Genomic DNA, 230,686 nt, shown 5'->3' with positions numbered 1-230,686 from the left:
CCCTGCTTAACCTGAAACAATCTCTGTTCCGTCAGATCCTTTTGTAATTCGGTACTTTTAGCCAGTATATCTGTTATGGTGTCTTTGATTATTCCCGCCGGCAGAAAATTCGTCATAGCCAAAACCTCACACCACAAACTTCTTTACTATTTCTGGTTAGCCCGATCAAATCCCTTCTTTCATTAGCTTTTTCTATTACGTTTTTTAAGACTGGACTTCTAAAGCGAGTTTAATGATTTTATCTACCAGTTGGACAAATTCAATACCCGCCGCCCTGGCAGCATCTGGTACCAGACTCATCTCAGTCATACCTGGTATAGTATTTATCTCCAGGACATAAGGATTACCCTGCTGGTCAATCATGATGTCTACCCGGGCAAAACCACGGCAACCCATGGCCTGGTAGGCTTTTTGGGCTATAAGATTGGCCTGGGCAGCAATTTCTTCCGCAATACGAGCTGGAATAATATGATGACACATACCCTGGGTGTATTTGGATTCATAATCGTAGAATTCATTTTCTGAGGTAATTTCAATAATGGGAAGCACCTGGGCATTTTCATTACCAATAATAGCCACGGTTATTTCTGTCCCATCAATAAATTCTTCTACCAGAACATCATGATCATATACAAATGCCTGCTGAAAAGCTTCCCTTATATCAGCAGTATTACGTACAATTACCGTACCAATACTGGAACCCTGGGTAGCCGGTTTAATTACCACCGGAATCCCCAATTGTTGGGCTATTTCACACTCTATATTAGTCGGATCTAATTCGTATTGTGAACGGGAAACAATCATAAAATCAGCCGTAGGTATTCCATCATAATCCAGTAGTTTTTTAGTCAGAATTTTATCCATACATACAGCACTAGTAGCTACACCTGATCCAGTGTAAGGTATACCCAGAAGTTCCAGATGGCCTTGCACAGTACCATCTTCACCCTGCTTACCATGTAAAGCTATAAAAACCACATCAGGGTTAATCTTACTTATTTCTCCCAGATTGTTGCCGGTAAAATCAAGCTCAATGGCCTCATACCCAGCCTGTTTAAGGGCATGGTATACGGCCCTGCCGCTGCGCAAAGAAACCTCCCGTTCCGCCGAAGTGCCACCCATTAAAACTAGTACTTTCATACTAAAACCTCCATCCAACCAATATATCTTTAAAAGTCTTATGATTAAACCTCCAACCAGGTTTAGTTAATAAATTTCCTATATCATACTCATATCGTTCACTAATTATGAACCCTACTAAATTCATGAAGCTGCTGGAACTGCTAGCTTTTATCTTATCCTTAACCTAATACTGGTTCAAGCAACAATAAAAATATATGATCAGTAAATAATCACGTCAAAACTGAGATTGTTTATAAATCCTAATTAATAGTGTATTTTTGGTAAGCTATTTACCACCATAAACTTAAGGAAATTCGGTTGGCTTTGAATCAAGTACCAGGAAGGCCTTTGCAGAACATGTGTTCGTAGTTATAATTAATGCAATGGGAACACTTGTTCTGTATAACCTTTTGAGGTGATAAACAATGTTTAGCGGCTTTTCGAAAAAAGAAGTTAAGGAATCTTTTGTAGTGGCTGTAACTATTGTCGCTTTAGGGTATTTTTTTAGTATTGGATTACTGCTGATTTTGTAATTAGTAAAGTAATACCGATGGTGCTAATTAGAGCTAGATGACTAGTACTGGTTGGAAGCTAAACCACATGTAACCCACAGGGATCGGCTTTCTGTATTGTATATGTCGATAGTCTACGAAAATTATAAATAATTAGATCACTTTTACACCTTGAAGGATAAATTAATCTATGTTAAAATTAATTCTGCTAATAAGCATTGCAGGGGAGTAGCTCAATTGGCAGAGCATCGGTCTCCAAAACCGAGGGCTGCGGGTTCGATTCCTGTCTCCCCTGCCATTAAAGAAAATATTAAACCGCACTAGATGTGCGGTTTTTGCTTTTATAAACATATGTTCGTAACCAGCAAAAAACTATTACTGCCCTCCCCCCATCTTCTTACGGGAAAACTCATCTTTTAGTTTGCTCAAATCACTTATAGCTATTTCCCCTTTGATTAATACTAATTCCCGGGAGCGATTATCGATAGCCCTGATCACATCATTAATAGCAATTTCTGTACAGGTTATAGTTTTAGGTTCTATATCCTGAGCTTGCATTTTAAGCTGATCCCACTGATCTTTCATCGCTGGTATGTGCTCGGCTGCTTGCTCCCAGTTTTCCTTTCTCCCTTCAGCAATAGCAGTCATCGCTTCATATTGGGTGCGATAAAACATCGGCGGTACCGGGCTCTTAAACACCTGATCCAGATCAGCGTAATTCTTGTACATACCAATAGCTGCAAACAAGGCTCCCTCTAAATTTCGCATCCCTATTTCGGCGGTTAATCTATCTAAAGCAGCATCAAAGTCATCCCGTGCATTGGTAGTTAAACCGGCTTTAATAGCCTCAGGTTGCAGATCGTTCCAATTACGATGAATATCTTTTAAGCTTTGATCCTCTTTGTCCCAGTTTATCATCATTGATGAACTTGTTTGTTGTTTACTTCCCCCACTCTGTCCTTGATTTTGTTGTGAATTTTTTGAGCCTTCCTGCCCGGTTTCTTTATCCTGCTGGTCCTTTGAGGATACTATCTTATCGATTTGCCCGATAGTAGCAGCTTCCTGCATTTCTATTTTTTTACCTACCTCGACTATTATTGAATCTATAGCAGTTAATATTTTTTTAAATTCCTGGGGAGGCTCTGGTCTTTGTTCACCAGGGGCTGGTTTTTGAGAGGGCGATTTGTTTTTTGAGCAGCCACCTAGACACGGTGCAAAGATCATCATAAAGATGACTATAAAAACGATTGATTTCCTCCCGATCAACATGTATCACCTCTTAACTCAATTAACACTTACTGGCAGAAATTTACCATGCCCGTAAATATAGCTTTTCCCGAAACCGATTCATTAATACGGTTTGCTAAAGGAAGAAAAAAGGCGGCCTAGGGCCGCCAGCATTTATACAATATTAATTATCTGATTTTATTGACCTTCCTTTACAGAAATAGATTTTTCTAAATAAATACTCCGACTGGGGAAAGCTCTTGATACACCCTGCTCCTCTAAAATATTAATAATACGAAAATTAATGTTTTGGCGCACTGCTAAATGTTCATCCCAGTTAGTAGTATTTGTAAAACAGTAAATTAAAACATCCAGACTGCTTTCATTAAAATTTTCGAAATTAACCATAACCGTTTCCGGATGAATGTCGGGATGGTCAGTAAGCATTTGTTTTATATTTTTAATACAGGTTTGTAGCTTCTCCACCGGGGTATTATAGGCTATTCCCAGATGAAAACTAATACGTCTTTTACCCATACGGGTGTAGTTGGTAATTGGTTCATTAGCCAAGGTGGAGTTAGGTACCGTTATAACCGCTTGATCAAATGCCCTAACTTTAGTACTGCGAAAAGTAATATCTTCTACAGTACCTTCCGTGCTAGGAGTTTTTATCCATTCACCAATAGAAAATGGTTTTTCTATAATTATTACTATTCCTCCAAAAATATTGGCAAGAAGGTCTTTAGCTGCCAGGGCAAAAGCTAGTCCCCCCAGGCCAAGACCGGCAATAAATCCATCTACATCATAATTCCATTCCTCGGCTACCACCAGGATAATCAAAGCAACAACAATAAAACGAATCACCTTGGAAAAAAACGGTATAAGGATACTGTCCAGTTTTAATTTATTTTTTAGCTCGTTTGATATAACCGATTCTGTACCCGCCAGATCATAAAATCCCCACCCTATTAATATGACTACTGCTGAACGGGTTATTTTCAAGATTAACTGGTCCTGGTTAGAAGTAAGTGGTAAGTAATGTAAGGCGAAATAAAATCCAGCCAAAACAAACAGAACCCGGAGCGGTTTTTCAAAAGCGAGCAGTACTTGTTGGTCCAGGTGATTGCTAGTCCGGTTGGTTAAGCGAAGCAGCCATTGGAATAAGTATTTAGTAAACAATCCCCTTAATAATAGAAAGAGTAAAAAAATAAGCAATGATACGGTTATGTACCTGAGAGTGTCCGCACTTAAAATGTTGTGGATAATAGTCATTACCAAATTTAATACCTGTTGTACCATAATAATTCATCTAAACCGTCTAGTGGACAGCCTATTACTATCTCCTTTCTTTTTATGTTTGTCTGCCGGTAAGAGCCCAGACAGAACTGCGGATTAATTACAAGACTGGAGCTACAACCTGGCAGAGTAACACTAAGTAAATCCAGTATAATCACTACCTGTCTAATTTTATTTGGCCCTTTTAACTCAATTATTATTATCTTTAAAAGTAAGCAACAGGACCGTCCCTTTCCTTCCTCCTAGCTATTCCACCTTGCCTTATGAATTTATTATGACAGAATAAGGGTATGATAAACAAATAAAGTGAGGCAATAGCAGTGAAAATTATTATTGATGCCGATGCCTGTCCCCGTTCGGTATTGCAGATATGTTTAAGAGTTGGCCGTAAATACGCTACTCCTGTATGGACAGTGGCTAGTTTTAATCATAACATCAGTTCTGATCACCATATAACTGTAGGCAATGCATCACAGGAGGCCGATATTAAAGTTATGAATCTAGCCGATCAAGGCGATATAGTCATTACCCAGGATTGGGGATTGGCAGCCATGGTTATAGGTAAAGGTGCTAAATGCCTAAATCCAATGGGCAGGGTATATCGTCCTGATCAGGTGGATTTTTTACTAGAGGAGAGAGAAATAAAGGCTAAATTCCGCCGTGCCGGTGGGAGAACCAAAGGCCCGGCCAAGAGGAAATTACAAGATGACCGTCGCTTTGAACAGCGCCTGGAAGCCTGCCTGCAAATGGATAAATATAATGAGCCTTTTGAGTAAAAATTAATAATCAGCGGTGTGGTAACCCCTAAAATTTTTATTAAAATTCATCACTACATCACCATACATAATATACGCCTAAAAGCAGTAATAGGATGGTAATAATATATTTAGGCAATCTTTCCGCAGTTTTTACAGAGCCTGTAATAAGGGTTTTATGTACAGGGTAAACTGATTAACAACTCTAATATAATGGAGTGATAATAAGTGGCTAATTGTGAACTAGCTACCTTTGCCGGTGGATGCTTCTGGTGTATGGTAACACCATTTCAAGAGATAAATGGGGTTAATAAGGTGGTCTCTGGATATACTGGAGGATCAACTCCCAACCCATCTTATGAAGAAGTTTGTAAAGGTGATACTGGCCATTTTGAAGCAGTTCAGGTCACATTTGATCCATATTTAGTTTCCTATGAAAAACTTTTGGAAGCCTATTTTAGACAGATAGATCCAACTGATCCTGAAGGTCAATTCCATGATCGTGGTCCATCTTATCAAACGGCTATCTTTTATCATAATGAAGTGCAAAAGGAAAAAGCGCAAGTATTTATTGCCAATCTTAACAAGAGCGGTCGCTTTGATAAACCGGTTGCTACTAAGATCTTACCTGCCGGAGTGTTTTTCCCAGCAGAAGAATATCACCAGAAATACCACCATAAAAACCCGCAGCACTATGATATCTATCGTAAAGCTTCGGGAAGAGAGGAATTTATTAATCGATATTGGACCGAAAAGAAAATCTCCCGGGAGGACCTTAAAACTCAGCTTACACTACTTCAATATCATGTTACCCAGGAAAATGGAACCGAGCCCTCTTTTGATAACGAGTTTTGGGATAATAAACGTCAGGGTATATATGTGGATATTGTGTCTGGAGAGCCACTATTTAGTTCACGGGATAAATTTGATTCTGGATGTGGATGGCCTAGTTTTACCAGACCACTTAATCCAGACAACCTTAAGGAACAAGCAGATTTTAGCCATAACATGAGGAGAACCGAAGTTCGTAGCAAGATAGCTGATTCACACCTGGGCCACCTTTTCCCGGATGGGCCAGCTCCAACCGGTATGAGGTATTGCATTAATTCGGCAGCCTTGCGCTTTATTCCTTATGAAGACTTAGAAAAAGAAGACTACGGGAAATACCTGTCGCTTTTCGAATAGCATTATCGCAAAAAAAAGGAAGCCAAGGAACTTTCCCTTGGCTTCCTTTTTACTTCCTTCCTACTTGCCTACTTCTCTACTTGCGGCTTAACCTGATAGATGTTTTTTAATATTTATCATATCCATATACATGATTTATACCTTTTCAATCAAGTAATAATGTATCATATATGATAGTATGATAGACTCCTAGCAAATAAGTATTCTGATAAATTTTTCTATAACGCAAGGGGGATATTTGCGTTTGTTTTGCCCGTCGTTCAAATAGGTATAATCACAGCAAAGTATAAAGAAAGAAGGTGTATTTATGCAAATAACAGACAATGTTTATTGGGTGGGGGTACTAGATAAAGATTTAGAGGTTTTTGATCTGCTTATGAAAACCCCTCATGGAACCAGTTACAACTCCTATTTAGTCAAAGGTAAAGAAAAAAGCGCCCTTATCGATACAGTACACTCTGGGTTTTTAAACGAGTTTTTAGATAACCTAAAGGAAATTATTGATGTAGAAGAAATCGATTATCTGGTCGTTAACCATACCGAACCTGACCATGCCGGCTCAATTGAGAAACTACTTGATCTTAATCCTGCTTTAACCATCCTGGGACACCCTAATGCCATTGAATTCCTACGTGAGGTCTGTAACCGGGATTTTTCATTTAAATATGTAGCTGATGGCAGTGAAATTGAACTAGGTGGCAAAACGTTACAATTTATCAATGCTCTACTGCTACACTGGCCTGATACTATGTACACTTATATTAAAGAAGATAAAATACTGTTTTCCTGCGACTCCTTTGGAAGTCATTACCCCGATAAAAGGCTTTTTAATGACCTGATTGAAAGAGATCTGACTGATGATCTTAAACAGTATTTCGAAGTTATATTAGGACCTTTTAAATCTCCGATGCGAAAAGCACTTCGTCGCCTGAATAAATACCCCATTGATATGATATGCCCGGGACATGGGCCATTGTTAAGAAAAAATATTGACCAGTTCCTAAATCTTTACCGGCAATGGAGTGAAAACACCGTAAAGGGAACCGACACCAGGCCTAAAATAGTCTTGGCATGGCTTAGTGCCCATGGTTTTACGGAAACTCTTGTGGATAGTGTAATAAGTGGTTTAGCCAGCCAGGGAGATTATAATCTTATAAAATATGATCTCGTGAACTCAGACCCTGACGAAATTGCTGGCGAAATTGAGGTTGCCGACGGTTTTCTCATAGGTTCCCCTACCATAAATAAAGATGCCCCTCCACAGGTATGGAGCCTGCTTACACGACTTTCCCCCCTGATTCACGGAAATAAGATAGCGGGTGCCTTCGGTGCCTATGGCTGGAGTGGTGAAGCAGTACCGATTATTGAATCCAGGATGCGTATGCTCAGAATGAAAGTATTACCAGGTTTGCGTATCCGTATGAAGCCAACCCCTGCCGATCTGGAGCGGGCTCATGATTTTGGAGTTCGATTTGGTCGCGCTTTAGGCGGGGAGAAAAATTTACTGGAATACGATCTTTCTTTCCAAATTGCAGTAAATCCCAATAACCCCCACGAATTTAAAGCTGAAAATTACAAAAAAGTTTACAGCAATAAAGATATAAATGTACATTGGAATCCAGGACAATGTACTCATGATACCAATTGTTTTTCTACCCTTTCTGCTGTTTTTAACCCTGAAGCACGACCCTGGGTTAACATTGATGGTAGTGATCCGCTAGCTATTATTAAAACTGTAAATGGCTGTCCATCAGGGGCACTGAAATATTCTCTCCCGGAAGGTTCGTCAGTAAATCCTGAAGCAGCTCGAGGTCCGGGATGGATCGGCTACTATAATAAATAATTCAGAACACCACCAGCTCAAAGGAAGCAAAGGGACAGGCCCCTTTGCTTCCTTTTATTTTATGTATATTAATTATGTAAAAAGCAAACACTAATAGAGCAACAAAACCAAAAATAGCACATAAGGTTGTTGTAATTACTATATTTGGCTTAAGGAGGAAAGCTTCATGTCAAATACTACCCCTAGAGAAATGTTTAATGCTTTTACAGGAGGTCTAAAAAATCTTGCCAAAACTAATGGCGATCAGATCAGAGGTTTTATGAACCTGCTCAATGTATGTTACAAACCAGGAGCAGTAGATGTGAAGACTAAAGAACTCATCAGTGTGGCCATCGCCGTTTATAGTCGCTGTGAATATTGTATTGCCTTCCACGTTCATAAAGCACTAGAGGCAGGTGCTAACCGCGAGGAAATGGTGGAAGCAGCCATGGTAGCGGTAGCATTTGGTGGTGGACCTTCTATGGCTTATTCCGTATCCCTACTAATCGATAGTATAAATGAATTCGAACCTGATTTTATCAAATAATTCCAAGCGGCAAAAGGTTAGTGAGGGAGCAAAGAGAACTTCCCTTTGCTTCCTCAGTTATTTGAGGATGATAGACGTCGTTGAAAGAATACAAAAACTGGTAATGGAATAACAATCCATCCTAAACTTTTTATTAAGCTATTTTTAGCCCTATCAATTTGTCTATTTTTTTCTGCCGCTACTATCGCATTATATTTGGCTCTTAATTCCGTATCAGAAAGCTTTGCCTTCTCAATAGTCTCTTTTTTATCGAATTCAGGCTTATCCAGTCCATATTGTTTGAACTCTTCAAATGACTGGTGATATGGAATAGGAGCAACAATATCGGCAACTGCCATAAAAGCCCCTACACTTCCACCAATTGTCATCATCAGTGTTGCGAATAGTACCAGATAAATATAAACATTTTTTATCATAGTTTTTTCCCCTTCCGGTGTCCTAGCTTTACTTCCGATAACTACCACTGCCACTAGTAGTCCCACTACGAATAAAATTATTAGTATAATCGCTGACACAACCACAGCACACCTCTTCTCTAAACTAAGCTTGACTAAATTCCTGATTTTCTACAATGATATACTTATGCTTAGCCAATTTCCATCCCCTAGTTCCCTCTTACTCGTCCAATATTTAATTATATAGATTCTCCCTTAGCATCAACTGTCATTGCTGCGCTATTAATGATTGTCTGGGTTAGGTTTCCATGACTTTGCTAGTATGTTATTCCCCCCAATTTAATAATTCACTAACATTCGAACAGGAAAATAACCGCCCAAACAAATTGAGCAGGTGAGATTTAGTCCCCCCCTGCTCAATCGATTACATTTAATAAACCGGAAGAATTCCGCATTTCGCAAATTGGCTGTACACTTGATTACGTTATAAACATAATCTTCTTTATAAAGTACATTTTGCCCGGATGTTGGTAACTAATCCAAAAACAACATAGCCGGGCTACAAGTTCCCGGCTATCAAAAGCTTCTCCGAAGGTGAATTTAAAGTTACCGGTTGCTTAAAGGATATACTCCATCCCTTCCCCTACCATAACCAAATCTCCTTTTTGATTGAAGCATTCGGTTTTTAAACAAACCATGTGACGTTTCTCCAACTTTTCAACAATAGTAGCTACTGCTGTTACTGTATCTCCAATATATACCGGCTTTAAGAACTTAACACTCTGATTCGCATAGACATTTCCGAAGGTCACCTGAGTAACGGTATTAGAAATCAACCCCATAACTAAGACTCCCGGAACCAGGACATCGCCAAATCGAGTAGTTTTACTGTATTCTTTATCAATATGAATGGGGTTAAGATCTCCTGTTAGTCCCACCCACATAATCACATCCGTTTCAGTCATCGTTTTAGTAAAACTAGCTGAATCCCCTACCTGCAGTTCATTCCACTTCTTTATCTTTCCTTCATACTTCATTATCAGAAAACCTCCCATACCATGATGATCTCCACATGCCAAGTCTATATCATAGACTTAAACCTGCCTGCATCATTCGCATTCCTGAATATAGACATGCAATTTTCATGCCTAGAAATATGCCTATAGCAGAGGGTTGGGCACATAAATAGTGTAAAAACGGTTAAAGTCCTACCGTTAGGCTTTTGAAGGCTATTTTCTATATTTATTTTTCTTATTTATAATAAAATACAATGGCTAAAGTTTTTTAAAAAAATACTATAAAAAAGACCTGAACCTAAACTGGGTCAGGTCTTTTTTATTGATAAACTGCTTCCTTTTATTTAAAGCATAATCCATATTTATGGGCTTTTCTAACGGCACTCGTCTGGCTGATACCAAGCGCCCGTGCGACTTTACGAGATGTACAATGAACCTCGATATACTGTTTTAAAATCCTTTTTTCAAAATCCTGCACCATAGTTTTAAGATCGCTATTTATATAAATAGAAAGATCGGTTGTATTCTGAGAATGTTGTTGGGGTAAAAATAGAAAATCAGGAAAAGTTTCTATTACTTCTTCCGGACTTGTAACAATTAAACGCTCTATTACATTTTTAAGTTCACGAATATTACCTGGCCAATGGTAATGTATCAATCGCCCGATTAATTGCGGGTGGATCTCTTTATTAAAACCATATTTCTTATTAAACATCTGCACAAAATGTTGTACAAGTGGAGGAATATCTTCACGGCGTTCCCGTAAAGGCGGAACATAGATGGGAACAACACTCAGACGGTAATACAAATCCCCCCGAAAACGTTTTTGTTCTATCATATCCCAGATATTTCGGTTCGTAGCGGTTATTAGCCTAACATCGATGGGTATGGTTTGGATCCCGCCTACTCGAATAATTTCGCCATCTTGCAAAACCTGAAGAAGCTTAGCTTGCAATATATAAGGTAATTCACCAATTTCGTCCAAAAAAAGAGTTCCGTGATTAGCTAGCTCGAAGAAGCCTCTTTTTCCTTCTTTTTTGGCACCAGTAAAGGCACCACCTTCATATCCAAAAAGTTCACTTTCCATTAAATTATCCGGTATAGCAGCACAGTTTATTTTTATAAAAGGCTTGTCAGAGCGCGGTCCTAAACGGTGTAAAGCATGAGCAATGACTTCCTTGCCTACGCCGGATTCCCCTAGAATCAGAACAGAAGATTCCACCTGGCTTAAACGTCCTACAACATCTAAGAGAGACTTTATTTTTTCCGATTCAAAAACATAATCAGTTGAGTTTTCATATTGCACTCGTTGTAGTTCCCGTTGATAATGCAAATTCAACTCCATGACATGCTCAACTTCCTGTCTAAGACGGTTCAGCTCAGTGATATCCCTACCATTGGTAAGCACTTGTACAATTTGACCAGCATTATTAAAAATTGGATTTCCCGTAACTAGTAGCGTTTTGCCGCTTTTCAAAGTTTGGGTAAAGGTAACCGGCTTTCCAGTAGCTAATACATCGAGGGTGGCGGAACGGTCATAATATCCTTCTTGTACAAGATCCCTCATATTCCGCCCTACAATCTCTTCTAAGGGAATCCCTGTAGTTCTGGCATAAGCTTCATTAACCCGCAAAACCTGTCCTTGACCATCAGTTACAAACAAACTATCAAATGAAGCTTCTATTATCACGTCAAGTTTTTTGAGATAGCTGTAAATATGTTTGGCGGCGTTGTCTTTACTAATTATGCCTATCATGTGCTCTTTTTCGTAAACAACAGCCAAACCAGCACTACTATTAATGAAATAATCAAGCTCATCATTAAGCTGAACACAAAGTAAATTCCGGTCACATACTTCTGAAACCGGAATAATATATTGACTATTTTGCAAGCATAAAAGAGCTTTGTTAAGAGTAATGAAGCCGATAGGATGGGTACCAGCATAAACAACCAAAAAAGAGCTTTTCCTTTCTTGCATGGTCTGTATACAAGCCTGTAAGGGATCAGTTATATGGACAATGACTGCCGGTAATAACTCGAGATCAGTATAACGCATTAATCCATTTTCCCCTCCTGAAGAACTTTGTTAAAATAATGCCACGACAAAAAACGCCATTTTCTATTAAATTTATTATATATCATAATAGATCATAAGACATGCCAAAACCCAACTGCGAACCTCATTTACCTCACTTGACCCATTATGGGTTCAATGTTAATAGATATTGGTCGTTTTGGTTACTTTTTATTATTGCTTCATTATTTTATTTAACAATGGCCGTAACGCTCATGGTTCTGAGGTTTAAGCGAGTCCTCCCCTCCTAATTCCCAACCGTTTTTATATAACTTTATGGTTTTGGCATCTATTTTGCTTATTTATAATGATGAATCCGTCAATACGACTTAGAAACATTTTTTAAATTGAAAAGCAGCGCCTATTTATTAAATGTATCCGTAGTGATTAGAGAGGTGATGTGTACTTGTAAAACGATTATGGTAACCAATTGTAACCATATACCGGATAATCATACGTTGACTAGAAAATATGTAATAAAGGTAGGCGAAAAATATGCTAAAAAGAAGATACGCGCGCATTTTGAGCTTAATGGTTATTTTGAGCTTATTGTTAACATTGACGATTGGTTGCGGAGGAAGTGGAGATTCTGACAAGGAAGTAAAGATCGGAAACATCCTGCCTTTATCCGGTTCAGCCGCTCCCCTAGGTAAAATTGGCCAGGAGGCCCGTGATATGGCGGTTGAAGAGATTAATAATTCAGGAGGTATTAAGTCTCTGGACGGCGCAAAAATTAAAATGGTTTATGCTGATAGTAAGGGCGACCCTGCCACTGGGGTTTCAGAAGCCGAGCGGTTAATCACCCAAGAAAATGTTTGTCTGATCACCGGCTGTTATCAAAGCGGTGTGGCTATGCCTTCTACCGAAGTAGCAGAAAGATACCAGGTTCCTTATTACGTGCCGGTTCCTTCTGAAGACATGATAACCGAGAGAGATTTTAAATATGTTTTTCGCCAGGCGGAAAAAACCAGTTGGCGTAATCGTGATCAGACCAAATTTATAAAAGAAATGTCAGAAAAATTTGGTACACCCGTCAAGACCGTAGCCCTGATTTATGAAAATACGGCCTGGGGTCAAGGTGCCATACGCGCATGGGAAAAATATTTACCTGAAGCTGGCCTGGAAATCGTACTAAAGGAACCTTATCCTACCAACTCTTCTGACCTTACCCCAGTCGTTCTAAAAGCAAAAAAACTTAACCCGGATATTATTATGATGGTTTCCTATGTATCCGATGCGGCCCTATTAACGAAAACTTTTGCGGAACATAAGGTCAAACCTCTAGCTTTTATCGGTACCAGTGGCGGTTTTGCCGACCCTACCTATTTTGACCTGGCTGGTACCAACTGTGAGTATTTTTTTGATATTTCTACCTGGGAACCTGATGTTAACCGTCCCTTTTCCAAAGAAACCAACCAACGTTTTCAGGAAAAGTATGGCTATGGAATGAATGCCGAAGCTGTTAAAGCCTATACAGCTATGTATGTTATCAAAGATGCTCTAGAAAGAGCAGGATCAACAGAACCAGAAGCTATTCGTAAAGCACTCGCCGAAACAAAAATTACTGATGGTATTACCCAAATGTATGCCTCAGAAATCGTTTTCGATGAAACTGGACAAATGATCAATGCCCCTTTGGTTATATGTCAATTCCAGAACATAGATGGAAAAATGCAGCGGGTAACTGTATGGCCGGAAGAAGAAGCTAGACCTGGTGTAGATATTGTATGGCCTTTTCCCGGCTGGAAGTAGTGATATAAATATCTAAGTAATTAATGGTTAGGGATGTGATAGACTCCATCCCTAACCTAGTCAGAGGGGGCGTTAGCAAAATGGGCTTTTTATCCGCAGTAGTAAATGGTATTAGTATGGGAGCAGTTTATGGGCTCATCGCCTTGGGACTTACCCTTATATTTGGCATAATGCGTATTATCAACTTTGCCCATGGAGCCTTTCTTATGCTTTCAATGATGCTCTCCTACTGGGTTTGGAGCATTACAGGAGCAAACCCATATATTCTCATTGTTATCATTGGCCCAGTAATGTTTTTTTTTGGTTATGCTTGTCAGCGTGCCCTAATTAAACCTGTTCTCGATGCCCAAAAAGACGTTAGAGAACCCTTAAGTGTTCTTTTGCTCACCGCTAGTTTAGCGGTTGTATTAGAAAATTTAGCGCTGATGATATTTGGAGCTGATTATGTAATGGTTCGAACTAGTTTTACTGATTCCACCATTGCCCTGGGCTCAGTGACTTTAAGCGCAGCTCGTCTTTACGCAGCCATAATCGCATTAGTTGTAACTGTTCTCTTCTGGGCATTCCTGAAATACTCCGAAATGGGCCGCAAACTAAGAGCAACCGGGCAAGACCGAAATACATCTGCATTAATGGGGATCGACATAACCAACACCTATGCGATTGCCTTTGGCCTGGGGACTGCTTTATTATCAGTAGCAGCCTTAGTATTAATTCCTTTTTACTACGTGCACCCTACTGTAGGACAGGTTTTTATGACTAAGGCTTTTATCGTCGTGGTATTAGGCGGCCTGGGTAGTGTTCCCGGAGCATTAGTAGGCGGCTTAATTATTGGATTAATTGAGTCCATCGGTGCTCAGTATATGACAGCAACCCTTACACTTGTGCTGGTATATGCGACTTTTCTTTCGGTTCTTTTTATCAAACCTTCGGGTATTTTTGGATCCCCATTTGAGTGGTAGGTAGGTGAAATTCATGAGGAAAAAAAGTAAAGGTTCAATTTTATTAATTGTAGTACTGGGCATTGCATTTATTATTCCAGTCTTGGTTACAAAACCATATTACTTACATGTTCTGACTGTTTGTTTATTATGGGCCTACCTGGCATCATCCTGGAATATTATTGGCGGCTATGCTGGACAGCTTTCATTAGGTCATGGAGTATTTACAGCGGTGGGAGCTTATGTAACCGTAATACTATTTAATGAATTTGGACTAACTCCATGGGTAGGTATGTTTATAGGCGGTTTTGCTGCAGTAGCAATGAGCTTTATCATAGGCTTTCCAACTTTTTCTTTACGGGGTGCTTATTATGCTCTGGCTACAGTGGCCATTTCTGAAGGGGTGGTAGTTCTAATCGAAAACACCATGGAAATCGGTTCATTACGAGTAGGGGGAGCCGAAGGTCTAATCGTTAAACTGGTAGGTAACGCTCCCCTGTATTTTCAATTTATCTCCAAAGTTCCCTACTACTATATCGCCCTGTTTATGTTATTAATAATTGTGGCTATTTCCAAATGGATTAAAGATTCCCGTTTGGGCTATTATTTAATGGCACTTAGAGAAGACGAGGATGCAGCTAAAGCTCTGGGCATTAATGTACGCAAGGCCAAATTGACAGCAGCTTGCATAAGTGCTTTTTTCACCGCATTAGGCGGTGTATTCTATGCTATGCTAATCCGTTACTTAGAACCTACCGCTATAGCTGGTGCATCAATGTCAACTCAAATGGTATTTTTAACTATCGTAGGGGGAAGCAGCACAGTACTGGGCCCGGTAGTAGGCGGTATTACCCTGTCACTTATTAGCGAAATAATTCGCTATTATTTTGGCGGAATGGTTATGGGGCTACACCTCTTTATATATGGGATAATCGTAATGCTGGTCATTATCTACAAACCGCGGGGTATCATTGAAATTCTAGAGAATTTCTATTACCGTTTTATACAGGTGCCTAAACAAAGGGGTGATGAAACCAATGGATAAAACCCTTCTCAAACTTGATAAACTTACCATAACATTTGGGGGGCTTATTGCCGTAAATCAATTCGACATGGAAGTCCATTCAGGGGAAGCGGTTGGTTTAATAGGCCCTAATGGCGCCGGGAAGACTACTGTTTTTAATCTTATTTCAGGAGTATATAAATCTACTAAAGGAAAGGTCCTTTTTAACGGGCATGATATTACCGGCCTCCCCCCTTACGAGGTATGCCAGAAAGGCATTGGCCGAACTTTTCAGGTAGTTAAACCCTTTCCAGCTATGACGGTATTACAAAATATTATGGTAGGCGCTTTTGTACACTCCCGGAATAGAAATAAGTGTGAACAAGTCGCCAGGGAGGTTCTTTATAAAGTTGGCCTGGAAAAGAAAAAGAATCATTTGGCCAAAAGTTTAACCCTGGCTGACCGCAAACGATTAGAGGTGGCAAAAGCCCTGGCAACTGAGCCTAAATTACTGCTTCTAGACGAAGTGCTAGCAGGTTTAAATGCCACCGAAATAGAAGATGCGGTAAAACTAGTCAAATCTATTAATGCACAAGGTATTACCATTCTGATGATTGAACATGTATTACAGGCAACTATGGCTATATGTAACCGCATCGTAGTACTCGATTATGGGAAAAAGATTGCCCAGGGAACTCCGGCAGAAGTGACTAGTAACCCTGATGTAATAAAAGCTTATTTAGGTGATGAGTATGAAGTTATTCGAAATTAAGGAATTAAATTCAGGATACGGAGACGTTATGGTATTAAATGACGTATCTTTCTCGGTTGAGGAAGGAGAAGTAGTTAGTATTGTAGGTGCAAATGGAGCAGGAAAAACTACTTTGTTAAATACCATATCAGGAATTATTCCTGTTCAGCGCGGCGAAATTTGGTTTGATGAAGTGCGGATTGATTCCCTCCCCCCCTATAAAATTACTGAATTAGGTATTGTTCAGGTACCTGAAGGCAGACGCATATTCCCCTTCCTAACTGTTTATGAAAATCTATTGGTTGGTTCATCTATGCCCAGAGCAATTAGAAAACGCAAAAAGAATCTGGAATATGTATTTGAACTTCTTCCTAAACTAGCGGAACGAAAAAGCCAAATCGGAAGGACATTAAGTGGTGGTGAACAGCAGATGCTGGCTATAGGACGTGCCCTTATGGCTATGCCTCGCATATTAATGTTGGATGAACCGTCTTTAGGTTTGTCCCCTTTACTGGTACGCACTGTATTTGAAATTATTGAGAAAATTAGTAGCCAGGGAACAACCATCCTACTGGTGGAGCAAAATGTTAAACAAGCTTTGCGGCTAAGCAAACGGGCCTATGTTTTAGAAAATGGACGCATCAGTCTTCAAGGCCCGGCCGATGAAATTTCTAACCACCCTTATGTTAAGAAGGCGTATCTAGGTTTATAGATGAGAGTTAGTATCGCCGCCACCCTTTTTGATTTTAATTAACGGTTATCGCTAACCGCATCATGAAAATTATTCCCCTGTAATTAATGACCGTAGTAACTACAAGAGGGGCAAGGAGATTTATCTTCTTGCCCCTCTTATTATTCCTAAGCCATCAGCTCCTGAAGAACTTCTGCAGACGGTTTATTTGGTATAGTAGCTATAACCTGTCCCTGGTATTCAAAGATACTATGATCCTGGTCAGTAATTTCACCAATTACGGCTGTAATACCATTTTTGCTGCGAATAGCCTCTAATACTTCATCAACATCCTGGGGCTCCACTTGCAGCAGCATACGGGCTTGAGTCTCACAAATAAAAATTTCTTCCGGGGTTATATTACCTGTTTTCACCGGAACTTTATCAAGTTGTATTTTGGCTCCCAGTCCTCCAAAGCGAGCCGATTCACATACAGCGGCTCCTATGCCGGCTGCTCCCAGGTCAGAACAAGCTTTTATTTTTCCGGTAGTGAAAGCAGCTAAAGTAGCCTCCATAGTAAGTTTCTCCTCTTTAAAACAAGCAATAGCCGGCTCCATAGAGGATACTAAACCTGCTCTATACAGGGTATCATTACCATCTGTACCCGTTTCCCCGACTATAATAATTTTGTCTCCTGAGGATTTAGCCGGCTTAGTAAGGGGTTTTTCCGTGACTTGTTTACCGATAACCGAAACTACCGTTGCCGGAACAATATCACTAAAGGAAGTAGAAAATCCTCCTCCTACTACAAAAACTCCCATACTTTCACACATATCAGCTATCCCTTTAAGCATCAGGTTAACTCTATCTTTACTAGTCATTATTTCACATTTACCACAAGTACACTTTCCTTCGAAGCCACATGGCCCTACAATGACTTCTTCTTCTAGCGGACGGGTGCCAATAAAATCTAACAAGAACATAGGCCTAGCCCCCATGGCTACAACATCTCTCATCGCCCCTCCGGCTCCGGTTGCTGCTGCATCATAAGGACGGGGTACACAAGGTGAACAGTGGCTTTCCATTTTAGCAGTAATAAAACAGTCGGTATCAGGAATTTTAACTACGGCAGCATCATCATTAGCATCAGGCCCTATCAGTAAAGCCCCAGGCCACATTTGGTCAATTTTTTGATTGAGCTGTTTAAATAGACCAAAATCGATCGCCTTGTCAGTATTATGATGCAGGTGAACAAACAATGCATGCATGAGCGCCTTTTCAACTTTATTCATAAAACAGCCTCCTATTTAAAGAATACTTTGTTCGATTTTATAAAAATATGTAGTTTTACGATTGCAGGCAGGTCCCCTCTTAATATACCCTAATACTGAAGCAGCAATTATCTAAACTACGTAAGATAATTGAGGAAGGTTATATAGATCCTTGTATATGGGTGATATGCTCTTAGTATAATTGCCAAACTATATCTTGCCAATAAGATTATGCTTGCTTATAGCGAGAATAATCAAACCTCCTAAATACGAGATACTGTATATTATATCTCAATATAATATCAAAGTAAGCCTAATTTGTTTACCAGCAAGGCATTAGTTATCGTTTTACCTCTGCTGCCCTGCCGGAACCACCCAGTAACTTATTCTTTCATCTCCTGGGGTTAGTTCCCGTACCAAAGTAGCCCCCGAACCTTCCGGTTCCTTATTACTGGCCAGTAGCATTTACCAATTGATTGTAGGATTTAACTGTAAGCAGATAATAAAGTAAATAAATTAAGGTATAAGCAACCACCGTAATTGCTATGGGGATAGTAAGATTTTTGTAAAGCAGGTTCCCCAGAACCGATAAAGCCACAACCGCATGAGCAATTCCTACCAATAAAGGGAAAAGGAAAATTGCCATAACCTGACGGGCGATGGAGGAACGAATCTCCTGGTGACTCACCCCGATTTTGCGCAGAATTTTATAGTTTATGTGATCCTTACTGGCTTCATTTAATTGTCGGAAATAGATAATACTTCCCGTAGCCAGCAAAAATACTAACCCCACAAATGCTCCGACAAATATCATCATACCATTAAACTCCTGCTGTTCTCTATAGGCATCGTAAGATGAGGATAGCAGATCGAAATTCCGATCAAGTTCCCGGGTAAGTTCTGCGCTCTCTTTTGCTTGTTTCACTATAATACCTCTATTTACGACTGGTTGTTGCTCCTGGCTCATCTGATTAAAACTTTCATCACTTACCACCAGGGTAAAAAACATGGTGTTCATAAGAAAATAAGGCTTAGCTTCAGTGATATAAAATTTCTGCTTAACTGGACTATTAGCTCCAACGATAAAATCATAACCCCGCAGGGCGGAGACATTGCCTTGAGTAAAAAGGATAGCCTCACCCGGTTTTTCTAACTTAATATCTGGTTTTAGACCACGAGCTTTTATCAGTTCCCGGTAGGAACTTTCCGATATAATTTGAGCAGTACGGTGAAAACCGGTCTTGCCAGATATCTTGCCACTAAGTTCTAGGTAGGGCACTTTTACATCAGCCAGCATCCTATGCTGGGGATAACGATCAATAATAGCATCTACCTGGCTATCTTTATTTATTTCACTTTCCATATAGACATAGCTAAAAGGTAGATAATTTTCCTGGTCCTCCTCCATATCGAAGTAAAAGCTGTAGCTCATCCCCACTGCAGTAAGAGTAGTGGCACTAAGGATAGCTATGGTAGCAAGCATGGTGGCATTACTTTTAATCCGGTACAATAAATTAGATATACCGATCATATTCATACCCCGGTAATAATACTGCTTGTTGCGGCGTACCAATTGCAAGACAAACACGGAAAGCGACTTAAACAAAGCAAATGTCCCGCTAACAACCAGCCCTAGTACGACCATAGCGTATACTGGAAATAAAAATACCAACTGCGGATGGAATGCTACTATATATCCTCCAGCTATTAACAATATAGATAAAAGGGCCAGCCAAACTGAGGTATGGGGTTTATTTTCGCCCTGCCGTTCGGCATGAAACAGCTCCACCAGCTGGAAGCGATAAATGATCCGGTGAGCATGCCAGGAAATGAGCAGGAATAGAAACATGAATACTAGCACTGTATTAAGCACCGCTTGGGAAGAAATAAAAAAATCCACCTGTATATATTTCCCCATTAAACTTAGTAACAACATAGCAAAAAGTTTGGAAAACAATCCGCCCAGAAAGATGCCCATCACCAAAGCTACTATACCCATTATCAGATTTTCATAAAAGAGCATTTTGGCAACCTGTTTCCTCTGTAAACCCAGAAGGGTATAAAGACCAATTTCTTTTTTTCTCCTGCGAGTGAAAAAAGCATTAGAATAGCCCATAAATATGGCTGAAAATACCGCAGTCATAAATGAGCCAAAAGACAAGAGGAATTTCATCTTACTACCGACGGCCTGGGTTACCTGTCCATTATAATTAACGGAATTAAATATATAAAAAACCAAAATACTAAATACCATAGATAAAAAATAGAGAAAATAAGTTTGAAAGTTATTTTTTATATTTCTTAAGGTTAAATCAAATAAAGTCACGGTTATCCCCTCCCAGTACCGCCAGTACATCCAGAATTTTATGGAAGAAATCCTTACGGGTTGCACCACGTACCAATTCACTAAATAAAACTCCATCCTTTATAAACAGGATACGCTGGCAATAGCTGGCAGCAAAAGCATCATGGGTTACCATCATAATAGTAGTAGCATAGCTTTTATTCAAATCAGCCAGGCATTGCAGAAGTTCAGTTGAGGCTCGGGAATCTAGTGCCCCGGTAGGTTCGTCAGCTAATACTAATCGGGGATTATGAATAATAGCCCGGGCAGCAGCAGTTCTTTGCTTTTGGCCACCGGATATTTCGTAGGGGTACTTAGCCAATATGTCCTGAATACCTAAGGGTCTAGCCACTCGACCTACCCTGGTTTCGATTTCATCAATCGGTATCCGGGCCAGAGCCAATGGTAAAACCACATTTTCTTTTACAGTGAGGGTATCTAAAAGATTAAAATCCTGAAATAAAAAACCCAGCTTGTCTCTGCGAAACCTGGCCAGTTGTGCTTCATCCATGGTTACCAGGTTATCTCCGTCTATAATGATGCTGCCCCTAGTAGGATTATCTATGCTGGCTATCAAATTTAGAAGGGTAGTTTTACCGGCACCGGAAGGTCCCATAATTCCAACAAATTCCCCCTCTTGTATCTGCAGATCTATCCCCTCCAGGGCTGGGTAAAGATTACCCCTTGTCCCATATACCTTTTGCAAGTTTCTGACTTCCAGTACATTATTCATTGCCTTGATCTCCTTTAATGAATGCGAATTTATGAAGGCCTTCATAAAGAATCTTATCCTTAATATGAATTTACATCCATGTATAAAGCGAACAAAAGCTCTTAAATTCCTTACATTTTTGTAAGATGCAATATTCCTGGAATGTGCTATCTTAAAAAGAGATAAGAAGGCTAGAAATAATATATAGTCTGGAATTGTAACGGGATACTACATATCCAAAAACCTGTGCAATGATTAAAAACAGCTAAGCTGACTGAGGGATGCTAATGTTTAAAATCATGTTAGTGGAAGATGATCCTAAGCTGAGGGATATCATTCTTGAAAATCTTAACAAATGGGGCTTTGCGGGAGGAGCCGTAGAAGATTTTAATGAGCTTATTCAGGAATTTTTACGCTTTGAGCCTCACCTGGTTTTAATGGATATTAATCTGCCTGCCTTTGATGGTTTTTATTGGTGCAGTAAGATACGGGAATTATCCAAAGTACCCGTGTTATTTATTTCTTCTCGGGACAGTAATATGGATATTATCATGGCGATTAATATGGGCGGTGACGATTTTATCATTAAACCATTTTCCCTGGAGGTATTAATAGCCAAAATTAAGGCTCTCTTACGTAGAACCTATTCATATGTTGATTCTGAAACCCTGGCAGTTGAACATAATGGAGTAGTACTAAACATGAAGAATAATCATCTGCAATACCAGGAAGAAGTTGTTGAGCTGACCCGCAATGAGTTTAAAATAGTCTATATGCTAATGAAGAATCAGGGGCGAGTAGTAAGTCGTGATCAATTAATGCGAGGTTTATGGGAGGATGAGAATTTTGTTGACGATAATACACTTACTGTCAACATCAACCGTCTGCGCCGCAAACTATTGGAAATTGGTCTTAAAGATTTCATTCATACCAGAAAGGGGCAGGGGTATATTATTCCATGAGACTATATGAGTATCTACTGGACCGAAAATATCTAATTCTCTTTTATCTATTACTGATGTTCTTTGTCACGGCGGTAATTTCACTCGACCCGGGCGGACGGGTAAACATGAATAATGTCATATATATTAATGGTGTGGCACTATTCCTTTTTATTATTTATCTTCTGGGGAGCTTTGTATTCAAACAGCAGTTTTACCGGCAATTTCAAAAAAGCCTGGAAGAAAACCCTGGTGGAATTATCCATACCATGCCTACCCCTGGTACATATGAACAAAGGCTGTATCGAAAACTACTGGAGAAAATCTATCTAGAACAAAAAAACTATTTAGAAAAACTCTATACACAGCGCAAAGAGGACCTGGAGTTTACAAACAGCTGGGTTCATGAAATCAAGACCCCTTTGGCTACCAGCCACCTGCTGATTGAAAATAGCCGGGGCAAATGCCCAGATGGCATTTTGGATAGCCTGGAGGAAGAACTGGTTCGTATGGACGGATTGGTAGAACAAGTTCTTTACTACGCCCGCAGGGACGATTTTGCCAAGGATTATTTTATCCAGGAACACGAATTGAAACCTCTCATAAATGAACTGGTAAAAAATCATGCCCGAACTTTTATCAGTAAAAAGATCCGCATCACTATAGATCGTATCGATATTATGGTGCTAACTGATCGAAAATGGCTGATGTTTATTCTTAGTCAAGTCTTAAGTAACTCCCTTAAATATACCCATGAAGGAGGGTCAATTAGCATTTACGCTGAGGAGAATACTGAAGAGAAAAGACTGGTAATCGTTGATAACGGAATAGGTATAAAAGCCGAAGATATTGGTCGGGTCTTTGACCGGGGATTTACCGGTTATAATGGCAGGATTTTCAGCAAATCTACGGGTATGGGCCTATATCTGGCCAGAAGCCTGGCCCGTAAACTGGGCCATGAGATGACAATAGAATCCGAGTTTAAAAAATACACCAGGGTAACAATCCACTTCCCCCGCCTGGGTGACTATTATAGGCAAGTGTATAGGCAAGTGACATAATCTCCACCAGCAGAAACAGCATGGTTCCGGTTAAAAATTAAATAGCTTATAATAGAAATGTTAATTTTTTTACTGGAGAGTACAAAATTATGTCACAAAAATCTTATCTTGTTTATCTACTGCTGCTGACCGTAGCGTGTTTATTTTTTACAGCGCCTAGCACCGCCAGGGCTGATACCTTACCTGCTGATACTATAAGCGCTCAGGCCTATGTGTTAATGGATGCTGATTCAGGGAAATTACTAGCCTCCAAAAACCCACATCGGCGTTTACCTCCTGCTAGTATGACCAAGTTAATGACCCTACTTCTTACCCTGGAAGCACTTGATGAGGGTGAGGCCGATAAAAATGATCAGGTAGTTAGCAGTAAATACGCCTGCTCCATGGAGGGAACAAGCATCTACCTTGAGCCAGGGGAAATAATGACCCTAGACGATATGATAAAAGGTATGACACTGGCATCAGCTAATGATGCCAGTGTAGCTGTAGCGGAATATCTCGCCGACAGTGAAACCGCATTTGTAGAAGAAATGAATCAAAAAGCCAGGGAAATAGGTATGAAGGACACGTTCTTTAAAAATGTCAACGGCTTACCAGCAGATGGTCATTATAGTTCGGCCTATGATATGGCCCTCTTGGCCAAATACACTCTGGCTAACACTTCTATCACCGATTATACTTCTTTAAAGCAGCATAATCTTCGTCAGGGTGAATATGTAATCTCTAACAGTAATAGATTGCTCTGGCGCTATGCAGGTGCAGATGGTTTGAAAACTGGATACACTTCCGAGGCTAAAAACTGCCTGGTTGCTACCGCAAAACGTGATAATCTGCGGCTTATTGTGGTGGTTATGGGTTGCCCCATGCGGGGTGGACACACCCAGGATGCTATGACCTTATTGGACTATGGCTTCGACCATTATTCTGCCATGCACATAATAGATAAAGGAACCGTTTGCGGTACAGTTAAAGTCCGCGGCGGAGTAGTTAAACAGGTGGAAGCAGTGGTCGCAGAAGAGATAAATGCCATTTATCCCAAAATCCGGGGTGGTTCCTTCAGCCGCCATCAGGAACTAGATTCTCGCCTTAAAGCACCAGTCAAACGCGGTCAGAAAGTTGGAGAAACCTTGATTTTTGAAGATGGAAAGCTGCTTAAAAAGGTGGATTTATTAGCGGCTAATGATGTCCCCCGTCTTAACCTGGCCGGTCGCGTAGGTCAGATTCCCTGGGGGTTTAAAGTTTTTATCGCCTTCATAATTGCGGTCAGTTATATTAGAAACCGACGCATAAAATTACATAAAAATCGAGTCAGAAAATTTTAATTTAAAATTTTTAAAGGAACCTTCCTGTATTTCACAGGAAGGTTCCTTTTTTCAGGATATAACCGAATGTTTATGAACTTCCGCTAACTTGTATTCAGCCAGAATAATACCTGCATTAGTAGATAACACTATTTATGAAAGGAGGTGAGTCAATGGATCAAAGGAGAATATTAGAATCATGTATCTCTCATATAAATAATGCCAAAGCAGATATTGAGACACTTAACTCGAAATCAACCAGTTCCAAAACTAAACAGGAATTTGGCTTAGCTTACGATGCCTTAAATGATTGTATCAACCACTGTAGTACCGGTGTAGAGCATCTTTAAAACTTCTTATCAAGTACAGCCCTTGATCCGCCCAGGGCTGTAAATTTTACATAAAAAAGCATTTTCCCTTCTTTTGCGCAGTATTATCCTCCGGCTTACTCATCCCTGGAGTAGTTTTGTTTTTCAGCCAGAGCTGCCTTAAGAAGTTCCCCCAGATTAGTGCCCAGATCTTCTTGGTCACTGTACTGCTTTATTAACTTTTGCGTGGCACGACTGGAACTTCTTCCCCGTCCAAATGGATCACCCTTTTCCGGCTGACGGTAACCGCAAGAGCGATCAGGACAGGCTAACATTTTACCCCTCTTTCCATTAACTATTAGCATATACCGACCACACAAGGGGCATTTAGTTTTGGAGATGTTGTCTGCTTTATAAACCGTGGTAGAAGCACGGATGCTTTGCACTAGTTGAGCTGCATCCTTACGAATATCCAACATGAAGCTTGTTTTATTAGCCTGCCCTCCGGCTATATCAGTAAGCCTTTGTTCCCACCGGGCAGTAAGTTCAGGGGTTCGCAGAGCTGGAGGCACCAGATTAATGAGCTGGACCCCCTTAGAAGTTGGCACTAATTCCTTACCATGTCGTTCAATATAGCTGGTATGAATAAGTTTCTCTATTATTTCAGCACGGGTTGCCGGGGTCCCTAACCCACTACTTTTAATCGACTCGCGTAAATCTTCATCCCTTACTAGCTTACCGCAATTTTCCATAGCGGTTAGCAAAGTGCCCTCAGTAAAGCGCGCCGGAGGCTGGGTTTTATGTTTACTCACTTTACAGTTTTTAACCTGAACTTTTTCCCCTTTATGATGAGCCGTTAAAGTCTGTTCAGGTACCTTATCTTCAACAGCTTTCCTCTGTTCTTCAGCCCCCATCTGGACCGCCCGCCAGCCCCGATCAGTTTCAACCTTGCCCCGGGAATAGAATCTCTCTCCATTAACTTCTGTGATAATAGTAGTCTGATTGAAACGGTAAGGTGGGTACAATACCGCCAGAAAGCGGCGGGCAATCAAGTCGTATAGCCTTTTTTCTTCTATACTTAAAGCCGTCAGGTTTAAAGGCTGTTCCGTGGGAATAATGGCATGATGATCAGTCACCTTTGTGTTATCGACAAAACGTTTACCAGGTTGGAGTGGTTTCCCCAGAAGTGGCCGGGTCATTGCTGCATAAGGTCCCACCCCCATGCCTCGCAAACGGGCCGCCAGCGTGGGCACGATGTCACTGGTAATGTAGCGGGAATCGGTCCTGGGGTAAGTCACTAGTTTATGCTGCTCATATAATTTCTGCAACACGGCTAAGGTTTTCTGGGCTGACCAGCTAAAGCGCTTATTGGCATCCCGCTGTAATTCTGTCAGATCATAAGCCCGTGGCGAAGGATCGCTTTTGGCTTCCGTCTTTACCTCCTTGACCCGTCCTGGTTGACCTTTGATTTGCGCCTCGATTTGCCGCGCTTGGGCCTGGTCATAAAAACGATTACCATTTGGACCACGCCAGTCACCAAAGTAACTGCCAAAATCAGCCCTTACAGTCCAGTAGTCAACCGGCACAAATTGCTTAATCTCATTTTCCCGGTTTACAATCATGGCCAGAGTAGGAGTCTGAACCCGTCCGGCATTAAGCTGGGCATTGTGCTTACAGGTTAAGGTCCGGGTAACATTAAGTCCTATAAGCCAGTCAGCTTCTGCCCGGCAAACGGCTGCAGCATACAAATTATTGTAGGTTGAACCCGGTTTTAAACGGGTAAAACCTTCTTGGATAGCTTTATCTGTCTGTGATGAGATCCATAGGCGCCAAAAAGGCTTTTTCCAGTTAGCCTTTTCCATAATCCACCGGGCCACCAATTCCCCTTCACGCCCGGCATCAGTAGCAATCACCATATCCTTGATATCTTTTCTTTTCATAAGGTCTTTTATTATCCGAAACTGATGGGCAGTCTGACGTATGATTTTAAGCTTCATCCTTTCCGGCAGCATAGGCAGATCCTCCATACGCCATTCCTTTAATCTAGTATCGTAATCATCAGGCTCGGCCAGAGTGACTAAATGTCCCAAAGCCCATGTAACTACATACCGCCGGCCTTCCATATAACCCTTGGCTTTATGGTTACACCCTAAAACCCGGGCAATTTCCCGAGCCACACTAGGCTTTTCCGCTAAAACCAGAGATTTCATACTCTATACCTCAATTCTTTTAGTACATTATACTTTTACTTTAATTAAAACTATTTAACTGCCTCTGTCAACTTTCCGACCACTCAATCATTTTTTCCAGTGCTTCTAAGGCTTGCCCCCTAACATCTTCACTAACTGTAACTACTGTTTCCCTGTTTAAGATGGAATAATGAATTTTTTCCAGCGTAATACTCTTCATATTTGGACAAATAAGTTCTTCCGAGGCCAGCACTAGTTGTTTATCAGGACAACTGGTGCTCATAGTATGGAAAATACCACATTCTGTAGCGATAATTAAGACCTGATGGTTAGTCTCTCGGGCATAGCTAACTATTCCGGCAGTGCTGCCTACATAATCTGCTAACTCCTGCACTTCTGGCCGGCACTCTGGATGTACTAGTACTGCTGCCTCCGGATACTGACTTTTTAGTGTTTTTATATTATCTGCTTTTACACAATCATGAATGGGGCAACAGGAAGGATAAGTATCCAGGTCCCTATGCAACTGGTTTACTACATACTGCCCCAGATTTCGATCCGGCAAAAACAGCACCTTTTGATCTGGTTTTAATTTTGAGATAATACGGGAAGCATTGGAAGAAGTACAGCAAACATCACTTAATGCTTTCACCGCTGCAGGTGTATTTACATAACTTACCACCGCAGCATCTGGATTTTTCTTCTTATATTCGATAATATCATTTAATTTAACCTGGTTAGCCATAGGACAGGTTGCCTTCGGTTCTGGACTAAGAATAGTCTTATCAGGGCACAAAATTGCCGCCGTCTCCGCCATAAAATCGACTCCTGCTACCAGGATAACCGGCATAGAACTATTCCGTGCAGCCACAGCCATTGAATATGAATCACCTACATAGTCAGCTATTTCTTGAATTTCAGGACGTTGGTAGAAGTGAGCTAATATAAAGATGGAATTTTTATTTTTAAGATATAGAATTTCATCCATTAATTCACGTTCTTGCAGATTCATTTTGACCACCTTTCCCCATAATATAGTAAGATGCAGAAGACCTTAATACTGGTTACCGCCAATTCCAATAGGTTCTCCCCTTAATGATTGCTATTATTATAATCCCTAGTATTGTTATAGGCAAGGTAGAATATTGAGGTAAACAATGGGGGCCAGCGGGAGGAAGCAAAGGGACCGTCCCTTTGCTTTCTATGGTTTAAAGAGATTAAGTAGGAAGTCAATTAATCCCCGGTCAGTATCGTTTTTTTCTGTAGGGAGTTCGGTCATAAAATGGTTTATTACGGTATGTTGTAGAACCCCTATAAAGCATTTTGAGGCAAGAAGAGGATTTAGGTCTGTCTTAAATAAACCCTCTTCTAGGCCCTGTTTTATAATAATTTGGATTAGATCGGTATAATGCCCTATAATATTGCGTACTAAATCCTGGCATTTCTGATCCCTAATGCTAAGCGATTCACCGAAGATAAGCCGGGGTATACCCTGATTATCCTTTAGCATATCCAGGTGTGCTTCAAAAATGAGTATTAATTTATTATAAGGATCAGCCTCACTGCCCTGTATATTATTACTGGTTTCTATGAGCCGGTCGGTGAAAGTCTTGATCAAGGTTCGCAGTATATCTATCTTACTATCAAAGTGTTTAAAAATAGTGGCTTCGGCAATCCCTACCCTCTTGGCTATCGCAGCCGTAGTAAGTGCCTCTATTCCTGACTCGCCTATCATTTCCAAGGTAGCATTAAGAATTTGCGCTCTCCTGACACTGGCCGGTTGTGAGGTTGCCCGTGCTGTCATTTCCTTTTACCTCCTTTATTGATTGTCTTCTATCCATAATAGAATACATAACGGGAATGACAATCATAGTCAACAAAGTAGCCGTTGCTAAACCACCTATCTCAGATATTGCTAATGGAGAAAACCGTTCCGCCCCTAAAGACCATTCCAACGCTAATGGAAGCATACCGGCTATAGCAGCAATAGCAGTCATCATTATGGGACGAAACCGTATATTAATAGCCTTGAGCAAGGACTCTTTAAGACTGTGCCCCATTTCCCGCATACGATTAGTATAGTCTACCAGAAGTATGGAGTTGTTTACTACCGTGCCAGCTAGCAGGATAAAGCCCAGCATTACTGGCATGGAAACCGGTTTAGAACTATACAAAAGTGCTAATGCTACCCCGATAACTACCAGGGGAATGGCCAGCATAATAACTAATGGATATATAAATGAGCGAAATTGGGCTAGTAAAACTAAATAAACTCCTATTATAGCCATTATCAATGCCTTTTTCAGGTCTTGTGATGATTCCTGTAAATCAGTTTGTTCTCCGGCTATTTTGATTTCATAGCCGTTTGGTACCTTAATCTTGTCCAGGGCTTTTTCTATATCCGCAATGATAAAGCTAAAAGTTCTATTATGGGGAAAGCCTAGTATATCAATAGTTTCCCGGTTATTTTCCTGGGAAATAAGGGATGGTCCCCATTCTTTTTCAATGTTAGCAACTGCCCGTAAAGGAATCATCTGACCGCTAGGAGTCGTCAATAATATATTCTCTATATCAGACCAGTTGTAGTTATTATGAATGGAGTAGTCTACAACCACCGGAAGATCCCTGTCCGATTTGAGATTTGATACCGGGATATCTTCAGTTGATTGGAACACCTGGTTAGCTATAGAACGGGTAGATAGTCCATATTCTGCGTATGATTTTGGATAGATCCTAATCTCCGGGTTATTAAGATACCAATTCCGGTAAAGATTAACTACTCCTGGTACAGCTACGATTTCCTTCTCTACTTCACCGGCCAGGTAATTGAGCACCTCGGTATCACTACCTACAATTTGAATGTCTATCGGAGCTGTGGTCGTTGGCACGGCGGTAGCCCCTTCCTCTTTAATTACAAACGTATCTATTTCAGGTATACGGGAAATTTTCTTTCTAATTCTATCTTGAATTTCCCATATAGTCTCATTTCTTTCTTTACGCGAAGTTAATTCTATCTCAATGGTGGCTTGATTTACCCCTAGAACACCAGAGCCCCCAATAAAGTGGCTATCGATTTCATAGCCGATTTGGGTATTATAATTAACCACGTTTTTTTCATCTGCTAATAACTGCTCAATACGGCTGACCACTGTACTGGTTTTAGCAAGTGAAGAACCAGGATCAGCCTGAATATTTATTATAAATGACCCGGAATCAAATCGGGGTAGAGCTTCGACACCTAACATTCTCATCATTATTACCCCTACCAACATAATACTTACAGCAATGCCTACGGTTTTTTTACGATGCCTGAGCCCCCAGTTTACTGCTTTAATATAAAATCCCCTCAGTTTATCGATAGTCATTAAAAAAGGATGAGCGATAAGCTTCAGTACTTTATCCCCCTTACTCCAGGAAGTGTAACCCACTAATACTGTAAACAGAGGGATGATTATGGTAGAAACTAAAAAAGAAACACTTAATGTAATAATTAAGGTAGATGCTAAAGGGCCAAATATTTTACCTACAAATCCTTTTATGAAAAGTAATGGTATAAGTACAATAATGGTAGTTAAAGCCCCGGCTGCCAGGGGTAGAATGACTTCTTTGGTACCCTCCAGTGCGGCCAGAAAGGGGGGCTCCTGTAGTGCTTGACGATGACGCACTATATTTTCCACTACAACTATGGTCTGGTCTATTACAAAGCCGACACTTAAAATCAGAGCGGAAAGCGTAATTAAATTTAAGCCAATTCCCATGACCTGCATAGTGGCAAATGTCCCCAGGTAAGTTAAAGGCATGGCAACAGCCACTATAAACGATTGGATAAAGCTGCCTAAAAAAAGTAATATCACAATGGCAGCCAGCAGCATAGCTTCGACTACACTTTCGGTCATATTGCCAACCACTTGCTGGGTGAAAGTAGCATCACTGCTGGCTATTTTAAATTCCAGTGCCGGGTAATGCTGAGATAGTTCGGTCAGGCAATCCTCTATATTTTTAACTACATCGATAATATTCGCACCATCTTTTTTTAATATTTGCAGGGCGAGAGATTCTTCGCCATTGACACGGAAAATGCTAGTTGGGGTAGCCGTTGAGTCCTTAATTTCGGCAACATCCTCCAGGGTTATAAATCGATGCGGATTATCCTCAATAACCAGATTTTTTATTTCTTCAATGCTGTCAGCCTGCTTGATAATCCTGAGCGAGTAACGATCGTCGTTATTAGCATAATTTCCGCCTGGTAAAGTCAGGTTGTTCTGGGCAATAATAGCCTGAACCATTTGCAGGGAAATCCCCAAATCTTCTAACTTGTCCCTATCTATATCAATATTAACCTGTGCCGGAATACCACCAAATATATCCACTGCTGCAACTCCGTCTACCCGTTGCAGTTCATTTACTATATCCCCATCAACTAGTTCATACACTGCTTCAGGACTAAGCTGGGAGGATGATACACCAATAGTCATTATGGGACGGTTGGCGGTGCTGAATTTTTGTACACGCGGTTCCCCAATGTTAGCCGGCATACTACCTTTAATATGGCTGATGGCATTTTGGGTATCTACAGCTGCACTATCTATATTAACACCGTAAGCGAACTCAACTTCTACTACCGATAAGCCCGCCTGGGATATGGAACGGGTATTTTTAACCCCATCTAAAGCAGCAAATTCCTCCTCCATAGGCTCCGATACCTGGTCCTTTATATCTTCAGCCGACATACCCGGACAGGGGGTAACTACATTTACTATTGGCGGAGCCGTATCAGGGAATAGATCAACCGGGATATTCTGTTTTGCATAAACTCCTAGTAATACCGTAGCAATAACTAGTGAAAAGATTAAATATTTATGTTTTAGGCAAAATTCCACCCATTTCACTATTTAAGGTCCTCCTTATCCTGGTATTGGTAAATAGTACATTTATCGTAAAGTTTATTTAAACTGGAGGTGCAAACTTTTTGACCACTGTTAAGACCGGATTTAATTTCGATAAACTTATGGTTTTTAAGACCGGTTTCAACTGCCTGCTTAATGGCTTGATTATCCTTTATTAAAAAAACATAATTTTTATCCCCTTCAGTAAGTAAAGCTTCCCGTGGGACTAGAATAGCTTGGCTTTTTTCATCGGTTATAAAGTCCACCTTAACATTCATACCAGGATAAAACCCATACTCTGAAATATGATCCTCACTCAGGTTAAGTTTTACCGGTGCCGTCCTGGTTTGCTGATCAATTGATTTATTAACCTTTAAAACTGAAGTCTGAAATACTGAATTATGGGCAGTTACTTTAACCTGATTACCTGGTTTTATGGCAGCCAAATCACCTTGTAAAACATTAGCCGAAATCACCATATTATCAATTGATTCTAACGCTAGTAAAGGCTGTCCCGGAACAATGACATCCCCTGGGTATTTGAAAATCTGTTTTACATACCCGTTTACCGGCGCATATATATTGGTACTTTCCACATTAGTTTGGGCATCCTTTAACATAGCTTCAGCTTCTTCTATAGAGGCACAGGCTAAATCGTATTTATATACTGCTTCTTCAAATGATTTAGCAGCCAAAGCACCTTTTTCATAGAGAGTTTCGGAACGCTGCAACTCTTTTTTTAAATATTCTTCCGTCAAACGAGCTGATTCCAGTTTTTTTACGGCTATTTCCAGTTTATTGGTATACTGTTCTCCTTCTAAAGCTGCTATAAGCTCGCCTTTAGACACTAATTGCCCTTCCTCCACCAGCATTGTTTTTATGGGGGCGGCCACTTCCGAAGATAGGGATGTTATGTACTCAGGTTCTATAATACCTGCATAGGTAATACTGCTGGATATGGCTCCTTTTTGCACCATTGCCGTTTTTACCGGAATACCCTGTCCAGTTGTAACAGCCGGTTCTCCCCGCAGATGGGCTATTTTACCTGCAGTAAAAATGACTATAAGTATAATTGCTGTCAACAGTAATAATTTCCCACTTTTTGTTCCCATTAATTTATCACTTACCCTCCTATCTGAATAGGTGAGTGATCACTCACTCACCATTTATTTTAAGATAGATAATAATTGAGAATTTAGCAATAGTCTTTTAGTCCCAAGAGGTTTTTTTATCAGTTTAACGGCCGGCTAGACATAGAGTTCTCTTAAGCTTTAGATAGCTATAATTAACATCGGTAGCTTAAATTGCTCAATAATTCTCTGGTAGGCTAAAGAGGGGATTTTTCATAAGTAGATGAGTTTATCTTAAGCTGTCTTAGACTTGCAGAAAAAGGTCCGGCCGTAAGGGTACCACTCTAAGGGTATAATAATGCTCCCAATAGGGCCGGACACGAAAATTAGCCAATCATAATACGATCTTCTGGATAGCGCAGATTAGGCTGCATGGGCTGGTGAGCCAGGGCTAGTCCGACGGTTATGGGACCCAGCCGTCCAAAAAGCATGGTAATGGTAATGATAATCTGACCTAATGAGGTTAAATAAGGGGTTAGCCCCATGCTCAATCCAACCGTACCAGTGGCGGATACTACTTCGAACAATACCCTGGCAAAATCATGATGCTGAAGCGAGAGCAGCAGGGTACTAACAAATATGACCACAATAGATAAAATAGCAATGGTCATAGCCCGAGCCACGTCCTGGGAAGGAATTCTGCGCTTGGCAATTTCCACATCCCGTTTTCCCCGAAAAATACTCCATACCGTCATACAAAGTAATATAAAAGTAGTAACCTTGATGCCGCCCGCGGTTGAACCTGGGGATCCGCCGATAAACATTAGACCCATAAGCACTATCTGGGTCGGCAGCATCATAGCCCCTACATCAATAGTGGCAAAACCACAGGTACGTGTAGAAGACATAAAAAAAGATACCAAGAGTTTTTCTGATCCGGTAAAATTAGCCAGGGAATTAGTGTACTCCAATCCTAAAATAAGTAACATGCCTGCAATAATGATAAATCCAGTCCCACTTAATACTAGACGGGCATGTAATGATAAATGCCCACTGCGGCGATAATTAAATACCTCATAAATTACTAAAAATCCCAAACTACCAGTGATAAACAAGGTGGAAATAGTCAAAACAACCACTATGTCACCGGCAAAAGCGTGCAGGCTCTGGAAATTACCAAATAGATCAAATCCAGCATTATTAAAAGCAGAAACAGAATGAAATAGCCCATACCACAGGGATTTTTTCACTCCCATTACCGGTAACCAGTGCAGGAACAAAATTATGGCACCGATAAGCTCTATAACCAGGGAGAAAACCAGGAGATAGCGAAAAACCCCCATCATACCTTCCATAGAGTGGCGGTTAAGGGCAAACTGGAGAACAATTTTCTGTTTTAAATCAATTCTGCGCTTAAGTAATATTACAAAAAAGGTGGCAAAGGTCATCACACCCAGACCACCTACCTGAATCAATAAAAGAATAACTAATTGCCCGGCAAATGACCAATGGGTAACGGTATCTACCACCACCAGACCTGTAACACAAAGAGCTGATACCGAGGTAAATAAGGCTGTTAAAAAATTCGGATTCCCTGATTTGACTGCCCAGGGCATGGTAAGCAGTAGGCTGCCCACTAACGCTATGATGAGGAAGGTGCTCACCAGTACGTTAGGAGGACTGACTTTGTTTCCCTTCATGTTTTAATCCATCTCACCAAGTTTTTCCAAGCGCCGGGTGGGTCCTAAAGCCACCAAAATATCATCTTTTTTAATCCGCTGCTGGGCATGAGGTGATATGATAATTTCCTGACCACTGCGAATAGCAATAATAGTTATATCCATACGCTGACGAATAGCTATTTCCTCTAATGATCGTCCTACAAAAGAAACCGGGGTTATTAATTCCAGTATCCCGTAATCCGAAGATAGCTGGATTTGTTCAATAATACTGTTGGAAACCAGGTTACAGGCTAACCGGAGAGCCATGTCTCTTTCTGGATAAATAACCATGTCAATACCCAGCTTTTCTAATACCTTACCATGCATGTGGTTTTGTGCTTTAGCGATTATCTTTCGTACCCCCAGTTCTTTAAGGGTAATACTAGTTAAAATGCTGGCTTCGATATCTCCTCCTATACCAACAATGACTGCATCAAAGCTGGCTACATCCAGGGCTTTAAGTACTTTTTCATCCATAGCATCTGCTTGCACAGCATGGGTAGCAATGGCAGCAACATAATCTATCCGGTCTTCGTTATTATCTATAGCTAACACCTGATGTCCCAGGCGTATCAGTTCCTCCAGTAAACTATAACCAAAGCGGCCCAGGCCTATCACGACAAACTGCTTTTTTTTCAACAATAAACCCTCCTGTATAAACATTACCTATCAATAATTAGCCGTAATTTAGCCATATTTCGTGAGTTGTTTTATCGATTCCTATTATAAGATATTACCAATATAAAAACTCCTACCAAGCATAGTATTATAGCTATTATAACGGTTATGTATCAGGCCGACTGGCAACCGGGACCGGTGATAACACTGTGACCGCTATTCTGCGGAATAACCTGTATCTGGGTACATATCCGCTCTTTAATTGCCGGGACATGGGAAATAATCCCGATAATTTTTCCTTCCTGCTGAAGCCCGGCCAAAGTATCCAGAGCCGTCTCCAAAGCATCTTCATCTAGGGTTCCAAAGCCTTCGTCGAGAAAAAGTGAGTCTACCCTGACATTACGACTGGACATCTGTGACAACCCCAGAGCTAAAGCCAGGCTAACTATAAAGCTTTCGCCACCGGAAAGATTTTTGGTGGAGCGGATTTCCCCGGCCTGGTAATTATCTATCACGTTTAATTCTAACGGATAACTACTATCACAAACTAATAGATAGCGTTCTGTCATCTTTTGAAGGTGACGATTAGCATGATTAACCATGATCTGAAAGGTGATCCCCTGGGCAAAATTCCGGTATTTCTTCCCATCAGCAGACCCAATCAGTTCATGAAGAATATCCCAACGGTTACATTCTTTTTTCTGGGCTTCGATTTTATCCAGGTGTTTTTGTTGTTTAAGATGCAGCTTTTTATTTTCAGCCAAGCGAATTCTAGCGGCAGCTATATCCTGCTGCAGATCTTTCAGGCAGGCCAAATCGGTAGTTAAGTCCTGTTTTATCAGTTCCGGTTGCTGATGAGTAATCACCTTTTGCCTCTCATTTTTTAGTTGGCTGTTTTTATCTTTAATACGGATTTCCAATTCAGTCTGTTCCCGGCGTAACCTTTCCGCTTTCGCAGTTAAGCTGTCTCTTTCTTCAACCGTTAAACAAGCGGACTGGTAATCATCCTCATCGGCAAAACCAGCCTCGGTTAACCTTAGTTTCAGCTCCCTTTCCATCTGGGTTAATTCTTCGCCACGTTTTTGGGTGGAATCCTGCCAGGAAATAATACGCTCCTGTAACCAGGCTATGTCCTGTTCGATTTTTATACGATTGCCTTGGATTTTTTCCAATAATCCCTGGGCCTGGTCAACTGCCTCAGCTAGTACCTTCTCTTCCTTATCGGGATTTTTATCTCCATACATCAGGTGGCGTTCCCGGGTTATATGAGCCAGTTGATCGGTTAAGGTATTATACTCTTTTCTATGATGTTGTGAATCTTTGTCAAGTTTATCAAATAGTACCTTGTGTTTATCAATTTCAGCCTTTAAGTTAGCGATATTCTTTTCATAAACTGCCTTTTCTGCCTGTTTATCCTGCCAATCCTGGCGGCGTTTTTTTAACCCTTCCAATATGCCCGCAAAATCTTTAAGAGGTAGTTCCTTTATTCCATATACCGCTACCCTTTCCAGAGCTAATTGATAGTCACGATTTAATTGCTGCCCTTCGGTAGTACATTCTGCCATCAAACGCTGGTATTGGCCCTGGGCTACACTATGTTCATAACCAGCCTTTTCCGCCGCCTTTTCAAAGTTCGCCAAAGCCTTACGGGACGCATCCACAGCTTGGCGAAGTTTTTTCTCCCTTATCTCCTTTTGCTCTGCTTCAGCTATGATCTGGGAATACTGCTTTATCTGCATCTGGGTATCAGCCAGCCTTTTTTCTACTATTGGCAAACACTGTTCAGGCTCAGCCTTAATAGCTAATTGGGAAAGTAATTTATGGCATTGATCCTGTTCTTCATCCAGGATTGTTTTTTGTGACTTAATCTCACTTTGAGTCTGCTCAAGATCTTTTTCAATTTTGGCCTGCTTTACCAGCAAAACGGACATTCTCTGTTCAGTCTTTTCTAATTGATTTTTCATCTGAACAAGATTTAATTCCACTTCCCCAGCTACGGGTATATTACCCCTGGCATAGGGATGGTCGGTAGATCCACATAATGGGCAAGGCTGGTCATCTTCCAAACGGGCCCGCTCTTCCTCCAGGTCACGAATACGATTTAAAAGAGCCACCTCCACCTCAAGGTGGCTTATCTCCCGATTATATCCATCTTTTTTTTGACAGCACTCTTCTATATCCCGGATCAACTGTTCCTGAACCATACCTAATTGTTCCCAGTGGTTTTTTAATGATTTACATTTTTGTTCGAGTTGAGGTATTTTAAGCAGTACTTGCCGGAAGTTTTCCAACCGATTTTTGTCCTCTTTAAGTTCTTCTAACTCATCACGCCAGCTATTCAGCTCTCTACCGGTAAGAAGATCATCAATTTCCAGTATTAACTGCCTATGTTCCTGTTCATTCTTTGTGAACCTGGACTGGTATTCCTTCAGCTCTAATTCTAGTTGTAGATAAGCTTCCCGGGAATTTTTTTTGATATCATCAGCTGCGGCCAGTTCCTCACATTGCCTTTCATATCGGATGTTTTTTTCTTCTAGGATGGTGAACATTTGAATTATAGCAGATAGGTTTTCCACTAGTCCGGCATCTACACTATGCTTTAGGAGATGCTTTTCAATATTTTCTAAAGCTAGGCCCGATTGTTTTAGTACTTCCTCATTATCTTTTATTAACTGGCAACATTCCCCTTGTTCTTCTTCCATTTTCGTAATAAATGCTTCTAATTCCTTAAGCTGTATCTGCCTGTCCATTATGCGCAGATCCATTTCCCGAATTTTCTTTATTAAGGGGACTGCCTGCCTCTGGTTACTGCGAGCTTCCTCCAATTGTTTGTGGGCCCCTTCTTCTACCAGCCGGGCTTCATTAAGAGCAGCTATTTTGCCGGGAAGGCTCTGTTTGGCTTTGGTTAGCTCGTTAAACTCTTGCTGCTGCAGTTGACGCAGGCCGGTAACCTTTACGTAATCGCCCTGGAAGGTTAAAGCTCGATTAGCCCTTTCCAGCTTTTGGACATCGTTTTTAAAGGCCTCATCTCTTTCTTTAAACTCCTGCCATAGTTTATCAAGTTCGGCCAGTTCCTTTTTCAGTATAGCTATACCCTCAATCCAGACCAGGGCCTGGCGTAGGGACTCAATCTTCTGAGTTAATTTTTCTTCCTGATCCTGCTGTTCTGCCAACTTAGAGCATAATTCCTGTTCTGCCTCTTCACTGAGCAACTGTATTCCCGCTTGCTCCGCCTGTAAGTTTTCCAGGATTTCTCTTTCTAAGCCCCGGCGTATGTGAACCTGTTGCGAAATCTGGCTGTATATTTCTGTACCGGTGATTTGCTCTAAAATAGGAGCACGTTCGTCAGGGGGAGCTTGAAGAAATGCAGCAAAGCCGCCTTGGGCCAGCAGCATCGAACGAGTAAAGCGACTAAAATCCATACCAGTTAAACGTTCTATATATTCCGCCACATTCCTGAGTTTAGACTCTAACACCTGCCCCGTATCAGCCTCAACAATCTCCTGGCGGGGCATTTGTAATTCACCATCAGGCTTATTATGAGCCCGGTGTTGGCTCCAGTGACTGCGATACCTGCCAGCCTGGGTTTCGAAAGTAACCTCGGCAAAACACTCCCCCGTCTGCCGGGACATGATTTCATTACTGCTTTTGGTAACCTTATTTAAGCGGGGAGTACGTCCATATAAAGCCAGGCAAATGGCATCCAGAATAGTAGTTTTTCCGGCACCGGTTGGTCCGGTGATGGCAAATATACCATCAGAGGTATATTCAGGATGGGTAAAATCAATAGTCCACTCCCCCACCAGCGAATTTAAATTTTTAAAGCGCACATTGATTATCCGCATAACCTGCTCCTTTACTCATCCGATCCATCTTCATAAAGGGCTGCAACTGCTTCATTATAGACTCCTAAAAGCTCTTCCCGCTGTTCTGCCGGTATTTGATGGGCATCCAGACAGCGCATAAAAACATCAATAGTATCCAGATCGTCTAATGTTTCCTCACTGTTTATACTACTTAAAGCCTGTTGTAAAACACGGTCGTTTTTCACCCGCAGGATTTCCAAACTGGTTCCCTCGATAATTTCATCAAGGCGTTCCCGTAAGTTACCGATGATTTCTGCACCATTATAGATTATTTCCAACCATACATTACCGCCGCAAGTTTTAAGCTCTTCTAAACGATGCTGAATAGTTTTCCAGTCCCCGCTAATGCCCTCCAAGTTCTGAAAGATTGGTACAGGTAATAGAGAAACTTCTGGCTGCCTGCCATGAAAAACCACCTGGCATACATACTTATTACGAGCAGCTTCATTAAACCCCATAGCTAGAGGTGAACCACTATAACGCCTATTCTCTGCTCCTTCTACCTTTTGGGCCATATGCAAATGGCCTAGTGCCAGGTAATCAATACAGGCAGGAAAAGCATCGTTGCCCACCTGCCCCAGCGAACCTACATACAGGTTGCGCACCCCATCTCCTTCCACCGTCTGCCCGCCGGTGGTAAATAGATGTCCCATAGCAACTATGGGTACCATTTTCCCCAGCTGAACCCGAATTTGCTCTGCCTGGGCACAAACCTGCTGGTAATGTTCCTTAATCCCCTCTACCAGTTTACGTTCTTTATCGGCTGGGCTTTCACCAATCTCTGCCTTGCGAATGTCACGATCCCTTAAATAGGGAACGGCACAGACTATCAATTCCGGTTCACCTTGGGTATCCTTTAAGACCAGTATCTCATCATGGTAAGAATCGGTTATACATCCTATTACATGGACATTAAGAAAGCGCAGTACCTCCCGGGGAGCATTTAGGAAGGAAGGCGAATCGTGATTTCCGGCCGTAATAATCACATGTCGGCAGCTGGTTTTGGCAATCTCCACTAAAAACTGGTAATATAATTCCTGGGCCCGGTTACCGGGAGTACTATTATCAAACACATCACCAGCTACTAAAAGGATATCTACCTGCTCACCAGCAATTAAATCAGCCAGCCAGGCTAAAAAAGACCTATATTCTTCATACCTTTTACGTCCATATAATGAACGTCCGATATGCCAATCTGAGGTGTGAATCAACTTCATACATTAACTCTCCTTAACTGTACTCCCCTACCATTTTATATGACGTTATCTTTGTTCCAGACACTTTTTTTATCCATTATTACAGCACAAAAAGCAACGTCATAGTTTCCTATCATTCAAAACATGGGGTCCTTTCCAAACTAACTCCCTTTTACCTGATTATACATTAAGCGTCATCTATTTCTAGTTTCACCTGGAAACCCGAAACCACCTTAACTTTAATTAAATGCCTTTAAGCCGGTTTTATTTACCATAAGAAATTGACAGGAAAAAGGAATTTTATGTTGAATTATGGGGCTGTTTACTTTTTTACTTATTAATGAAATTGCAAGGGAGGAATTACAAGTAAATGACAAAAATTGAAAAAACACGAAGAAGTACCTTGGTCTTCGGTATCACTATGCTGTTGTTGTGGACCGCTATCCTCAGCAATCCCATAAGCACCGCTGCAGCCAGCGGAAATAGCCATGGTCAACAAAAAGTTGTGGCGGCAGGTAGCCAATATGCTACTGAATTATACATAATCGATAGCGGAAAACCAGGACCGGTTGTGATGATTGTCGGAGGAGTTCACGGGGATGAAACGGCTGGATACAAAACTGCTCATAAAGTAAAGAATTACTCTATTAAAAAAGGCAAATTATTAGTTATACCAGAAGCTAACAAACGGGCCGTAGCGATAAACAAACGTTACGTACCTGGTGAAGGCAATTTGAATCGGCATTTTCCTAAAAGTGCCTCTAGATCAAGTGCTACTGTTTTATCCCGGTCTATTTATCAGGTGGTAAAAGACTACGATGTCGACTGGTTGATGGACTTGCACGAAGGGGTAAACTATTATAAGAATAAACGGAGCAGTTCTGTAGGCCAAACCCTGATCTATTATCCGGCCAATTCTACCCGTTATACAGTTGATGACATTGTAAAAGAATTAAATCGTAACATAAGTGGCTCTTACCGGAAATTTACCCTGATACGCCATCCGGTTAAAGGCAGTCTGGCTAGAAGTACCGGACAATTTTTAGATGTACATAGTTTTATTTTTGAAACCTCGCAAAAAGCGCCTCTAGCAACCAGAATCGGCTACCAGGCCAAGGCAGTACAAACACTGTTAAAGCAGCTAAATATGCTTTAAACATTTTCCGGTTCCTATTGACCATGGTAATACTTTTCGGGGGAAGTCACTTAGTTGCAGGTAATCTTGAGAAAATCCGGTTAACATAAAAGGAGAGATAAGCTTTGGAGCTAACACCTGCCGGCCGTAATCGCTATCGTTTACTGCGCCGGAATAAGATGTTAGTGGAAGCCCTGGTTTATGCCAGCCCAGCTTTGCTTCCCCTGATTACTGGCGATCGTTCCCTGGAGCAGTTGGCGGCAGCCGCTTGCCTGCCTGGGGTGGTAGAACCGGTAGTGGGTATGCCTGATATGCACGAAGGCTTTGGCCTTCCTATTGGTGGGGTGATGGCCTGTGAAAAAAACGGAGTAGTATCGGCGGGAGCAGTGGGCATGGATATAAATTGCGGAGTTAGAATGCTGCGTAGTAATATCAGGGCCTGGGATATAGACCGTTCTACCCTGCGTGCTTTAATGAACGCTATTGAAGACCGGGTTCCTACCGGTATAGGAAAAAAGAGACACCATCCCGGGGTTACCAGTGACCTTTTTGAAAAAGTAGTATACCAAGGAGCCGAAACAGTGATCCAGATTGGTTTTGGTCAAACTAAAGACCGGGAACGTATTGAGGAATACGGGTACCTGCCAGGAGCCAACCTGGATAAAGTAAGTCCCCGGGCTATAAAGCGTGGTTCCGAACAATTAGGAACTTTGGGTGGAGGAAATCATTTTATTGAAATCCAGCAGGTAGAAAAGATTTATGATCCGGTTATTGCTGCCCATTTTGGATTATATGCCGATCAGCTTACCGTAATGATTCACACCGGCAGCCGGGGCTTTGGGCACCAGATTTGCACTGATTATTCTCGCACTCATATTCACGCAGCAACCAAATATGGAATAGAACTTCCTGATAAAGGTCTAGCTTGTGCCCCTTTGGATGCCAGGGAAGGTCAGGACTATTTATCGGCTATGGCCTGTGCCGTTAATTTTGCCTTTGCCAACCGGCAGATTATAAGTACGGATATTCGCCAGGCTTTTGCTGAGGTATTAAATATGCCCACCAGCAAATTAGGTATGGATTTAGTATATGACGTGGCCCATAATATTGCTAAATGGGAACAGCACCACGGACGTAGGCTGCTGGTACACCGCAAGGGTGCCACCCGCGCTCTTCCCCCTGGTCACCCGGCTAACCCAGCTGTCTATCAGGCTACCGGCCACCCGGTACTAGTACCGGGTAGTATGGGAACTGCTTCCTATGTACTGGTGGGAACTGAGCAAAATGTAGAATCCTTTTGTTCTGTAAACCATGGTGCAGGACGTACTATGTCACGCTCAGCTGCTTTGAAAAACATCAGCCGGACGGAATTTGAAAATGACATGGGCAGTGTATTATATAATACCCGTAACTATCGCCATGTACTAGATGAAGCTCCCCGGGCTTATAAAGACATTGATGAAGTAGTGGATACCCTGTCCACTATCAAATTAACCAGGCAGGTAGCCCGTTTACGCCCCCTGGCAGTAATAAAAGGAAAAGATTAATTCGACGGTTCTTGACTTGATTAGAACCTATTCTAGTCAAATCAAGAACCGTTCCCCGCTTGAACTAATTATTCGATTCCACTTATAACTGAATATTTCTAAGCAAAAAACACATCATATCATCATATAAAAATATAGTTAGGGTGATCCTGTGCATAGTGAAGTGAAATTCAAGGATGTTCCTAGTCCCTATTGGATTGCATCAACCCCGCAGACGAATTACCCGGCACTTGAAGATGATGTGCGGGTAGATATAGCCATTATAGGCGGGGGTATAGTAGGAATTACGGCTGCCTACTTGTTGATAAAACAGGGCCTAAGGGTAGCTGTTATCGAAGCTGACAGAATACTGCAGGGAACTACCGGGCATAGTACAGCTAAAATAACTTCCCAGCATAACCTGATCTACGCAAAAATAAAAAAAGAAATGAGCTCTGAGCTGGCCCAGCAGTACGCCGATGCTAATGAAAATGCTATTAACCTGATTGAGAGTATCAGCCAAGAAAACAACATCGCCTGTGATTTTTCCCGTCGTCCAGCCTATGTATACACCCAGTCTGAACAATATATAAAACCCATTGAAGATGAAGCCCAGGTTGCTTCTGAGCTGGGTATTAAAGCCTCCTACCTGGAGGAAGTACCCCTGCCGTTTGAAGTTAAGGCAGCCCTGCGCTTTGACAACCAGGCCCAGTTTCATCCCCTGAAATATTTAAAAGCCCTGGCAGAACAAATCCCTAATCAGGGTAGCTATATATTTGAACAAACCAAAGCAGTGGATATTGAAGAAAATGAATCGGTAATAGTAGTCACCCAAAATGGCAACAAAGTCCGGGCCTCCCAGGCCATAATCGCCTCTCATTTTCCTTTCTTCGATGGCGGTGGAATGTACTTTACTAGGATGTACCTGGATAAATCTTACGTAATCGCTGTAAAAATCAAAGAAAAATTTCCTGCCGGGATGTTTATTACTGCTGAAGATCCAGGCCGTTCCTTGCGCTCCCAGGACTACGAAGACGGTGAATTGGTTTTAGTAGCTGGTGAACACCACAAGTCTGGACATGATGATAACACCAGTCTCCATTATCAAAACCTGCTAGCTTTCGCTCATGATACCTTTCAAGTTAAAAAAGCCATATATAGGTGGTCTACTCAGGATTGTATGACTATCGACGGGGTTCCCTATGTAGGCAACCTTACCTCCCGCAGCCCTAAACTGTACGTCGCTACCGGCTTCGGCAAGTGGGGCATTGCCAACGGCACTGCCGCTGCCATGATTTTAACCGATTTAATTACTAAAGGTGATAATCCCTGGGCCCAGGTGTATAACCCCTCCCGGTTTACCCCTTCCTCGATAAAATCCTTCCTAAGCCTAAACCTGGACGTGGCCAAAAGCTTGATCGCCGGTAAATTAGAAAAGGTATCGGCCGATATTGAGATACCACCAGGGGAAGCCCGGGTTATAGATATTGAAGGTGAAAAGGTAGGAGCATACCGGGATGAGGAAAAAAACCTTCATATAGTCGATACTACCTGTACCCATTTAGGGTGTGAACTGAAATGGAACAATGCTGAAAAATCCTGGGACTGCCCCTGCCACGGCTCCAGATTTACTTATGAAGGTGATATAGTAGAAGGGCCGGCCATATGCCGGCTGCATAACTTAAAGGATGCCCCTAACCGGGTTGAGGCAAAAATTATCGACTAAAATATCCCCGGGTAGAGGCCTCATCAATAATCGATTGAGCATACTTCCATAAACGGGTAGAGCTTTCCTGGATAACCTGGTTCCTTTGTATCACTTTATCCCGTGAAATATGGTACTTTTTCCAGGTATAGCCTCCGGTTGCATAGTTTTGTGCCAGGGGTAATAGACGATCCAGGGAAGCAGCCCATTTAGCTTCCGGTGTTTGCCGGGCTTCAAACTCTACCCATAGTTGATGTAATTCTTCCGCCTGGTCAGAAGGAAGCAGGTAAAATAGTCGTTTAGCCGCTTTATCCTCCCGGGTCTCTCTTTCCTGGTCATTTTCTTCATAAGCAAAAACATCGCCGGCATCAATTTCTACTATATCGTGAACCAGAAGCATTTTTACGACCTTTAATATATCCAATTCTCCCCCATCAACATGCTCCAACATTAAAATAGCCATCAGAGCCAGGTGCCAGGAATGTTCCGCACTATTTTCCCGCCGGGAACCATCCACGATCAAGGTCTGCCTTGCTATGCTTTTTAACTTATCAATTTCTATAATAAAATTGAACTGCTGCCGGAATCTTTGGTCTTTCAAAAGCTATACCTCCCCTTACTCATAACTTACATAGTAATTATACCATCCACCTGTAACAAGTACTTCGATAACCGGCTCTACTAGCAGTTAATCAGCATCAACCGTAACAACAGTCCGGTTTTCCCATTAGCCCCGGTTATCGGCTCAAAAATCCCCCAGCCATCATAATCTAAATGCCAAAAAATATTTATTGATAATAACATGTTTTTCATAATCTTAACCGGAAGAAATAGAAGTGCTTATAAATAAAACGTGAGCCAAGCCATCAGGCCTGACTCACGCCCAATAGAGAGTTGTAAGTAGGTATTACAATTTAGGAGAAACTAAAATTTTAATGTTGGCATCTTTATTATTAATCAGTTCCTGGAAGCCCTTTTCCACAATATCATCCAGCTTAATTTTTCCAGTAATCATGGTATCAGCATCCAGCCTGCCATCAGCTAATAAATTTATAGTATAAGCAAACTCACCATTGTACCCCAGAGATCCGATAAGATGTTTTTCAGTAAAAACGATATCATTAAACTGCAATTCACTAGGCTTTTCAAATACGCCGGCTGATACCGCTTTACCACCCCTGCGGGTTGTGGCCACTGCCAATGGCCCAGTAGCCGGCGAACCTACACATTCAAGGGTAACATCGGCACCGATACCGTCCGTTAATCTAAATACTTCACTGACTGCATCAACCTGACTAGGGTCAATAACCACAGTAGCCCCTAGTTTTTCTGCAAATTCTTTACGTGCTTTAGCCATTTCTAAAACTATAACCTGGGAAGCACCTGCAGCCCGGGCACACTGTAGGGCAGAAAGACCGATGGTTCCTGCCCCTATCACTACTACATTATCACCCTCGATGACCGGAGCCTGGCGGAGGGCATGCATACCTACCGATAATGGTTCAACTAGTGCTGCCTGCTCAAAAGTCATATTGTCAGGAATTTTGAAGCAGCAGTATTCCGGTACATTTACATAGGGAGCAAATGCACCAGTGGTATGTAATCCGGTAAAGGCCAGTTTTTCGCAAATATTGTACTCCATACGCCGGCACCAATAGCATTCCCAGCATACCTGGCAGGCATCAGGGGCTACCCGGTCCCCTGGTTTCACTTTTGTTACCCCTTCACCCACTGCTACCACTGTACCAGAAAACTCATGACCTAATACAATGGGTGCCTTAGCCCCCGTAAGTGGATGAGGTTCATCTACAGGAATAAATATGGGCCCTCCCAGATATTCATGCAGGTCCGAGCCGCATATACCACACCATTCTACTTCAATTTTGACTTCACCAGGACCTGGTGCCGGAGGTTCAGGAACATCAACAACCCGTACATCGCCTTTTGCATACCAGACAGCAGCCTTCACTATGCATACCTCCTATCATTGATCTTATTGTTCAAAACCTTTCCACTATAACCGTCTTACTATCTGATACCCCCTTTGCAGAATTTTTAATATGTAAATAAGTATATAAGCAATTATCGTGCCAACAATTTCCATACCCTTACCGTTACCATAAAGTCTGAGAAAGGCTTTCCTAAACCGGTAAAAAGGAGACTACCCTTATTGCTCCATCATTGTTAAATTGTGCAACAAGCCTTTTACATTCCAGTAACTGTACTGTGACAAATAAGTTAATGATTATTAAGCAAGTTTTTATCACCTGTAATTAAAAGATAAAATCAAAACCGTCCCTACTTGACCCGTGACCAATCTAATTGAATGCACTACCCGTACTAACCGAAGCATGAAAATAACTGTTCTCACTTGAATATCCATCCAAAGATCACCATAAAACACTTGGAAAGCTGGAAAATGTTGCATTTTGGGACTTTAGTCATATATAGATTAGTTCTATCTCGAATTATAATAAGTATAGAGAATCGCGAAAGACGGGGAATTTTGTAAAAAGAAGGGAGGGAGCTCATCACATAGATATAAATAATACAAAACTTATCTCATTGGAAAGAGGAGTTGAAAATAATTTGTCGGAAGAACTTAATGGTAACCAGGCCCATGGAAAACAAGAAAGGGTCCATGGAGGCCTAATGAAAAAAGTTGTTTCCAGTGTACTTGTACTAGTCTTAATCGCCTTTATCTCTACGGCTCTCTTATCTTACTACTATAATCGGAACACCATTCTTAAGAGTGTGGATTATAGTTTAACGGCGGAATCTGATCGCATTTCTCAGTCCCTGGATGATTTTTTTGCTGTCAAAATAGAAACGGTTAAACAAATGATGAATAACCAGGAAATAGTAAATTATACCCGCTCTATCGAGTCGGCTGAACAATTGAGAACCGCACCGGAATACCGGGATATTATCAAAACCTTGCAAAACATTCAGTCCGGTGACGAAAACATAGAAGTTGCCTATATCGCAGTCGGTAAATCTAAAGAGTTTATTGCCCAGGACGAGCGTACCATGGTGGAAGATTATGATGTAACTACCCGGCCCTGGTACCAGGCAGTAAAAGAACAAAAATCCATTATCTTTACTGAACCTTATATTGATCCTGGTACCGGTATAATGGTTATTAGCATTGCCGGCCCTTTATTTGGTGAAAACAACCAGGTGGTTGGTACTGCTGCTATTGACATTAAACTAGATCAATTAGGCAGTATTATTGAAAAGTACCAGATCGGACATAATGGCAATGCTTACCTGGTGGATAATACCGGTAATGTTATTTACCATCCTGATAAAAGCAAAATATTAAAGGAAAACATCACTAAATACGAAGGTAATCTAGGCAAATTTGGCCAGGAAATGATCGCAGGAAAAACCGGCAAGGGTTCTTATACCTTAGATGGGGCTGAAAATTATTTTGCCTATGCTCCCCTACCCTCAAACCATTGGTCGGTTGGTGTAACTATGCCTAAAAAAGAAGTAGACAAAGACTTGATCAGCTATCGTAATATGATGCTGATTATGTATATCCTGGCTCTGGCCCTGGTAACGGGATTGGTATATGCCATGATTAAGCACAACCTGAAAGAAATTCCGGTACTAATGGAGAGTATGGATCACCTGGCAGAAGGAGACTTAAGCTTTAAAGCCCAGATTAGCTCCCAGGACGAAATAGGCGCTATCGGCCGCAAGTTAAATGAGGTATCAGGCAGAATCGGAGATGTTATCCGTAAATTAGCCGAAACTTCCGAACAAACTGAGACCATCAGTGCCAGCCTACTATCATCCAGCGGGGCTATCACGGAAACTACTGCTGAGGCATCCGCTGCTATTCAGGAGATTGCTGCCGGAATGGAGGAAGCCTCTGCTACCCTAGAAGAGATCAATGCTTCCAGCCAGCAGATTGCTGAGACTCTGGCCCAGGTAAATGAAGAGGCACACTCAGCCTTCCAGGATGCTTCCCATTTCAAGGATCTGGCGGAAGAAGAACAGGCTAAAATCGAACGCTCCCAGGCAAATGCTCTGAATATCTATAAACAGATGGAATCAGAAACCCTTAAAGCTATTGAACAGGCCCGGGTAGTAGAGCAGATTTCCGGCCTGGCAGAAGATATCGCCGGAATTGCTGATCAGACTAACCTGCTAGCCCTCAATGCAGCTATAGAAGCAGCTCGGGCTGGTGAGCATGGAAAGGGTTTTGCGGTGGTAGCTGAAGAAGTCCGCAAACTGGCGGAAGGATCTGGAGCAGCTGTAGGCGAGATTAAAAAACTAACCGAAGAAGTCCACACTGCTATGGTTAATCTGACTACCAATACTAATGAACTGCTGCGCTTTGTAAACCAGGATGTTATGCAGGATTACCAGGATATGCTGGAAATTGGCAATCAGAATAAAACCAATATCAATAAGCTCGGTAATATAAATGAAAAGGTCAGTAATAGTGTTAATGTGGCCCTTAAGGCAGTTGAAGAAATTGCCCGGGCGATTGACGGTACTTCAGCAACTATAGAACAATCCGCCTCGGTCTCCCAGGAAATAGCCCGGGGCAGCGAATCTTCGGCTACTATGGCAGCAGAAGTAAACCGTGTTTCTACACAGATGGCCGCCAATGCCGACGAATTACGCCAATTAGTAGGTATGTTTAAGTTATAGTTTTTATAATTAGAAACTGGAAGCCCCTGGTTAATCCATACGGATAACTGGGGGCTTTACCCTTTTTATACCTGGTGCTTCCTCTCTTTTTTGCTAAACTTAAATTATTTATATACAATAAAAACAGTGGCTATTTACCCTATTAAACTAAAACTGCTATGAATTTTTAACTGCTGCTTTTGCCACGATAAATAGTAATTATGTGCTGCCCGGTTTGAGATATAAATATCTAGTCTACAGGCTAATCTTTAAAAGAATTTAACAAACGTTTATCCATTATTACTACTTTTCAGGAGGGTTATAATATGAACGCTATTCCCCAGAAACAGACGGCCCATAAATCTATAATAAAGGATTTATCCCTGGCACCCCTGGGATACCGAAAACTGGAATGGGTCAGTCAAAACATGCCGGTTTTTAATATTCTTAGAAAAGAGTTTGCCGCCGATCTTCCCCTTAAGGGTAAAACTATTGCCTGCTGCTTGCACCTAGAAGCTAAAACCGGTTTCTTGCTGCAGACATTGCAAACGGCCGGAGCTAATGTGGTAGCCTGTGCCAGCAATCCCCTTTCCACCCAGGATGATGTGGTAGCCGCATTGGCCGATTCCGGCATCACTGTTTATGCCATCCATGGTGAAAATGCCGAAGAATACCAGCGCTTTATGGAAATGACCTTGGAGGCCAAGCCTGATGCTATCATTGATGACGGAGCCGATATGGTCACTATGCTGCACAAAAAGCATCTGGAACAGGCCCACCATATTATAGGGGGCTGTGAAGAAACTACTACCGGAATTGTACGCCTTAAGTCCATGGATAAAGATGGATCACTGCTTTTCCCTATGATGGCGGTTAATGATGCTTATATGAAATACCTTTTTGATAATCGTTATGGAACCGGTCAATCAGTATGGGATGGTATTAACCGCACTACTAATCTGGTAGTAGCCGGCAAAAATGTGGTAGTAGTAGGTTACGGCTGGTGCGGTAAAGGGGTCTCTATGCGGGCCCTGGGTATGGGAGCCAAGGTCATCATTACTGAGATAGACCCTATTAAGGCTAATGAAGCCATTATGGATGGATTCACGGTAATGCCTATGGCCGAAGCTGCCCGGCTGGGCGATATATTTATAACAGTAACTGGTAATATTAATGTTATTCGTAAAGAGCACATGCAGGTCATGAAAAACAATGCTATCATGGCTAATGCCGGCCACTTTGATGTGGAAGTAAGTAAAGGAGATTTACACAACCTGGCCGTAAGTACCCGGGTACTGAAGAATAATATTGAAGAGTTTGTGATGGCTGATGGGCGCAAGTTATACTTGTTGGCCGAAGGTCGCCTGGTAAACCTGGCGGCTGGAGATGGTCACCCGGCCGAAGTTATGGATCTGAGCTTTTCCCTGCAGGCCCTTTCCCTGCTTTATGTTATTCAAAATCGCTCTCAACTTTCCCCACAAGTTTATAACGTACCTCAAGAAATCGACTACCGAGTGGCTATGCTGAAATTACAGGCCCTGGGAGTAAAAATAGATTCCTTAACTGAAGAACAGGAACATTACCTGGCCAACTGGGATACCAACCTTTAGCCAGGTGGCTGTAACCAGAGAAGTCCTAGGTGAACCAGGAAACTGTCAGGCTGTGTGAAAAATACTGTTATAAATATGATAGATTACCTTTCTATTCCTGTTTTCCGGCGCGCATATTTGTAACGATGGATTTAATACAGGTTTTGAGTTTTTTTATGCAACCTGCCGTTCCCTGTTTTACCTTTTTCCCTAGCCGCTGGTATAGATTCCATCCCGCAATCTGGCCGGCGGTTCTCTGTTTCCTGGTTTATCTTCTCCCGCGCCCTGCTTCTACTTCTTTTTCTCGCTTATTTTTTACAATCTTCTTTTAAGAATAAACCGACTGCCTGTTTCAAATAATACTAGCGACATTAAAAAAGGCGGGTTTATTCTATGGAATCATTAACCAAACGTTATATCTGGATATTTTTTGCGTTACTTACCGGGGTCATGATTATGGCTTACCTGGCTAATTCCATTTTAGTGCCTCAACCAGCCAAACCCCTTCCTGGTGGTACTTCACAAAAACAGCCTGCTTATGTTACTATTCGTGATGATCAGGGTAACATCGTACTAGAGACTGGACTGCCTGTAACTATAGACGATGAATTTATAAACGAAAACAATGTTCATTATATTATTATTAAAGTTGAAGGCAAAAAGGCAGTAGCCCGTGAAAAGGTTTCCGATCAATCCTTAGGCAAAGATAAAGCCGTTCTTCCTGCTGCTACCATTTTTTATCCTAATAATGTAAGATTGAATACTACTGCTAAGAAAGTTGCTCTCTACCATACTCATAGTGACGAATCTTATATCCTTACTTCCGGAACAGCAGTTAAACCTGGTAATGGGGATATCTTTAAGGTGGGCAGTGCCATTAAAGATACTTTGGAAAAGAACGGTATTACTGCTGTTCATAGCTGGAATAACCACAATCCGCATGATATTAACGCCTACAGCCGCTCCCGGCGCACAGCGGTACAGTTAATAAAAGACACCCCTGATGCTGTTTTTGATATCCACCGTGACTCAGCTCCTGCTTCATCTTACCTGACTACCATAAATGGGGTAGAAACAGCCCGGGTTATGGTTGTAGTAGGCCGTTCCAATCCTAATTTTGGTGCTAATCTTGAATTTGCCCGGCGCTTTAAAGCAGAAGCAGACTATTTATATCCCGGTTTAATGCGAGGAATATTTATTGGTAAAGGTGATTATAACCAGGACCTCTCCCCACGGTCCCTGCTTTTTGAAATGGGGACTGACCAACTCTCTCTTAATACTGCCCAAAAAGCTGGTCACTGCCTGGCAGATGTAATGATTTCTATACTAGGTAAAGAGTAGCCCCTATTTTGTCTTAACCCCCCCTTTAATTCCTTCAACTATACTGATTAAATCATGCATAAAATTAGCTCCCCGGGATATTATTATCCCGGTAAAAATTTGGCCTAAATATGGAATCTTAATGGGAATGTCAAACATAACAAAAAAATCAATACCAATCGCAATTGCTAAAATAATTGAAATAACTAATGCCCCACCATGATCCAGGTTTATTTTATCCTGCTCCCAGAGCCTTTTTAGGGCTTCCCAAATACTTTCCGCCAGCACCGCTACCAGCAATAATTTTGAAATACCCATAGTTTCACCTGGTTTCCTTTAATGTTCATCTGTATTAAACTGATTAATAATATGAATATAATTTACTAATTAATACACCGGCTTAAGGAATTCGGACAATTATTAAATTATTTATTCCGGGGAGAGGAGATTAAGGGGTGAAAATCGACACCAAATGGCAGGTTTTAATTATTATCTGCATCGGTATATTTATGTCTACCCTGGATGGCAGTATATTAAATATAGCTAATCCTACTATTGCCGCTGCTCTGGGAGTAAGTATGAACTCTATCCAATGGATAGTTACTGCTTATATGCTGGTGATTACTGCTACACTGCTTTTCTTCGGAAAATTAGGAGATCAAATAGGTGCCGGCCGGATTTATACTACCGGTTTTCTCATTTTTGCGATAGGTTCATTATTTTGCAGTCTATCTATCAACCTAATTATGCTTATATCAGCTCGTGTTTTCCAGGCTTTGGGAGCCAGTATGATGATGGCAACTGGTATCGGTATTGTCTCTAATACTTTTCCACCGGCAGAAAGAGGCAAAACCCTAGGGCTAACCGGCAGTATTGTAGGAATTGGTAACATGACCGGGCCAGCTTTAGGGGGATTTTTGGTTGCTTATTTTAAATGGCCCCTCATTTTCCTGATTAATATTCCACTAGGTTTAGTCGGCTTCTTGCTAGCCTGCCGTTACCTGCCCAAGGCAGATAAAAGCAATGACCAGACACGATTTGATGTGGTGGGAATCTTCCTGTTTGCTCTGGCGGCTATAGCGTTAATACTAGCCCTTTCCCAAAACATCAGTCTCTCCCTATTATTAATATCCCTATTATCATTCACCCTATTTTACTTTACGGAAAAAAGGGTATCCTATCCGATGCTGGATTTTGAACTATTCCGAGTTAAGAACTTTGTATACGGTAATATAATGGGGTTTGCCACTTACTGTACCCAAACCGCCGTTTTCTTTCTCCTTCCTTTTTTTTTAGAACAGGTGCTTAATATTTCTCCAGCCACATCTGGTATTTTGATGACTATTACTCCGCTGACTATGGCCTTCACCGCTCCCCTAGCCGGTAACCTATCTGATAAAATCGGGCCGAGCCGCCTTACTACAGTAAGCTTTGGACTGCAGGCCCTGGCTTACCTGAGTTTTTCTACACTAAACCAAAACGCCTCATTTCTAGCAGTAGGAAGTGCTTTATTCCTACTGGGTTTAGGGATAGGGAGTTTCGGTTCCCCTAACAGCAGCTCCATTTTAGGTTCCATTCCGCGTAGTAAGGCTGGATATGCCGGCGGTTTTCTAGCCACAGTTCGTAATTTCTCTTTTTCCCTGGGGGTAGCCGCTTCTGTGGCCATATTCACCCTGGTTTTTAATATCAATCAACCAGCAGGTTTTACATCTGCCTATGTTACTGCCGCCCAATCTGTATACCGTGTAACCACGGTGATTACTTTGTTAGGGCTAATTTTATCAATCACAACTGCCCGGGAAAGAAAAAAAAGTCCGGATCTCGCCTAGTTTCTTTTGACCTGTGACAATTATTTTGCTATAATAACTAGTGCGATATGCGCCCGTAGCTCAGTGGATAGAGCACCGGCCTCCGGAGCCGGGTGCGGAGGTTCGATTCCTCTCGGGCGTACCATTGGAAAATAGGCACTTTCATTAGATATGAAAGTGCTTAATTATTTTTTGGCAGGCGTGAGAAACCGGTTGTAAAGATGAAATGATGTCTAAGCGGCAAGACCAAACTACGATTATGCGCTGGAAATATTATATAAAACCATTACGAGAGAATTTTCCTTCCCTAAAACCAATAATCATTAAATAACGAATATTATGGGGGGGATTTTTTGAGCTTACCTTTACAAGGTGTAAGAATACTGGATTTATCCCGGTATCTTCCGGGACCATTTTGTACCCAGATACTTGCTGATTTTGGAGCCGAGGTAATTAAAGTCGAGGATCCGAGAGGGGGAGACCTAGGCCGGCATTTAGCCCCAGTTATCGTAGATCAAAGTGCCCGTTTCTACACAGTAAACCGTAATAAAAAAAGTATAACTTTGGATCTTAAAAAAGAAGAAGGCCAAGCCGTTTTTAAAAAGCTGGTGATGAATACTGATGTAGTAGTAGATCAATTCCGTCCGGGTGTTATGGATAAAATGGGGCTTGGTTACGAGGAACTGCGGAAAATAAGTGAAAAAATTATCTATTGTGCTATAACCGGGTATGGCTTGACCGGACCATTACGTGATGTAGCCGGCCATGATTTGAATTATCTGAGTTTGGCCGGGATAACTGGGCTTACAGGAACGTTTCAGGGCATGCCGGCCATGTGCGCAACACAAATTGCCGATATAGCCGGAGGTACACTTTATGCGGTGATAGCAATTCTATTGGCTCTGGCCAGCCGGGAAAAAACCGGTAAGGGACAGCTCTGTGATATAGCCATGCTGGATGGTTCAGTAAGTCTTCTGGCTTATACTCTGGGAGAGTGGTCAGGATGGGGACGCCTTCCCGACAGAGGTGATGATGTTTTAACTGGCGGATATGCCTTTTACAACATTTACGAAACGAAAGACGGTAAATATGTAAGCCTGGGAGCGATAGAAGATAAATTCTGGGCCGACTTTTGCAAAAAAATAGGCCGGGAAGAGTATATTAAAACCCAATGGGATAAATCTAAACAAGATCTAATAATAGCTGATATCAGAAAAATAATGCTGGAAAAAACCAGGGATGAGTGGGTTGAGTTCTTTGCCAATAGTGATATCTGTTTTACTCCTATTCTTACCATGGATGAAATGTGTGAGCATCCTCAGGTAATGGCCAGAAAAATGATATACAAATTACAGAATGTTCGTGGTTCTGGCCGAGAGGTAGTAACACCTGGTATACCCGTAAAACTATCCGCTACCCCCGGTGAGGCAAAACTAACTTTTCCGGAACTAGGTGAGAATAATAAGGAGATCTTACAAGCTGCCGGATATTCGGCAGTTGACATCGAGGAGCTTAAGAAAAAACAGATTATTTAGCCTACTAAAACAACCCGGCCACCCGGATGTTTAAATGCTACCCATAGATATTAGGCCGGTGTGCCGGCTTATCTTTTTTTAAGTAAAGGGTACCCTGAGTAACTACGAACAAGATTTAGGAGCCGGGTAGGAAGGTTCGATTGCTCTCAGGCATACTATATAGAAAAATTTAGCACTGGCAAGGGTTCTTGCCAGTGCTTGTATCTTGTATCCTATCCATTATGGCTATGGCAATTTGTTAGCTGAAAATGATTATCCTTTCCCAACCTCCCTTATTCCTCTTTCATCCTGATAATAATATCCTTGAAATTTCTGTAAGCTATAGCCTGGATACCTTTTTCCCGGCAAATCTCATACAGGGTATCTTTGGCAAATACCACATCAGCTTTAGTGGCAGGACAAACATCTGAGTATCCATCACCAATATAAACCGCCTGGCTGTCTTTCTCCTTTAGCTTTAGCATTAATGTGGTCTTACAGGTTCCGCAATTGCCACAGTCGTCATTCCCATAAGGACATCTGATTCTAAATTCATTACTATAAATGAGCTGGTTGCAATAGTACGGGATATCCAGTTCGTATTTTTCCAGTATAGTTTTTATATTGAAATCATACCCATCACTCAATATATAAACCGGATAGCCTTTAGCCCGGCAAAACTGGCAAAAATCCTGAAAATAATCATCTATTTCTACTTTATCCAATAAATCTTTTAGCTTAGCCGGGGTAGCATCAAATAGTTTAAAGGTTTTATTTGCACACTCTTCGGTAGATAATTCGCCTCTTTCCCACTGACGGTTTATTTCCTGCCAACCATCCCGAGCGAAGGATTCTACCATAGCTGCACAGGTATCAACTTTGGTTATGGTTCCATCAAAGTCAAGGAAAATAGTTTTTTTCATTGCCCCCTCCAGAGATTAATGAGATTTCGGGATGCGCCCTCTATATCCTGACTACCCAAAATAGCGGATATAACCGATACTCCGTCAACTCCGGTTTTTTTAACCTCGGCAATATTGTTTATGCCTATCCCCCCTATACCTACAATAGGTATAGAAACACTCTGTCTGATTTTAGTTAATTCCTGCAAACCAATGGGGTTACCAGCATCAGATTTACTACCCGTAGGATACACACTACCGGCTCCCAGATAATCAGCTCCGTGACCTTCCCCATACAAAGCCTCTTCAACATTAGATACGGAATAACCCAATATTTTACCCGGCCCCAAGATTTTCCGAGCAGTTTCAATGGGCAAATCATCCTGCCCTATATGCAAACCTTCCGCATCTACTGCCAGGGCAATATCAAGCCGGTCATTAATTATCAAAGGTATGTTATAAGACTGGAGCAATTGCTTTAGTTCTATGGCCAGGTTATAAAACTCACGGCTGGAAATATCCTTTTCCCGGAGTTGTACCAGGGTCGTTCCACCCTTCAATGATGCTTCTACGGCTGCTAATAAATCCCGGCCCTGAAGTATACTTCGATCGGAAATAAGATAAAGACTGTAATCTATAGACATCTTATCTTGCCACCTTTCATTATATCTTCTTCCTGTAACTCATACATACAATCCATCAGCTTAACTTTAAAGGTTCCCGGCAGAATCCGGGGAATAGAAGCAGCTGCTTTCTCCCCTGCTATTCCCATAGCCATAATGGCTGCCGCAGTAGCCATAACTTTATCTTCGCTGACTGCCAAGGTAGCCCCTACCATGGCTCCCACCATACAACCAGTTCCACTTACCATACTAAGCATAGGAGTTCCATTTTCAATCAGATAGGTGGTTTTACCATCTGAAATAATGTCAGTTGGACCGGTGGCTGCTATGATGGTATTATACTTTCGGGCCAGACTCTGGCAGGCTTCAATACCGTCCTCCCCATCATCCAGCGAATCTACCCCTCTTACCTTGCCCTCGTACCCGGCCAGAAACTTAATTTCCCCCATATTGCCTTTTATTACGGTAATTTTCCCTGATTTAAATAATTGTTCTATAATTTCCCTTCTCCAACTGATTACTCCACAGGCTACCGGATCCAAAATAACGGGCTTACCAAATTCGGTTGCTTTTTTTACCGCTGCAATGGCAGCCAGCCTTTGTCCCTCCGTTGGTGTACCCAGATTAATATACACGGCAGAAATAAGTTCGACAAACTCCTCTACCTCGGTTTTTACCTCACACATAGCTGGTGAAGCTCCCATACAAAGGAGTATATTAGCACAATCATTAATAGTTACATAATTGGTGATGGCATGAACCAGGGGGGGGTTTTCCCTTACCTGTCTTAAACAAGCTGCAATATTATTAAGCATTTTTTACACCTCCTGTATTGTAAACGGGCCAAATCTTCCTTTCTAAGCCCCCCTGTTTATCCCTTAATAACTGCTTTGGTGGAATTAACGCTACCATAATACTCAAAAATCTTACTTAACAGCATATAAACGGCCATAGTAATTATCATGGCCGGAATGGTCGACCCTAGAATAAAATCAAGAGAAATAATGGCATAGTAAGTAATAATGCCGCAGATAATAGCAATAAGTCCGGGGATATTAAAAAGTTTACCTGACAGGTCCTTTTTTAATATGAAGTAGTTAGCAATAATTACCGCAAAAGTAGGAGCAAATAAAGATCCTATCATATATAGAAAATTCTCATATTGCTCCATGGGGAAAAATATAGCCAACAGGGTTCCTAAGGCCGAGAAAAGAATAATTAACTTTCGGCGGGATAATTTTTCATTTAAATTGAGAGTTGACATGACAGCTGAGTATACATCCATAAAGGTAGTAGTTACCGTGGATAATAAAATAATTAAAAGCGCCGCATAGCCAATATGCAAACTACCCAAATTTCCCATAGGATCTGTTAAGCCAGTATATACAGCAAACAACAATCCTAAAATATACATAAACGAACTACCCAGGAAATAACCGGCAAAGCTGCCGAAAAAACTCCCTTTCAGGCTTTTTCCAGACATAGTATAGTCAGATATTAGAGGAACCCAGGATAGTGGCATGATGATACTTAGTTCTAAAGCCAAACCTATCGACATGGTACCAGCTATGGATTTTGCTTCTCCCCCGGCCAAAATCGCCTTTAACATCACTAAACTCAATAGAAGCAGTAAAACAACGGCCAGATTATTGATAAAGCTAATACCCTGTTCTCTGCTTAAGGCCCACAGACATACCATCAGCCCTATTAATACAGCCAGGGTAGAAAATCCAATCATATTGCCGGTGATAGATTGCATAGCCCGGGCACCTTGTATCAGCATAATAGCTGTCCAACCGATTAATTGAATAATATTGAATAAAGATATAATATAGGACCCATATTGTCCCAGGGAGCTGCGGCTGGATATAAGCGAAGGCTTTTTTTCCTTAAAGCCAATAACACCAGTAAATGAAAGAATAAGGGCACCTATAAGATGGCCTACAATTATAACTGTGATGCCCGTTTTTACTCCTAGTGGTGCAATCAGACTGCCGGTCATAATCTCAGCCAGAGATACGGCAGCTCCAAACCAAAGCAAGAATAGATTCAATCCACCTATTTGGCGATCATTATTCACCCAAAACACCTGCTTTTCTATATAAACTGTAAAAATGATTAGTTGGTCCTACCCCATGTCCCAGGGCAATGGCATTTTCTATGGCTCCATTGATATATTTTTTCGCTTCCTCTACCGCATCGGGTATTGAACAGCCCCTGGCCAGGTAAGCCGCTATAGCTGAGGAAAAGGTACAGCCTGTACCATGCGTATTCGGGGTATTAATGCGACTTCCGGTAATATGATAAAAGCGGGTTCCATCATACAGCACATCGATAGCATCACCAGTTAAATGCCCGCCTTTAACAACTACACGAGCTGCTCCTTTAGCATGGATTTGAGCCGCAGCCTGCTCCATTTCTGTAACTGTTTCAATTTTTTCTCCGGTGATGACTTCCGCTTCGAAAAGATTAGGGGTGACTACCTCAGCCAGTGGGAACAAAACCTTAACTAGTTCATCCTTGGACTCGGGCTTTAATAAATGGCATCCGCTTTTGGAAACCATGACCGGGTCAAGAACAATATGTTTTACACCTTTATCTTTTAAACATTCGCCAATAGTATCAATAATCTCAATACTTGATACCATACCAATCTTAACTGCGTGGATTTCAATATCATCAAACAGGCAGTTAATCTGCTCTCTGACAATATCGGCTTCCATTTCCCTGACTTTTAAAACCCCGGTGGTATTTTGGGCGGTTACCGCAGTTATCACGCTCATACCATAAGTACCCAGGGCACTAAAAGTCTTCAGGTCTGCCTGTATCCCGGCTCCTCCACAGGAATCAGACCCAGCAATGGTGACCACATTTTTCATGATTACTCCTCCTATCAAAATTAATAGTACGAACCTGACTTAAACATAAAAAGGACTAACCTGATTGAATAGCATAGACCTCCCTTATCAACATGGAGGTAGGCTATCAGTGTTAGTCCTTTTCCTTAATAAAAAAGGTGCATGTAAATGCACCTTTTAAAATTCAGATACAATTACTTTCCTCCGCGGGTATTATCCCTCCAGGTTCAAAGGGTCAAGCCATTTTGGCTTCTCTCAGCTTTCGCTCCCCTAGTAATCGGCAAACCGATATTCAATTTTCTATTATGGCTTATATTATACACCTTTTTAATTCACCCGTTAAGATTAACACACCGTCTACTAACTTTCTTTTTTCATTCCTGCTCTCCTAGCTTACTTATTGCTGCCATTCTTATACATTTATCCCGCTTATTAAACTGGGCTTGATCTATTAGGCTTTTCAATCTTCCGGATCAACAAACTATAGTTGCAAATCTAAACAGGTGGGGTTTCCCCACCTGTTTAAAATACTACTATGGTTATTTTAACTTTACAGCAGTGGTGCGATGAATACTAGTGATACAATCGCCATCAGCTTGAGCAGAATATTTAAGGAAGGACCAGCCGTATCCTTACAGGGGTCACCAACGGTATCTCCTACTACTCCGGCTGCATGAGCCTCACTGCCTTTACCGCCATAGTGTCCGGTTTCGATGAATTTCTTAGCATTATCCCAGGCACCTCCAGCATTAGCCAGGAGTATGGCCAAGCAGACACCAGCTACTACCGACCCAGCCAGCATACCTGCCAGGGCATTGGCACCCAGTATAAAGCCTACCAGCACCGGTGCTACTACTGCCAATAATCCTGGTACGATCATTTCTTTGATTGCAGAACGGGTACTGATATCAACACAACGGGCATAGTCAGCCTTAGCTTTGCCTTCCATCAGACCGTCAATTTCTTTAAACTGACGCCGTACTTCGTCTACCATTTCTCCTGCAGCTCTACCTACTGCTCCCATAGTTAAGGCGCAGAAGAAGAAGGGCAGCATAGCTCCTATGAGCAGTCCTACAATAACATAGGGATCTAACAGGTTGATATCTTTCAGCTGAGCCACTTCAGCAAAGGCAGTTAACAGAGCCAGAGCTGTCAAGGCAGCTGAGCCAATAGCAAATCCTTTACCAATAGCAGCGGTGGTATTACCAACTGAGTCTAGTTTATCAGTAGTTTCTCTTACCTCGTGAGGTAGTTCGGCCATTTCTGCTATTCCGCCTGCATTATCTGCAATTGGGCCGTAGGCATCTACTGCTACAACCATTCCGGTGGTAGCCAGCATACCTACTGCGGCCAGGGCTATCCCATATACTCCACCAGTTAGAAAGGCTATTACTATAGCTATACATATAATTATGATGGGGATCAGGGTGGAAAGCATACCTACCCCTAGTCCGGCGATGATTACAGTAGCCGGGCCAGTCAGGGCTGATTTAGCAATTCCCTGTACAGGGGCATAACTATCTGAGGTATAGTATTCGGTAACAAATCCGATTATACTTCCCGCAATAAGTCCGGCTACCAGAGCCCAGAATACATTGAACATATCGGCCGGTAGTATGTATCTTACTGCAAAAAAGGCCAATATTACTAAAAGTATAGCTGAGCTTAAAGTACCCGCATTAAGTGCTTTTAAGGGATTGGATTTTTCGTCAGTTTTTACAAAGAAGGTTCCTATAATGGAAGCTACTACCCCGCCGGCAGCTATAACCATAGGCAACAGCACTGGGCCTAATCCTAAACCGGGAGTCGCCGCTATCATTACTGCTCCCAGGGTCATGGCAGCAATAATTGATCCTACATAAGATTCAAACAGGTCAGCTCCCATTCCTGCCACGTCCCCTACGTTGTCCCCTACGTTGTCAGCAATGGTAGCCGGGTTTCTCGGGTCGTCTTCCGGAATACCTGCTTCTACTTTACCTACCAGGTCGGCTCCTACGTCAGCTGCTTTAGTGTAGATACCTCCGCCGACACGGCCAAACAGGGCGATGGAACTTCCCCCCAGGGCAAATCCATTAACAATATTAGGATCTTTAAAGATTATATAGAGAACTCCCAGTCCTAACAGGCCTAGCCCACATACGGACATACCCATTACAGCACCACCGGAAAAAGCTATTCCCAGGGCCGCATTTTGGGAGGTACGAGCTGCATTAGCAGTTCTGACATTAGCTTTAGTAGCTACTGACATACCTATAAAACCGGCCAGAGCGGAACAGGATGCTCCCGCTAGAAAGCATAGTGCTGTCTGCCAGTCAATAAAGACAATCAGTATTATAAATACAATAACTACAAATATGGCCAAAGCAGTGTATTGGCGGCTTAAAAAGGCCATAGCTCCTTCATGTATATGCCCGGATATTTCCTGCATTTTTTCGTTACCCGGATCAGCCTTAGATACCCGTGACGATAGAAACAGCGCAAATAATAGCGCTAATGCCCCACCTAACGGAGCAAAGGTTGCCAAATTTTCCATGGTAAACATCTCATCTCCTTGCCAGTTATCACCATAGTCAAGCTTTTAGCAGCAGGTACTGTATTGTAAATTATATTTCTTTTATTGCCTTTAACATTTTTATTATTTTGATATTTCTTTCATTTTGTATCTGTTCTATATCTAAATTAGTATAGTCTTTAAGACCTTTACCTGATTTAACCCCTAAACGGCCCTGGGCAACCAAATTTGCTGCAATAGGATTGTTAGCATCTGTGCTGTTACACAACTGCGGGGATAGAAAAGCTGTCACAGCTTGCACCACATCCCAACCTACATGATCAAATAATTCTAAAGGTCCCTCAAAAGGGTAGCGCGGACCAAAAGTAGATACTATTGCCGCATCTATGTCTTCCGGGGTAGTCCAGCCCTTGGATACCATATAGCCCGCTTCCCTGGCAATTGCCACTGACATTCGGTTAATAATAAAACCTGGGACATACTGTTTAATAATCGCAGGAGTTTTGCCTAGTTTTATAAGGAGATGCTTAACAGTATCAACAGTTTGCACCGATGTTTCTGGTCCAACAACTACTTCAACCAGCGGCATGACATGGGGTGGATTAAACCAGTGAGCAATGATTAGACGCTGGGGATTAGAGATTTTTGCAATATCAAAGATGTTTAATGCTGAAGTATTACTGGTAATAATACAACCCGGGGAACATAGTTTATCCAGGGAAGCATAAAGTTCCCTTTTGGTGTCCGCATTTTCTACAATAGTCTCCACAATAAAATTAGCACGAAAAGCAGCGTTTTTTAGATCCTTTTCATAAGTAATCAGTTTCTGGGCGTTATCTGCCTCTTGTGAGGAGATTTCACCCAGATTCATAAGGGTATGCATATTATTAGCGATCATTTTCCTCGCCCATTTCAACTGCTCAGTTTCCACATCTACTAAAGTAGTTTTAAAACCGTTAACAGCAAACACTTGGGCAATAGAGTGTCCCATGGTGCCTGCACCTATAACCACCATTTCCCAGCCCTGATACATGCTAATCCCCCTCTTCTTTTAATACGTTTAATGATCAGCCAGTCTTTAAGGTCAATTGTCTTTCACCTAATGAGGCAGGGGGCTACCCATTAATTGAGTAACCGATCTCCCCCACCACTGTGCATACCATTCCGGGCAGTTTTAAAGTTTATACATTACCTCGCCGAGTTAACATTCCACCAGGATGGGGTATCCAGCATGATAAGGTTTTTAACAAGATTGGGCTATGGGCAGTACGCTAGTAACCTTTTCCTGTGTATGCCTCTAGCGGGGCGCACATGGAGGAGGGGGCGGGTATCCTTTAAAAGAATACCCGCCAGGGTGCTAGTTTTTATTTAGCAGGAAGTGTTGGCAGTGTTATGCGATCAACATTAGCAGGTTCAATCTTGTATTTCACTTCCCACATTCCCTTAACTATAGCAACCACCTGGTCATTAACCGGGGTAGCAACACCATGCCGTTCGCCCCACTTACAAATGATTCCATTGTAAGTATCGATTTCAGGTTCCCGTCCACCTTCGATATCATACAACATTCCGGTTCTAATATTACGGTGTGGTCCTAACAGTTCATGGAACATGGGGAGTTTTTGATCTAATTCTTGCTGGGTACTGAAGTCAAAGTCTCTTATATCAAAGCCCTGAAACATTTCTGGAACTACTCCGGCAGCTTTAGCCACAGCTAATGATTCTCTCCAGATATTAGCAGCAGAACTTAACGCCCGGGGACTATCCAGAACATCTCCATAAGTACCGGCTACAACAGCTGACATAGTACTAAAAGCACAATTTATAGTTAGTTTTGTCCATCTAATACCGATTAGATTACTATGCTTCTCAGGTATTCCGGCCCCTTTTAAGATTTCAACCACCTGGTTTACCCGCTCGGTTTCTTTTCCATCCAATTCACCTATGTCATAGGTCATGTTCTCCGGCTTGGAGGTAAGTTTGGAAACCCCTGGCTCGACCCAGGTTGCCCCCCATCCAACAATACCACCTAAAACTCTTTCTGGCCCCACAGCCTGACCTACTGCCTCTTCAGGTATTCCATTTTGCATGGCAACCACGACCCCATTGGGTTTTAAATGTTTAGCTACATATGGTAATGCAGAGGCGTTCTGAGTTGTTTTGGTAAGATAAAAAATAATATCATATTCGGCAGTCATTTCATCTGGGGTCAAGGCTTTAACTGGTTGAACTAAATCCATTAAACCAATAATTTTGGCACCTTTTTTATTGAGGGTTCTCACGTGTTCCACATTAACATCAATAAGATCTATATCATAACCACTTTTGGTTAACAAAGCACCTGCAATCGTTCCCAGAGAACCAGCTCCCATAATTGCCAATTTCATACCAGTTTACCTCCTTATAAACTTTATAACCTTCGATGCTACCGGGCTGTAGATTTTTTCTGTTCCATTTTCTTTAATTCTTGTTTCATGATTTTACCGGTTGGGTTACGGGGAATATTATCAGTTATATCTATAAACTCGGGAATCTTGTATTTAGCTATTTTATCTTTTAGAAAATCCTTAATTTCATTTCCGGTAAGTTCCTGCCCAGGTTTAGGGACTATAAAAGCCTTAACACGCTCACCTAAATCATTATCAGGAATACCTATAACTGCTACTTCACCAACTTTAGGATGTTCCTCTATCACTATCTCGATTTCCCGCGGGTAAATATTCTCCCCGCCTCTATTTATCATGTCTTTCTTGCGATCGACAATATATACATATCCATCCTCATCCATATAACCAATATCACCGGTGTGTAACCAGCCGTCTTTAAGTGTCTCCTTGGTTACCTCCGGTTTATTAAGGTAACCTAACATATTAAAATCCCCGCCAGTGCAAATTTCACCCTTTTCCCCGCGGGGTAGGATGTTATTATCATCATCCATGATTTCTAGTGGTTGTCCGGGTATAGCTGGACCAATGGAACCCGGTTTTTTTATTCCTAAGGGCGGGTTAATGGTAGAAAGTCCAATAACCTCAGTAAGACCATAACCCTCTAAAATTTCCACTCCAAATTTTTCTTTAAATCCACGTATAAGCTCAACCGGCAAAGGCGCCGCACCACAAACAGCATACCTTAACTTAAGTTTAGATCCATCAATACTATCCGGATCAACCGAATTAAATATATAAGAATACATGGCTGGTACACCCATAGCCAGAGTGACACCATACTGAATAACGGTCGGCCAAAAGTCCGAAGGTGAAAAAGCTTTTCGGATGCAGAGAGTTTGTCCAGCATAAGCTAAAGGATAAGTCCATACACAAATAGGGTTAGTATGAAACATGGGAAGTATAATAAGCATTACATCATTACCCTGAAAAAGTCCGGTTTGGAGGAAGGATCTGGCTACTGCCAATTCAGCTCTATTAGCAGACAAAATTCCCTTAGGTACTCCGGTAGTTCCTGATGAGTAGAGTAGTAAAAAAGGATCATCCAGAGATTGAGGAACTAAGGCTTCATCACTAGGATAATTAGCCAGTATGTCAGCTAGATTTTGCTCGGCTATATTTTCACCATGTTCTATATCTGTCTTTACTTCAACAACGATAGGCTTATGATTAGCCAGGGCATAACCAGCGGCAAAATCCTTCATAAAATCACTACCGACAAAAGCTACCTTAGGTTTACAATCATCTAAAACATAAGCGATTTCAGGACCCTTTAACATATAGTTAACTGCCCCGGCTACGGCTCCGATCTTCTGGGCCCCGAACATAGTGTAATAACACTCCGGCGAGTTTAAAATCATTACTGAGACCACATCACCCTTTTTAACACCCTTATCTTTTAGATAGTTAGCCACCTTGTTAGCACGCTCATTAGTCTGTGCATAGGTTATAGCCTGATCGTAATAGTATACATAAATATCATCCGGGCTCTCCTGGACCCTGGTGATAAACATTTCCGCGATGCTGTCGAACTCTAGTTGTCTTCCTTTAAGAAAAGATAATTCTTCCAGTGTAACAGTCGGATAAGTATTAGTCTTTAGCCCCATAATTAAACCTCCTTATATTTCCAGGTTATCGTCGAGGTCATTTTATTTTTCAGGAAATACCCTTCCTACTAAACTAGGATCATGTCCTGGTAAGATACGCTTGCGGCTGCCGGCTATGGATAATACCCGCCAGGCACTGTTATACCATTTAGTAAGATCAGTATGAATACCTACTGGGAAGAATGAGTGATCAGGCTGTGGTGTACAGGTAATTTCATTACCCAAACTGTCAGTAAAATTAGTCATGGATGGGTAAAGGTTTACCATAGTGTACATTAGATCCCCGGATAAAACATAGGTCCCATTACTGGTATTTACTATGGTAGCCTGTTGGCCCTGGGTATGACCTGGGACACATATTACCTTTACTCCATCCGCAACTTCATAACCATCATCAGCCAGAATCAGATCATATTGTTCTAGTTCATTGAGTAGTTGCGTTAAATAAACTCCCTTCTGAATTGGTAATGGAGCTTTAGCATATTCCCATTCTTTTTTCTGCAGAATAAATTGTGCATGAGGGAATAATCCAATATTGGCAGCATGGTCAAAGTGAAGGTGTGTAATGATAACGATATCTATATCTTCAGATGTAAGCCCAACTTCTTCGAGGGCCTTTATCATTCCCTTACGTCCACCATCGATAAGAGGAAAACCGTGAAAGTTTTCACCTTCAACTACTCCAGTATCCACCAATATTTTTTTGTTACCCCCTTCCAGATAAAAAGCAAGAACAGGGGCTACAAATGGGACAGTTGCATCAACCATATGAGTTACAACACCCTTAACTGCACCTATTTTAGCTGCCACTAATGGGCGAATTCGGTATTCAGTCATAAGTTTCCAACCTCCATTTATTGTATTTGGTACCAGTCGTCAGAAATTAGAAATCATCCCAACAACTATAGCCCCTTCTGGCTAGACGTTAAGTAAAATACTTAACCTTCCTTAATACCAGCCAAGTATTTAGCCAGCTTTTTCTTAGCCTCAAAATCGTAGGAACCCATAATGGCAATATCCTCCATAATGGGAGATCCACCACCATGAACCCCAGCTACCTGTAAAATAGTAGCAAACTCAGATGTTAGCAGGTCACTGGCCAGATGAGCCGCACGGTAATGGTTTTCCGGAGAAACTCCCTCTCTCCTGGTTACATATTTCCGTACAAAATCACCTACGACCGGACTATTGTATTCCGAGGAAAGAGGTAGTGTAGCCGGCAGCCCACCTGCAATATCGCACAAAGTATTATATTCGTGGTAAATATTGTGACCAGCATGTCTTCTACCCACATTAGCAAAAATAACATTGGGAATCTGGGTCCCAGATGCAGCTTTAGTAGATTTCACACTGGCAGCAATTCCGGCAGCATATACTAACTCAGCCACACTGACCAGTTCAGCCAGTTTTTCTTTGACATGGTCCATTTTCTCGATACCTAGGTAATCAGCAATTAAGGAAGTGGCCCCCATAATTACATCACTTACCCCTGGTTTGCAACCACAGTAGCTATGCCTATGATATAGAGCAAAAAATAGTGCTAATCCGCCACCTATATCAGTTTCACCGTTAAGAAATATGCGTTCATTAGGGACAAAAACATTATCAAATACCGTAAAGCTTTCTATATCACCGTAATCGGCAATAGGTGCTTCCATTCCAGGTTGACGATGGCTGAAGCAGGCTTCTCTCCCTATTAAGTAAATACCCTCGGTATCGGCAGGAATGGCAAAGGCTATGGCATAATCCTTTTCCGTCTTTTTTAAAGCTCGGGTAGGTACAACAATAATTTCATCGGCATAAGGGGACATAGTATTGTGTAGTTTAGCCCCTCGTACTACTACCCCATCATCCCTTCTTTCGACAACATGCACATACTGATCGGGATCAGGTTGCTCTCCAGGTCTAAATCTTCTATCTCCTTTAGCATCAGTTTGTGCACAAGAAACTACCAGGTCATTTTCCTGGAAGTACTCCAGATACTTTAACCATCTTTCATAATAGTTAGTTCCATGTCTAATATCGGCATTTTTGGTGGCAACTGATAAGGCATTCATGGCATCAATACCCATACAACGCTGTATGCATCCGCCCGTTAAGTTACACAGTTTTCTGGTCATTTCCTGTTTTTTGAGTAAATCGTCCGGAGTTTGATGAATGTGGGTAAAGCGGTTAATGGTTTTACCGGTGATATGAGATGTGGCAGTAAGCAAATCCTTAAATTCAGGATCATCGACCATATCGAAGGTTACCTGAATGGCTTTACTTCTTTTAATAACAACAGGATGATCCCGCCCTATTACTTCCCCATTTAAATATATGTTCTTTCTCATACCGGCTAGTTTTTCAAGATATTGTTTTGACGTCCTCATAAATTTCCTCCTAACAATTTTTCCCGTTCCAACGTAACGGCCAAATTAAATTTAAACCACGGTAATGCACCTCCCAGTTAAGTTTTTGTCTCTATCTGCTGTCGTTCAACGATGTTACTTAGATATAGAGCAAGAATCATACCAGAAAAAGTTCATTAGTAAATTTTTTCTTGAACCCCGAAACGGCGGGATATAGCCCTATATAGCCCAGAAAAATATTCGAATCTTAAATGTTCCCCGGGTTGACAATTTGTTACTAGGATGGTTACACTGTGAGTCAAACATTATAATTATCCATAATATGTAAACAGGTAAGGACATAACGATTATTTTAGTGGAAATTTGCATGCATTACGAACACAAACTGTTGCCCCTCTCATATACATACCGGGTCAAAATGTTCTGTAATCTGATATAATAATTCCAAAGATAACATTACCTGGAGATGATCAAGTGGAAGATATTGAACTGCGGAAAAAATGGTTAAGATTCCACCGAAATCCCCCATCGAGAAATGAACTACGGCCAGAAATACAATACTCATGGGAACGGAGCTATGATAGGGGGGTAAAACCATTTCTACGGGAGAACCCCTACATATGTACGGAGAGCGAATTAAAACAAGCCCGTTCTCGATCCCATTACCTTTTACAGATTAGTGAACCAGTCATGGAAGACTTGTATGAATTTGTGGCTGGAACTGGGTTCGTGGTTGCCTTAGCCGACTCCGACTTATGCGTAACTAAGGTTATCGGTGATGAAGAATCGTTAAATTGGGCTAACCTGGGACGTTTTGTGGAAGGTTCCATATGGTTAGAACGTATGGTTGGTACTAATGGAGGTTCCTTATGTCAGGACCTGGCTAAACCTATTTCCGTTTATGCATACGAACATTTCTGCCTTTTTTCCCATGTTTCTGCATCATCCTGTGCCCCGATTATTGATCAAAACAAAATATGCGGATGCCTTTGCATGGTATCCCCTTATAACAAGGTAACCAATCATACCCTGGGTATGGTTGTTGCAGCAGCCAAGCACATAATGTCTACTATGGTTTTAGAAAGGGTAAATAAATATCACAAAACTGTGATGGAGTCTATGTCTGAAGGTGTAATCGCCCTGGATGCTAATGGTAATATTACATATATGAATGATAATTGCACCAACATTTTACAAGTCGATAAACGACCTATAATTGGGCAAAATATATATGATTTGCTGGGAAATAATAGTGACAATCACTATTTTATTCATAAGGTTACCCAAGGTCGTACCTTTACTGATGAAAACTTTAAGATTGTAACCGGAAACAAAAATACTATTAATTGCAATATTACCTGTAATCCTTTGAAAAACCCTGACACTACTGCAGGTGGAACGGTGGTAATTATAAAAGAAAGCCAGCGTATCAATCGCTTGGTTAGAAAATGGATCGGGGATGGCGCAAAGATTACTTTTGATGGCATAATCGGCAAAAATCCCAAATTTCTACAGACTGTTAAAACAGCCCGGGCTGCCGCTTCCTCATCATCCAATGTTTTGTTATTGGGCGAGAGTGGAACTGGCAAGGATGTTTTTGCTCAAGCCATGCATAATGCCAGTCCTCGGAAGAAAAATCCCTATGTAGCCATAAATTGTGCAGCTCTGCCCCGGGAGCTCATCGCCAGCGAGCTCTTTGGTTATGATGAAGGAGCATTCACTGGGGCTAGAAAGGGTGGTAACATCGGTAAATTCGAATTGGCTGATCAGGGTACTATTTTTCTCGATGAAATCGGGGATATTCCCCTCGATCTACAGGCAGCTTTATTGAGGGTCTTAGAGGAAAAAACCGTTTTCCGTCTGGGAGGAAATAAACTAATCCCGGTAAACGTTCGGATTATTGCGGCTACTAATAAAGATTTGGAAACTGAAATTAAACGAAACCGGTTTCGGCGTGATCTTTACTATCGCCTGGCAGTAATAAAATTAACCATACCACCACTAAGGGAACGACCAGATGACATCCTGGTACTAGCTGAAACGTTTATGGAAAAGATATGTAAACGATTTAACAAACCTCCCATGACCCTGGCTCCAGAAGTAGTTGAAGTATTTATGAAGTATTCATGGCCGGGCAACATCAGAGAGCTTCAAAACGTTATCGAAGGAGCCGTCCAGCTAGCACCAAGTGATGTTATCTCTTACGACATCATAGCTGAGTACTTAACTGAAGAAGGTTTTAGTAGCCCACCTTCCCACGTAAATAAACCCATCCAAACTGTCTTATCAGAATCAGACCTTGAAAAGCAGAAGCTGCTTGAATATTTATCCAAGTATAAATATAATAAGAGCGCTGTAGCTAAAGCTATGGGGATTTCACGAAAAACTTTATACCGGCGCCTGGCAGAATACGGTATTGATTAATCATAAATATTTTTTATAAAAAACCCGCAGGTTAGAGGTATTAAGCCTTCCTGCGGGTAATAACAGTGCATAAAAAGGATAGTTACTTTTATGCACCTTTTATAAGAATTTAGCCAAGATACTAGTACTGAAAAATATCCGGGGTTGCATCTATAACTGAAGTATCTCCACCCTGTAGCATTTCTGCAACCGACCAGATATTAGGAACAATATTATTCAGAAAGTATCTGGCGGAAATTATCTTACCTTTATAAAAGTTATAATCAAAGTGTTGGTTGTCTATCTGCTCCAGACGCTTTTTAGCTATTATAGCCTGTTCAAGTAAACAATAACTTCCATATAATTGACCGGTCGCAGTTAGAATACGCCGCGCAAAGGTTGGAATTAGCCCGAAATGCTTATACTCCTGAAAATCGCTGACCGTCTTTTGGATTGTCCGGTAAGAGGCTAGCGCTTTTTCCAAAACAGTAAACTCTTTTTCCAGACCGGACGTTCTTTGGTTTTGAACAATAAAATCCTCGATTTCCTTAAGCAGTGCTGCAAAGGCAGCACCTTTATTCATGGTCCACTTGCGCCCTACTAAATCCATGGACTGAATATAACTGGTCCCTTCCCAAATGGAATAGATTTTAACATCACGTGCCGCCTGAGCCACTGGATAATCCTCGCAGTAACCATAGCCACCATAAGCCTGAATCAATTCACCTATTAACTGCCAAGCTTCATCAGTGGGGTAAGCCTTGGCTATGGGAATCAGACATTCCGCTTTACTACCCGCCCATTTTTTGCGTTCTAAATCGGGTTCATAGTGCTTAATATCAAGATAATAGGCTGTCTTCAGTAAGATAGCACGGCAGGCTCCGATAGTAGCTTTGTTTACCAGTAACATTCTTTTAACATCTTCGTGATTAATAATTTGCGTACGGCCTGCTTTAGGATTAGTTAATAAACGACCCTGAATACGCTCCTGACAATAACTTACCGTGTTCCAATAAGCATTGGCATTAACGCTTACAGCCAGCATGCCCGTATTAACTCGCTCCTCGTTCATCATCTTAAACATCTGGGCCATACCCTGGCCTTGTCCGGTTGCAGAGTTATAACTGCCCAGCAGCCAGCCACGACATTGACCATTGTCACCAAAAGCTAGAGCTGCAGTGGAAGATCCCTTTAGGCCTAATTTATGTTCAATACCGGTAGTTTCAACATCATTAGGCTCCAAAGTTCCATCTTCATTAACCCAGTACTTTGGAACTACAAATAAGGAAATCCCTTTAACTCCTGGCTTAGCCCCATCAATTCGAGCTAAAAAGAGATGAATGATGTTTTCTACGTGATCCCCATCACCACCAGTAATAAATATTTTGCTGCCTTTAATCTTGTAAATACAAGGATCATCAGTAGGATAGGCTTTAGAGAGAATATCGCCAACATCAGAACCTGCCGTAGCCTCTGTAAGGCACATGGTCCCTGACCAGGTTCCATCCCTCATTGGAGGCAAGAATAATTTTTTTAGATTATCATCACCAAATGATTGAATAAGACCGGCAGCTCCCGTGGTTAATGCTACATAGGGGAAAAAAGCCGGGTTGGCAGCTGCCATCATTTCCGAAAGAGCTAAATATACAGTATAGGGCAAGGTACCTTCGGCTTCTTCATCAAAATTACTGGTACCCCAGCCATTTTCCTGTATATATTTATAAAGCCTTTTGAAGGACTCTGGTATGTGTACTTTACCATTTTCAAAATAGACAGGAGTTATCTCCCCATCATCATTAGTCGGTCCAATGACCTCGGCTGCTATCTTATTTGCCTGATCAATTATTATATCCAGATCATCTTTACTGTAATAATCCTTAAACTTATCGTAGGCAAATATATTTTCGATAGGAAGCCATTCCTTCAGGGCGAATTTAATATCCCTGGTATTATAAGCATAATTTGCTGCCATGCTTCTACCTTCCTTTCCCTGAATTTTAAACGAGTTTGTTACTTCTAACCCATATCTTCATTTTTTCAGCTTCTTTTATAAGCTGATCCCGAAAATCCGGATGAGCAATACTAATCAATGCTTCAGCCCGTTCCCAAGTAGATTTGCCTTTCATAAGCACCATACCATATTCAGTAACCACATAAAAATTCAAAGCCCGATGCAGGGTTACTATGGTTCCTGGGCTTAAGGTAGGTCTAATTCTGGATAATGTATGACCTTGAGCGTTTTTATAAGTTGAGGAAAGGCAAATGAAGCCCTTACCACCCCTGGATTTAAAAGAACCGAAAATGAAATCCATTTGTCCCCCGGTTCCCGAGATTTGCCTAAAACCTGCCGATTCAGATGATACCTGCCCGTAAAGGTCAATTTCCAGAGCATTATTTATGGCTATTACATTATCATTTTGTGAGATTATATAAGGATCATTAGTATAGTCTACCGGATAAAGAGCACAGGCTGGATTATCATCCATGAAGTCATAAAGTCGGTTAGAACCCATGGCAAATGTATAAACCATTTTGCCTTTATCTAACTGTTTACGTTTCCCAGTAATACGCCCGGTCTCATACATATCTAAAAATGAATCAACCAGCATTTCGGTATGCACACCTAAGTCTTTTAGATCAGATTTAGCAACCATAGTTCCGATAGCATTGGGCATACCGCCAATCCCTAATTGTAAACAGGCCCCATCCGGTATTTCTTTCACTACTTGCTCGGCAACCTGTCTGTCTACATCGGTAATAGGTACTTCAGGTAACTGAATAAGGGGCGGGTGGTTACCCTCAACAATATAATCTATTTTCGATATATGTATAGACTCTCCATACCCCCCCAGGCACCTGGGTACTGATTTATTAATCTCGGCAATTATGACCCGGGCCGCTTTTACAATAGATGGGGTTATAGAACTAGAAATGCCTATATTAAAAAAACCGTGCTTGTCCATAGGTGTAACCATAATCATTGCTACATCAACCGGAACATAACCCCGATCATAAATGGGAGGACCTTCATGATAAGTTACCGGTATATAATTACTAAGACCCTGTTCCTGTAATTTTCTTCCTACACCGTTAAAATGCCAATCATTATAAATAAAGTGCTTCCTCTCTGGATCAGCACGCACAACTTGGGGTACAAACGGACAGGCAGTCGTTCTGATCAACACATTATTTAATTCCTTACAACGACGGGCCAAGGCCTGGTCCAGGAGCTTTGAATTCATCATAAATTCCCCGTAGTGCACCAAGTCCCCCGATTTTATTACCTTTACAGCCTCGTCTGCCAAAACCAGTTTTCTTTGATATTCTTCGCTATACTTCAGATTAACCAACTTCCTGAAAACCCCCTTAAAAATAGTGTTATTTACCGGTAAAATTAGGAGGACGTTTTTCTAAAAAAGCAGCCATTCCTTCTTTTTGATCCCGGGTTGTAAATAGCACAGGGGCATTCTCCTGCTCAAATAACAGGCCGCAGTCAAGTCCCACATTACTTCCATAATTTATAGCCTTTTTGGCCATTCGTATTGCTAATGGCGGTTTGGATGCTAAATCAAAGGACAGTTCTTTGGCATCGTTTATCAGGGACTTAGGGGGAACTACCTTGGTTACCAAACCTATACGCCAGGCGGTTTCCGCATCAATGGCTGCCCCGGTCAATATCATCTGTTTAGCCCATCCTTCTCCAACCAGATGGGCAAGACGCTGTGTTCCTCCAGTACCAGGTATGATACCTAGGTTTATCTCCGGTAGAGCAAATCGACTCCCTCCAGCAGCGATTCTAATATCACACCCCAAAGCCAGTTCACATCCTCCACCCAGAGCCAATTTTGCAATGGCCGCAACTATCGGTTTGTCAATATGAGCAAGCTTATTAACCGTATCATGGGACAACCGGATAAAATCTTGGGCGGCACCTATATCCGTTTTTGATGCATAGCTAATATCAGCACCGGCACAAAAGACCGCAGGCCCACCTGTAAGAATAACCGCTTTAACATCATCGTCAGCAGTAATAATATTTATAATTCTGTTTAAATCCTTCATCATTTCGTAATTTAACGCATTGAGTACTTCTGGACGGTTTAGGGTTATGATACCAATATTATTTTCCTTTTCATAAAGTACAGTGTTTGTTGGCAAATAATCACCCCCAGATTGTATATCTTATACCCACCAGTGATTACCTGAATTGCTAAATTCATTCCCCCCTTCCTAACGCTTAACGAAAATTTTGTTATCTTATGTATATATTTAGCAAGTATCATGCCAGCTTTGATTTTTATAATGCTGGTACTTTGAAAAGTTGGCTTTAACTCCATTATTTTGGGATTAGTCCCTATTGGTTTTTATATATTCAAGGTACCAGCTAACCACTTATTTCTTAAAGCAAGTAACACAAGGTAACAAACTGTTACCTGAATCTATGGAAAAGGAAACATCTCAATACTTTCTGATTCAGGTATAGGGAGATAAAAAAACAGGGTGTTTTGGTGGTAACCTTAAAGTTAACCACCAAAAACACCCTGTTTTTTTTGCTAAAGGATAATTAAACCTTTTTTAAGCTATGAAATTAATTGAAAAATATAATATTACAATTTTCTCCCCCGCCAGCTTCTTGAAAACTTATATTGATAATATCATTTTATTAAGCATAAATTTCACCCAGGTATTGGATATCAGCCTGTCCGCGGGTAACTGAGTTTATTCCCTGGATAAACCAATCAACCTGGTTTAAGGGTACCTCTACCTGTAAAACTACCTTTTCCCCATACTCCACCCCGCAGGTGGCTACCTCCGGGTTATCTAGAAGTCGGTGGCGTACTAAGCCTAATTCATTGTATTCTAAACTAATATTAAACCGTTGAACTAACCGGTATTGCCTTCTATCCGCCATAGCCAAAGCCTGCCGGACTGATTCCATGTAAGCACGTACCAGGCCAGCACTACCCAGCAGAGTACCACCAAAATAGCGTACTACTACTGCAGCAATATTAACTAACTCCTGATTTTTTAGTACAGTTAACATAGGTAATCCGGCGGTACCTGAAGGCTCACCATCATCACTACACCGCTCCAAATGTGGGGAGCGAATGATCCATGCATAACAGTAGTGGATGGCACCTGGCCAAAGTTGTCTAGCTTCTTCAACCACCTGTACTGCCTGTTTTTCATTAGTTACGGGCACTACCCGTCCAATAAAGCGGCTTTTCTTAATTTCTATTTCTGCTGCCGCCGCCTGGTCTATACTATAAAACTCCATTAGTTAAGTATTCTCACCAACCATTCTCCCAGAGTATCCTTTACGTTTTAAAAATAGTCCTTAAGCCATTTAATAGTCAGATCTTCCCGCTCGCTAGTCTTATTTATAAAGCGATGATCCGCCCCTGCTACTAGATGAACCCGGGCTCCGGCAACCTTTTCCCCAATATACCTAGCATTAGCAGGGTCAACTTCCTCATCATCCAGGCCATGTATAACCAAAACCTTAGATTTCCCCACTACCTGTAAGTATTTCTCTATGTCATGGCGGTCAAAATCCTCTACTAACAAAGGCATAAGTTCAAATGGTCCACTATTATCGGTTAAGGTTACCGTCTCCCCGTTTTTCATGCGCTGGTATTCAGTTTGTAATATAGCAGCAAAGGTTTCCGGCAGGAAAACCGTAGTCGACCAGAATATGTAGCCTTTAATATCATTATCCTGGCCCGCAAAAGCCAGTATAGTACTACCGCCAAAACTACGCCCCAGTAACAGAATTGGTAGCTGGTACTCTTTCCGAACAAACTCTACTACATCCTGAAGATCCTCAACCTGCCGGGTAAGGGTTATGCTGCGATATTCCCCTTCACTTTCTCCGCTACCCTGGAAATCAAATGCCAGCAGACCGATCCCCAGTTGATTAACCTTTTCTGCCAGACGATATATCCGCCCACTATTTTCTTTAGCCCCACGAAAGCCATGGCAGGCTATAATCATATAACGACACTCATTTTTGGGCCAGAAGGTAAGGGCTGCCAGGCGCAGCCCCCTCCTGTTTATAATATTTATTCTTTCCATGCTATCCCCCTAAAATCATCAGAGTGGTTTCTTTTCCCTACGTTGTTCATCCGATTCGTACCGTACCCGGTGGTTACAAATATCGCAAATAAATGTAGGCATTTCCTTTTCCTGAGCTACCAGGTTACGATAGTCCTTATGGTCTTCCTGTACCTGATAAGTTTTTCCGCACATCAAGCACCTGGCACCAACAACCTCCATTTCTCCATCCCCTCTCCCCCATTGCTACCTAATAGTAGAACGGGATTAAAATCAAACAACCTTTATCAACATCCTGACCTATACTTGAGTTTACTGGTAGATCTAGAGTTCAGGTGCCCCCTCTTGGCTAGTTTTTGCTGTACATAGATTTAACCTGGAGCTACTTTTATTTTGGTATATAGATTTTCTTACCCAAAACTATGATTATTTATTATATTTATTATTATATTTGTTGAAGATAAGGGTGGTTCTGTTTTCAGTTTAACCACCTGCCTTCTAATCCCAGTACGATACCTGCCTTTATTTGGTAGTTACCAGCCGCCCTTTTCTTTGGGAAGTTAGGCTTTTTATAAACCCTTTAAAAATCCCTGTTAAATCTTAAAATAAGCTATCGCTTCTTCGAGTTCGTGAACTACATCATTAAGACGATCAATGGAAGCGTTTATTTCCTCAACACTGGCCATCTGTTCCTCGGTCATTTCATCTATACTTCGAGCTGCCTGGGCATTGCTTTCGGCTGAACCAGTAGTAGCTTCAATAGCTTCGATAGCTGTTTCAGCACTGGCTGCCATTTCCTGACTGGCAGCTGACATTTCTTGAATCTGTTCATTGACAGTCGACACCGCACCAATAATTTGCTGAAAGGCCTGTCCAGCCGTCGCAATCACCTCTGTACCACTAGCTACTTCACGGGTACCGTTTTCCATCCCGCTGACCGCTTTATGAGCTTCATCCTGGATTTCCCTTATTAAACCAGCAATCCGTTTAGCTGCATCGGCTGATTCCTCAGCCAATTTGCGTACTTCTTCGGCTACCACGGCAAACCCTTTACCCTGTTCACCGGCCCGGGCTGCTTCTATAGCCGCATTCAGGGCCAGCAGGTTAGTTTGGGTAGCGATATTAGTAATAAGATCAACAATCTGCCCGATTTCCTGTGACTTAACCCCTAATCCCTCAATTATATGAGCAGTAGTGTTAACGGTAGTACTAATTACTTCGATCTGGTGGATAGCCTGGTCAATTTGTTTATCACCTTCCTGGGCCCGACTAGTAGCAGTCATAGTCGAAGCTGAAACTTCCTGGGAATTTTCGGCTACCTGCTGGATAGCAGCTGACATATCACTTATGGCTAGCTTTGACCTACCGGTGAGTTCAGCCTGTTGGGCAGTATGCCGGCTCATTTCCCCTACTTTTACCGTCATACCCTCCATTATAGTAGCCGTGGCCTCAGAACGATGCATTAGTTCACCGCTGGACTGTGCTACGGCGGTACTAAGATTTTTAGTCCTACCGATAAGCTCGGATATTTTTTCTATCATGATATTAATGGTCTCCCCGAGACGGCCTATCTCATCCCGCCCCCGCACCGGAATCTTTTGAGTTAAATCTCCTTCACTAGCCCTTTGCACCGCCTCCCCTATGCGGCGCAAGGGCGCGTAAACGGTATAAGCGATTAAAAATGCAGCTAAAAAGCCAATTAGTATACTGATAACTGAATAGGCAATCATATTAGAACGAAAACCAGCTACGATATTATCATACGGAGTAGCTGGTACCCCTACATACCAAATACCAACTATATTATCGCCCGCATCCCTAATAGGCTTATAAGCAGTCATATTTCTTGTGCCTACTACATCCGCCCGTCCTATATAGGTTTCCCCCCGTTCCAAAACTGCTTTTTTTACTGCTTCAGAAACAGGCGTATTGATCATCCGCTCCCCATCTTTCATAACATTAGTGGATACCCGCATATCATTTTTAAATACTGTAACCGTATCACCGGTTAGTTCTCCTATCTGGTCTACCACAGCATAGTTACCTTCGATTATAGTATCACCTTTATAAAGTTTCCCCTCCGCTATCTTCCAATTGCCTGGGTAATTCAATTCTAGAATCTGTTCCCCTAAAGCCAAATCAGATACTAGTTTTTGCTCAGCAGTAGTTTCAATCCGGTTAGCAACTACATTAGTAGCATAAATCCCCATCAAACCAGTTACACCGGCAATAATCAAAGTGAAGATTACCAAAAGTCGTATCCTCACATCAAAGCGCCGGGCTTTTGTTTCTAAAAAATCCATAAATCCCATATTAAATATCCCCTTTCTGGCCAACTTTTTACTCCCTAAGCATTACTCCCTTCCCTGTTAGAACTGGTGCTACAGCTATTCTTGCTTATTTCCCCCACCGTTAACCTTTTCCGGCAAAATTTTCATGTACAATACCCGTTGATAATTAAAAGAACCAATGATATTTCCTGCTGCATCATATAAATAATTTCTGGATGAACCCCCTACGTAAACCTTACCCTCATCTTCGACACCCAAATTTTTTACATAACCAACCAGTTTTTTATCATCGGTAAACACTATTTCTACCTTAATTAACTTTGGTTCCCCGGCCGGACGTTCCAATAACCGGCCCATATTTTCCTGGCAACCAGTAAACATAATTAAAATAAATATAATGAGAAGTGCGGCAACAAAACGCCGTTTCACTATCCCCTCCTCCTTTTTTTAACTGTTGTGGTTCTATTTCGCTGCCCATCCCGGTTTAATCGTCTTTTACTACTCCAATCGGATAATTTTTTGTCTGCTCTGCCGTGAATCGTATCCGGCGGAAATCTTCCCCATTCATCAGTAGTACCAGCAGCTACCCCGGTAAGTATTTCCAAACCTTCATCAATATGTTCTACTGCCCAAATATTGAAGCGGCGTTTTTTTACCGCCTCCACCACTTCTTTATGTAACATTAAATTTTTAACATTTTGCCGGGGGATAACAACCCCCTGTTTACCATTGAGCCCCAAACGTTCACATACTCTAAAAAATCCCTCCACCTTCTGGTTCACCCCGCCTACCGGTTGTATTTCACCGTTCTGGTTTACAGAACCGGTTACAGCTATACCCTGGTAGATAGGAACTCCACTTAAGCTGGATAAGAGGGCATACAGCTCGGCACTGGACGCACTATCTCCTTCTATTCCCTGATAACTTTGTTCAAAAGTTAAACTGGCCGAAAGGGAAAGCGGTTTATCCTGGGCGTATTGGGCTCCTAGATAGCCATTCAGGGTCAGGATACCTTTACTATGGATCCTACCGCTAAGACGAATTTCTCGCTCGATATTGACCAGACCACTTTCACCCATAAATGTTTTAGCAGTAATCCGTACCGGTTTGCCGAATGAATGATCACCCATTTCATAGACAGCCAACCCATTAATTTCCCCTACTTTAAAACTGTCAATATCGATCATTAAAGTCTGCTGCTCTATATATTCCTGAATATGATCCTCTACCATTGAAGAACGATACCGTTTTTCCACCAGTGCTTTTTGTACATGCACCCCCTTAACTAGTGGAGAATTTTCACGTCCAGCCAAATAATTAGCCTCATAAATAATTTCAACTAGGCGGTTAAATAAGGTGGTCAATTTTCCCTGATGCTCTGCCATACGACTGCCATAATCTACTACCTGAGCTACTGCCTGTGGATCAAAATGTCTGAGTTTTTCACTTTCACATACCGAAGCAATAAAACAAGCATATTCGTGTACATGCTTACGGCTGCGCTCCATATCCGTATCAAAATCCGCTTTAATTTTAAACAGTTTCTGAAATTCCTCGTCATGAGTATAAAGCAGGTAATAATATATTGGTTCGCCTATGATTATAACTTTAACTTTTACAGGAATAGGTTGCGGTTGGAGGGTTTCACTGTTGCTGATCCCAAACATTCGACTTACACTTTCGACACATATTTCCCCATTTTTCAGAACCCTTTTCAGGGTATCCCAGACATAGAAATTTTTCATCAGGTCATACATATGTAAGACCAGGTAACCACCATTAGCCCGGTGTACAGAACCAGATTTTATTTTAGAGAAGTCTGTAGCCAGTATGCCAAACTCACTTTCGTATTCAATCTGACCAAAAAGATTGGAAAAAGTAGGATTGGTTTCAATAGTTACAGGGGCATGGTCTAATTCAGAATTATCTACTAATAAATTAACCTGATAACGCCGCATCAAACTGCGCTTATCCATATGGCGAAACCAGCTTAACGGTAATGAATTTTCATCCTTACGGACAAATAGTTCAATATGTTCCAATAAGTCTTGTTGCAGGCTTTCCAGGTACCTTACCACAGCCTCATAATCTCTATAACGATCGAAAAGAACTGCAAAAAAAGGGGCCGCTACCAGACGTGCAGTTTCCTGTTCCAGACTCCTGATTTTTTCACGGATAACTTTTTCAAGATCCTTATAATGCCGAAAAACTTCATTAAGTTTTTCCTGCACCATAACACTATTCTTCATTAAATCAGCCCGGTCTTCTTCCGACAAATTCATATAATCTTCCTGACTGAGGGCTTCACCGTTTTTCATAGGTACACTATTGATTCCTTTTTCACTGCGGCTAATGGCAAATCCTAGACTGCGGGCCTGTTCTTCGGCATGGAGGTAAAGGCGGTTGGTTTCCTCGGTAAAATAGGTCAATATTTCATTACGTTTAAAATCAAATTCTTCACTATCCAGCGCTTTGATTATATTTTTTACCACCTTTTCCACCTGACCGGCCAGATGTTTCTTAAACTGCCGGCCCATTCCCGCCGGCAAACTTAAAGCAGCCGGGCAATCAGGATTATCGAAATTATATACATAACACCAATCGGGTGGAACTGGTTCCTGGCTGGCTTTTTCCTGAAGCAATTCCCGGGCCAGGGTAGTTTTGCCGGTACCAAAAGCCCCCGCCAGGTAAATATTGTAACCTGGATTATCAATATCAAGACCAAATGCTAGCGACCTCACCGCCCGGTCCTGCCCAATAATGCCCTTAAGCGGTTTTATTTCCGCAGTAGTACAGAACTTAAAAACAGCCGGATTACAATTCTTACAAAGATCCCTGGTTTTTACCCTGTATTTACGAATGTCCAAAAACGTATACCCCCCGTTTATATTAGAAATTGAAGATCATACCGGATTCCCCTTTGATAACACCAGGCAGGTGTTGGTGCAATTTTGCAGCAGCAGTAAAGCCGGTACAATGGCATACAATCAGCTTCTCTATAGCTGCCGTCTTTAAAAATGATATAGTCTTTGTCAGGCGATCTTCACTAGCCGTCATTAAATGGGTCCCACCTATAAAAGCCTTAATCAGGGTTTTCCCCATGACTTGCCGGGCATACTGTATAGTATTTACAATTCCGGCATGGGCACAACCGGAAATAATAATTAGCCCTTCTGGATGATCGATAACCAGGAACATATCATCATCTATATCATCAGCAACCATTTCCCCATCGGATTCCTTTACAAAATCTCCTCCGGCAGTCTCAAAAGCTGTATTGCGTGGTACCCTACCACTGACATATACTCCAGTAGTAATTTCAGTAAAGTTCTCGGTTGGCACAAATTTTATTTCCGCCTGGTTAAGGTCATCAAGACTAAATGAACAGCCTATGTTGCGAAGATGCTCCCCAGCACGTGAATAGCGGCGGATAAAGATACCAGGATGAGCATACACCTCAACAGCCCCATTTTGTTGAATAAGAGGTAGTAATCCTCCGGTATGATCAAAGTGGCCATGGCTTAGCACCACTTTATCGATCTGGTTAAGATCAAGTTTTAGAGCCTGGGCATTATATAAAAGAGCCTCCTGGCTGCCCGTATCAAATAATATGATGGTATCATCCACTTCTAACCAAGCAGCAAAACCATACTCCCCACGAAGCTTAGGAGATGGTGTGGTATTTTCCACCATTATCTGGATTTTAAGTCTCATAATAAAAACCACCCTTAAATTGTATTTCACCAGTTTTTTCAACATCCCTGCTTTATTTTCTACATCATTATAAAATTATGCAAAATAGCCATAAAAATAATGCCGGTTAATAAAGTATAAAAAAGGCTACGGGTGCGAACTGCTACCAAAAGCGTAGGAATAAATGCCCAGATATATAGGTTATTAAAGCTTATGAATATCTTCCCTTCCGGTGCCAGCACGCTAACAGCCATTAGTGCCCCCAGAACAGAGGGTGCTACAAATGAAAGCCACCGCTCAAGTATATCTGGAAACTCAAAACGGGAAAATAAAGCTATGGGAAGAATCCGGGGCAGAATACTTACCAGAGAAATTCCTATAATCATTAAATAAATTGAACTACCGCTCACCTAATATCACCCCCAGAGTTGCTGCTATAATTGTTGCAAAAATAATGTTGGACAGGTTAGCCAGGGTGGAGGGCCAGAAATATCCTATTAAAAGAGATATGACTATGGCAGCCATAGCTGCTACTACATCGCTCTTTTTGGCTACTACAAATATCAACAGACACGTATACATAGCAGGTAAGGCAAAGTTTAATCCGAACCTATCCGTATTAGTTATCATGGTTCCTAAAACGGCTCCTAATACTGTGCTGGTGATCCAACCAACATGGGACGTTATATTAAGGCCTGCCATATAAGAAGCGGTAGCTTCATGGTTCTGGTACCGGTTAACAGCCACTGCATAAGTTTCATCCGTAAGTCCATAAGATAAACCCGCCGCAATCCAGGGTTTTATCTTCCGAAAATGCGGTACCAGGGAAGTTGCAAATAAGAAATAACGCACATTAACTAGAATATTCGCTACTACTGCTGTAATTACTGCCCCTCCGGCTTGCATTACTCCTACCGCAATATACTGTCCTGCTCCAGTGAAGCAAAGTAATGACATTAATGTAGCCTGTACTACGGTCATACCCGCTTGGGTAGCCAACACCCCGAATGTAAAACCTAATGGCAAATAGCCTAAAACTACTGGAAATGATTCCCTTACTCCATCTAGTAATTCCTTCCTGTTCAATGTTCAATAATACCTTCCTTTTTTAAAATGATAGACCTGCTTTCACTGCAAATATTAATACCGTTTCAGTTTAAGGGTTTTTGCAGGCAAAATAATGCTATAAATTGCAAATATTTATTATTTACGATTATATACTACCATAATTACCAACCTATTATAAAATATCTAAATAATTTATTAAGGGCGTCTTTTTCCATTTCTCCAACCGGAAGGACACGGTTTTTTCGTGCAGCCATAAGGTACCTACTTATTAAACAAAAAAAGCGTTTTCCCCATAGGAATACGCTCATCTGGGTGCCAGGTATCGATGAAATTTTTATTGCACCCATTTCTCCCACCAGTTTTGACTGGATGAGTTACTATCCTGACCTGGTAGCAACCAATCCAGATGGGGGGCATGTTCATAACACACATCCTGTGGTTGGGTTCCTTTTATGAACGCCATTTCTACTACCCGGGGACAGGATTCACATGCAATCATACCGCTATCCAGGCATACACTCAACAATTCTACATTGGCAGGCCGTTCAAAATCCCTGGCACCTAATTTCTGCACAGCACTGCCCATAAACTGCGCCCAAATCGGACCTGCTGCTACCCCCCCGGTAAGATTAACATTTTGATTACGATCATAACCTACCCAAACTGCACAACAAATATGGGGAGTAAAGCCAACAAACCAGGCATCCTTGAACTCATCAGTAGTACCTGTTTTGCCGGCCACAGGAGCTCCCACCGCTGATTTAAGCCGGGATCCAGTCCCACCTGGTTCCATAACCCCTTTTAGCATGTCGGTAATAATATAAGCATTATCTTCTTTTATAGCCTGTTTCTGCTGGAGGCGGTTTTCTTCTAATACCCGACCCCGTTTGTCCTCCACCTTAATAACATAACCAGGCTCGCTGTAAATACCTTTATTAGCGAAAACTGAATAGGCCGTAGCCATACTCATTGGCGTTACTTCATTGGAGCCCAGTGGAAGTGATAACACCGGCTGCAGATTGTTAAAACCAAAATGTTGGGCATAGCCAGCTGATTCCTTAGGACCTAGAATATGATTTATCCTGACAGCTACCACATTATCTGATTTCATTATGGCTTCCTTAAGGGTAAATTTCCGCCAATGATAAGGCTTTTCACCATAGTCAGTTGGCCGATAAACATCCCCGTTAGATAGTTTATACTCAACCTCCTCGCACATTATTTGGTCAGCTGGAGTAAACCCATAGGCTATAGCCAGGGAATATACAAAAGGTTTAAAAGTTGATCCCGGCTGACGACGAGCAAAAGCGCGATTATAACTGGAAACAGCATAATCCCGCCCTCCTACCAGGGCTCTAACCTGCCCATTACGTGGATCCATAGCTACTAAAGCCGCCTGCATAGCAGGATCACGTTCGGCCATCCCCTGTTCATAAGCCTGGTTGGCAGCCTGCTGCATGTCTAAATCTAAAGTAGTATATACCCTAAGCCCTCCTTGGAAAACCATACGTTCTCCATATTTTTTGATTAAGTAGTTCTTTACCATATCAACAAAATAAGGAGCATCACCTACCAGAAAACCGGCCTGTTTGTAGTTAAGCGGTTCCGCCAGAACTTCACTTTTCTGAGTGCTGGTAATCATGTTTTCCTCTACCATCCGTTGTAAGACTATAGCCTGCCGATTTTTAGCCTTGTCAGGATTAAGATAAGGATCATATTCACCCGGCCACTGGGGAAGACCTGCTAGCAAGGTAGCTTCTGCCAGGGTAAGTTCTTTACTGCTTTTACCAAAAAAAGTGCGGGCAGCTACTTCTATACCATAAGCCCCATGTCCAAAATAAATAGTATTGCAATACATGGTTAGTATTTCATCTTTGCTGTACCTTCTTTCTAATTCTATGGCATAAATTAATTCCTTTAACTTACGCATTAAGGTACGTTCATTAGTTAGAAAAAGATTTTTAGCCGTCTGCTGGGTAATAGTACTTCCCCCGGCAGCAATTTTTCGCTCTTTTAAATTAACAAAAACGGCTCTCAATATTCCCGCTATATCTACCCCGTGATGATGGTAAAAATTTTTATCTTCTACTGCTATTATAGCCGACCTGAACTCAGGCGGTATCTCCTCTAAGGTAATACTTATACGGTTTTGCTCGGCCAGGCCTTTAATGACCCGTCCATTTATGTCAAATAGGACTGATGATTCCGGCACCTCAATCTCCGGAAGGCTGATGCCAAAACCACTGGTAGTTATAAGGATACCCATTATGATAATAAGCGAAATAGTTTTGCGCATAATATTTCCTCCTGCCCCTAAATTTACCCATAAATTGACGGTTTTATCCTTTTATTAAGGGCAGGACGGGCTAAAATAAGATACCTGATCAGCCTCTTATTATCGCTAATTATTTGCAAAGGGTTGACAACTTTACAGAAATAACGGTATATATCTTATTTAGGGGAATTAATTAATTTATGAAAGGCGGTGGTGATATGGAACCTATACCCGATTATCGATCGTGCAATATCACTATTTTTTACCCACAAATTAATATCGGGGAGGGTTACAGTAGCCACCAGGAGTTACCTTAACCCTCCGGTGAGGAGGGAGAGTCGTGATCAAGACTTACTACTACAACCAGGAAAATGATTCTATGTACCATGATGTAGACCTCAATCAAAAGGACACGCTTTTAGCTAATCCTAACAGCCTGCTCTGGATCGATCTTTACGATTGCTCCGCCAGTGAACTTCACTACATCGGTGACCTTTTCGATTTCCATCCGCTGGCCCTGGAAGACTGCCTGCAGCAAAGCCCCCGAGCTAAGCTGGACCGCTATGATGGTTACTATTTTTTCGTTTTTCATGCCTTGCGCTATTTTGAGGAAGCCCGGGAAGAAGATGAAATTACCAGTATTGAACTAGATGTCTTTATGGGCTCTAATTATATTGTCACTATTCACCCGGTTGCCCTCTGGACAGTAGGTAAAGTAGCCCGGGTATGCTTAAAAGATACCGAAATGATGAACCGGGGACCAGATTATCTTCTCTATCGGATAGTTGACAATATTGTTGATGATTGTTTTCCGGTTATCGACCGCTTAGGCGAAAGAATTGATGATTTAGAAGATAATATTTTTCTACACCGGGGCCGGGAAATTACTGAGGAGATCCTTACTTTAAAAACCAGCGTTATTCTGTTGCGTAAAGTATTAATCCCCCAGCGCAGGATCTTTGGTAATATTAATGGTCAGTACTCCTTTTTTATTAATATAGAAAATCGACCCTATTACCTGGATTTAGTGGATCATCTGGACAGCATTCTGGATGCGGTAAACACTTTTAGGGACCTTTTAAATAGTACTACTGAAACTTATTACTCTATTATTAACGGGCGTACTAGTGAGATAATCACTGTTTTAACTATAATATCTATAATCATGATGCCACTAACTGTTATTACCGGGTTTTACGGTATGAATGTAGCTCTACCCGGGGAAAGTAATCCCCATTCAGTATGGTATATACTGGCCGGAATGGTTGCTCTGGCAGCTAGTATGTTAGGCTTCTTCCGCTATCGCCGGTGGATTTAACTATTTTTGTTTCCTGCCGGGAGTAAAAACCCCTGGTAATCTTAGATTACCAGGGGTTTTCCCATACATATGTATATTAGATCAAGAATATTTTACACAAATATTGCTAATTAATTCAGCCACATCCTGGACATGATCCTGAGCCGTTTCAATGTGTTCATAAACTTCCCGCCACTTAATAATGGCTATTGGATCATGTTCATGTTTTTCAAACAAGTAGGCTACCCCATTTCGATACAGAAGATCCTGTTCTTTTTCTAACCTGAATATTTCTTCACAACAGTTTAAAATACTTTTTTTATTCTGCTCAACTCGTTTAAGCTGTTTAAAGGCCTTTTCCTGCAAAAGCAGGCTTTCATACAGTACATCCACCATATTTTTTATCCGTTCATCAGGCTGTCCCGCTTTATATAATATCATCCGGTCTATGATGCCGGTAATATAATCCAAGGTTGTAGAAAGCTCTTGGGCCAACTGAAAGGCATCTTCCCGGTCAAAGGGAAGAATGAAACTAGTATTCAATCTGCGTACCAGGTCCTGTATAATACGGTCGCCTTCATGCTCCATAGCCGTTAACCGAGCCATTTTTATATCTAAGTCCACATAATCATTAACCACATTACGGAGTATATCACCACCCCGAACAACAACCCGGGCACTTTCATTTAAAAGCTCAAAAAGCTGGTCATCCTTTTTGCCAAATAACGGCATCATATCCCCCCTAACACTGATGTTTATAAATAAATATAATACACCATTATGCCCGGGCAATGCAATAGTGCAAAAAATGTTCTTATAATCCCCTCAGATAATCTGGTCGCAAATATTTGGAGTCATGCGTACCAATGATACTGTTAATAGTTGCCACCATTTTTTCTTTGTCGTCAGGCAGACGGCCCTTAATGGGTAAATAATTCGAAGCATGATTACTTCTAAATTCGGTTTCCTGAACATTCAGATTTTCGATAATAATACGCAACTCCTCCAAAATCTCAAAAGGCTCAGGCAGTACAAATTCTCCCCTCTGGGCACGACGATATAATTCTGTTTTTGGTACCAGCATCAGGGTAAGCGCACCAATATAGTCGGGATTTATGTCATTACATATTTTAGCGGTATTAACAGCATGCTCCCGTGCTCGGGGAGTTCTGCCGGCTAGTCCCAGTAAAATAGTCACCGACAAAAGGATACCTGCCTGACGAAGTCTTCGTCCTGCTTCCACCATTTGGTCGTAGGTAACCCCTTTACGGATATCCTTAAGCAGTTCAGGATCACCGGTTTCCACCCCTAGATAAGCAATAGTTAATCCAGCCTCCTTAAGAGCCGTCAGTTCAGACATTTCCTTTTTCAGAACTACATCAGGACTGGCGTAAATACCCACATGATTTAAACTGGGAAAAGCTTTATATAGTTCTTTAATAATTTCCAGTAAATCATCAGTCTCCATAGCAATGGCATCCCCATCGGCAAGAAAAACCTTTTCCACATCGCCATAATAGCGGCGTGCCATGGCGATATCAGTCTTTATGTCCTCCAGGGGACGAATACTAAATTTCTTGTCCTTATACATGGCACAAAATGTGCATCTATTATGTGTGCAGCCGATTGTACACTGCAGGATATAACTTCTAGCTTCGCTAGGTGGTCGAAATATATTCCCCTCATATCGCATGTTTCCATCCTCCTTTTTATCTATTTTATACAAAAACAACAAGTAAGTGAAACCATTTACATAATATCGAATTTAATCTAGCCATATTTTCTCCGGTTATTATCAAACTATAATAGGTGCAAGTAAAGAAGGAGGTAATTTTGATGGCAAGAAAACAAGGCATTATGTCCGAAGAATTAAAATACGAAATTGCCCGTGAGCTGGGAGTCTATGACACCGTCGCCCGGGAAGGTTGGGGTGGCGTTAGTTCCCGTGATTGCGGGAATATTGTAGCCAAAGCCATAGAAATGGCAGAAAGAAGTCTTGCCCAAAATAACCAGATGCGTTAAAAACACTTGCACCATTCGGGGGTTTTTCCCCCGAACATATTTATATTTACCTGGCAGCCGACAGGAGGTGGTCAAATGATAACCGGAAGTACTCCTTTAGAAGATGCTCTGGCGATCCCTGGTGCACACCAGGTTTTTCAGAAATACGGAATTGCCTGTGTGGGCTGAATGGGGCTTAGATTTGAAACCGTCGAGCAGGGAGCTCGCGCTCACCGGGTACCTCTGGAAAAACTGTTAAGAGACCTGCGTCAGCTGGAAAGTGAAAATAAGGGGTAATTACCCCTTATTTTATTGCGCCCAACTATACAGTACCGATATGATATTAAAATTATTATAACTCCAGGTCAGGATATTTTAATATTTTTCCTTCCCAGGTACGTAGAGTAATTTCGCTATTATCTAAAGAAATTAAATATTCCGGTAATATAGGAGTTTTGCCTAGTCCACCCGGTGCATTGATAATGTAAGTTGGAACTGCCATACCCGAAGTATAGCCCCGTAGTTGCCTCATGATGTCTATCCCTGTTTCTACCCGGGTAATAAAATGCGAAGTTCCCTGCACTTGTTTAGCATGAAATATATAATAAGGTTTAACTCGAATCTTTAACAATTCCTGATTAAGTTTTTTCATAATATGAGCAGAATCATTAATACCTTTTAAAAGAACTGCCTGATTGCCCAGCACTACTCCAGCTTTAATTAATTTATCACAAGCTTTTTTGGCTTCAGGGGTTATCTCCTGAGGGGCATTAAACTGAGTATTAATATAAATAGGCGGATGTTTTTCCAATATAGCACACAGTTCCGGTGTTATCCGCTGGGGCAGGGTTGCCAGAACACGAGTACCAATACGCTTAATTTCCACATGATCCATAGAATCCAGTTCAGTTAAAATCCACTCCAACATTGTATTACTAAGCATCAGGGTATCACCACCAGTAATAAGCACATCCCTTATTTCCCGGTTTTTACGTACATAATCCAGAGCTTCGGCTAATTCCCGACGAGTAATATGCTCATCATGTTCCCCGAAATTCCTCCTCCGCTGGCAATGACGGCAATACATAGCACACTGGTTGGTGACATTAATAATCAATCGATCCGGGTAGCGACGGGTAACACGGGGGGCCGGATTAGTTACAGTCTCACCCATAGGATCTGGATTACCGGATTGATCCTGGGCTTCGCAAATATCTGGTACGGCTTGTTTATATATGGGAGATTGCCGGTAATTTGCAAAATCAATTAAACTTAAATAATATGGAGAAACCGCCCAGCGAAACTGAGCTGACAGTTCCTGTAATTCAATTTTTTCCTGCCTGCTTAAAGGAATAAAATTTCCTAAAACCCCTACATCACAAATGCGATGCTTCATTTGCCAGATCCAGCTATCCCAATCTTCCTCATTTCCTCCAAAATAATCTAGTATCCTGGCTTTGTTTTTACGGGTACGTTCAGCCATGCGAAAACCGGTTTCCAATGCTGGTTCAATCTCCAGATAATCAGTAATCTGTTGTTTCAGTTCAGCCGCCCTTTGTAATGATAAATCACGATTCATGCTCTCTTCCCTGGTCAAAAAAAACCCTCCTTTTTATATGATAAAAATGGAGGGTTTTTTGGCATACATATGTGTACAATTATAAAATCACCCTCCCTTAGTACGCTTACGAAGTTAGCTGTCGGGTTAGGGCCAAGGGTAGCCCCTCAGGTAAACCTGACTCACCCCAAATTTGGGTCCCCCGCTCTGTGGATTTACAGATTAAGCGTCAGAACATAAATAATGTTCTAGCCATATTATACCGAATAATCGTTTACCATTTCAATCGTTCTTTCCCGTTTTATGCCATTTATTTATAACGTTTAATATCCAGTAGATTAACACCACCCCAAAAGCAGCAGCTACTGAAGCATTTTTTAGGCCTGCACCAATTAAAATCCCCATTATAGAAGTAAGCCACAGGGAAGTGGCAGCTGGCATACCCTCTACTCGCCGATCTTCAGTAACCCAGATTAATCCCGTTCCAATAAACCCCAGGGCCGAAATTACCTGGGCTGCTAACCTACCAGGATCACTAAACCACGGACCTATATACATTTTATAAAATTCCGTAGAAACTATGGTAACCAGAGTTGCTCCCAGGCAGGTAACCGTAAAGAGCCTGATAGTTCTGGAGTCACTATTAAACATTCCTATAACCAACCCTACCAGTCCTGCTATAAGTAACCGCCCGGAATAATCATATAACATTTATACCACCCTATAATTAGGGGCCTCCTTAGTAATAAACACATCATGGGGGTGGCTTTCGGTCAGACCGGCATTAGTAATACGTATAAATTTAGATTTGGTTTTCATTCCCTCAATGTTAGCCACACCACAATATCCCATCCCCGCCCTTAGTCCGCCGATGAGCTGGAATATGGTTTCCGATACATAGCCTTTATAAGGTACTCTTCCTTCAATACCCTCAGGCACCAGCTTTTTTGCATCCTCCTGGAAATACCGATCACTGCTACCTTCCACCATGGCACCTAATGACCCCATACCCCGGTATACCTTGTAGCTGCGTCCCTGAAGAATAACTACTTCTCCAGGACTTTCTTCCGTACCCGCCAGTAAGTTACCCAACATGACAACATCAGCTCCGGCAGCAATAGCCTTAGCAATGTCACCCGAATGTTTTATACCCCCATCGGCTATGATAGGAATATTATATTTAGCTGCTACCCCTGCACAGTCCATAACGGCTGTAATCTGGGGTACACCAATCCCTGCTACTACCCGGGTAGTACATATGGACCCAGGACCAATCCCCACTTTAACAGCATCTACACCCGCCTGGATAAGTTCTTCAGTGGCCTCGCCAGTAGCTACATTACCAGCGATTAAATCCAGTTCCGGGAATTTCCTTTTGATGTCCTTGACCATATTAATGACACCTACTGAATGGCCATGGGCTGTATCAACCACAACAACATCCACACCAGCCTTTTTCAATGCTTCCACTCTTTCAAAGGTGTCTTTAGTTACTCCTACGGCTGCCCCCACCAGTAGACGCCCCCTATGATCTTTAGCAGCATGAGGGTATTTAATATTCTTTTCAATATCCTTTATGGTAATAAGGCCCATTAAGTTAAAATAATCATCTACCAGGGGTAGTTTTTCGATTTTGTATTGGCGCAGGATATCCATAGCTTGATCAAGGGTAGTATCAACTGGAGCAGTTACCAGTCCTTCACTAGTCATTACATTGCGTATAGGCTGGTTAAAATCCGTCTCAAAGCGAATATCACGGTTAGTAATAATACCTACCAGTTTACGCCCCTCGGTTATTGGTACTCCGGAAATACGGTAATGTTCCATTATATCCAGGGCATCCTGGATCATGTCATCAGGAGACAAATAGAAGGGATCAGTAATTACACCATGTTCCGATCTTTTCACCCGATCAACCATTTTCGCCTGTTCCTCGATGGACATGTTTTTGTGTATAATGCCAAGTCCACCTTCACGTGCCAGGGCTATTGCCATACGGGTTTCGGTAACCGTATCCATTCCGGCACTTATGATTGGTACTTCCAACCGCAGGTTCCTGGTCAATCGGGTAGAAACATCTACTTGACTGGGAAGAATCTCCGACCTGCCCGGTATAAGTAATACATCGTCAAAGGTGAGACCTTCCTTGTAAATTTTATTCATCTTCGCCTGGTCCTCCTTCGGAAATTTAGGTTATATTACAGTATTATAATAAAAATTGCAAGATAACTATAGGGATGTTTATTTAAGAAGGGGCCATTATTTGCATTCCGCAGGATATAATAACTTAATCGTAGTATACCCCATACTGAATATTTCGTAAAACTTTAAATTTACTATTGATATTCTGCTTAAACTATCATTAGCCGGATGAAATAAATAAACACGTTGATCACAAACCATAACGGAAAATTCCCCAACAAAAAAGGGACTTAGTCGCCCCCTTCAACTGAACTAATTCCATAACGGAAGAAATGTTCTTTTAATCTTTCTATGGTCTGCTGGCTAACCGTAAATTTCCAAGCCATTTCTTCACTTGATAGACCGTTTTTTAAACATTCAATAAATTGATCATAATCTACACCGGCTTCCCTGACCATCTCCGGAAGAGCCTGAATACGACTCCAGGGTGGGAAACGACCCTGACCATTATTATTATAATTGGAAGATTCCTCACGCATGGGTATCACCTCCTGTTTTTTTTATCATCCCCAGGCAGGATATAAACCATGCGATTATTCCCTTCCGATTGTTTATGGAACAGCCTTACTAGATAAAAAACTGCCGGTTAGGCAGCTCATTAACTATGTATTAAATTGAATGATTTTTAAGCCTCATATGGGTATGGTCCAGATCAACTACAATTACCTCGCGCCCAATTTTTTTAACTGCCTCCCAGGGTATCACCAGTTTTTGGCGATCCGCCCAGAAGTTAAAGGCATTGCCCCGGTTAGGTAATATTATCGAAACGATATTTCCCGTTTCCTGGTCAACCACCATATCAGACTCACCTACGGTGCCCATTCTCATTCCATCGTAAATATTTACCATTTCTTTACCTATTAACTCATTGAGACGCAAAGACTTCCCTCCCCTTATACTCCAGTATGACCAAAACCGCCTGCCCCCCGCTCAGTCTCACTCAGGTTTTCCACCTCAATAAACTGGGCTTTTTCCACCCGGGTAAAAACCATCTGAGCCAGGCGTTCTCCTCTTTTTAAAATATACTCTTTGTCCCCTAAATTTATAACTAGTACCTGGATTTCACCCCGGTAATCAGCATCAATAGTTCCTGGAGTGTTAAGGATCGTCAGCCCATATTTCAGGGCTAGTCCACTACGGGGCCTGATCTGAGCCTCGTAGCCTGCCGGTAAGGATAAAGCTATTCCAGTCGGAACTAGTACCCTATTCCCCGGGGAAATAACTATATCATCACAATTAGCCGCATAAAGATCAACTCCGGCAGAACCAGCAGTCATATAGCGGGGTAAGGGCAGATCCTCGCTATGTAATCTCCTAATGTAAACCTTCATTTATCTACTCCCACCACTCGATATAATTCTGTTCGGCTTCTGCCAGGGCCTCACTGGTACCAATAGCCGCCAGGGAAAACAACTCTTTTGGTAAAGTATCCCTGGCCAGAGCCTGAACCTGATCCGGAGTTATATTCAGTATTTTATCAATAACCTCTTCTACCGGTATAACCCGGTCATACATTAAAATAGCCTTGCCCAAGCGGCTCATACGGTTCATAACACTTTCCATACCCAGGTAGACACTGGATTTTATCAATTGCTGGGTACGCAGAACCTCTTCCTGGCTTACCCCTATATCGATAAATTTATCCAATTGCTTTTTCAATTCTTTAAAAAACAAGCCCAATTTGCTGGGACCTGTCCCAATATATATGGAGTATGAACCAGTATCAGAATAGTTAGCCGGTACAGAATATACTGCATACGCTAGTCCCAGTTCCTCTCGTAAGGATTGGAATAATCGGGAGCTTAACCCACCCCCCAGAATACTATTCATCACACTCTGGGTATAACGCCTATCATCCCAATAGGATAGCCCCGGTACCCCCAGACAGATCTGCACCTGCTCAGTTTTCTTTTCCACCAAGTTAATAAACTGGGTATGGGGTTCCGGCTTATCCTGTACCAGGCTTACCTCTTCAGCACTCTGGTTACTAGTAAGTGTTTCCAGGTATTCTCGTACTTTTTTAGCATCAATATTACCGGCCACTGCTATAACCATATTAGAAGGTACATAACCACGCTTATAAAAATCGTAAATTTTAGCACGCTCAAATCCCGAAACAGAATCCAGGCTTCCTAGTATAGGTGCCCCCATGGGATTTCCTTCCCATAGTTTTTGCGCAAATACATCATGAATTAGATCGTCCGGGGTATCTTCATACATGTTAATTTCCTCGATAATTACCCCTTTTTCCGTTTCAAATTCCCGGGGGCTAAAGGTGGAATTAAACAACATATCAAAGACAATGTCAATGGCAGTATAAATATTTTCATCTAAAGTACGGGCATAAACACAAGTATATTCTTTGGCAGTATAGGCATTAAGCTGTCCGCCTATCCCTTCAAAAGCCTCCGCAATATCACGGGCACTTCTAGTCTCTGTTCCCTTAAAAAGCATATGTTCAACAAAATGGCTTCCGCCAGCTATCTCAGCAGTCTCATAACGTGAACCAACTTTAATAAATACGCCGATGGCAGCCGATTTTAGATAGGGGATTTCCTCTACTACCAGTCTAGCCTTACTATTTAAATTCCAAAAATGTATCACATCTTTACCTCCAAACTAGCATTATTAATTATTCAATTTGCACAACTGGGAATCCTTTGTAAATTTTTAGATCATAATTATTTTACTAATAATTCTCGACAAAAAACCGGGCTAAAACCCTGTTCAACTTTATGTGGATTTACTCGAAAAGCTTTAATTCTATTTTTTAGGAGTTTGGAATAATCTATCTAACAGTTGTTTTACCGGCCCGTCAGCCCGTTTTACCTCATCACAGCAAATCAGTCCAATACTATTTACCAGGTGTCCATCAGCATAAATATCCAGTACTCCCACCTGGGTACCTGCTTTAATAGGTGCAGTCAGATCATAATTCATCCTTACCTTTTTTTCAATCGAGGGACTTTTTTCTCCTTGCCATAAATAGACATCCTGCTCTGGATAAATATGGACATAAAGAACTGCTCCTTCATTTACCTTTAACTCTTTGAAACTGGCTGATTTGTCTATGATCTTATTACAGCGAGTTTCATTAAATCCATAATCAAGTAAGCGGGCACAGTCCCCCCCACGATCACCTGAACGCAAGGCTACTGCTATTAATTGCCGGTGGTTGCGAGTAGCTGAGGCAACCAGACACTTACCGGCAGCATTAGTTGTTCCTGTTTTAATACCATCAGCACCCGGATAACTGTACAACAAGGTATTAGTATTAGTTATGGTCAGAGGCTTACGGTACCCGGGATGCTGGAAATCAGTCTGTCGGGTAGCTACCAGTTCACTTAGGTATGGATTTTGTAGGACATACCTACCTATTTGCGCTAAATCATAGGCACTGCTGTAATGGTTTTTCGATGGGAGTCCGGAAGCGCTCTCAAAGTGAGTATTAACGGCTCCAATGACAAAGGCCTTTTTAGACATCAGATGAGCAAAAAAACGCTCATTGCCAGCCACATGTTCGGCTAAAACTACAGATGCATCGTTAGACGAGCGGATAAGGGCCACCTTAATAAGTTCTCCCACTGAAATCTTTTGCCCGGCCCGCAGGCCAATGGTGTATTCGGGAGTATGATCAGCCTTTTCACTAACTTCGGCTATTTCACCTAATCCGGCATATTCCACCGCCAATATAGCAGTTAACATCTTAGTGGTACTAGCTACCGGACGCAATTGATCCGCATTTTTCGATAAAACCACCTGTCCACTGGCCCCATCAACCAGGCAGTAATATTCAGATGACAGCCAGGGCGCAGCCAGAACCGAAGGGTGATAACAGAGCATCCATAAGCTGCACAATGCAATTACTAATGATGTTTTAGTTACCTTCGTCATGAGCCTTCTTCTTTTCACCTGATAGTACTATTTTGTCAATCGTAACCATTTTGTAGCCTTCCTCCCTAAGACTGCTCAACATGCCAGGAAGGGCTTTAACAGTAGGTTCGGTAGGATGCATTAGTATAATGGCATCATTGTGAACCTTATTACCCACTCTCTTAATTATAGTTTCCGGTGCCGGACGTTGCCAGTCTATGGTATCTACACTCCACATAGTCAGGTTGTAACCCAAATCAGAAACTACCGTCATTAAACGTTTATTATGTTCACCATAAGGAGGAGCAAAAAAAGTTGGTTTCTTCCCGGTAATTTCTTTAATTACCTGCTCGGCTTTCTTTATCTGTTTATGGGCTTCTTCCGGGGAAAGGCTATTAAAATGAACATGCTGGTAGCCGTGGTTTTGAATACTATGCCCTTCCTTAGCCATATGTTTTAGCATTTCCTGATTGTTTTCTGCCCAGCGTCCGGTGACATAAAACGTAACCCGGGCATTATTTTTCTTGAATTCTTTTAGCATTTCCGGTAGATACTCTTCTCCCCAGTCAACATTAACAGTAATTGCTACCATCTTTTTTCCGGTATTACCTTGATATATAGGTTCTCTCATCTGGGATGCGATACCGGAACCACTGAAATAAAGTAAAGAAAATCCCAAAAAACTACCTATCAGCAGCAGAATTGCTACTCCCCCCAAAAGCCACTGCTTACTAAAATAATAGATTTTCATTTTTTCTCTCCCCCCATAATTCGTACCCACACCAGGCCATTACTCACCCCTGCTTTAATAATAACCGGATTATTAAACGTATTAGCAAATTTTAGATCTAATGAGCCATAATTGACAGTAGCATCCTTTCCGGGCGGAACATAACTTACCGGTTTACTATGCTGGTGGCGTTCCACTATTTTAAACCCCGCCTGAGATGCAGCATTAAACAAGGTACTTGATACCTGACATACCCCTCCTCCATATCCGGGTTCGGTCCCACCCATTAGAATGACGGGAGCAGGTAAATAGCCTCGTTCAGGTGTACGTGGCCCGACCACCTCATTAAAAGAAAAAACCTCTTGGGGCCATAGCAAGGTATTATTTACTGCCTGAGCAGCCAAGGAAATATTAGTATAACGCTTATAATCTCCCCGTAGCCAGGTTTCATAATATCCTTGTACCTGATCCAGGGAGGCCAGTTCTTGATGGGAGTGCTGGGCAGGCACCATTATCCGTACCATTTTAAGGTGGTCATTATTATTAGCTAGCAGAACCTGATTTACCGTTTTATCAATATCTATCACCCAGCCATTACGTTCCGGTATTATCTCTCCAGTATTTTTATCAATATATGGTTCACGAGCCAGGTGTTGGTGCTGAATGGCAAGTTCCATTACCACCTCTCTTACTTCTTCAGGTAGTAAACGCTGCATTTCCCTGCTTTCGAGAGTAACTCCCGGCTTCACACCGTTAAGATCCCGGGCCAGCCCATCTAACCAACTGCTAAACACCGTAATACTAATAAAAAAGGTTAACAGGAAAAAAGCCTGGCTGTTAATTTTGATAAAGTAAATGCCATTCTTAAAAAATCTTGCCCACCCCAAATCACCTTTATTCTTATAATACATATTCCGGTTAATGTTCCGGTATGCACTTTGGTAATGAGCTTTTTAAAGAACCGCCTGCCCATGCTGGATAATTAGTACTAGCATAATTTATTATTAATGTTTTGGTGGCTAGCTACAATCAAAATTAAGTTTTGTTTTTCGCGTAATACTGACCTGCTGTCAGAATAGGTCACCATCGCCTAAAAAGCCCAGAAAAGACAAATAAACCGAGACATCTCGGTTTACTTGGATTACAGATATTCGATTTAGCGAATTACCTTAGTGGTGTTTTTTAGAACTGCTTTGCGGGAAAGGTTTACTCGTCCCTGTTTATCAATTTCAGTAACTTTAACCAGGATCTGATCCCCGATTTTGACTACATCAGTGACTTTATTTACCCTTTCTTCCGCCAGTTGCGATATATGCACCAGTCCCTCTTTACCCTGGGTTCCCAATACACCAGGAATAATTTCCACAAAGGCACCAAAATCCATGATGCGTTTAACCGTTCCCATGTATGTTTTACCAACTTCAACATCAGCTACAATAGACTCTACATAATGTTTAGCTTTCCGGGCCGCTTCCTCATCAGTAGCCAGGATATATAAACTGCCATCATCCTCAATGTCTATTTTGCAGCCAGTTTCATCAACAATCTTGTGAATAGTCTTGCCGCCGGGACCGATAACTTCACGGATTTTATCGACTGGAATTACCATTCTAGTCATACGAGGCGCATAAGGCGACAATTCCGGACTAGGTTGATCTATTACCGCCAACATTTTATCCATAATAAACATCCGGCCTTCCCGAGCCTGCTGTAAAGCTGCTGCCACCACCTCCCGGTTTACTCCGGTGATCTTAATATCCATTTGAATAGCGGTGACTCCAACCTCAGTACCAGCCAGTTTAAAGTCCATGTCCCCCAAAGCATCCTCAATCCCCTGGATATCGCTTAAAATGGCAAATTCTCCATCTTCACCTTTTACCAACCCCATAGCAATTCCCGATACCGGTCTTTTAATAGGCACACCGGCATGCATTAAGGAAAGGGTACTGCCACATACGCTGCCCATGGAACTAGAACCATTAGATTCCAAAACCTCAGATACTACCCGGATAGTATAGGGAAATTCCTCTTCAGAAGGAATGACTGCCGAAAGAGCACGTTCCGCCAGAGCTCCATGCCCGATCTCCCTGCGACCCGGCCCCCGGATAGGACGAACTTCCCCTACGCTGTATGGCGGGAAATTATAATGATGGATATAGCGTTTCGACTCGGCAATACCTAATCCATCCAGAATCTGCTCTTCACTAATGGCTCCCAGGGTAGTTACTGAAAGTACCTGGGTTTGTCCACGAGTAAAAAGCCCGGAACCATGAGGTCGGGGTAAATAGCCTACTTCACAGCTTATGGGACGAATCTCCTTTAACTTACGTCCGTCTACCCGGTCACCATCCTCCAGAATCATTCTGCGAACTATCTCCTTAAGCAATTTGTCTACCATGGTATCAACCTGCTTTAGTTCCTCAGGGTAAGTCTCGGCAAAATGCTCCAGAATCTTATCTTTAGCCGCATCCATATGTGCTTCACGAGATTTTTTCTCCGGGTTACGCACTGCTTCTTCTAATAGAGCAGTACCATATTCACGAACTGCCTCTTCAATTTCCTCACTGACTGTAAAGGTGACCACTTCCATTTTAGGCTGACCAAGTTCGGCGATGATAGGTTCCTGGAAAGTACAAATCTTCTTTATTTCCTCATGAGCATGAAAAATTGCTTCCAAAACAGTGGCTTCCGGGACTTCATTGGCATTTCCTTCCACCATCATGATGGCATCTTTAGTACCGGCTACAGTAATATGCATATCCCCATTGATAGTTTGTTCTACAGTAGGGTTGATCACTAACTGGCCGTCAACCATGCCTACAACTACAGCCGCTACTGGCCCGGCAAAAGGTATATTAGATATATTCAGGGCTACTGATGCCCCCACAATCGCAGAAACATCAGGTGCATTATCCTTTTCCACTGATAAAACAGTAGCTACTATATGGATATCATTACGGAATCCCTTAGGAAATAATGGGCGGATAGGCCGGTCAATCATACGGGCAGAAAGGGTAGCAATTTCGGTGGCCCTTCCTTCCCTTTTAATAAAACCACCTGGTATTTTACCGGCTGCATATTGCTTTTCCTCGTAATCCACAGTTAATGGAAAGAAGTCAATTCCTTCCCGTGGTTCTTTTGAAGCAGTAGCTGTAACCAGGACTACCGTATCGCCATACCGAACTAAGGCCGCTCCGTTAGCCTGTTTGGCAACCTGTCCCACTTCAATAATCAAAGGTCGACCGGCCACTTCTATTTGATACTTGTGTACGATACTTAATTCCTCCTTTCAAGTAAATAAAGTGAAAGAGCGGATTGCCGCTCTTTACCTGCGTAAACCAAGCCTGGTAACAATATTACGATAGCGTTCGAAATCCTTCTTTTTTAAATAATCAAGAAGGGCACGACGCTGACCCACCATTTTAAGCAGTCCTCTTCTGGAATGGTGGTCCTTTTTGTTGACTTTGAGATGTTCATTTAGATAATTGATCCTCTCAGTCAAAATGGCAATCTGGACCTCCGGAGATCCGGTATCAGTTTCATGAATCCGATACGACTGGATAAGCTCTTCTTTTCGCTCTGGGGTCAAAGCCATATTTTCACCTCCTCTAATCAGTAATCGCCACCGACCCAGCTAAACGCCGGAGAAAACGTATAACCGCGCCGATGGTTCATATAACTTTAACTATAGTTTTTTATTAAAACGGTTTTTAATACCGCCCTTTCCCTAATGGTATAACTAAATAAGTATATAAAAGCTGCCTATTTAAATTTTGCCAAAAAAAAACGACCTTATACAATTACTGCGGTACTTCGTTAAATTGTAGCACAGGCACCGTTAAAAGTAAACGAAAGAAAATCCAAGTTTTAGGAAGGTATACTCAGAATATCAGCTGCCGTATCACGATCCATGCTAATCTGTTTTACCAGTTCCTCTAACCCATTAAACCGCTTTTCATCCCGTATCTTTTGCACAAAGGTCAGGGTTACCAATTCCCCGTATATTTGGCGGTTAAAATCTATTAAATGGGCTTCCACGGTTACCGGGTATTCTTGATGAAAAGTCGGTTTACGACCAATATTAACCACGGCTTTATAGGTTTGACGGTTTACAGTAGCTAAAGCAGCATAAACCCCTACTCCAGGAATAATCAAATTATCACCGGCCTCTAAATTAGCCGTCGGATAGCCTATTTTAGTTGATCCGCGCTTTTCCCCATCCACCACCTTACCCTGCCAGCTAGGATAGTATCCCAGCATGTCAGCAGCAGTTTTAATATCTCCATCTTCCATAGCCTGGCGTATCAGACTGCTGGAAACCACCTGGCCCTTAATCTCAAAAGGGGGAATTATGTGGACTAAAAAGTTATGTTTTTCTCCCAATTGTTTAAGATATTCCGGCCTACCAGCACCACGATAACCAAATGAATAATTAAACCCTACAAAAACTTCCTTGACCTTAAGGTAATCAACCAGTATTCTGCTTACAAATTCCTCCGGTGACCACCTGGCTATAGCCGGTGTAAATGAATTGTATATTAACAGTTCAACCCCTAGGTTCTCAAACAGTTCTGCTTTACGTTCAGCCGTAACCAGCATTCGCGGAGCCCGGTGGGGGTTTATAACCTGGCCGGGATGAGGATCAAAGACAAAAGCCCCGGCCTGCCCCTGACCGGTGCGGGCCCGGTTAACCATTTGTTCAATTAAATATTGATGTCCCTGGTGTACTCCATCAAAATTCCCCAGTGCCAGGTATAAAGGAACCTCCCCGGCGGTATAGTTTTCAATCTCCCGAATGATCTTCATTAATCTGTCCCTCACTTATAGCTTTATACAATACCCTTTCCGGTTTTAGATATTTTTTACTGGTGTCGTGGTTTATATGAGCAATAGCTATTATCCGTCCCTCCCGGTTATAAACCCTCACTTTGGTTCCGGGGGGTAGACTGATTTCTATAGGGATAGCCTGACCATTAAGCATTTTTTTAGTAAATGACATAGACTCCAGCTTTATAGCTGGCATATCTACTAGCGGATAATCAAGTTGGTAAAGAAAATAGGGCAAACCCCCATGCATTTCTGCGATTGTCTCCATAGTAACAGCATCAGAAATCGAAAAAGCCCCTGCTTGGGTCCTAGTTAATGCTGACATAAAAGCTCCACTACCCAAAGCTTTTCCAATATCGTGGCATAAAGTACGTATATAGGTACCCCGGGAACATGTAACCTCTAGTTCCACAACTGGATAATCATGCTGTTGCTCTACATTCAATATCTTAATACTATATATATGCGCCTGGCGCGGCTTACGCTCAACCTCAATTCCCTCTCTAGCTAATTGGTAGAGGCGTTTCCCCTGGTGATGAACTGCAGAATACATAGGAGGAATCTGCTCAATATCACCTAGAAAAGAAAAAATTACCTCATTCAGCCTTTCCGGGTCTATTGAGGCATTGCCCCAGGCTATTTTTCCCCAGGCATCCTGGGTAGTGGAAGTCCCCCCCAGGGTCATAGCCGCCCGGTAGATCTTGATATCATCTTCTATGTAAGGAATTATCCGGGTAGCCTGTCCAATAGCAATGGGCAATACCCCGGTAGCCATCGGATCCAAGGTTCCTGTATGTCCAATTTTAATCTTACGAGGCAGGAATTTCTTTAAGGCTCGAATCACATCGTAAGATGTGATTCCCGGAGATTTATTTATATTAAGGAAACCGTCCACTGCCCATCACTTCCTGTACCAGTTTCAAAACGCGGTTCTTAACTGTGTCCAGATCGCCATCTACCCTGGTACCAGCAGCTAACTGGTGTCCTCCGCCGCCTAACGAAGCCGCTAGTTTAGCAACATCAATAGTACCTTTGGACCTAAAACCCACCTTAACAACGCCTGGATCAGTCTCTCTAAAAAGTAAGCCAACTTCCACTCCCTGAATAGATCGAGTATAGTCAATAATACCCTCCGGGTGTAAATCTAAGGCCCCTATCATTTTTACTTCTTCATAAGGGAGTAACATATAAGCTATCTTTCCGTCATTAGCAAAACCTAAATGCCCAAGTGCCTGTCGGAGCAGCAGCACCTCCTCACGGGGTTTAGATTCAAATAAATTAAGGCGTGCTTGATCAATATCTGCACCACATTCCAATAACTGAGCAGCGACTTTCATAGTGCGGGCGGTAGTACTGCTAAACATAAAACGCCCGGTATCCATAATTAAACCAGTTAATAAGGCCTGAGCTATTTCAGAAGTTATAACTTGAAGCCTGTTTACCAGTTCAAAAATAATTTCCGCCGTAGCTGCTGCCTGGGAGTCCACATAATTCAAATCACCAAATAAATTATTAGTTACGTGATGATCAATATTAATGGTAAAAAAACGCTTTTGCAAATACCCGGCAGCTTGTTCCCCTACCCGGTATTCGTCAGAACAGTCAAGATATATTACATTACTCAGTTCAGAATCCGCCCCTAGGGATTGAATATGATCAACACCTGATAAATGGAGATAAATAGGTGGAACTGGATCGGACAGGTAAATCTTTACCTCCTTCCCTATGGCTAGCAAGGCTAGATAAAGTCCCAGCAACGAACCTATACAATCACCATCAGGTATAGCATGACCAATTAACTGCCATTTGTTTTTCGTTCCTATCTGGTGAGCAATCTCCTGTAATGTATTCATTATTCGTCCGCCTGCCTGTCTCCCTCTTTTAAACCTTCTAATAAGGATGCTATCCTTACTCCATGTTCAATCGATCTATCCAGCCGGAATTCCAGGTCAGGAGCATGTTTTACCTGAATTTCTCCCGCTAATACACTGCGGATATAACCGCGAGCTTTTTGCAGTGCTTGCATGGTTTCCTGTTGTTTTGCTTCGTCCCCTAATACACTAATGTTAATGCGCGCATGACTTATGTCATTAGCAACCTCTACCCGAGTGACTGAAACCGTTGTAAAGTCAATACGGGGATCCTTAATTTCTTCTTGAATAATTCGGGACAGCACTCTTCGGATCTCTACCGACATCCTTTCCTGCCTGCGTTTACTCATACTGATCCCCCTCCATCTAATATTTGTGTTTTCTGTTAAAATTATTAAGATCGAAAAGGCATACCGAAATACTTTTACTATCCATATTTTACGATATGCCCCGCGGTTAACTACAATTCCCTGGGAACTTCCTCCATAATGAACGCCTCTATGATGTCACCCTCTTTAATGTCATTGAAATCTTTAATGCCCATACCGCATTCATAGTTTTCTAGCACTTCACGGGCGTCATCCTTAAAACGTTTTAATGAAGCCAATTTGCCCTCATATATAATAACTCCATCGCGTAATACCCGTACTTCGGCATTACGTTGAATTTTCCCTTCGATTACGTAGCAGCCGGCTACTGTTCCCACATTAGGAACCTTAAAAGTTGCCCTTACTGAGGCTCTGCCCAGATATTTTTCATGGTATTCGGGTTCCAAGAGACCGCTCATGGCTTTTTTGACATCCTCGATAGCTTCATAGATAACCCGGTATAACCGTATATCGATTTTCTCATCTTCACCATATTTTCTGGCCTTACTGTCAGGGCGAACATTAAAACCGATAATAATTGCATTAGAAGCCGATGCTAGCATAACATCTGTTTCACTAATAGCTCCTACCGCAGCATGGATAACCTTAACCTGGACCTCGTCGGTACTTAACCGGAGTAATGATTGGCTTAGAGCTTCAACTGATCCCTGTACATCACCTTTAATGATTAGGTTTAATTCCTTCATTTCAGCACTTTGCATCTGCTTAAAGAAATCATCCAGGGATACCCGGCTGCTCTGTTTCTGTTCCTCCAGCTTACGTTCAGTGATACGCAGTGTCGCTACTTCTTTAGCTACCTTTTCATCACATACCTGAACTCTTCCCCCAGCCTCAGGTACATCTGACCAACCCATTATCTCTACCGGCATAGAAGGAGTAGCCTCTTCTACTTTTCGGCCGCGATGGTCATTCATGGCTCTAACCTTACACCAGTTAACTCCGCAGATTATACAATCACCAATGCGCAGAGTACCTTTTTGCACTAGTACAGTAGCTACAGCACCACGGCCTTTGTCCAGTTCACCTTCAATAACTATACCCTCGGCCGGCCGATCGGGATTAGCTTTTATATCCTGCATTTCTGCCAGCAGTAACACCATTTCTAATAGAGTATCGACTCCTTCACCGCTTTTAGCCGATACCGGAACAACTATAGTGTCTCCGCCCCAATCCTCAGGAACGATATTATACTCAGTTAACTGCTGCAAAACTCGGTCAGGATTAGCAGCTGGTTTATCAATTTTATTTACTGCTACTATAAATGGTACCTCGGCAGCTCTAATATGATTAATCGCTTCCACAGTTTGAGGCATTACTCCATCATCAGCCGCAACTACTAGTATTACTATATCGGTAAGATTAGCACCCCGGGCCCGCATAGCCGTAAAAGCCTCGTGGCCAGGTGTATCAATAAAGGTAATACGATTTTTTTCATTAAGTTTTACCTGGTAAGCACCAATATGCTGGGTGATACCACCTGCTTCACCAGAAGCAACATCTTCTTTACGTATCCGGTCCAATAAAGATGTTTTACCATGATCAACATGGCCCATTACGGTTACTACCGGAGGACGTGGTTTTAAACTGGCCTTATCATCTATAATTTCTTCAAGTATTTTATCTTCCTCGGATATTTCACGCTCCACCTTAACTTCATAAAGGCTGGCTAAAATCTCAGCCGTATCAAAATCAAGAACCTGGTTTATCGTAGCCATAGTCCCGAGATCCATTAAATTCTTAACTATTTCGGCGGGACTTTTGGTTAGTTTTTCCGCCAAATCACGAACAGAAATAGAATCTCCTACCGAAATAACTTCCGGAACCTCGATTACTATTTCCTGTTTTTTACGTTTGTGCTTCGTTTTTTTAGTCGGCCGAGAAAAATCGCGACGTGGCTGCGGTTTAGTCCGATTTTTGGCACTACCAGATTTAGCCTTTCCGGTTTTATTGTTGTTATTAGCGGTGCTATTTTTAACTGCTCCCCCAGTACGTTGCCCTGTATTTTCTTTGCCTTTCACACGTTCGCCTCGATTTTTTGATTCTGGATGGGTAGTTCCCTGCCCATTCTGTTGATTACGACCTTGATTTGATGGACGGTTAGGTTCCGCCTGTGCAGATTTAACACCGGTAACCGGCTTATTCGGATTATTTTGACGCGGCTTTTTATCGTCATATGAAGACTGAGAATGTTTTCCATCATTCCGATTACGTTGAACCGATGTCTGACGCCGACCATCCCGTTGTCGATTATTTTGACCCGATGTTGAAGATGTCCTCTGATTATCCGGTCTGACCATGGAATTTGAGGGGGGTTCATGTCTTGGGCGCATCCGCTCATTACTATTAGGATCCCTGGGTTCTTTAGATCTGGTTTGATCTCTTTTTATTTGGGCATCACGGCTCGGCGGAACCTCTTTTGGAGACGACCGCTCTTTAATTTGCTTTTTAACCCAGGCTACCTGGTTATCCTCCATAGTGCTCATGTGGTTTTTTATATCCATTCCCAGATCCTGTAGAACATCAACCAGTTGTTTACTGGGCATACCTAAATCTTTTGCCAATTCATGCACTCTTATTTTGGCCATTGAACCACCCCCGTGCTTTTTCTGTCTTCTCCCGTTTCACCTAAGTGCTTTAGAACTGTTTTAGCTAAACCTTCATCATTAATAGTCACTGCTACCCGATAAGCCTTGCCCACTGCCGTTCCCAGAGCATACTTATCACCTAATGATACCCAGGCTATTTGTTGTCGCTCACAGGTAGATACTAATGAATCCCTGGTTTTAGAGGAAATATCATCTGTAATCACCAGCAAACAAGCCCTTTTCCTTTGTAAACTGGTCTTAGCCGCCAGGGTTCCTGAAGAAATTTTCCCGGCTTTGTGGGCCAGACCTATTATATTGTAAATTTTGTGCAATTTATCACACCCTTAATTCATGGAGCAAATTCACCGATTTGTTTATTTATGAGCTGTATAACCTCACCAGGTATCTCCTGCTCCAATGCTTTTTGCAAACGTTTACCCTTTATGGCCTGGTTAAAGCAGGACTCGTTAGGGCAAATATATGCACCCCGTCCAGATTTTTTTCCAGTAAGATCCAGTTGTATATCCCCTTCCGGTGTCTTTACTACTCGCATCAGTTCCTTTTTATTTTTCATCTGGCGGCAGCCAACACACATGCGTTGAGGTATTTTACGAGGCTTATTCATCAGCTTGCTTCATCCCTTCCTCCAGCATCTGACTTTCACTCTTAATATCTACCTTCCAACCGGTTAATTTGGCTGCCAGGCGAGCATTTTGTCCCTCTTTACCTATAGCTAATGATAACTGGTAATCTGGTACTACAACTCGAGCTACCTTTTCATCTTCATAAACATAGACACCTATGACTTTGGAAGGACTTAACGAATTAGCTATTAGTCTTTCCGGCTCCCGGTCATATTTTATGATGTCTATTTTTTCCCCGCCTAATTCAGAGACAATATTTTGTACCCTTATTCCCCGTGGACCTACACATGCACCTACTGGGTCAACTTTATCATCCAGTGAATATACTGCAATCTTGGATCGTGAACCGGCTTCCCGGGCTATAGCTTTTATTTCCACCACCCCGTCATATATTTCCGGAACTTCCATTTCGAAAAGACGCCGCAGGAAAAACGGATGGGCCCTAGACACAAATATATTAGGTCCTTTGGAAGTATTTTTTACTTCATAGATATAGGCTTTAATCCGCTGTCCTACTTCATACTTTTCAGTTGCTATCTGGTCGGAAAGCAACATCAGGGCTTCGATACGCCCCAAACCCACATAGACAGTACGGTTTTCTATCCTTTCTACCGTTCCGGTAACTATTTCCCCTTCTCGTTCCAGAAACTCTTCATAAATCAGGCTTCTTTCTGCTTCGCGCAGCTTCTGAATGACCACCTGTTTGGCAGTCTGAGCAGCTATTCTCCCAAAGTCGGAAGGAGTTGCTTCTACATAGACCATATCCTCTTCCTTGCATTCAGGATATAATTTTTGGGCTTCTTCCAAGGATATCTCCAACCGGGGATCCCCTACTTCACTAAGCACTTGCTTCTGGGAATAAACGCGCACCTCTCCACTGATTTCGTTAAATTCCACGCTGACATTCTGCCCTACGCCAAAATTCTTTTTATAAGCAGTATTAAGTGCGGTTTTGATAGCATCAACTAATGCGGCTTTGGGAATACCCCTCTCCTTTTCTATGTCAATCAATGCCTGAATTAACTCATTAGACATTGTTCTTCCTCCTCCTAGATTTGCGGATCGAGTCTAACGGTGGAAACCATGCTGCGGGGTATATCTTTGACTTCTTCGTCAACTTTTACCCGAATGCAACCTTCATGGAGTCCCTGCAGGAATCCCGAAACCTTTCTGGGTCCATCATATTCTTTCAATGTCTTGATTTTCACCCGTTCATTTTTAAAACGCTCGAAGTCGCTGTCTTTTTTTAACACCCGGTCTAATCCGGGTGAAGAAACCTCCAGGTGATCATAATAAATGTTCTCCTGGTCAACAAAATCCTTAATGATACGAGAAACTCGGGTGCATAAATCTAAATCAACACCCGAGGCATGATCAATAAATACACGTAACATCTGATCCCCATGTTCCCTGCGATAAATCACCTCAACCAATTCAACCTGCAGAGGGTACAGGGAGCTCTCCACTAAGCGGCCTATTTTGTCCGCCACTGATTCCACCTTTTAATCACCCCCATTATCCTGCCACCTTACAGGTGCATTACAATAGAAAAAGTGGGTTCGAACCCACTTTTTGCGCAGATATTAGTATCCTTAATAGAAGTATAACACAGTGCCACAAATTTATTCAAGCCGAGAGCACTTTTTCCTTAGTTTGCCTTATTTAGGCAGCTACAACTGTCCATAGTTATATAATATTTCATTAAGCAAATAGACTTATCTGAGTACTTTCAGGCAGACCTTCAAAACATCCATATTTACGAAGGACCTCAATCGCTGTTTTGTTAAGCCGGGAACGAATTTGAAAGTCTTCTACGGAAACAAACTCCGATTGTTCTCTAGCTGTAATAATACCCTGGGCGGCAGAAACACCTACATTGGGCAAGGCGGAAAATGGTAATAATAGCCCATCATTATTAACTAAAAACTTATCGGCACTGGAGTGATATAGGTCTACCGGATAAAAACAGAAACCCCGGGCAAACATCTCCATAGCCAATTCCAAAATAGGTACCAGTTTTTTATCCTTCTGAGAGGCAGCCATTCCCTGGTGTTCTATATCCTTTAAGCGACGGCGAACTGCATCATATCCGGCTAAAATAGATTCGGCATCAAAGTCCTCAGCGCGGATGCTAAAAAAGCTGGCATAAAATGGCAACGGATAATTGACTTTATAATAAGCTATTCGAAAAGCCATAGTTACATAGGCTACCGCATGAGCTTTAGGAAACATATATTTTATTTTCTGGCAGGAATCGATGTACCATGGAGGTACCCCAACTTGTTCCATATTGGAAACGTCTTCAGGGGTTAACCCCTTCCCTTTACGCACCTTTTCCATAATTTTGAAAGCCAGTTTCTTCTCCATACCTTTTTGAATTAGATAGATCATAATATCATCCCGGGTACAGATTACTTCACTCAAATTAGCTGTTCCATCTTCTATCAACTTCTGGGCATTGTTTAGCCATACATCAGTACCATGAGATAAACCGCTGATACGAACCAGTTCAGCAAAGGTAGTAGGCCGAGTAGACTCCAGCATTTGCCGGACAAACCTGGTTCCGAATTCTGGAATACCATAAGAACCGACACTGCTGCCAATCTCTTCTGGCGAAACTCCCAGGGATTCTACTGAAGAAAATATATTCATAGTCCGGGCATCACTCAGACTGATGGATGAGGCTTTAATTCCAGTTAGATCCTCTAATTCTTTTATTACAGTCGGATCGTCATGCCCTAGTATATCCAATTTAACCAGTTGATCTCCTATAGCATGATACTCAAAATGAGTGGTGATAACACCCGAATCTTTATTATCGGCTGGATACTGTAATGGGGTAAAGTCCAATATATCCTTATCCCGTGGTACCACAATTAAGCCACCTGGATGCTGACCGGTAGTACGCCTTACCCCGGTTATTCCTTTAACCAGACGGTTAATCTCAGAGTTTTTCAGATTTATCTCCCGGTCGTCAGCATACTTTTTGACAAAACCATAGGCAGTTTTTTCGGCTATGGTAGATATAGTACCAGCGCGAAATACGTTTTCGGTGCCAAAAAGTTGTTCCACATATTGGTGGGCCCGGCTTTGATAATCTCCAGAAAAATTAAGGTCAATATCAGGAATCTTGTCCCCTTCAAACCCTAAAAACGTCTCAAACGGAATATCAAATCCATCCTTTACCATGGTAACACCACAGCGGGGACACTCCCGATCCGGCAAATCAGCCCCTGAACCGGCTGACCCGTCTACCACAAATTCGGCAAAATGGCAATTAGGACAACGCCAATGAGGTTTTAAGGGGTTCACTTCTGTAATACCTGTAAAATGAGCTACCAGAGAGGATCCGACTGATCCCCGGGAACCTACCAGATAACCATCCAGGTTAGATTTTTTAACTAGTTTATGGGCAATAAGGTAGAGCACGCTAAAACCATGCCGGGTAATGGAATCCAGTTCATGACGCAGCCTTTCCTCTACCATAGCAGGTGGTGGATCACCATAAAGTTGCCGGCATTTATCCCAGCTTAACTGTACTATTTCTTCCTCGGCAGTATCTATTTTGGGAGGATAAAAACCATCCGGTACCGGTTGAATGTCAGCAATCATATCATTAATAAGGTTAGGATAATCGACAACTACCTGATGCGCATCTTCATCCAGGTAAGAAAATTCCTCCAGCATTTCCTCCGTTGTACGTAAATAAAGAGGATTAGGATATTCTATATCGTCATATCCCTGCCCGGCCTGAATAATACGCCGGTATATTTCATGCTGGGGATCTAAAAAATGGACGTCCCCGGTAGCTACTACCGGTTTATTAAGCCGCTTACCTAGTTCTACGATAATCCGATTTAAATGTTGTAGTTCCTGCTTATCTTTAACCAGCCCTTCCCGGAGTAAAAATTCATTATTACTTAAAGGTTGAATCTCCAGATAATCATAAAAAGAAGCGATACGCTCTAATTCATCCTCCCTAGCCCCATTCAAAAGAGCCCGGTATAATTCTCCTGCCTCACAGGCACTTCCTATAATAAGACCTTCTCTATGTTTGATCAATTCCTCCCGGGGTATCCGCGGACTACGGTAATAATAATCTAGATAAGATATACTAATTAATTGGTAAAGATTTTTTAAACCGGCGGCATCCCGGGCAAGTATTACAATATGGTAAGGTTTTTCTTTACGGTCTGCTTCCACCAAGTAACCTTCCACACCATAAATGATCTTAATACCATATTTTTCGCCGGCCTGATGAGCATCAGGAAATGCCTGTACACAACCGTGATCAGTAATTGCTATGGCAGGATGCCCCCATGTAGCCGCTCGTTTTATCAGGGCCGCAATATCAGTCAGTCCATCCATTGCACTCATTTTAGTATGGGCATGTAATTCTATTCTTTTCTTATCAGCATTATCCTGACGTTCCGGCCGGGGTACCTTTAAAAATGAATCTATGAATAACACGGTTTCACGAACAAAATTGTCATAACGTACCGGACCAGCCACCCGTATATAATTACCTGTCTCAATAATATCCTGTTCAGCACTATCCAAAAAGGTCTTAATGATAATAGTATCTGTATAGTCGGTTAAATAATAGCTTACTACCAGCCGGCCATCCCGTAGGGTAGCAACTTCCTTATGCCATATTTCCCCTTCCACTACTGCTGATTTCAAGCCTTCTTCCAACTCATTTACTGCTATAGGAGTACGCATTGTTAAGGAATGATCCTGGTCTTTACGCTCTTTTTTACCAGGTTTCTTAGGATTATAATCTATGGCTCCTTCGATAACTTCCACTTCACGTTGCTCAATAAAGGTTTGTTTGGGTTTTTCCGAAAATTCCAAAGCACATAAAGCTCGTACCAATACCCGTAAACGGTATTCACGCCAGAACCACTCTGCCAGTTTATTGCAGGTTTGCTCCTTAATTAAAAGATTAAAACCTTCTTCGGTATCTGTAACCAAATCTACCCGGTTATGGTTCACCCGTAATTTTACTCCGGGTAAAGAAAAGAAACAGGATGACAGGTCATCCCGGTGGGTTACGATTATTTGTTTTATATAATCTTCCGCTCCATCAAGAACAGGAAATATTTCGATATGATCTAAAAAAGCCAGCCGGTTACACAAGGATGAACAGGTCTGCTTTAGGATATGAGACGGAATCGGTTTCTTTACACGAACATATAATCGCCAGACCCGCTCCACAGGATAGACTTCAACTTTGTCAAGAACCGCCTGGCACCAGTATTCCCCGGCTAGTTCCGGGTTGCAATCCGAAATAAACATGAAAAACCCCCCGGTCACCATAAAGCCTCCTACCACTTTAATTTAAGCGCTCAATATTGTGTAATCCCTTAATACTATTGGATAACTCAAAAACCACATCGCTAATGGAAATTTGAGCAGGCAAATGCAAAAGTAATTCAATTTCCAACTTGTTTTCCTCCAAACGGGTTAACTGAATATTTTTTATCAATATACCCATATCCCCCAGAATGGAACCAATTATACCCACCTGACCGGGGCGATCCTCAGCCAGTATTACCAGAGCCTTATATTCTCTAAGGCCTGTAAACCGTTCTTCAAATCTTATAAAATAAATTAAAATAAAAAGTATAAGTACAGCAGTAACAACTGCCGGAATGTATAACCCAGCTCCTACTGCCAGGCCGATACAAGCTACTACCCACAAACCGGCTGCGGTTGTCAACCCGTGAACATTAACACCTTCACGCATGATGGTACCGGCTCCCAAAAACCCAATACCACTCACTACTTGAGCAGCTATTCGTCCCGGATCAGCATTGACGGTCTGATAGTATTGGAAGTACATATCCAGAGAAACAATCATAGCCAGGGTGGAACCTACACAAACTAAGGTATAGGTCCTTAACCCCGCAGGGCGGTTGAGGCTTTCCCTTTCCAACCCGATAAGCCCCCCCAGAATACCTGCCAGAGCCAGTTTAAAGACGATCTCATAAACCGACATAGTTTCCCTTCACACCTAATTTCTTAATTGATTTTTTACACTTGCTGATCTTATTCTAATCCATAGTATCCATCACAGGCTGATTTTTCTGTAACTGGGTCAAACCGGATACTAAAATAATTATACTTTTTCCCCGTTTTACCCTTGGCCACATAGACCTGGCTATCTTTATATATAGAAGCCCATGTTTACATCCAAACTAGATTGGACAGGAACAAAAACCTGTCCAACCTAAAGCGTACTCTATTTAGCAGCAAGAAACTTTATAATTACATCCTCAATCTTATCCAGGTCAATTAACTCAATATCCTTTTCCCATCTTTTCTTTACTTCCACCTGATTTTCCTGCAAAGATTTAGGACCAACGGTAATTCTTAGGGGAATACCTATCAAATCTGCATCCTTAAATTTTACTCCGGCTCTTTCATCCCGGTCATCCAGTAAAACTTCCACTCCACACTCTAGGAAACGATGATATATTTCGGTGGCCACCTGCATCTGCTCTTCCTTTTTGGCGTTTACAGGAACAATGATGACTTGATAAGGGGCAATTGGCAACGGCCAAATAATACCATTTTCATCGTAATTCTGCTCAACTGCTGAGGCCATTGTTCTGGAAACACCTATACCATAGCATCCCATCACAAATGGTAAGGCCTGACCATTGGCGGCCAAGAAATTAGCATCCATAGCTTTAGAATATTTGGTCCCCAGTTTGAAAATATGTCCAACCTCAATTCCCCGCACACTTTCTAATACCCCGCCACACTGGGGACAAATATCTCCGGCTACTGCATTGCGGATATCCACATAGGCTTCAGGAACAAAATCCCGGCCTGGATTTACATTGCAGAAATGGTAGTCATCTTGATTAGCACCACAGGTAAAATTACGCAGGACAGCTACTTCCAGATCAGCATAAATAGGTACATCTAAACCCACCGGACCTAGGGAACCAAATCCGGCCCCACAAATTTGCTCAACAGTATACTCATCAGCCATAAAAAGGTCATTACATTCCAGGATGTTTTTAAATTTTATTTCGTTCAGTTCCCGGTCACCCCTTACCAGCACAGCCACCAGCTTACCGTCAGCCATATACATAAGAGTTTTAACCTGACGATCTTCGGGAAGATTTAAAAAAGAAACCAGGTCTTTTATAGTTCTTTGTCCGGGGGTATGTACCTTTTTAATCTCCAAAACGGCTTCATTATTATCCCCATTTGCAGCTACGCAAGCTGCTTTTTCCACATTGGCTGCATATTCACAGGCTTGACAATAAACAACTTCTGATTCCCCATTCTCAGCCAAAACTACAAACTCATGACTTTCATTTCCTCCAATTGCTCCACTATCAGCCTCTACTGCCCGAAAACGAAGACCTAAGCGACTGAATATTCGACTATAGGCATCATACATTTTCCGGTAAGAGATATCCATACCCTCATCATCCATATCAAAAGAGTAAAGGTCTTTCATGATAAACTCCCTACCCCTCATCAGACCGAATCGCGGTCTTATTTCATCACGATATTTGTTTTGGATTTGATATAAAAGCAAAGGTAGATCACGATAAGAATGGATATCTCCATCTACCAGAGCAGTAATAATTTCCTCATGAGTAGGCCCCAGTGAAAAACCACGATTATGCCGGTCAGTTAAACGGAACATTTCATCCCCGTATAAATCCCATCTCCCCGATTGTTCCCATAATTCCCGCGGCTGAATAATAGGCATGAGGATTTCCTGACCCCCGGCCCGGTCCATTTCTTCCCGCACAATATTCATTATCTTTTTTAAAACCCGGTTAGCCAGTGGAAGGTATGAATATACTCCCGCAGTAGCTTTGCGTATATATCCACCCCGCAGCAATAATTGATGACTAATGGTTTCCGCTTCCGCAGGAACTTCACGCAAGGTGGGACAAAAAAGTTCAGAAAACTTCAAGGGTGTATACCTCCTTATTTTTCATTCATAGTTTCGATTTCTCTCAAAAGTTCCTCTACTAATGCAGCCTGAGGAATCTTTTTTACCACTTCACCTTTTTTGAAAAGAATTCCGAAACCTCTTCCTCCGGCTACCCCCAGATCAGCCTCGCGGGCTTCACCTGGCCCATTTACTACACAGCCCATCACAGCCACCTTCAGCGGTTTTTCAATATGCCGTACCAACTTGTCTACTTTTTCCGCTGTTTTAATCAGATCAATTTCACAGCGACCGCAGGTAGGACAGGAAATTACTTCTACCCCTCGCTGCCGAAGGTTTAGCATACGCAATATTTCATAAGCTGCCCAAACCTCATCTACCGGATCGGCTGTCAAGGAGACTCTGATGGTATCTCCTATACCCTCATAAAGGAGCATGCCAATCCCTAAGGCTGATTTGATCAAAGCCCTTTCCCGGGTACCTGCTTCAGTAATCCCAACATGCAAAGGGTAATCCACCTTTTCGGCCAGCATCCGGTAAGCATCAATAGTCATCATAACTGAGGAAGACTTTAAAGATACTTTAAGATTGGTGTAGCTTAAGTCTTCCAGCATTTTAATATTCTCCATGGCACTTTCTACCATAGCCTCTGCACATACCTGGCCGTATTTGGCCAAAAGTCTCTTATCTAGCGACCCGGCATTAACACCTATTCTTATAGGAACATTTCCATCATTACAAGCCCGTACTACTTCGCGAACCTTATCTTCTCCACCAATATTACCTGGATTTATTCGAAGGCCATCTGCACCTGCTGCTACACTAGCTAATGCCAGGCGGTAATCAAAATGAATGTCAGCTACCAGAGGTATAAGAATACTCTCTTTAATAGATCTTATTGCCCGAGCTGCTTCCTGATCTACCACTGCTACCCTGACTATCTCGCATCCAGCCTTCTGTAGCATCTTAATCTGAGCAACTGTAGCCTCAACATCCCGTGTGTCAGTATTAGTCATAGATTGTACTACCACCGGGTACTCTCCACCAATTGGTACTTTTCCTACATAAATTACCCGGGATTTACGTTTCATTCAATCATCCCTTTACCAATCTAACTATATCGTTATAAGTTACAATCACAATTAATAACATGAGAAATATGAAACCTAACCAGTGGATAAAGCCTTCTTTTTCAGGTTCCAAAGGCTTTCTACGAATTGACTCCACTATGGCAAAAACAATCCGGCTTCCATCCAAAGCTGGTATCGGCAATAGGTTTAAAATCCCTAGGTTGATGCTTAGAAAAGCTGTAAAATTCAATAAAAACACGGTCCCCACCTGAGCTGCCTCTCCTACCAGACGAGTGATACCTACTGGACCAGCCAGATCACCAGCTGATACACCACCGGTAAACAGCATCCCTAGACCCGAAAGCAAAAGCATGGTCAATTCATAAGTCTGCCTTACCCCTATAATAATAGAATTAATGATCCCCTGGCGTTGAAAGGTAACTTTACTCAATACTCCGATAGCTGGTGTACCTGTAGTATCATTAATTTCCGCCGTTACCGTAATGGGAAGGGTTTTTCCAGAACGGTCAACTTTAAGATGCATAGGTTCTCCAGCCGGATAGGCAGCCAGACTCTCTGTAAATTCATTCCAGGTGGCAACTTCCTGTCCATTTATCTGCAGAATACGGTCCCCGGTTTTTAGGCCGGCTAAATCAGCAGGTTTACCGGCCAGCACCTTACCTAGTTCCGGTTCATTAGAAGCATTAGGAATACCGATAACCGCATATGAATAAACAAATATTAAAACGGCTAGCACAAAGTTCATAAATGGACCGGCAAAAGCAACCCGCATTTTTTCCAATGGGGTACGGTTGTTGAAACCATCGGGATCATTCATGTCCCCAGGTTCCTCACCTGACATACGCACATAACCTCCCAGGGGAATTAAACGTAATGAGTACTCTACCCCGTTACGCTTAATCATAAACAGGCGGTAACCAAATCCTAGACTAAACTCATGAACTGGTATGCCCACCCTTCTGGCCGTGATAAAATGCCCCCATTCATGAACAAGTATTAATACGGCGATAATAATCAGGGTTGTGATGATGGTCATTGTCCATAACCCCCTTTATTTATAAGCTCCCGGCAGTATTCCCTGCCCCAATGGTCAGCCTCCATAATCGTATCTATATTATCTATGACTAGCGGATGGTGTTTTTCCATGGTAAGTCCTACCAGTTCAGGTATGCTGGTAAATTTAATCTTTCCCTTAAGAAACATGTTTACCGCTACTTCATTAGCAGCATTTAATACAGCCGGCATGGTCATTCCGGTCCTGCCAGCCTCATAAGCCAGGCGTAAAGAAGTAAAAGTATCCCCATCAGGAGGTTGAAAATTAAGCTGACTAAGATGCAAAAAATCCAGTTTCTGAGGAGGGCTATCCCAGCGTTCTGGATAAGTAAGAGCATATTGAATCGGAATCCTCATATCTGGAACACCCATATGAGCAAGGAATGAACCATCTACCAGCTCTATCATAGAATGCACAATGCTTTCACGGTGTATAATCACCTGGATGTTGTCATAATCAGTCCCAAAAAGATGATGAGCCTCTATAACTTCTAACCCCTTATTCATTAATGTAGCTGAATCTATAGTGATCTTGGGCCCCATCGCCCAATTAGGATGTCTTAAGGCCATATCTACTGTTACCTTTTCCAGTTCCCCTGGTTTACAATCCCGAAATGGTCCACCTGAAGCGGTCAGCCATATTTTACTAACGTAATCCTTCTCTCCTATCAGGCATTGAAACACCGCTGAATGTTCACTATCTACTGGTAGAAGCTCAACTCCATTTTTTTTAACTTCATTCATTACCAGGTCACCAGCCGCAACCAAAGTCTCCTTGTTAGCTAAAGCTATGCGCTTACCAGACCGGGCTGCTGTTAAAGTAGGCATAATGCCAATGGCCCCACTAACAGAAATCAGAACAGTTTCAACCTCAGGCAGGGCCGCCATAGTACATAATCCTTCCAGCCCATAGGCTAGCTTAACACCAGTGGGCATATCATTTTTCAAAGCCCGGTAGGCTTTTTCACTACCAGCTACCACTAGAGCAGGTCGATATTTATATGCCTGGGATCTTAAAAGTTCAACCTCATCATAGCCAGCTAGTCCGACTACTTTAAATTGATCAGTATGTTTATCAACTACATCTAAAGCCTGCCTGCCAATTGATCCGGTAGACCCCAGGATGGCAATATTTTTTGTCATTTTATTTTCCTCCAATGAAAGCTTTCAAAAACACCGGCTCGGTAACTGGCCATAATTATCACTACCAACACTGGCCCCATAATCATTCCCATAATACCACCTAATTGAAGTCCTAAATACAAGGATATGAGAGTGGCTAATGGATGTAAGCCAATGTTCTCTCCTATAATCTTAGGCTCCAGAAACTGCCTGGTTACAGAAATGAATACATATATTACTAAAAGGCTAATACCCAGACGAGTATCCCCATTAATAAACTCCCAAATTATCCAGGGGACAAAAAGAGCACCTGGTCCCAGGATCGGCAAAATATCCAATAATCCTACTATAATACCAATCGTTAATATATATTTTACCCCTAGTATTTTCAGGGCAATAATAGTTATAATAGCAGTTATTGATATTAGAATACTGTATGCCTTTAAAAAACCCAAAAGTGCCCTAAAAAGTTCCGCAAATACTTTACGGGTTTTGGAACGGGCACTACCCGGAATAAATTGCAAAATAAAGGTTTTAAGCAGGGCACGGTCTTTAATTATAAAATATGTAGCTACGGTGGCTATTAAAATCAATATAAAAGTATTAGGGAGACTAGTAAAAAATCCAATCAGCGAATTAAGTATGCTGTCAGCCACATTCCTTAAAACCTCGGTCCCTCGTTCCATATTATTCTGTATAGTAGTTTCCATTTGCGGAGGCAGATTCATCTGCAGATAGGAAATGCGAAGATCACCCATGGCGTCGATAAAACGACTAATTATCTGATCTGAATATCTGGCTATCTGCGGATATATCTCAGAGAGTTCCCTGATAATCTTGGAAAATATTATTGACACCAGATAAATAAATCCTCCCACCACCAGTACCAGACTGGTAATGACTGCCCAAGCTCTTTTAAGTCGGATCTTAGTCTCGAAAAACACCACCACCGGTTCAATAATGATAGCTAGAATAATGGCGATAATAAAAGGCAGAAATAGCACCGGCAGTGCAGTTAACATATTCCCTATTATCGGCAGAACATAAAAAAACAGCAGATATATGGCTACCAGGGCTAAAACTAATATGGTAACCTTAACCAGGATTTTTAAATTTTTTTCTAAATCAGGTTCCAAGTTTAATATCCCTCATTTCAATATCCCGGTAAAAGAGATGCCAGGTAATAGACAACTGGTATAACCAATAAAAAACTATCAAATCGATCCAAAACACCACCATGTCCAGGAATTATATTTCCGGCATCCTTAACTCCAAAATACCGTTTTACCGCAGAAATAAAAAGGTCGCCAAATTGGGCCGCCAGGCTCGACACTATTCCTAATAATATAGCATATGCCATCCCGGCACCATTCCATTCTATTACACCTAAAAAAACTACAGCTACCACTATCGATAGCGCCACCGCCCCCAGTGCCCCCGCCCAGGTTTTTTGCGGACTTAAAAGGGGGGTTAGTTTACTTTTTCCCCAAAGCCGCCCGGCCGTATAACCTCCCACATCACTAGCCCAGGTAAGAAGCAAAGCCAGGAGTAACAATTCAAAACCACAATCCGTTTCAGCAGCCCGAAAAGCAAAAGAAAGCATTACCCCTAAATAAAGAGAAAAAAAGATACTTAAAGATAGGCCTATTATGGAGAACCGTGGATAGGACACTACTAATATAACCACAGCTATGGCCAATACGGTTAGCAGGGAGGGGAGGTAATAAATCGACTGGTAATTAACCAACAGCAGTACCGCCAAAAACAGAAAACCAGTTAAAATCATGGGCCGTTGCTGTCCATGGATCATCATACGGAAAAATTCATATAAAGCCATTACAGCCATTAAAAAGAATAATACCTTGCTTGGAACCTCTCCCAGATATATAACACCTATCAGTATTGGTACTCCTAATAAAGCTGTAATTGTTCGCGTCTTAAACATTATTTGCCAACCTGCTTCACATTCAGGCCCCCAAACCGCCGGTCTCTTTGCTGGTATTCCCAAATAGCACGCAATAACTCCTCACGGTTAAAATCAGGCCACATATAATCAGAAAACCATAATTCACTATAGGCTATTTGCCAGAGAAGAAAATTACTTATGCGCATTTCCCCAGCCGTTCTTATCAACAAATCGGGATCAGGAATACCAGTGGTATATAGTGCTGATTCCAATATAGTTTCGTCAATATCCTCTATGCTTATCTCACCATCCAGAACCTTGCGGGTAGTATTTTGCACTGCCCGGATTAACTCCTTGCGAGCCCCATAATTAATAGCAATATTAAATAACAGACCGGAATTATTATAGGTACGTTCCAGAGCATAATTAATCTCGTCTAAACAATCCTGGGGAAGTCGTTGATAATCACCAATTACCTTAATACGCACATTGTTATGGTGCAAATCATCTATTTCCTTGTGCAGGAATTCTACCAGAAGCCGCATAAGGTAATCAACTTCATCTGCCGGGCGCTTCCAATTCTCTGTGGAAAAGGCAAAAACCGTTAACACCGACATTTTTATCTCTACACAGGTTTCTACAATCTTTCTCAGGGAAATCATACCCGCCCGGTGCCCCATGGTACGAGGCATGAGACGTTTTTGCGCCCATCGGCCGTTGCCGTCCATAATAATCGCTATATGACGGGGTAAGTTCTGGTAGTCAATGATGCTTGCATAGTCAATCTTGCTCCTGCTCATACTACCTCTTCTCTCGAAAAATTATAATACCCCCATTATCGGGGGTATTTTGATCTACCTACTATTATAACCGCTGCTCCTAATAAGATAAACAGGATAAAGATTAAACTTCCATTATATCTTTTTCCTTGGCCTGGAGGATGACATCGGTTTCCTTAATATATTTATCAGTAATTTTCTGTACTTCATCTAGTCCCCTTTTAACCTCATCCTCAGATATTAGCTTATCCTTTTCGCCTAGCTTAAGCATATCATTAGACTCGCGACGGATATTACGAATGGCTACTTTGGCTTCTTCTCCCCGCTTTTTAATTACTTTTACTAGGTCCCGCCGTCTTTCCTCAGTTAGCTGGGGAATAGCGACACGGATTACATTACCATCGTTAGTAGGATTTACCCCCAGATCCGACTTCATAATTGCCTTTTCAATATCTGGTATACTGCTCTTGTCCCATGGTTGTATTACCAGCAGCCTGGCTTCCGGTACAGTTATGTTAGCCAGCTGGTTTAACGGAGTTGGGGTTCCATAATACTCCACCGTTACTTTGTCAAGCATAGCCGGATTAGCCCGACCTGCCCGTAAAGACGCTAAATCCCTGCTAAGATGTTCCAGGGTCTTTTTCATTTTGTCTTCCGCTTCACTTAATGTTTCCTTTATCACCGTATAACCTCCCTACATAGGTGCCGATATTCTCGCCCATTACTGCTTTGAGAATGTTACCTTCCCTGGTAAGGTCAAAAACGATAATGGGAATCCCGTTGTCCATACACAGGGAAGCAGCCGTGGAATCCATGACCCCCAGACCCATGTTCAGAACATCAATGTATTCAAGATCGGTGAATTTTTTTGCTTCAGGATTAGCCACCGGGTCGGAATCATATACCCCATCCACTTTTTTAGCCATAAGGATAACTTCTGCCTCTATCTCCGCAGAGCGCAGAGCTGCAGCCGTATCCGTGGAAAAGTAAGGGTTACCAGTTCCAGCCGCACAAATAACTACTCGCCCCTTTTCCAGATGACGAATAGCCCTTCTGCGGATATAAGGTTCAGCTACCTCTTTCATCTCGATAGCTGACATAACCCGGGTCCCCATATTCTCTTTTTCCAGCGCATCCTGAAGAGCCAGGGCGTTTATAACCGTGGCCAGCATCCCCATATAATCAGCTGTAGCCCGATCCATTCCCTGGGCGCTGCCGGCTACGCCACGCCATATGTTACCTCCACCTACCACAATTCCTACCTCAACGCCTATGTTTACAACTTCTACAATCTGGCGCGCTATGGAGCTTAAGACATCATGGTCTATTCCATAACCCCGATTCCCGGCCAGAGCTTCACCACTAAGTTTTAAAACAATGCGCTTATATTTTGGGTTTTGCAAATCTGGTTACCTCCCGGCCTTCTTCACTGTATTAATTCTACTATTTTAACTGAGCCATAACTTCAGCAGCAAAGTCTTCTGTATCCTTTTCGATTCCTTCCCCTACTTCAAAACGTGCAAAACGCCGTATACTGATATTTTCTCCTATACGGGCCACGTTCTCATGAACTAATTCCTGAACGCTTTTGTCAGGGTCCTTTATAAACGGCTGTTCCATCAAACAACGCTCTTTAAAGAACTTTTCCAACCGACCTTCTACCATCTTTTCAACTACTTTTTCCGGCTTTCCTTCTTCTAATGCCTGGGCCCTTAATATTTCCCGCTCATGATTTAATATCTCTTCCGCTACTTCCTCACGGCTAACATATTCCGGATTAGAGGCTGCTACTTGCATGGCAATATCGTGAGCCAGTTGTTTAAAATCATCAGTTTTAGCCACAAAATCAGTTTCACAGTTTACTTCTACTAATACGCCAATACGTCCTGGCCCATGTATATAGGAAACAACTATTCCCTCACTGGCTACTCGTCCCGCCTTTTTAGCAGCTTTAGCCAGTCCTTTGGTGCGCAATTCATCTATAGCTTTTTCAATATCCCCACCAGTTTCTTGAAGTGCCCGTTTGCAATCCATCATCCCGGCACCAGTTCTTTCACGTAATTCTTTAACTAATTGAGCAGATATCACGTTTTAACCTCCTAACACTCTTTATTCAGTAAAAAGGGGTGTACAGAATACTCCATTCACCCCTCATTAAATAACTAACTAAGCAGTAACCTGTTCTCCCTGTTTGCCTTCCAAAACCGCATCAGCAATGCGGGAAGAAATAAGCTTGACTGCCCTTATAGCATCATCATTCCCTGGAATGATATAATCGATCTCATCCGGATCACAATTAGTGTCCACAATGGCTACTACCGGTATATTTAATTTACGGGCTTCCGCCACCGCAATTTTTTCCTTACGAGGGTCAACCACGAAAACAGCCCCAGGCAACTTATCCATATCTTTAATACCACCTAAGAAACGCTCCAGACGCTCTCTTTCGTTGACCAGCCGGGCCACCTCTTTTTTAGTCAAAAGCTCAAAGGTACCGTCAGCTTCCATTTTCTCAAGTTCTTTCAACCGCATAACCCGTTTGCGAATAGTTTTATAGTTAGTCAGCATGCCGCCTAACCATCTCTGGTTAACAAAAAACATTCCACAACGGGTAGCTTCCTCGCGAATAGTCTCCTGAGCCTGTTTTTTTGTTCCTACGAAGAGAACCCCTTTTCCTTCAGCTGCTAGTGATTTTATAAAATCATAAGCATCACCAAACTTTTTAACTGTCTGCTGTAGGTCAATGATATAAATACCATTACGCTCCATATAAATATAAGGAGCCATTTTAGGATTCCACCTGCGGGTCTGATGCCCGAAATGAACCCCTGCTTCGAGAAGTTGTTTCATGGTAACTACTGACACAATCATTCCTCCTTTAGTTAATTCCTCCGCTCTTTCATCCCTCCTGATAACCGCCTTAGCAGCACTAACCAGAAAGTCCGCAGCGTGTGTAATTACCAAAAAATAATATACCATATGGTTGATTGATTTGGCAACCAGTTGGTTGTTGTAACATGATAAATATAACCAAATTAGAATTATTCCATTTCCCCAATTACAATTAAATGTCCCCGGATATATTTTCCCCATATAACCAAGCTTTAAAATTAATAGGGAGCCTAATGGGGGCTCCCGTAATCTAACCTACCTTTTTTTTACCGGCCAGGTTAAGCATAAGGCTGATTTCCCCCTGACCGCGGTTCATTTGCCGGGCTATTTCCCTTATGGTCATACCACTATCATAAAGTTCGCAGACCTTACCATAAACATTAGCTGAGTAACTCTCTGGTGATTCTACCAGCCTTTGTTCATCTTGCCCATGATTAATCGCCTTTTCCTTATTTGTCCATTCCTGTAAATAAAGTTTTATATCAATATTATCATCCGGCTCATTAAGGTCGGCCGAGACTGTATTATCCGGTACTTTAACTTCTTTCCCGTCTGAAATATCATTTTGGTTACCAGAGTTTAGCTGTCCAGCTTTTTGTATTTGCAATTGAATTTGTTCAACCGAATGTTCAGTTACCTGAATAGTCTGTAACATTAATTCTTCTAAATCTTGTTTTACCGTTTTGGCTTCCATTATTAAGGCTTGTAACTCTTGTGAATAGTTACTAAGGTGTAGAATATACCGGTACACCACTACTAAGGTTATTCCCATTATTATTATGGCCAGGATGAGGAGAAAATTAACCATCATTCACCCGCCTTTACCCTCTAAGCTTTAATATCTATAGTATTACCCCGGGTTAGATCCTTAAATGCCTCTAACTCAGGATCAGCAACGTTTTCTTTTCTTTTGGCCTGCTTAAACTTTTTCTTTTTTTTATGCTCCGATTCCTGCTTATCTTGAATAAGGGCAGATTCATTTTGCTCTAACTTATTTACAGTCTTACTGTTCATAGCGGTTTGCAGATTAATATACTGGTTGTTTTCCTGCTGGCGCTGGTTATGTTCTAGTCTTTCTGACTGCTGAATTTTAGCCACCTCACCTACTTTTTGCACCAGAACTTGCATATCAATACTACGAATCGTCATCCATCATTCCCCCTATCTTAGAGGTGCCAGTCGTATTTCCCCTCCCTCAAGAATAAACTCGGAATATTTAATGGGATCGTTTACTAAATACATAGATTGACCGATACTAATACGAACTCCAGGACAGGCAACCTGCAGCACCCGTACTTTACCCGTCTGTATCTTTTCGAATTCACTTTCCAGGAATGCAATTCTTTCTTCCATATTGGAAATCTCCTGGCGGATAGATTTAAATTGATCCAGTATCCTAATTAATGCCAGACGCTTGCGCTCACTCAATTCATCTATAGATATTCCACTTCTCTGATAAGTTTGTAGATTATGATTAAGATTATCCAGGTAATTTTTTTTCTCGGTACGAATGCGGTTAAGCTGCTGGTATTCCTCCCTATAATGAGGATTTATCCCTACTTCAACCACAGTCTGAGTGGCCAGCTGTGATCCTAATATCTTACACTCAATAGTTTGCGACGCCTGTACCCGACCACCGACGATAGCGGCTTTGCGGTCGGTTACCTTTACACTACCACCAGCTTTAATAAGAGACTGCATTATGGCCTCGCCAACCTGGATATCTATTCCGGCCTCTACCCGGGAATTTTCTATAAAACGGGCATATATATTCTGACCTGCCCTTACATATCCCTTAGGGCCAGTGGTTATTCCCCCTTTAACCATAATGTTTCCAGAAGCCTTTACCTCTCCTCCCTCAATAAACCCGGTTATTTCCAAGTCCCCTCCCGCATAAACTTTAAAACCAGTAGTTACATTTCCATTTATGAGAATATTACCTATAAAATCAATATTCCCCGTAGCATAATCAATATCCTGGGATATAACCAGAACCTGTTCAATAGATACCCGGCCATCAACCACATTAACATGACCATCACTACCAGCATACAGGCAGCATCCTTCATCATCACAAAAGGTGTTTTTACCCCGAGGAAGGACTACATCCTTGCCTTTACGGGCAGCAACTTCCTGTCCATGAACATTGATACCTGGAATTCCATCAGTAGGGGGAATTCGTTCTACCAGTACTTCCCCGGTACGTACATTATGTATTAATTCCAGGTTATGATGATCAACATTGCCTTTTTCATCTAACTTAGGTCCGGTTCGTTCTCCTGGCAAGGGAAACTTATACACCAGGCGGGCATCCTTACCATCAACTGGTTCCTGCCCCCTAGCTACTACTACCTTTTTGTTCCAATTGCCGGGTTGCAACGCCCTGGCAATTGATTCTTCCATCATTCCATAAACTACCTGTTTTCCCTGGAGGGCTTTATCCACCTGTTCCCTGGTACATGGTTTTCCATTTCCTACTGGAGCTGTAATTTCGATGTAACCCACAAGTTTATCGGGGCTTAGACTTACAATAACTGCACCGTTCTCCTGATTATTGCTGGTTGTCATCTTTCTCACCCCTTTTAAAATATCCGGATAACCCTCTAATTTTCGAGAACGGTCTTATAAATATTGCAGGTTAACAACTTTAACATTTGCCATTGAAATTCTAAACAACTAAATATTTCTTTTTACTAAGACTGCCACGTAATCTTAGTATGGCCTTAGTATGCAGCTGGGATATCCTGGATTCAGATAAATTAAGTATGAAACCAATCTCTTTTAGCGTTAATCCCTCATAATAATAGAAATATATAACAGCTTTCTCCTTTTCCGGTAGACGTGAAATAGAATGGGCTAATACCTCTTTAACTTCGCCTAATTCCACCATTTTTTCGGCATCAGGCGTATTCTGATCCTCCAGCATATCGATATTTCTTTTTTTGTTGTCTTCACCATCAGCCCCAGGTAAAAAATCATCTAATGATATTATCGTCGTAGAGGCCACTTCTCTTAATAGTACAGCAAAAGCATCCAGGCTGATACCCATTTCTGCCGCTATCTCTGCGTCAGTAGCTGCTCTACCTAAACTGGCTTCTAAACGTGCATAAACTTTTTCTAATTCTTTACTTTTTTGCCGGACCGAAACTGGCACCCAGTCCATACTCCGCAGTCCATCAATAATTGATCCCCTAATACGGGTTACAGCATAGGTTTCAAATTTTATGTTGCGCTTTAGGTCAAATTTACCTATGGCATCTATTAATCCTTCTATACCATAGGAGATGAGTTCATCTATTTCTACCACCGACGATAAATTAATGGCCAACCGGTGGGCAATATATTTGACCAGAGGAGCATACTGAATTATCAATGCATCGCGAGCCTCGGGATCATCTTTTTCTTTATAACTAATCCATAAGGCTTTTACATCATCTTTCATTAAATAATTCGCTCCCCATGTCCAATGGTACGTATCAGCAATTCACCACTCTCCGGCGCAAAGGTTATGGTTCTGCCATAATTACCACCAACATCTTTGGCTACCAGGCTGATTTTATGCTTTTCCAGGTTTTCTTCTACGGCGACAGCATTACGCTGCCCGATTTTCATAATGTCGCTTTCACCGGAGAATTTAAACATTTGAGCTCCCCCGGCTATTTTAGCCAGCAATCGGGATCGTCTAGCTCCCTGTTTCTCCATCTCTTCCAGAACTAGTTCAATGGCACTATCCGCAAATTTCGCCCGGTTCTGGTTGTTTTTGGCGTTTTGGCTGGATGGCAACATTATATGGGCTAGACATCCTAATTTCAAAGACCTGTCGTATATACAAATACCTATGCACGAACCTAGTCCTGCCGTTATCAACTTATCAGGTGCTTTGGCCAGCTTTAGGTCAGCCATGCCCACCTGGATTATTCTCCCCATCAATAACTCACCCCAAGCGCAGTTAAAATACTATTCAGCGTTCCAGGTTCCGGCAAGAGGAAAAAGTGTCCTACAACATCATACTGGTCTTTTTTAAAGTTGGTTTCCAGTACTAAAACATGATCAGCAATCTCACCAAACTGAGCTAGAATAGCATCTAAAATAGCCCCGGCCATATCAATTCCCAGAGCCGGCACCGAAGGTACAAAAGCTATTTGGGTGAACATGTAAAGAGCATTCAGATAGGTTGCCGATATGATATTTCCCAGCTCCATCATAGCCGACATATCCAATTCACTCATCGCATTAGGATTAGTAGTACCGGCCGGTTTACCCATTAGCATATCAACAAGTACACAAGCTTTATCGATCGGAAGGATAAAAAGTATGCTAGCCGGAGCTGCCCCGCTTACATAAAGATAAATACCTACTACATGTACATCGGCACCTCCGATTAAATTCGGTACTTCATTAAAGGGAAGTATATTTACACTGGGAACACTCATATCAATCTTTGAATTAACTAACTGGGCCAGAGCAGTAGCTGCATTACCAGCTCCTATGTTGCCTATTTCCCGCAGGGCATCTAGCTGAAGATTGGACAGATTGCTAAAATCATCTATCAAAGTTATCACCTACTTTGGCTTATCTATTCAATTATTTTCAACAAATCAAGCAATATAAGTAAACGACCATCGATTTTTGCAATTCCTTTTATGTGCTCGGTATCAATAGCACTGTATACTTTTTCGGTAGACTCTATGTCCATCCGGCTAATACGTAGTACCTCTGAAACTTCGTCAACAATGATTCCTGCTTTAATATCATCAAACTGAAATACTATAATCCGCTTATCTTCTTCATTACCGGTGGATCCCAGATTAAACCTAGTATGTAAGTTAATAACAGGAATAATGTTCCCGCGCAGGTTAATAACACCTTCGATATGCTTTTCAGTACGGGGAACCCTGGTAATATTCAATAAACGTATAATCTCTTGAACATTAAGTATGTCCACAGCGTATTCTTCATTACCCAGTTGAAAAGCAACCACCTGAATTTCCTCTTTATCCAGATAATCACCCTGAGCATTAATATTTATAGTATCTTCCACTATTGCACCCCCCTAAAAAAGTGTAGCTATATCCAAAATAAGCCTTACATTACCATCACCGGCCACTATGGCACCTGCTATTCCCGGTACACCACCTAGTAATTTACCTAATGACTTAATTACAATTTCCTGTTGACCGATAAGGGTATCTACCACCAGACCTATCTGCTTTTCGGCTTTACGAACTACTACTACATACATATCATTACCATTTTCCCCCTCACCACCTGGTATTTCCAGTAAAGTAGACAGACGGAACAATGGCAGAACATTCCCCCGCAGCATAATGACTTCCTGATTTTGTACCATTTTAATATCATCACAGGTGATCATAGTAGTTTCATCAACAGAACTTAACGGAATGGCATAGATTTCATTACGTACCGCAACCATCAGTGCCTGAATTATGGCCAGGGTAAGCGGAAGTTTTATTTTAAATCGAGTACCCGCCCCTGGTCTGTTATCTACTTGAATTTCACCATTCAAAGACTCGATCTTGTTTTTTACCACATCTAACCCTACACCACGACCAGAAACATCAGTAACATCGTTGGCCGTGCTAAAACCGGCATCGAAAAGGAGGTTAATAACCTCCGCCTCACTTAAATTTTCCGACTCGTGAGCCGGTATAAGACCTTTCTCTATGGCCTTTTGTTTGACTTTAGCAATATTTATGCCTTTACCATCATCCTCGACCTCAATATAAACATTGTTACCTTCGTGACGGGCACGCAACATAACCGTACCTTGGCTTAACTTTCCATTACTTACCCGCTCTGCCGGCGACTCAATGCCATGATCAACAGCATTACGTAATAAATGTACTAAGGGATCGCCAATTTCATCAATAACCGTCCGATCTAACTCGGTTTCTTTTCCTTCTATAATAAAATCAACTTCTTTATTCAGTTCTTTAGCTAGATCTCTAACCATACGGGGAAAACGGTTAAAAACCTGTTCAATAGGTACCATACGTACTTTCATAACTACTGACTGCAGGTCGGAACTTACCCGATCAATTTGTTCGATTGTCTCATTGAGATCAGATAATTTTTGTGTACTTCCAATCTGCTCCAATCTTCCTTTATGCATCACCAATTCGCCCACTAGGTTCATCAAATTATCCAGCCGCTCAATATCTACCCTGACAGTTTGCTTTACCTTATGGTGTTTCTTATGTTCGTCCATACTGTGTTGATCATGCTCTTCCCGATTGGCAGTAGATTTATGAACATCGGTAGTAGTGATGTTATCAAGCTCAACGGGTTCTACATATACTGGTCTAACTTCAGAAATACTGCTTAAACGTTTGGTCAAATCTGAGGCCTCAGACTGGGTTACCACCACCAGGTCAATGAAGCGATCAAATTTCCCTTCATCTAAATCCTGAGCCGCCGGTACCGACTTAATAATTTCGCTGTCTTCTTCTAAGGTTTTAAAGACCATAAAGGCCCGCACTAATTTCATTAAGCAATCCCGATCTACTTCCACCCTGATGTGATATATGCTAAAGTTCTTCCCCGCCGCCTCTTTAATAACAGCAATATCATAATTATTAAATTCGAGGGGGTTGGGATCTTCTGTAATCACGGGCGGATCAACCGCTATTTCTGTAGCAGCAGCCGCCTCATAATTACCCGTTTTTATGTTTTCCAATACATTGATAAGATCCATGTTGTCATATTCCCCAGAACTGGTATTTTCAATTTTATCTATAATAACCTGAATACGATCAAAACACTTGAACAATGTATCTACTACGGTAGTATTAACCTTTAGTACCCCTTCCTTTAAATCCGCCAGGACATCTTCCATATGATGGGTCAAATCAGCCAGATCTTCATACCCCATGGTTGATGACATTCCTTTTAAAGTATGGGCGGCACGAAATATCTCGTTTAAAGAAGATAAATCCCCCTGGTTCTTTTCCAGTTCTAATAGACTCTGGTTAAGATTGCTTAAATGTTCCCGGCTCTCCTCCAAAAAAATATCCAAATACTGTGACATATCCATTTTCATTAGAACTACCACCTCCTTGGAAAAATAAGGGTATTTTAAAGCATTTTCATGACCTCACTGCTAATCTCATGAAGTGGTACAATTTTGTCCACCTTACCAGTTGCTACCGCCGCTTTAGGCATCCCATAAACTATGCAGGTAGACTGGTGCTCGGCAATAATTTTACCGCCTTTATCTTTAATAAGTTGGATGCCCCAGGCACCATCGTTTCCCATACCAGTCATGATGACACATACCATATGAGACCAGAAGTGCTGGGCCGCCGATTCAAACATTACATCAACTGATGGTCGAAGCCCCTGCCGGGCTGGAGACTGATCTAATTGTATGAAAAGTTCCCGGTTTTCACCAGCGAAGCTGCTCTTTAACTTAAGATGATAGTCGCCCGGGGCAATGTAAACACAACCGGGAAGCACCTTTTCTCCATGTTCCGCTTCCTTAACTCGCAGACTGGAAAGGGAATCCAGCCGTTCTGCTAAAGACCGGGTAAACCCGGGCGGCATATGCTGAACAATTAAAACTCCGGCATTTAAATTGGCGGGCAGCCCGGGAATAACCTGATGAAGTGCCTTAGGCCCCCCGGTGGAAGTTCCAATAAGAAGTAATTTGTTTAGGGGAGTTATGATATTACCTTTAGGCTTGTCCATCAAAGTTGGCTTATGGCCCCTAATTAAGGTATTACTCTTAAAATTCGTCAATCTTTTCCTGGTACCTGCTGCTATTTTTATTTTTCTAATAATGTCATCTTTTACCGTTTCAATATCCAAAGATATCTGGCCGGATGGCTTAGGAATAAAATCTACCGCCCCTAGTTGCAGGGCTTTAAAGGTCTGTTCTGCTCCCCGGCTGGTTACGCTGCTCAGCATAATTACCGGCACCGGATGTAAAGCCATAATTCTGGCTAAAGCCGTAAGCCCATCAACCCCAGGCATTTCCACATCCATAGTTACCACATCCGGATGTAATTCCTGTACTTTTCCCAGAGCATCCTGGCCGTCCCGCGCTTTCCCAACCACTTCCATATCCGGGTTGCTGTTAATGATATCGGTTAAAACTTTGCGCATAAAAGCCGAATCATCAACTACCAGCACCCTGGTTTTTTTCACTTTGCATTCTCCCCTTTATTCTAGCAATCCTTTGCGAATCCATTCACGCTGTTTATTAAAAATAAATTTAAAAATGCGATCCCGCTGTCCTTCAGTAATGTTATCGAACTCAACAGCCACCTGCATACCGCCAATACGTTCTGGACTGTGAAGAAGCCTTACCACCTGTGCACCACAGCATATGGATTCATCTTCTGAAAGCTGCAATTCAAACTCTAGCTGGTCAGTTAGTTTGATCTCGGCACTAGTTATAAACATAGCTCCTCCTGCACTAATATCCATAGTGGTTCCTGCCTCAATTTTCTCTTCCTCCGCTTCACTAACAATCCGGAAGCGTACAGGTAATGCTACTGCTAGGCGAACATAATTGCGTTTTTGCTGAACTGAAAAAATCTCCTCTGGTTTGGCTACAATTAAGACGGGAATAGGATGATGACGACGTCCTAGCACCTGCGTATCAAAACCATAGGTACTGTTTTTGTAACGGAAAATTACCCGTATTTCCTGACCAGTACGCATTACCAGTACAATTCCCTTTTTCATAGGTGTTGCCAAATAAAGGTGTAGATCGGTAATTTCCTCAATCCGGGACGGAAGATAGGTTTTAATATCACCATCTTCCATTTCTATTTCTACTAGCTGATTTATTTTAATATCTTGAACTCTCATTCCCAACCCCCACTATTTTATGGCTGCCACAATCTTTTTAAAGAAGTTCCTGATCCCCATATTTTTTATATCTTCCAAAGTATCCTCCTGGTCATGATCATTTAACAAATTATCAGCAATACAAAAAATATTACGGGCAGCAGTACTGCGGGGATAAAGATGAATAAACGGTTGTTGACGTCGTATACCTTCCCCTACAAGTGGTTCATTAACAACCCAACCTAAAAGTATAACTTTTAATGACAAATACTTTTGGCAAACCATCTTGAATTTTTCAGCCACAGCTATGCCTTCAGATTTATCCTGCACCCGGTTGATCACAATACCTATATTACCCTGATAAGAACACCTATCCATGGTCTTTACCAGGCCGTATGCATCAGCCAGTGCCGTCGGCTCAGGAGCAATGATTATAACGGCATCGTCGGCTGCCAATAGGAAAGTAATTACACTGCTAGATATCCCCGCTCCCGTATCTAAAATCATAAAATCATAGGTCCCGTCGATTTTCCCCATCTCTACCAGTAGGCGTTTTAATTCGGCGGTGCTTAAGTTAGCCAGTTCCTGAATACCGGACCCTCCCGGTAATATACTTATGCCGGCCGGTCCGGGAATAATAATATCCTGTACAGTTTTTCTTCCCTGCACAACATGGTAAATATTATACTTAGGTATAATTCCTAGCATTATATCCAAATTAGCTGTACCTAGATCAGCATCCATCAACAGTACTTTTTTTCCCTTCGAACACAGGGTTAAGGCCAGATTAAGGGCCAGGGTGCTTTTTCCCACTCCTCCCTTACCACTGCTAACCACTACTACCCGGGTTTTTTTTTGGTCCTGGGCCAACTCTAGTTCAATTTGTTGTTTTACTTTATAAGCCATTTGCCTTAATTTATCAGCCTGATCATTCATAAAACTTCACCTTTCCCCAGTACCATTCTGGCCAGATGAAGGGAATCGGGCACTTCTATATCATCGGGCACATTTTGGCCGGTAGTAAGATAAGCAATAGGCTTTTTGATCTGATATATAGCATTTAAAATTTGTCCGTAATTGTAGGTTTCATCTACTTTAGTAAATACTACTTTATCAATTCCTATTGCCTTAAACTGTTCATAGATGTTTACCATATCACTAGTTTCGGTAGTGACACTTAATACTAGTAACTCTTTAGCCCCCTAACCGACTTGGACAAAGTATCTTAATCTGGTACCTTTTAAAACAGGAGGGGGCAATATGCAACGTAAAAGGTACTCACAAGAATTTAAAGATCAGATTGTTAAAGAATCTCTGGAAGTTGGCAATGCCGCTATTGTGGCCCGGAAGAATGATTTATCTGCCAACATGGTCAGTCGTTGGGTTAGAGAACATAAGAATCACAATAGTATTGGAATAGGACCAATCCCTGTTAGAATCGGACCATATAATCAAAGCGCTAAAGCATTGGAATCTGAAAACGAGAAACTTAAAAAGTTGCTGGGCGAAAAAGACCTTGAAATAGCCATTCTTAAGGATCTTGTAAAAAAAACGAACCCACAATTCAAGATAAAGTAGATATATCCAGCAAATGGATATCAAGAGGATATCATAAAACCCTTGTATTGCGATTGGTCGGGCTTAGCCGCTCAACATACTATTACCATTTGAAGCATCCAGTTTCTGCACTTAATCACAGAGGCGGCCACCCGACAACTGCAAGTACCTGCACTAACGATGGCAGATTTGTAAGCAATGAACAGGTTAAAGAATGGCTTTGTGAACTCATCTTCGCTGAAGGAGAATACTATGGTTACCACAAATTAACCTGGGCGCTCAGACGGAAATACCAGCTTATCATCAATAAAAAGAAAGTATATCGTTTGTGTAAAGAACTGGATATATTGAAACCGCAGCGTAAACTTAAAGCAAAGCATCCCAGACGACTGGCACGGAACCATGAAATTACTTCTTCAAATCGTCTGTGGGAAATCGATCTCAAATACGGCTATATTACTGGAGAAAACCGTTTCTTTTATATTCTGCCTATCATAGACGTGTTTGATCGGGTTATTGTGGATTACCACATCGGCCTAAACTGTAATGCTCAGGATGCTGCACGTACTGTACAGGCAGCCATGTTTAAACGTCAGGTATATGGAACCGATGATTTAGTCATCCGAAGTGACAATGGGCCACAGTTTATCAGTCATCATTTTGATGAAAGCTGTATTAAATTCGGCGTTGAACATGAGCGTATTCCTTGTCGTACACCCAATAAAAATGCTCACATTGAATCTTTCAATGCCATCCTAGAAGGAGAATGTCTGAGCAAGCATGAATTCCAAAGTTATGCCGAAGCTTACGATACGGTAAGCCAATTCATAAAAGACTACAACGCAGTGCGGATTCATTCCAGTTTGAAATATCATACTCCAAATGAAGCGTACCACCTGTTACAGCAGAAATCCTTAAAAATCCAGTCTGTAAGGGTATAATAATGATCCTGGCAAAGCCAGTTTATATAAATTTTCAAATTCTAAGTATCAGCCAGACATTAAGAGTTTTTGTACAATATTAGGGGGTCAGTCCGGTAAGGTTTCATCCGGCCTGGCTACAGTAGCAAACTGTTTTAATTCCTCCATTTGCTGATGGTTATAAGGACTTCTACCAGCTGTATCAACAAAAATAATATCCTTTTCTTGATATTTTTCCATTGCTGCATTAAACTCGTCAGTTGTAAAGACTACGCTTATAGGTATGCCTATAATTTCTGCAAAAGTGCGCAGTTGATCTGCAGCTGAAATACGATAGGTATCCAAGGTAATTAAAGCTACTTTTTTGCGATCCACGAAGGTCATATTAGCTGCTAGTTTGGCAATAGTAGTAGTTTTACCTACCCCGGTGGGTCCAACCATAAACACCAGTTTACCTTTTTTATCGCCAGTTAAATCAATAGGTTTAACTCCTTGTACATATTCTCCCAGGGTATGCAGGCATACTTCTACTGCCCAGTTTTCATCAGTACGGCTACCTTGAGGCAACCTGGACTCCACGCTAGTTGCTATTTTTAGGGCAACCTCCCTATCTACCTGATTGGCCACCAGAGCATGGTAGAATTCCTGGACCTGTCCTGACATGCCTTTAATCAATTCTAATTCATTCATCTTAGTCTTTATATCCATCATGAGAGCATTCATTTTTTTCAATTCTTCTTCCAGGTTACTACCAGTGTAACCCTGTTCGTGGGATAATAGTAAATCATCGGAACGGGTAGGCGGAAGAACTACTTCCCGCCGGCGATCAGTATTTACTTTAAGGGCTTCATCCACCGCTACCGTAATTTCTACCTGTGGTGGTAATAAAAAAGCCAGCAGCCCTTTACGTCTTACCTGGTGGGAATGTAATATAATCGCATCGCGCCCCATTTCCTGTTTAGCTTGTTTTAAAGCAGTTTGGTAATCCCGGGCTACAAATTTTTTAATCTTCATGATGACACCATCCCGATAACCTCCACATTAACACTCGAGTCAATTTCATTATAGGAAAGAACTATCAGGTCGCTTAAAAACCGATCGATAAGGCGTTTAAAGTAGATGCGAAGTACTGGAGCACATAAAACCACCGGGGTAATCCCGCGCCGCACCTGTTCCTCATAAAAACGGGATAATTTATTAACTATATTCTGGACCAGATCAGGATCAACTGCTAGATAAGACCCGAAATCACTCTGCTGCACTGATTCACGCAGGGTATCTTCTAAGGCAGGATCAAGAGTAATTACTCTTAAGCGATTATCCTCACCGCTATATTGATGACTGATCTGCCTTTTTAACCCCTGGCGAACATATTCAGTAAGGACATCAGTATCCCTGGTAACACGGGAATAATCAGCCAGCGTTTCTAAAATGCTAACCATATCCCGGACTGATACCTGTTCCTTCAATAGATTAGAAAGTACCCTCTGCAATTCTCCCAAACTCATCAAATCAGGTATTAGCTCATCTACTACCGCTGAATTTTGTTCTTTTATGTAATCAATTATATTTTGGATTTCCTGCCGACCCAGCAGTTCAAAAGCATGAGCCTTTATTACCGAAGTTAAATGAGTTGCCAAAACGGAAGGAGGATCTACTACGGTATAACCCTTCATCTCTGCCGATTCCTTTTGAGAAGTATCTATCCAACGGGCCGGAAGATTAAAAGCTGGTTCACGAGTATCAATACCGCCCAGTTCTGAATCATTTTCGATTTCCGGTCCTATGGCCAAGTAATGATCTAGTATTAAATCACCGGAAGCAATCCCGGCTCCCTTTATTTTAATTACATAATTATTAGGTTTTAATTGCATATTATCCCTGATACGAATAGGAGGAACTATAAACCCAAGTTCTACTGCACATTGACGGCGAATCATAACTATCCGGTCTAGTAAATCCCCACCTTGATCAGCATCTACTAATGGAATAAGCCCATATCCCAGTTCCATCTCCATCTTTTCTACTTGTAGTAGCTCTACCACATTTTCCGGTTTTTTTATCTGTTCCGCTTCCTGTACCTCTTCGGTTTCCACTTCCTCTTCTATTTCAGCTGTTACATCGCGAAAGGTAAAAAACAGTAATCCAAAAAAAGCCGCCAGCGAATACATCGGAAATCTAGGTAGGCCAATAGTTCCGAGAATTACCAGAATAACAGCTGCTATTCCCAGTGCTTTAGGATAACCAAGGAGCTGACTTCCCATTTCCCGGCCCAGACTATTTTTAGAGGCACTGCGCGTAACTACTATACCAGTGGCAGTAGATATTAGCAGGGCAGGAATTTGAGTGACCAGCCCATCCCCTACGGTTAAAATTGTATATCTTTGGACTGCGTCTGCCATAGGCATCCCCTTCTGGGCCATGCCAATAATTAAACCACCGACAATATTTATAATAGTAATGATTATACCAGCAATAGCATCACCTTTAACAAACTTGCTGGCTCCATCCATGGCTCCATAAAAATCAGCTTCTCGCTGAATGTTTTCACGCCTTTGGCGGGCGGTATCTTCATTAATAAGACCAGCATTCAAATCAGCATCGATAGCCATTTGCTTTCCGGGCATAGCATCTAAAGTAAAACGAGCTCCTACTTCTGATACCCTTTCAGCTCCCCGGGTTATAACTATAAATTGGATAACCACAATGATGAGAAAAATTATAAATCCTACTACGGTATTACCCCCAACTACGAATGAGCCAAAGGAAGATATCACCTGTCCAGCCTCAGCATAAAGAAGTATTAGACGAGTGGAGGATACATTAAGAGCCAGGCGAAACATAGTCATTACCAGGAGTAAGGAGGGGAATACTGAGAAATCTAAAGGATCAGTGTTAAACATCGCTACCATCAATATAATAAGTGCGAATGAGATATTAAAAGTAAGTAATATATCCAATAGAACCGGCTTCATTGGAATAATCATCATCATGACAATGCTGATCACCAATACAGCTACTAGGATATCACTTCGTTCCAGCAGCTTTTCCATCAAACCTGCCCTGTTCCCCATTCTCATCCTCCTGGTTGTATCAATAATCCCCACTTGATTTATAATTGGTTTTTAAGGGTATAAATCTTATCGAACCGGACATTGCCACCATAGCCCCCCGGCCGATCCAAATTTGAATTATACATTTTCGGTAGACGCTTAATCATTTATGCTTTTAAAACAACTCGGAAACACGAATCGCCTGAAACTTATAACCCTTAATAAACCTGTTTCTGACGGTACACAAAAGCCAGAATCTCAGCTACAGCCTGGTAAAGTTCTTCCGGTACCAAATCCCCTATTTCAGTAGTATAGTATAACCCCCGAGCCAGAGGAGGATTTTCCACCACCATTACTCCATTTTCCTGAGCCACTTCACGGATTTTTAGAGCTATAAAATCCTGCCCCTTGGCGATTACAAGGGGAGCTTCCATCACATCGATTTTATATTGCAGGGCCACTGCAAAATGAGTAGGGTTAGTAATAACAACATCAGCACCCGGTACTTCTGCCATCATCCTCCGCATAGCTGCCTCCCGTTGAATTTGCTTCTGACGAGATTTAACTAAAGGATCCCCTTCGGTTTGCTTGTACTCTTGTTTAATATCATATTTGCTCATTTTGAGGGATTTTTCGTATTCGTACCACTGATAAATATAATCTAATACCCCGACAATTATAAAAGCTACCCCTACTTTTAGAGCCATTTCTATGACTATTTTGCTTAATACCACCAGGGTATCCCTTAACTCCATATCTACAAAGCGGGGAAATATATAAAAATATTTATTCAACACGGTATATACGATATAGCTGGTAACAACAACCTTAATCAGTGATTTAGTAAGTTCTACCAGAGCCCGCTTAGAAAAAATCCGTTTAAATCCTTCCCAAGGATTTAAACGTTCTAGTTTAGGAGTTAATACTTCCCCACTAAAAACAACTCCTACCTGTAGATAGGTAATCAGCAGAGCGCTTACAAAAGTAGCCAGTATAATAGGCAGGGTAATTTTACCCATGACTAAAAAGGCTTCTACCATCATATGGTAAACGTATTGATTAGAAAAATCCATTAAACTGCGATCCAGGAGATACAGGGCCGTAAACTCATGAAGACTGGCCACCGTCATAGGAAAAGTTAGATAAGCAGATACGCATCCAGCTAGCATAATAACAGCGGCATTTAAATCGGCACTTTTAAATACCTGTCCCTTATGACGTGCTTCTTCCCGGCGGCGTGGAGTAGCTTTTTCCGTTTTTTCTCCAGTATCGCCCTCGGCAAATAGCTGCAAATTAATTATAAATGGATAAACATCCTTCATTATCATAACCCCATGGTCATTATCACCTGGTCAAGGTAAGTAAAAAACCGGACAAATAACACATTAAAAACCCATATGTATACCGGCAGCAATATGAAAAGAGTTATTAAACCTACCAGGATTTTAAGCGGTAAACCGACTATAAATACATTCATCTGGGGAACCGTACGGGCAATAAATCCCATCGCAATATCTGCAGTCAAAACGGCAATAACAATCGGTGCAGAAATCTTTACCGCAATCACAAACATGTAAACTGAGATTTTTACAATTAGGTCGTAAAAACTCCCCGTTAAGTGCAGCCCCATTACGGGAACAACCTGGTAACTTTGCACAATAGCCTGTAAAAGATAATGATGTCCATCAATAGCCAGATACATCAATAAGGCCATTAATTGGATAAAGTTTCCCATTAGAGGTATCTGGGTACCTGATTGAGGATCGACCACATTCACAATACCAAAGCCCATTTGCATATCCATAATCTGACCGGCCAGTTGAATAGCTGCAAATACTGTATAAGCCACAATGCCTATGGTATAGCCAATAAACATTTCTAAAAATAAAGCAGCCAGATAATAGGCTGGAGAATCAAGATCAGCCGGATAATTTACCGGAACAAAATAGGCCAGGGTAGCTGAAATAATAACTACCATAAGTGCCTTAACTCTTACTGGCACCTGCCGATTGCTAAATATGGGAGCACTTAAGAAAAGCCCCGACATACGACCCAGGATAAAGAAAAAACTTTCTATGGAAAACGGCATAAAAAGTCCCATCCTAGATGGTTATCATCTGGGGTATGGAGGCAAACAGGTTCTGAGCAAAAGCTACTACCACGTTTAACATCCAGGGCCCAAAAATCACTATTACCAGCAATACCACAATAATTTTAGGGACAAACACCAGGGTCATTTCTTGAATCTGAGTAGTAGCCTGGAGTATGCTTATAACCAGACCAGTAATAAGGGCCGCTCCTAGAATGGGGGCGGAAACTAGCAGAACTGTCAAAATAGCTTCGTTGGCAATACTTAGAACCAAATCTTCAAACACGTTAAGGCACTCCCCTCTCCAGGTATGGTATAATCTCCCCCTGTCTGGTTAATCAATGTTCATATAAATTTATAACTCCCATTATCTAAAACTTAGTATCAGCGACTGTATAACCAGATTCCATCCATCAACTAAAACAAACAAAAGTATCTTAAATGGCAGCGATATCATCATGGGAGGTAACATCATCATTCCCATTGACATCAGCGCACTGGCCACCACCATATCAATAACCAGAAACGGTACAAAAATTACAAAACCAATTTGAAAGGCGGTTTTTAATTCGCTGATAATAAATGATGGAATTAAGACATAGTTAGGTATATCCGCAAAACTACGGGGCCGCTCCATTTTAGCCATTTTTACAAATAAAGCTAGATCCTTCTCCCGGGTTTGCTTAAACATAAAGGTTCTTAAAGGTTTCATACCGGTTGCAAAGGCCTTATCCTGAGTAATCTCCCCCTGCAAATAGGGCTGTATAGCCTGCTCATTAACCTGCTGAAAAGTAGGAGCCATTACGAAAAAGGTTAAGAAAAGAGCAAGCCCAATCAGAATCTGATTGGGGGGCATTTGTTGGGTAGCCAGCGAGGTTCTTATAAAAGCCAGCACTACAATTATCCTGGTAAAAGAAGTAACCATTACCACTATTGCCGGTGCCAGGGTAAGAATAGTAAGCAAAATAATAATCTGCAAAGTGCTGGATATAGAATCCGGGTTTTCGTCCGGCCCCCCAATCTGTAAATTAACATTTGGTATCGGCAATGGTTCGGCCCCTGCCGGTGCTGCTGAAAGAGTAATTAGCAGTGCAATAATCAGCACCAGAATACTAATATTTCCGATGCTCAACTTCCATCTAATCATGGTCATCACTTCTATCTTTTTTTCGGTTTTCCCCCTCCTGTTTCTGGGACATATCCTGTAACCTTTTTACCTGTTCTGCCATCAAAGCATGAAAACGGCCTGTATCCTGTGATTTATCAGGCTGACCCGGAGTAATAGATTTAACCATACCAGTTATCTTTTGCTTAAGGTCACTAGCAGAAGCCATTTCATCCCGAGCCAGGTAACCAGCCTGGCTGATTTCTTCCTGTAGCTTGGGGTTATCTATCTCACAGAGCAGGGTAATATTATGATCAGTCACCCCTAATGCATAAACTTTTCCTCCTACTTCGCACAGGACTATACCCCGGTTTTGACCCAGCAATACCTCATCAACCACATGGATCCAGGTCCCCTGCATCTTACCAGTGGCCTGCCGGCCAAAAAATCGCACTACTGACCAGGTAGCACCTACAATCAAAACCAGAATTACCAGCAGTTTAAAAAAATCTAACCACAAGTTGGTTTTATGGGTAGGCTGTTCATGCTGGCGGTCAATTTCCTGATTTAGTTTTTCCATATCGGCTGCCAGCACATTAAAAGCCATAATATGCATAATTACCAGTATAAGAACAGCAATTACTAGTGATTTTTTCTTTATAGAAAGCATACGCTTTATACCATTCAAAACCTTTTAATCCAGAGCTTTACTTACTGCCTCTAAAACACGTTCCGGTTGAAAAGGCTTAACAATAAAATCCTTGGCTCCCGCCTGTATGGCATCAATAACCATAGCCTGCTGTCCCATCGCACTGCACATAATAACTTTGGCCGAGGGATCCATAGCTTTTATTTCTTTAACTGCTGCAATCCCATCCATTTCTGGCATAGTTATATCCATAGTAACCAGATCAGGTTTTAAATCCCGGAATTTATCGATCGCCACTAAACCATTCTCTGCTTCACCGATGACTTCATAACCATTCTTACTAAGAATATCCTTAATCATCATCCGCATAAATGCAGCATCATCAACTATTAACACCTTCTTACCCATGGCTGACCTCCTAGTTATTGTAATTTATTCATTCGATCCATCGGACTGATAATAGTGGTAATACGAATGCCATAGTTTTCATCAATCACCACTACTTCTCCTTTAGCTATCAGTTTGCCATTAACTAACAAGTCCACTGTTTCTCCGGCCATTTTATCCAGTTGAATAATGGCTCCCTGATGTAAGTCCAGTATTTCACCAATCGTTTTACGGGTTTTGCCTAATTCTACCGTTACACTCAGGGGTACATCCATAATTAACCCGATATTTTGCGGCATCGGTACTGTATCTTGCGGCTGTAAATTAGTAAATTGTACTGGTTGCACTGTATACTGGCCGCTCTTCTTAATACCAGATGAAGGTTCCCTATAATTCTCATTACCCCAAACATCTTGAGGTTCGGTTGGTTTATCCTGTTTATCTGCAATCAGCCCCTGGTCCGCTTGTAGTATAGGTGAAGATGCAGGTTCAGGTGCTAAAGAAGGACCAGACTCCTCCTGTTCTTTGAAATCCTCCCGGGAAGATACTTCCATGGTGTTACCCATTAATGCATCTATCATGTTTCGAACTGCTTCAATGGGAATTATCTGCATTATCTCACTATTTACCAGGTTTTCAATTTCCATTTTGAAGCGAATGCTTACCATTTCATCATAGTTACTGGCCAGTTCCAGCCTATCTCTACCCAGGTCAACTGTTGTCAGTTTGGGGGGCTCTATATCAATACGCCGGTTAAACATTGAAGATAGACTGGTAGTAGCCGAACCCATCATCTGGTTCATGGCTTCGCCTACTGCACTAAGTTCCATCTCGCTTAAACCATCCTGATCACATACCCCTTCTCCTCCCATCATTAGATTGGCAATAATGCAGGCATCTTCCTCTTTAATTACTAAAACATTAGTACCATTCAGTCCTTCTCTATATTGAACCTCAACCATTACATAAGGAAGAGGATAATCTGACCTTAATTGCTCACTATCTATTACTACCACATTAGGAGTAGTAATAGATACTTTTTTACGTAAGAGAGTTGATAAAGTGGTGGCTGAAGTCCCCATGCTTATATTTCCAATCTCTCCCAGGGTATCCTTCTCAAAATCAGTCAGCTCTATAGAATTGGATTTGGCTGGTGTAAGACTATCTCCTTTTAACAGAGCATCTATTTCTTCCTGTGAAAGGATACCATCATTCATATTCGCCTTCCTCCTTTATAACTTGGGAAACCTGTATAGATACTCGCTTGCCAAAAACCCCAGGCTTACCAAGAAACTTGGTCCGCTGACCAATAACTACTTCCAATTCATCATTAATGGTGCGCTCCAGGGGAATAACATCCCCCATAGACAATTCTATTAAGTCCTTAACAGTTATAGTCGTTTTTCCCAGAATAGCCCGTACCGGAATAACAGTGTTTTCCAGGCGATTCTTGATCAGTTCCTGGTTTTCCGGTGAGCTTTTCTGGTTGGAGACAGAGTAATAATAATGAACTGTTAATTTATCCAACACCGGTTCTAAGACCAGAAAAGGAATACAGATGTTTACCATTCCCAGAATATCATTCATCCGAGTTTCTACCGACACTATAATCATGATCTCAGTAGGTGATACTAGTTGAGTAAACTGGGGGTTAGTCTCTACCCGCTCCAAAGTTGGGTATAACTCAACAATACTTCCCCATGGTTCCTGCAAATGATCCAACATCCGCTGGGCTAGTCGTTCTATTACCGTTTGTTCAATTTCTGTGAGCGACCGTATTTTGCTAGGAGCAATACCTGGTCCCCCTAAGAGGCGATCCAAAAAGGCAAAACCCAGGTTGGGGTTAATTTCCATTAAGGCATTACCTTCTAGGGGATAAAGAGTAAAAATATTAAGGATAGTAGGATTAGGTATAGATCTAATAAACTCCTCATAGGTAAGCTGCTCTACTGAAAGAATATCCATCTGTACTGCTGCTCTCAGTTGTGCAGATAAGAAAGTTCCCAGAGAACGAGCAAAATTTTCAAATATTACCTGAAGGGTATGTATCTGATCCTTGGAAAACTTGTTAGGACGACGGAAATCATATACTTTGATCCGCTTTTTATTCTGTTCCTGTTTAAGCTCATTAGCATCTACAGACCCGCTATGTAAAGCCGATAGTAAATCATCTATTTCAGATTGGGATAAAACCTCACTCACTGTATCCCCCCTCCAGGTTAACTGCTAGATCATAGCCTTCAATTTCATTGCATTATAAAATTTGTAAAGTAAACATTCTTAACCAGGTCCCCGCCTATTTTATGATTAAGTGCCTGTTTAATTTCAGTTTTTAAATGGTCACGATTCCTTACATCCAGATCAGCCACGGTTTTCGATGAAATTATCCCTAAGATACTATCCTGGATAACAGGCATAAACTGATCTATCTTTTCCGGAGCTTTTTTATCATCACTTGGTATTTCCACATAAACTTCCATTTTAAGGAACCTGGTTCCTGCCAGATCATTAATATTGGTGGTAAATTCACCGACTGATACCAAATTACCGGTGGTACCGGCTTGATTAGAAACATCTTTTTCCGGCAGGAGAGGTGAGATTAACTGACTTAATAATAAATAGGCTCCACCCATGGCCACCAGGAACAAAACCAGCCCGATTAGAATAATTTTAAAATCTAGTCCTGGTTTAGTAGCCGTTCCAGCCTCATTGTTCTTTTCTTCTGCCATTACTATCCCCCCTGCAGTCTATTTTTTTAATTGGGTAGAACATCTTTTACGGAATTGTATTATCTTATCGCGGATCCTCCGGCTGGGCTCTTTAACTACCAGTTTTCGACCGGTAGTTAAAGTGACTACTGTATCCGGGGTCTCCTCCAACAACTCTATCAAATCCACATTTATCATTATCCGTTCCCCGTTTAAGCGGGTAAGTGTGATCATACGGCCACCTCATAATAATTCTCCTTCAGGAGGCTATCCTCCTGAAGGAGAAAAGTTATTTACCGTTTTAAGTTTACCAGCTCCTGCAACATTTCGTCAGAAGTAGTAATTACCCGTGAATTAGCCTGAAATCCACGCTGGGTAACAATCATATCTGTAAATTCTTCTGATAAATCTACATTAGACATTTCCAAGCTACCGGGAATAAGCGCTCCCATTCCCTGTCCTCCCGGCACTCCCACTACCGGATCACCAGAGTTGGTGGATACCTGAAAAAGGTTATTTCCAGCCTGCAGTAATCCGGAAGGGTTCTGGAAATTAACCAGGGCTACCTGGGCCAAGCTGCGAGCCGTACCATTATCATATACCCCGTGGATAGTACCATCGATACCGATGGTAAAACTGGTCAAATTACCCATAGAATAACCATCCTGGTAGTCAGCAGTAGCACTTGACCTGGTTTCCCACTGGGTAAGCTGGCTAAAATCAACCTCAAACTCTATATCATCAGCTCCCTGGCTGCTGCGATTAATATTAAGGGTCACACCAGCTTTAGTAGAATCATTAATTTTCCCCTGCTCATTAAACTGCAGGTTATAAACCCGGATAATCTTTTTTTCGTCCTCTTGCGCAGTAGGATTAGTCATATCAATAGCCTGAAAATGAGCAGCAGGATCATAGCCTTCCGTTTCATTAAACCTGGAATCCAGGGAAATATCACAGGCCCAGTTAGTCATAGGCTCAATGGGAGGATCAGCCGTCGGGTCACCAGGCACATAACCAGTCTTGAAAAACCGGAAATACACAGTCTGCTTATTGCCCAGGGAATCAAAAACCTCCTTAGAAGTAATAACCACCTCTTCATCTTTAGTTGGATAATGGCTGCTATTAGCCGGATCGACATTCACATTATTAACCGGATCCCCGGGGGCAGCCGTATTAATTTGGGGAATGTCCAGATCGGAATAAAGGTTACCGCTAAAGCGCATTTCAGTCGTAGCCCGGGGGGGTACTGATTTAAATCCAGATATATCTATAGGCTGACTAGGTCTTACCGTATCTATAACCCCTTTTTCATCAGCCATCCAACCATGGACCAGATAGCCATTAGAGGTTTGTACCAAATTCCCCATCTTATCAAAATCAAAATTTCCAGCCCGGGTATAGAATTTCTGTCCACCGTTTTCTACTATAAAATAGCCATTACCATCAACTGCCAAATCAGTAATCTTATTAGTAGTGGATGCTGAGAAAGGGGTGTGAATCTGGTCAATACTTCCTACCGCCATACCTAATCCTACTGCCATAGGGTTAGTTCCGCCATGGCCGTCAGCAGGCCGGGATGCTCCTCGCATATTTTGGTACAGGGTATCCTTAAATAAAACCCGGCTTTTTTTATAGCCAGCTGTATTTACATTGGCAATGTTATTGCCGATTACGTCCATGCGAAGCTGGTGATTCCGCAAACCGGAAACCGCCGTAAACATTGAACGCATCATAATAATGACCTCCTTTGCCAGAACATAATATGAAATGCTTCTGTCAATCAGCATTCCTGGGCTTCCTCAGTAGAGGTCCGGCCCTACATAATAACAGCACTATCAATATTGGTAAAAACATTTTCCTTGATACTATCACCATCAACCGCAGTAATAACGGTACGATTTTTAACACTAACTACCAGAGCCAGATCCCCCATCAGTATTAGTGATTCACGAGCTCCCTTTTCCCGGGCCTTTTCTACTGCATTCTCCAGTTGCCTCAATTCCTCATCACTTAACTTAATATTACGGGATTGCAGGCGCTGCCTGGCGTGCTGGGAAAACTTTAATCCTATCTTTAGCTGATCATTAAGTATTTTCTGGAATTGTCCTGTCTTATCATTCTTTACCTGGGACCGGTTAGATAATGGTACCCCAGCTGGTTTAACCGGATGTTGAGGAAAATAGATTCTATTGTCCATCAGTCTCCTCCTCCGGTCCTAAAATCTCAATTAACTTGTCCAGCTTATCCACCAGGCTATCCAATGCTGCAGCAGTCTCCTTACTATCCTGAGCTCCTATTTCCACTATACTATCAGATCCTACCAAATGATTGTTAATCACATACAGGGGGAGCCCCTCTTTGAATACTACTGATTGCACCCGGCCGGTTAGAACCTGATTATCATTTTGATCAGGATCATAATCCGGGTTTAAATAAGCAACCTGCCGGCCAACCATTTGGCTAGACTGCTGCCACAGTAGACTGGGTATCAGGTTACCGGTAATATTATCAGCTAATTCCTTAAAACCGGTATTTAGATTTTTCATCTGTTCCAAAGCGCTGAAGTTAGCCATCTGGGATATAAACTCTTTGTCATTCATAGGCTCCAATGGATCCTGATATTTTAACTCGGTAATCAATAGGTTAAGAAAATCATCTTTACCTAATATGCTACGATCTGCTGCCTCTTTTACTGTACTATCAGAATCAGAACGTAACCATGGTACTGTTGCCCAGTTTCCTCCAATTTCCATCTAATCACCTCCTAAACACGAAAATCCATCACTGCCTCGCCAACCAAATTGTAACCCTGGTCAGAATAAGTGATACTTGAGATATTATCCGCCCCTAATTCTTCTGTCGATAACTCTTCGAAGGGCATTGGAACACCACGGAAGAATCCTTGGGGCTGGTTATTCCAAGACTGCTCCCGGTGGTTTTCTGATCCGTCAAAAAGTCCCCCATTATTAAGTTGTACACTCACCTCCGCTTTTTCAACCCGGATACCCTGGGATTCAAGGGACTGGCGTAGAGCAGCCATATTGCTTTCTAATAACTGCTTTACCTGATGATTTTCGGTTATAAACCGGGCCGTGACTACCCCTTCTTCAACCGCAATTTTAATGATCATTTTCCCTAGTACTTCTGGTTTAAGCTCCAGCTTCATTTGGGAAGTGTTTTGCTTCACTAATAGTTCAGCTTTTTTAACCACCTGGTTAATTACATCCTCTGGTTGAACCGTTGGCCGAAAGGTTTCCCCATTCTCAAAGCGTATTTTCCCGGGTAGAGAATTATTGTTCTCTTCATGACCCTTTAGCAAAGGTTGCAACCGGTTAACTACTTCCAGCTCGGTATCAGGGGAGCTGTTTTTACCATCTCCGGAATGATTAGTTTCCAGTTGTAAACCTTTTAAGCGGCGATTTTCAAAATCAAGAACCGGACGCACATCTTCTGCAGGTTTACCATGGGTAGGTTTGGTGTCTCCTTGTATAGGAGGACTCACCCCAGCCCGATCAGGTTGCCTGGATAACGTTTTACCCGCCGGCTCTTTCGTATCCTGGGATAGTAATTTTTCCACATTTTCCCCGGCAGAAACCTTTTTTACTTGATCCCCATGAGCAGCTAGATTTTTTTGCTCCTGGATACTTATTTTCCTCCCGGCATGCTCTGGAAAACCTTCCGATGCTACTACATCTCCCCTGGTTTCCGGTAAGTTAGCTATGGTCATCTCCTGACCTGTGGTTAAAGAATCTTCTGCTATAGCCAAACTTTCAGTATCCAGCACCGCCATTAAGAAGGGAGCCATGATGTTAACCTCATCTTCTGCTATCCAGGTTTCATCCTCACCAGGTAGTATTTGTCCTTCTTCACAGCCAGCTTTTACTAGCCCACTCGGTATTAATTCCTGGGGTAATACCAGATTAGTACCCATTGCCTTTCGAATAGCTGTTTTTTCTTTATCATTGGCACATTTTTCGTCTTGCTTAAGATGCTGCTTTTGGGAAGACTGCACCTCCTCTTGCAAATGGTGTTTGAATCGCCCCTTTAGCTCAACAGGCTTTTCGCCCTGGCTGAAGGCAGAACCCCGTTCCGCGTTTTTCGATTTGGACGACTCTACCCCTGGTAAAAAATCCATCTGTAACACTATCTCATTTCACCTCCTTTCCCGGATTAACCTAATAAATTAAATATAAACTGATTTACCTGCCATAAATTATTTCTTAGGAATTTGGGCAGGCAAATCAGGCTTATATCATAGGCCTGGCATGTATTCTTAGGAGGAAACATTCAACATTTTTTTAGTAATAGCAGCCGCACGATCATGATTCATCTTTTGTAAAATTTCTGCTGCCTGGTCACTTTCCATAGCCGTAAGTATTCCGATAATATCCTCATCACTTAAACGGGTTAATATATCAGCGGCATCTTGAGTTTTCATTTCCGCATAGTAACGTGCCATATCTTGGTAAGTCATCTGTTTACCAGTTGGGGAAGCTTTCAGCTCCTGAATTTGGTCATTTAGGCCGGCCATTTCTTCTTGTAAGTTCTCCCGTTCTATTTCTGATCGTTTCCATTGCTTTTCAAAATCCGCCGACTTTTTCTCCAGTTTAGTGATCTGTTTTTCCCGGCTGGCGATACGATCTTTTAACTTCTGGTTTTCTTCGATTAAAGGATCAGATAAAGTCCTGGCAGGGGAATCTTGACCCAATTTGGAACCCACCACTGGAAGGTCCAGTAACACTGCCGGGCCTTTGACCAGGTTAAAATATACCAGGAGCCCATAACCCCCTCCCATCAGAAGCAAAGCCAGTATACCTAAAATAATAGCTTTAAAAGGCTTATTCATAGACTTCTCCTACTTAATTAAATGAATGGTTCCCGGCGGCGACTAGTCGCCAATTCATCAATAATCTTTTGCTCTTCCCGCTGCACCTCGTAAAGGTATTCCTGCCATTCTTTTTCTCGTAACCTTTCCAGGGTCCGGGTTTCTTTTACTTTTTCAAGTAGAGCTTGCCGGGCTGTCTCAACTTTTTCTTTCTCCCGAAACAATCGTTCCTTTATATCCTTGCTTTTTTTCCTCTGCTGGTCCAGGTAATCCTTATGTATCATTAAACGGGGTATAAACTGGTACTGTTCTATATTTCGTAAAGATTGCTCCACAAGATTAATTTTTCTTTCCACCTGCTGTAAATGGGCCAGTATTAGATTACGGTTGTTTATATGCCTCTGCAAATTTTCTTGGGCCAGTTGCTGCATATGCCTGGTAATGTCCAGTTTAGTTTGCAGGCGAAAACAAAATGGCTTCATATAATATCCCTACCTGACTACTTGTTGAAGTTTATTTAAAGTATCGTTAAAATTAGCTTCTTCATAAATGCCCTGGCAGATAAAATCACGACACTTATCAATGTGCTCAATTGACTCATCAATACCTGGGTTCGAACCTTTTTTATAGGCCCCTATATCAATCAGATCACGGGCTTCCTCATAGGTGGCCAAGAGGCTTCGAAAACGGTTAGCCATTTTTAGATGTTCCTCAGTAACAATATCAATCATTACTCTACTTATGCTGTTAGCAATATCTATCGCCGGGTATATGTTCATCGCCGCCAGGCCACGGTCTAAAGCTATGTGTCCATCTACTATTCCCCGGACTGCATCGGTAATGGGTTCATTCATGTCGTCACCTTCCACCAGAACTGTATATAATCCGGTGATAGTCCCCTTATCAGAAGTACCTGCCCTTTCTAGAAGGCGTGGTAATAAAGCGAAAACTGAAGGCGTATATCCTCTGGTAGCAGGAGGTTCTCCAATCGCTAACCCCACCTCTCGCTGAGCCAGGGCAAAACGAGTTACAGAATCCATAAGCAGAAGAACATCTAATCCCTGGTCACGAAAGTATTCTGCTATACTGGTAGCTACAAAAGCCCCCTTTAATCTGACTAGTGCCGGTTGGTCAGAAGTGGCCACTATAACCACCGATCTTTTTAGACCTTCTTCCCCCAGATCCCTTTCCAGGAAATCCCTTACTTCCCGTCCCCTTTCACCGATCAGGGCAATTACGTTTATATCAGCCTCTGTATTGCGGGCTATCATACCCATTAAAGTACTTTTGCCCACACCACTTCCAGCCAGAATACCCAGGCGCTGACCTTTACCTACTGTAATCAATCCATCAATAGCCTTTACCCCTACCGGAAGGATTTCTGCTACTCTTTTGCGCTCCAAAGGGTTAGGCGGCTGATTAATAACGGGATAGGTGGTTTGGGTTTTAATACGACCCGCTGCATCGATAGGCTCTCCCAGTCCATTTAAAACCCGACCAATAAGCTCGGGACCTACTCTTACTCGCAAAGTAGTTCCCGTAGCAGTTAGTTCACTACCCGGTCCAATACCTTCCAAATTTCCTAAGGGCATTAATAAAGTTTTGTGGTCTCTAAACCCGACTACCTCAGCTGGTATATACTCCTGCTGGGTGTAATTATTCTTTACATAGCACAACTCACCTAAAGAAAGTTTCGGTCCTACTGCTTCCAGGGTCAAACCTATAGCCTGAGATATACGCCCTTTTAGTTGGCAGGTAGGGGCCTTTTCCAGAGCATCCATAAATTTGCTAATATTAAGAGATCTCGGCTCATTCATCTATCAGCACATCCTGAACCGCCTTTTCTAAACTCCTCTTACGAGTTTCCAGACAGGCATCTACCACTCCGGCATCACTTTCAATAATGCACCCGCCGGCTGCTATACGGCTATCCCCTTTAACCTCTATGGATTCATCATTATTTCCCACCTTGGTTAGGCTTTCCTGCTCCATAAATTGGAGCACTCGCTCCACATCATCTGTATTAACATAAACAGTAATATTTTCGGAACCTTCAATATAATCGATAGCCTCTCTGATAATATTAATAATAAAATCAGGGTTAGTAACCAACTCTCCCGCAACTATCCGCCGGGCCACAGCCATAACTAAACGTACCATATCAGATTCGCAGGATTTAAACATGTCTAGTTTAGTTTGGCGTGCTTTAGCTACGATTTGCTGGCTCTGCTGCAAAGCTTGCTGGCGATCAGCTTCGATTTCCTGATGGGCACGGCGTAACCCTTCTTCATAGCCTTTTTTTTGGGCATCGGATTTGATTTTTCCGGCCTCTTCAAGAGCCTGTGACAATATTAAATCTGCCTCGTCCTGGGCATTATTAATAATCTCATGAGCCTCATCCCTGGCTTTCTGCAAGAGTTCCATAACCATTTGCTCAGTTTCCTTAAGTATCCGGCTGGCTTCCTCTTGGACGGTCGCCACTTCACCCCTGTTGCTGCCATTATCAGGTGTAGGAGGCTTAGGAGTTTCCCTGGTATTATCTGTTATTTCCGCCAATTCAGGCAGGTGGATGACTCGAGGTTCCACCAGGGTCAAATTTGATCTTTTTATAACCCTAGACAATCACTTCATCCCCTCCGCCACGTGCTACTACAATCTCTCCGGTATCCTCCAGACGGCGAATAATGTTTACAATACGCTGCTGAGCCTCTTCGACATCACGCAAACGTACTGGTCCCATAAACTCAATATCTTCACGGAGCATTTCAGCAGCTCGGGAAGACATATTCGAGAATATTTTTTCAGCCACTTCACTGCTAGCCCCTTTTAGAGCCAGAGCCAGATCCTGAGATTCTACCTCTCTTAACACTCTCTGAATCGAACGGTTATCTATCATTACGATATCTTCAAAGACAAACATCAGCTTTTTAATTTCTTCAGCCAATTCCGGATCCTGAACCTCCAGTGCTTCCATAATCGTTTTTTCCGTCCCCCGGTCTACCCGATTTATTATTTCAACTACTGATTTTACCCCACCAGCATCAGTCAGTTCCTGGGGTGCTATCGTGGATAGCTTTCGTTCTAAAACCCTTTCCACTTCTTTAATTACTTCTGGGGAAGTAGTATCCATGATGGCAATACGTTTCGCCACCTCAGCCTGCCGGTCCGGAGGTAAAGCAGACAATATTAAGGATGCCTTTTCAGGATCGAGATAAGCCAGAATCAAGGCTATGGTCTGCGGGTGCTCTGCCTGGATAAAGTTTAACAACTGGGATGGTTCGGTCTTGCGCATAAAATCAAAGGGACGTACCTGCAGGCTGGCTGAGATCCTCCCAATGATTTCCATGGTTTTCTCCTCACCATAGGCTCGTTCAAGAACTTCTTTGGCATAATTAATACCACCCTGTCCTATGTATTGTCTGGCCAGGCACATTTCGAAAAACTCCCGGTATATATCATCCATCTTTTCAGTAGGAACCTGCCTTATATTAGCAATTTCCAGAGTAAGCTGTTCTATCTCCTCTTCATTAAGATATTTAAATATTTGAGCTGATTTCTCTGGACCTAAAAAAATAAGCAGATTGGCTGCTTTTTGCTTACCCGTCATAGTTCTGCGCATACCAGTAGCCAATTTAATCCCTCACCTCTAATCCTCAGCTAACCAGGTTTTAACTACCTGGGCAGCATTTTCTGGATTTTCCTCAATCATATGGTCTATTTCCATTTTGATTTTCTGCTTTTCCTTTTCCTCTGGGGTCAGGTTTTTATCGATCAGATCCTCGATACGAATTTCATCCTCAACCACAGCTTCAAATTCAGAAGATTCCGGTTCATCCTGATCCATGTGTCTACGACGCCAAAAGATGAAAAGCACCAGGATGATAGCCAGGCTTAAGGCTGCTGCCGCCCATGGAGTCTTAGGCGAAGCCAGCATCCGATTTAAAGTTCCCATGGAATCCTCTTCCGGTTGGGGCTGGGTGTAAAAATCTATAAATGCTACCGAAATACTATCCTCCAAGCTTACATTCTCATCTAGCCTATTTCCCTTTAATCCGCAGGCGGTTGCCACAATGCTGCGAATATTGGCTATTTTTTCCTCATCACTCTCCCCCAGTTTTGCCTGCTGAGCACTCGTATTATTAACTAGAACAGATACTGTCAGGTGATCGTAGTTAACATCACCTACAGAAAATTTGGTAACGGTTTCGGTCCTATTTAATTCGTAGTTACGGGTTTTGCTGCTTTTATCCCAATTTGATGAGGCTGTTTGATTATCAGTCTCTGTATACTGGGGAATGTTATTATCGGTACCGGGAATACCCGCAGCTGGATTGCTGCTGTCTGTTCCCGATTCCTTAATAATCTCTTCACTGCGAACGAAAGGTCCTTTATCATCATGGGTATATTTTTCGTCTTTTTGCTCACGACTGTCAAAATTAAGTTCGGCATTAACTCGTACTACCGAATTATCTTTACCCAGTGTTTTATCGAGCATGGTTTGGATGGCTTTTTCCTTTTCTTTCTCAAAATCCTTTTTCATAGCCATCTGCATTTTAACTACTTCGGTCATATTGCTGGTACTATCAGGAAGATTTTCCGATAGCATATGGCCATATTGGTCTACAATCACTACATTTTCCGGATCCAACCGTTCCACACTGTTAGACACCAAATGTATGATTCCCTGAACCTCTTTAGTGGTTAAACTATCACCCTCATTAGTACGTACAACTACTGAGGCTTTAACTGCTTGTTCGTTATCAGAAAAAAGAGATTGTTCCGGCAAAGCCAACATCACATTGGCTGCCTTTACTTTATCCAGTGCCTGGATAGTACGCGCCAGTTCTCCTTGTAGTGCTTCCTGATACTTTACTTTTTTGTCAGTTTGGGTTTCCCCAAAACCACTTTCATGGAATAATTCGAACCCGGCCTGTCCGCGCGGTAGGTTTTCACCGGCCAATTTCAAACGGGTGCTATATTTATAATCAGAAGGAACAAGAATGGTGGTACCGTTGTCTTCCAACTTATACTCTATTTTTTCTTCCTCCAGTTTATTTACAATAGCCGCAGCATCCTTTTCCTGCAAATCAGTATATAAGGTTTCGTAGGCTGGTCCACTACTACTGCGGAAAAATAAAATCAGCAGACTGATTATCAGGAGCATGACTACCCCAACACCAAGCACTTTCTGGTTCAAGGTTAACCTGGACCAGGTTTCTTTAAGGCGCTGCCCCACTTGCCTGAGATTATTAATAAATGTCTCCATTTCCCAACTCCCCGCCAAACACTGCTACATTTGCATGCGCATAATTTCCTGATATGCTTCTACCATCCGATTACGTATTTCTAAAGTAAGCTGTAGAGCCAAACTTGCCTTTTCATAAGCGATGACTGTGTTATGGAGAAAATCCTCATTACCTAAAACCAGTTGTTCAGCATTAAATGAAGCCTGTTTTTGTAAATGATCAACTTCTTTTAAAGCTTCAGAAAGATAACTGCTAAAACTACCGGCCTTTTCTACCGTTTGCTGGGAAGAAGATGCTTGTGTCCCTTCCGAGGCTAGTGTTTTAAACAAACTGCCGCTAACAACATCCAATCTCATAGAACCACCCCCTATTTACCAATATCCAGAGCCCGTAAAGCCATGGATTTAGTTGCCTCTATCACCCGGGCATTGGCTTCATAAGAACGGGTAGCAGATATCATATTAATCATTTCTTCGACAATATTAACATTAGGATAATTCACATAACCCTGCTGATCCGCATCAGGATGAGAGGGATCATAAACCCTTCGGAAAGGGGATTCATTTTCGCTAATTTCCCTAATTTCTTTTACCCTGACCCCCTGGCCCATAGTTCCCATCTGTTTATTTAGTATACCGGCAAATCCCTTTTTACTCGGTAGGGTTTGGCGCGACTCAAAAACTACTACCTGTCTGCGATAAGGCCCTCTCCCATTTTCAGTCCGGGTAGATTCCACATTAGCCATATTATTAGCAATGGTATCCATCCTCAAGCGCTGGGCAGTAAGCCCTGAGGCACTTATATCAATACTGCTTAGAAATGACATTTTTAACTCCTTCCAGTAATAGCCATTCGTAATAAGCGAATCTCCTGACTCATACTCTGAGCCAGAGCATCGTATAATATTTTATTTTTAGCCAACTGAGCTGTTTCCCCATCGATATCTACATTATTTTTATCATTACGATAGCTGATGTGGTTTAAGGCCTGTATCTCAGGCCGGGCATCCACTATCTGATCCTTTACCTGGATATGTCTACCATTAGTCATTCTAAGTTTATCATGAGTTATGTCACTTTGTAGGACATTTTTAAGTTTTTCTTCGAAAATTACTTCCCGGCGTTTATATCCTGGAGTATCTACATTAGCAATGTTGTCTGCTATAACCCGGTTTCGAAGTTCAGTTGCATCCATAGATTTTTGCAACCACCACTGGGTGGAGGAATTTAATAACTTATCCAACAAATTCCCACCTCCTGGTCGAAAACCTTCGACTTTTGTTATATGAATTCCTGCTTATGACAAAATTATAGTTGCTTCACACATAAGATTATATCGGCAAAAGGGGCTATTTACTAATAGGATGGTAAAAAAGTAGTGTAATAGTAGGGACTAAGAGGGAAACCATTGCTGATGTTAATAGCTCACGCTTATGGCACTAAATGGAAGCGCTGCTTTTTATTAAAAGGGCAAAAATTAATGACTAACCAAGTTGGTTAGCCATCAAAATTTTACTATTGATATTATAATATTAATACGGAAATTACTATGACAGTATTGTTAAATTAAATATTACCTACTACTTTTACCAATACTGTTTAATTATGTCCTTATATCCAAGTTATATCTTTGGGCTGCTTATGCCTTACCAGATGTTTCCCACCTGCCCGGTGAACAACCCGCCCCCCTTAGTTATGTAGTTAAGTTTTTAATGTGCTTAACTGCTTCTAAGTGATGATTTATACAGTGAGATAAGTTTATAGATTAAGATGATTGTTCTCCTACATCCTAAGTTCTTCTTAACTTAAGCAGGCAATTATTTTTCAAGTTCTTTAAACAAATAATCGTTTAATACTTTTATGTAAGTTCCTTTCATACCCAGGGAGCGAGATTCTATAACCCCGGCACTTTCAAATTTTCGCAGTGCACTAACAATAACCGATCTGGTAACACCGACTTTATCAGCAATACGGCTGGCTACCAGCAATCCTTCTTTTCCATTTAGTTCGGCCAGAACATGTTCAATAGCTTCCCTTTCTGAATAAGAAAGCGTAGCCAGGGCAATTTGTACTGAAGCCTTATTCCGCGCTTCTTCTTCAGTTCTTTCCGCCTGCATGCGCATAATTTCATTAGCAACTACGATGGCCCCATACTCGGCCAGCACAATATCTTCTTCCGTAAAAGCCGTACTTTTACGCATCAAAATTAGTGTACCAATACGATTAGCCCCACCATACACAGGGGTTATCGACCATATACGCTTTGAACAATCACATCCAAGATCTTCAATGTTAAATATGCATTTATTTCCTTCTGGTAAGGTAAGGTTAGTCATAGTCTGGTGAATTTTTACCAGGTCCTGGTTAAAACTTTCCGGAAATCGTTCTGCATGACTAATTAAATACTCTATCTGCGTACAATCTCCGCCTTTGGCAAAGGCATATCCGACTAATTGACCCCTTCGCCCCACAATAAAAACACTGCATTCCAGATTACTAGATAGTACTTCTGCCATTTCGAAAAAATCCACCGGGTTACCACTGATTTTTTGCAAAATCTTATTAATGGCCCGGGATTTTTCTAATAGAGATTTTGCCACCTGTACAACCTCCTACAAAACATACCTGCTTAAGTCCTCATCCTCAATAATCTTTTTCAGTTTTTCCATAACAAAGGCTGCATCAATTTCTATTTCCTGTCCACTGAGTTGAGGAGCGTCAAATAGCAGATCTTCCAGTACTTTTTCCATTATGGTATGCAACCTGCGCGCACCAATGTTTTCAGTCCTGGCATTCACTTCATAAGCCGTATCAGCAATATAATCAATAGCCTCCTCGGTAAAGGATACCCGAACCTTTTCGGTCGACAAAAGAGCTACATACTGTTTAATAAGTGAATTATGAGGTTCGGTAAAAATCCTCCTTAAATCTTCCCGGCTTAAGCTCTCCAACTCTACCCTAATCGGAAATCTACCTTGCAGTTCGGGAATTAAATCAGAGGGTTTGCTAACATGAAAAGCTCCCGCTGCTATAAAGAGGATGTGGTCGGTTTTTACCGGTCCATATTTAGTCATTACGGTTGAGCCTTCCACTATGGGTAATATGTCTCTTTGCACTCCACCCCGGGAAACATCCGGTCCATAGCTACCCTCCTGTCCGGCTATTTTATCAATCTCGTCCAGAAAAATAATACCATCCTCTTCTACCCTGCAAATAGCCTGCCGATGAACTTCGTCTATATCAATAAGGCCCTGAGCTTCTTCATCAGTAAGAATTTTTCTGGCTTCACTAATTCTTACCTTTCTTTTTTTCTTTTTTTTCGGGATCAGATTGCCAAACATATCCTGCATATTGATACCCATCTCTTCTACTCCCGAACCAGAAAACACCTCCATAAAAGAAGGGGTTTTCTCTTCCACTTCTATTTCTATAAACTCATCTTCCAGTTCCCATCGCGATAGCTTTTGCTTTATAATTTCCCGCTTTTGTTCTATCTCTTTTAAGCGCAGGGCATAATTTTCATCTCCATCTTGCGGTTCATTATTCTGACCAAACAAAAAATCAAAGGGGGTCTTAACTGCTTTACTTTTCCTTTGGGGAAGAGGAAGAATACAGTCAACGATACGCTCTTCCGCCAGTCGTGCCGCCTTTTCTTCCACTTCTTCCATCTTTTCCTGTTTTACCATGCGTATAGCCGTCTCAACTAGATCGCGAACCATGGAGTCTACATCCCGACCTACATAACCGACCTCAGTAAACTTACTGGCTTCCACCTTTATAAAGGGGGCTTTAACTAGTTTAGCCAAACGGCGTGCAATTTCAGTTTTACCTACACCAGTAGAACCTATCATAATGATGTTTTTAGGGTAAATTTCTTCTTTCATTTCATCAGTCAGTAATTTGCGGCGATAACGATTGCGCAAAGCTATGGCTACTGCTTTCTTAGCCTCCTGCTGCCCGACAATATACTTATCCAGCTCCGCAACTACTTCCCGGGGGGTTAACTCTGCCAATGCACCAATCTCCTTTACCTCTATTCAATCACTTCTACATTTATATGGTCATTAGTATATATACATATTTCCGACGCTATATTCATGGCCTGTTGGACAATCTCACCAGCGTCCAGATCAGTAAACCGGTACAGCGCACGAGCTGCTGCCAGGGCATAGGGTGCACCGGATCCAATGGCCGCAATTCCCTCATCCGGTTCTATAAGCTCCCCATTCCCGGAAATAATAAATATTTTTTCCCGGTCAGCTACCAGTAAAAGTGCTTCTAACCTGCGCAAAACCCGGTCAGAACGCCATTCTTTGGCAATCTCTACCGCTGCCTTGGTTAAATTCCCCCCGGCCTGCTTAAGTTTTTCTTCAAATTTGGCAAACAGGGTAAAGGCATCTGCCACTGATCCGGCAAAACCAGCCACAACATGGCCATCATACAGCCGGCGAATCTTGTTAGCGTTTTGTTTCATTATCGTGTTCTGTCCAAAAGTAACCTGCCCATCACCAGCCATGGCCGTCTGGTCTCCTTTTCGAACCGCCACAATAGTCGTAGCTTCAAACATATCTTACCTCCGTGGGTGTTTATCATTATGTATAGTCTTTATATCTTCACGGGTTAAATGAGTATAAATCTGGGTGGTAGAAAGTTTAACATGTCCCAACAGTTCTTGAACAGAGCGAAGATCCGCACCCGCATTCAAAAGGTGAGTAGCAAAGGAATGTCTCAAGGTGTGCGGACTCACCTTTTGGTTTAATGCTACCTGATCTACATACTTGTTTAATATGTTACGGACACTCCGTTCCGATAATCGGCTACCATATTTATTTAGAAAAACCGCATTATCAACAGTGGCATTCTTAGCCTGAAGTAGGGGGCGACTGTGACTAAGATATATACTAATCCCTTCCCGGGCCTTACTACCTAAGGGAACAATTCTTTCTTTGTTGCCTTTCCCCCTCACCTTAATCAGTTCTTCGTCAATAAATATATCGTCCACATTTAAACCCGTCAGTTCACTTACCCTTAGACCAGTAGCATATAACGTTTCCAGTATAGCTTTATCGCGAATGCCCATGGTTTTACTTACATCAGGAGCCTCTAATAGCACTTCCATCTCCACCGGGTAAAGAAATTTAGGGAGTTTTTTATCCTGCTTAGGAGTGGCTACTGCCGCGATCGGGTTACTTTCCAACACATTTTCCCGGCAAAGATAGCGGACAAAAGAACGTAAAGCAGCCAGTTTTCTGGCCATAGTTGCCCGACTCATTCCTTTTTCCTGCATTTGGGCCAAATATTGGCGAACTGATTTATGGTTTAAGAGATTTGTGGATATGCTTTGCTGGGGAACAGCATACTCTTGAGACAGAAAGGTAAAAAACTGGATCAGATCAGTCCGATAACTGATTAATGTGAGATTGGAAGCACTTCTTTCAATCCGCAGATGGTCGAGAAAACCCTCAATATGTTGAGAAAGCATGCTATTTCGCCTCTATTTCTTACATCTAAAGCCATGCTAGCATAAGGATAATTAATTTACAACTGTTGTTATAACGATTCAGAAAATTTATCCATTTCCGCCCAGGCTCTTTTTACATACAACTGATAGCGTTGCCGTTTATCTTTAATTCTCATTTCCAGCGGTGGAAGCAGGCCAAAATTAGCATTAATAGGCTGAAAATTTTTATCCTGAGCTGAAGTAATAAAGTTAATCAGGGAACCTAGCATCGTATATTGCCCAGGAGAGACTAACTCTAATTTTTTTACAAGACGGGCCGCATTAATACCGGCAATTATACCAGTTGCGGCTGATTCCATATATCCTTCCACCCCGGTAATTTGACCAGCAAAAAACAGTCCCGGATAGTTTTTCATCTGTAAGAAAAGGTTAAGCAACCGCGGACTGTTTATATAGGTATTACGATGCATTACCCCATACCGGACAAACTCTGCTTCTTTTAGAGCAGGAATAAGACGCAAGATGCGGTCCTGTTCCCTCCAGCGCAAACGGGTCTGAAATCCCACTAAACCAAACACATTGCCTTCACGATCCTCCTGGCGCAACTGCAAAACTGCATAGGGTTTTTCTTCACTACCAGGTATACTCAACCCTACCGGACGCATCGGTCCAAAACGCAGTGTGTCAACCCCGCGACGAGCCATTACTTCAATCGGTGTACAACCTGAGAAAAACACACTTTTGTCTATACTATGGCCCTCTTTGACATCTGCCTCTACCAATTCCTGGTGAAAACGCTCATATTCCTGCCGGCTGAGGGGACAGTTCAGATAATCATCACTTCCCTTCCCATAGCGGGAAGCCCGAAATACTTTATTATCATCCAGGCTCTGGGCAGTAACACTAGGTGCTACTGCATCATAAAAGTACAAACTATCTTCACCTGTTAATAGACCTATATGTTCGGACAAATCATCTGAGGTCAACGGTCCAGTAGCTACAACCGTTATCCCTTCCCGGGGAATTTCACCTACCTCCTGGCGGATAACTTCTATCAATGGATGAGACACTACCTGTTTTGTAACCAGCCGGGAAAAATGCTGACGGTCTACCGCCAGAGCAGATCCAGCCGGAACCCTGGCTTGCTTAGCACAACTAAGTACTAGGGAATGCAAAATACTCATCTCTTGCTTTAATAAACCCTGAGAACTATCTTCCAGCTCGGATTTTAGCGAATTACTGCAAACTAGTTCGGCCAGATCACCAGTTTGATGAACTGGCGTATTTTTAACCGGCCGCATTTCCCATAATCTTACCTTTATTCCTTCTTCGGCTATTCGGTAGGCAGCTTCGCATCCGGCCAAGCCTCCACCAATAACGTTGACTACTTCCAAATTCATATCCCCGCTTCTTGACGATACTTACATTCACTGTTCTGACAGATGATTTCTGGTTCCCGGTTACGGTTAGCTTTTTCTACCATAGCATCTCCACACTGGGGACATTTTTCCCCGGTAGGTTTGTTCCAGGAACGAAAATCGCATTCCGGGTAATTGCTGCACCCAAAAAAGCGACGTCCTTTTTTAGTCTTTAAAGCCACTATGCTACCATTGCATTTGGGACAGGTGACCCCGGTTTCTTCATTAATAGACTCAGTATGACGACACTCTGGAAAACCAGAACAAGCCAGAAATTTACCAAATCGGCCAAATTTAATAAGCAGTGGTCGCCCGCATTCAGGACAGTCTTTACCAGCCTCTTCGTCACGTATTTCCACTTTTTCTATCAGTTCCTGCGCCTTTTCCAGATCAGCTGCAAAAGGTTCATAAAAATCACGGATTACTTTTTTCCATTGCGTCTGTCCCTCTTCGACCAGATCAAGTTCCTCTTCCATATGAGCGGTGAACTCTACCTCAACTATATTAGGAAAATTTTGTTTTAACAGATCCACTACGATAAATCCCAATTCGGTGGGAACAAACTGTTTGTTCTGTCTCTCCACATAATGCCTTTTAAGTATAGTATCAATTATAGGAGCATAAGTACTGGGGCGACCGATGTTTTTTTCCTCTAATAATTTAACCAGGCTGGCTTCTGTAAACCTGGGAGGAGGTTGGGTAAAATGTTGCTCGGGCTTAATTTCATCTAAATTTAAAACCTGCCCTTTTTTTAGTTCCGGAATAGGATTTTTTACTTCATCTTCTTCCAGTTCCTGATATACCTTCTTATAACCGGGAAATTTTAGTTGGGAGGAAGTTGCCCTTAACTGGTAATCACCGGCAGCTATATCTACTGCCAGTGTATCGTATACGGCTGGCATCATCTGACTACTAACAAAACGCTCCCATATAAGCTTATACAAGCGATGTTGATCCCGGCTTAGAAATGGTTTAACACTTTCCGGGGTACGGAAAACTGAAGTAGGGCGAATAGCTTCATGGGCATCCTGGGAAGTTTTTCTAGTCTTATACTCATTAGCAGTCTGCGGAGCATATTCAGGACCGTATTTTTCACTAATAAATCCCAAGGCTTCTTCCTGGGCTACTGCTGCTACCCGGGTAGAATCAGTACGCAAATAGGTGATTAAACCTACGGTGCCTTCTTTACCAATCTCCAGTCCTTCGTACAATTCCTGGGCAACCCGCATAGTCCTCTGGGAATAAAAGTTAAGGCGTCGGGAAGCTTCCTGTTGCATAGTACTGGTGGTAAAAGGAGCATTAGGCTTTTTCCTTTTTTCTTTTCTATCAATTCGGGATACATTAAAAGTAAGTTCCTGCAGATCTTTAACGATCTGATCCTTTTGTTCCCCATTTTTTATTTCCAGCTTTTTATTTTGGAACCCGGTTAAACGGGCACTAAAGATCTTTCCATCATCAGTAGCTACTAAAACCTCTACGGTCCAATATTCTTCAGGGTTAAAAGCGCGGATTTCTTCTTCTCTCTGGCAAATTAACCTGACTACTACCGACTGAACTCGACCCGCACTTAATCCTTTACGCACTTTATTCCATAATAAAGGACTTAAATTATAACCCACCAGCCGGTCTAAAACACGGCGGGCTTGCTGGGCATTAACCCGATCAATATCAATCGGGCGGGAATTTTTTATAGCTTTTTTAACTGCCTCCTTGGTTATCTCATGAAATTCAATCCGGCACTTACTATTTGGATCAATTTTAATGGCATTCTGCAGATGCCAGGCAATAGCTTCCCCTTCCCGGTCAGGGTCTGTAGCTAAAAGAACTCGACTAGCTTTTTGGGCTTCGTCTTTTATTTCTTTGAGCAAATCCCCTTTGCCCCGTATGGTAATATACTGGGGTTCAAAATCGTTTTCGATATTTATACCCAGCTTACTTTTAGGCAGGTCCTTAATGTGTCCCACCGAAGCCTTAACCTTATACCCTTTACCTAAAAACTTACCCAGGGTTTTGGCTTTGGCTGCTGACTCAACTATAACTAGTGTATTGACCGCCAAACAAATCACCTCTCCGTGCCCTTACTGTTTATTAAATCTTTACATAGTAATTACCAGGTAAAGATTTTACTATGCCTTTTAACTCTAGTTTTAATAATATTGTACTCAACTGGCCGATCTCCATACCGGATTGTCGTAAAATCAAATCAAAATGACAAGGGTCAAATTCAAGCTGTTCAACTATTTTGGCCTCCTCGTCCTCTAGTAACGGTAAAACTTCTTGCTGTAATTGTAAACACTCACCAGGCAAAATATGCAGGTATTCATTGATGATATCCTCTATTTCAGTAACCGGAATAGCCCCCTGTTTTATAAGTTCATTAGTCCCCTGACTTGTCATACTAGTCACCGGACCTGGTAAGGCAAAAACATCCCTACCCTGTTCCAGGGCAAAATTAGCTGTAATAAGAGCGCCACTTTTTTTTCGAGCTTCTATCACCATTACCCCCTGGCTTAAACCAGATATAATGCGGTTACGCCGGGGAAAATTACCTGGTTCCGGAGGCATATGTAATGGAAATTCGCTTAATACCAAACCCCGACAGCCTATATCTTCAAACAATGCCCGATTCTCTTTGGGATAAACTACATCTAAGCCAGATCCGAGAACGGCAATTGTCTTACCGCCACTTTCCAGTACGCCTAGATGGGCCTGGGTATCTATCCCCCTAGCCATTCCGCTTACCACGGTTATTTTAAGTTCTCCCAGCTGCCCGGCTATTTTTCTGGCCATGGTTTTACCATAGGTGGTCGCAGCACGTGAGCCTACCACGGCCACACACAGGTTACCGGCAACAGCCAGGTCCCCCCGATAATACATTAAAATCGGAGCATCGGGTATAGTACGTAATAACCCAGGATAAGCGGTTTCATCATAACATATAAGATCAAATCCCTGAACCAGCAACTTTTCCAATTCATGAACCGGGTCAATCTTTAACCGCCTTTTTAATACAAAATCGATGACTTCTGCCTTAAAAGGTGTTTGTTGTAAACTCTTGTTATCAGCCTTAAAAAAAACGGCAAAACTTTTAAAGTTTTCTTTGATCCACCATAAACTGCGGTTTCCTATACCTGGCACTGAATGCAACCAGGCCAGGCAAGCCTTCTCCAGCAGATCCATTCCCGTTCCCCCATCTCCCCAAATATCTAAAGCCATTGATACCATAAAAAACAATAAGGCGCAAGTATATTTACAAAATTTAGCACTTGCCATTACAAAATATACCGGGTCATTTTTATTAGAGAACGGAAAAAATATTAGTAATAAAATATGTAAAGGAGGGTTCCAAATGTTTCCCGGTCTTATAGATTATAAAAATTCCCTTAACCGCAAAATGTTTAATCAAGACCGTATTGATCCCGGGTCTTTCAGTATGTTTGAAAATGGTTGGTGGGTTTTGCACACTGCCGCCATCGCCGGTGTGTTTTGGATAGGTTATCAAATGGCTAAAAACCGTCAATAAAAAATACTATTTTATAGGAGGCAGTTATGAGAATATATCATTCTGAACCTCTACATCGTAGAAAAAATAAGATTAAAATTCCTCTGCGCAAAGAAGATATAATGGATGAAAATGTTTATGAAGATGTATGGCTTCCCCTGGATAATAAGGAAGAAGATATTACTCATTTAATTCAACAAAATCGTCTTCACTCCTAAAAAAACTCCCATTGGTTCTGACACCAATGGGAGTTTTATATTATACTTTTAGGCTTTTAAAGACTTTGAACAGCTATTTCCGAAAATATCCCATACTTTCACAGTAATCTGGGGGCTCTGGTTAACCGGAACTAAAACAGCTAACTCCAAAGGTAGAATATATCCTTTTTTTGATGATTGCCCGGCAACCTGTACCTGTGAACAGAAGATTTCCTGGGAGCAGTCCAGATCCAATTCCCATAAATCTATTAGTAATTTTCCCGGAGTATTCACTTCCAGCTCGTTTCCCACCTGATAGTCAAGAATACGTATATCAAGACGATCTAACTCGACATTATGAGATATTCGTTCCACTGTCACTATCAGCCTGCTATCATTAGGCTTATTATCCTCTATCGAAGCAATGGTGAAGGGACGAGCCGCCATTTCCAGCAGCCGGTGCAGGGTTGTTTGTATGGCTACCGGACTGGAGTCGGCAATTATCCAATTGCGATCAATTTCTTCACAAACTTCTGCCATTGTTCCAGACCCGGCATAAAAGTCACCTACCAGACTACCCGGGTTACTACCGGCCGATACTATTCTTTTTAGTAATGCCATTGGTTTTTGGGTAGGAAACTTTTTATTTTCATAGGCAGTAGGACTCAATATTTTATTAATATCCACCCACCAGTCTTGCATCAAAGCTCCCCTTTCATCCAGCCGGTACTTATCCCCTTTTACCCTGGTTAAACCACGCTGTAGAGTCCCTGGTGTATAAGGACGGTACTGGGGATTAAAAATATATTTATCAGTCTTAGCATACCAGAGAATAATATCATGCTTACGATGAAAATGGCGGCGAGAGGCACTTCCTCCTCCATAACACCATACAATTTCATTAATAAAATTATCCGGAGAAAATACTTCATCCAACACTATCTTTACATAATGATGGATATGCCAGTCCAGGTGAACGAATAAGTTCCCTTGAGGGGAGAGTAATTCCTTAATAACCAGCAAACGCCGGCGCAACTGACCTAAATAAGCCGCCATTCCATCTTTCCAAACATCACTGAACACCGTTCGCTGGACAGGATACGACTGCCTACCATTCCCGACCATAACTTTGGAAGTGTAGTAACTGTCACTAAAATAAGGCGGATCCAAATAGATAAGATCGAATCTACTCTGGTATCCGTTATCATTCAAGTAGTGTAGGGTCTTTAAATTGTCACCCTGGATTATCTGGTTATTGGTTAAGGCAGTTAAGTCTGATGGTACGGGAGAAAATACGGCCGCATCACCAGTTAAACATGGAAAAACTTTTTCTATTTCCCGGTAATTATAATTACTATCTTCCTGAGAAGGGTCATTAAATATTAAATTGACATTGTATTTATTTTCTTTCATTGATTTTCCCCAAATTCCATACTTATGACCTATTGTAACATAAAAAAACAGCCCTGTTAGACAGGACCGCTCTTAACTGATACTTTTATTTAAAAACTACATCTAGTTGTACCAGGTTATCTGGTGTAAAAGCAGGCTGATTTATGAATATATCGGTAGTAATGGGAATTAACAGGGCTAGGATAACAGCTATTAATACAATCGTGACTAAGCTTCTGGCCATGTTTTCCCCCCTAAATGTGTTTTTTTAATTGCTTTAAAGCGGCTTTTTCCAAACGGGAAACCTGGGCCTGGGAGATACCGATTTCATCTGCTACTTCCATCTGTGTTCTACCCTGGAAAAACCGTAGTGATATAATGTGCTTTTCCCGGTCATTTAATTTCTTCATAGCCTCTTTTATGGCTATTTCTTCTAACCATAACTCATCAGTATTCTTTTCATCGCTGATTTGATCCATTACTAGAATAGGATCACCGCCATCATTGTAGATTGGTTCAAAAAGAGAAACCGGTTCCTGAATCGCATCCAGAGCAAACACAACCTCTTCCCGGGGCACATTTAATTCTTCTGCTATTTGCCCCAGGGTTGGTTCTTCCGAGTTACTGACCATCAATCTTTCCCGTACTTGCAAAGTTTTATAAGCTATATCTCGTAAAGAACGGGATACCCTTATAGCATTATTATCCCGGAGATAACGCCGGATTTCCCCAATAATCATGGGAACAGCATAAGTTGAAAATCTTACATTCTGACCAAGATCGAAATTATCAATAGCTTTTATCAGACCGATGCAGCCAACTTGAAATAGGTCATCAACATATTCCCCTCGGTTGCTAAAACGTTGAATTACGCTTAGAACTAGCCGGAGATTTCCTTGAATAAGGGTTTCCCGTGCCCTGATTTCCCCTGACTGCATCTGCCGGAAAAGTATCCGCATTTCATCATTTTTTAGTACCGGAAGTTTAGAAGTATTTACACCGCATATTTCTACCTTGTTGATCAATACACCTGCTCCTTCCGCTGCTGTAGTTATGTTAAGGTTGGTCTAGACATGCCATTAAATAGCTTTTAAGTTCATTAAAATTATTTACTAATTTGAGAATTATTATTCGATGATCAACCAGATAATTAATTATTCAATTTTGCGGATTTCTCGCTGTAACCGCTTTAGAATACGTTTTTCCAGGCGGGATATGTAAGATTGTGATATCCCCAGGATATCAGCCACTTCCTTTTGGGTCTTCTCACTCCCATCTTCCAGTCCAAATCGTAGTTTAATTATGGTCTTTTCCCGTGAACTTAACTTGTGCATAGCCTGCCATAATAAACTTTTTTCTACTTCCCCCTCAATTTTTTTATAAATCATATCTCCATCAGTTCCCAAAACATCTGATAGCAAAAGCTCATTACCATCCCAATCTACATTGAGTGGTTCATCCAAAGAAACCTCGGCCCGGTTCTTCAAGTTACGCCTCAGATACATAAGAATTTCATTTTCAATACATCGGGAAGCATAAGTGGCTAACTTTATATTTTTCTTAGGTTGAAAAGTATTTACCGCTTTAATTAAACCAATAGTTCCAATTGATACTAGATCTTCAATGTTAATACCCGTATTTTCGAACTTTTTAGCTATATATACTACCAAACGCAGGTTATGTTCAATTAAAACAGTTTTTACCGTCATATCTCCCTGGTCCAACCTGAATATAAGATCTGCTTCTTCCTTCTCCTTTAACGGGGGTGGCAGTACTTCTGTTGACCCGATATAATAAATAAATTCGGGCATTTTCCACCTGATATATAGATTAATCAGGCCTATACGTAACTTCTTTAACCTGTCTACAATAATCATTTTTTACCTCCCTAATTTTTTTGTACCATTTCGGAAGGAATTAATAGTTGGTAGCTTCCCTCGGTACTTAATGATTCCTTATAAATACCTACTACCGCATTGGGATGCGAGGACCGTTTCTTGCCACTGCCCACTACAATTTCGTCAGCTCTCACCCCTATAAGCAGGCCGTTTCTTTTTCCTATAGAAGAAAAGGGTATTAGTCTTAAACGATTAGCCCAGCTGCATCGTGATAACCCATCCAGCATTTCACCTTCATTGCTTATGCCCTCAAATACCTGTTGGAAATCTTGTGGCAGGCAGGCTTTTATAAGCCCGTATTCAGCTACTACTACCGGCCGATCAGTAAGTGGATCACGTAAACCATTGCCAGTGTCTACAAACCCCTGTCCGGTACAACTCTTTTCGTTAAAACATAATCGGACCGGGTACTTCAACAGATTAGGGATGATCTTTTTAGCCAACAGCTTCTCTCCACACCAACCAATTAAGAGTGCACATAAGATCCCCCCTAACAACCATAAATACGAAAACGAAATTGGTGCAGTATGATTGTAAAAAAAATAGGAGGTAGCTATACTGGCACCGGCCACCATAAAGCTGATACCATAAAAATATAATACTGCTTTCTTAAATCCGTCCCAGTTGCGAGGCCATAAACCTAGTACTACTAATAAACACGAAAATAGTACTTTCATGGGGATAATGTAGTACCCGGATAACCCGGGCATTAGATACCCAACTGCATAAATCCCCCCCAGTAAAGAAGCCACAACTAATCGGGAATACACAACTGGTATACCTGCCAACCGGGCCGTTGCCCAGAGAATAAAAAAATCCATACCAAAGTTAACTAAAAAGGTAATATCTGCATAGATTATGGGCCCATTCATAATTTTTCACCCTGTTTTAAGTTAATTATTTAAGGCCGCCGAAATTACGCTAATTAATACCTATGCCGGTCAACCTCTTGCCATGTATTCCAAATTATACCAGAATGCTAACCGTAAATTTGTAATATTAGCGTCTTTCTCTTTAGTCACAAATTTCCCAGAAAACAAATAAACCGGGAAATAATTCCCGGTCAAATGACTGTTATTTTTAATCGTTTTTATTTACGACGTAGAAAGGGAGGAATTTCCAGGTCGTTTTTGTCCAAGAATGAACTAGGAGAATCCATATGTCGAGAGCTACGAGGGTTTTCTACAGGTTGCTGGGATTTAGGGGTATTAAATCCAGTAGCAATAACGGTAACTGTTACTTCATCTTCCAGGCCTTCATTAATATTAGCTCCAAATATAATATTTGCTTCCATATCCGCTGCCTGGTGAATAATTTCGGCAGCCTCATTAATCTCAAACAGAGTAAGGTCATTGCCACCGGTAATATTGAACAACACGCCTTTGGCACCTTCAATTGAAGTTTCCAGCAGGGGACTGGATATAGCCATACGGGCTGCCTCAGCCGCCCGGCTTTCACCTTTGGCTCTCCCAATACCCATTAAAGCAGAACCGGTATTTTGCATAACTGTTTGCACATCAGCAAAGTCACAATTGATTATACCGGGAACAGCAATAAGGTCTGATATGCCCTGAACCCCCTGCCTTAATATATCATCAGCTATCTTAAAGGCATCATTAAAATTAGTATGTTTATCTACAACCTGCAATAAGCGGTCATTAGGTATAGTAATTAAACTATCAACTTCTTCACGTAATGCTTGTATACCGTGTTCAGCCTGATTATTTCTTTTTCTTCCCTCAAAAGTAAAAGGCTTGGTTACAACCCCTACCGTTAACGCACCAATTTCCTTGGCAATCTTCGCTATGATAGGAGCTCCACCAGTACCGGTTCCACCACCCATACCAGCAGTAACAAAGACCATATCTGCACCAGCTAGGGATTTCTTGATCTCATCAGCTGACTCCTCAGCTGCCTTTTTACCTATTTCCGGGTCAGCCCCTGCCCCCAAACCTTTAGTTAGTTTTTCCCCTAGCTGGATCTTTTTCTCAGCCCTAGAAAGGTATAGTGCCTGTGAATCAGTATTTACAGCTATAAACTCTACACCTTTTAATCCTGCCTCGATCATTCGGTTGATGGCATTATTTCCACCCCCACCAACCCCGATTACCTTAATATCAGCAAATTGCTGCATTTCTACGTCAAAGTCCAGCGGCATTTAATAACCTCCTCTGCCCTTAGCTGAATAGATCCTTAAACCAGTAAGTAATACGATCAACTACTCCTGATATTCCCTGGGATTCTTCATAAACTACTCCATTGCACCTGGCAGCACACATTAGCCCTCCAATAACAGCTGCATTTTGGGGTCGATTAAATTCACCCGGTATTCCTTTAAGGTTCTCCGGCAATCCTATACGAGTGGGTATATTGGTATATTGTTCCATAACCTCTGTAAATCCGGTCAGTTCCGCCCCACCACCAGTTATAACCAAACCTCCGGGTATCTTGTCCAGGCACCCTATCTGTCTTAATTCAGCATATATCATTTCAATAATCTCAATAATGCGTGCCGATACAATATCCGCAATAACCTGCTGTGATACCTGTTTTATTTCTTTACCCTGAATATTTTTAACATTGACCATTACATCACTTTTGGCAAAATCCGGGGTTGCCACACCGTTACGCTCTTTTATTAGATTTGCTTCCTCGATAGAAGTGCGTAGTACGATGGCTAAATCCCGGGTAACATAATCACCACCTACCGGTAAAACTGAAGTAGCCAGAATACTTCCATTTTCAAAGTAACTAATTTCTATGGTTTCTCCTCCAATATCAACTAGCACCACCCCCATGTCTAACTCACCTGGGGTTAATACTGATTCGGCTGCCAGAAGAGAATTGTAAACCATCTGGTTGACATGCAAGTTTATCCGCTGGGTACTTCTTTGCAGATTTTGAATTCCTGCTAATGCTCCACTGACAATTGCTACTTCTGTTTCTAGCCTACTCCCTACCATTCCTACCGGATCTTTTACTCCATCATATCCGTCGACTATGTATTGGCGTACAATGGTTTGGACAATAGTTTTATCCGGAGGCAAGGAAATATTACGGGCTGATTGAAGTACGCGTTCCTTATCTTCAGGAGTTATCTCATAATTGGGATTACTCACAGCTACCACCGCATAATTTTGAGTAATGGCTAAACTAATGCCGGAAAAGCCGACTATAGCACTTAATATCTCCACCCCGGTAATTCTTTCCAGATCATTAAGGCAATCATCCATCGACCGGGCCGTACTCTCGATATCAATGATATTTCCTTTACGTAAACCCTCCGAAGGCATGTGGCTAATACCTAAAATATGAATATCCTGGCCGAATACCTCAGCCAGGGCAGCTTTTATCGTACTGGTTCCTGCGTCAAGACTTACAATTATATTCCGTCTTCTAATCTAAAAACACCCCTTCAATAGTGTCCTACTAAAAAATACAACAAAGGGGTACGGATTCCTCTTTAAAGAGCCTATTTTTATTTAGTATTTTTTCAATAGATATCGACGGATTATCCCCAGATTCTGGAATATGCGTACTCCAAACACGACAACGGCGGCCATATATAGTTCTACTCCCAGGCGATCTCCCAGATAAGCCAGCCCGGCAGCCAAAATTGTGTTGACCACAAAGCCGCTAATAAATATAGTATTATCAAAGCCATCCTCCATATAAGCCCGGATACCTCCAAAAACTGAGTCTAGAGCTGCCAATACCGCTATCGACATATATTTAGCAAATAATGCCGGTAACAATATGGGCATTTGAAACCCAATCACTAATCCGAGCAATAAACAGAATAGAACCAGCAACCACATTTTATGATTCCGCCTCTTCTTTCTCTTTGTATTCCATCGGTACACCATAATTAAACTTCAAGCTGCCACTATAAGCATTAATAACTAGATTTTGCTCCCTCTGAATATGAACCTGCATACCCAGGGCACGTAAAAATTCCAGGTGCCCCCCCCGCATATTAACTCCACTTTCCAGCATGTCTGGATTACCTATAGCTTTAATAACAAATGGCGGGGCAATCTTATCCCAATTTACTAATATAGTAGTACCAGCACACCGGATTTCGGACATAGCAGTAATACGCCGATCATTAACCGAAATAGCCTCGGCTCCAGAGGCTTTCAGTTCATTTACCACAATTAATAAATCCTGGTCATGAATCAATAACGAATTAGCGTTTTCACCCGTCTGTAGATTCCGGGAACTGTCATTTAAAGTAATAGTTAACCCAGGTCCCTTAACCCCTACTAAACCGGCCATCATTTGCGTTTTCTGTAATTCCTCCTGCAAGTCGGCCATAGCCCGATCATCCTGGCGTAAATTTTTTAGTTGCTCACGAAGTGAAAGCACCTCTTCAGCCAGTGCGTTACGTTCATCTGTTACCGTGCCCAGTTTTTGGGTAAGCTCACTTACCCGCTCCGGCAAAAATTCCGGTTGAATACTTTCAGTAGTTTTAAATTGAATTGCCAGCATGATACCAAGCACCAGACATACAACCGCAATTGATATTTGCGCACCTTTTGACCGCACTGTACTCACCCTCTATTATTATTCCAACCCAGTCCTAACTACTGGCTGTCCTTTAAATCTTAGATCAACATATTCTAAGGTGTCTTTTCCTGATTTATCAAAAGTAGTCTCTATTTCAAACACCTGATGCATATACCCTATTTTCTCCTCAAAGCGATCCATGGTTCCAAATTTAACCTCAGTTCCACCTGATGTATAAATAATTAATTCACCAGTACTGTTAATATAATGATAATCGGAAATTTCTACCCGTTCTTCCTGCGGTAAAGCCTCCCATACCTTTTTAACCATACCCACCGCTTTTTTGTTTACCTCTTGCCCGATATTAATCCTGGTGGGGGGCACTTCTAAAGTTATTACCGGGTACTGATCCATCGAAAACCGGGCCTGCTTGTCCATACAAATACCATATTCATCTACATATAAAAACATATCCTGGAGTGGTATTATAGCCCAGACCTTACGCTCCTCCACCTTAATCTCCACTGTACGAGGCAGATGGCGTAATACTGTAGCACTCTTAATTAGAGGATGCACCGTAACAGCCCGTGCAATTGATCTTTCATTGATTTGGAAAATATTATTTCCCTTTGTAATACCGGAAATCTTTGCTACTTCCGCCTGAGAAACCATATTTAAACCAGTTATATTAATTTTATCAATGGCAAAAAATGAACTGTGTAAAAAAAGGTAAACACAGATCAAAGAAGCAAAAATAAAAACGGAAATACCCATAATTCGACGTGAAGTATTACTCTTCATGATATGGCTCCCATCCCCGTGTTTAACTGTGAAGAATTATAGCAGATATTTGTTACAAAATCATTACAAACCTCAATAATAGGGAGGGCCACCAGTCCTATGACCATGGCCCTCTAACAATATCCGCTCCCACATTTTTTAGTTTAACATGCAAATTTTCATACCCACGGTCTATATGTTCCAGTTGCTGAATTCGAGTTTCGCCTTCAGCAAATAAACCAGCCAGAATAAGGGCTGCCCCGGCGCGCAGGTCGGTAGCTTCAACTGTCGCACCTTCCAAATCTGTGCGCCCTTTAATAATAGCTACCCTTCCTTCTACTTTAATATCGGCTCCCATACGTCGCAGTTCTGGAACATGCATGAAGCGATTTTCAAAGATGGTCTCTACCATAATACTAGTCCCCTCTACTGTAGATAACAGGGCCATGAATTGGGGCTGCATATCAGTTGGAAAACCTGGATAAGGCATAGTCTTTATATCAGTAGGTTTCATCTTCTGGTTACCAACCACTTTTAATCCACAACTGCAGATAATAACTTCTACCCCAATCTCTTGCAGCTTAGCAATGATTGGTTGAACGTGTTCCAAAACCACATTTTCAATAAATAGTTCACCCCGGGTAATCGCTGCTGCTACCATAAATGTTCCCGCCTCTATTCGGTCAGGGATTACAGCATGCTCTACTCCTCCTAGTCGTTGTACTCCCTCAATGCGGATAGTATCCAGGCCAGCACCACGTATCCGTGCTCCCATCCGATTTAGGAAATTCTGTAAATCAACTATTTCCGGTTCTCGGGCTGCATTACGTAAAATGGTGGTACCAGGAAGTAGTGTTGCCGCCATCATTATGTTCTCTGTAGCTCCTACACTGGGAAAATCCAGTAGAATCTCCTTGCCTCCTCTGGGTTGACCATTCCCTTCCATAAAACCATATTCTTCCTTAATAGTATAGCCTAATTTTTCAAACCCTTTTAAATGAAGATCTACGGGACGAGTTCCTATAGCACATCCTCCTGGATAAGCTACCCGGGCCTGGCGAAAGCGTGATAATAGTGCCCCCATCACCAGATTAGAAGCCCGCATCCGGCGTGAAAACTCCTCGGGAAGTTCAAAAGAATCAATGGTACTCCCATCTATCACCAGAACGTCCTGTTCCCTTTTTACCCGGGACCCCAACAGTTCTAAAGCCCCGGACATAACCTTGATATCTTCTAGATCGGGTACCCCAGTAAGGATAACTTCCCCTGAACACATTAAACTGGCAGCCATAATCGGCAAGGTGGAATTTTTCGAACCACTTATTTTCACAGTTCCCTTAAGGGGCCCGCCTTTTCTTACCAGTAAGCTTTCCAAACAAACACCTCCGGTGCTTTAAACCTGTGGTTCCGTTTTTCGGATCATCGGCAATACCTGGGGACCTACTTTCCAGATATCTCCGGCACCCATGGTCATAATCAAATCATCTTTCCGGGTGTTCTTTACCAGGTATTTACAAACATCTTCTAAATCAGGTAGATATACAGCATTACAACCCTTTCGGCTAGCCGCCTGAAACACTTTTTCACCGCTTACACCTGGAATAGGGTTCTCTCCGGCTGCATATACATCAGTAATAATTACCAGATCAGCCCCTTGAAGAGCTTCACCTATCTGTTTGCCCAGGGTATGGGTGCGAGTAAAACGGTGGGGTTGGAAAACAACTACCAGGCGACCTTTACGTAAACTAAGGGCTGCTTCTATACAGGATCGTATTTCAGTGGGATGATGGGCATAATCATCTACTACTTTCCGCCCATCAGCTTCTCCGATAAATTCAAACCGACGTTTGGCACCTTTAAATCTACTTAGGCTGTGTCGAATATTATCAAAATCAAGACCTAACTCCAGACCAGCAGAAATTGCAGCCAGCCCATTTAAAGCGTTGTATTTTCCTGGCACCTTTATTTCTACATTTCCCAGGAGTTCACCACGCCTATAAACATCAAAACTAGAACCTATTCCGCTAACCTGCCAGTTTTTCATATAGAAATCATCAGACTCTTTTTCGCCATATAAAAGTACCCGGGTCGGAGAAGATTCCTTAAACCTCTGAGCACACCCATCCTGTCCATAAACCAGGGCCAGACCCTCCGGATGCACCTTATTTAAAAACTCATAAAAAGCCTGTTTTACCCGCTCAAAAGTTTTATAATAATCAAGATGATCATCTTCAACATTAGTTATAATAGCTAGATAAGGCTGCAGTTCCAAAAAAGAAGCATCACTCTCATCGGCTTCCACCACAAAATACTCTCCTGTTCCCAGCCGGGCATTAAGATGGATCTCTTGTAATTCGCCCCCTACTATGAATGAAGGATCCTGCCCACAATCATTAAGAACAGTATAAACCATTGAAGTAGTAGTAGTTTTTCCATGGGCACCGGCTACAGCAATTCCCCGGCTTCTATTAACTAACCGCGCTAACATCTGTCCCCTTTTGATTACCGGTATATTTCTTTGCCTGGCTGTAAGAACCTCTGCATTATCACCGGGAATAGCTGAGGAAACAACTAGTAAATCAACTTCCTCTTTAACATGGGACGAAGAATGCCCCTTAAAGATTTCTATTCCTAATTCTTCTAGCTGTTTAGTTATATCATTACACTGTAAATCAGATCCACTCACCTTATAACCCTGCTGATATAGTACTTTGGCTATACCGCTCATACCCACACCGGCTATGCCCACCATATGAATCCATTGACCTGGTCTTGGGGACATTTCCTCATCTCCTTCATGCCTTGTATTCATAATGACTACACTGTATAGTATGCACATCTAATAAAAGTGGTTACATTTTATATAAATGTGGGCCAAAGGCCTGTCCACTCATAATAACCTTTTTAAGAATAGGGGTGTTTTTATGAATATTCCCCTCTCCATATCCATTTACTATTAACTATATTAGCTGACCTAAGTCCGGATTCTCTTCTGCCTACCGGTTAGCTAATTTACCCATTACATAAAGCCAGGGGTCTATTCATAATTTTATAAAAATCATGCTAGTATAGTTGCCAGTATATCCTTTAAGGCTTCTGGTTTGCCCTCTTTTTTCATATTTGTCCTCATAACCGGCAGCCGGGTTGGAATAGACCTTAATAGGTTGATCTTCTTGATTAGAGTATCCCCGTCTAAAAACTCATCGATAACCATTTCGACCGCATTTTTTTCCAGCAAGGCCCGGGCGTTTTTTTCCTGGTGGTTGTCAGTTGCATACGGATAGGGAATAAGGATAGCTGGTAAACCTATAATAGCCAACTCAGCCAGAGTACTGGCACCAGCCCGGCATATAGCTAAATCGGCTGCTCCCATGGCCTTCTCCATATCAAACATAAAGGGACGCAATAAAAGTTTACAATTTCTATTTTCATCCCAGCATCCTTTAAGATCACTCTTAATCTGTTCATAATGGTCAGTCCCAGTTATCCATATAATCTGTATCGGCTCGTCCCTTAAACGACCTACTACCTCTAGCATGGCCCGGTTTATACTTAAGGCTCCTCGACTACCCCCAAAAGCCAGTAGGGTAAAAAGACCTGGATCCAATCCTAGATCTTTAACCGCCTGATCTCTATTAACCGTCAATATCTCCTGACGAACTGGAAGGCCGGTTACCTTCACCCGCCGGGCCTGCAAATAAGCAGCCGCTTCCTCAAAAGTAAGCAGAACACAGTCAACCCGCCGGGCCAGATTACGGTTGGCTATGCCAGGCATAGCGTTTTGTTCATGAATAAACGTCTTTAACATAAAAAAAGTCCCGGTCATAACTATGGGAAAGGAAACATATCCCCCGGTTCCCAGGATAATATCAGGATCAAATTTTTTAATAATCTCCCGCGCTTGAATAAAACTTTTAGGAGCCCGGGCTAAGGAATGGGCCGCTTTGATAATTGATGAACGGTCTATACCGCTTATATCAATAGTAGTAAAAGGCAGACCGGCCTTGGGAACAATAGTACTTTCCATGCCTTTCTTTGTCCCCACATAAAGGATATCTACATCCGGTACCCTTTCCTGTAAACCGCGTGCAATGGCTAGTGCAGGGTAAATATGTCCCCCGGTACCCCCACCGGTTAAAATCACCCTCATCCAGGAACCTCCTTATCGGTATGTACTATAACGGGAAATATTTAGAAGTAATCCTACCCCGATCATTGTAAACAACAAAGAAGAACCTCCATAACTAATAAATGGTAAAGTTATTCCAGTCACCGGAAGGGCACCTGATACTACGCCAATATTTATAGCTGCCTGAAAAACAATCATGGTAGTTAACCCGGTAGCCAGTAGGCTACCAAAAGAGTCCGGGGCATTTATAGCAATTCTAAAACCTCGCCAGGCAAACAATAAAAAAAGTGCTAAGACCACGAAAACACCTATAAAGCCTAATTCTTCACCTAGAATGGCAAAAATGAAATCAGTATGCTGCTCTGGTAAATAAAAAAACTTCTGGCGGCTTCGCCCCAGCCCCATGCCAAAAAGCCCCCCAGACCCTAATGCATACAAGGACTGGATAGTTTGAAAGCCCTCATCACTAGCATACTTCCAGGGGTTTAAAAAAGCTATAAACCGCTCCATCCGGTAGGGAGCTTTCCATATAGCTACTCCAATTGCCGCCAGCCCTGAAAGGGCAATAACCCCCAGGTGAGACCAGCGCGCCCCGGCAGCCAAAAGCATAAAAAATATGGTCCCAGCTATAGCAAACGATGTTCCCAGATCTGGCTGAGCCATAATTAATCCGCAAACAAGTGCCATTAAAATTATATAAGGAAGCACCCCGCTCTTAAAAGACTTCATATGTTCTAAATTAGCATCCAGGGTCCTGGCTAAAAACAATGCCATAGCCAACTTGGCTAATTCTGAAGGTGTAAACCTTAAAAATCCTACTCCTAACCAGCGGCTTGATCCATGTGCATCAGTTCCTAAGGGGGTTAGCACCACGATTAAGCAGATTAAAGCTAAAACCATTAAGGGTAAAGCCAATTCTTTGATACGAACATAGTTGATTTTCATCACTACAATCATGGCCATTAACCCTATCAAAGCCCACATCAGCTGGCGTTTAAAAAATAGATAAGCATCACCATATTGCACATTTGCTTTCACTGCACTGGAACTAAATACCATAACCAGGCCTATCCCAATCAGCAATAAGGTGGTGATAAACAGTATAAAATCAGGCGGACCTTTTTTTAACCGCACGTTTATGTACCCCCTCCAATGATAAAATACCGGTCTAGGCTTTGGTTACCTTAATTAATGTCAAACGTAAAACATGAACAATGGAATATGAAAACGTCTAACATGGATTCCACTATTGAAAATCCTAAATCAGCCGGTTTAAACCCTGTGGATACCACCGCTGTTCGCTCACTTTTACTATTATGAACCCATAAAATAAATATGTAGAGCGATATTAACGAAGCATGGTAGAAACCCCCTGCAGGCGAAACAGCAGGGGGGGCAAGGGACATTGGCCAGTAATCAATCCCCTCAGGCACCACTTATGTTCGCTATCCCTCATTGATAAGTTCGTGGAACACGGTTGCCCGGTACCCCCAGAAGCCGCCCGACAAGCAGCCGGTGTTTCCGGAATATTTTTGTATTCAAACTAACGTTATATACCTTTAAAACCAACTTCCTACTAGTTTAAATCCAAAACCAGTTGGCGAAAAATATCTCCTCTTTGCTCATAGCTTTCAAACATGTCCCAGCTTGCACAAGCAGGCGAAAGCAATACCACATCACCTGCTCGGGCTAACTGGTGGGCCATATGCACCGCCTCCGATAGGTCTTTTACCACATTTATATTCTTAAAACCGGCCTTAATGACTGCTTCTTTTATCTCATCCCGGGCTTCCCCCAAAAGGATTAAATCTCTTACTTTGTCTTTAATAAAGCTGGCTAAAATGCCAAAGTCAGAACCTTTATTACGTCCACCAGCAATAAGTATTACGGGGCGATCAAAAGATTCCAAGGCTTTAATAGCTGAATCAGGATTAGTAGCTTTAGAATCATTGATATAAAGAATTCCGTCTTTAGTAGGCACCTCTTCCATGCGATGTTTGACCCCTGAAAAGGTTGATAACACTTCTTTAATAGCCTCGGGGGTTACCCCCGCCACCAGCGACATACCTACTGCACACAAAATATTCTCCAGGTTGTGCTTTCCTCTGAGCAAGATATCCTCCTGGTGAATAATTTCTACCCGCTGGTGGTCGTCTACATAAGTGATCATACCCTGATCCATATATACACCCCGGGGCAATTCCTGATCGGTAGCAAAAAATATTACCTGAGAGGGACATTCTGTCGCCAGACCCCTTAAAATATCATCCTGAAAGTTAATGACCGCATAATCTTCCGGTCTTTGATTTTTAAAGATCTTACCTTTGGCGGCAATATAGGCCTCCATAGTTTTATGCCTATCCAGATGGTCAGGGGTAATATTCAGTAGACCACAAATATGGGGCCGAAAATCCACTGCCGTTTCCAGCTGAAAACTGGAAACCTCAACCGATATCACACCTGAATCCATGACATCAACTAACTTGGTAAGGGGTATACCGATATTCCCTCCATATCTTGCCTCGCGCCCGTCCTGTTTTAGAATAGCCTCCAGCAAAGTTGTCGTAGTCGTTTTACCATTCGTGCCTGTGACTGCGTACATTTCCAACTGCGAGGATTTTAAGCGATAAGCTAGTTCCAGTTCTCCAATTACCGGTATACCCGCCTGAAAAGCCTGTTGAAAAGGCGAAATTTCCAGAGGAACTCCCGGACTGGCCACCACCAGGTCAAAAGTCTGACTACTTACCTCTGGGTACGATCCAATAACAATATTTACTCCCATGTCCTGAATTTCTCTAATTCCCGGGATCAATTTCTCGGCCGGGTTATTGTCACATCCAGTTACCCGTGCCCCATACTTACACAGTACTTTGGCTGAGGCCTGACCGCTTCTGGCTAGGCCTACCACTAAAATTCTCTTACCTAAAAAATTCAATGAGTTCACACTTCCTATCCAATACCTTTAAAGCCTATAATGCCAAAAATAACAAAGCCCAGGGATAGCCACCAGAAAAAATGAACCACCTTGTTTTCGGGCCACCCTTTTAATTCGAAATGATGATGTAAAGGACTCATCAAAAATATACGTTTTCCAGTAGTCTGGTAGGAAATAACCTGTAAAATTACGCTAAGACCCTCAATAACATATACGCCTCCGATAATTAACAGGAATATCTCTGAGCGGGTTAGAGCAGCTACTGCCGCTACCGCCCCGCCCAGAGCCATAGAACCCGTATCACCCATAAACACCCGGGCCGGGTACCGGTTGAAAAACAAAAAGCCCAGACAAGCACCGGCCAGAGCACCGCAAAAGGTGGCTAACTGGTAATGAGAAGTCATCAACGCTACCAATGCAAAAGCAATAGCTACAAAGAAGGTTACTCCAGCAGCTAAACCATCCAGACCATCAGTCAGATTCACGGTATTGGATGTGGCTAGCAGTACCAGAATAATAAAAGGTATATAAAAGAATCCCAGATCCCATTCCTGTCCTGTAAAAGGGATTATAACTGCGGTACCACGACCAAAATAATACACCAGCAGCAGGCTGAAAACCAGCCCTACAACTAGTTGTAGGCCTAGCTTTTCCCTGGCCCTAAGTCCCAGAGATCGTTTCAATACTACCTTAATATAATCATCCCAGAATCCTACCGCTCCAAATGCCAGCATCACTAAAACTGCACTGAGGGCTTCACTACTACTCCCCGCCAGAAAAAATACCGAAACCATAACGGCAGTAACAATGATTATACCCCCCATCGTAGGAGTGCCGGCTTTAGCCAAATGCCGCTGAGGACCATCCTCTCTTATGTTCTGGCCTACTTTCAGACGAGTAAGAAATGGAATCATAAACGGCCCTAGAGCTAGTGAAATTAATAAAGACAATCCTGCTGCCAATAATACATTGGTCATTACGCCTTGCATTAGCGTTCCTCCTAACCCAACCACTCATCAATCAGGGTTTCTAATTGCATACCCCGGGACGCTTTAAATAAAATCGCATCACTACGAATTAAATTTTTCTTTAAAAAAGCTAAGCATTCTAGTTTACAGGTGAAATGTCTTACCTGACCGGCATCCAAGCCGGCTTCTAGTGCTGCTTCGGCAATCAAACCGGCTCGTACACCTACGGTAATTAGTAGATCCACCTTACATTGGGCAGCTTTTTCACCTACTTCCCGGTGTCCCCGTTCTTCATAGCTGCCTAGTTCATACATATCACCTAGTACCGCTACCAGACGACCCGTTCCCCTTAACTCATAGAGCATTTCCAGGGCCGCGCCCATAGAAACTGGATTAGCATTATAAGTATCATTAATAATAATTCCACCTTCCTTAAGATTAATAACGTGAAGGCGGTTGCCGGACGGTTGGTATGATAATAGGCCCTGTTTGATTTCATCCCAGGATAAACCGGTTAAATAAGCTGCCGCACTAGCAGCAGCTGCATTTTCAGCCAATTTTAATGACGGTACGGGAAAAGACAGGGTTTCTTTATGCCCCGACATACATAGCTGAAACTGAATTCCCTGCCGGTTCACACGGGGATCTCGTATCTGAAAATCACAAGCTCTATTATAGCCAAAGGTATATTTCCTACAAGTGTAAGGCCCCGCTGCTTTCATTAAATACGGGTTATCTCCATTCAATACTGCAAAATCTTTTACCTGTTCCAAAACCTCACATTTGGCTTTAGCAATGTTATCCAGCGTGCCTAAAGTCTCCAGGTGGACAGGCTCAACATTAGTAATAACCGCACTGGTAGGATTAGCTATACGGGCCAGTCGCCTAATTTCTTCCGGAGCCCGCATTCCCATTTCAACCACGACCGCCTGATAATCCTGGTCTAAACGCAAAATAGTTAAGGGCATACCAATATCATTATTAAAATTACCTTGCGTTTTAAGAGTGTGATAACGGACCCTAAGACAGGCAGCGATGATTTCCTTAGTGGTCGTCTTGCCTACACTACCGGTAACTGCTATTACCGGCAGGGAAAAACGTTGGCGGTTAGCGGCTGCTAAATCCTGCAGAGCCTGCAGAGTATCCCTTACTTCTATGATCGCTTTTTGCGGCCATTTTTTTCTAAGTCTGGACGCACCGACGGATATAATAGCCGCTGCAGCCCCAGCCTGAAAAGCCTGGTCGATAAAGTCATGTCCATCAAAATTTTCCCCTTTTAATGCTATAAAAAGCTGACCTGGTACTACCCGGCGAGAATCGGTAGTAATACCATTCACCGTATTTACTAGGTTAGCGTTAATACTAATGGCCTTTACACTACAACTAATAAAATCCAGATTCCAACTCATTAATCCTGTTTCCCTTTCAAAAATTCTGCCGCTACCTGGCGATCATCGAACTCCAGTACTTGATCTTTAACTAGCTGGTAGGTTTCATGTCCTTTGCCAGCAATCACTACCAAATCCCCAGGGCGTGCTAGATAAATCGCCTGTTCGATAGCACTACGACGGTCAGTAATAACAGCAAACCGGGCCCCAGCAACCTTTTGTAATCCCGGCAGTATATCTTCAATTATTTTATGAGGATCTTCACTGCGGGGGTTATCAGAGGTAACTACGCTGAAATCACTGTAGCGAGCCGCGATTTCCCCCATAAGTGGTCGCTTAGTGTGATCACGATCCCCTCCACAGCCAAAAACAGTGATCAACCGGTTGGTAACTAATTGGCGGGCTGTTTTTAATATATTTTCAAGTCCATCAGGAGTATGAGCATAATCTACCACTACAGTAAAATCCTGCCCACAGTCCACCTGTTCAAAACGTCCTGGCACCCCTTTAACTTTGGCCAGGGCCTTTTGAATTACTGGTATAGGGATATTCATTCCCAGGCATACACTAATAGCTGCCAGGGCATTATAAACACTAAATAATCCAATTAACTTCATCTCGATGGGGAATGAAATATCCCCATAGTTAACTTCAAACCTGCTTCCCTGCATACTAATATCCAAATTTATAGCCCGGATATCAGCCGGGCTATTTACTCCAAAAGTTAAAATACGGCAGCGGCAAGCGCTGATAATAGCGGCACTATTGTCATCATCAGCATTAATAACCGCAAAAGCTGACCCCTCAGCCGGCAACATAGCAAAAAGTTTCTTTTTTGCTTCCCGGTAGTCCTCCATAGTCCTATGATAATCCAGGTGATCCTGAGTTAAATTAGTAAATACCGCCACATCAAAATCAATGGCATCTACCCGGTGTAAAGCCAGGGCATGAGAGGATACCTCCATAACGACATTATGTCCCTTATTTTTATGTACTAAATCCATAAACTCTTCTATTTCCAGCGATTCTGGGGTAGTATGCGGATTTTTTATTCGCAAATCGCCAATACTTCCATAAAGGGTGCCTAGTATCCCTGTTTTTTCCCCATTCTCCTCCAGGATAGCCTGGAGTAAATGTGAAGTAGTAGTTTTACCATTAGTGCCAGTTATACCTATAACCGTAAGCTGCCGGGAAGGATTGTTATAAAAATTACCGGAAACAATCGGTAATGCCTTGCGGGTATCAGGAGTTATAATTAAGGCTACCTCTTCAGGTACTAAGACTTCCCGTTCTGCTAAAATAGCGGTAGCACCCCTGCTAATAGCCTGATCTACAAATTGGTGTCCATCAGTCTTAAGTCCGCGTATACAAACAAAAAGACTGCCCTGACCCGCCTGGCGCGAATCGTAACAGACACTGTTAATAGCCTGATTCAAGGATCCTTTTAATATCTTATACTCTATATTAACTGTTAACTCCGCTAAAAGCATTACCTTTCCCCCTTGCATTCATGCGGGTACCACTATTCTCCCACTGGTTGAAATTTCACCTTTATACTGGAGCCGCCTGTAACCACCTTACCAGCCGGAGGGGACTGTTCATAAGCCAGGCCATAACCTTCCGGCACAAGATGCAGACCTAAATCCGCCAGTACACGGGCAACTTCCTTCATTGATTTCCCCTGCAGATCAGGAACAGTTACTTCCCCATTCTCCTTACCTTTTTCGAATGGGGACAAGCTTATTATAACCTGAGCACCCCGGTTTAGTCTTGACCCGGGACGGGGAGTTTGCTGATATACAATATTTCCTGTCCCGCTAACCTTTACATTCAACCCCCTGGCATTAATAGTGGCTATAGATTCCGATAAAGGTAGATTCACTACATCAGGAACCACTACTTTTTCAACAGTTTGCGGATTGTCAGACTGAGCGTTTTTTTCTTCCTGCTTGGGAACCTCCAGATATCGTAATGAATCTTCCATAATAGATTTAAATACCGGTGCAGCTACCCAACCACCATAATAAGGGTATCCCTTAGGAGCATCAACTACCACTATACATACTAGTCTTGGATCATCAGCTGGAGCAAAACCTATAAAAGAAGCTATATATTCATTAGCCAGATAGCCTCCGGTAGGAGATATTTTTTGCGCAGTTCCCGTTTTCCCGGCAGCTCTAAATCCTTCCATATATGCATTTTTACCGGTTCCGTTAACAACCTCTCCTTCCAGTATATAACAAAGGTCCCGGGCCGTATCAGGAGAGATAATCTGTTTTACCATCTTAGGGTCAAATTTTTTAATTACTTTACCATCTTTATCAATGACCTGTTTAACCAGGTGCGGCTTCATCATCTTGCCTTCATTAGCTACGGCAGCCACGGCTGTTGTCAGTTGGATAGCAGTTACCGCATTAGCCTGACCCATGGACATCGTAGCCAGGTCTATCTGCTTGGCACGACTTTTAGGAACCGTGATACCAGCCGCCTCGCCGGGTAAATCTATACCGGTTGGTTTGCCAAATCCAAATGCCTCCAGGTATTTATAATATCGATCTATCCCCAGGTCCAGCCCGACCTGAACAAAGCCTACGTTACAGGAATTTTCTACGATCTGGGCAAAAGTCTGATCTCCATGCGCTTTACGATTGGAACAACCTATAGTCTCCTTGCCCACCTTTATATAACCAGGACAAAAAAACTTGCTTTCGGGACCGACCACCTTTTCTTCCATGGCCATAGCCGCCGTAACTATTTTCATAGTGGAACCTGGTTCATAGGCATCATTAATAGCAAAATTCCGCCGGTTGCTGGCTGGATAATCCCCAAAACGATTAGGATCAAAATTGGGACGGGAAGCCATGCCCATGATTTCACCAGTTTTTGGATCCATAACTATGGCAGTCGCTGCCTTAGCCTGCCGTTCTTTAAACACCTTATTCAATTCCCGTTCCGTAATATACTGGATAGTCTCATCCAGCGTCAATATCAAATTGGCTCCATCCACAGGTGGAATATATTTATGGGTTGCCTCAGGTATAGGCCGATTAGCAGCATCATGTTCTATTATTATTCTGCCCTTGGTACCCCCTACCAAATCATTATAATAAAAATCAATGCCTTCCAAACCGGTATTATCTACTCCTGATATTCCCAGAATATGACTGGCCAGCGTTCCCTTCGGATAGTAACGTCGGCTTTCTTCAGTAAGCCCAATGCCAGGTAGGTCCATTTTCCGTAATGCTTTTGATTTTTCAGGATCAATCTGTCTTTTAATCCATTCAAATGAACTGCTCCGGGTTATCCTCTCGTACAGTTTTTTCTCATCCATAGATAATACCTGAGCCAGCTTTTCAGCAACTTCCTTCTCGCGTCCAGAGCTTAAAACTTCGGCTGGAATAGCGTATACTGAATCCGCACTAATAGAAATGGCTAATTCATGGTTATTACGGTCGTAGATGATACCCCTTTTCGATTCTACCGGTACATCACGCATTCTATTTTGCAGGGCCTTTTGGGATAACTCTGCCCCACGGACGAACTGAACCCAAAAAACCCTTCCCCCTAACAAGAAAAAAGTCAGTGTAAATAAGAAAAAAAGCGTTGCTATACGCTTTCTTACTAGTAAACTACCGGTTTGCATAAATTTACACCCCGTTTGACTTTAGATGTTTTTTTCCGCAAGCAACATCAGATTTGAATAAATCTTATGTAATATTTGATTGCTCTCTGCGGTGATCAGTTGCGGTTTCTCTTCAGAAACTTTTGCCTTAACTGAATTTACCTCCGAAGAACTATATGGTTTTGCAGTAACCGCCATAGCAATTCCTTTTTCTGGTTTTACCATTCCCATCTGGGTCGATGCTACCTGCTCAATGTGCTCCAATGAAGTCTTGACTTCGACTTCATATTCCATTCTATGGTTAGCAGTTTCCAGGCCTCGGATATCGTTTTCCAGGGAAACGATTTGATAGCCTAAGACTGCTCCTCTAATACATAGATATACTAAAACTAATGCATAGATGAAAATACAGATACCTATCTTTATTAACCAGGCACGATGCGTATTACGCCGGGTATAGACCCTTTTTACCTGACGGGTTGATTTAGTAGGAGCAGAAACAGCATCAATATCCCAATTAGTTGCATAGCCATGGCCTGCCTGTATCATACTATTCTTCCTCCTTTAATTGTAGAACTATAATTTTATAGCTGTCCGCAGCCTGGCACTCCTGGCTCGGGGGTTATTTTCACATTCTTCCGGACTTGGCATAAAAGGCTTGCGTTTGGCTATTCTTAAGCGGGGTTTTGTGTCACAGGTGCATACCGGCTGGCCAGGTGGACAAATACATTCCCGGGCTTCTTCCTGTATGAATTTCTTAACCATCCGGTCCTCCAGGGAATGAAAGGTAATTATACATAGCCTCCCCTGGGGCTTTAAAAGTTCAACTATCTGGGGAAGAACCTGCTTAAGAGCATCTAATTCACTATTTACAGCAATGCGTAATGCCTGAAATGTTCGACGGGCAGGATGTTTCTCTCGGCTATAACGAGCAGGGACTGCCGCCCGGATTACTTCCACTAATTCCAACGTGCTATCAATAGTTTTCTGTTGCCGTTGTTTTACAATGTTCCTAGCAATAAATCGGGAATATTTTTCCTCTCCATAGGTCTCTAGAATATGACTCAGTTCCTCTTCATCAAAGCAATTTACAATATCCCAGGCAGTTAAATCCTGACTACGATCCATTCTCATGTCCAGGCGGGAATTATGATGAAAACTAAAACCTCTATCGGCAATATCTAGCTGGAATGAAGATACGCCCAGATCTAACATAATTCCATCTACCTGGTTGATTCCCTGTTGGGAAAGAACCGTAGCCATATGGCGAAAATCAGCATGTATAAAAATAATATTACTTTGTTTAAATTGAGAAGCGGTTTTCTTAAGAATTTCGTTATCCTTATCCAGAGCAATAACCATAGCATCATCAGCCAGTGATGCCATCAGTCTGGTCAAGTGTCCTCCTCCGCCCAGGGTACCATCCACATAAATACCATGCGGATTAGTTACTAGATTAGTTATAGTTTCCTCCAACAAAACTGGCTGGTGCAATATATCCACTCCTATGAGTTCACTCGTAACTGTTCCTCTCGTTGCAAGCACTATGGCAGGTATCTAAAAATAGAACCTAATTCTGACGACAATTTTCCTGATTTGGCATTTCCGTCCTCTATATTATGCTCCTAGATGGTACGGGATTACTAGCAGCTAAATTAAAATCTCTGGCTAGTATCAGAGGCTGGAATTTTTAAAAATTATTTGATCAGGGGTAACAACCTTTTGGTGCTGCTATATACCTAAATCCACCAGACTTTCCGCAATTGCTTCGTATGATGATTCCGCACTTTCAGTATAGCTTTCCCATTTTGCACTGGCCCAAATCTCCACCCGTGACCCTACCCCTATAATTACCAGGTCTTTTTCAATGGCAGCATAATCGCGGAGATTAACAGGCAGCACGGTTCTTCCCTGCTTATCTATTTCTAGTTCCGAAGCTCCAGCAAAGAAAAAACGAGCAAAAGACCTCACATCTGACCGTGTAAACGGCAGAGAGTGAATCTTTTCTTCTATACGGCTCCATTCCTCCAGGGGATACAGAAAGATACAATTATCTAATCCTTTAGTAGCTACAAACCGATCGGTAAGCTGCTCCCTGAATTTTGAAGGAATAGTTACTCTTCCTTTTGCATCTAATGAATGCTGGTATTCTCCCAGGAACATATGCTCTTCCCTTCCGAACCCAATCTAGGGATTACCTTCCACTTTGCTCCACTATACACCACTCTTTTCTATTAAATGTTTCCATATACCTTCTTTGTGAAAATATTAACAAGCGTTTGGGTCTGGCAATGTTTATTGGTTTAGGCGCCGATTTATAGGGTTTACTGGTGGAAGATGTCAGGTGATTAGTGCACTGCGAACTATAGAAAACTATCCTCAGGTCCTATATAAAGTAAACAATATTTTAGACCACAGGTAGCAGTCAATTATCTGCTTTAGTCAGCAAAAAACCTGCCGATGTTTTAGCAGGTTTTTTATACTAACCATATAGGATTAGAAAATATCCAGGGGCGCCATTTGAAATAATGACGGTGGTATACCTCAACCCGGTAGACCCCGGGACCAGGGTGAGCAAAAATGTGTCTGGTACCCTTACTTAGACACCATAGCTTTCCGTTTTTAATACATTTGACCAGAGCCCGGCGCGGGGTATTTACTTTAAACCACATTGATCTAGCCCATTTTACCTGATTCCCCATCGTCCAAACCTTATCCCCCTGGTGTAGTTCAAAGCGAAATCCCCGGCTATTGTAAAAATAGTCATAACCAACCCAGCTGCGCCCCTTCCGCAGGGCCTGGTGGACTAATCGGCGATCATGAGCCTTCTCACCAGTCAGAGGTTTATAGCTTAATATATGCATATTTATACAACGGAAACTTAGATCATAAGAACCTATTTCCATATTAAGTATCCCCCGTTTTAACCTGATTCCGTGTGCATCAGATCCCCCATAAGCCATAACTTTCTGCCCACTTATCTGAAAACTATCCCATTTTTTCATAGTCTCCTGATAAGGACCTCTTAAAGCCTGGTGGGGATTTAACAGGAGATATAAACCTCTGGTAATCCCTGTAATACCATCCCTCCACTGGGAAAGAAAATTCCAAATTTCAATACCCTGTATATTTTGGATGCACCAATCGGTCCATTGGAAAGTGAGGCCATCATTATACAGCGGCGAACCTTTTTCATGGGGATGGGCAATTATACCTATGCCTTCCTGGTAGTTAACCTCATCAATCACTTCTTGAGGGCAACCCTCATTATCTTTCACCACCTGATTAACATCCAGAGCCAGGTAATGGTGGGTAGCCTGGTTTACCTCCATTCCAATTAGGACTAAAATCCCATCATGGTAACCCTCTTCCCCTTTATATAAACCTGCTAGGGTCCGATGGTCAGTTATAATTATAAAATCCAATCCAGTCCGAGCCGCTTTTTTAGCTATTAACGATACCGGTAGGCCTCCATCGGAATAAGTGGAATGTATATGAATATTTCCACAGTACTCAAACATTGACAATTTTAAAACTCCTTCTTTCTGGTTTACAAGAAGTTGTTTCTTTTTCGTTTGGTCCGGTTGATAGGTTACAACTTGAGCAAGTAGCTTTCTCCTCCGCTCATCTCATCAGAATATCTCTATAAAAAAATACCAGTACCCCGGATATCCCCTGGGTACTGGTATTTATAACTATAGCTCATAAAGCTTATTTTCATCTAAAAAGGGAATCCCTTTGTCAGTGAAAGTTTTCCGGGCCCGTTCAATATCTTCGACTTTAAAAATTACTAGAGCATCATTTTCCGAAGTACCCAGGAATGCATATAAATATTCAATATTCAGGTTTTCATCAGACATCTGCTCCAGAACCATCGCTAGTCCCCCGGGGCAATCAGGAACTTTCACGGCAACAACTTCGGTTGCACTTACGGTAAATCCAGTTTCTTTAAGAATCTCATAAGCCTTATCCGGATCATTGACAATAATACGTAAGATTCCGAAATCGGAAGTATCAGCAATTGATAAAGCCCTTATATTTATACCCGCTTCCCCCAAAACCCGGGTTACATGCGACAACCGTCCTGCTTTGTTTTCTAAAAAAACTGAAATCTGCTTGGCCATGTTTTCCCTCCTTTATAGATTACGCTTATCGATGACTCGCCTGGCTTTACCTTCACTCCGTTGCAGCGATTTCGGTTCAACCAGACGTACCTTAACACCAATTCCCAGCGCACTTTCCAACTCGCGGGTTATCAAAGCACTCAGTTCTTCCAGTTTACGAACTTCATCACTAAATACCCTTTCCGAAACTTCCACCTGTACCTCTAATATATCTAAGTTACCCCGGCGATCAACTATTAGCACATAGTGAGGTTCTACCCCGGGGATATTTAATAGTACACTTTCCACCATGGAGGGGAAGACGTTTACACCGCGGATAATAACCATATCATCTGACCGGCCCAGGACTTTTTTCATGCGTACATGGGTACGTCCGCATTCGCAAGTATGGTGATCCAATATACTAAGGTCACGGGTACGGTAACGAATGATGGGCAAAGCCTCTTTGGTAATGGTAGTGATAACTAATTCACCTGGAGATCCATCTTCCACCGCTTCCCCTGTTTCAGGATCAATAATTTCAGGAATGAAGTGGTCTTCCGCAATATGCAATCCATTTTTACAAGGACATTCAATGGCTACCCCCGGTCCGATGACCTCGCTTAGACCATAAATGTCATAAGCATCAATCTGCAGCTTTTTTTCGATTTCCCGGCGCATGTTTTCTGACCAGGGTTCCGCCCCAAAAATACCCGACTTAAGTTTTAAGTCAGCGGGGTTTATCCCCATCTCCTCCATAACCTCAGCCATAAATAAAGCATACGAAGGAGTACAGGTTATAACCGTGGTTCCGAAATCCTGCATGAGCATAATCTGGCGTTTAGTATTCCCTCCTGAACTGGGGATAACTATAGCACCTAATTTTTCTACTCCATAGTGTACCCCCAGGCCACCGGTAAATAATCCGTACCCATAAGCATTTTGGATAACTGAGTAGCGGTTGGCTCCAGCACTGGTAAGAGCCCGGGCCATTAATTCCGACCAGATATCAAGATCTCGCCGGGAATAGCCTACTACGGTAGGTTTACCAGTTGTACCAGAGGAAGAGTGAATACGTACCACTTCACTCATGGGAATGGCAAATAAGTTAAAGGGATAATTGTTTCGCAAATCTTGTTTAGTAGTAAAAGGCAATTTACTTAAGTCAGCCAGGGAATTTATATCATCTGGTTTAATCCCAGCCTGATCCATTTTATCTTTATATGCTGGCACAAAGGCATACATCCGGTAAACCGTTTCTTTGAGTCTACGTAACTGGAGTTTTTCTAATTCCTTACGGGGCATACATTCTTTCTCTTTATCCCAGTAGGACATGCATTCTACCTCCTCAGTTAATTTTCCTGCATTGATATGAAATAGTCACAGTATATATTTATCGGACATTTATCACAGCGGGGGTTCTTTTTCTTACAGTATTGGGCTCCCAAACCTACCAATAAGGCATGATATTCATTATAGATATATAAATCCTTAGTAACATATTGCATCATAAATACCTGCATTTTTTCGTAGGTAATTCCTTCAGGAACCATACCCAGCCGGGCAAATATCCTGCGGGTATAAGCATCTACCACAAAAATCAGCTTATTTCCAGCATATAGCAAAATTGAATCAGCCGTTTCCGGTCCGATTCCCCATACCCCCAGTAGTTGAGAACGCAGCTTCTCCAGGCTCTGATCAAACATACGGTCCAGGTCCCCCCCGTATTCCTGGTCGATAAATGAAAGCAAGGCTTTTATTTTACGGGCCTTTTGGCGATGATATAAAGCTGGCTTTATAAAGAGAGCTATCTGCCCTTCTTCGCATTGGAGAAGAGCCTCCATATTAAGCATATCGGCTGTTTTTAGATTATCAATAGCTTTCTCCACATTTTTCCATGACACTGCCTGAGTAAGAATAGCCCCTATCATAATCTCCAGGCAGGAATCACCAGGCCACCATCCACGTGAACCAAAATGGTCAAGCAAGCTTTGGAATATGGCCATTACCTGATTACCCTTATTCATGTTTTATCACCCAAATAATCATTTAATACCGGCCAAGTGGTTTACAACATAACTGGCCATCAAAAGTCCGGCACAACCTGGAACATAGGCAACACTGCCTAACTTAGTACTATTATTTTCCAGCTTGACCGGTAGCTCGGTGGAGTATACGACAGGTACCCCCTGGTAGATTCCGTTGTTACGCAGTTCCCTGCGAACCCGACGGGCCATGGGGCAGTTCGAAGTGTTTTTAATATCATCAATGTGCAACTGAAGCGGATCTAAACGATTAGCCGCCCCCATAGCACTGATTATAGGTAACCTATTGTCAATACAGGAAACTATCAGGTGAATTTTAGCTGCCAGTGAATCAATAGCATCAACCACAAAATGCAGGTCCGGGTTAAGTAAACTGCTGCTAGTAGCAGGATTATATTCTTCCACCCAGATATCAAGCTTTAACGAAGGATTTATATCTAATAACCTTTCCCCAATGACTTCAGCTTTGTACCTGCCCAGAGTGGATTGTAGTGCTGGTAACTGGCGGTTTATATTACTAACTTCCACCTGGTCTCGGTCAATAATGGTCATGTGTCCTACCCCGCTGCGGGCAATAGCCTCGGCAGCATAAGACCCCACTCCCCCCAGACCAATTACTGCTACCCATGACTGCTGAAGACGATGAATTCCTTCTTCCTTTAATAACAGCCTGGTCCGGTGTAGAAATTCATTATCCACCTTTTACCTCCCAATAAAAAACCCCACCGATGCCGTGGTGCCGTAGTTTAAACCTGACTAAGCAGGTGGATACCCTCCCACATAATTTGCGTGTCCTGCCATAGAGCAGGCATACTCGTCATATGTGGAGACCAGGTTCCCGCGTTTTTGGTGTTGGCAAAAACTTAACGGCTTAACACACGTACACAGCAGGGATTTACTGTCTGATTTTACTTTTGCTAGGTAGCTTAGCTAGGTAAATGATAGCACAGAACTAAGCTTTCTTCAAGAAATCTACACTGTTATTATACCCCAGTTTATCCAGAGATTCATTTATTTTTCACGGATCTTTAAAGAAAGCTCTCTTAATTGCCGGGGGCTAACCTCGGAAGGAGCTGCCGTCATCAAGCAGGAAGCACTTTGCGTTTTGGGAAAAGCGATTACATCCCGGATGCTATTTCTCCCCGCCATAATCATGACTAAACGGTCGATCCCAAAGGCAATTCCCCCATGTGGTGGAGTCCCATATTCAAAAGCCTCTAACATAAATCCGAATTTTTCCCGAGCTTCGTCCATGGTCATCCCCAGCAGAGAGAACATCTTCTCCTGCCAATCACGCCGGTGGATACGTATACTACCTCCGCCAATCTCTGTTCCGTTAAGGATCAGGTCATAAGCCCGAGCCCTAACCTGACCAGGTTCCTGATCCAGCTTAGGTACATCTTCTACTCGTGGAGAAGTAAAGGGGTGATGTACTGCTACCCAGCGTTTGGCTTCGCCATCATACTCCAGCAGAGGAAAGTCTACCACCCAGGCAAATTGGAGAATTCTGTCATCAATAAGATTGAGCCGCCGCCCTAGTTCCAATCTTAGCACGCCTAGTACCCTTGAAACTACTTCCTCACGGTCGGCACTAAAAAGCAATAAATCCCCCGGTTGGGCATCCAGGGCTTTTAATATAGTCTCCATCTGGTCATCAGTAAAGAATTTAGTTATCGGTGATCTGAGTTCATCCTTATTAACTATAATCCAGGCCATTCCTTTAGCCCCATTATCTATAGCTATTTTGGTCAGGTCGTCTATTTCTCGACGCGAAAAGGAACCGCAGGTTTTTGCATTGATAGCTCTTACTACTCCTCCCGACTTAATAGCGGAGGAAAAAACCTTGAATTCGACCTCCTGCACCAGATCAGTAAGCTCAATTATTTCCAGACCAAAGCGCAAATCAGGCTTATCACTACCATATTTACGCATAGCCTCATCATAGGTAATGCGTGGAAATGGAGTAGTAATACTGCGTCCCATTCCTTCCTGAAAAATAGCCTCCATCAGTCCTTCCACCAGTTGGAATATATCCTCTTCATCAATAAAAGACATCTCCATATCCAACTGGGTAAATTCCGGCTGCCGATCTGCACGCAGATCCTCATCCCGGAAGCAACGAGCTATCTGGAAATACTTTTCCATACCTGCCACCATAAGGATCTGCTTAAAAATCTGCGGTGACTGGGGTAGGGCAAAAAACTCTCCCGGATGTACCCGGCTAGGTACCAGATAGTCCCGGGCCCCTTCCGGAGTACTACGAGTTAATACTGGAGTTTCCACTTCCAGAAATCCCCGGCTATCCAGATAATCCCGCATGGTTTTAACCACCCGGTGCCTGAGCATAAGATTATCGCGCATCTCCGGGCGACGCAGATCCAGGTACCGGTATTTTAAGCGCAGGAGCTCATCAACATCCACACCATTTTCGATATAAAACGGCGGAGTTTTAGCGCTGCTAAAAACCTCGATTTTATCAATATATATCTCAATCTGGCCTGTTTTTAGATTAGGATTTTCAGTTTCCTGCGGCCTTCTTTGTACCGTTCCTGCAACACCAATCACATACTCGCTGCGAATTTGTTCCGCGATATGGAAAGCATCCTCATCCGTTTCCGGACTAAAAACTATCTGAATTATACCGGAACGGTCCCGCAGATCTACAAATATTAATCCACCATGATCACGCCGGGTATTAACCCATCCATTAAGAATAATTCTGGTTCCCACATGCTCAAGACCAATATCGGTGGCACTGTGCGTTCTTTTCATCAACCCTATCCTCCTAAAACTCTTGTGAAAACGTCTATGGTACCTTCGCAGGGCTAAGGCTTGCCTGTTATGAGCCTACATTTGGAAACAGTGAAAACAAGACTTAGCCGGGGTAGTATCATTCGATCACATATATATGCTGCCCTAAAGACTCAGTTTCTTTTAGTAATTCTGCAATAATAATTTCACATGGTCAGTGATATGATCCCGGGCCACCTGCTCTTGTTTTTTGCTCTGCATATCGCGTATGGTGATAAAATCCCCGTTTATTTCCTCGTCCCCAACAAACAAGGTCAGATATGCGCCTAATTTAGCGGCATACTTCATCTGTGCCCGGGCACTCTTACCACTATAATCCTTATCAGTTCTTATACCAGCCTGACGCAATTCATTAACTAGGCGGGCCGCCTGTAGTTCATATTTATCATCCATGACTGTTACAAAGGCCTCAATACCGACCGGCCTTACGCAACTACTTTTTAGTGATTCTACTGCCAGTAGCAGCCTTTCTATTCCCAGGGCAAAACCAATACCCGGTAAATCCGGCCCACCACAATCACGAACTAGTCCGTCATACCGTCCTCCGCCGCCTATAGCACTTTGGGCACCAATGTCAGGAATATGAACCTCAAAAGCAGTCTTAGTATAGTAATCCAATCCCCGTACCAGGTTGTCATCATGAATATATTTTACGCCATTTTGTTCCAGGGTTTCCCGCACAATCGCATAATGATCCCGGCACTCACCGCATAAATATTCACTTAAGGTCGGATACCCGGTTATAGCTTCATGGCAGGTAGCCACCTTACAATCCAAAACCCGCAGTGGGTTCTGCTGGTACCTTACCTGGCAATCTTTACAAAGCCCATCCTTAACCGGGGTAATATGCTGGATAAGTTTATGACGGTATTCTTCCCGACAAGATGGACACCCTACTGAATTAAGATGTAATTCAAATTCCGATAGTCCTAAACGGTTTAATATTTCTACCAGCAGCAAGATGACTTCTGCATCTAAATAAGGACTGGTACTGCCAAAAGCCTCTACCCCGAACTGGTGAAACTGACGATATCTTCCAGTTTGGGGACGATCATAGCGGAACATAGGCCCGGTATAATACCATTTAACTGGCAGCAGCCCATTATAAAGACTATGCTCTATAATGGCACGGGCGCAGGAAGCCGTACCTTCAGGACGCAGAGTTAAACTGCGCTTAGATTTATCCGAAAATGTATACATCTCCTTGGTTACAATGTCCGTACTTTCTCCCACACCCCGCTCAAACAGCTCAGTATGTTCGAAAATAGGAGTGCGCACTTCCCGGTAACCATACAACTCGGCGGTACCTTTTAGTACTTCTTCAATATAATGCCATTTATGGACTTGATCTGGTAGTATATCATATGTACCCCTAGGGGCTTTAACCTGCATAACTACCCTCCATATATTGATAGTATTTCTTGGATAATTCTAATTTAAGGCCCGAAGGTTGTCAACTTTGCGGGCAATTAGCCTATCAATAGAATGACAGTATGCTGTGGGGTTTTTAGGGTTATAGAAAGAACTTAAGGTCCAGTTTAGAGGATTAATAAATTTACTGGCAGCTCCACCTCCCAGACCTATGATAGTCTGCCTTTCCTCCATCATTTGTATATTATACAGGCAGAACTTATGTGGCAGCCCATAGCCGACATTTTCCAGGTTAGCTTTCATATATTTCTGCCGGTACAAGTAATAAGGCAAATAGCCATTTTCGCCAAGAGTAGCAGCAAAAAACTGCACTCCCTCTTCTACCCCCCTGACCTGAAGGGCATCATGTTCTTTTCCACTAGTTTCTGCCATTAAAGAACCCCTCTTTATTGCCAGGGTGTGAACCGTAATATTTTCCGGTTTAAGTTTTAGTATTTCCTCTGCTGTGTTAGTGTGTTCCTGGTATCCTTCACCAGGAAGTCCCACGATTAAATCCATATTAATTTGTTGTATGCCCGCCTGCCGGGCCCACTCCACCGACTGAACCACCCCTTTCCGGTTATGCCGTCTGCCAATATGCGCCAGCGTGGCATCATTCATGGTTTGAGGATTGATGCAAATCCGGTTTATGCCTGCCTCTTTTAGCATCTTTAATTTAGAAAGAGACAAGGTATCCGGTCTGCCCGCCTCTACAGTAATCTCAGCCGTTGACGATGATACAAACCACCCTACCAGATTATCCAGCAGTTTTGCCATATCCTCCTCTGAGAGTACTGTAGGGGTGCCTCCACCAATATATATAGTCTGCACCGCATACCCTTCGGTATGTAGGAAACTTCCTATAGCCGCCATTTCTTGGTATAAGGCTTGCAAAAAAGATTTTAGATCATAATTATAGTCTTTTACAACTGCCCCAGGAAAAGAGCAATATAAACACCGACTGGGACAAAAGGGTATCCCTACATAGAGGCTGATCAAACGATGAGCTTCCCTTTTATTTAATAGATAAGGATGATTTAAATGGGCTACCTCCAGCAATAACTTGGCTTTATCAATATGGAGACAAAAGCTGTCTTTCAACTGTTGTAATACCTGTTCATCACTTAGCCCCTGTTCGATTAAACGCCGTACCAACTTAACTGGACGTACCCCGGTTAATATACCGTAAGGACTAACCGGGCTATTAGTATAATGGCTAAGTAATTCGAAGGTGAACCTTCTCGCCAGGCGGTTAATTTCATGAGCCTCCCCGGTTGGCAACTCCAACAGTCGGTACTCTTTAACCAATGACTGCTCATTAATGGCCCCGCAAAAGCGTACCCTCCTATCCTGCTGATTCATAGAAACCTGAATGATAAGATTTTCCTGCCCATTAACCTGACGACTTATTTCATCTCCCGGGAAAGCCATACGGACTAATTCGTGCAGCCATTTATATAGTTCCTGTGGTCTAAAATCAAGGGCTATAATCATGTCAAACCTCCACTCGTACTTATTAAAGGTATTAGAGATAGTTACATAATGGCAACATTTTTTACTCTATGCAAGAATATTTCCGTCTATTTTTAAGCAAAAATTTACCCCTCATCCCGAAGGGACGAGAGGTATACTAATACTCCCGCGGTACCACCCTGATTGGCCTGGGCCCACTTAAATAAGGATAGGCAATCTCTTAAAATAAAAAAAGCTTCTCATCCCATGGGACGAGAAGCTGGTTGCTCTCGCGGTACCACCCATTTTAAATAAAAAGGTCCGCCAATAATAAGATACGAGATTAAATCCGATATCCTCTTCCTGGTAACGGTGGAAGTCTCCGCCTCGACCTACTTGCTTAATGTTTCAGCCGGGTGCTCCCAGGTGAACTTCGGGCCGTTTCCTCATAGATGTGCTTACAGCCGATGGCACTCCTTCTCTGTATAATTTCACGACCTTACTTTACCTGTTCTCAGCATTTGCATTTTCAAATAAATATGATGTTTGTATGCTAACATATACAAAAGCAGTTGTAAAGCTTAAAGAAAAGGATTATTTTCCCTCTCAAAACCAATGGTAGTTGCCGGCCCGTGCCCCGGGTAGCAAATTACCTCATCATCATAGCAAAGCAGCTTTTCTTTGATACTATTGATCAACTCGCGATAAGATCCTCCTGGAAAATCAGTTCTACCTATAGACATCTGAAACAGGGTATCACCCACAAATATTGTATTCCCGGTTTTCAGGCATACCCCTCCTGGACTATGTCCGGGAGTATGGATTACTTCTAATTCCACCGTATTACCAATTTTTATAATATCGCCATCTTTAATAAACTGGTCGGCTGGAGGACTGGTCACTTTGGAACCCATCAAAAAAGAGAAATTGGATACAGAATTAGTTAGCATTTTAGCATCGGCTTCGTGAATAAGGATCTTAGCTCCGGTGGCATCTTTGACCCCCTGGTTACCACCTATATGGTCAATATGCCCGTGAGTATTAATAATACAAACCGCTTTATACCCCTCTTCCTCCAGAACGCGTACAATTCCACGAGGATTCCCGCCGGGATCAATGACCGCTACCTCTTTAGTCTCCTCACAGCCTACGATGTAACAGTTTACACCCATGGTACTGATCTCCAGAGCCTTAAGTATCACGTGTATTCCTCCTTTTAAAAAACTCTTTCACTATCCAATAAAATAGTACACGGCCCATCGTTTTCTATATGTACAATCATGTCGGCCCCGAAAACCCCTGTTTCCACTTTAATTCCATAACTACGAAGAAATTCGACTACATCATTAAAAAGGGGCTGAGCCTCATCAGATGAGCTGGCATCTGAAAAGCCGGGCCGACGTCCTTTTCGAGCGTCACCATAAAGGGTAAATTGGCTGATTAAAAGAATTTCTCCCTGACTTTCCAGTAAAGAACAATTCATCTTCCCTTCTTGGTCAGGGAAAATACGCAAATTGACTATTTTATCAGCCATGTATTGGGCATCCTGCCGGGTGTCACCTTTTTTTATGCCCAATAAAACTGCTATGCCTTTCCCAATGGATCCCATAACTTCATTATTTACTGTTACATAACTGGCCGTGGTACGTTGTAAAACCGCCCGCAAAACCTAATCACCTCGCATATCGGTAGGAAGAACTCTATGCACTTCCAACACGTCTTTTTCCTTCTTAATCCTCTGCATAACTGCCTGCAGGTGCCCCAAATCTTTAATTTCAAATTTAAAATTCATGACGGCCACATCATTCTTAGCTACCCGGGAATAAACAGAATGAATGTGAATTCTCATATCGGCTAAGATATTCATTACATCAGTAGTTAACCTGGCCCTATCAATTGCCCTGACTTCTAATTCAACAGTGTAAAGGCCTCGCTCCTCTTCATCCCATTCCACCTCAATAATACGATCCTTTTCCGTTTTAAGATAATTTATTAAATTAGGGCAATCCTGACGATGTACTGAGATTCCCCGCCCCCGGGTAATGTAACCTAGAACCGGATCTCCAGGAAGGGGGTTACAACAGCGAGATAAACGGATAGCCACTTCGTCTACACCTTTAACTTTTAGCGCCGCTCCCGAGTCCTTTTCCCGGGGAGGAATGGGCCGCGAAGGAATATCTACCGGTAATATATCCTCAACATGGGCATCCTGGAAAAAAACCTCTTTTTGCTTGTTTAACACCTGGGTAGCACTAATATTACCATCCCCCACGGCTGCAAACAGGTCATCTACCGAATTAAAACTAAACCGGCGAGAAACCTCCATGAGTTTGTCTTCTTTAAGCAACTCTCTGGGATTAAAGTGCTTCTTTTTTAACTCACGCTCCATCAAATCCCGGCCTTTAATAATATTGGCCTGCCGTTTTTCTCGGTTAAACCACTGCTTTATCCGGCTTTTTGCCGAAGAAGTTTTTACAAAATTTAACCAATCGTAACTAGGTCCAGGCGAACTCTTAGAGGTGATTATTTCCACTATATCTCCATTAGAGAGCGGTAAATCAAGCGGTACTATCCGCCCATTAACCCGAGCACCAGTACAGCGGTGACCAACCTCAGTATGCACCCGATAAGCAAAATCAACTGCACAGGCGCCTTTGGTCAGTTCTATAACCTTACCTTTAGGCGTAAAAACAAAGACGGTATCATTAAATAAATCTATTTTAAGTGCTTCCATAAATTCCTGGGTATCTTTGACTTCCTGCTGCCATTCCAGGATCTGTCTTAACCAGGATAGCTTCTCATCAAATTTTTTGTCCCGGGGATTAGCCCCCTCTTTATAGCGCCAGTGGGCAGCAATACCATATTCAGCAGTACGGTGCATATCCCAGGTACGGATTTGGACTTCAAAAGGTTCTCCACCTTTACCGATCAAGGTAGTGTGCAGAGATTGATATAAATTGGGCTTAGGGGTAGCAATATAATCCTTAAACCGGCCGGGGAGAGGTCTCCACATAGTATGGATTATCCCTAACACCCCGTAGCATTCACGAACATCTTCCACCACAACCCGGATAGCAATCTTATCATAAATCTCGTCAATATCTTTCCCCTGCTTGAGCATTTTTTTGTATATGCTGTATATATTTTTAGGGCGTCCCTTAATATCACCTGTAATTCCGATTTTATCTAAGCCTTGGGAGAGCTGATCAATAAGTTCATGAACATACTCTTCCCTTTCCTGTCGCTTTTTTTTCAAGCGTTTGGCAATTTGATAATAAGTTTCGGTATCCAGGTAGTAAAAAGATAAATCTTCTAATTCCCATTTAAATTTAAATATTCCTAGACGATGGGCTAAAGGAGCAAAAATCTCCATAGTTTCCTGGGCAATTTCCTTTTGTTTACGTTCATTTTGAAATTGAAGTGTACGCATATTATGCAGGCGGTCAGCTAATTTAATCATAACCACCCTAATATCCCGGGCCATAGCAATAAACATCTTGCGCAGGTTTTCCGCCTGGGCATCCTCCTTAGACTTGAAGTTGATGCGGCTTAATTTGGTAACCCCATCAACTAAACGGGCAATCTCCTCACCAAATTCACTGACAATATTAGAATAGGCCACATCGGTATCTTCAATGACATCATGCAAAAGAGCTGCACATATAGAGGCTGAATCCATTTCGATCTCGGTTAATATGCGGGCTACTTCAATCGGATGAATAATATATGGTTCTCCTGAAATTCTTTTTTGCCCGGCATGGGCTACATAGGCATAGTTATATGCCTTTTTGATCAATTCAATATCAGCACGCTGGTCATATTTTATTACTTTTTCAATTAACATTTGTGGTCCCATACATATCACCATTCCAGGTCCTGGACAATTTTTTTCTCCAAATTAAGCCACGCCTGTCTTTCTGCTATTCCTTCCTGGTAATAGGGAGAATCTCCGGTATTAAAAGTGTTCTTGCGGATACCAGGGAGCTTTATCTCAATCATACTACCCTTTTTCCTAAAACGACACAAGTCAAGATCATAAAGTATTTGTAGTCCCGCCCAACACTCCCAAGATCCGGTTTCCTCCCCCCGCTTTTCCCCCCATAACTGGGATAATTCATGAATATTAATACTTAGTCCCGGCCGGTTAATATCTACCAGGACACGCAACAGAGAAGTTAAGGTACTGGCGTTGGGATAAGCTTTCTCCAGATAACTACGATTATCCATAAGGTCATTTTTATCGCCTAAAAATAAGAAGGATTGTTCATTTCTAAATTCAACTGGTCCCGAGATCATAATAGCTTCCCCTATGCTAAAAGGTACATCAGCAAAAAACAGTAATGATACCTCTCCATAGGTACCCGGCAGTTGCAGGTACGATCCATCAATAAGCAGGTGATTAGTCCGGGCAGTCATAAACATCCGGCGAGCCTCCCGGCGCCTGTAAACATCATTTAATCCCGCCTCGATTGCTATGCCAGACAATTGCTGACGAGCCTTCAAGATTGTACTACTACGATTAGCATAAACCAGCGACCGGGATGGTACCTCTCCATCCCATTTGCTCCATGGCGGGCAACCTTCAATAGGATTACACCCCCACCACACTTCTGAATTAGGAGTTAACTTCCCCCCTTTATTCCACATATCAACCATAAAAATATCTTCGGAAAGCTCATAGCCTTTGCTTCGCAAGTAATGGAGATAGGCAGTTGTAGTCAGATAAATCCCGGGCTGGCCTTTTTTTAAATCACCGAGTACCTGAGATCGAACCGGACACGGAATCTTACCATATAAAAAGCGCAATACCCTAGGTTGGAAAAATTGTTCCAAAGTTGTCCTATGTTTATTTAATAGCCGGCTGGTAGGATAGACATAAACTACCCTGGTTCCCTTTCTTAAGTACTCAATACTTCTATTAATTAATTGATAAAATTTGTTTACCCCGGGGTTATTTTTCCCATAATCATTAAAATAGGAACTCTTCATAGATTTAGCTTTAAGCTGCAAACGTTTTCTTCCTCTAAACTGATCTTGTTCTAATTGAAAAAGGATATCCTGGCAGCACTCTCTTACCGGTAAATCTATCCACCCAGGTTGGTTAAAGGCAATTAGATCCAGACCGGGGAAAATCCTGGCTCGGAAGTGTTCCTTATTCTTCCCTACCAGGCTAACAGTTTCTATACTGGCCGATCTTAATACTAGTTGCGGAACCGGATTTCCTTCTCCAAATGGTTGTAATAGCTTTAATTCTTCCAGCAGTTGGTCATTAATCATGCTGGCATCGATCTCATAGTCTATTTGGTATACTTTTCCAGGGGTAGTAGCTATTTTATCCCGGGCCCATGCCATCATTCTGCGGCAAAATGATTTAAATCGGCTACGAGTCACAGTTAACCCCGCTGCTAACTGGTGACCACCAAAAGCCTCCAGTTCCTCTGCACATCCACTGAGACCTTGATATAAATCAAGTCCTTCTATACTACGACCAGATCCCCTTCCCCGGTCACCCTCCCAGGAAACAATAATGACGGGTCGATGGTACTTTTCCACCATACGGGAGGCCACAATACCTATTACTCCATGATGCCAGTTTTCACCATCCACAATTAACACCGGATAATCATTTAAGTCCGGTTGAGCTGGAATTTGCTCGATAGCCGCCTCATAAATTTCACCCTCAATAGCCCGGCGCTGATCATTATAATCACAAAGTAGGGCAGCTTTTTGCCTGGCTATTTCTTCATCTTCTGTAGCAAGTAACTCCACACTACTCATGGCACTGCCTACCCGTCCCGCTGCATTAATCCGGGGAGCCAGCATAAAAGCAACCTGCCAGGAATCAAGTGGCTTACCTTCTAATCCTACCGCCTTTAAAAGTGCCTTTAAACCTGGTCGAGAAGTTTTACCCAAATACTTTAAACCTTCCTTGACCAGTATACGATTATCTCCAGTAAGGGGTACAATATCCGCAATAGTAGCCAGGGCTACCAGATCCAACTGCCCATACAAAAAATCTGGTTCTAACCGATGAGAGCACAATGCTTCAGCCAGCTTAAAGGCAACTCCTACACCAGCCAATCCCCATGAATCAAGGTGATTATCAATTTTAGGGTTAATGATAGCTAACGCAGGCGGTAAGATTTTCCCTGGTTGATGATGGTCAGTAACTATACTATCCATACCCAGGTCTTTGGCCTTACTTATCTCATCCACTGATGTAATACCACAATCAACGGTTATCATTAGGTCGTAATCCCGGGCCAACATCTCTACTGCAGCTTGATTAACTCCATATCCTTCCTTAAAACGGTCCGGTATATATATTTCAGGATCAGTTCCCCGAGCCTGCAGGGCTTCTTTTAACAAAACCGCACTACAGATACCGTCGGCATCATAATCACCATAAATAATAATTTTCTCCCCGCGGCTAATAGCTAATTCTATTCTATTTACAGCCGCCCTTACTCCATTAAGTTCCCACGGAGACTGCAAATCATCCCAAGCTCCATATAAGAACTTTTGAGCTGCCGGTACAGAACGTATTCCCCGGTTAAAAAGAATAGTCGCCAGCATATCCGATATGGATAGTTGATTAGTCAGGTTTTGGATAATTGAATATTCTAAATTATGTGTTTGCCAAACGCTATAACTCATTAATGCACCTTGCCGTATATATTTGATTTGCATATAATTATGAACATTATAAACTTCTCCGCTAAACATGGTATGGAAACCAGTATTTTAAGTACTGTATTTTTCTACCGCATTTTTAGACGTTAAACTTTATTATATACCATCGATGACAAGTTTTTAACTCCCCAATCCTCCGGGAGTTTAGTAACCCCATAAAAGCATTTACCAAGGAGTTGAAAAGATGACGGAAGATAAAATTGAACGAATCAATGAACTGGCCCGTAAAAAAAAGAGTATCGGTCTAACACCGGAAGAACAACAAGAGCAGAAACATCTTTACCAGCAGTTCTTAAAAGACATTAAACAACAGATTGTAAACCAATTAGATGAGGCCGGCTACACCAGAAAAGAGCAATAACTACCAAGGAAGCAAGAAGACTGTCCCTTTGCTTCCTTGCTTTCCCACCAGTAAATACCATAATATTCTCTGGTTTAAAAAGGGGAAAATTATCATATAGATGCTGTAAGAACCAGGAGGTGCGGAAAATGAGCAAAATAAGACATGTTTTCCCTGGTGGGAATACCCGCTACGGATTTTACTCTTTCTACAAATATATGGTAGGCCCCCAGGTACAGCGAAAATATATTCTTAAAGGTGGACCAGGAGTAGGAAAATCTGTGTTTATTAAAAAAATGGGAGAACATTTTTATGCAAAAGGGGTAGATGTCGAATGGCACTGGTGTTCTTCTGACAGCCATTCACTAGACGGAGTAGTACTGGGTCAGCAGCAGATCTGTTTTCAGGATGGGACCTCACCACATACAGTTGATCCGGTATATCCCGGCGCTGTTGATGAGATTATAAATCTGGGCGATTTTTGGGATAGGGACCAATTAATTGCTCACCGTACGGAAATATTAGATTTAACCCGGTTTATATCTTCCTGTTTTCAAAAAGCCTATATGCGATTAAAAGAAACTGGATGTGCTTATGAAGAATGGAAATCATATTACCGTGAAGCCCGTGATGATAAGGCAGTTCAACGTAATATAGCTGCTTTAGGTGAAGATTTTTTACAGGGAACAGTTTCTTCTTCCTATCTGCCCCGTCACCTTTTTCCCGGGGCCATTACCCCGGACGGCCTGGTAAATAAGATAGATTATATTTTGGAAAAAGATCATGAAATATTCGCCGTGAGAGGTAGTCCGGGCAGTGGTATTAAAGAATTATTCCAATATGTTTATAACCTTATTGAAGTCCATTCTGTTTATGGGGAAGTATTTCATAATCCATTTGATCCGCATGAAATTGACCTCATTATTTTACCCGATAGTAAATCAGCACTAATCGATGTTTCCCCTATACTTTTCCAGTATGGGGATCAAATCCCGGGAAAAAAATATCGGCGTCAATTAGATTTTGATCAGTTTATTGATAATTCCCTCCTCGATCCGTGGTCTAAGTCAGTAGCTGCTGCCCATGAACGGGTAGATACAGGATTAAAAGATGCGGTGCTATTTATTCAGATGGCCAAAACTTATCATGATGAACTGGAACAGTACTATTTAACAGCTATGGATTTTGCAGCTATTGAACAGTTACGGCAAAAACTGGCAGGAGAAATCGAACGGTTACTGGACTAACCATGTTTATATTTGTTAAATTCTTAGGGCGGTTTACTAAAGCACCTGATATATTACCGGGTATTCCAGCAAGAGGAAGCAAGTCTGGACGACCCGGTTGAAAAAAGAAATGCAAACTTTAGTTTATCGGTGTCGGCAATTACTATGTTTACCTTTATAATCGGCACCCATGCTCACCATAAAAAAAGCGGGGAGTTCCCCCGCTTTTTATCGTACAGGTACCTGCAGGCTGCGAGCTAAAGAATAGGCAGTCTCTCCCCGCGTAATGGTTTCTAAACCATTAAAATCGGTACCCGGGCGTAAAAATCCCAGGACCTGGGCTAGGGCTACATATCCCCGGTTAGCGTCAGTTACAGTCGCATCCTCAGGAAAGGGATTTACAAAGATGTTTTTACCGGCAATATAGTCAAGCTGCAGAGAGCGGATAATAGTTTTTATTAACATCTTCCGGCTAACCTGCTCCTGAGGATTTACCTCACCACTAATCCACCCTTTTTCCCGGCAGCGTTTCAATATACTTTCATCATCCCATCCATTGATAGAATATAGTCCATCACTAGCTCCCAGCATAGCCCGTAAAAATGTAATAAGACTGATGCTTTCCCCAGGACGGAACTGAGCACCGTACTCACCCATCAACCCTGCCTGGCCTAACAGGCGAATTTCTTTTTCCGCATAATGGCCCGCAATATCATTAAAACTTAATGATGTAGGGTACTGGGAAACTGGTTTTCCTTCCCAGCTCAGTTTTTCCCCACTTACCGCATCGATACTGGCGAATCCCGGCTGGCCTAAAGCTGGAAGGGGACGATATACAAGTTTTAGATCATGGGAGCCGCGGTTATTATATACTTTTATATAGCAAAGTGTAAGGGGAGCATACTCTAAAAATACTTGTTCAGCCTGGGCCTGATTCATAGACTTAACTGCCGATGGAAATTCACTTTCTGACCAGGTTAGATTGTAGCTGGTGATTTTCCCATCTGCAGTAGATACTTCCACACGGATTCCTTCTCCTGGACAGGAAATCCCCTCTACCTGCCGGACAAAATCAAATGACCACTGCCGGGGCTGGGGTTTTTGCTTAACAATAATATTTTCAGTGTAGGGATCTAACATTACCTGCCTACTTAGCTGGGGCTCAATTCCCTTTATAAACTCTTCTGCTACACCAGCAGCCCTTTTACGGTCCATATCTCCGGGCTGGTTGTTATCTTCCTCATAAATATTAAAGCTTTGCAGCTGGCCGGTAAAAGCATTAACCCTGGCCCACATACTAAAGGCTCCCCTATTATCATCAGCTTCCCTTTCCCATCTAAGGTTCCAGTACCACTGATCCTGGTCATACCAGTCCCGTAATAAATGCCAGGTTTCTAACTGTGCACCAAGTGGAATGTCAACCCAATGATTTACTTTATCAACGGCTTGCTCCCGGGTTATTAATTTTTTAATTTTCTCCATCTCCTGAACTTCCTGGGGTGTTAATCGGGTATTTTCCTCGCGACTAGCTTCTTTCATTCCTGCCGGCATTCCCATACCATCCGCTGCCGAATATTTTTGCTGCTCAGGGATAAAGGGCTGACCACTTATGGCATCAATTACCCCATTAGAAGGATGATAAATCTTATACACCAGCCGAGGTGAATTTTTATCTTCCTTATTTAGCGGCCGGACAGGTGAGGCTGTTAAATACTGCTTTTGTAAAAAGTTTTCTCTTTGAAAATTTTGGTGAGCCTGTTCAAGGGAGATGGCCTTAGTAATACCCGGCAAATCGGCGGCAGTCCAGTTAAGATCATAGCCGGTTACTTTACCTGTCCGCCCATCGATCTCTATCGATACTCCATCACCAGTAACTATTACCCCATTAGCATAGCGCTGCCAGAAAAAACGATACGTGACAGGACCATACTTGTTTAACGGCACCAGCTCTCGTGTTTCCACCGCTTGTAGATTTTCAAAATGATTAGCCGCCAGCCGTTTAACCGCCTCGCGGGCAGCAGCACGAGCCTGACTTAATGAAATTACTTTATTATAATCCGCCTGTTCTTTCTCTGGTGTCCACAAGTGCATGCTGATTATTTCCCCACTGGTAGCATCCACCTGGATGTGCAAATTACCTTTCTGATTTTCCTCATCAGACCAATTAAGCGACCAGCACTGCCGTTGTGAATTGCTTTCAAATTCTGATCTGAAGTTGTCAAATGCTTCCGGAATATCAAAATGAGACCGGGCGGTTAATATGGCATCTTCCAAGCTTACTTTTGTTTCAGCTGCTGCCAGAGTAATTGGAAAAAAAACTACGAGCATCACTATAACCAGCAGACCACCTGTTATTTTATGTTTGCCCATAACTTAACTCCTTTCATTCAATTCTGTAATATGTCTGTTATGGTTTAATACGCAAAATAATAGCTGGGCTGTCATAGCCATTAAAAGATCTGCTGCTAAAAATCACCATTTTAGCAGCAAACCTCCAGCTTACTTGGACAGATAAACCAGAGGTTGGTAAATGCTCTAAAAATTGCAGCCCCGTGGCGAAAAGCGCTATTAATAACTATCGTTTATGGATTCCGTACTTAAGAAGTGGTACTTTAACACTTTCCTGATTAATAGTTAAGGAATTAGCCGGGCTCTTACCAGGTCCCCTTCCCGGCCTTGTCCCGCTTCAATATCAAGCACTAACCCGGTTTCCCGGGGCGATTTCTCACCTTTTTTCAATAGTCGAGCTGTAACCTTACCCTGATTAGCGATCAGTTCCCCCCAGCACAGATAACGGTGTTTCTGAGGTTGATAACAACCATCCAGTGGTAAATACAGCCACGGTCCGGTCCCGTGCTCCATTCCCTGTAGGTGTTTGATAATCCCCTCAACTAATACATAAAAAAGCAGTTTAATCCCGCCTGGACTACCGGGTAAATTAATAGCCAGTTTATTTTTTCGTAAAGCTGCTGTGGTACTCCTTCCCGGCCGAATATTTAAACCGGTAAACAAAAGTTTTGCCCCAGTCTTTTCTAAAGCTTCCCCTACCAGGTCATATTTTCCCTCAGCAGTTCCACCACTAATTAATAGTAAATCAGAATCTGACCAGCCTATTTCCATCTTTCGACATAGAGCCTCCAGATTATCAGGTACTGCGGATAATTCCGCCCTAGCCCTACCATAAGCCTCTTCCACTAACCCTTTTAACAAAACACAATTGCTATTATAGATTTTACCAGGCGGAAGTGATTGCCCAAGTTGTACCAATTCAGTTCCAGTGTTAATAATATGTACAACTGGCCGGCGATAAACAAGTATCTCAACTATTCCGGCTGATGCCAACCTTTCAGTATGCGATGGGGTTAATAATTCTCCTTTAGAAGTAATAACCTCTCCAGCCTTTACGACACTATCAGGAGTTTGAATGTTTTTTTTACCTAAAACCAATTCTTGAATAATTATACTGTCCCTTACTCTGTAAACATCTTCCTGCTTGAGGACCGCTGCACTTAATGGAGGAAGATGGGCTCCTGTCATAACCCGGGTAGTATAACCAGGTGATAGGGGGGTAGCTAAAATCTCCCCGGCGGCTATCTCCCCATTTAGCTGCAACTTAACTGGTAAACCGGATTTAATCAAGTTCCAATCTGATTTTGTAACTGCGTATCCATCCACCAGAGAGCGATAAAACCCTGGTATATCTGCAGGGGCATGTATATCAGCGGCACAGACCCGGTTGCGAGCATCACCTATACAAACTTTTTCAAAATCAGCTACTGGCGGAATGGTAAGACAGTGATCTAATGCTGCTTCCAGAGCCATAGATACTGATTGCATTCTCTTTATCCCTTCTTTATAAATTATCTGGGTAAAGTCAGGTTTTTTAACCAGCCAACTTTCTCTGCTTACTCCCGGTGGTCCCGGTATAAATATTCCTGTTAATAAAGCTCATCTAAAAAAGCTCAACCCTTACCATTTGTTGAGTGCTTATCCCCTGTAGATGGGAAGGAATATGGATATATCCATCAGCTAACGCCAGGATACTCATTAAGCCCGACTTACCCAGCAAAGGCAGTGCCGTCATCATCCCATTATCTTCCTTAAGCTGTACCGGAATAAAATCATCTCGTCCTGCCTGGGAAGCTATATTCATAGTGACAGATGCTTCCAGAACCGTAGCCCGCTCCCTTCTTATCGCCGGTGCACAAACCACCAGGAACATCATGAGTGCAGACACCGGGTGTCCAGGTAAACCTATAGCTAATTTATCACCAATACGGACTGCCATAGTGGGCTTGCCTGGTTTTACGGCTATGCCATGAAAAAGTAATTCAGAATCAGGAAAATCCAGTAAAACATCCAGTGTTACATCCATGGTCCCCACTGAACTTCCTCCCGACAGGAGCAGTAGGTCATTTTGTTCCAAGGCCAGCGCAGCTGCCTGCTTAAGCTGATTGAAATCATCCCCTACCAGCGGGTACCTTTTAGCGAGGGCCCCGCAAGATTGTACTGCTGCCGCCAGCGAATAGCTATTTACATCTCTAACCTCTCCAGGGCCAGGTATCTGGTCAATTTCCACCACTTCATTTCCAGTTGACAATATACCTATCTGGTAAGGTTTCAACACGTCGACCTGTCCAATTCCCAAGGAGGAAAGCAATCCGATTTCCTGGGAACGCAGTCTCCTACCAGCTGTAAATATTTTATCTCCCCTAGTCAGGTCCTCCCCCTTCATCATCAGGTTGTCTCCCGGTCCTACCGGCCGGTATATAAGTATAGTATCCTCACCTAATTTTTCGGTATACTCTACCATCGCCGCTGCGTCTGCACCCTGAGGAAGCATGCCACCAGTGGGTATCCAGGCACACCGCCCCGGCTGCAGTTCAAATTCCGGTGCCCTACCCATAAGAACCTCCCCTGCATACTCAAGGTAGGCAGGTAATGACTCACTACTGCCGAAAGTATCGGCAGCCCTTACTGCGTACCCATCTACTGTGGACCGGGTAAACGCAGGAAGATCTTCCGGACTAGTAAAATCCCGGGCCAAAGTACGATTATAAGCCTCCGGCAGAAATACCGTTTCCTGCTGGCCGGCAGGTAGATTATGCTCTATACGCTGCCTAGCCTCATTAACGGATACTACTTTTAAGAATTCCCCCATTACAGACACCTCGCCAACTTTCATATTTAAGTTTTAATCGGGTTTTTACAAAATTAGCAAAATCAATTAATGTTCATTATACTTTACGGTATTTCTCCGTCAAACTAAGCCTGCACTAAACAGTTTTTGTAATCCCTATCTTGTTAGTTTACAATAGTAATAAAAATTTAAGGGAGAGGAGACTTCGTTATGTCACGGAAGACCTATATTGATAATATTCCCCTTAAACAGGCTTGGGACCTTTTTCTTGATGAATTAGAAAGTAACGGTTATTTTAAGTTTCAGAAAGAAGTAGTCCCAGTACTAGATGCACAAAATCGGGTAACCTTTGCTGCAGTTTATGCAAGGCGTTCCTCTCCTCACTACGTAGCCTCTGCAATGGATGGGATAGCCGTTCAAGCCAGCTCCACCTATGCAGCTACTGAAACTAATCCCATAACTCTTCCGACTGGAGCTTATCTGGAAGTAGATACTGGTGACTATGTTCCCCGGCAATATGACTCGGTAATAATGATTGAAGAAGTTGATTTTACCCCAGACGGAGCGCGGATTATTAAACCAGCCGTACCCTGGCAGCATATCCGCTCTGTGGGCGAAGATCTGGTAGCCCACGATATGCTCCTTCCCTCCCACACCCTTATCGGACCTTATGAAGTGGCTTCTTTACTGGCAGCCGCTGTATCGACCGTAGAAGTTATTAAGCAGCCTGTAGTAGTAATTATCCCCACCGGTACAGAATTACGCGATCAGGGTTATGAGGATATGGCCCCGGGGGAAATCGTAGATTCTAACAGCCGTATGTTAGCCGGACTATGTTGGGAATGGGGTGCCATTCCCCGCCGCCATCCCATAGTAATAGATGATAAAAATTTGCTCAAAGATGCCATAGTAAAAATTAAAGATGAGGCAGATATGATCGTTGTCTGCTCAGGATCCTCCGCGGGACGTGAGGATTATACCTCCACCATCGTGGAAAATTTGGGAAAGCTTATTGTGCATGGTATTGCTACCCGACCTGGTAAACCGGCAATTTTAGGAATAGTTGATGGCAAACCAATCATTGGCGTACCTGGTTACCCCGTTTCTGCCCAGTTAATATTTAATCTTTTTGCTCGCCCGATATTGTACCGCAAACAAAGCCGAATCATGGCAAAACCCGATATTATGGAATGTCAGATTAGCCGCAAACTCGCCTCCTCCATGGGGGTGGATGAATTCGTATATGTAAATGTAGCTCCCGTAAAAAACGTTTATAAAGCTTACCCCTTGAGCCGGGGAGCCGGCATTACTACCAGTCTAGTTAAAGCCGATGGCTTTATTCAAATTAAGAATGGGTATGAAGGGTTAGAAGCAGGAGAATCCTGCCAGGTAATATTGCAGCGCCCTCGCAAAATAATAGAAAAAACTTTAATAGCCATTGGAAGCCATGACTTAACCATGGATTTTCTGGCAGATCTTTTGTGGCAACAGTACCGTATCCGGCTGGTATCCAATAATACAGGCAGCATGGGGGGCATTATGTCCCTAAAAAAACAAGAAACACATTTTTCAGGTATTCATTTACTTGACCATTCCTCGGGTGAATATAATATTACTTATCTAAATAAATATTTAGGTGGAAAATGGTTACTTGTAAATCTGGTCAAACGCCAGCAAGGGCTTATGGTTAAAAAAGGAAATCCTTTGAAGATAAAAAATTTAAAAGACCTGGCCCAAAGCGATATTCGCTTTATCAATCGTCAAAAGGGTTCCGGCACCCGGGTCTTACTTGATTATCTGCTCCATCAACAAGGCATCAATACAACCGGAATAAACGGCTATAATCGCGAAGAATATACTCACCTGGCCGTAGCCGCATCAGTTAAAAATGATGCCTGTGATGCCGGTTTGGGAATTTACGCCAGTGCCCGGGCTCTGGATTTAGACTTCATACCGGTAGCTGAGGAACGTTATGACCTGTGTATTCTTCCTGATCTAATGCCGGATAACTTAATAAATCTACTAATTGACATAATTAGAAGCCCACAATTGGCCACTCTTATTAATCAAGCAGGGGGATACAACTTAGATTTGACCGGCCAAATCATGGCTGAGTCAGAATCATAACCTCCGTTTATTTTAACTATTAATTCTGATTATATAATGTTATTTAGAGCTATTTACGCAAGGATTTTAAATATTTCTGTCGAATGGAAACTGTGATACATTGTGCTTATGGCAGCCATAAATATTTGTTAGTCAGAGTCCTGGGGGGGATTGTGGCATTCTGCACGGTAAGCAATTAAACTCATTCGTTTATGAGGATGGTTTCCCATTGCTCCAGGGTTTCCGACACCTGTTCAGGTTGTCTTTTCGCGGAGACCTGTTCTACTGTTCAGTAAAGGTGCTATAATTTAACAATAAGGGCTCTAAAAAAATTTTATAATGTGGGGAAAGGAGAGTGTGATTGGTATGAAGGTTACCCGCAGGCAGTTCTTAAAGGTAACCGGCGCAACCATGGCTACATTTGCAGTTGTCGATCTTGGGTTTGACCTAAGTGCAACTGCCAGTGAGCTAAAGGGCGTACGCACCAATGGGGTCAAGCCAGTACCGACGATATGCCCATACTGTGGTGTAGGGTGCGGTCTTGTGGTTTACGCCCGAGATGGTGTCCCTGCAGATCAGCCTCAGGTGTTGAGTGTGCAAGGCGACCCCGATAATCCAATTAACCGCGGAAGTGCTTGTAGTAAAGGTTCAGCTATGATGAACCTTAGAGAAATCTTTAACCCGGAAACAGGACAACAAGAGATCAATCCGCAGCGAGTGAAGAAGCCTAGATACAGAGCCCCGTATAGTGACAAGTGGGTGGAAAAAGATTGGGATTGGATGCTGGACAACATTGCCCAGCGAGTGAAAGAAACGCGTGATAAGTATATTGAACACAAAGATGCTGACGGTATTATCGTAAATCGTTGTGAAAAAATAGCCAGTTTGGGCGGTGCAGCCCTGGATAATGAGGAACTCCAGCTTATTACTAAAATGAACAGATCTCTTGGTCTGGTGTTTTTTGAACACCAGGCTCGTATTTGACACTCTGCGACGGTTGCCGGGTTGGCACCTTCATTTGGTCGCGGAGCGATGACGAATCACTTTATTGACCTTAAAAATACAAATTGTGCTTTAATTATCGGTAGTAATGCTGCTGAAAATCATCCCATGACATTTAAATGGTTGACCGAAGCCAGGTTAAAGAACGGGGCCACGATAATCAATATCGATCCCCGCTATACCAGAACTTCGGCACGCTCGGATATTTATGCACCATTGCGCTCCGGCACTGATATAGCTTTTATAGGTGGAATGATAAATTATATCCTGGAAAACAAGCTCTATCACGAAGAATATGTTAAATGGTATACCAATGCTACTTTTATAGTAAAAGATACCTTTGATTTTAATGATGGGCTTTTCTCCGGTTATAATGCTTCTGAACGCAAATATGATACTAAAATGTGGGCTTTTGAAACCACTGAGGACGGTAAATTTGTGCGCGATATGGATATGGAACACCCGCGTTGTGTACTCCAACTGCTTAAAAAGCATTACTCGCGCTACGATATTGATACTGTTTGTAAGCTAACTGGTACACCCAAAAAGAAATACTTAGAAGTTATCCAAACATATGCAGCTACCGGCGCACCTGATAAAATCGGTACCATTTTATATGCTATGGGAACTACCCAGCATACTGTGGGTACTCAAAACGTCAGAAGCTATGCTATGTTGCAGTTACTTTTAGGTAATATTGGTCGGCCGGGTGGTGGAATTAATGCCCTGCGCGGTGAGTCTAATGTTCAGGGCTCCACTGACTGGGCACTGCTCTATCATATTATTCCTGCCTATATGAACAGTCCGGAGGCTAAGAAACATCCCACCTATCAGGATTATCTTGACAAAGAAACACCTAAAACTAGTTTTTGGGTTAATAAGCCCAAGTTTTTAGCCAGTCTCCTGAAGTGCTACTGGATGGATGACAACCCGGCTAAATCTTATGATTATCTGCCTAAACGGGTAGACGGTAAAAATTATTCCCATATTGCCCTATTTGAAGCTATGTATAACGGGGAGATCGAAGGGTTATTTATCTGGGGATCCAATCCTATCGTAGGTGGTCCTAATGCTAACAAAGAACAAGCAGCTCTGCCTAATTTAAAATGGATGGTTGCTATCGATCTATGGCAAACAGAGACCTCAGAATTTTGGTCCTATAAGGCAGTTGACAGACCAACTAGCAATAATCCTTATGAAATTAAAAAACCTGATGAAATTCAAACTGAAGTATTCTTCCTTCCCGCTTGTAGTTCCTATGAAAAAGAAGGATCTGTTTCCAATAGCGGACGCTGGATGCAGTATCGTTGGAAAGCCTGTGATCCAGTGGGTGAATCCCGGTCTGACCTGGAAATAGCCAATGACTTAATGATTCGAATAAAGAACCTTTACAAAGGCAGTACTAAACCTGAGGATGAACCGATTACTCGTCTTACCTGGAATTACGGCGAGGGTCATCCCGATCTTGACCTGATAGCCAAAGAAATTAACGGATTTACGGTTGTAAACGGTAAACCTGGGGAACAGGTAGCCAACTTTACTAAACTTGCTGACGATGGGTCTACTGCCTGCGGTATCTGGGTCTATTCCGGTTGTTACCCCGGCGATGAATACCTGGCCCGTAGAAGAGATAACAAAGATACCCCTTATCCCGGTACAAAACCTATCGGCAGCTATTCAAACTGGGCCTGGTGCTGGCCAATAAACCGGCGTATTATCTATAACCGTTGTTCGGCTACCCCGGAGGGGCAACCATGGGTACCAGACCTGACCACCATATTCTGGGACGGAGAAAAGTGGACTGGAAATGATATACCCGACTTCGGGGTGAACAAGGATCCTAACGGCGAAGGTGGCCGGGATGCTTTTATTATGAGGGTAGAAGGTGTCGGCTGTATCTATAGTACTTGTAACGAAGGGCCCTTCCCGGAACATTATGAACCATGGGAAAGCCCGGTAAAAAATACTCTTAACAGCCAGGAATTCAACCCGGTAGTCAAAGAGTGGGAACCTGATAAGCGTGGCAAATCTAATCAATATCCCATTATTGGCACTACCTATCGGGTAAGTGAACACTGGCAGGCCGGGGCTATGACCAGGAACCTGCCCTGGTTGGCCGAGTTAGTTCCTGATGTATTTGTAGAAATGAGTGAAGAACTGGCACGTGAAAAAAGGATTCGTAATGGTGATAAGTGCATCATTACTACCAGCAGGGGTGATGTCAGAGCTATTGCCTGCGTAACTAAGCGCTTCAAACCCATGTGGATTGACGGCAATAAGGTTCACCAAATCGGTGTACTCTGGCATTTCGGTTTCAATGGTTATGCTACCGGAGACCCGGCTAACCGTCTCACCCCACATATTGGTGACGGTAATACTTCCATACCGGAATATAAAGCATGGCTATGCGACATAAGGAGGGCTTAATTATGGCTAATTTAGCTAATCTTTATGATGTAAGCAAATGTACAGCATGTCGCGGTTGCCAGGTCGCCTGCAAAGATTGGAACCAGTTGCCTGCAGTAATAGAACCGTTTAAGGGAAACTATCAAACCCATAAAGACACAAATGGCGATACCTTTACTATCGTGCGGTTTATTGAGCACGAAGACGCGGTCGATGGTGTACAGTGGAATTTCCTAAAATATCAATGTATGCACTGCCTGGAACCTGCCTGCATGACAGTATGTCCACGGGATGCCTACAGTAAAACTGAATGGGGGGCTACCATTCATGACCCTGAGAAGTGTATAGGCTGTCAGTATTGCACTTATGCCTGTCCATTTGGTATACCCAAATATCGTAAAAGAGAAGACAAGATTACTAAATGTACTATGTGCGCTGAACGGGTTAACGAAGGTTTAACCCCGGCCTGTGCCCGGACCTGCCCGACTGGAGCCCTCCAGTTTGGAGATCGTAATGAACTGCTTGAATATGCGGAAGAGAGGGTCAAATTCCTGCGGGCTAACGGTTTTCCCCGGGCGACCATTTACGGCCGACTGGAACTGGGCGGTCTGAATAATCTTTATGTACTGACCGATACTCCAGATAAGTTCGGCCTTCCAGTTGATCCCAAAGTTCCTGGCCAGATTCCCTTCTGGCAGAATATCGTTCAGCCCTATTTTGGCTGGTTGATTCCGCTGGCTCTAGCCGGATCTGCAGTCAGCTTTGTCACAACCAGAATTCTAGCTAACAAACATGGAGATCACGGTGAAGGGGGGCATGAATAATGCAATGGATTCCAGAATATAAGGAGGATGTCAACCGGGTAGAAAGATTTAACTTTGTCGCCCGTATAACCCACTGGGGACATACGGTTACCTTCCTGCTCTGTCTCTTTACCGGTCTAGTTCTGTTCCTGGACGGTGTCGACTGGCTAGCAGCCGTTTTCGGTGGCTATCAAGGTGCTGGGCTGGTTCATCGTATTTCAGCCGTCCTTATGACACTAGTCATCGTGTTTTTTGTATTGTTTGATTTTAAAGGCATCATATCCTGGATAAAAGACTTGCTACGCTTTGGCAAGAACGACATTATTTTTGTAATGAAATTCCCATTTGAATTCCTGGGCTTTAAGGTTAAAATGCCGCCTCAAACCCGCTTTAATGGTGGCGAAAAAGGTAACTCTATGCTTACCCCTACCTGTGTTATTTTGCTGGTATTAAGTGGTTATATTATGTGGTTTCCAACTATCTTCCCGGCAGGATTAGTCCGTGTAGCCTATCCTATTCATGATATTGCCATGGTATTAGCTACCTTTATGGTGTGTATGCATGGTTATCTCGGTTCTTTCCATCCCGGATCAGGAGAGTCTTTCTGGGGAATGTGGAAGGGCACCGTTCGCGAAGATTGGGCTCAACACCATCATCCTATATGGTATGAGGAAACCTATGGTGACAAGGCTACTACCGATGCCGAGTAATTCTTCATATTGATATAGAAGGGGGAGCACATCTCCCCCTTTTGTTTTCCTAACCTTAAACATTTTTATTAAAATAATAATAGTAACAGGTATGTTTTACCTACATATTTTCACTCAATAACCCGGTATTGTAACTTGTATTTTATGTGGATGTTCAGTTATAGCTACCAAAGGAGTGATTAATAAATGGAAAGAAAGACTCCCGTCAGCTTACCGGAAGGGTATGTGGATTTTTTTAAAGAACTTGAAAATTGGCAAAATACCCAGCAAATTAATCTGAAAAGGGATACTGCCGTTGAACGGGTACCGTTGCTTATGTTATTAGCTAACCACCATAAGCCTTTACTTCGGATCCAGCCACTCGACATTGATGAACTCCGTTACCGTTCTCTTACAGAAGATCTAACCCGGTTAATAGAATCTGCGCGGCCGGAGACACATGAGTCCATGGAAAAACTGCGCCAAAATATTGGTCAGATTAATTTTAAAGAAATACCTGAGCAACTCCTAAACGGTCAAGATGAATATTTTTCGGAACTGGCTGAATCTATTAGTATATCATTTGACCTGCTTGTTTTTGTACTTGATCATACCTTGCGTCCCTTCTTGCGGTTAGCAGCAGAACCTTATAATGCAGATCTGGAACTGGATGAATTTCAATCCTGGGATTTTCCTACCATCTGCCCTATCTGTGGAAGCAGACCCCATATAAGCCGCCTTCGTTCCCAAGATGGCCGCCGTTATATGTATTGTGAACGCTGCTTTACTGAATGGGAAGCACGCTTTTTGCAATGTGTCCATTGTGGAGATGCTGAGCCTGGTGATATAAAATATTTTACCATTGAAAATGATGATGCTTATCAGTTATACATTTGTGAAAAATGCCACGGATATCTGAAAACTTTCGATGAAAGAGTAAGTGGTAGATCAACCGATCTGTTCATTGCCAATATAGAAACCGTTTACCTGGATATGCTGGCTCGAGAAAAAGGCTATACTAACCATGATAGCTGAATCTTTCAACAATTTCGGCACGACCTAATACCAAAATGAAGAATCGACATAGAAGAAGTTCATGTAGTTACCTGTTTTATTGAAAGTAATGGTAAAATATTATTGCTTAAACCTAGTACGCAGGTGGGAAGTTATCAAGCCAAATGGGGCTGGAACTAGCGGCTATTAAGTAAGCCATTCCCCGCTGGAGCAAGCCTGGCAGGAACTAGGTGATGATTCTAACCACATATCGATGCGGCTTTTAAGAGCCGATGCTATCCTTGCCTGGTAAATGGCTATCCGAGCAAATACCTTGCCCAACCGGCCTTTACCAAATTTCCCCGGGTTCCCGTTTATACGCTGGCTGATACCTTTAAATTTGTAAAAGAAACAATGGTACCCGAAAAGTGGGAAGAGGGTTTTGATTAGACAGCATCAATTTTTATAACCGGGATAGTGTGTGAATATGGTATTATTACTCCGAGCCAGGTGCAAAATATACGGGAGTAAGCAGACTCATAAAAACACGGTGATGGTTCGGTGGTTTTCTTTTTTTAAAGAAAACCACCGAACCATCACCGTGTTTTTTACAGATTTTTTATGCATGCAATCAATTTAGGCCGTTCCCCTGTTTTAAACATACTTTATTTTAATCTTCATCGGATCTTAGTTGGTAATTACCACCCTGAACCAGCAGGGCTTTAGAATTAACCAGAGCATCGGCAACTTTAAAACGGGCTTCTACTAGAATACGCTGAAATGTGGTGCGTGACACTCCCATAATCTCAGCACATTCAACCTGCTCATATCCCAGCAGATCTTTTAAACGTAAGGCTTCCACTTCTTCGACCTTTAATATAATCTCATCCAGCTCATAAGCCGGTATACCCGCCGGTTTAAAACAATTAGCCCGGGGAATATGTCCTACCCATCTGCATTTAACTCTACGAGGCATCCTAGCACCTCCTATACATCATACCAAATACTCCCCACATTCCAGGCCCAACTGCTGAAGTTTTTCCCGGGACGGCCTCCCTGTCTGCATATCCCAGCCCCTGCCATGGTAATAGGCTTGTAAAACCCTTTCTACCTGTTTCGGATCTAAAACCTGCCCACTTACCACTTGCTGGTAGAATCGTTCTGGGAACCGGCTTTCTTCTTCCTTTTCCCCTTCCCGAATGTTAAATAATTTCATCAAGGTAAAACTGCGTTCCGCAGCTTCCATTAGCTCAGACTCATTGATCTCAAGTCCCCACATGGCATTAAAGGCCCGGGTTAATAGATTAGGCCCCACCCGGTTCATCACCGGTGGACGAATACATATCCCCAGGCTGTTATAGGCCTGTATCAAATCCTCTGCCCAGATGCTCATCAGAGGTATATTTACCAAATCACTAGTCAGGTCAATGGTTTGTTGTTTTAGTTTATCAGGCATATCCAAACGGGAAAATTCCTCCTCCCCCATCCCGAACTTCTCCCACATCAGAGCTGCATCGTGATGATTATAACGGAGATTTTCCACAATACTACGACACCTTAAATGGTCTCCTCCCCGTGGATTAGTTAACATACCCATACTCCAGGTGGACCATCTCCCCCGGGGATCAATCATAGGTATTTCCACTCCTTTAACCTGCATTGCATAAGAAGGATGACCTATTATACGACCTGCCTCCCGTGTTCCTAAAGCCAAAACTTTACCAAAACCTTTTTGTTGAGCAATATCCTCCATTAAGTTAAAAACTGCATCCTCGTCTCCCCAGGATAGTTGATAACCGACATCATTAACAGATATTAGTCCTTCCGTATATAATTCTATTGCCATAGCTACAGAACTGCCGGTACTAACCATGTCCATACCCAGACGCTGGCAAATCTCGCTAGCTTTAATACTGGCTTCTAAATTTAAACCACATTGAGCACCAAAAGTGACTATTGGAGTTATCTCCATGTCTTTTACTTTAAGCCCCTGGTATTTACCATCTTTAATCTCGACCAAGTGACCACAGGCTATAAAACAAGCCTGGCAAGCCATATGCTTAACCAGTAATTCATCAACTTTTTTCTTGTCAAATTCTGTTTTCCATTCTGGTAGGTTCCCCCTGGTAAAATTATGGGCCGCCAGAGCCGAGAATCTTGAATAAACCGGACTGGCATTCATAGTTCCATACTTCTTAAAGGGTCCATAAAAAGGTGAGGATTTAATCGCCCCACTAGCCTCACGGTTAATGGCCTTTATGGTTGCCCCGTCATGTATTACAGCACGACGACCAGTAGTTTTCACCACGATGGCCTTCAGGAGTTTAGAGCCCATCACCGCCCCCATGCCAGTCCTCCCCCAGGCATCAGAACGACCGTTTTGTAGACTAGCATAGCGTACCTGGTTTTCTCCCGCAGTTCCTATCAGGGCTACCTGTGCACCCGGGTATTCTTCTTCGATCTGGTCCATAACCTGAAAAGTATCTAATCCCCATAGGTGACTGGCTTCCTTAATTTCAACCCGGTCATTCTCCACCAATATATAAACCGGATGGGGAGCCTTTCCCCGGAGAATAATTCCATCATATCCGGATGCTTTTAATCGATAACCAAAAAACATCCCGGAATTAGAAGTCCCCAACCTTCCGCTCAATGGTGATTTAGCAGATGCTTCAGTCCGGGAGGCAGTAGGAAAGTTTGATCCCACCAACGAACCTGCCGATATAATCAAAACGTTTTCAGGCCCCAAAGCATCTATTCCAGGCGGAATTAAATCAAATAACCACCGGGCATTAAACCCTATTCCTCCCAGGTATTGATTGTACATCTCTTCCTGGACGGTCCGGGTAGTAATTAGTAAATCATTAAGATTGATATCAAGATACCGGCTCTGTACCATCATAATCACCCACAAAAATAGTCTAAACTAATAATAACATACTTAAGCATCCGGATTATTGTGAAGATTAAGACTCTAAATTAAAAGTTTTAATTAATAAGTCAACTACGTCATCCAGTTGGTCAAATTTGAAACAAGGTTCATTCTGAGCAGGTATTTCAAAGTCAGCTACTCGAGCAATAACCTGATCTAAGTCCATAATATTAGTATCGATTTCTTCTCTTAGTACCTCTATTTTGGGATAACCGGCTTCTTGGAAACCTTCAGTTATCACCAGATCGATACCAGCAGGTATATCACTTAGTATTTCTTCTAAAGTTAAGGTATGCCGACGATAGGTAAGGCTCATATCAGAGGAAATCGCCTGGACTACTTGGGCACCAGCCCTGAATAGACGGCCCGAATCATGTAGATCCGGTGTTAACGGACCATGGGAGTGTTTTATAACCAGCGTCTGGATCCCCTCTTCAGCCAGCCGGTTTAATACTCCCACCAAAATAGTAGTCTTACCTGAATTATGACGACCAACGAATGACACTATGGGAATCATTATACATCCTCCTCAGCGTGTTTTTTGGACTAACATTATATTTCTATTGATTTTTTATTGAGTCAGCCAGGAAATAATTTTTTACAAGAACAAACCACCAGGCCAAATTCCCATCATTCTCGGCGAAATTTTCCGCCATATCACAAACACAGATTTTTCTATCTCCAGCTGCCCTTTGCCAGCACTAAGAATATAGCTATTAATTACATAAAACAATGAGAGCACTTATCCTACCAGACGAGCAGCTATTTCCTTACAACGGTTTAATATTTCCGCTTCATTTAGCGTCAGCAATTGTCTATCCTGCATGACAAGTTCCCCATCAATAATAACAGTGTTAACATCACTAGCCTCCGAGGCATAAACAATGTTAGCCATAATATCATAGCGTGGCACCATATGGGCAGCTCCCAGGTTCATTAATATAATATCGGCTTTCTTACCTTTTTCCAGGGTACCAATCTCATTCTCCAGACCTATAACCTTTGAACCATAACGGGTAGCCATAGACAGAGCCTGGTAAGCAGGAAGAACGGTAGGATCCATAGTGCTTACCTTGTGTAGTAAGGCACAACTCCTCATTTCTCCAATCATATTCAGGTTGTTATTACTAGAGGCTCCATCAGTTCCCAATCCTACATCTACACCTTCTTGGAGTAGAAGGGGAACGGGAGCAATACCACTGGCTAGTTTCATATTGCTTTCAGGATTATGGGCGATGCCTACACCCTTGGCTTTGAGTATAGCAATATCTTCTTCAGATAGATGCACACAATGAGCTGCTATAACCCGAAAATGATCAAATAACCCTAAGCTATCTAGATGAGCAACTGGAGTTTTCCCGTATTGTTTCAATATATTTTCGTATTCATCCGCCGTTTCGGCCACATGAATATTTATTCCTATCCCGCACTCCTCAGCTAACTCCATAACCCGTTGCAGGTATTCAGGTGGACAAGTATAAGGAGCATGAGGTCCTAACATTATTATAATCCGTCCCCGGGCCTGGTTATGCCAGTGCTCTACCATCTGGCGTGATTGCTCGAGAGCCTGTTCACTTTCCGGACCTACTCCTATCATTCCCCGGGAAAGAATAGCGCGTATTCCTGATTCTTGTACCGCCTGAGCTACCCGCTCCATATGGAAATACATATCGACAAAAGTAGTAGTACCTGATTTAATCATTTCTACAATGGCCAGTAATGTACCCCAGTAAATGTCATCACCAGTCAGCTTAGCTTCCAGGGGCCAGATTTTCTTTTCCAGCCACTGCATAAGAGGCAAGTCATCCGCATAACCGCGCAACAGGGTCATGGCCGCATGAGTATGGGTATTTATAAACCCGGGTAGAGCTACCTGGTTGTTTCCCTCTATCACCTGTTGATAATTATCGGAAGGAGCTTCACCTTCCCCTATGGCTTCGATAATCTGGTCTTTAATGACTATGTATCCCTGGGGAATAACATAATCCCTGGTCATAGGGATTATAGCTATGTCCTTTACCAGTGTTTTCATCCTGTAATCCTCCCTTTACAGCCATGCATATGCTATCTCTTATTTTGATTGGCCGTAGTTTTGAAAACCGGCTTGCAGGGCTTTTATATCCCCTTCTTCCAGAGAATAGGGTGATCCTAGCCCGTGGGAATATATAGCAATCATAGCCGTTCTTTCTGCTACCCGACACACCTGGTAGGCATCAGTTAAACTGCTACCTATTCCTACTAGACCATGATTGGCCAGCAAAACTGCACGCTCTTTTTGAGAAAAGCTTTCCCCTACCTTTTCAGCCAATTCCCTACTCCCGCAATGGGCATAAGGTACCACCTGAATCTCATGTCCAATAACCTGAGCAGTTTCTTCTAATATTACCGGAATATTTTGCCGGGCTGCAGCAAAAGCCGTTGCAAAAGGACTGTGCACATGAACAATAGCTCCACAGTCCACCCGCTTCTGATAAATATTTAGATGCATAGAAGTTTCAATGGAAGGACGAAAACGTCCTTTTACTATTTCACCCTGCTTATTTACCAGCACTATATCATCTGGTTCCATGATAAGGTAATCCATTCCACTGGGGGTTATAAGGATTAAATCTTCGCTAGGTATACGCTGGCTCACATTTCCCCAGGTTCCCAACACCATACCACTTTCTAAAATCTTCCGGGCAGTAGCTAATACTTGCCCACGTTGTTCCCCAAACATATTTAAACACTTCCCCGCTGAGTAGTTTCTACTATACTTTTCGGATAAGGGGGCTCAAGCAGACCTTTTTCGGTTATTATTCCCCTTATCAATTCCCTGGGAGTAACATCAAAGGCGGGATTAAACACCTGTACCTCTGGGACCGTGAGATTTATTCCCCTTATCCGACGCACTTCGTCCGCATGCCTTTCTTCAATAGGAATTTCATCTCCTGAGGAAATGGATAGATCAATAGTAGAGAGTGGTGCAGCAACATAAAAAGGAATACCATGATATTGGGCCATAACTGCCAGTGAATAGGTTCCTATTTTGTTGGCGGTATCCCCATTGATAGCTATACGATCAGCCCCCACTATAATTGCATCAATATCATGAACTTTCATAGTGTAACCCGCCATATTATCCGTTATTAGGGTTACTGGGATTGAGTCCTGCATTAATTCCCAAACCGTCAGACGAGCTCCCTGCAGTACCGGCCTGGTTTCACAAGCCCATACCCGTTCTATTTTACCCTGGCGGGCCGCCGCACGGATAACCCCTAAAGCGGTGCCATATCCACAAGTGGCCAATGCTCCCGCATTACAAATTGTCATCACCTGGCTGCCCTGGTTTAGTAATTGATGCCCATATTGACCAATAGCTTCATTAATTTCCACATCTTCTGTAAATATAGCCTGGGCCTCTTCCAGCAAAAGCCTACCAATCTCCGCCGGAGACCGCCCGGCATTATCCTGGTAAACACTATCCATACGATTTAAGGCCCAAAAGAGATTAATGGCAGTCGGTCGCGTAGCTGCTAAAAGGCGACGGTTTTCAGCATAATAAGCTTTCATTTCCGATACTTTTCCGGAAAATTTCAACATAGCCAGGGCGATACCAAACGCGGCAGCTACCCCTATTAATGGAGCCCCCCTTATCTTAAGACAGCGAATAGCTTCAGCTACCTCTTCTGGGGTATGACATACCTCATAGACCACCCGGTCGGGAAGTTGATTTTGATCTAGTATTACTACGCTCTGCTCTTTGAAATATATAGTCCTGATCATTATTTTACCGATCCATCATCGAGGATTTTAGCACAATCACAAGTTTTATCTCCGGAAATACGGGGAAGGCTTTCCAACATTAGCCCGCGCACCTGATGAATACATTTTCCCATCATCTCAACCACTTCACTATGGGAGAGTATTCCCGTGGAAGTTCCGGCCGCAAAATTAGTTACTATGGATATATTCGCATAACACATACCTAGTTCGCGGGCCAAACATACTTCTGGGACACTAGTCATCCCAATTACCTGTCCACCTAATTGTTTAAACATAGCAATCTCAGCAGATGTTTCGAATCGGGGTCCTTCTGTGCAAACATAGACTCCCCCATTGTGTATCGTCACTCCAAGTTCCTGACCTGTTTTAAACAGTGCCTGGCGCAGATCTGGACAATAGGGAACCGTCATATCACAATGGACTACCCCGACCTCTGAACCCTCATAAAAGGTCGTGGTTCGTGTTTTAGTAAAATCCAAAAACTGATCCGCCAACACAACTTGACCAGGTTTAAATTCAAAATGAAGTGATCCTACTGCAGCAGTAGCTAGTATATTCTTAACTCCAATTTCTTTTAAAGCCATGATATTAGCCCGGTAGTTAATTAAATGCGGAGGAACGCTATGATCGGCACCATGCCGGGCAATAAAGGCTACCTTAGTTCCTTTATAATGGCCGGTTAAAACCTTTACCGATCCATAACGAGTATTTTGAACCTGCTCTTTTACTCCATCTAAGATTTCAGGATCATACACTCCGGTTCCACCTATAATTCCAATTTCAATCACTGCTAATGCCTCCTCTTGTTCCCTCTATTATTCATTATCTCCATCTTCGCGATAGAAGAGTGCCTCAGTAAAAACTTCCGGTGAAAACTCCCGCAAATCCTCCATGCCTTCCCCTATACCTACTAACTTAACGGGAATCTCCAATTCCCGGGCAATAGACAGGACTATACCACCTTTAGCTGTACCATCAAGCTTAGTAAGAATAATCCCGGTAACCCCAGTAGCCTCTTCAAATAAGCGGGCCTGACTGATGGCATTTTGTCCGGTAGTAGCATCTAATACCAGCAGCACCTCATGAGGTGCCCCGGGAAGTTCACGTTCTATTATTTTTCTTACCTTGCCAATTTCTTTCATTAAATTAGTTTTATTCTGCAAACGCCCGGCAGTATCTATTATTAAAACATCAGCATGACGTGCCCGGGCTGCACTAATAGCATCAAAAACTACCGCCCCGGGATCAGACCCTTCTTGATGTTTAATCAGCTCTACACCCACCCGGTCAGCCCAGATTTGTAACTGGTCAATAGCCGCTGCCCGGAAAGTATCCCCGGCTGCTAAAAGGGTTTTCTTGCCTTCCTGTTTTAATTGATAGGCTATTTTAGCTATAGAAGTAGTTTTTCCCGCCCCATTAACACCTACCACTAGGATTACAGCCGGTTTTTCAGCCAGGTTTAGTTGGGTATCCGCTGAGCCTAATAACTGCTTTACCTCTTGTTTTATCAAGTCTATAACTCCGGATGAATCATTAATCTTGGCCTTTCGGGCCGCCTGTCTTATATTGTCTACCAATTCCAGAGAAGTTGCTAC

At 42.3% G+C, this 230,686-nt stretch carries 207 protein-coding genes, 2 tRNA genes, 1 other RNA gene, 2 riboswitches and 1 other annotated feature (2 of these 213 running past the window's edge); of the genes, 37 read left to right on the top strand and 173 right to left on the bottom strand.

The window, feature by feature from the left end:
• Both ACZ5Q0_RS12610 and ACZ5Q0_RS12605 read right to left on the bottom strand, forming a co-directional pair.
• Positions 1-116: the 5' portion of a hypothetical protein gene (locus tag ACZ5Q0_RS12610; RefSeq protein ID WP_446820324.1), read on the bottom strand. The gene continues 205 nt to the left of window position 1, outside the view; 116 of the gene's 321 nt are visible here — the first part of the coding sequence; the start codon lies at positions 114-116; its stop codon lies off the left edge, out of view.
• An 88-nt stretch (positions 117-204) separates the two neighbouring features.
• Positions 205-1,140, bottom strand: coding sequence for a D-alanine--D-alanine ligase (locus tag ACZ5Q0_RS12605; RefSeq protein ID WP_446820325.1), 936 nt, complete (start codon positions 1,138-1,140; stop codon positions 205-207).
• 716 nt (positions 1,141-1,856) lie between these two features.
• Here ACZ5Q0_RS12605 and ACZ5Q0_RS12600 point away from each other — a divergent pair.
• Positions 1,857-1,932 (top strand) — tRNA-Trp (locus ACZ5Q0_RS12600).
• 77 nt (positions 1,933-2,009) lie between these two features.
• Here the strand turns inward: ACZ5Q0_RS12600 and ACZ5Q0_RS12595 are convergent.
• Positions 2,010-2,903 carry a hypothetical protein gene (locus tag ACZ5Q0_RS12595; protein ID WP_446820327.1) on the bottom strand — a complete coding sequence of 298 codons (894 nt, stop codon included), beginning with the start codon at positions 2,901-2,903 and terminating at the stop codon, positions 2,010-2,012.
• Between the two features lie 156 nt (positions 2,904-3,059).
• A complete protein-coding gene (locus ACZ5Q0_RS12590; protein WP_446820329.1) occupies positions 3,060-4,040 on the bottom strand; it encodes a mechanosensitive ion channel family protein in 981 nt (326 codons plus the stop codon).
• Between the two features lie 437 nt (positions 4,041-4,477).
• Between ACZ5Q0_RS12590 and ACZ5Q0_RS12585 the strand changes: the two genes are divergently transcribed.
• The 4 genes from ACZ5Q0_RS12585 to ACZ5Q0_RS12570 all read left to right on the top strand — a co-directional run bounded on the left by ACZ5Q0_RS12585 (position 4,478) and on the right by ACZ5Q0_RS12570 (position 8,466).
• Positions 4,478-4,933, top strand: coding sequence for a YaiI/YqxD family protein (locus ACZ5Q0_RS12585; protein WP_446820330.1), 456 nt, complete (start codon positions 4,478-4,480; stop codon positions 4,931-4,933).
• A 207-nt stretch (positions 4,934-5,140) separates the two neighbouring features.
• On the top strand, positions 5,141-6,097 hold the full coding sequence (msrB, locus tag ACZ5Q0_RS12580; protein WP_446820331.1) for a peptide-methionine (R)-S-oxide reductase MsrB: 957 nt from the start codon (positions 5,141-5,143) through the stop codon (positions 6,095-6,097).
• A gap of 307 nt (positions 6,098-6,404) precedes the next feature.
• Complete coding sequence (locus tag ACZ5Q0_RS12575) at positions 6,405-7,940, top strand: oxygen-binding di-iron domain-containing protein (RefSeq protein WP_446820333.1); 1,536 nt, start codon at positions 6,405-6,407, stop codon at positions 7,938-7,940.
• Positions 7,941-8,106: 166 nt separating this feature from the next.
• Entirely contained in the window at positions 8,107-8,466 is a 360-nt protein-coding gene (locus ACZ5Q0_RS12570; RefSeq protein ID WP_446820334.1) for a carboxymuconolactone decarboxylase family protein, read from the top strand.
• A gap of 53 nt (positions 8,467-8,519) precedes the next feature.
• Here the strand turns inward: ACZ5Q0_RS12570 and ACZ5Q0_RS12565 are convergent, their stop codons facing one another.
• The 3 genes from ACZ5Q0_RS12565 to ACZ5Q0_RS12555 form a co-directional block, all read right to left on the bottom strand.
• Positions 8,520-8,936, bottom strand: a complete 417-nt coding sequence (locus ACZ5Q0_RS12565) for a hypothetical protein (RefSeq protein ID WP_446820336.1) — start codon at positions 8,934-8,936, stop codon at positions 8,520-8,522.
• A 542-nt stretch (positions 8,937-9,478) separates the two neighbouring features.
• Entirely contained in the window at positions 9,479-9,898 is a 420-nt protein-coding gene (locus tag ACZ5Q0_RS12560; protein ID WP_446820338.1) for a MaoC family dehydratase, read from the bottom strand.
• Between the two features lie 319 nt (positions 9,899-10,217).
• A complete protein-coding gene (locus tag ACZ5Q0_RS12555; protein ID WP_446820340.1) occupies positions 10,218-11,933 on the bottom strand; it encodes a sigma 54-interacting transcriptional regulator in 1,716 nt (571 codons plus the stop codon).
• Positions 11,934-12,446: 513 nt separating this feature from the next.
• Between ACZ5Q0_RS12555 and ACZ5Q0_RS12550 the strand changes: the two genes are divergently transcribed.
• From ACZ5Q0_RS12550 to ACZ5Q0_RS12530, 5 genes are all read left to right on the top strand, one after another.
• The gene (locus ACZ5Q0_RS12550; protein ID WP_446820342.1) at positions 12,447-13,703 is read left to right on the top strand and encodes an ABC transporter substrate-binding protein; all 1,257 of its coding nucleotides are present in this window, start codon (positions 12,447-12,449) and stop codon (positions 13,701-13,703) included.
• Between the two features lie 80 nt (positions 13,704-13,783).
• Entirely contained in the window at positions 13,784-14,665 is an 882-nt protein-coding gene (locus ACZ5Q0_RS12545) for a branched-chain amino acid ABC transporter permease (protein WP_446820343.1), read from the top strand.
• Between the two features lie 13 nt (positions 14,666-14,678).
• Complete coding sequence (locus ACZ5Q0_RS12540) at positions 14,679-15,689, top strand: branched-chain amino acid ABC transporter permease (protein WP_446820345.1); 1,011 nt, start codon at positions 14,679-14,681, stop codon at positions 15,687-15,689.
• Positions 15,682-16,419, top strand: coding sequence for an ABC transporter ATP-binding protein (locus ACZ5Q0_RS12535; protein WP_446820346.1), 738 nt, complete (start codon positions 15,682-15,684; stop codon positions 16,417-16,419). Before ACZ5Q0_RS12540 ends, ACZ5Q0_RS12535 begins: the two co-directional genes overlap by 8 nt.
• Positions 16,400-17,110 carry an ABC transporter ATP-binding protein gene (locus ACZ5Q0_RS12530; RefSeq protein WP_446820347.1) on the top strand — a complete coding sequence of 237 codons (711 nt, stop codon included), beginning with the start codon at positions 16,400-16,402 and terminating at the stop codon, positions 17,108-17,110. The genes ACZ5Q0_RS12535 and ACZ5Q0_RS12530 overlap by 20 nt, the downstream gene beginning before the upstream one ends.
• A gap of 146 nt (positions 17,111-17,256) precedes the next feature.
• On the opposite strand, the gene ACZ5Q0_RS12525 is transcribed toward ACZ5Q0_RS12530, so the two are convergent.
• From ACZ5Q0_RS12525 to ACZ5Q0_RS12515, 3 genes are all read right to left on the bottom strand, one after another.
• Positions 17,257-18,360, bottom strand: coding sequence for an AIR synthase-related protein (locus tag ACZ5Q0_RS12525; RefSeq protein ID WP_446820348.1), 1,104 nt, complete (start codon positions 18,358-18,360; stop codon positions 17,257-17,259).
• 427 nt (positions 18,361-18,787) lie between these two features.
• On the bottom strand, positions 18,788-20,665 hold the full coding sequence (locus tag ACZ5Q0_RS12520) for an ABC transporter permease (RefSeq protein WP_446820349.1): 1,878 nt from the start codon (positions 20,663-20,665) through the stop codon (positions 18,788-18,790).
• Positions 20,652-21,416 carry an ABC transporter ATP-binding protein gene (locus tag ACZ5Q0_RS12515; RefSeq protein ID WP_446820350.1) on the bottom strand — a complete coding sequence of 255 codons (765 nt, stop codon included), beginning with the start codon at positions 21,414-21,416 and terminating at the stop codon, positions 20,652-20,654. Before ACZ5Q0_RS12515 ends, ACZ5Q0_RS12520 begins: the two co-directional genes overlap by 14 nt.
• Positions 21,417-21,682: 266 nt before the next feature.
• Here ACZ5Q0_RS12515 and ACZ5Q0_RS12510 point away from each other — a divergent pair, with 266 nt between their 5' ends.
• The 4 genes from ACZ5Q0_RS12510 (at position 21,683) to ACZ5Q0_RS12495 (ending at position 25,048) form a co-directional block, all read left to right on the top strand.
• Complete coding sequence (locus ACZ5Q0_RS12510) at positions 21,683-22,357, top strand: response regulator transcription factor (RefSeq protein ID WP_446820352.1); 675 nt, start codon at positions 21,683-21,685, stop codon at positions 22,355-22,357.
• A complete protein-coding gene (locus tag ACZ5Q0_RS12505; RefSeq protein WP_446820353.1) occupies positions 22,354-23,397 on the top strand; it encodes a sensor histidine kinase in 1,044 nt (347 codons plus the stop codon). The genes ACZ5Q0_RS12510 and ACZ5Q0_RS12505 overlap by 4 nt, the downstream gene beginning before the upstream one ends.
• An 89-nt stretch (positions 23,398-23,486) precedes the next feature.
• The gene (locus ACZ5Q0_RS12500; protein ID WP_446820354.1) at positions 23,487-24,719 is read left to right on the top strand and encodes a D-alanyl-D-alanine carboxypeptidase family protein; all 1,233 of its coding nucleotides are present in this window, start codon (positions 23,487-23,489) and stop codon (positions 24,717-24,719) included.
• 152 nt (positions 24,720-24,871) lie between these two features.
• Positions 24,872-25,048, top strand: a complete 177-nt coding sequence (locus ACZ5Q0_RS12495) for a hypothetical protein (RefSeq protein ID WP_446820356.1) — start codon at positions 24,872-24,874, stop codon at positions 25,046-25,048.
• A gap of 95 nt (positions 25,049-25,143) precedes the next feature.
• Here ACZ5Q0_RS12495 and ACZ5Q0_RS12490 read toward each other — a convergent pair whose 3' ends face one another.
• The 9 genes from ACZ5Q0_RS12490 to ACZ5Q0_RS12450 all read right to left on the bottom strand — a co-directional run bounded on the left by ACZ5Q0_RS12490 (position 25,144) and on the right by ACZ5Q0_RS12450 (position 40,573).
• On the bottom strand, positions 25,144-27,216 hold the full coding sequence (locus ACZ5Q0_RS12490) for a DNA topoisomerase III (protein WP_446820358.1): 2,073 nt from the start codon (positions 27,214-27,216) through the stop codon (positions 25,144-25,146).
• A 67-nt stretch (positions 27,217-27,283) separates the two neighbouring features.
• Positions 27,284-28,207 (bottom strand): quinolinate synthase NadA, encoded by a 924-nt coding sequence (gene nadA / locus ACZ5Q0_RS12485; RefSeq protein WP_446820360.1) that lies wholly within the window; start codon positions 28,205-28,207, stop codon positions 27,284-27,286.
• Positions 28,208-28,396: 189 nt separating this feature from the next.
• Positions 28,397-28,999, bottom strand: a complete 603-nt coding sequence (locus ACZ5Q0_RS12480) for a TetR/AcrR family transcriptional regulator (RefSeq protein ID WP_446820361.1) — start codon at positions 28,997-28,999, stop codon at positions 28,397-28,399.
• The gene (locus ACZ5Q0_RS12475) at positions 28,944-32,084 is read right to left on the bottom strand and encodes an efflux RND transporter permease subunit (protein ID WP_446820362.1); all 3,141 of its coding nucleotides are present in this window, start codon (positions 32,082-32,084) and stop codon (positions 28,944-28,946) included. The genes ACZ5Q0_RS12480 and ACZ5Q0_RS12475 overlap by 56 nt, the downstream gene beginning before the upstream one ends.
• Positions 32,084-33,193, bottom strand: coding sequence for an efflux RND transporter periplasmic adaptor subunit (locus tag ACZ5Q0_RS12470; protein WP_446820364.1), 1,110 nt, complete (start codon positions 33,191-33,193; stop codon positions 32,084-32,086). Before ACZ5Q0_RS12470 ends, ACZ5Q0_RS12475 begins: the two co-directional genes overlap by 1 nt.
• Positions 33,194-33,537: 344 nt before the next feature.
• A complete protein-coding gene (locus ACZ5Q0_RS12465; protein WP_446820366.1) occupies positions 33,538-34,851 on the bottom strand; it encodes a TrkH family potassium uptake protein in 1,314 nt (437 codons plus the stop codon).
• A 3-nt stretch (positions 34,852-34,854) separates the two neighbouring features.
• Complete coding sequence (locus tag ACZ5Q0_RS12460; protein WP_446820368.1) at positions 34,855-35,511, bottom strand: potassium channel family protein; 657 nt, start codon at positions 35,509-35,511, stop codon at positions 34,855-34,857.
• Between the two features lie 152 nt (positions 35,512-35,663).
• The gene (locus ACZ5Q0_RS12455; RefSeq protein WP_446820370.1) at positions 35,664-39,335 is read right to left on the bottom strand and encodes an AAA family ATPase; all 3,672 of its coding nucleotides are present in this window, start codon (positions 39,333-39,335) and stop codon (positions 35,664-35,666) included.
• A gap of 11 nt (positions 39,336-39,346) precedes the next feature.
• The gene (locus ACZ5Q0_RS12450; protein ID WP_446820372.1) at positions 39,347-40,573 is read right to left on the bottom strand and encodes an exonuclease SbcCD subunit D C-terminal domain-containing protein; all 1,227 of its coding nucleotides are present in this window, start codon (positions 40,571-40,573) and stop codon (positions 39,347-39,349) included.
• Positions 40,574-40,922: 349 nt separating this feature from the next.
• Between ACZ5Q0_RS12450 and ACZ5Q0_RS12445 the strand changes: the two genes are divergently transcribed.
• The 3 genes from ACZ5Q0_RS12445 to ACZ5Q0_RS12435 all read left to right on the top strand — a co-directional run bounded on the left by ACZ5Q0_RS12445 (position 40,923) and on the right by ACZ5Q0_RS12435 (position 44,939).
• Positions 40,923-41,708, top strand: coding sequence for a M99 family carboxypeptidase catalytic domain-containing protein (locus ACZ5Q0_RS12445; RefSeq protein WP_446820374.1), 786 nt, complete (start codon positions 40,923-40,925; stop codon positions 41,706-41,708).
• 104 nt (positions 41,709-41,812) lie between these two features.
• Positions 41,813-43,234, top strand: coding sequence for an RtcB family protein (locus tag ACZ5Q0_RS12440; protein WP_446820376.1), 1,422 nt, complete (start codon positions 41,813-41,815; stop codon positions 43,232-43,234).
• Positions 43,235-43,385: 151 nt separating this feature from the next.
• Positions 43,386-44,939 carry an FAD-dependent oxidoreductase gene (locus ACZ5Q0_RS12435; protein WP_446820378.1) on the top strand — a complete coding sequence of 518 codons (1,554 nt, stop codon included), beginning with the start codon at positions 43,386-43,388 and terminating at the stop codon, positions 44,937-44,939.
• Here the strand turns inward: ACZ5Q0_RS12435 and ACZ5Q0_RS12430 are convergent.
• Entirely contained in the window at positions 44,929-45,519 is a 591-nt protein-coding gene (locus tag ACZ5Q0_RS12430; protein WP_446820380.1) for an HD domain-containing protein, read from the bottom strand. The two genes, ACZ5Q0_RS12435 and ACZ5Q0_RS12430, sit on opposite strands and share 11 nt — an antisense overlap.
• A gap of 306 nt (positions 45,520-45,825) precedes the next feature.
• Entirely contained in the window at positions 45,826-46,887 is a 1,062-nt protein-coding gene (locus tag ACZ5Q0_RS12425; protein WP_446820382.1) for a 2,3-butanediol dehydrogenase, read from the bottom strand.
• A gap of 620 nt (positions 46,888-47,507) precedes the next feature.
• On the opposite strand from ACZ5Q0_RS12425, the gene ACZ5Q0_RS12420 reads away from it, so the two are divergent.
• The 3 genes from ACZ5Q0_RS12420 (at position 47,508) to spoIIP (ending at position 52,495) form a co-directional block, all read left to right on the top strand.
• Entirely contained in the window at positions 47,508-49,586 is a 2,079-nt protein-coding gene (locus ACZ5Q0_RS12420) for a methyl-accepting chemotaxis protein (RefSeq protein WP_447182581.1), read from the top strand.
• A 305-nt stretch (positions 49,587-49,891) separates the two neighbouring features.
• Entirely contained in the window at positions 49,892-51,175 is a 1,284-nt protein-coding gene (locus ACZ5Q0_RS12415) for an adenosylhomocysteinase (protein ID WP_446820386.1), read from the top strand.
• A 372-nt stretch (positions 51,176-51,547) separates the two neighbouring features.
• Positions 51,548-52,495, top strand: coding sequence for a stage II sporulation protein P (spoIIP, locus tag ACZ5Q0_RS12410; protein WP_447182580.1), 948 nt, complete (start codon positions 51,548-51,550; stop codon positions 52,493-52,495).
• Between the two features lie 3 nt (positions 52,496-52,498).
• Here the strand turns inward: spoIIP and ACZ5Q0_RS12405 are convergent, their stop codons facing one another.
• Positions 52,499-52,792: a hypothetical protein gene (locus tag ACZ5Q0_RS12405; protein WP_447182579.1), complete on the bottom strand. Its 294-nt coding sequence runs from the start codon at positions 52,790-52,792 to the stop codon at positions 52,499-52,501.
• Between the two features lie 137 nt (positions 52,793-52,929).
• On the opposite strand from ACZ5Q0_RS12405, the gene ACZ5Q0_RS12400 reads away from it, so the two are divergent.
• The 3 genes from ACZ5Q0_RS12400 to ACZ5Q0_RS12390 all read left to right on the top strand — a co-directional run bounded on the left by ACZ5Q0_RS12400 (position 52,930) and on the right by ACZ5Q0_RS12390 (position 55,817).
• Positions 52,930-54,303 (top strand): MFS transporter, encoded by a 1,374-nt coding sequence (locus ACZ5Q0_RS12400; protein WP_446820392.1) that lies wholly within the window; start codon positions 52,930-52,932, stop codon positions 54,301-54,303.
• Between the two features lie 49 nt (positions 54,304-54,352).
• Positions 54,353-54,427, top strand: a tRNA-Arg gene (locus ACZ5Q0_RS12395).
• A gap of 208 nt (positions 54,428-54,635) precedes the next feature.
• Complete coding sequence (locus ACZ5Q0_RS12390; protein WP_446820394.1) at positions 54,636-55,817, top strand: CaiB/BaiF CoA transferase family protein; 1,182 nt, start codon at positions 54,636-54,638, stop codon at positions 55,815-55,817.
• Between the two features lie 272 nt (positions 55,818-56,089).
• On the opposite strand, the gene ACZ5Q0_RS12385 is transcribed toward ACZ5Q0_RS12390, so the two are convergent.
• The 12 genes from ACZ5Q0_RS12385 to ACZ5Q0_RS12330 form a co-directional block, all read right to left on the bottom strand.
• Entirely contained in the window at positions 56,090-56,719 is a 630-nt protein-coding gene (locus ACZ5Q0_RS12385) for an MtnX-like HAD-IB family phosphatase (RefSeq protein WP_446820396.1), read from the bottom strand.
• Positions 56,716-57,342: a thiamine phosphate synthase gene (thiE, locus tag ACZ5Q0_RS12380; protein ID WP_446820398.1), complete on the bottom strand. Its 627-nt coding sequence runs from the start codon at positions 57,340-57,342 to the stop codon at positions 56,716-56,718. Before thiE ends, ACZ5Q0_RS12385 begins: the two co-directional genes overlap by 4 nt.
• Entirely contained in the window at positions 57,333-58,136 is an 804-nt protein-coding gene (thiM, locus tag ACZ5Q0_RS12375; protein WP_446820400.1) for a hydroxyethylthiazole kinase, read from the bottom strand. Before thiM ends, thiE begins: the two co-directional genes overlap by 10 nt.
• A gap of 56 nt (positions 58,137-58,192) precedes the next feature.
• A complete protein-coding gene (cytX, locus tag ACZ5Q0_RS12370) occupies positions 58,193-59,401 on the bottom strand; it encodes a putative hydroxymethylpyrimidine transporter CytX (RefSeq protein ID WP_446820402.1) in 1,209 nt (402 codons plus the stop codon).
• On the bottom strand, positions 59,394-60,200 hold the full coding sequence (thiD, locus tag ACZ5Q0_RS12365) for a bifunctional hydroxymethylpyrimidine kinase/phosphomethylpyrimidine kinase (protein WP_446820404.1): 807 nt from the start codon (positions 60,198-60,200) through the stop codon (positions 59,394-59,396). The genes cytX and thiD overlap by 8 nt, the downstream gene beginning before the upstream one ends.
• Before the next feature lie 161 nt (positions 60,201-60,361).
• Positions 60,362-60,461, bottom strand: a riboswitch (TPP riboswitch).
• 268 nt (positions 60,462-60,729) lie between these two features.
• Positions 60,730-62,712 (bottom strand): sodium-translocating pyrophosphatase, encoded by a 1,983-nt coding sequence (locus ACZ5Q0_RS12360; RefSeq protein ID WP_446820406.1) that lies wholly within the window; start codon positions 62,710-62,712, stop codon positions 60,730-60,732.
• 70 nt (positions 62,713-62,782) lie between these two features.
• Positions 62,783-63,724: a 3-hydroxyacyl-CoA dehydrogenase family protein gene (locus tag ACZ5Q0_RS12355; RefSeq protein ID WP_446820408.1), complete on the bottom strand. Its 942-nt coding sequence runs from the start codon at positions 63,722-63,724 to the stop codon at positions 62,783-62,785.
• A 331-nt stretch (positions 63,725-64,055) separates the two neighbouring features.
• Positions 64,056-65,078 (bottom strand): ketopantoate reductase family protein, encoded by a 1,023-nt coding sequence (locus tag ACZ5Q0_RS12350; RefSeq protein ID WP_446820410.1) that lies wholly within the window; start codon positions 65,076-65,078, stop codon positions 64,056-64,058.
• Between the two features lie 38 nt (positions 65,079-65,116).
• Positions 65,117-66,742, bottom strand: coding sequence for a class I adenylate-forming enzyme family protein (locus tag ACZ5Q0_RS12345; RefSeq protein ID WP_447182578.1), 1,626 nt, complete (start codon positions 66,740-66,742; stop codon positions 65,117-65,119).
• A gap of 42 nt (positions 66,743-66,784) precedes the next feature.
• A complete protein-coding gene (locus ACZ5Q0_RS12340; protein ID WP_446820412.1) occupies positions 66,785-67,579 on the bottom strand; it encodes an N-acyl homoserine lactonase family protein in 795 nt (264 codons plus the stop codon).
• A 101-nt stretch (positions 67,580-67,680) separates the two neighbouring features.
• Complete coding sequence (locus tag ACZ5Q0_RS12335) at positions 67,681-69,114, bottom strand: 4-hydroxyphenylacetate 3-hydroxylase family protein (protein ID WP_447182577.1); 1,434 nt, start codon at positions 69,112-69,114, stop codon at positions 67,681-67,683.
• Between the two features lie 376 nt (positions 69,115-69,490).
• Positions 69,491-69,658: a hypothetical protein gene (locus tag ACZ5Q0_RS12330; RefSeq protein WP_464827161.1), complete on the bottom strand. Its 168-nt coding sequence runs from the start codon at positions 69,656-69,658 to the stop codon at positions 69,491-69,493.
• A gap of 125 nt (positions 69,659-69,783) precedes the next feature.
• Between ACZ5Q0_RS12330 and ACZ5Q0_RS12325 the strand changes: the two genes are divergently transcribed.
• Entirely contained in the window at positions 69,784-71,517 is a 1,734-nt protein-coding gene (locus ACZ5Q0_RS12325; RefSeq protein ID WP_464827160.1) for a sigma-54 interaction domain-containing protein, read from the top strand.
• Between the two features lie 121 nt (positions 71,518-71,638).
• Here the strand turns inward: ACZ5Q0_RS12325 and ACZ5Q0_RS12320 are convergent, their stop codons facing one another.
• The 13 genes from ACZ5Q0_RS12320 to ACZ5Q0_RS12260 all read right to left on the bottom strand — a co-directional run bounded on the left by ACZ5Q0_RS12320 (position 71,639) and on the right by ACZ5Q0_RS12260 (position 86,898).
• A complete protein-coding gene (locus tag ACZ5Q0_RS12320) occupies positions 71,639-73,468 on the bottom strand; it encodes an acyl-CoA dehydrogenase (protein WP_446820418.1) in 1,830 nt (609 codons plus the stop codon).
• Positions 73,469-73,493: 25 nt separating this feature from the next.
• Positions 73,494-74,837, bottom strand: a complete 1,344-nt coding sequence (locus ACZ5Q0_RS12315; protein WP_446820751.1) for an acetyl-CoA hydrolase/transferase family protein — start codon at positions 74,835-74,837, stop codon at positions 73,494-73,496.
• Between the two features lie 37 nt (positions 74,838-74,874).
• Positions 74,875-75,654 carry an enoyl-CoA hydratase/isomerase family protein gene (locus ACZ5Q0_RS12310; RefSeq protein ID WP_446820420.1) on the bottom strand — a complete coding sequence of 260 codons (780 nt, stop codon included), beginning with the start codon at positions 75,652-75,654 and terminating at the stop codon, positions 74,875-74,877.
• 505 nt (positions 75,655-76,159) lie between these two features.
• On the bottom strand, positions 76,160-76,774 hold the full coding sequence (locus tag ACZ5Q0_RS12305) for an IMPACT family protein (protein WP_446820422.1): 615 nt from the start codon (positions 76,772-76,774) through the stop codon (positions 76,160-76,162).
• Between the two features lie 47 nt (positions 76,775-76,821).
• Complete coding sequence (locus ACZ5Q0_RS12300; protein WP_446820424.1) at positions 76,822-77,571, bottom strand: alpha/beta hydrolase; 750 nt, start codon at positions 77,569-77,571, stop codon at positions 76,822-76,824.
• An 18-nt stretch (positions 77,572-77,589) separates the two neighbouring features.
• A complete protein-coding gene (locus ACZ5Q0_RS12295; RefSeq protein WP_446820426.1) occupies positions 77,590-77,772 on the bottom strand; it encodes a DUF2197 domain-containing protein in 183 nt (60 codons plus the stop codon).
• 371 nt (positions 77,773-78,143) lie between these two features.
• Positions 78,144-79,862 (bottom strand): methyl-accepting chemotaxis protein, encoded by a 1,719-nt coding sequence (locus tag ACZ5Q0_RS12290; RefSeq protein ID WP_447182576.1) that lies wholly within the window; start codon positions 79,860-79,862, stop codon positions 78,144-78,146.
• Positions 79,863-79,937: 75 nt separating this feature from the next.
• Complete coding sequence (locus ACZ5Q0_RS12285; RefSeq protein WP_446820429.1) at positions 79,938-80,270, bottom strand: hypothetical protein; 333 nt, start codon at positions 80,268-80,270, stop codon at positions 79,938-79,940.
• Positions 80,270-82,708 carry a Lon protease family protein gene (locus ACZ5Q0_RS12280; protein ID WP_446820430.1) on the bottom strand — a complete coding sequence of 813 codons (2,439 nt, stop codon included), beginning with the start codon at positions 82,706-82,708 and terminating at the stop codon, positions 80,270-80,272. Before ACZ5Q0_RS12280 ends, ACZ5Q0_RS12285 begins: the two co-directional genes overlap by 1 nt.
• 22 nt (positions 82,709-82,730) lie before the next feature.
• On the bottom strand, positions 82,731-83,555 hold the full coding sequence (locus ACZ5Q0_RS12275; protein ID WP_446820431.1) for an MBL fold metallo-hydrolase: 825 nt from the start codon (positions 83,553-83,555) through the stop codon (positions 82,731-82,733).
• Between the two features lie 59 nt (positions 83,556-83,614).
• Positions 83,615-83,944 carry an AzlD domain-containing protein gene (locus ACZ5Q0_RS12270; protein ID WP_446820432.1) on the bottom strand — a complete coding sequence of 110 codons (330 nt, stop codon included), beginning with the start codon at positions 83,942-83,944 and terminating at the stop codon, positions 83,615-83,617.
• Complete coding sequence (locus ACZ5Q0_RS12265) at positions 83,934-84,620, bottom strand: AzlC family ABC transporter permease (protein ID WP_446820433.1); 687 nt, start codon at positions 84,618-84,620, stop codon at positions 83,934-83,936. The genes ACZ5Q0_RS12270 and ACZ5Q0_RS12265 overlap by 11 nt, the downstream gene beginning before the upstream one ends.
• Before the next feature lie 316 nt (positions 84,621-84,936).
• Positions 84,937-86,898 (bottom strand): transglycosylase domain-containing protein, encoded by a 1,962-nt coding sequence (locus ACZ5Q0_RS12260; protein WP_446820435.1) that lies wholly within the window; start codon positions 86,896-86,898, stop codon positions 84,937-84,939.
• A gap of 319 nt (positions 86,899-87,217) precedes the next feature.
• Here ACZ5Q0_RS12260 and corA point away from each other — a divergent pair, with 319 nt between their 5' ends.
• Entirely contained in the window at positions 87,218-88,195 is a 978-nt protein-coding gene (gene corA, locus ACZ5Q0_RS12255; protein ID WP_446820436.1) for a magnesium/cobalt transporter CorA, read from the top strand.
• Between the two features lie 81 nt (positions 88,196-88,276).
• Here the strand turns inward: corA and ACZ5Q0_RS12250 are convergent, their stop codons facing one another.
• The gene (locus tag ACZ5Q0_RS12250; RefSeq protein ID WP_446820438.1) at positions 88,277-88,909 is read right to left on the bottom strand and encodes a DUF47 domain-containing protein; all 633 of its coding nucleotides are present in this window, start codon (positions 88,907-88,909) and stop codon (positions 88,277-88,279) included.
• 79 nt (positions 88,910-88,988) lie between these two features.
• Positions 88,989-89,867: a radical SAM protein gene (locus ACZ5Q0_RS12245; RefSeq protein WP_446820440.1), complete on the bottom strand. Its 879-nt coding sequence runs from the start codon at positions 89,865-89,867 to the stop codon at positions 88,989-88,991.
• 143 nt (positions 89,868-90,010) lie between these two features.
• Between ACZ5Q0_RS12245 and ACZ5Q0_RS12240 the strand changes: the two genes are divergently transcribed.
• Positions 90,011-90,196 carry a small, acid-soluble spore protein, alpha/beta type gene (locus ACZ5Q0_RS12240; RefSeq protein WP_446820442.1) on the top strand — a complete coding sequence of 62 codons (186 nt, stop codon included), beginning with the start codon at positions 90,011-90,013 and terminating at the stop codon, positions 90,194-90,196.
• Between the two features lie 331 nt (positions 90,197-90,527).
• On the opposite strand, the gene eam is transcribed toward ACZ5Q0_RS12240, so the two are convergent.
• From eam to ACZ5Q0_RS12010, 46 genes are all read right to left on the bottom strand, one after another.
• A complete protein-coding gene (gene eam, locus ACZ5Q0_RS12235) occupies positions 90,528-91,754 on the bottom strand; it encodes a glutamate 2,3-aminomutase (RefSeq protein WP_446820752.1) in 1,227 nt (408 codons plus the stop codon).
• An 87-nt stretch (positions 91,755-91,841) separates the two neighbouring features.
• A riboswitch (cyclic di-AMP (ydaO/yuaA leader) is annotated at positions 91,842-91,972 on the bottom strand.
• Between the two features lie 43 nt (positions 91,973-92,015).
• A complete protein-coding gene (locus tag ACZ5Q0_RS12230; protein ID WP_446820444.1) occupies positions 92,016-92,444 on the bottom strand; it encodes an MgtC/SapB family protein in 429 nt (142 codons plus the stop codon).
• Positions 92,445-93,896, bottom strand: a complete 1,452-nt coding sequence (guaB, locus tag ACZ5Q0_RS12225) for an IMP dehydrogenase (protein ID WP_446820446.1) — start codon at positions 93,894-93,896, stop codon at positions 92,445-92,447.
• A 269-nt stretch (positions 93,897-94,165) separates the two neighbouring features.
• The gene (locus ACZ5Q0_RS12220; RefSeq protein WP_446820447.1) at positions 94,166-94,414 is read right to left on the bottom strand and encodes a helix-turn-helix domain-containing protein; all 249 of its coding nucleotides are present in this window, start codon (positions 94,412-94,414) and stop codon (positions 94,166-94,168) included.
• Between the two features lie 130 nt (positions 94,415-94,544).
• Positions 94,545-94,814, bottom strand: a complete 270-nt coding sequence (locus tag ACZ5Q0_RS12215) for a YlmC/YmxH family sporulation protein (RefSeq protein ID WP_447182575.1) — start codon at positions 94,812-94,814, stop codon at positions 94,545-94,547.
• 14 nt (positions 94,815-94,828) lie between these two features.
• Complete coding sequence (dut, locus tag ACZ5Q0_RS12210) at positions 94,829-95,266, bottom strand: dUTP diphosphatase (RefSeq protein WP_446820449.1); 438 nt, start codon at positions 95,264-95,266, stop codon at positions 94,829-94,831.
• A 4-nt stretch (positions 95,267-95,270) separates the two neighbouring features.
• Positions 95,271-96,539, bottom strand: coding sequence for a M16 family metallopeptidase (locus ACZ5Q0_RS12205; protein WP_446820450.1), 1,269 nt, complete (start codon positions 96,537-96,539; stop codon positions 95,271-95,273).
• Positions 96,540-96,698: 159 nt separating this feature from the next.
• Positions 96,699-97,847 (bottom strand): D-alanyl-D-alanine carboxypeptidase family protein, encoded by a 1,149-nt coding sequence (locus tag ACZ5Q0_RS12200; RefSeq protein WP_464827157.1) that lies wholly within the window; start codon positions 97,845-97,847, stop codon positions 96,699-96,701.
• Positions 97,813-98,559, bottom strand: a complete 747-nt coding sequence (locus tag ACZ5Q0_RS12195; RefSeq protein ID WP_446820453.1) for a polysaccharide deacetylase family protein — start codon at positions 98,557-98,559, stop codon at positions 97,813-97,815. Before ACZ5Q0_RS12195 ends, ACZ5Q0_RS12200 begins: the two co-directional genes overlap by 35 nt.
• Complete coding sequence (locus ACZ5Q0_RS12190; RefSeq protein ID WP_464827156.1) at positions 98,556-99,449, bottom strand: VanW family protein; 894 nt, start codon at positions 99,447-99,449, stop codon at positions 98,556-98,558. The genes ACZ5Q0_RS12195 and ACZ5Q0_RS12190 overlap by 4 nt, the downstream gene beginning before the upstream one ends.
• Positions 99,450-99,694: 245 nt before the next feature.
• Complete coding sequence (locus ACZ5Q0_RS12185; protein ID WP_446820753.1) at positions 99,695-101,812, bottom strand: polyribonucleotide nucleotidyltransferase; 2,118 nt, start codon at positions 101,810-101,812, stop codon at positions 99,695-99,697.
• Between the two features lie 51 nt (positions 101,813-101,863).
• Positions 101,864-102,133 (bottom strand): 30S ribosomal protein S15, encoded by a 270-nt coding sequence (gene rpsO, locus ACZ5Q0_RS12180; RefSeq protein ID WP_446820457.1) that lies wholly within the window; start codon positions 102,131-102,133, stop codon positions 101,864-101,866.
• A 272-nt stretch (positions 102,134-102,405) separates the two neighbouring features.
• Entirely contained in the window at positions 102,406-103,344 is a 939-nt protein-coding gene (locus ACZ5Q0_RS12175; RefSeq protein WP_446820458.1) for a bifunctional riboflavin kinase/FAD synthetase, read from the bottom strand.
• Positions 103,322-104,209, bottom strand: a complete 888-nt coding sequence (gene truB / locus ACZ5Q0_RS12170) for a tRNA pseudouridine(55) synthase TruB (RefSeq protein ID WP_464827155.1) — start codon at positions 104,207-104,209, stop codon at positions 103,322-103,324. The genes ACZ5Q0_RS12175 and truB overlap by 23 nt, the downstream gene beginning before the upstream one ends.
• A 34-nt stretch (positions 104,210-104,243) precedes the next feature.
• The gene (locus ACZ5Q0_RS12165) at positions 104,244-105,218 is read right to left on the bottom strand and encodes a DHH family phosphoesterase (protein ID WP_446820460.1); all 975 of its coding nucleotides are present in this window, start codon (positions 105,216-105,218) and stop codon (positions 104,244-104,246) included.
• Positions 105,218-105,586 (bottom strand): 30S ribosome-binding factor RbfA, encoded by a 369-nt coding sequence (gene rbfA / locus ACZ5Q0_RS12160; RefSeq protein WP_446820461.1) that lies wholly within the window; start codon positions 105,584-105,586, stop codon positions 105,218-105,220. Before rbfA ends, ACZ5Q0_RS12165 begins: the two co-directional genes overlap by 1 nt.
• A gap of 110 nt (positions 105,587-105,696) precedes the next feature.
• Positions 105,697-108,210 carry a translation initiation factor IF-2 gene (infB, locus tag ACZ5Q0_RS12155; protein ID WP_446820462.1) on the bottom strand — a complete coding sequence of 838 codons (2,514 nt, stop codon included), beginning with the start codon at positions 108,208-108,210 and terminating at the stop codon, positions 105,697-105,699.
• Positions 108,198-108,542, bottom strand: a complete 345-nt coding sequence (locus tag ACZ5Q0_RS12150) for a L7Ae/L30e/S12e/Gadd45 family ribosomal protein (RefSeq protein WP_446820463.1) — start codon at positions 108,540-108,542, stop codon at positions 108,198-108,200. The genes infB and ACZ5Q0_RS12150 overlap by 13 nt, the downstream gene beginning before the upstream one ends.
• A gap of 17 nt (positions 108,543-108,559) precedes the next feature.
• Positions 108,560-108,835 (bottom strand): RNase P modulator RnpM, encoded by a 276-nt coding sequence (gene rnpM / locus ACZ5Q0_RS12145; protein WP_446820464.1) that lies wholly within the window; start codon positions 108,833-108,835, stop codon positions 108,560-108,562.
• Positions 108,828-109,889 carry a transcription termination factor NusA gene (nusA, locus tag ACZ5Q0_RS12140; RefSeq protein ID WP_447182574.1) on the bottom strand — a complete coding sequence of 354 codons (1,062 nt, stop codon included), beginning with the start codon at positions 109,887-109,889 and terminating at the stop codon, positions 108,828-108,830. The genes rnpM and nusA overlap by 8 nt, the downstream gene beginning before the upstream one ends.
• 14 nt (positions 109,890-109,903) lie before the next feature.
• Positions 109,904-110,353 (bottom strand): ribosome maturation factor RimP, encoded by a 450-nt coding sequence (locus ACZ5Q0_RS12135; protein ID WP_446820467.1) that lies wholly within the window; start codon positions 110,351-110,353, stop codon positions 109,904-109,906.
• 202 nt (positions 110,354-110,555) lie between these two features.
• Entirely contained in the window at positions 110,556-114,152 is a 3,597-nt protein-coding gene (locus tag ACZ5Q0_RS12130; protein ID WP_447182573.1) for a PolC-type DNA polymerase III, read from the bottom strand.
• A gap of 37 nt (positions 114,153-114,189) precedes the next feature.
• The gene (locus ACZ5Q0_RS12125; protein WP_446820469.1) at positions 114,190-114,855 is read right to left on the bottom strand and encodes an MgtC/SapB family protein; all 666 of its coding nucleotides are present in this window, start codon (positions 114,853-114,855) and stop codon (positions 114,190-114,192) included.
• Between the two features lie 243 nt (positions 114,856-115,098).
• Positions 115,099-116,802, bottom strand: a complete 1,704-nt coding sequence (locus ACZ5Q0_RS12120; protein ID WP_446820470.1) for a proline--tRNA ligase — start codon at positions 116,800-116,802, stop codon at positions 115,099-115,101.
• Positions 116,803-116,816: 14 nt separating this feature from the next.
• A complete protein-coding gene (ispG, locus tag ACZ5Q0_RS12115) occupies positions 116,817-117,872 on the bottom strand; it encodes a flavodoxin-dependent (E)-4-hydroxy-3-methylbut-2-enyl-diphosphate synthase (RefSeq protein WP_446820471.1) in 1,056 nt (351 codons plus the stop codon).
• Positions 117,873-117,876: 4 nt separating this feature from the next.
• Positions 117,877-118,908, bottom strand: a complete 1,032-nt coding sequence (gene rseP / locus ACZ5Q0_RS12110) for an RIP metalloprotease RseP (RefSeq protein ID WP_446820472.1) — start codon at positions 118,906-118,908, stop codon at positions 117,877-117,879.
• The gene (locus ACZ5Q0_RS12105) at positions 118,905-120,068 is read right to left on the bottom strand and encodes a 1-deoxy-D-xylulose-5-phosphate reductoisomerase (RefSeq protein WP_446820474.1); all 1,164 of its coding nucleotides are present in this window, start codon (positions 120,066-120,068) and stop codon (positions 118,905-118,907) included. The genes rseP and ACZ5Q0_RS12105 overlap by 4 nt, the downstream gene beginning before the upstream one ends.
• Positions 120,065-121,183, bottom strand: coding sequence for a sporulation integral membrane protein YtvI (gene ytvI / locus ACZ5Q0_RS12100; protein ID WP_446820475.1), 1,119 nt, complete (start codon positions 121,181-121,183; stop codon positions 120,065-120,067). The genes ACZ5Q0_RS12105 and ytvI overlap by 4 nt, the downstream gene beginning before the upstream one ends.
• Before the next feature lie 17 nt (positions 121,184-121,200).
• Positions 121,201-121,992 (bottom strand): phosphatidate cytidylyltransferase, encoded by a 792-nt coding sequence (locus ACZ5Q0_RS12095; protein ID WP_446820476.1) that lies wholly within the window; start codon positions 121,990-121,992, stop codon positions 121,201-121,203.
• Complete coding sequence (locus ACZ5Q0_RS12090) at positions 121,992-122,753, bottom strand: isoprenyl transferase (protein ID WP_446820478.1); 762 nt, start codon at positions 122,751-122,753, stop codon at positions 121,992-121,994. Before ACZ5Q0_RS12090 ends, ACZ5Q0_RS12095 begins: the two co-directional genes overlap by 1 nt.
• A 103-nt stretch (positions 122,754-122,856) precedes the next feature.
• Positions 122,857-123,414 carry a ribosome recycling factor gene (frr, locus tag ACZ5Q0_RS12085; RefSeq protein ID WP_446820480.1) on the bottom strand — a complete coding sequence of 186 codons (558 nt, stop codon included), beginning with the start codon at positions 123,412-123,414 and terminating at the stop codon, positions 122,857-122,859.
• Positions 123,392-124,135 carry a UMP kinase gene (pyrH, locus tag ACZ5Q0_RS12080; protein ID WP_446820482.1) on the bottom strand — a complete coding sequence of 248 codons (744 nt, stop codon included), beginning with the start codon at positions 124,133-124,135 and terminating at the stop codon, positions 123,392-123,394. Before pyrH ends, frr begins: the two co-directional genes overlap by 23 nt.
• 40 nt (positions 124,136-124,175) lie before the next feature.
• Positions 124,176-124,820 (bottom strand): translation elongation factor Ts, encoded by a 645-nt coding sequence (tsf, locus tag ACZ5Q0_RS12075; protein WP_446820483.1) that lies wholly within the window; start codon positions 124,818-124,820, stop codon positions 124,176-124,178.
• 78 nt (positions 124,821-124,898) lie between these two features.
• Complete coding sequence (gene rpsB / locus ACZ5Q0_RS12070; RefSeq protein WP_446820754.1) at positions 124,899-125,597, bottom strand: 30S ribosomal protein S2; 699 nt, start codon at positions 125,595-125,597, stop codon at positions 124,899-124,901.
• Positions 125,598-125,874: 277 nt separating this feature from the next.
• A complete protein-coding gene (locus tag ACZ5Q0_RS12065; RefSeq protein ID WP_446820484.1) occupies positions 125,875-126,435 on the bottom strand; it encodes a DUF6115 domain-containing protein in 561 nt (186 codons plus the stop codon).
• 17 nt (positions 126,436-126,452) lie between these two features.
• Positions 126,453-126,773, bottom strand: coding sequence for a hypothetical protein (locus tag ACZ5Q0_RS12060; RefSeq protein WP_446820486.1), 321 nt, complete (start codon positions 126,771-126,773; stop codon positions 126,453-126,455).
• Positions 126,774-126,785: 12 nt separating this feature from the next.
• Entirely contained in the window at positions 126,786-128,192 is a 1,407-nt protein-coding gene (locus ACZ5Q0_RS12055) for a DUF342 domain-containing protein (RefSeq protein WP_446820487.1), read from the bottom strand.
• A gap of 100 nt (positions 128,193-128,292) precedes the next feature.
• Complete coding sequence (locus ACZ5Q0_RS12050) at positions 128,293-129,066, bottom strand: FliA/WhiG family RNA polymerase sigma factor (RefSeq protein ID WP_446820488.1); 774 nt, start codon at positions 129,064-129,066, stop codon at positions 128,293-128,295.
• Positions 129,066-129,551 carry a chemotaxis protein CheD gene (locus tag ACZ5Q0_RS12045; protein ID WP_446820489.1) on the bottom strand — a complete coding sequence of 162 codons (486 nt, stop codon included), beginning with the start codon at positions 129,549-129,551 and terminating at the stop codon, positions 129,066-129,068. Before ACZ5Q0_RS12045 ends, ACZ5Q0_RS12050 begins: the two co-directional genes overlap by 1 nt.
• Positions 129,551-130,177, bottom strand: coding sequence for a chemotaxis protein CheC (locus ACZ5Q0_RS12040; RefSeq protein WP_446820490.1), 627 nt, complete (start codon positions 130,175-130,177; stop codon positions 129,551-129,553). Before ACZ5Q0_RS12040 ends, ACZ5Q0_RS12045 begins: the two co-directional genes overlap by 1 nt.
• Before the next feature lie 23 nt (positions 130,178-130,200).
• Positions 130,201-130,665, bottom strand: a complete 465-nt coding sequence (locus ACZ5Q0_RS12035) for a chemotaxis protein CheW (protein WP_446820491.1) — start codon at positions 130,663-130,665, stop codon at positions 130,201-130,203.
• 12 nt (positions 130,666-130,677) lie between these two features.
• Complete coding sequence (locus ACZ5Q0_RS12030; RefSeq protein WP_446820492.1) at positions 130,678-132,684, bottom strand: chemotaxis protein CheW; 2,007 nt, start codon at positions 132,682-132,684, stop codon at positions 130,678-130,680.
• A 35-nt stretch (positions 132,685-132,719) separates the two neighbouring features.
• Positions 132,720-133,790, bottom strand: a complete 1,071-nt coding sequence (locus tag ACZ5Q0_RS12025) for a protein-glutamate methylesterase/protein-glutamine glutaminase (RefSeq protein WP_446820494.1) — start codon at positions 133,788-133,790, stop codon at positions 132,720-132,722.
• Positions 133,791-133,805: 15 nt separating this feature from the next.
• On the bottom strand, positions 133,806-134,459 hold the full coding sequence (locus tag ACZ5Q0_RS12020; protein WP_446820495.1) for a flagellar brake protein: 654 nt from the start codon (positions 134,457-134,459) through the stop codon (positions 133,806-133,808).
• A gap of 12 nt (positions 134,460-134,471) precedes the next feature.
• On the bottom strand, positions 134,472-135,374 hold the full coding sequence (locus tag ACZ5Q0_RS12015; protein WP_446820497.1) for a MinD/ParA family protein: 903 nt from the start codon (positions 135,372-135,374) through the stop codon (positions 134,472-134,474).
• Positions 135,371-135,592 (bottom strand): hypothetical protein, encoded by a 222-nt coding sequence (locus ACZ5Q0_RS12010; RefSeq protein ID WP_464827153.1) that lies wholly within the window; start codon positions 135,590-135,592, stop codon positions 135,371-135,373. The genes ACZ5Q0_RS12015 and ACZ5Q0_RS12010 overlap by 4 nt, the downstream gene beginning before the upstream one ends.
• Positions 135,593-135,698: 106 nt before the next feature.
• On the opposite strand from ACZ5Q0_RS12010, the gene ACZ5Q0_RS12005 reads away from it, so the two are divergent.
• Complete coding sequence (locus tag ACZ5Q0_RS12005) at positions 135,699-136,016, top strand: transposase (protein WP_447182485.1); 318 nt, start codon at positions 135,699-135,701, stop codon at positions 136,014-136,016.
• Positions 136,001-136,936, top strand: a complete 936-nt coding sequence (locus tag ACZ5Q0_RS12000) for an IS3 family transposase (protein ID WP_447182850.1) — start codon at positions 136,001-136,003, stop codon at positions 136,934-136,936. The genes ACZ5Q0_RS12005 and ACZ5Q0_RS12000 overlap by 16 nt, the downstream gene beginning before the upstream one ends.
• 87 nt (positions 136,937-137,023) lie before the next feature.
• On the opposite strand, the gene flhF is transcribed toward ACZ5Q0_RS12000, so the two are convergent.
• The 32 genes from flhF to dprA all read right to left on the bottom strand — a co-directional run bounded on the left by flhF (position 137,024) and on the right by dprA (position 167,071).
• Entirely contained in the window at positions 137,024-137,929 is a 906-nt protein-coding gene (gene flhF / locus ACZ5Q0_RS11995; RefSeq protein WP_447182572.1) for a flagellar biosynthesis protein FlhF, read from the bottom strand.
• Positions 137,926-139,995 (bottom strand): flagellar biosynthesis protein FlhA, encoded by a 2,070-nt coding sequence (gene flhA, locus ACZ5Q0_RS11990; RefSeq protein WP_446820499.1) that lies wholly within the window; start codon positions 139,993-139,995, stop codon positions 137,926-137,928. Before flhA ends, flhF begins: the two co-directional genes overlap by 4 nt.
• Positions 139,996-140,186: 191 nt before the next feature.
• A complete protein-coding gene (flhB, locus tag ACZ5Q0_RS11985) occupies positions 140,187-141,290 on the bottom strand; it encodes a flagellar biosynthesis protein FlhB (RefSeq protein ID WP_446820500.1) in 1,104 nt (367 codons plus the stop codon).
• Positions 141,291-141,292: 2 nt separating this feature from the next.
• Positions 141,293-142,057 (bottom strand): flagellar biosynthetic protein FliR, encoded by a 765-nt coding sequence (gene fliR, locus ACZ5Q0_RS11980; protein WP_446820501.1) that lies wholly within the window; start codon positions 142,055-142,057, stop codon positions 141,293-141,295.
• Between the two features lie 13 nt (positions 142,058-142,070).
• The gene (gene fliQ, locus ACZ5Q0_RS11975; RefSeq protein WP_446820502.1) at positions 142,071-142,343 is read right to left on the bottom strand and encodes a flagellar biosynthesis protein FliQ; all 273 of its coding nucleotides are present in this window, start codon (positions 142,341-142,343) and stop codon (positions 142,071-142,073) included.
• A gap of 81 nt (positions 142,344-142,424) precedes the next feature.
• A complete protein-coding gene (gene fliP, locus ACZ5Q0_RS11970; RefSeq protein WP_446820503.1) occupies positions 142,425-143,204 on the bottom strand; it encodes a flagellar type III secretion system pore protein FliP in 780 nt (259 codons plus the stop codon).
• Entirely contained in the window at positions 143,197-143,850 is a 654-nt protein-coding gene (gene fliO / locus ACZ5Q0_RS11965; RefSeq protein WP_446820504.1) for a flagellar biosynthetic protein FliO, read from the bottom strand. Before fliO ends, fliP begins: the two co-directional genes overlap by 8 nt.
• Before the next feature lie 6 nt (positions 143,851-143,856).
• Complete coding sequence (locus ACZ5Q0_RS11960) at positions 143,857-144,219, bottom strand: response regulator (protein ID WP_446820506.1); 363 nt, start codon at positions 144,217-144,219, stop codon at positions 143,857-143,859.
• A gap of 14 nt (positions 144,220-144,233) precedes the next feature.
• Positions 144,234-145,415 (bottom strand): flagellar motor switch phosphatase FliY, encoded by a 1,182-nt coding sequence (fliY, locus tag ACZ5Q0_RS11955; RefSeq protein ID WP_446820508.1) that lies wholly within the window; start codon positions 145,413-145,415, stop codon positions 144,234-144,236.
• Positions 145,408-146,400, bottom strand: coding sequence for a flagellar motor switch protein FliM (fliM, locus tag ACZ5Q0_RS11950; RefSeq protein ID WP_446820509.1), 993 nt, complete (start codon positions 146,398-146,400; stop codon positions 145,408-145,410). Before fliM ends, fliY begins: the two co-directional genes overlap by 8 nt.
• A 44-nt stretch (positions 146,401-146,444) precedes the next feature.
• Positions 146,445-146,927 carry a flagellar basal body-associated FliL family protein gene (locus ACZ5Q0_RS11945; RefSeq protein WP_446820511.1) on the bottom strand — a complete coding sequence of 161 codons (483 nt, stop codon included), beginning with the start codon at positions 146,925-146,927 and terminating at the stop codon, positions 146,445-146,447.
• Between the two features lie 18 nt (positions 146,928-146,945).
• The gene (locus tag ACZ5Q0_RS11940) at positions 146,946-147,140 is read right to left on the bottom strand and encodes a flagellar FlbD family protein (protein WP_446820513.1); all 195 of its coding nucleotides are present in this window, start codon (positions 147,138-147,140) and stop codon (positions 146,946-146,948) included.
• Positions 147,141-147,199: 59 nt separating this feature from the next.
• Complete coding sequence (locus ACZ5Q0_RS11935) at positions 147,200-148,639, bottom strand: flagellar hook protein FlgE (protein WP_446820514.1); 1,440 nt, start codon at positions 148,637-148,639, stop codon at positions 147,200-147,202.
• Between the two features lie 83 nt (positions 148,640-148,722).
• Positions 148,723-149,103: a TIGR02530 family flagellar biosynthesis protein gene (locus ACZ5Q0_RS11930; protein WP_446820515.1), complete on the bottom strand. Its 381-nt coding sequence runs from the start codon at positions 149,101-149,103 to the stop codon at positions 148,723-148,725.
• The gene (locus tag ACZ5Q0_RS11925) at positions 149,093-149,659 is read right to left on the bottom strand and encodes a flagellar hook capping FlgD N-terminal domain-containing protein (protein ID WP_446820516.1); all 567 of its coding nucleotides are present in this window, start codon (positions 149,657-149,659) and stop codon (positions 149,093-149,095) included. Before ACZ5Q0_RS11925 ends, ACZ5Q0_RS11930 begins: the two co-directional genes overlap by 11 nt.
• A gap of 11 nt (positions 149,660-149,670) precedes the next feature.
• A complete protein-coding gene (locus ACZ5Q0_RS11920; protein ID WP_446820755.1) occupies positions 149,671-151,041 on the bottom strand; it encodes a flagellar hook-length control protein FliK in 1,371 nt (456 codons plus the stop codon).
• A 138-nt stretch (positions 151,042-151,179) separates the two neighbouring features.
• Complete coding sequence (locus ACZ5Q0_RS11915) at positions 151,180-151,752, bottom strand: MotE family protein (protein WP_446820517.1); 573 nt, start codon at positions 151,750-151,752, stop codon at positions 151,180-151,182.
• Positions 151,753-151,769: 17 nt separating this feature from the next.
• On the bottom strand, positions 151,770-152,213 hold the full coding sequence (locus ACZ5Q0_RS11910) for a flagellar export protein FliJ (RefSeq protein ID WP_446820518.1): 444 nt from the start codon (positions 152,211-152,213) through the stop codon (positions 151,770-151,772).
• A 9-nt stretch (positions 152,214-152,222) separates the two neighbouring features.
• On the bottom strand, positions 152,223-153,548 hold the full coding sequence (gene fliI / locus ACZ5Q0_RS11905; RefSeq protein WP_446820519.1) for a flagellar protein export ATPase FliI: 1,326 nt from the start codon (positions 153,546-153,548) through the stop codon (positions 152,223-152,225).
• Positions 153,541-154,353, bottom strand: coding sequence for a FliH/SctL family protein (locus tag ACZ5Q0_RS11900; protein WP_446820520.1), 813 nt, complete (start codon positions 154,351-154,353; stop codon positions 153,541-153,543). Before ACZ5Q0_RS11900 ends, fliI begins: the two co-directional genes overlap by 8 nt.
• Complete coding sequence (gene fliG, locus ACZ5Q0_RS11895) at positions 154,346-155,350, bottom strand: flagellar motor switch protein FliG (RefSeq protein WP_446820756.1); 1,005 nt, start codon at positions 155,348-155,350, stop codon at positions 154,346-154,348. The genes ACZ5Q0_RS11900 and fliG overlap by 8 nt, the downstream gene beginning before the upstream one ends.
• A 27-nt stretch (positions 155,351-155,377) precedes the next feature.
• Positions 155,378-156,997, bottom strand: coding sequence for a flagellar basal-body MS-ring/collar protein FliF (gene fliF, locus ACZ5Q0_RS11890; RefSeq protein WP_446820522.1), 1,620 nt, complete (start codon positions 156,995-156,997; stop codon positions 155,378-155,380).
• A 24-nt stretch (positions 156,998-157,021) separates the two neighbouring features.
• Complete coding sequence (gene fliE, locus ACZ5Q0_RS11885; RefSeq protein WP_446820523.1) at positions 157,022-157,333, bottom strand: flagellar hook-basal body complex protein FliE; 312 nt, start codon at positions 157,331-157,333, stop codon at positions 157,022-157,024.
• Between the two features lie 11 nt (positions 157,334-157,344).
• Positions 157,345-157,803, bottom strand: coding sequence for a flagellar basal body rod protein FlgC (gene flgC, locus ACZ5Q0_RS11880; protein WP_446820524.1), 459 nt, complete (start codon positions 157,801-157,803; stop codon positions 157,345-157,347).
• A 2-nt stretch (positions 157,804-157,805) separates the two neighbouring features.
• The gene (gene flgB / locus ACZ5Q0_RS11875; protein WP_446820526.1) at positions 157,806-158,219 is read right to left on the bottom strand and encodes a flagellar basal body rod protein FlgB; all 414 of its coding nucleotides are present in this window, start codon (positions 158,217-158,219) and stop codon (positions 157,806-157,808) included.
• A gap of 574 nt (positions 158,220-158,793) precedes the next feature.
• On the bottom strand, positions 158,794-159,576 hold the full coding sequence (codY, locus tag ACZ5Q0_RS11870) for a GTP-sensing pleiotropic transcriptional regulator CodY (protein WP_446820528.1): 783 nt from the start codon (positions 159,574-159,576) through the stop codon (positions 158,794-158,796).
• Between the two features lie 12 nt (positions 159,577-159,588).
• Positions 159,589-160,989 (bottom strand): ATP-dependent protease ATPase subunit HslU, encoded by a 1,401-nt coding sequence (hslU, locus tag ACZ5Q0_RS11865; protein WP_446820529.1) that lies wholly within the window; start codon positions 160,987-160,989, stop codon positions 159,589-159,591.
• 20 nt (positions 160,990-161,009) lie between these two features.
• Positions 161,010-161,543, bottom strand: coding sequence for an ATP-dependent protease subunit HslV (hslV, locus tag ACZ5Q0_RS11860; protein WP_446820530.1), 534 nt, complete (start codon positions 161,541-161,543; stop codon positions 161,010-161,012).
• Between the two features lie 3 nt (positions 161,544-161,546).
• Positions 161,547-162,458 carry a tyrosine recombinase XerC gene (xerC, locus tag ACZ5Q0_RS11855; protein ID WP_447182571.1) on the bottom strand — a complete coding sequence of 304 codons (912 nt, stop codon included), beginning with the start codon at positions 162,456-162,458 and terminating at the stop codon, positions 161,547-161,549.
• A 68-nt stretch (positions 162,459-162,526) separates the two neighbouring features.
• A complete protein-coding gene (gene trmFO, locus ACZ5Q0_RS11850; protein ID WP_446820532.1) occupies positions 162,527-163,837 on the bottom strand; it encodes a methylenetetrahydrofolate--tRNA-(uracil(54)-C(5))-methyltransferase (FADH(2)-oxidizing) TrmFO in 1,311 nt (436 codons plus the stop codon).
• Entirely contained in the window at positions 163,834-165,912 is a 2,079-nt protein-coding gene (gene topA, locus ACZ5Q0_RS11845; RefSeq protein ID WP_446820533.1) for a type I DNA topoisomerase, read from the bottom strand. Before topA ends, trmFO begins: the two co-directional genes overlap by 4 nt.
• A 31-nt stretch (positions 165,913-165,943) precedes the next feature.
• Positions 165,944-167,071, bottom strand: coding sequence for a DNA-processing protein DprA (gene dprA, locus ACZ5Q0_RS11840; RefSeq protein ID WP_464827152.1), 1,128 nt, complete (start codon positions 167,069-167,071; stop codon positions 165,944-165,946).
• A gap of 133 nt (positions 167,072-167,204) precedes the next feature.
• Between dprA and ACZ5Q0_RS11835 the strand changes: the two genes are divergently transcribed.
• The gene (locus tag ACZ5Q0_RS11835; protein WP_446820535.1) at positions 167,205-167,378 is read left to right on the top strand and encodes a hypothetical protein; all 174 of its coding nucleotides are present in this window, start codon (positions 167,205-167,207) and stop codon (positions 167,376-167,378) included.
• Between the two features lie 26 nt (positions 167,379-167,404).
• The gene (locus ACZ5Q0_RS11830) at positions 167,405-167,575 is read left to right on the top strand and encodes a hypothetical protein (RefSeq protein WP_446820536.1); all 171 of its coding nucleotides are present in this window, start codon (positions 167,405-167,407) and stop codon (positions 167,573-167,575) included.
• Between the two features lie 48 nt (positions 167,576-167,623).
• Here ACZ5Q0_RS11830 and ACZ5Q0_RS11825 read toward each other — a convergent pair whose 3' ends face one another.
• The 35 genes from ACZ5Q0_RS11825 to recJ all read right to left on the bottom strand — a co-directional run bounded on the left by ACZ5Q0_RS11825 (position 167,624) and on the right by recJ (position 207,653).
• Positions 167,624-168,967, bottom strand: coding sequence for a DNA methyltransferase (locus ACZ5Q0_RS11825; RefSeq protein ID WP_446820537.1), 1,344 nt, complete (start codon positions 168,965-168,967; stop codon positions 167,624-167,626).
• 85 nt (positions 168,968-169,052) lie between these two features.
• On the bottom strand, positions 169,053-169,190 hold the full coding sequence (locus ACZ5Q0_RS11820; protein WP_446820538.1) for a hypothetical protein: 138 nt from the start codon (positions 169,188-169,190) through the stop codon (positions 169,053-169,055).
• A gap of 10 nt (positions 169,191-169,200) precedes the next feature.
• Positions 169,201-169,971, bottom strand: a complete 771-nt coding sequence (gene sigG / locus ACZ5Q0_RS11815) for an RNA polymerase sporulation sigma factor SigG (RefSeq protein WP_446820539.1) — start codon at positions 169,969-169,971, stop codon at positions 169,201-169,203.
• Between the two features lie 129 nt (positions 169,972-170,100).
• A complete protein-coding gene (gene sigE, locus ACZ5Q0_RS11810) occupies positions 170,101-170,823 on the bottom strand; it encodes an RNA polymerase sporulation sigma factor SigE (protein ID WP_446820541.1) in 723 nt (240 codons plus the stop codon).
• Between the two features lie 11 nt (positions 170,824-170,834).
• Positions 170,835-171,716 carry a sigma-E processing peptidase SpoIIGA gene (spoIIGA, locus tag ACZ5Q0_RS11805; protein ID WP_446820543.1) on the bottom strand — a complete coding sequence of 294 codons (882 nt, stop codon included), beginning with the start codon at positions 171,714-171,716 and terminating at the stop codon, positions 170,835-170,837.
• Positions 171,717-171,934: 218 nt separating this feature from the next.
• Positions 171,935-173,002 (bottom strand): cell division protein FtsZ, encoded by a 1,068-nt coding sequence (gene ftsZ / locus ACZ5Q0_RS11800; protein ID WP_446820544.1) that lies wholly within the window; start codon positions 173,000-173,002, stop codon positions 171,935-171,937.
• Between the two features lie 19 nt (positions 173,003-173,021).
• A complete protein-coding gene (gene ftsA, locus ACZ5Q0_RS11795) occupies positions 173,022-174,197 on the bottom strand; it encodes a cell division protein FtsA (RefSeq protein ID WP_447182896.1) in 1,176 nt (391 codons plus the stop codon).
• A 129-nt stretch (positions 174,198-174,326) separates the two neighbouring features.
• A complete protein-coding gene (locus ACZ5Q0_RS11790) occupies positions 174,327-174,662 on the bottom strand; it encodes a small basic family protein (RefSeq protein ID WP_446820546.1) in 336 nt (111 codons plus the stop codon).
• A 1-nt stretch (position 174,663) separates the two neighbouring features.
• The gene (locus ACZ5Q0_RS11785) at positions 174,664-175,392 is read right to left on the bottom strand and encodes a DUF881 domain-containing protein (protein WP_446820547.1); all 729 of its coding nucleotides are present in this window, start codon (positions 175,390-175,392) and stop codon (positions 174,664-174,666) included.
• Between the two features lie 18 nt (positions 175,393-175,410).
• Positions 175,411-176,154, bottom strand: coding sequence for a cell division protein FtsQ/DivIB (locus tag ACZ5Q0_RS11780; protein ID WP_446820548.1), 744 nt, complete (start codon positions 176,152-176,154; stop codon positions 175,411-175,413).
• A gap of 97 nt (positions 176,155-176,251) precedes the next feature.
• On the bottom strand, positions 176,252-177,508 hold the full coding sequence (murA, locus tag ACZ5Q0_RS11775) for a UDP-N-acetylglucosamine 1-carboxyvinyltransferase (protein WP_447182570.1): 1,257 nt from the start codon (positions 177,506-177,508) through the stop codon (positions 176,252-176,254).
• A gap of 18 nt (positions 177,509-177,526) precedes the next feature.
• Positions 177,527-178,945, bottom strand: a complete 1,419-nt coding sequence (gene murC / locus ACZ5Q0_RS11770; protein ID WP_464827150.1) for a UDP-N-acetylmuramate--L-alanine ligase — start codon at positions 178,943-178,945, stop codon at positions 177,527-177,529.
• A gap of 246 nt (positions 178,946-179,191) precedes the next feature.
• Positions 179,192-180,283, bottom strand: a complete 1,092-nt coding sequence (murG, locus tag ACZ5Q0_RS11765) for an undecaprenyldiphospho-muramoylpentapeptide beta-N-acetylglucosaminyltransferase (protein WP_446820553.1) — start codon at positions 180,281-180,283, stop codon at positions 179,192-179,194.
• A 12-nt stretch (positions 180,284-180,295) separates the two neighbouring features.
• Positions 180,296-181,396 (bottom strand): putative lipid II flippase FtsW, encoded by a 1,101-nt coding sequence (gene ftsW / locus ACZ5Q0_RS11760; protein ID WP_446820555.1) that lies wholly within the window; start codon positions 181,394-181,396, stop codon positions 180,296-180,298.
• Between the two features lie 442 nt (positions 181,397-181,838).
• On the bottom strand, positions 181,839-183,206 hold the full coding sequence (murD, locus tag ACZ5Q0_RS11755) for a UDP-N-acetylmuramoyl-L-alanine--D-glutamate ligase (RefSeq protein WP_446820557.1): 1,368 nt from the start codon (positions 183,204-183,206) through the stop codon (positions 181,839-181,841).
• A gap of 5 nt (positions 183,207-183,211) precedes the next feature.
• Positions 183,212-184,186 carry a phospho-N-acetylmuramoyl-pentapeptide-transferase gene (mraY, locus tag ACZ5Q0_RS11750; RefSeq protein WP_446820559.1) on the bottom strand — a complete coding sequence of 325 codons (975 nt, stop codon included), beginning with the start codon at positions 184,184-184,186 and terminating at the stop codon, positions 183,212-183,214.
• 11 nt (positions 184,187-184,197) lie between these two features.
• On the bottom strand, positions 184,198-185,574 hold the full coding sequence (locus ACZ5Q0_RS11745) for a UDP-N-acetylmuramoyl-tripeptide--D-alanyl-D-alanine ligase (protein ID WP_446820561.1): 1,377 nt from the start codon (positions 185,572-185,574) through the stop codon (positions 184,198-184,200).
• The gene (locus ACZ5Q0_RS11740) at positions 185,574-187,043 is read right to left on the bottom strand and encodes a UDP-N-acetylmuramoyl-L-alanyl-D-glutamate--2,6-diaminopimelate ligase (RefSeq protein WP_446820563.1); all 1,470 of its coding nucleotides are present in this window, start codon (positions 187,041-187,043) and stop codon (positions 185,574-185,576) included. Before ACZ5Q0_RS11740 ends, ACZ5Q0_RS11745 begins: the two co-directional genes overlap by 1 nt.
• A 32-nt stretch (positions 187,044-187,075) precedes the next feature.
• On the bottom strand, positions 187,076-189,196 hold the full coding sequence (locus ACZ5Q0_RS11735) for a stage V sporulation protein D (RefSeq protein ID WP_446820565.1): 2,121 nt from the start codon (positions 189,194-189,196) through the stop codon (positions 187,076-187,078).
• A gap of 21 nt (positions 189,197-189,217) precedes the next feature.
• The gene (locus tag ACZ5Q0_RS11730) at positions 189,218-189,724 is read right to left on the bottom strand and encodes a hypothetical protein (RefSeq protein ID WP_446820567.1); all 507 of its coding nucleotides are present in this window, start codon (positions 189,722-189,724) and stop codon (positions 189,218-189,220) included.
• Between the two features lie 27 nt (positions 189,725-189,751).
• Complete coding sequence (rsmH, locus tag ACZ5Q0_RS11725; protein ID WP_446820569.1) at positions 189,752-190,678, bottom strand: 16S rRNA (cytosine(1402)-N(4))-methyltransferase RsmH; 927 nt, start codon at positions 190,676-190,678, stop codon at positions 189,752-189,754.
• Between the two features lie 228 nt (positions 190,679-190,906).
• The gene (gene mraZ / locus ACZ5Q0_RS11720; RefSeq protein ID WP_446820571.1) at positions 190,907-191,338 is read right to left on the bottom strand and encodes a division/cell wall cluster transcriptional repressor MraZ; all 432 of its coding nucleotides are present in this window, start codon (positions 191,336-191,338) and stop codon (positions 190,907-190,909) included.
• A 314-nt stretch (positions 191,339-191,652) separates the two neighbouring features.
• Positions 191,653-192,696: a PHP domain-containing protein gene (locus ACZ5Q0_RS11715; protein WP_446820758.1), complete on the bottom strand. Its 1,044-nt coding sequence runs from the start codon at positions 192,694-192,696 to the stop codon at positions 191,653-191,655.
• 174 nt (positions 192,697-192,870) lie between these two features.
• On the bottom strand, positions 192,871-193,299 hold the full coding sequence (locus tag ACZ5Q0_RS11710; RefSeq protein ID WP_446820572.1) for an ACT domain-containing protein: 429 nt from the start codon (positions 193,297-193,299) through the stop codon (positions 192,871-192,873).
• A 12-nt stretch (positions 193,300-193,311) separates the two neighbouring features.
• Entirely contained in the window at positions 193,312-194,613 is a 1,302-nt protein-coding gene (locus ACZ5Q0_RS11705; RefSeq protein WP_447182569.1) for a phenylacetate--CoA ligase family protein, read from the bottom strand.
• Positions 194,614-194,630: 17 nt separating this feature from the next.
• Positions 194,631-195,305, bottom strand: a complete 675-nt coding sequence (locus ACZ5Q0_RS11700; RefSeq protein ID WP_446820576.1) for an endonuclease III domain-containing protein — start codon at positions 195,303-195,305, stop codon at positions 194,631-194,633.
• Positions 195,306-195,323: 18 nt separating this feature from the next.
• Positions 195,324-196,022, bottom strand: a complete 699-nt coding sequence (locus ACZ5Q0_RS11695) for a tRNA threonylcarbamoyladenosine dehydratase (RefSeq protein ID WP_446820577.1) — start codon at positions 196,020-196,022, stop codon at positions 195,324-195,326.
• A gap of 16 nt (positions 196,023-196,038) precedes the next feature.
• Positions 196,039-196,220: non-coding RNA, 6S RNA (gene ssrS / locus ACZ5Q0_RS11690), on the bottom strand.
• A 114-nt stretch (positions 196,221-196,334) separates the two neighbouring features.
• On the bottom strand, positions 196,335-198,095 hold the full coding sequence (aspS, locus tag ACZ5Q0_RS11685; protein WP_446820578.1) for an aspartate--tRNA ligase: 1,761 nt from the start codon (positions 198,093-198,095) through the stop codon (positions 196,335-196,337).
• 162 nt (positions 198,096-198,257) lie between these two features.
• Entirely contained in the window at positions 198,258-199,526 is a 1,269-nt protein-coding gene (gene hisS / locus ACZ5Q0_RS11680) for a histidine--tRNA ligase (protein WP_446820579.1), read from the bottom strand.
• A 39-nt stretch (positions 199,527-199,565) separates the two neighbouring features.
• A complete protein-coding gene (hemZ, locus tag ACZ5Q0_RS11675) occupies positions 199,566-201,038 on the bottom strand; it encodes a coproporphyrinogen dehydrogenase HemZ (protein WP_446820580.1) in 1,473 nt (490 codons plus the stop codon).
• A gap of 223 nt (positions 201,039-201,261) precedes the next feature.
• Positions 201,262-201,521, bottom strand: a binding site (T-box leader).
• 56 nt (positions 201,522-201,577) lie between these two features.
• On the bottom strand, positions 201,578-202,198 hold the full coding sequence (locus tag ACZ5Q0_RS11670) for an MBL fold metallo-hydrolase (RefSeq protein ID WP_446820582.1): 621 nt from the start codon (positions 202,196-202,198) through the stop codon (positions 201,578-201,580).
• A gap of 14 nt (positions 202,199-202,212) precedes the next feature.
• The gene (gene dtd / locus ACZ5Q0_RS11665) at positions 202,213-202,662 is read right to left on the bottom strand and encodes a D-aminoacyl-tRNA deacylase (RefSeq protein ID WP_446820583.1); all 450 of its coding nucleotides are present in this window, start codon (positions 202,660-202,662) and stop codon (positions 202,213-202,215) included.
• A gap of 3 nt (positions 202,663-202,665) precedes the next feature.
• Complete coding sequence (locus tag ACZ5Q0_RS11660; RefSeq protein WP_447182568.1) at positions 202,666-204,852, bottom strand: RelA/SpoT family protein; 2,187 nt, start codon at positions 204,850-204,852, stop codon at positions 202,666-202,668.
• A gap of 5 nt (positions 204,853-204,857) precedes the next feature.
• Entirely contained in the window at positions 204,858-207,653 is a 2,796-nt protein-coding gene (gene recJ, locus ACZ5Q0_RS11655; RefSeq protein ID WP_446820585.1) for a single-stranded-DNA-specific exonuclease RecJ, read from the bottom strand.
• 220 nt (positions 207,654-207,873) lie between these two features.
• Here recJ and ACZ5Q0_RS11650 point away from each other — a divergent pair, with 220 nt between their 5' ends.
• Positions 207,874-208,050: a DUF896 domain-containing protein gene (locus ACZ5Q0_RS11650; RefSeq protein ID WP_446820587.1), complete on the top strand. Its 177-nt coding sequence runs from the start codon at positions 207,874-207,876 to the stop codon at positions 208,048-208,050.
• A 128-nt stretch (positions 208,051-208,178) separates the two neighbouring features.
• On the top strand, positions 208,179-209,276 hold the full coding sequence (locus ACZ5Q0_RS11645; protein WP_446820588.1) for a hypothetical protein: 1,098 nt from the start codon (positions 208,179-208,181) through the stop codon (positions 209,274-209,276).
• Positions 209,277-209,483: 207 nt separating this feature from the next.
• Here ACZ5Q0_RS11645 and ACZ5Q0_RS11640 read toward each other — a convergent pair whose 3' ends face one another.
• From ACZ5Q0_RS11640 to ACZ5Q0_RS11630, 3 genes are all read right to left on the bottom strand, one after another.
• On the bottom strand, positions 209,484-211,625 hold the full coding sequence (locus ACZ5Q0_RS11640; RefSeq protein WP_446820590.1) for a YcdB/YcdC domain-containing protein: 2,142 nt from the start codon (positions 211,623-211,625) through the stop codon (positions 209,484-209,486).
• A gap of 264 nt (positions 211,626-211,889) precedes the next feature.
• Positions 211,890-213,092, bottom strand: a complete 1,203-nt coding sequence (locus ACZ5Q0_RS11635; RefSeq protein ID WP_446820592.1) for a molybdopterin molybdotransferase MoeA — start codon at positions 213,090-213,092, stop codon at positions 211,890-211,892.
• Positions 213,093-213,207: 115 nt separating this feature from the next.
• A complete protein-coding gene (locus ACZ5Q0_RS11630; protein ID WP_464827149.1) occupies positions 213,208-214,440 on the bottom strand; it encodes a molybdopterin molybdotransferase MoeA in 1,233 nt (410 codons plus the stop codon).
• A gap of 165 nt (positions 214,441-214,605) precedes the next feature.
• On the opposite strand from ACZ5Q0_RS11630, the gene ACZ5Q0_RS11625 reads away from it, so the two are divergent.
• The 5 genes from ACZ5Q0_RS11625 (at position 214,606) to ACZ5Q0_RS11605 (ending at position 222,436) form a co-directional block, all read left to right on the top strand.
• Positions 214,606-216,522 (top strand): molybdopterin biosynthesis protein, encoded by a 1,917-nt coding sequence (locus ACZ5Q0_RS11625; protein WP_446820596.1) that lies wholly within the window; start codon positions 214,606-214,608, stop codon positions 216,520-216,522.
• A gap of 345 nt (positions 216,523-216,867) precedes the next feature.
• On the top strand, positions 216,868-219,930 hold the full coding sequence (fdnG, locus tag ACZ5Q0_RS11620) for a formate dehydrogenase-N subunit alpha (protein WP_447182567.1): 3,063 nt from the start codon (positions 216,868-216,870) through the stop codon (positions 219,928-219,930).
• Between the two features lie 2 nt (positions 219,931-219,932).
• Positions 219,933-220,733 carry a 4Fe-4S dicluster domain-containing protein gene (locus tag ACZ5Q0_RS11615; protein ID WP_447182566.1) on the top strand — a complete coding sequence of 267 codons (801 nt, stop codon included), beginning with the start codon at positions 219,933-219,935 and terminating at the stop codon, positions 220,731-220,733.
• Positions 220,733-221,422: a formate dehydrogenase subunit gamma gene (locus ACZ5Q0_RS11610; RefSeq protein WP_447182565.1), complete on the top strand. Its 690-nt coding sequence runs from the start codon at positions 220,733-220,735 to the stop codon at positions 221,420-221,422. The genes ACZ5Q0_RS11615 and ACZ5Q0_RS11610 overlap by 1 nt, the downstream gene beginning before the upstream one ends.
• Positions 221,423-221,608: 186 nt before the next feature.
• Positions 221,609-222,436: a formate dehydrogenase accessory protein FdhE gene (locus ACZ5Q0_RS11605; RefSeq protein WP_447182564.1), complete on the top strand. Its 828-nt coding sequence runs from the start codon at positions 221,609-221,611 to the stop codon at positions 222,434-222,436.
• Between the two features lie 628 nt (positions 222,437-223,064).
• Here ACZ5Q0_RS11605 and ACZ5Q0_RS11600 read toward each other — a convergent pair.
• From ACZ5Q0_RS11600 to ftsY, 8 genes are all read right to left on the bottom strand, one after another.
• Entirely contained in the window at positions 223,065-223,370 is a 306-nt protein-coding gene (locus ACZ5Q0_RS11600; RefSeq protein WP_446820604.1) for a DUF134 domain-containing protein, read from the bottom strand.
• Between the two features lie 18 nt (positions 223,371-223,388).
• Positions 223,389-225,296, bottom strand: a complete 1,908-nt coding sequence (locus ACZ5Q0_RS11595) for an aldehyde ferredoxin oxidoreductase family protein (protein ID WP_446820605.1) — start codon at positions 225,294-225,296, stop codon at positions 223,389-223,391.
• Positions 225,297-225,360: 64 nt separating this feature from the next.
• On the bottom strand, positions 225,361-225,843 hold the full coding sequence (gene mobB, locus ACZ5Q0_RS11590) for a molybdopterin-guanine dinucleotide biosynthesis protein B (protein ID WP_446820607.1): 483 nt from the start codon (positions 225,841-225,843) through the stop codon (positions 225,361-225,363).
• Between the two features lie 225 nt (positions 225,844-226,068).
• Positions 226,069-227,358 (bottom strand): amidohydrolase, encoded by a 1,290-nt coding sequence (locus ACZ5Q0_RS11585; RefSeq protein ID WP_446820609.1) that lies wholly within the window; start codon positions 227,356-227,358, stop codon positions 226,069-226,071.
• Between the two features lie 39 nt (positions 227,359-227,397).
• A complete protein-coding gene (locus tag ACZ5Q0_RS11580) occupies positions 227,398-228,045 on the bottom strand; it encodes a class II aldolase/adducin family protein (RefSeq protein ID WP_446820610.1) in 648 nt (215 codons plus the stop codon).
• 2 nt (positions 228,046-228,047) lie between these two features.
• The gene (gene mtnA, locus ACZ5Q0_RS11575; RefSeq protein WP_447182895.1) at positions 228,048-229,088 is read right to left on the bottom strand and encodes an S-methyl-5-thioribose-1-phosphate isomerase; all 1,041 of its coding nucleotides are present in this window, start codon (positions 229,086-229,088) and stop codon (positions 228,048-228,050) included.
• Between the two features lie 2 nt (positions 229,089-229,090).
• On the bottom strand, positions 229,091-229,879 hold the full coding sequence (gene mtnP / locus ACZ5Q0_RS11570; RefSeq protein ID WP_446820611.1) for an S-methyl-5'-thioadenosine phosphorylase: 789 nt from the start codon (positions 229,877-229,879) through the stop codon (positions 229,091-229,093).
• Between the two features lie 27 nt (positions 229,880-229,906).
• Positions 229,907-230,686: the 3' portion of a signal recognition particle-docking protein FtsY gene (gene ftsY, locus ACZ5Q0_RS11565; RefSeq protein ID WP_446820613.1), read on the bottom strand. Its footprint extends 309 nt past the window's final position; only the last 780 of its 1,089 coding nucleotides appear in the window; its start codon lies beyond the right edge, outside the window; its stop codon occupies positions 229,907-229,909.

This window comes from Syntrophomonas erecta subsp. sporosyntropha (assembly GCF_055395365.1).
Note: the sequence above shows the minus strand (reverse complement) of the source record. Positions and strands in the feature narration are given on the sequence as shown.

Excerpts from the sequence above, each read along its gene's own strand:
- ACZ5Q0_RS12605 (WP_446820325.1), bottom strand. The coding sequence starts at position 1,140 with ATGAAAGTACTAGTTTTAATGGGTGGCACTTCGGCGGAACGGGAGGTT.
- ACZ5Q0_RS12595 (WP_446820327.1), bottom strand. The coding sequence starts at position 2,903 with ATGTTGATCGGGAGGAAATCAATCGTTTTTATAGTCATCTTTATGATG.
- ACZ5Q0_RS12575 (WP_446820333.1), top strand. The coding sequence starts at position 6,405 with ATGCAAATAACAGACAATGTTTATTGGGTGGGGGTACTAGATAAAGAT.
- ACZ5Q0_RS12570 (WP_446820334.1), top strand. The coding sequence starts at position 8,107 with ATGTCAAATACTACCCCTAGAGAAATGTTTAATGCTTTTACAGGAGGT.
- ACZ5Q0_RS12560 (WP_446820338.1), bottom strand. The coding sequence starts at position 9,898 with ATGAAGTATGAAGGAAAGATAAAGAAGTGGAATGAACTGCAGGTAGGG.
- ACZ5Q0_RS12555 (WP_446820340.1), bottom strand. The coding sequence starts at position 11,933 with ATGCGTTATACTGATCTCGAGTTATTACCGGCAGTCATTGTCCATATA.
- ACZ5Q0_RS12550 (WP_446820342.1), top strand. The coding sequence starts at position 12,447 with ATGCTAAAAAGAAGATACGCGCGCATTTTGAGCTTAATGGTTATTTTG.
- ACZ5Q0_RS12545 (WP_446820343.1), top strand. The coding sequence starts at position 13,784 with ATGGGCTTTTTATCCGCAGTAGTAAATGGTATTAGTATGGGAGCAGTT.
- ACZ5Q0_RS12540 (WP_446820345.1), top strand. The coding sequence starts at position 14,679 with ATGAGGAAAAAAAGTAAAGGTTCAATTTTATTAATTGTAGTACTGGGC.
- ACZ5Q0_RS12535 (WP_446820346.1), top strand. The coding sequence starts at position 15,682 with ATGGATAAAACCCTTCTCAAACTTGATAAACTTACCATAACATTTGGG.
- ACZ5Q0_RS12530 (WP_446820347.1), top strand. The coding sequence starts at position 16,400 with ATGAAGTTATTCGAAATTAAGGAATTAAATTCAGGATACGGAGACGTT.
- ACZ5Q0_RS12525 (WP_446820348.1), bottom strand. The coding sequence starts at position 18,360 with ATGAATAAAGTTGAAAAGGCGCTCATGCATGCATTGTTTGTTCACCTG.
- ACZ5Q0_RS12515 (WP_446820350.1), bottom strand. The coding sequence starts at position 21,416 with ATGAATAATGTACTGGAAGTCAGAAACTTGCAAAAGGTATATGGGACA.
- ACZ5Q0_RS12510 (WP_446820352.1), top strand. The coding sequence starts at position 21,683 with ATGTTTAAAATCATGTTAGTGGAAGATGATCCTAAGCTGAGGGATATC.
- ACZ5Q0_RS12505 (WP_446820353.1), top strand. The coding sequence starts at position 22,354 with ATGAGACTATATGAGTATCTACTGGACCGAAAATATCTAATTCTCTTT.
- ACZ5Q0_RS12500 (WP_446820354.1), top strand. The coding sequence starts at position 23,487 with ATGTCACAAAAATCTTATCTTGTTTATCTACTGCTGCTGACCGTAGCG.
- ACZ5Q0_RS12495 (WP_446820356.1), top strand. The coding sequence starts at position 24,872 with ATGGATCAAAGGAGAATATTAGAATCATGTATCTCTCATATAAATAAT.
- ACZ5Q0_RS12490 (WP_446820358.1), bottom strand. The coding sequence starts at position 27,216 with ATGAAATCTCTGGTTTTAGCGGAAAAGCCTAGTGTGGCTCGGGAAATT.
- nadA (WP_446820360.1), bottom strand. The coding sequence starts at position 28,207 with ATGAATCTGCAAGAACGTGAATTAATGGATGAAATTCTATATCTTAAA.
- ACZ5Q0_RS12480 (WP_446820361.1), bottom strand. The coding sequence starts at position 28,999 with ATGACAGCACGGGCAACCTCACAACCGGCCAGTGTCAGGAGAGCGCAA.
- ACZ5Q0_RS12470 (WP_446820364.1), bottom strand. The coding sequence starts at position 33,193 with ATGGGAACAAAAAGTGGGAAATTATTACTGTTGACAGCAATTATACTT.
- ACZ5Q0_RS12465 (WP_446820366.1), bottom strand. The coding sequence starts at position 34,851 with ATGAAGGGAAACAAAGTCAGTCCTCCTAACGTACTGGTGAGCACCTTC.
- ACZ5Q0_RS12455 (WP_446820370.1), bottom strand. The coding sequence starts at position 39,335 with ATGCGGATAATCAATGTGCGCTTTAAAAATTTAAATTCGCTGGTGGGG.
- ACZ5Q0_RS12450 (WP_446820372.1), bottom strand. The coding sequence starts at position 40,573 with ATGAAGTTGATTCACACCTCAGATTGGCATATCGGACGTTCATTATAT.
- ACZ5Q0_RS12445 (WP_446820374.1), top strand. The coding sequence starts at position 40,923 with ATGACAAAAATTGAAAAAACACGAAGAAGTACCTTGGTCTTCGGTATC.
- ACZ5Q0_RS12415 (WP_446820386.1), top strand. The coding sequence starts at position 49,892 with ATGAACGCTATTCCCCAGAAACAGACGGCCCATAAATCTATAATAAAG.
- spoIIP (WP_447182580.1), top strand. The coding sequence starts at position 51,548 with ATGGAATCATTAACCAAACGTTATATCTGGATATTTTTTGCGTTACTT.
- ACZ5Q0_RS12405 (WP_447182579.1), bottom strand. The coding sequence starts at position 52,792 with ATGGGTATTTCAAAATTATTGCTGGTAGCGGTGCTGGCGGAAAGTATT.
- ACZ5Q0_RS12385 (WP_446820396.1), bottom strand. The coding sequence starts at position 56,719 with ATGAAAAAAACTATTTTCCTTGACTTTGATGGAACCATAACCAAAGTT.
- thiE (WP_446820398.1), bottom strand. The coding sequence starts at position 57,342 with ATGTCTATAGATTACAGTCTTTATCTTATTTCCGATCGAAGTATACTT.
- thiM (WP_446820400.1), bottom strand. The coding sequence starts at position 58,136 with ATGCTTAATAATATTGCAGCTTGTTTAAGACAGGTAAGGGAAAACCCC.
- thiD (WP_446820404.1), bottom strand. The coding sequence starts at position 60,200 with ATGAAAAATGTGGTCACCATTGCTGGGTCTGATTCCTGTGGAGGAGCC.
- ACZ5Q0_RS12360 (WP_446820406.1), bottom strand. The coding sequence starts at position 62,712 with ATGGAAAATTTGGCAACCTTTGCTCCGTTAGGTGGGGCATTAGCGCTA.
- ACZ5Q0_RS12355 (WP_446820408.1), bottom strand. The coding sequence starts at position 63,724 with ATGTATCAGGGCTGGGAAATGGTGGTTATAGGTGCAGGCACCATGGGA.
- ACZ5Q0_RS12350 (WP_446820410.1), bottom strand. The coding sequence starts at position 65,078 with ATGAAATTGGCAATTATGGGAGCTGGTTCTCTGGGAACGATTGCAGGT.
- ACZ5Q0_RS12345 (WP_447182578.1), bottom strand. The coding sequence starts at position 66,742 with ATGGGGCTAAAGACTAATACTTATCCGACTGTTACACTGGAAGAATTA.
- ACZ5Q0_RS12340 (WP_446820412.1), bottom strand. The coding sequence starts at position 67,579 with ATGACTGAATACCGAATTCGCCCATTAGTGGCAGCTAAAATAGGTGCA.
- ACZ5Q0_RS12335 (WP_447182577.1), bottom strand. The coding sequence starts at position 69,114 with ATGAGGACGTCAAAACAATATCTTGAAAAACTAGCCGGTATGAGAAAG.
- ACZ5Q0_RS12330 (WP_464827161.1), bottom strand. The coding sequence starts at position 69,658 with ATGAGTATTGTATTTCTGGCCGTAGTTCATTTCTCGATGGGGGATTTC.
- ACZ5Q0_RS12325 (WP_464827160.1), top strand. The coding sequence starts at position 69,784 with ATGGAAGACTTGTATGAATTTGTGGCTGGAACTGGGTTCGTGGTTGCC.
- ACZ5Q0_RS12320 (WP_446820418.1), bottom strand. The coding sequence starts at position 73,468 with ATGGCAGCAAATTATGCTTATAATACCAGGGATATTAAATTCGCCCTG.
- ACZ5Q0_RS12305 (WP_446820422.1), bottom strand. The coding sequence starts at position 76,774 with ATGGAGTTTTATAGTATAGACCAGGCGGCGGCAGCAGAAATAGAAATT.
- ACZ5Q0_RS12300 (WP_446820424.1), bottom strand. The coding sequence starts at position 77,571 with ATGGAAAGAATAAATATTATAAACAGGAGGGGGCTGCGCCTGGCAGCC.
- ACZ5Q0_RS12295 (WP_446820426.1), bottom strand. The coding sequence starts at position 77,772 with ATGGAGGTTGTTGGTGCCAGGTGCTTGATGTGCGGAAAAACTTATCAG.
- ACZ5Q0_RS12290 (WP_447182576.1), bottom strand. The coding sequence starts at position 79,862 with ATGGGATTTATGGATTTTTTAGAAACAAAAGCCCGGCGCTTTGATGTG.
- ACZ5Q0_RS12275 (WP_446820431.1), bottom strand. The coding sequence starts at position 83,555 with ATGAGACTTAAAATCCAGATAATGGTGGAAAATACCACACCATCTCCT.
- ACZ5Q0_RS12260 (WP_446820435.1), bottom strand. The coding sequence starts at position 86,898 with ATGCGCAAAACTATTTCGCTTATTATCATAATGGGTATCCTTATAACT.
- ACZ5Q0_RS12250 (WP_446820438.1), bottom strand. The coding sequence starts at position 88,909 with ATGATGCCGTTATTTGGCAAAAAGGATGACCAGCTTTTTGAGCTTTTA.
- ACZ5Q0_RS12245 (WP_446820440.1), bottom strand. The coding sequence starts at position 89,867 with ATGCGATATGAGGGGAATATATTTCGACCACCTAGCGAAGCTAGAAGT.
- ACZ5Q0_RS12240 (WP_446820442.1), top strand. The coding sequence starts at position 90,011 with ATGGCAAGAAAACAAGGCATTATGTCCGAAGAATTAAAATACGAAATT.
- eam (WP_446820752.1), bottom strand. The coding sequence starts at position 91,754 with ATGAATCGTGATTTATCATTACAAAGGGCGGCTGAACTGAAACAACAG.
- ACZ5Q0_RS12230 (WP_446820444.1), bottom strand. The coding sequence starts at position 92,444 with ATGTTATATGATTATTCCGGGCGGTTACTTATAGCAGGACTGGTAGGG.
- guaB (WP_446820446.1), bottom strand. The coding sequence starts at position 93,896 with ATGAATAAAATTTACAAGGAAGGTCTCACCTTTGACGATGTATTACTT.
- ACZ5Q0_RS12220 (WP_446820447.1), bottom strand. The coding sequence starts at position 94,414 with ATGCGTGAGGAATCTTCCAATTATAATAATAATGGTCAGGGTCGTTTC.
- dut (WP_446820449.1), bottom strand. The coding sequence starts at position 95,266 with ATGAAGGTTTACATTAGGAGATTACATAGCGAGGATCTGCCCTTACCC.
- ACZ5Q0_RS12195 (WP_446820453.1), bottom strand. The coding sequence starts at position 98,559 with ATGAAAATCTATTATTTTAGTAAGCAGTGGCTTTTGGGGGGAGTAGCA.
- ACZ5Q0_RS12190 (WP_464827156.1), bottom strand. The coding sequence starts at position 99,449 with ATGTATTATAAGAATAAAGGTGATTTGGGGTGGGCAAGATTTTTTAAG.
- rpsO (WP_446820457.1), bottom strand. The coding sequence starts at position 102,133 with ATGGCTTTGACCCCAGAGCGAAAAGAAGAGCTTATCCAGTCGTATCGG.
- ACZ5Q0_RS12175 (WP_446820458.1), bottom strand. The coding sequence starts at position 103,344 with ATGAAGATCATTCGGGAGATTGAAAACTATACCGCCGGGGAGGTTCCT.
- ACZ5Q0_RS12165 (WP_446820460.1), bottom strand. The coding sequence starts at position 105,218 with ATGAATACATTACAGGAGATTGCTCACCAGATAGGAACGAAAAACAAA.
- rbfA (WP_446820461.1), bottom strand. The coding sequence starts at position 105,586 with ATGAGTAAACGCAGGCAGGAAAGGATGTCGGTAGAGATCCGAAGAGTG.
- infB (WP_446820462.1), bottom strand. The coding sequence starts at position 108,210 with ATGGCCAAAATAAGAGTGCATGAATTGGCAAAAGATTTAGGTATGCCC.
- rnpM (WP_446820464.1), bottom strand. The coding sequence starts at position 108,835 with ATGAATAAGCCTCGTAAAATACCTCAACGCATGTGTGTTGGCTGCCGC.
- nusA (WP_447182574.1), bottom strand. The coding sequence starts at position 109,889 with ATGTCTAATGAGTTAATTCAGGCATTGATTGACATAGAAAAGGAGAGG.
- ACZ5Q0_RS12130 (WP_447182573.1), bottom strand. The coding sequence starts at position 114,152 with ATGTTTATTTCGGATTGCAACCCGGAACTAGCCGGGGAATACTGGTGC.
- ACZ5Q0_RS12125 (WP_446820469.1), bottom strand. The coding sequence starts at position 114,855 with ATGTCGGTTTATGAGATCGTCTTTAAACTGGCTCTGGCAGGTATTCTG.
- ispG (WP_446820471.1), bottom strand. The coding sequence starts at position 117,872 with ATGAAACGTAAATCCCGGGTAATTTATGTAGGAAAAGTACCAATTGGT.
- rseP (WP_446820472.1), bottom strand. The coding sequence starts at position 118,908 with ATGACCATCATCACAACCCTGATTATTATCGCCGTATTAATACTTGTT.
- ACZ5Q0_RS12105 (WP_446820474.1), bottom strand. The coding sequence starts at position 120,068 with ATGACAAAAAATATTGCCATCCTGGGGTCTACCGGATCAATTGGCAGG.
- ACZ5Q0_RS12095 (WP_446820476.1), bottom strand. The coding sequence starts at position 121,992 with ATGTTTAAGACGCGAACAATTACAGCTTTATTAGGAGTACCAATACTG.
- ACZ5Q0_RS12090 (WP_446820478.1), bottom strand. The coding sequence starts at position 122,753 with ATGAGCAGGAGCAAGATTGACTATGCAAGCATCATTGACTACCAGAAC.
- ACZ5Q0_RS12065 (WP_446820484.1), bottom strand. The coding sequence starts at position 126,435 with ATGATGGTTAATTTTCTCCTCATCCTGGCCATAATAATAATGGGAATA.
- ACZ5Q0_RS12060 (WP_446820486.1), bottom strand. The coding sequence starts at position 126,773 with ATGACGATTCGTAGTATTGATATGCAAGTTCTGGTGCAAAAAGTAGGT.
- ACZ5Q0_RS12055 (WP_446820487.1), bottom strand. The coding sequence starts at position 128,192 with ATGACAACCAGCAATAATCAGGAGAACGGTGCAGTTATTGTAAGTCTA.
- ACZ5Q0_RS12050 (WP_446820488.1), bottom strand. The coding sequence starts at position 129,066 with ATGAAAGATGATGTAAAAGCCTTATGGATTAGTTATAAAGAAAAAGAT.
- ACZ5Q0_RS12045 (WP_446820489.1), bottom strand. The coding sequence starts at position 129,551 with ATGGGGAGAATAATCCAGGTGGGCATGGCTGACCTAAAGCTGGCCAAA.
- ACZ5Q0_RS12030 (WP_446820492.1), bottom strand. The coding sequence starts at position 132,684 with ATGAAAATGGATATGTCACAGTATTTGGATATTTTTTTGGAGGAGAGC.
- ACZ5Q0_RS12020 (WP_446820495.1), bottom strand. The coding sequence starts at position 134,459 with ATGAGAGTTCAAGATATTAAAATAAATCAGCTAGTAGAAATAGAAATG.
- ACZ5Q0_RS12015 (WP_446820497.1), bottom strand. The coding sequence starts at position 135,374 with ATGAATGATCAGGCTGATAAATTAAGGCAAATGGCTTATAAAGTAAAA.
- ACZ5Q0_RS12010 (WP_464827153.1), bottom strand. The coding sequence starts at position 135,592 with ATGGTAAACATCTATGAACAGTTTAAGGCAATAGGAATTGATAAAGTA.
- ACZ5Q0_RS12005 (WP_447182485.1), top strand. The coding sequence starts at position 135,699 with ATGCAACGTAAAAGGTACTCACAAGAATTTAAAGATCAGATTGTTAAA.
- flhF (WP_447182572.1), bottom strand. The coding sequence starts at position 137,929 with ATGAAGATTAAAAAATTTGTAGCCCGGGATTACCAAACTGCTTTAAAA.
- flhA (WP_446820499.1), bottom strand. The coding sequence starts at position 139,995 with ATGAGAATGGGGAACAGGGCAGGTTTGATGGAAAAGCTGCTGGAACGA.
- flhB (WP_446820500.1), bottom strand. The coding sequence starts at position 141,290 with ATGAAGGATGTTTATCCATTTATAATTAATTTGCAGCTATTTGCCGAG.
- fliR (WP_446820501.1), bottom strand. The coding sequence starts at position 142,057 with ATGCCGTTTTCCATAGAAAGTTTTTTCTTTATCCTGGGTCGTATGTCG.
- fliP (WP_446820503.1), bottom strand. The coding sequence starts at position 143,204 with ATGATTAGATGGAAGTTGAGCATCGGAAATATTAGTATTCTGGTGCTG.
- ACZ5Q0_RS11960 (WP_446820506.1), bottom strand. The coding sequence starts at position 144,219 with ATGGGTAAGAAGGTGTTAATAGTTGATGATGCTGCATTTATGCGGATG.
- fliY (WP_446820508.1), bottom strand. The coding sequence starts at position 145,415 with ATGAATGATGGTATCCTTTCACAGGAAGAAATAGATGCTCTGTTAAAA.
- ACZ5Q0_RS11945 (WP_446820511.1), bottom strand. The coding sequence starts at position 146,927 with ATGGCAGAAGAAAAGAACAATGAGGCTGGAACGGCTACTAAACCAGGA.
- ACZ5Q0_RS11940 (WP_446820513.1), bottom strand. The coding sequence starts at position 147,140 with ATGATCACACTTACCCGCTTAAACGGGGAACGGATAATGATAAATGTG.
- ACZ5Q0_RS11935 (WP_446820514.1), bottom strand. The coding sequence starts at position 148,639 with ATGATGCGTTCAATGTTTACGGCGGTTTCCGGTTTGCGGAATCACCAG.
- ACZ5Q0_RS11930 (WP_446820515.1), bottom strand. The coding sequence starts at position 149,103 with ATGGACAATAGAATCTATTTTCCTCAACATCCGGTTAAACCAGCTGGG.
- ACZ5Q0_RS11925 (WP_446820516.1), bottom strand. The coding sequence starts at position 149,659 with ATGGAAATTGGAGGAAACTGGGCAACAGTACCATGGTTACGTTCTGAT.
- ACZ5Q0_RS11920 (WP_446820755.1), bottom strand. The coding sequence starts at position 151,041 with ATGGATTTTTTACCAGGGGTAGAGTCGTCCAAATCGAAAAACGCGGAA.
- ACZ5Q0_RS11915 (WP_446820517.1), bottom strand. The coding sequence starts at position 151,752 with ATGAATAAGCCTTTTAAAGCTATTATTTTAGGTATACTGGCTTTGCTT.
- ACZ5Q0_RS11910 (WP_446820518.1), bottom strand. The coding sequence starts at position 152,213 with ATGAAGCCATTTTGTTTTCGCCTGCAAACTAAACTGGACATTACCAGG.
- fliI (WP_446820519.1), bottom strand. The coding sequence starts at position 153,548 with ATGAATGAGCCGAGATCTCTTAATATTAGCAAATTTATGGATGCTCTG.
- fliG (WP_446820756.1), bottom strand. The coding sequence starts at position 155,350 with ATGCGCAGAACTATGACGGGTAAGCAAAAAGCAGCCAATCTGCTTATT.
- fliF (WP_446820522.1), bottom strand. The coding sequence starts at position 156,997 with ATGGAGACATTTATTAATAATCTCAGGCAAGTGGGGCAGCGCCTTAAA.
- fliE (WP_446820523.1), bottom strand. The coding sequence starts at position 157,333 with ATGAGATTGGATGTTGTTAGCGGCAGTTTGTTTAAAACACTAGCCTCG.
- flgC (WP_446820524.1), bottom strand. The coding sequence starts at position 157,803 with ATGTCATTTCTAAGCAGTATTGATATAAGTGCCTCAGGGCTTACTGCC.
- hslV (WP_446820530.1), bottom strand. The coding sequence starts at position 161,543 with ATGTTTGAAGCTACGACTATTGTGGCGGTTCGAAAAGGAGACCAGACG.
- xerC (WP_447182571.1), bottom strand. The coding sequence starts at position 162,458 with ATGCTTTCTCAACATATTGAGGGTTTTCTCGACCATCTGCGGATTGAA.
- trmFO (WP_446820532.1), bottom strand. The coding sequence starts at position 163,837 with ATGAATTTGGAAGTAGTCAACGTTATTGGTGGAGGCTTGGCCGGATGC.
- dprA (WP_464827152.1), bottom strand. The coding sequence starts at position 167,071 with ATGGCTTTAGATATTTGGGGAGATGGGGGAACGGGAATGGATCTGCTG.
- ACZ5Q0_RS11835 (WP_446820535.1), top strand. The coding sequence starts at position 167,205 with ATGTTTCCCGGTCTTATAGATTATAAAAATTCCCTTAACCGCAAAATG.
- ACZ5Q0_RS11830 (WP_446820536.1), top strand. The coding sequence starts at position 167,405 with ATGAGAATATATCATTCTGAACCTCTACATCGTAGAAAAAATAAGATT.
- ACZ5Q0_RS11825 (WP_446820537.1), bottom strand. The coding sequence starts at position 168,967 with ATGAAAGAAAATAAATACAATGTCAATTTAATATTTAATGACCCTTCT.
- ACZ5Q0_RS11820 (WP_446820538.1), bottom strand. The coding sequence starts at position 169,190 with ATGGCCAGAAGCTTAGTCACGATTGTATTAATAGCTGTTATCCTAGCC.
- sigE (WP_446820541.1), bottom strand. The coding sequence starts at position 170,823 with ATGATTATTGTAGACAGGTTAAAGAAGTTACGTATAGGCCTGATTAAT.
- spoIIGA (WP_446820543.1), bottom strand. The coding sequence starts at position 171,716 with ATGAATGGGCCCATAATCTATGCAGATATTACCTTTTTAGTTAACTTT.
- ftsZ (WP_446820544.1), bottom strand. The coding sequence starts at position 173,002 with ATGCCGCTGGACTTTGACGTAGAAATGCAGCAATTTGCTGATATTAAG.
- ACZ5Q0_RS11790 (WP_446820546.1), bottom strand. The coding sequence starts at position 174,662 with ATGTGGTTGCTGGTTCTATTCTGTTTATTGCTCGGATTAGTGATTGGG.
- ACZ5Q0_RS11780 (WP_446820548.1), bottom strand. The coding sequence starts at position 176,154 with ATGAAGAGTAATACTTCACGTCGAATTATGGGTATTTCCGTTTTTATT.
- murC (WP_464827150.1), bottom strand. The coding sequence starts at position 178,945 with ATGAATACAAGGCATGAAGGAGATGAGGAAATGTCCCCAAGACCAGGT.
- murG (WP_446820553.1), bottom strand. The coding sequence starts at position 180,283 with ATGAGGGTGATTTTAACCGGTGGGGGTACCGGGGGACATATTTACCCT.
- mraY (WP_446820559.1), bottom strand. The coding sequence starts at position 184,186 with ATGCAAGGCGTAATGACCAATGTATTATTGGCAGCAGGATTGTCTTTA.
- ACZ5Q0_RS11745 (WP_446820561.1), bottom strand. The coding sequence starts at position 185,574 with ATGAGTTGGAATCTGGATTTTATTAGTTGTAGTGTAAAGGCCATTAGT.
- ACZ5Q0_RS11740 (WP_446820563.1), bottom strand. The coding sequence starts at position 187,043 with ATGCTTTTAGCGGAGTTAACAGTTAATATAGAGTATAAGATATTAAAA.
- ACZ5Q0_RS11735 (WP_446820565.1), bottom strand. The coding sequence starts at position 189,196 with ATGCAAACCGGTAGTTTACTAGTAAGAAAGCGTATAGCAACGCTTTTT.
- ACZ5Q0_RS11730 (WP_446820567.1), bottom strand. The coding sequence starts at position 189,724 with ATGATACAGGCAGGCCATGGCTATGCAACTAATTGGGATATTGATGCT.
- mraZ (WP_446820571.1), bottom strand. The coding sequence starts at position 191,338 with ATGTTCCTGGGAGAATACCAGCATTCATTAGATGCAAAAGGAAGAGTA.
- ACZ5Q0_RS11715 (WP_446820758.1), bottom strand. The coding sequence starts at position 192,696 with ATGTTTGAGTACTGTGGAAATATTCATATACATTCCACTTATTCCGAT.
- ACZ5Q0_RS11710 (WP_446820572.1), bottom strand. The coding sequence starts at position 193,299 with ATGGCCAAGCAGATTTCAGTTTTTTTAGAAAACAAAGCAGGACGGTTG.
- ACZ5Q0_RS11705 (WP_447182569.1), bottom strand. The coding sequence starts at position 194,613 with ATGTCCTACTGGGATAAAGAGAAAGAATGTATGCCCCGTAAGGAATTA.
- ACZ5Q0_RS11700 (WP_446820576.1), bottom strand. The coding sequence starts at position 195,305 with ATGAATAAGGGTAATCAGGTAATGGCCATATTCCAAAGCTTGCTTGAC.
- aspS (WP_446820578.1), bottom strand. The coding sequence starts at position 198,095 with ATGAAAAGAACGCACAGTGCCACCGATATTGGTCTTGAGCATGTGGGA.
- hisS (WP_446820579.1), bottom strand. The coding sequence starts at position 199,526 with ATGCAGGTTAAAGCCCCTAGGGGTACATATGATATACTACCAGATCAA.
- hemZ (WP_446820580.1), bottom strand. The coding sequence starts at position 201,038 with ATGATTATAGCCCTTGATTTTAGACCACAGGAACTATATAAATGGCTG.
- ACZ5Q0_RS11660 (WP_447182568.1), bottom strand. The coding sequence starts at position 204,852 with ATGGGACCACAAATGTTAATTGAAAAAGTAATAAAATATGACCAGCGT.
- recJ (WP_446820585.1), bottom strand. The coding sequence starts at position 207,653 with ATGAGTTATAGCGTTTGGCAAACACATAATTTAGAATATTCAATTATC.
- ACZ5Q0_RS11650 (WP_446820587.1), top strand. The coding sequence starts at position 207,874 with ATGACGGAAGATAAAATTGAACGAATCAATGAACTGGCCCGTAAAAAA.
- ACZ5Q0_RS11645 (WP_446820588.1), top strand. The coding sequence starts at position 208,179 with ATGAGCAAAATAAGACATGTTTTCCCTGGTGGGAATACCCGCTACGGA.
- ACZ5Q0_RS11640 (WP_446820590.1), bottom strand. The coding sequence starts at position 211,625 with ATGGGCAAACATAAAATAACAGGTGGTCTGCTGGTTATAGTGATGCTC.
- ACZ5Q0_RS11635 (WP_446820592.1), bottom strand. The coding sequence starts at position 213,092 with ATGCAATCAGTATCTATGGCTCTGGAAGCAGCATTAGATCACTGTCTT.
- ACZ5Q0_RS11630 (WP_464827149.1), bottom strand. The coding sequence starts at position 214,440 with ATGAAAGTTGGCGAGGTGTCTGTAATGGGGGAATTCTTAAAAGTAGTA.
- ACZ5Q0_RS11625 (WP_446820596.1), top strand. The coding sequence starts at position 214,606 with ATGTCACGGAAGACCTATATTGATAATATTCCCCTTAAACAGGCTTGG.
- ACZ5Q0_RS11615 (WP_447182566.1), top strand. The coding sequence starts at position 219,933 with ATGGCTAATTTAGCTAATCTTTATGATGTAAGCAAATGTACAGCATGT.
- ACZ5Q0_RS11610 (WP_447182565.1), top strand. The coding sequence starts at position 220,733 with ATGCAATGGATTCCAGAATATAAGGAGGATGTCAACCGGGTAGAAAGA.
- ACZ5Q0_RS11605 (WP_447182564.1), top strand. The coding sequence starts at position 221,609 with ATGGAAAGAAAGACTCCCGTCAGCTTACCGGAAGGGTATGTGGATTTT.
- ACZ5Q0_RS11600 (WP_446820604.1), bottom strand. The coding sequence starts at position 223,370 with ATGCCTCGTAGAGTTAAATGCAGATGGGTAGGACATATTCCCCGGGCT.
- ACZ5Q0_RS11595 (WP_446820605.1), bottom strand. The coding sequence starts at position 225,296 with ATGATGGTACAGAGCCGGTATCTTGATATCAATCTTAATGATTTACTA.
- mobB (WP_446820607.1), bottom strand. The coding sequence starts at position 225,843 with ATGATTCCCATAGTGTCATTCGTTGGTCGTCATAATTCAGGTAAGACT.
- ACZ5Q0_RS11585 (WP_446820609.1), bottom strand. The coding sequence starts at position 227,358 with ATGAAAACACTGGTAAAGGACATAGCTATAATCCCTATGACCAGGGAT.
- ACZ5Q0_RS11580 (WP_446820610.1), bottom strand. The coding sequence starts at position 228,045 with ATGTTTGGGGAACAACGTGGGCAAGTATTAGCTACTGCCCGGAAGATT.